The following is a 227,878-nucleotide window of genomic DNA, read 5'->3' as shown; positions in this document are numbered from 1 at the left end:
TCCACCTGGTGGAGCTGGATGTAGTGCCACACGTCGCCCCAGGTCCAGGCCGCGAGCGGGTTGAACTTGACGCGGCCGGTCTGGCCCTCGTCGCTGGCGTCGATCAGCGGCACGTCGGCACGCGCCTGCGACTGCTCCTTGCGCAGGCCGGTGACCCAGGCGCGCTGGCCCGCCAGCGCGCGCTCCAGCGGCTCGATCTTGCGGATGTGGCAGCAGGCCTTGCGCAGCTCGATGCTCTTGTACATCGCGTCCTTGCCCTCGCGGCCCACGAACTGGATCACCGCCTCGTTGACCGGGCGGTACACCGTGACCGGCGCGCGCGAGCTGGCCTGGGTGCGCTCCAGCAGGGCCAGCGTCTGCGGGTGCAGCATGCCGGTGTCCAGCACGAACACCGGGATGTCCAGTTCCAGGCTGTTGATCAGGTGGGTGATGACCACGTCCTCGGCGCCCAGGCTGGAGGCCTGGGTGACGGGCGAGTAGGCGCAGGCGGCGCGGCGCAGCAGGGCCCTGGCCTCGGCGAGCTTGACGTCGAAGTCCTTGGACGCGCGGGCGTGCAGGTCGATCGCTCCCATGTCAGGCCGCCTTTGCAAAATGGGGCGCCGCGTTCACAGCGTCGCCCTGGTAGAACGCGGGGTAGTGCGCGAGCAGGCGCTGGCCCACGGCCAGGTCCTGGTCGGCGCGCAGCACGGCGCTGGTGAAGCCCGTGCGCTGCATCTGCACTAGCTGGTCCACCAGCACGTCGCCGGTGGCGCGGATCTCGCCCGTGAAGCCCAGGCGCCGGCGCAGCATGACGGCCTGGCTGAAGGCCCGGCCATCGGAGAATTTGGGGAAGTGCAGGTCGACGCGCGTCACGCCGGCCAGCGACACCTCGTAGGGGCTCGCGTCATTCGCCAGTTGCAGGTCATTGGGACCTGTAGTCCTTGCCCCGTGGGCATCATGTGCTATCAAATTCATAGTCTCTGGTCCTCAGGCGGCTTCGGCGTTGGCAAAGCGGGCGGCGTTGGCGGCGGCCTTGAAGGGCTCGATGCCGACGCGGCGCAGCGTGTCAATGAAGGTCTCGCGGCGGCCTTCGGCCACCTCGCGCTGCTCGCGGTAGGTGTCGAGCACGGCTTCGATCACCTCGGGCACCTCGGCCGCGCTGAACGAGGGGCCAACCACCTTTCCGGCCACCGGCGCGCCCGACAGGGCCGAGCCGTCGGAGCCGCCCAGCGTGATCTGGTACCACTCCTTGCCGTCCTTATCCACCCCCAGGATGCCGATGTGGCCGCTGTGGTGGTGGCCGCACGAGTTAATGCAGCCGCTGATGTGCAGGTCGATCTCGCCCAGGTCGTGCAGCTCGTCCAGGTCCTGGTAGCGGGCCGTGATGGCTTCGGCCAGCGGCAGCGAGCGCGCATTGGCCAGCGAGCAGAAGTCGCCGCCGGGGCAGGCGATCATGTCGCTGAGCAGGCGGATGTTGGGCCGCGCCAGGCCGGCCTTGCGCGCGGCGCGCCAGAGCTCGGGCAGGGCATCGCAGCGCACCCAGGGCAGCAGCAGGTTCTGGTCGTGCGTGACGCGGGCCTCGCCGGCGCTGAACTGGTCGGCCAGCTCGGCGGCAATGTCCAGCTGCTCGGCCGTGGCGTCACCGGGCGCCTGGCCCAGGCGCTTGAACGACAGCGTGACCGCGCGCAGATCGGGGTTCTTGTGGGCGGCCACGTTCTGCTGCAGCCAGCGGCCGAACTCCACGTCGTCCTCGGCGGCGGCGCGCAGGATGTGGGCGATCTTGGCATCGGCCGTCTTGCGGTCGCACTGCAGCGCGGGCGGCACGAACGAAGCGCTCACCCGGTCCAGTTCGGCCTGGGTGATGGTGTGGGGCGCGCCGTCCTGCTCGAGAATCTGCTTGTACTCGGCCTCGACCTCGTCGATGTAGCGCTGGCCCTCGGCCTTGACCAGGATCTTGATGCGCGCCTTGTACTTGTTGTCGCGCCGGCCCCAGCGGTTGTAGACCCGCACCACGGCCTCCAGGTAGTTGAGGATCTGGTTCCAGGGCAAGAATTCGCGGATCACCGGGGCAATCACCGGCGTGCGACCCATGCCGCCACCCACCATGACACGAAAACCCACCTCGCCGTCGCTGGAGCGCACCACGTGCAGCCCGACGTCGTGCCAGGCGGTGGCGGCGCGGTCCTCGCGCGCGCCCGAGATGGCGATCTTGAACTTGCGCGGCAAAAACGCGAACTCGGGGTGCAGCGTGCTCCACTGGCGCATGATTTCGGCGAAGGGCCGCGGGTCGGCGATCTCGTCCACCGCAATGCCGGCGCGCTCGTCGCTGGTGATGTTGCGGATGCAGTTGCCGCTGGTCTGGATGCCGTGCATGTTGACGCTGGCCAGCAGTTCCATCACGTCGGCGCTCTTGTCCAGCGGGATCCAGTTGAACTGCACGTTCTGGCGCGTGGTGAAGTGGCCGTAGCCCTTGGTCAGCCGCGAGTGCACCGAGCCGCCGCCATAGGCCGGCGGCAGCGCCACCGGGCCCAGCGCGTCCTGGCTGGCGCGGGCCTGCGCGAACAGTGCGTCATTTGGCTGGTCATATTCGCGGGCAATTCGGGCCAGCACGCGCAGCTGGGCGCTGGAAATCTCGCCATAGGGCACGGCAATGCGCAGCATGGGCGCGTAACGCTGGATGTACCAGCCGTTTTGCAGGCGCAGCGGCAGGAATTCGTCGTCGGCCAGCTCGCCGCGCAGGTTGCGCTCGAGCTGGTCGCGGTACTGCGCCGCGCGCAGCTTGACAAATTGACGGTCGAAATCGGTGTACTGGTACATCGTGGGTCTTTTTCTTGTCAGATCGAAATGAGCTTGGCGCCGGCATAGGCCAGCAGCAGCGACAGCAGCGAACGGATCACGCGGTCGGGCGTGCGCGTCATCAGCCGCGAGCCCAGCCAGATGCCGGGCAGCGAGCCGGTCAGCAACAGCGCCAGCAGGTGCCAGTCCACCGAGCCGATGGACGCGTGGCCCAGCCCGGCCACCAGCGTGAGCGGCACGGCATAGGCAATGTCGGCGGCCACGATGCGCGGCAGCGGCAGCATCGGGTACAGCAGCATCAGCACGGTGACGCCAATGGCGCCCGCGCCCACCGAGGTCAGAGACACCAGCGCGCCGATGGCCGCGCCAAACAGCACCGGCAACGCGGCGTGGCGTGGCCGGGCGGCCACCGCGAGCTGCCCGGGCGCGATCTCGCGCGGGGTGCTCTTGCCCTTGACGGCCTTGTACAGGGTGGCGGCCGCGGTCAGCAGCAAGGCCACGCCCAGCGTGGTGGTCATGAGGCGCTGGACCGCCGGGTCGGCCGGGCCCACGCGGTGCAGCACATAGATGGTGGCCAGCGCCGCGGGAATGCTGCCCAGCGAGAGCAGGCCCACCACCGGCCAGTCGATCACCTTGCGGCGCGCCAGCGCCACCGAGCCGCCCAGCTTGGTGAAGGCCGCGAACAGCAGGTCGGTGCCGATGGCCAGGTAAGGCTTGATGCCGAAGCCGAAAATCAGGATCGGCGTCATCAGCGAGCCGCCGCCCACCCCGGTGAGCCCCACCACGGTGCCCACCACGAATCCAGCGAGAATGAACGCAAAGTCATGCATGGTCGCGACTCTAAGGGGGCAGGGAATGATTCCCAACGATTTTTTGGTTCGGCGCTTATGCGCATAAGCTTATTCACCAGCATTGGCGCGGCCTGGCGGGCGATTTTGCGGCCCGCGGCGGCGCGCCGCGGAAGGCCCCGCGGACACTGGCAGAATCCGCACCATGCCTGAGCGCGTCTTTATCAAGGTGGTGGGGTTTACCGATGTGGAGCGGCACGCCCTCAACACGGTGTTCCGCCTGTCGGGCGAGCGTGACGCCGCCTATGCCTTGTGGGCGCCTGACGCGCCCGCGCCACCGCGGCTGGCGCTGATCGATGGCCAGAGCTACGAGGCGCGGCTCGAACTGGCCCTGCCCAATGCCGACCCCTCGCTCAAGATGATCTGGGTTGGCGACTCGCCACCGGCCAATGCCTGGCGTTCGTTCAGCCGGCCGCTGCTGTGGCCCCATGTGCTGCATGCGGTGGACAGCCTGTTTGGCGTGGTCGATGCGCCTGCCGTGGACCTCGACCTGGATTTCGACCTGGCCGGTGGCCCCGACACGCAGCCCCCGGACGACGGCCCGCCCGCCATGCGGGCGCTGCTGATCAACCCCGACCCCGAGGAGCGGCTGTACCTGCGGGCCAGGCTGTCGCTGGCCAATCTGGTGTTCATGGACGAAGCCGCGAGCGTGGCCGAGGCGCTGGCGCTGATGCGCACCCAGCCCTATGCCGTGGTGGTGGCCGACCTTGCGGCGCCGGGCATGGGCGGCTGGCAGGGCGCACAGCAGCTGCAGGACGCCGCCACCCCGTCCACCTGCCTGCTCGTGAGCAGCAGCGTGGGCGGCTGGCTCGCCCGCTGGCAGGCCCGCAAGGTCGGTGTGCAGGGCCTCATGCACAAGCCTTTTGACCCCGCCGAACTCGCCGCGTTGCTACGAAAAGTAGAGCGCCCCATGGCCGCCTGATCTGGACTCCAGGCCTTTTTGGCCTGGAACCGCGGCTCAAAACCCCTCATGAACCCTGCCGGCCGGCAAAACGGTCGGCGGCCAGCGCGCGCGCCAGCCGCTGCGCCACCGGCAGCGGTTCACCGTGCAGCAGGGCGGCCAGCAGCTCGGCGCACAGCGGCGCCAGCGTGAGCCCGCGCGCGCCCATGCCGGTGCAGGTCCACAGGCCCGGCAGGGCTTGGGCGTTCACCGGGCCCACCGCGGGCAGCCGGTCGGGCAAGGTGGCGCGCACGCCGGCCCAGGAGCGCACGGCGCCGGCCGCGAACGCCGGGGCAAGGCCTTGGGCTGCGGGCGGGCACAGGGCCTGCAGCCGCTCGTGGATGGCGGCCAGTTCCGCAGGCCGGGGGGTGGTGTCGGTGCTGTCGCGTTCAAAGGTCGCGCCCGCCAGCCAGGCCAGGCCATCGTCAAGCGGCACGGCGGGCAGCAGGCTGCCCTGGCCGTTCAGCGGAAAGGGCGGCAGCCCGGCCGGGGCCACGCCCGGCTCACCACCTGTGTCGTGGGACTGCCACGCGATCTGCCCACGCAGGGCCTGCAGCGGCAACGCACCGCTCAGCCAGCGCTGGCTCGCAATGCCCGCGGCCACCACCAGCAGGGGCGTGCTGGCCAGTGGGCGGTCTTGCGGGTCATAAAGAACCCAGTTCTCGCCCTCGCGCGCCAGGCGTGCCACCTCGGTGCTCCCGCGCCAGGTGATGCCGGGCTGGGCCAGCAGGGCCCGCACCAGCCGGTCGGGCCGCAGCCAGCCGGCGTTGGCGTGCCACAGCGCCGGGGTGGCCGGGTCCAGGCCGGCCTGCGCCAGTTGCGCGGCGCCTGCGACCGAGGAGCCGCCCTCGCGGGCCGACGGGTCCTCGCCCGGCGCGGGCGCGGGCAACTCGCGGCTGCCACGTGCGCCATGCTCGAGCACGCCGCTGGCCTGCCAGTCGCGGCCCTCCTGCAGCCAGGCCCGCGCCAATTGCTGCGTGGCGCGGCAGCCGGCGCGGGTCAGGCGCGACAGCGGCGCGTCGTCGGGCGACACATGGGGCGCGAACAGGCCCGCGGGCAGGCTGGAGGCACCGCCGGCGGGCTGGTCGGCCGCGTCCATCACCACCACCCGCCAGCCGCGCCGCGCCAGGCTGGCGGCCACCGTGGCGCCGGCAATGCCGGCGCCCAGCACCACGCAGGTGCCAGGCGTGGCCAGGGTCTTTTCCCCCCGGCGCCGGGGCTGCCAGCGGGGCCTGAATTCACCTTGCCAGGCGACTGGTGAAGAGTTGGCGGTGCCACTGACGGACGCCTCGGCCTGCGCCACAAAGCCGCACTGCGCCAGCCCCTGCGTGAGCGCGGGCGCGCCGGCCGGCACGGTCAGCCGGGTGCCCGCGCGGCACAAGCGCGCCAGGGCTTTGAGCGCATGCAGGTCCCAGATGTCGGCATCAGCCGGGGCTTGTGGACTGCCGAGCCAGATGGCGTCGGCCTCGAAGTTCTGCGCGCGCAGCAGGGCGTGCGGCGCGCCCACGCCCAGCGTGAGCAGCACGCGGCCCTGCTCGAACACCAGCCGGTGGAAGCCGGGTTGCAGGCCCGACCCTTGATCGGCCAACTGGGCCGCGAGCGGGGCCAGCGCCGGCTGCGCCTGCGCAGCGCGCAGCAGCCCGGCGCGGGAGGCGGGCGCGTCCGTGAGCGCCACAAAATGCAGCAGGCCGGGGCGCTGCGGGTCTTCCCGCCAGGCCTGCCAGGCGGCCAGAAACGCCAGACCGCTGCCAAACGCCGTGTGCAGGATGCGCCATTGGGGCCGGCCGGCCCAGTGCGCCGCGAGCCCGTCGCCGCCGGGCTGCACGGCTCAGCCGTTGGTCGGGGGCACGTAGCCCTGGGCCACGTCGGCGCCGCTGCCGAAGAAATGGTTTTCCATCTGGCGCTTGAGGTACTCGCGGGCCCGCTGGTCAGCCAGGTTGAGCCGGTTTTCATTGACCAGCATGGTCTGCTGCTTGAGCCAGGCGGCCCAGGCCTCCTTGCTCACGCTTTCCCAGATGCGCTTGCCCAGTTCACCGGGGTAGGGCGGGAAATCCAGGCCTTCGGCTTCCTTGCCGAGCTTGATGCAGTTGACGGTACGAGCCATGGGGCGCCTCTTTGAACAGGTTTTGAAGGGGGGACGGTCCGGGGCCGGCGCGGGTGACCGGGGGGTCAGGGGGCAGCCGGGCCGGGGCCCGTGGGTGCAGCGACTTTATCAAGATTCGCCCGCAGGTCGCGGGCGCGCCGCGCCGCCAGCCGGGCCTCGGCCACCGCCACGCCCAGGCCGGCCGCGCAGATCAGCGCGATGCCGGCCGCCGTGGCCCGGTCGGGCAACTGGCCAAACACCAGCCAGCCCAGGGTGGCGGCGGCCACGATCTGCAGGTAGCTGAACGGGGCCAGCAGCGTGGCGGGTGCGCGCTTGAAGGCGGCAATCTGCAGCCAGTGCCCCAGAAACCCGGTGACGCCGGTGGACGCCAGCAGCAGCCATTGCCAGGGCGCAAGCTGCGGCGTGCGCCAGAACCAGGGCAGCGCGAGCGTGAGCGCGATGGCGCCGAACAGGCCGCCGTAGTAGTTGGTGGTCAGCGGGTCGTCGTGGGCGACGCGCCGCGTGGCGATCTGGAACAGCGCGAACGCCAGCGCCGTGAGCAGGCCCAGGATCACGCCCACGCGGTCAAGCTGGCCGCCCGGGCGCATCACGATGAGCATGCCCGCAAAGCCGACCACCACGCCCAGCCAGCGGTGCAGCCGGTGCGGCTCCTGCAGCAGCCAGGGCGCCAGCGCCATCAGGAACAGCGGTGCCATGAAGTTCATGGCCGTGCCCTCGGCCAGCGGCACACGGCCCAGCACCGAGAAGAACAGCACCGTGGTGGTGATCATCATCAGGCCGCGCTGCAACTGGCGTGGCAGCGATTTCGTGGCAAAGATGGCCCGCCCGCGCTGCGGCAGCACCACGGCCGTCATCAGGCCAATGTGCACCACATAGCGGAACCACGAGACCATGAGCACGGGCACGCCCGCCATCACCAGCAGCTTGCCCGAGGCGTCGAGCGAGGACAGCAGCCACAGGCCCGCGATGTGCAGAAGAATGCCGGCCATCGCTCAGGCTTCGCGCTGCTGCAGCCGGGCCGCCAGGGCGTGCACCGCGGGGTCGGCCAGCGCCGCCGGCGCGTCGGGCGTGGTCAGGCAGGCCCGCAGCAGCCGTTCCAGCGTGCCCGGCTGGGGCAGCAGCGGCCCGAAAAACACCGGCTGGCCGGCGCGCGCGATGAGCAGGGTGGGGAAGTTCTCGACCTCCAGGCTGCCGAGCAGCTCGGCTTCGTCCTCGATGTCGATCCAGGCAAAGCGGGCCTGGGGCCATTGAGCGGCCAGCGCATGGAAAGGCGCCGCATAGTCGCGGCAGACGCCGCACCATTCGGCGCACAGGCAGGCTACAAGGTCGGACCGGGCGGAAGGCATCCGCCCGATCATCCCAAACTTTGCAGCCTCAGGCGGCCAGCGTGCTTTGCGCCTGGTTGGCGGCGGGCTGGTTCAGCGCCTGGATCGCGTCCTGTGCGGCGGCCAGCGCGGCGGCCTTGGGGGCCTCGCCCATGGCCACGCCTTCGGCGCGGACAAAGCGCACGTCGGTGATGCCCAAGAAGCCAAACACCGTCTGCAGGTAGCTCTCCTGGTGTTCCAGCGCGCGGCCGGCGTCGCTGGTGGAGTACACGCCGCCGCGGCTCGAGGCCACGATCACGGTCTTGCCACCGGCCAGGCCCACGGGGCCCTTGTCGGTGTACTTGAAGGTGCGGCCGACCTGGGCAACCCGGTCGATCCAGGCCTTGAGCTGGCTGGGGACGGAAAAGTTGTACAGCGGGGCGCCGACCACGATCACATCAGCCGCCAGGAACTGGCTCACCAGCGCCTCGGACACAGCGTTTTCGCGGCGCTGCACGTCCGACAGGTTGTCGCCCTGTGGCCCCATGCGAAAACCCAGGGAGTCGACCGACAGGTGGCTCGGGGCGTTCTGGGCCAGGTCCAGGTAGTCCACCGTGGTGCCCGGGTAGTTGGCGCGCCACTGGGCCACGATGCGTTCGGTGAGCTGGCGCGAGACCGAGTTGCCACCCATCACGCTGGAATCGATATGAAGCAGTTTCATGACTTTCTCCGGTTGAGTGCCGCAGGGTGCGGCGTTGGATCAATTGTGTGGGCGCGCCAATTGATTGATAAGTAGCCAAAATCGCGTTAGATTGTCCTGTCAACGGATCGAATAAAGGGCCGACATGCAAGATCTGAACGACATGCTGTATTTCGCCGAGGTGGTGGACCGGGGCGGTTTTGCGGCTGCGGGCCGTGCCCTGGGGGTGCCCAAGTCGCGCCTGTCGCGCCGGGTCGCCGAGCTGGAAAGCCGGCTCGGCGTGCGGCTGCTGCAGCGCACCACGCGCAAGCTGTCGCTGACCGAGGCCGGCGAGCGCTACCACCGGCATTGCGCCGCCATGCGCGACGAGGCGGCCGCCGGGGCCGAAGCCGTGGCCCTGGTGCAGAGCGAGCCGCGCGGCACCATCCGCGTGGCCTGCCCGGTCACGCTGGCCCAGACCACCATCGGCTCGGCGCTGCCGCTGTTCCTCTCACGCTACCCGCAGGTGCGGGTGGACATGCTGGTGAGCAACCGGGTGGTGAACCTGGTGGAGGAGGGCTTTGACGTGGCGCTGCGCGTGCGCACCACGCTGGAAGACAGCGGCAGCCTGGTGGTGAAGAACCTGGGCATTTCGCAAACCCTGCTGGTGGGCAGCCCGGCGCAACTGGCGCGCCAGGGGCGCCCCACGCGTTTTGAAGACCTGGCCCGGCTGGACACCATCAGCATGGGGGCGGCCGATGGCCGCGCCACCTGGCAACTGGTTGGCCCGGACGGCACCGTGCGTGCCTTCCAGCACCAGCCGCGCTATGTGGCCGACGACCTGTTGACGCTCAAGATGGCGGCCATGCGCGGCACCGGCTTTTGCCCCATGCCGCACTACATGTGCCGTGAGGAACTGGCCGAGCGCCGGCTGGTGGAAGTGCTGCCCGGCTGGGCGCCGCCGCCGGGCATTTTCCACGCGGTGTTCCCGTCGCGCCGCGGCCTGCTGCCCGCGGTGCGCCGCTTCCTCGATTTCCTGGGCGACCACATCGTGGCCGAAGGCGAACTCGCGCAGGCGCGCGGGCGTCTCCCGCAGATCTGAGCCGCAGGAACTTATTCGGCAGCCCGGTCACCAACCGGCGGACAATACGCACAACGTCGGAGGACCCTTGATCTTGTTGAACTGGTTTGATTCGCACCCGCGCCGGGTGTTTGCCGCGGTCTGCGCCGCCTGCGTGGCCATGCTGGCCTTTGGCCTGTACCTGCAGCACGTGGTGGGCCTGGAGCCTTGTCCGATGTGCATCGTGCAGCGGTACGCTCTCATTTTGGTAGCAGTCTTTGCCGGCCTGGCCGGGGCCACCGGGCGAAAGGGCCCGCAAATCGGGCTGGGCCTGCTGGCCCTGCTGAGCGCGGGCTTTGGCGGCTTCGTGGCGGCCCGCCAGAGCTGGCTGCAGTGGTACCCGCCCGAGATCGCATCCTGCGGGCGCGACTTCTACGGGATGATCGAAACCTTCCCGCTCAAGCGCGCCATCCCCATGATCTTCAAGGGCAGCGGCGACTGCACCAAGGTCGACTGGACCTTTCTGGGCGGCTCGATCGCCAACTGGTCGTTCGTGTGCTTCCTGGGCTTCCTGGGGGTCTTCCTTGTGCTCCTGTGGCGTGCTGCCGCGCGCCGCGCCTGAAACCCCTCAAGCCAGAAGACGGGTCCGCGCCAGCAGGCGCTCGTGCCGCGCCGGATCAAGCCGGCGCAGCTGCTCCAGCAGCCGGGCCGCGGCATCCTCCAGGTCGGCCGCGTTGCCGGCTTTGACCTGTTCGATCCGGAGATAAATGTCATGCAGCTTGTGGAGTGATTTCTCAGCTTGCTCCTGTGTGAGCGCCGGATCATCCTTCAGCGCCAGCACGACCTCGGTGAGCAGGCCGATCTGACGGCCGTAGGAGGCCACGTCAAAGATTTTCTTCTCCACCTCGCCGTTGCCCGCCTCGGGACGGATGGCGCCAAAAAACCAGCTTGTGTCGGGCGCGATCTCCTGCGCCACGCTGCCGCTGAAGGGGAACTGGAACTGCGGGGCCCAGTACATCAACCATGGAAACATCGCACACCTCCTTGATGCCCGCCCGGACTGAAGGCGCCAGCGGGTCCATCAATTCGACCACATTGCGTTCAGGAACGTCGAGGTGAATCAACGGCCCCTGGCCGGGTGGCGCCAGCCGCTGCCCTGTCAGCTGTTGGCGCGGCGGTAAAAGGCCAGGGAGCCGGCCAGCGCCAGCAGGGCGCCGCCGCAAAACCGGTCGAGCCACTTCGCGGCGGATGCGCGCAGCAGGCGGACCGCGCGGGCGCCCACAAAGGCATAGCCCAGCATCACGCTGAAGTCCAGCCCCGCGAAGACGATGGCGATGGTGAGGTACTGGGGGGCCTGCGCCGCCGCGGGGTCAATGAACTGCGGCAGCAGGGCCGAGCAGAAGATGTAGCCCTTGGGGTTGGTCACCGCCACCAAAAACGATTTGCTGAACACGCTGCGGGCCGTGGGCGGGGCGGCCTCGTGGCCCGAGCCCGGCAGCTCGAAGCCGCCGCCCGACCGCAGCAGGCGCATGCCCAGCCAGCCCAGGTAGGCGGCGCCGGCCCACTTGAGCACCGAAAACCAGAACTCGGAGGCCGCCAGCAGCGCGCCCAGGCCCAGCGCCACCGCGCCCACGAGCACAAAGTCCGAGAGCACGGCGCCCAGCATGCCCGGCAGCGCGCGGCGCACACCCCAGCGCGAGCCGTTGGCCAGGGCCAGCAGCACGGTGGGGCCGGGGGTGGCAATGGCCACCAGGGCGACCAGCGAAAACAGCAGCAGGGTGGTGAGGGTCATGGAAAAGGTCCTTGGCGGGTCAGCCGAGTTTTTTCACCAGGACCAGGCTCTTGCGGTCCCAGTTGTACTTGCGCTTGCGGGCCTCGGGCAGCCAGTCCGGGTCCACCTGCACGAAGCCGCGCTTGAGGAACCAGTGCATGGTGCGCGTGGTGAGCACAAAGATGCTCGACAGGCCCATGGCGCGGGCGCGCTGCTCGATGCGGCGCAGGACTTTCTCGCCGTCGCCCTGGCCCTGGCTTTGCGGCGACACGGTGAGCGCGGCCATTTCGCCGGTGCGGGCCTCGGGGTAGGGATAGAGCGCCGCGCAGGCAAAGATCACCCCGTCGTGCTCGACGATGGTGTAGTTGGCCGCGTCGCGTTCGATTTCGGTGCGGCTGCGCTTGACCAGGGTGCCATCCTTTTCGAACGGCTCGATCAGTTGAAGGATGCCGCCCACGTCGTCGGCCGTGGCCTCGCGCAGGCTTTCGAGCTTTTCATCGACCACCATGGTGCCCACGCCGTCGTGCACATAGATTTCGAGCAGCAGGGCCCCGTCCAGCGCGAACGGCAGGATGTGGCTGCGCTCCACGCCGGCCTTGCAGGCCTTGACGCAGTGCTGCAGGTAGAAGGCCGTGTCGGTCGGGCGCTGGCCGGGCGCGGCGTCGGCCAGCAGCTGCTCGGCCGCGGCCAGTGGCAGCTCGGTGTCGATGGGGTTGTCCTCGCCCTCGGGCTCGCCGGGCTTGACGCGGATGCCGGGGATCTCGGTGATGAAGATCAGCTTGTCGGCCTGCAGCGCGATGGCCACCGAGGTGGCCACTTCTTCCATGGTCAGGTTGAAGGCCTCGCCCGTGGGCGAGAAGCCGAACGGCGACAGCAGCACCATGGCGCCGAAGTCCAGCGTGCGCTGGATGCCCGCGACATCCACCTTGCGCACCAGGCCGCTGTGCTGGAAGTCCACGCCGTCGAGCACGCCGACGGGCCGCGCGGTGATGAAGTTGCCCGAAATCACGCGCACCGTGGACCCGGCCATGGGGGTGTTGGGCAGGCCCTGGCTGAAGGCGGCCTCGATCTCGTAGCGCAGCTGGCCCGCGGCCTCCTGCGCGCAGTCCAGCGCCACCTCGTCGGTGATGCGCATGCCATGGGAGTAACGGGCCGCATGGCCCTTGGCCTTGAGCTGTTCGTTGACCTGCGGCCGGAAGCCGTGCACCAGCACGATCTTCACGCCCATGCTCTGGATCAGCGCCAGGTCCTGCGCCAGATGCTGCAGCTTGCCGGCCGCGATGGCCTCGCCGCACAGGCCCACCACAAAGGTCTTGCCCCGGTGCATGTGGATGTAGGGCGCGACCGATCGGAACCAGGGCACGAAGGTGAAATTGAAGACGGCGGACATGGGCGCGTTTCCGGGGAGTCTGTTCCTGTGAATTTGGGCCGCTGGGGGCAGTGCGGTATTGCGCAAGGAGTGTACGTGCGTTTGCCCTCAATTGCGCCGCAGGGGGCGGCAGGCTAGAGTCACAGGATTCGGGCTGGACGGCGTGGGCATGGAAACAATCGCGGTGGGGTTCTGGGGTGGCTATTTCGGCACGGTGCTGCTGATGCTGGCCGGCTCCGCCTACGCGTTCGTGCGGGGCCTGCGGCGCATCGGCGCCAATGCGGCGCTGTCGGCGCTGGCCTCGGCGTTTTTCGTGGTGGCGTTCCTGGGCTGGCTGCCCATTGAAGACAGGGTCGCCAACGACCGCTTCCTCGCGCATGTGGCAACGCTGGTGGCCTCGCTGCTGGTCTACATGCTGCTGTCCATGCTGGGCCTGCTGCGCCAGCCCAGCGCCGCGCGGCGGGCCCGCGCCGCGCTCGCGGGCCTGACCGCCGCGGTGTTGCTGGTCGGCTGGGTGCTGCCATCGGACCAGGCCCTGGTGCTGAGCGTGGTCATTTCCACCGCGATGGGCGTGGTGGCCCTGGGCGTGGCGGTGCGCAACGCCCGGCGTGGTGAACGGCTGACCTGGGCCGCGGTGGCGGCCGTGTTCTTCATGCTGGTGGCGCTCAGCGGCCTGAGCTGGTCGGCCGTCACGCAGGGGCGGGTGCACTGGGGCCTGCACGCCGTCAGCGCGCTCGCGGCCATGGGCTACATGGCCATCATTGCGGCGGTGCTGTGGGGGCGGTTCTCGTACCTGATCGAGTTGCGCCAGGTGATGGCCTACGGGCCCGCCTATGACCCGGTCACGCGCATGCGCTCGCATGCGGAAACCGGGCAGATGGTGGGCGCGGCGTTCTACCGGCATGAAGGCGAGGCGCTCGCGGTGGGCGTGATCGCGCTGACCATCAGCAACCTTTACGCGCTGGAAAAGCTGCATGGCCGGGCCGCGGTCAACCACGCGCTGTTTGTGTGCGCCGGCCGGTTGCGGCGCTCGATGCCGGGCTGGGTCGAGATGGGGCGCCTGGGCGACGACGGCTTCCTGCTGCTGGTGCGTGACATGCGTGAGCCGGACCGGCTGATCCAGCTGTCGCGGGCCGTGGTGAGCCGGCTGTCGCGCCCCGTGAACCTGGACACCAGCCGCGATGCGGCGCTGCCGGCCGAGGGCGAGACCCAGTGGGTGGCCGATCTGGGCGTGGGCGTTCTGGCGGCGGCCCACCCCAACATCCGCGCGGCCAGTGCCGTGTCGATGGCGCGGGCCATGTCGCGCACCGCCTGGTCCTACGCAAGCCGCATCGCCTGGTTCGACCAGGCCGCGGGGCGCATCGCCGAATTGCCCGGGGCCGAAGCGACCTGACGAAAGACTTGAGTGCAGGGATGCCGCAGCCCCCGCGCCGGGCGGCGGCGAGAATGATCGACACAACGACACAATTCGACAGGGCAGGGATGGACACGATTTCAGCGTTTTTCTGGGGCGGTTATTTCGCCACCGCGGCGATCATGCTGGCCGGCATTGCCCATGTGCTGGGGCAGGGGCTGTACCGGGTGCCGGTCAATGCGTCGATCTCGCTGTCGATCTGCACGCTGTTCGTCGTGGCTTACCTGGGCTGGCTGCCGCTGGACGACCCCGGCCTGCAGGCCCGGGTGCAGGCCCAGGTGGGCATTCTCACGGCCACGTTGCTGGCCTACATGCTGCTCGACCTGTTTGGCTACCTTCGCTACCACCGGCTGGTGCGCCGGGCCATTCTGGGCCTGGCCGGCGTGGCCCTGGTTGCGGTCTGGCTGCTGCCGGCCGTGCAGGCGTTGCGCGCGGGCGCCGTGGTCAGCGGCCTGCTCGCGCTGTTTGCCCTGGGCTTCTGCCTGCGTGGCGCCCTGTACGGCGAGCGCATGACCTGGGCGGCGGCCGGCGCGGTGCTGAGCATGCTGGTGACCATGGTCGGGCTCAACGCCATCGTGCTGGCCGCGGCGCCCGTGCCCTGGCCGGTGCATGCGGTCAGCGCGGTGGCGGCCATCGTGTACCTGGTGATCGTGGCGGCCGCTCTGGCGGGGCGCTATGCCTACCTGATCGAGGTGCGCCGGGTGCTGTCGCAGGGCCCCAGCTACGACCCGGTCACGCGCATGCCCTCGCACACCGAGGCGCTGCGCCTGGCCGAGGTGGCGTTCTACCGCCATGAGGGCGAGCACATCCAGGTGGGCGTGCTCGCGGTGACCATCGGCAACCTGTACGTGCTGGAGCAGCTGCATGGCCGCGCCGCGGTCAACCACGCCATGTTCGTGTGCGCGGGGCGGCTGCGCCGTTCGGCCCTGCGCCAGGTGGCCATGGGGCGGCTGGACGACGATGGCTTTTTGCTGTTGCTGGGCAACCTGCGCGACCCCGAGCGGCTGGTGCGCGTGGCGCGCGCCGTGGTGACGCGGCTGAGCCGCCCGGTGGTGCTCAGCACCCAGCGCGACGAGGGCAAGATCGAAAGCGGCCAGACCCAGTGGGTGGCCGACGTGGGCGTGGGCATGATCGCGGTGCAGGACGCCCGGATCGCGGCCGAGAGCGCCCTGGCCCGGGCCCGTGCCATGTCGCGCGCGGCGCTGTCGTTCCCGGGCCGTGTGGCCTTCTACGACACCCTCAGTGGCCAGATCGCTGAACTGCCGCGCGTGGCCCGCTGAGCGGCCCGCCCCGCTTCGGGGCCGAACACGGATAATCCACCGCTTTGAGCGTGGCTGTCCGTCTTGTCGTCCCTGAGCATCACTTTTCCCGAATCCCTGCCGGTCTCGGCCCGGCGTGACGAAATCGCCGCCGCCATGGCGGCCCACCAGGTGGTGATCGTCTGCGGCGAGACCGGCTCCGGCAAGACCACGCAGTTGCCCAAGATCGCACTGGCCATGGGGCGCGGCAAGATGAACGCGGCGCCGGGCACGCGGGGCCGGCTGATCGGCCACACCCAGCCGCGCCGCATCGCGGCCAGCTCGGTGGCCAAACGCATTGCCGAGGAGCTCAACACCCCGCCCGGCGAGGTGGTGGGCTACAAGGTGCGGTTCCAGGACCGGCTGGGCTGCGACGCGTCGGTCAAGCTCATGACCGACGGCATCCTGCTGGCCGAAACCCAGAACGACCCGCTGCTGCAGGCCTACGACACCCTGATCATCGACGAGGCCCACGAGCGCAGCCTGAACATCGACTTCCTGCTGGGCTACCTGCGCGAAATCCTGCCGCGCCGGCCCGACCTCAAGGTGGTCGTGACGTCGGCCACCATTGACGCGGACCGGTTTGCGCGGCACTTCGCGACGCCCCGCCCGGCGCCGGGCCGCCCCAAGCCGGGCGTGGCCCCCTCGGGGGGCAGCGACCCACACGAAGTGGGGGAGCGTGGGGGCGACATGATCCCGGCGCCGGTGATCATGGTGTCGGGGCGCATGTTCCCGGTGGAGCAGCGCTGGCGGCCGTTCGAGGAGAGCCGCGACCACGACCTCAATGACGCGATCGCCGACGCGGTGGACGAGCTGTGGCGCGAGCCCTCGCAGCAGGGCGACATCCTGGTGTTCCTGCCTGGTGAGCGCGAGATCCGCGAGGCGGCCGACCACCTGCGCCGGCATCTCTCCCACCAGCCGCTGACGCGCCACGCCGAGGTGCTGCCGCTGTTTGCCCGCCTGTCGCAGGCCGAGCAGGACCGGGTGTTCGACAGCCACAATGGCCGGCGCATCGTGCTGGCCACCAATGTGGCCGAGACCTCGCTCACGGTGCCCGGCATCCGCTATGTGATCGACAGCGGCACGGCGCGCGTCAAGCGCTACAGCTTTCGAAGCAAGGTGGAGCAGTTGCTGGTCGAGCCCATCAGCCAGGCCGCGGCCAACCAGCGCGCGGGCCGCTGCGGCCGCGTGGCCAACGGCATCTGCATCCGCCTGTACGACGAAAAGGACTTTGCCGGCCGGCCGCGCTTCACCGACCCCGAGATCCTGCGCAGCTCGCTGGCCGGGGTGATCCTGCGCATGAAGTCGCTGCACCTGGGTGACGTGGCGCGCTTCCCGTTCCTGGAGGCACCCTCGGGGCGGGCGATTGCCGACGGCTACCAGCTGCTGGGCGAACTGGGCGCGGTGGACGACGCCAACGAGCTCACGGCCATCGGCCAGGAGCTGTCGCGCCTGCCGCTGGACCCGCGCGTGGGCCGCATGATCCTGGAGGCCCGCACGCGCGGCGCGCTCGACGAGGTGCTGGTGATCGCGAGCGCGCTGAGCGTGCAGGACGTGCGTGACCGGCCCATGGAGGCCCAGCAGGCCGCCGACCAGGCGCACGCCAAGTTTGACGACGAGAAAAGCGAATTCAGCGGCTACCTCAAGCTGTGGAAATGGATCCATGACGCGCGCGGCGGCCACGGCCAGGAGCACAAGCTCAGCAACCGTCAGTACGAAGCCCTGCTGCGCCAGAACTTCGTGAACGTGCGGCGGGTGCGCGAATGGCGCGACACCCACACCCAGCTGCACACCGTGGTGGCCGAGCACCAGTGGCGGCTCAACGCCACGCCGGCAAGCTATGAGCAACTGCACCTGTCGATGCTGGCCGGCCTGCTGGGCAACATCGGCTACCGGCTGGAGGACGAGGCCGCTTCAGGCGAATACCTGGGCGCGCGCGGCATCAAGTTCCACCGCCACCCGGGTGCCCACCTGAGCAAGAAGCCTGGCCGCTGGATCGTGGCGGCCGAGCTGGTGGAAACCACGCGCCTGTTTGGCCGCGGCCTGGCCAACATCGAGCCGCAGTGGGTCGAGCGGGTGGCCGGCCACCTGCTCAAGAAGCAGCTGCTGGACCCGCACTGGGAAAAAAAGGCCGCGGAAGTGGTGGCGCTGGAGCGCGCCACGCTGTACGGCATCGTGATCTACAGCGGCCGGCGCGTGAACTTTGGCCGCGTGGACATGCAGACGGCGCGCGAGATCTTCATCCGCGAGGCGCTGGTGGCCGGCCAGTGGGACACGCAGCTGCCGTTCCTCGCGGCCAACCGCAAGCTGATCCGCCAGGTGGAAGAGCTGGAGCACAAGGCGCGCCGCCAGGACGTGCTGGTGGACGACGAGCTGATCTACGCCTTTTATGACCAGCAGGTGCCGGCCGACCTGTGCAGCGGCCACGCCTTCGAGCAGTGGTACCGCGAGGAAAGCCGCCGCCAGCCCGGGCTGCTCAAGCTCACGCGCGAGGAACTGATGCGCCACGAGGCCGCGGGCATCACCACCAACGCCTTTCCCAAGACGCTGCGGCTGGGCGGCGTGGACTGCGCGGCCAGCTACCTGCACAAGCCCGGCGACCCGCAGGACGGCCTGACCGTGACCGTGCCGCTGTTCGTGCTCAACCAGGTGAGCGAGGAGCGCACCGAATGGCTGGTGCCCGGCATGCTCAAGGACAAGGTGCAGGCGCTGCTCAAGAGCCTGCCGCAGCGTCCGCGCTCGCGCTTCGTGCCGCTGCCCGAATCGGCGGCGCGGCTGGCTGGGGAGCTGTCGGCGCCGGAGAAATGGGGCGCCGGCTCCCTGACCGACGCGCTGCTCAAGCTGGTGCGCGATGCGACCAGCCTGGACGTGAAACGCGCCGACTTCAAGCTGGACATGCTGAGCCCCCACCTGTTCATGAACCTGCGCGTGGTGGACGAGCATGGCCGCCAGCTCGGGGTCGGGCGCTCGCTGGGGGCGCTGCGCGGCGAGCTGGGCGCGCAGGCCCGCGGGGCGTTTCAGGCCCTGGCCGGGCTCAAGCTGGCCGCGGCGCCGGCTGCCAACCCTGAATCTGAGTCAAACAAGGCTGGAGTCCAGGCGGGGCGGCCATCTACTGCTATCAAAAGTGGAGCAAGCCCGGCGCCGTCGGCCGACCAGCGCTACACCGCCTGGACCTTTGGCGAGCTGCCCGAGCTGATGGAAATCCGCAAGGGCGGGCAGACGCTGATCGGATTTCCGGCGCTGGTGGACGCGGGCGATGCCGTCACGCTGGAGGTGCTGGACGAGCCCGAGCTGGCCGCGGCCCGGCACCGCAGCGGCTTGCGCCGGCTGTTTGCGATCCAGGTGCGTGATGCGCTCAAGTACCTCGAAAAGAACATCCCCGAGCTCCAAAAGATGGCCGTGGCCTTCATGCAGGTGGGGCGTGGCGCCGACGGCTCGGGTGGCGGCACGCTCGAGGAACTGCGTGACCAGATCATTGACGTGGCGCTGGACCGGGCCTTTTTGCTGGACCCCCTGCCCACGGACGAGGCCTCGTTCAAGCGCCGGGTGGACGAGGGACGCGGCCGCCTCACGCTGATCGCCAATGAGGTGGCGCGCCTGGCGGCCACCATCCTGGTCGAGTACGCGGCGGCGGCCCGCAAGATCAAGGACACCAAGGGCCAGCCCGAGGTCACGGCCGACACCGCGCAGCAACTGCAGCGGCTGATGCCCAAACGCTTCCTCGCGGTCACGCCCTGGCCGCAGCTGCAGCACTTTGCGCGCTACCTCAGGGCCATCACGCTGAGGCTGGACAAGTTGCGCGCCGACCCGGCCCGTGACGCCGCCCGGCTGGCCGAGCTGCGACCGCAGGAGCAGCGCTACTGGCGGCTGGTGGCCGAACGCAAGGGCGCGGTCGATGAGCGCATGCAGGAGTTCCGCTGGCTGCTGGAGGAATTGCGCGTGAGCTTCTTTGCCCAGGAACTGCGCACGCCCCAGCCCGTGAGCGTGAAGCGGCTGGACAAGGCCTGGGCCCAGCTGAACAGCTGAGCCCAGGCCGGTGGATGCACGGGGCTAGATGCGTCCCATCAGCACCAGCACCACCACGATCAACACCACCAGGCCCAGGCCACCGCTGGGCCCATAGCCCCAGCTGCGGCTGTAGCCCCAGCTCGGCAGGGCGCCGATGAGGATCAGGATCAGCACGATCAGCAGAATGAATGACAGGGACATGGGTTCTCTCCTTGGAGTGTTGTGATGGACTCCATGGTTCCATGTCCCCTGCCCGCGCCGCGGCGGACGCCAGCGCGAGTTGGGGTGGGGGATGTCCTACGCCCTGGCGGCAGGGCCGCGGGTTCAGGTGCCGCGCTGCAGCGCGGCGATGGTGCCGTTGGCGGTGCGCACGCGTTCGGCCAGGGTGCGCATCACCAGCGAATGCAGCTGCATGGCGGTGTCGGGCGCCGCCACCTGCAGCCGTTCCAGCGAGGCGCTGGTCAGGGCCCAGGCCACGGTGTCGCGCTCGGCCGTGACCGTGGCGGAGCGGTTGGCGCTGGAGTACAGCGCCATCTCGCCCACGATGTTGCCGCCCATGAGGCTGGCCAGCCGCTGGCCGTTGTTCTGGCCGGCCAGCGTGATGGCGACGCGGCCGGTCTCGATCAGGTACAGCGTCGAGTTGGTCGGCTGGCCCTGGTTGAGCAGCGCCTGGCCGGGCGCCAGCGCCACGCGCTCCAGCAGCGGCAGCACGCGCGCGCAGTGCGTGTCGTCGCCCAGCTCGCGCAGCAGCCAGGCGGCCAGCGGCTCGGGGCTGGCGGCGGGGTCGTGGCCCAGCGCGGACAGCAGCGACTCCTCGGCCGCGTCCAGCGCATGGTCCAGGGTGGCGTGGACCTGCGCGGCCTGCAGCACGCCGGCGCTGGCCATGGCGTCGCGGGTCTGCGCGTTCATGCCGCACAGGTGCAGCCGCACGCCGCCGGCCGCGGCCAGCTGGGCAATCTTGACGAAGGTCATGGCGGCTGATGAATCGGCGCCCGCGACATGGGTGAAATCCAGCACCAGGGTGCGCGCGCCCGGCGCCGGAGCGATGAAGGCGCGCAGGCGCTCCAGCACGGTGATCGACGTGCCAAAAAACACCATGCCGCGCAGCACCAGTACGCGGATGTTCTGGCCGTGGCGCGCCAGCTGCTGGCGGTGGATGGCCGGGCGCACCACCGAGCTGTGCAGGCTGGTGCCGTCCAGGTCATGCTGGACCACGCCGATGCGGCTGTAGTTGAGCGCAAAGCTCAGGCAACTGGCCAGGATGCCGGCGAACACGGCCACGGTGAAACCCACGGTCGCGGTGATGGCCAGGATCACCAGGATCAGCGTGCGGTCGGCCAGGTTCAGGCGCTGGCGCGCCTGGATCAGCCACTCCGAGAGAATCGACAGGCCCAGGTACAGCAGGAAGGCGCCCAGCACCACGCGGGGCACCCAGCCCAGCAGCAGGGCCGCGCCGGCAGCGGCCACGGCGCAGACCCCGGCCGCCACCATGCCGGCGCCGCGCCGCGTGGCGCCGGTTTCCAGCAGCACGGCGCTGCGGCTGACCGACACCAGACTCAGGTAGCCTCCGGTCAGGATGGTCAGCAGGTTGAGCCAGCCGTGGGTGCGCAGCTCGTGGTCCAGCGAGATGTCACGCCGCGACATGACCTCCAGCCCCGTGGCGCCCAGCAGCACCGTGATGACCGCCACCGCCGCGACGGCCAGCATGTTGAGCCATTGGCCGGCCAGCCAGTACCAGTCAAAAGGGCCCTCGCCCAGCCAGTGCCAGGGCGGGCTCCAGGCCACGCGGCTGCCGGCGTCGAACAGCCAGCCTGCGCTGCGCGCGGCCTCGTGCGACATCCCCGCCACCGCCAGCCCGCCCATGACCAGCAGGCCACTGGCCAGCAGCACCAGGGGCAGCACGCCCGGGTGCTGCCCGCGCCGGAACACCACGAGGAACACCGCAGCCAGCGCCAGCGTGACCAGCAGGCGCGGCTCGCCCAGGTGCTGCACCAGGTGTGGCAGCGCATCCATGCCCAGCGGCATGTCGGTTACCACGCGCAGCGCGCCGGTGGCGATCAGCCAGCCGGTTGAGGCCAGGAAGCCGCCCACCACCGGGTACGGCACATAGCGCACCCAGGCGCCGAGTCGCCCGAACCCCAGCACCAGGAACAGCAGCGCGCACAGCAGCGTGGTGCTGGCCAGCAGCAGCAGCACATGTTCAAGCCGGCCCGCGCCCGCAAGGCTGGCACCGCCCACGCTCGCGGCCATGGCCGCCAGGATGGAGGTGGTGTTGCCGTCCGGGCCGCCCACGGCAAAGGGCAGCTCGCTGCGCCAGGCCAGCCAGAACGCACCCAGGGTGGCGCTGAGCAGGCACAGGCCGATGCCCACGGGCAGCAGGTCCTTGAGGGGGCCGGGAAACAGCAGCGCGGCATAGGACACCGCATACACCACCGCCACCGCGCCGGCGATCAGGCCGCCGCTGGCCTCGCGCAGCCAGGACGCCGGCGGGCTGGCGGGCGGGCTGCCCGGGGGCTGCGCAGGCGGCTGCACGTCAGAGCCGTGTGAGGCGGTCGAGCGCTGTTTTCAGCGTCTCATCCTTCTTGGCGAAGCAAAAGCGCACCACGCGCTGATCGAAGCCGTTGCCGTAAAAAGCCGACAGCGGGATGGCCGCGACCCCGATCTCGGCGGTGAGCCACTGGCAGAAGTCCGCTTCGGGCAGGCTGCGTTCCGGCACCGCCAGGCCCGAGATGTCCACGCACTGGAAGTAGGTTCCCTCGCTGGGCAGCAACCGGAACTTGGTGGCCTTGAGCCCTTCGCGGAACAGGTCGCGCTTGCGCTGGTAGAACGCGGGCAGTTCCAGGTGCGGGGTGGGGTCGGCCATGTAGCTGGCCAGGCCGTGCTGCACCGGGGTGTTGACGGTGAACACGTTGAATTGGTGCACCTTGCGGAACTCGGCCGTGAGCGCGGCCGGAGCGGCCACGTAGCCCACCTTCCAGCCGGTCACATGGTAGGTCTTGCCAAAGCTCGACACGATGAAGGCGCGCGACGCCAGACCCGGAAAACGCGCGGCACTCTGGTGGGGCTGGCCGTCAAACGCCATGTGCTCATAGACCTCGTCGCTGATCAGCAGGACCTCGGTGGGGGCCAGCAGTTCCTGCAGCCTGAGCATGTCGTCGCGGCTCCAGACCGTGGCGCTGGGGTTGTGCGGGCTGTTGACAAGGATCGCGCGGGTTTTGGGGCCGAGGGCGGCCGAGATCTTGTCGAAGTCGGGGCGGAAGGTGCCGGGCGTGAGCGGCACGCGCACCACGGTGCCGCCGGCCAGCTCGATGTTAGGCACGTAGCTGTCGTAGCAGGGCTCCAGCACGATCACCTCGTCGCCGGGCCGCACCACCGCGAGGATGGCGGTGATGATGGCCTGTGTGGCCCCGGCCGTGATGGTGATTTCGGTGCCGGCGTCATAGCGCCGGCCATACAGCGCCGCGATCTTGCCGGCCACGGCTTCGCGCAAGGCGGGCACGCCGGTCATGGGCGGGTACTGGTTCAGGCCTTTCACCATGGCGTCGGACACGGCGCCCACCAGCCTGGGGTCGCAGTCAAAGTCCGGAAAGCCCTGGCCCAGGTTGACCGCGCCTTTTTCAGCGGCCAGCGCCGACATCACGGTGAAGATGGTCGTGCCCACGGCGGGCAGCTTGGTTTGCAGGACGGGCGTGCGTTCGAGGGTCGTCATAAGAGTGAAGGTCAGCGAGTCTCAAAGGTCAGGGCCACCGCGGAACCGGCTTCGCCGGGGGCCGCTTCGGGGGGTCACAATTCATAGTCGTTGACGTGGCCGGTCATGGCCTTGGCAATCAGGTTGCGGTCGAGCCGGTCGCTCAGCAACTCGGCAAACTTGAACACGAAGTTGCGCAGGTAGGCGCTGCGCTTGAAGGCCACGCGCGCCACATTCTGGCCGAACAGCGCACCCAGTGGCCGCACCACGAGGTCGCCGTTGCTGCCGTCGTCGCGCACGGCCATCTCGGCCACGATGCCAATGCCCAGGCCCAGGCGCACATAGGTCTTGATCACGTCCGAATCGATGGCCTCCAGCGCCATGCGCGGCTCAAGCTTCTTCTGGGCAAAGGCCGCGTCAATGCGGGTGCGGCCGGTGAACGAGGGGTGGTAGGTGATCAGCGGCTCGCTGGCGATGTCCTCGAGCGTGATGCGCTCCTTTTTGGCCAGTGCATGGCTGGCCGGCAGCACCAGCACGTGCTGCCATTCGTAGCAGGGCAGGGTGACGAGGTCCGGGTAGGCCGCGAGCGACTCGGTGGCGATGCCGATCTCGGCCACCTCATCCAGCACCATGCGCGCGACCTGGTCGGGCGCGCCCTGGTGCAGGCTGACATTGACCTTGGGGTAGGCCTCGCGCAGCCGGGCCACGGGCACGGGCAGCACATAGCGGGCCTGGGTATGGGTGGTGGCGATGGAGAGGGTGCCGCTGTCCTCGGCGCTGAACTGTTCGCCGATGCGCCGCAGGTTGCCCACCTCGCGCATGATGAGCTCGATGCTCTTGAGCACATGCTGGCCCGGCTCGGTGATGCGCTTGAGGCGCTTGCCATGGCGCGCGAAGATTTCGATGCCCAGTTCTTCCTCGAGTTCGATGATGGCCTTGGACACCCCGGGTTGGGAGGTGTGCAGGGCCTTGGCCGCCTCGGTCAGATTCAGGTTGCGTCGGGCCGCTTCCTGGACAAAACGGAACTGATGCAGATTCATATTGAATTTCTACTAAAACCGAAATTCATTATGCCGCAATCGTTCTATCGAATCGTCATTCCGCAGCGATCTGCGCGATCAGGTCGAGCAGGCGGGCGTCTTCCCCGACCGGTTGCTGCAAGCTGAAGTCCACAGCGGGGTGGGCTTGGCGCAACTGTTCCACGAGCACAGGCAGGTCCTCACGCGCATGCTTGCCCGTTCCCAGGAAAACAGGGGTGATGCGAACCGACCGCGCGCCAGCCGCGATCAGATCCGCCGCGGCGGTGGGCAGGTCCGGGGTGGTGAGTTCCAGGTAGGCACAGCGCACCGGCGAGCCGGGCGCCCGGTCGCGCAGGCGCTGGGCGACGGCCTCCACGGGCTTGCGCCACTGCGGGTCGCGCGAGCCATGGGCAAAAAGGATGAAGCCGCGCACCGCTAACGCCTCAGCACCAGCCAGCCGAAGGCGCCCAGCGAAAACACCGAATAGATCAGGCCTGGCGCAGCCGCCGTGAGCCAGGGCCACCAGTTCTGCAGGTTGCCGATGTAGCCAAACACGTTGTTGAGCAGGAAGAAGCTGATGCCGATCAGCACCCCGCCGAACACGTAGGTGGTGATGCTGCCGCTGCGAAAGTGCAGGTAGGCAAAGGGCAGGGCCAGCACCACCATGACCAGACAGCTCAGCGGGTAGAACACCTTGCGCCAGAACTCGATCTCATAGCGCTGGGAGGTCTGGCCGTTGGCGTCCAGGTGCTGGATGTACTGGAACAGGTCCAGCGTGCTCATGCGGTCGGGCTTGAGCAGGGCGACCGACACCATTTCGGGGCTGATTTCCGTGGGCCAGCGGTAGCTGTCGATCTTGCGCCGCTCGACCTTGGCGGACTCGCCGCTGCGGCTGATGAATTCGCTGCGCTGGGCCTCGCTGAGCACCCAGGCGCCGTCGTCGGCGAAGCGGGCCCTGGGTGCCTGGGTCTGCGAGACCAGCGCGCCGCGGGCGTCGAACTCGAAAATCCGCACGCCCAGCATGTCGCCTTCGGGCGACAACGCGCCCACGTTGACGGTGTAGGCGTTGTAGAGCTGGCGCTCCTTGATCCACGCGCCGGTCTGGCCCACGGTAATGCGGCCCTGGTAGCGGGTCTTGAGAAGCTGCGCGGTGCGGTCGGCCACGGGCGCGAGGTAGTCGCCGGCCGCGAAGGTCAGGATCACGAAGATCAGTCCCAGCGACATCAGCATGCGCAGGGCCCGCCACGGGCCCAGGCCGCTGGTGCGCAGGATGGTGTATTCCGAGCTTTGCGCGAGGCGCGCCATCACGAAGATGGTGCCAATGAGCACCGCAATGGGCAGCAGCTCATAGAGGTGGCTGGGAATCATCAGGGCCACGTAGGCCAGGGCATGGGTGAGCTGGTAGCCTTCGGCGCCGTTGCGCCCGACCGCGGGCAGTTCGTCCACAAAATCAAAGAAGAAAAACAGCGACAGGAATCCCAGGGTCACAAAGACCACGGCCGCCAGGACCTCGCTGTAGACCAGCCGGCGCAGGGTTTTCATGCGTCCCCCTGCGGCGGCCGGTGCCGCCTCTGGCGCAGCACGGCCAGCAGCGACCAGTTGTTGTGCTGCCGGGCCAGCCACAGCAGCCCCAGCAGCAGGGCCCCGCCGTGCAGCGCCAGCTGGAAGCCCACGAAGCCCATGCGCCCCGAGCTGATCCAGCTCTGGCCCAGGTTGAGCAGGTTGTAGTAGACGATGAAGGCAAACAGCGCGAACACCAGGTTGCCGCTGCGGCCCGCGCGCGGGTTGACGCTGGAAACCGCCACGGCGATCACCACGAAGTTCAGCGCGGCCAGCGCGAGGCCCAGGCGCCAGGCCAGTTCCCCCTGGTGGACACGGGTTGGCTCCAGCAGCAGGGTGAGGGTGGAGCGCGCCTTGGCCGGGGCGTTGTCACCGGTGCCCAGTTCGCGGGCACCCACGCGGGTGCCATATTCCTCAAACTCGCTGACCTTGAGGGCGGTGCCGCCGCCACTGCTTTCAAGCCGCTGGCCGTGGCTGAGGATGAGGAACTGGCCGTCGCCCACGGTCTCCACCCGCCCGCTGCGCGCCGAGGTCACGGTTTCCTTGCCGTGCTCATTGGTGGAGATGAAGATGTTCTTGCCCGAGCGGTTGTCGGGCGTGTCCTTGTCCAGGAAGAACACCCGGCTGCCACTGGCTGACTCCTGGAACTGCCCCGGCGTCACGCGCTCCAGGTCGCCGCGCTGGCCATAGCGGTCTTTCATTTCCTGCGTCTGCTGGTTGGACCAGGGCCAGATCACCAGCGCCAGCAAGGCGATCACCAGCAGCACCGGCCAGGCAAACCGGAACAGCGGCCCCAAAAATGCCGACAGGCCGCGGCCACTTGAAAACCAGATGACCATTTCGCTGTCGCGGTACATGCGCGACAGGGTGCCCACGATGGAGATGAACAGGCTCAGCGTCAGGATGGGCGGCAGGTAGCCCAGCACCGTGTAGCCCATCACCATCATCACTTCCGACGGGTTGACGCTGCCACGCGTGGCCTGGCTCAGGGTGCGGATCAGCGTCATCGTCATCACGATGGTGACCAACACCACGAGCGTCGCGCCGAAACTGCGGGCCAGCTCCTTGCGGAGGGAGGAATGGAATAACATTGGTCGGGAAATCTGCGCCGTTCGCAGCGAAAACACCGAATTATGGACTTTGAACTCAAGACCCTGGACCTGGCAGGCGCTGCGGCTGAAAAGTGCGATGCGCTGGTGGTGGTGGTCCCCGAATCCTTCAAGCCCGGCAAGGACGCGCTGTCCGGCCTGCTGGCCGGCGCGCTCAAGGCGGGCGACTTCGAGGCCAAGGCCGGCAAGCTGCTGCAGGCCTACAAGGCGGCAGGCATCACGGCCGCGCGCCTGGTGCTCGCAGGCGCCGGCGACGGAGCGGCCACCAGCGTGAGGTCAGCCGTGCTGGCGGGCATCCATGCCGTCAAGACCGCGCAGGTCAAGCGGGTGCTGGTCTGCCTGGCCGGCGACGCCAGCGCCGACGCCGTGCGCGCCTGCGTGCTGGCCGCGGCCGATGCCAGCTATGTCTACACCACGACCAAGCCCAAGGCCGATGGCCGCAAGATCCAGCGGCTCGTTGTGGGTGTGGCGGATGCGGGCAGGGCCCGCGGTGCATTTGTGCTGGCGCAGGCGGCCGTCAAGGGCATCGAGACCGCCAAGGAATGGGGCAATCGCCCGCCCAACCATGCCACTCCCACGCACCTGGGCCGGGCCGCCAAGGCGCTGGCCAAAGGCCCCATCAAATGCCAGGTGCTCGGGCCGGCCGAGGTGGCGCGCCTGGGCATGGGGGCCTTCATGGCGGTGGCCCAGGGCTCGCGCGAACCGCTGCGTTTCATTGTGCTGCGCTATGACGGCGCGGCCAAGGCCCAGGCGCCGGTGGTGCTGGTGGGCAAGGGCATCACCTTCGACACGGGTGGCATTTCGATCAAGCCCGCGGGCGAGATGGACGAGATGAAGTTCGACATGTGCGGCGCCGCGAGCGTGCTGGGCGTGTTCCGCGCGCTGGCGGAGCTCAAGCCCGCGGTCAATGTGGTGGGCCTGATCCCGAGTTGCGAGAACATGCCCGATGGCCTCGCGGTGAAGCCCGGCGATGTGGTCACGAGCATGAGCGGCCAGACCATTGAAATCCTCAACACCGATGCCGAAGGCCGGCTGATCCTCTGCGATGCCCTGACCTACGCCGAGCGCTTCAAGCCGGCCGCCGTGGTCGACATTGCCACGCTGACCGGCGCCTGCGTGATTGCGCTGGGCGGGGTACGCAGCGGCCTGTTTTCAACCGACGATGCGCTGGCCGGGGCATTGCAGTCGGCGGGCGATCAGGCGCAGGACCTGTGCTGGCGCATGCCGCTGGACGCCGAATACGCCGAAGGCCTCAAGACACATTTCGCCGATGTGGCCAATGTGGCGGGCCGCGCGGGAGGCGCCGTCACGGCGGCCAAATTCCTGCAACGCTTTGCGGCAGCCTACCCCTGGGCGCACCTTGACATTGCCGGCACGGCCTGGAAGAGTGGCGGCGCCAAGGGCGCCACGGGCCGGCCCGTGGGCCTGCTGCTGCAGTATTTGGCGGCGCAGGCGGCCAGCGGGGCCGCGGGCAAGCCAGCGGCGGGCGGGGCCAGCCGGCGCAAGCGGGCCTCATGACCGAGGTTGCCTTTCACTTCAACGCGCCGGACAAGCTGTCTTACGCGTGCCGCCTACTGCGTAAGGCCGTGGGCAGCGGGGCGCGGGTGGTGGTGACGGGCGCCGACCCGATGCTGCGCGAGCTCGATGTGGCGCTGTGGACCTTTGGCGCGCTGGAGTTCGTGCCGCATTGCCATGCCACGGCCGAGCCCGTGGTGCTCGCGGCGTCGCCCGTGGTGCTGGCCCCCTCGGTCCAGGCCACGCCGCACCAGCAGGTGCTGGTCAACCTGGGTGAGCCTGTGCCCGAAGGCTTCGAGCGGTTTGAACGCCTGATCGAGGTCGTGAGCCTGCACGATGACGACCGCCAGCGCGCCCGTGGCCGCTGGAAGCACTATGCCGATCGCGGCTATGCGATCACCCGCCACGATCTCGCCCTGAAGGAGCGTGCCTGATGGCCGGCAGCCCCCGCGTTCCGCCCCGTTATGTGCCGACGCTCACCGACGTGGTGCGGGCCACCTCGGCCGCCGCACCGGATGCGGTCGCGCCGCTGGACGGACTGCAGGAACAGATCATCCACCGCGTGATGCAGCGTGTGGATCTGTCACTCGAGCGACGTTTGCGCGAAGCCATCGCCACGCTGGTGCTGGAGCAGACCCGCCACCTCGGCCCGTTGTTGCGCGAGGAGATCGAGGCCATCGTCCGGCAGGCCGTTTCCGAAGCAGTGGCCCAGGAACTCGCGGGCCGCGGCGGCAGTTGAAGCGGCTGCCGGCCCGGGCGCGGCCACGGCGCTTTGGGTCATTAGCCAAACTGTCGGAAGGGTAATCCCCCTTATCACTTCAGACCTAGCGTGTTCCCTATGGTTCGGGTCCGGAAATTGCGATATGTTCGCGGCCGTTGAGTCAAAAATTTACTTCTCAACCCTTTTCTTAAATCTGGAGGCTTTTTATGCAAATGAAGTTGAAACTGTCTGTTGCTGCTGTCATCACCGCTGTCGCGGGAATGGCATCGGCGCAGGACATGGTTGTGAAGATCGGCCACGTGGCGCCCATCTCCGGCGCCCAGGCCCACTATGGCAAGGACAACGAAAACGGCGTCCGCATGGCCATTGAAGATCTGAACGCACAGGGCGTCATGATCGGTGGCAAGAAAGCCAAGTTTGAAATCGTCGCCGAAGACGACGCCGCTGACCCGAAACAGGGCACGGCCGCTGCCCAGAAACTGTGCGACGCCAAGGTCGCCGGCGTGGTGGGCCACCTGAACTCGGGCACCACGATTCCCGCCTCCAAGGTTTACAACGACTGCGGCATTCCCCACATCACGGGCGCTGCAACCAACCCCAACCTGACCAAGCCCGGCTACAACACCACGTACCGCATCATCGCCAACGACAACGCCCTGGGCGCTGGCCTGGCGTTCTACGCGGCTGACGCGCTGAAGCTCAAGAAGGTTGCCATCATCGACGACCGCACGGCCTACGGCCAGGGCGTTGCCGAAGTGTTCAAGAAGACCGCGCAGTCCAAGGGCATGCAGATCGTCGACGAGCAGTTCACGACCGACAAGGCCACCGACTTCATGGCCATCCTGACCGCCATCAAGGCCAAGGCCCCCGACGCCATCTTCTACGGCGGCATGGACCCCCAAGCCGGCCCGATGCTGCGCCAGATGGAACAGCTCGGCCTGTCCAAGGTCAAGTTCTTCGGCGGCGATGGCATTTGCACCTCTGAAATCGCCAAGCTGGCGGCCGGCGCCAAGACGCTGGAAAACGTGGTTTGCGCTGAAGGCGGCGCTTCGCTGGCCAAGATGCCCGGCGGCACGGCCTGGAAGGCCCGCTACGATGCCAAGTACCCTGGCCAGTTCCAGGTCTACAGCCCGTACACCTATGACGCCACCTTCGTGCTGGTTGACGCCATGAAGCGCGCCGGCTCCACCGACCCCAAGGTGTACATCCCCAAGCTGAAGGAAACCAACTTCAAGGGCGTGACCACCACGATCCAGTTCGAACCCAATGGCGAACTGAAGAACCCGGCCATCACGCTGTACGTCTACAAGGACGGCAAGAAGTCGGCCCTGAACTAAATCGTTCAGCCCCAAGAAAAAAGCCACCGCAAGGTGGCTTTTTTCATTTCTCTGGCGGAGCAGGCGGGATTCGAACCCGCGGAGGGCTATTAACCCTCACACGCTTTCCAGGCGTGCGACTTAAACCGCTCATCCACCGCTCCGAAGCCCACGATTGTAGCAGTGCGCGGGAGCGTTTTCCGCGGCTCAGGCGCCGGCCTTGCCGGTCTGGACCATTTTCATGGCGGAGCCGATCAGGGCCGACACCTCGGTCATGTTGCTGGGCACGATCAGCGTGGTGGTGGCGTCGGAGGCCACCTTGCCATAGGCGTCCACCGCGCGCTCGGCCACCTTCAGTTGCACGGCCTGCATGCCGCCGGGCATCTCGATGGCGGCGGCGATGCGCTCAATGGCCATGGCGGTGGCGTCGGCCACCGCGGTGATGGCGGCGGCCTCGCCCTGGGCGTTGTTGATGGCGGCCTGCTTCTCGCCTTCCGAACGCGCAATGAAGGCCTCGCGCTCGCCAGTGGCGATGTTGATCTGTTCCTGGCGGCGGCCCTCGGAGGCGGCAATCAGCGCGCGCTTGCCGCGCTCGGCCGTGATCTGGGCCTGCATGGCGTGCAGGATTTCGGTCGGCGGAGTCAGGTCCTTGATCTCGTAGCGCAGCACCTTCACGCCCCAGTTCAGGGCAGCTTCGTCAATGGCCTGCACCACCTGGGCGTTGATGATGTCGCGCTCCTCGAAGGTCTTGTCGAGTTCGAGCTTGCCGATCACGCTGCGCAGCGAGGTCTGCGCGAGTTGGGTCACGGCCATGATGTAGTTCGACGAGCCATAGCTTGCGCGCATCGGGTCGGTGACCTGGAAATACAGGATGCCGTCGACCTGCAGCTGCGTGTTGTCGCGCGTGATGCAGACCTGGCTGGGCACGTCGAGCGGAATTTCCTTGAGGCTGTGCTTGTAGGCCACCTTGTCGATGAAGGGCACCAGGAAGTTCAGCCCGGGGGCCAGCGAGGCGTGGTACTTGCCCAGCCGCTCCACCACCCAGGAGTTCTGCTGGGGCACGACCTTGATCGAGCGGGTGATGAAGATGGCGGCAATGACAAACAGGATGATCGCGATTTCCATGGAATTCCTCCTCTAGGGGTTTCAGATTTTTTCGACGACAAGACGGCTGCCCACCACTTCACGGACGCGGTGCGCGCCCGTTCCGGGCACGGTGCCGGGCACCGGGATCACCGTCCAGTTGGCGCCGCGGTACCTGACGCTGGCGGTGCCGTCAGGGTTCCAGGCCTCCACATGCAGGGACTCGCCCACGTCCAGATTGATGTCCCGGTTGGCTCCCGGGGCGGGCCCCGCGGCCTGCCGGTTCCGCAGAAGATGCCAGGCCACCACGGCGCCGCCACCGACCGCGGCGGCCACCAGCAGCTGGACGGTCAAGGTGAGGCCCAGATGGGCCGCCAGTGCCGCTGCGGCCAGACCGATGGCCAGCATCAGCAGGTAGAAAGTCCCGGTCAGCAGCTCGACCGCCACCGCAGCGCCCGTCAACAGCCACCAGATGGTTGATTCCGCCATGTGCACCTCTCGTTGTATTGATCGCACCACATTTTGGCCCCATTACAGGGCAGTTCCCAAAAGCCGACTTGTTTATTCCCTACACTTCGCGCCTGTTTTGATCTTTTTGGCCCGGCAATCAGGAGGCCCGCATGAAATTCCGCTTTCCCATCGTCATCATTGACGAGGACTACCGTTCCGAGAACACCTCGGGCCTGGGCATCCGCGCGCTCGCGCAAGCCATCGAGACCGAGGGCTTCGAGGTGCTGGGCGTGACCAGCTACGGCGACCTGTCGCAATTTGCCCAGCAGCAAAGCCGTGCCAGCGCCTTCATCCTGTCGATTGACGATGAGGAATTCACGCCCGGCCCCGACCTGGACCCGGTGGTGCTGAACCTGCGCAATTTCATCCAGGAAGTGCGGCGCAAGAACCCTGACGTGCCGATCTACGTGTACGGCGAGACCAAGACCTCGCGCCACATGCCCAACGACATCCTGCGCGAACTGCATGGCTTCATCCACATGTTCGAGGACACGCCGGAGTTCGTGGCGCGCCACATCATCCGCGAGGCCAAGAGCTACCTCGAGGGCGTGCAGCCGCCGTTCTTCAAGGCGCTGCTGGATTACGCCGAGGACGGCTCCTACTCCTGGCATTGCCCCGGCCACTCGGGCGGGGTGGCCTTCCTCAAAAGCCCGGTGGGCCAGATGTTCCACCAGTTCTTCGGCGAGAACATGCTGCGCGCCGACGTCTGCAACGCGGTGGAGGAACTGGGCCAGCTGCTGGACCACACCGGCCCCGTGGCCGAGAGCGAGAAGAATGCCGCGCGCATCTTCAACGCCGACCACTGCTTCTTCGTGACCAACGGCACCAGCACCTCCAACAAGATGGTCTGGCACCACACGGTGGCGCCGGGCGACGTGGTGGTGGTGGACCGCAACTGCCACAAGTCCATCCTGCACGCCATCATCATGACCGGGGCCATCCCGGTGTTCATGAAGCCGACGCGCAACCATTTCGGCATCATCGGCCCGATCCCCAGGAGCGAGTTCGAGCCCGAGGCCATCAAGGCCAAGATCCGGGCCAACCCGCTGCTCAAGGGCGTGGACGCCGACAAGGTCAAGCCGCGCGTGATGACGCTCACGCAGTCCACCTACGACGGCGTGATCTACAACACCGAGACCATCAAGTCCATGCTCGACGGCTATGTGGACACGCTGCATTTTGACGAGGCCTGGCTGCCGCACGCGGCCTTCCACCCGTTCTACGGCCCCTACCACGCCATGGGCAAGCGCCGGGCGCGGCCCAAGGAGGCGCTGACCTTTGCCACCCAGTCCACCCACAAGCTGCTGGCCGGCATCAGCCAGGCCAGCCATGTGCTGGTGCAGGACTCGCAGAACCGCAAGCTGGACCGCCACCTGTTCAACGAGGCCTACCTGATGCACACCAGCACCAGCCCGCAGTACGCGATCATCGCGAGCTGCGATGTGGCCGCCGCCATGATGGAGCCGCCCGGCGGCACCGCGCTGGTGGAAGAGAGCATCCTGGAGGCGCTGGATTTCCGCCGTGCCATGCGCAAGGTGGAGGAAGAGTTCGGCAAGGACGAATGGTGGTTCCGCGTCTGGGGCCCCGAGAAGCTGGTGGAAGAAGGCATAGGCCGCGCCGACGACTGGATCATCAAGGGCGAGGCGCGCACCGCCAAGTGGCATGGCTTCGGCAAGCTGGCCGATGGCTTCAACATGCTCGACCCGATCAAGTCCACCGTGGTGACGCCGGGCCTGGACCTGAATGGCAAGTTTGCGAAGACGGGCATTCCGGCCAGCATCGTCACCAAGTTCCTGGCCGAGCATGGCGTGATCGTCGAGAAGACGGGCCTGTACAGCTTCTTCATCATGTTCACCATCGGCATCACCAAGGGCCGCTGGAACACCTTGCTGACCGCGCTGCAGCAGTTCAAGGACGACTACGACCGCAACCAGGCCATGTGGCGCATCCTGCCCGAGTTCTGCAAGGCCCACCCCAAGTACGAGCGCATGGGCCTCAAGGACCTGTGCCAGCATGTGCACGAGCTGTATGCGCGCTACGACATCGCGCGCCTGACCACCGAGATGTACCTGAGCGACCTGACGCCGGCCATGACGCCCAGCGACGCCTATGCCTACATCGCGCACCGCAAGACCGAAAGGGTGGAGATCGACCAGCTAGAAGGCCGCATCACCGTGGGGCTGGTCACGCCCTACCCGCCGGGCATTCCGCTGCTGATCCCGGGCGAGGTGTTCAACAAGAAGATCGTGGACTACCTGAAGTTCTCTCGCGAGTTCAACGCCCAGTGCCCGGGCTTTGAAACCGACATCCACGGCCTGGTGGAGCAGGTCGGGCCGGACGGCGTGGTGCGCTACTACGCCGATTGCGTGAAGGGCTGAGCCCCCGGGGGCCGGTCAGGACCCCAGGTCGGCGCGCACCCGCGCAAAGCTGGCAAAGCGTGGCACGCCGCGATCGGTTTCGCCGCGGTGGTGGTAGCTGATCCAGCTGCCGACCGCCGGGGGCTCGCGCCGCTGGGCCTGCGAGAACCCGGTGCCGATCCTGAAGCGCACACCGTCCGGCGTTTCCACCAGCAAGGCCCCCAGCATGCCGGCCAGCTTGCCCTGGCCCGGCACATGGCCGAGCACGCGGGCATCGGCATCCTGGGTGGGCTTGTACTTGAGCAGGTCGGGGCTGCGCCCGGCGCGGTACAGCGCATCCCAGCGGTGCAGCATCAGGCCTTCGCCACCTTCGCGCACGGTGCGCCTCATCAGCCTGTCAAGGCTGTCGGCGTCGTGGACGGTGGAATGCGCCACGGCCGCCAGTCCGCCAGGCGCGCCGCCCGCGGGCAGCAGCTTCTGCAGGGCAGCGGCCCGCTCCCGGAAACTGCCCGCCTGCGTGGGCAGGTCAAACACCATGAAGGTCATCTCGCGCCAGGCCGCGGCGTCGGGTTCATGGCGGCGGGCCGTGGACACGGCCCGGGCAAAGCCGCCACGGCCGGCCCAAAGCTCTCCGTCCATGGCCTGCGCCGGCCAGCCCGTGGTGAACCCCGCCGGGGTGACGACGCGCTCGCCACCGCGCGTCCAGAGCTGCCGGCCGTCCCAGTAACCGCGCAGGCCATCGTATTTTTCACTCACGCCATAGTCGGCCACGGGCACGCCCGGTGCATACAGCCGGGCCAGCATCAGGGGCGGTGCGCCCGGTGCGGACAAGGCGGGCAGGGTGGGGCTGGCCAGGCCCGCGCCTACCAGCCAACCCAGCGCCGTGCGGCGCGAACAAGCGGCGGATCCGGTGTCCGATGTTGTCATGTCGGGTGCCTCCCTGGCTCCGTTTGCTATGCTTTCTGTAGCTGCTGGTGGCCGCCCAGCCTGGACTACAGGCCTTTTTCGTTCAAAACCGGGGGCTCAGGCCGCGCTCGGCTCGGCAATGCCGCCCACCACGTTGCTGAAGCCGCCATCCACATAGGTGATTTCGGCGCTCACGCCGGCAGCCAGGTCGCTGAGCAGGAACGCGGCCACATTGCCCACGTCGTCGATGGTCACGTTGCGGCGGATTGGCGAGGTTTCGGCCACCACGCTGAGGATCTTGCCGAAGCCCTTGATGCCGCTGGCCGCGAGCGTCTTGATCGGCCCCGCGCTGATGCCGTTCACGCGCATGCCGCGCGGTCCCAGCGACTCGGCCAGGTAGCGCACCGAGGCCTCGAGGCTGGCCTTGGCCAGGCCCATGGTGTTGTAGTTGGGCACGCTGCGGATGGCCCCCAGGTAGGTCAGCGTGAGCAGCGCCGATTTGTCATTGAGGTAGGGCAGGGCGGCCTTGGCCATGGCCGGAAAGCTGTAGGCACTGATGTCGTGCGCGATCCTGAAGGCCTCGCGGCTGATGCCATCGAGAAAATCGCCGGCGATCGCCTCGCGCGGGGCGAAGCCGATGGCATGGACGAAGCCATCAAATTTGGGCCAGGTGGCCGACAGGTCCTTGAACAGGGCGTCGATCTGCTCGTCACTGCCCACGTCGCAGTCAAAAATGAGTTTGGAGTCGAAGTCGGCCGCGAACTCGGTGATGCGGTCCTTGAAGCGCTCGCCCACGTAGCTGAAGGCGAGTTCAGCCCCCTGGGCATGGCAGGCCCTGGCCACGCCATAGGCGATGGAGCGGTTGGACAGCACACCCGTGATCAGCAATTTTTTTCCGGTCAGGAATCCCATAGGTCTCTCGCGTTTGAAAACTGTGCAGAATTGTCGCATGCGAAAAATGCTGGTTGGGTTGTTGCTGTGCGTGTCCATGCCCGTGTGGGCGGCGCACGGCTACGCCCTGTGGGGCGACCTCAAATACCCGCCGGGCTTTGACCATTTCGCCTATGTCAACCCGCAGGCCCCCAAAGGCGGTGAGATCCGCCTGGTGGGCAACTCGCGCGCCTCCACCTTCGACAAATACAACCCTTTCACCATCAAGGGCAGTGCGCCGACCTATCTCTCGGGCCTGCTGTTCGACTCCCTGCTGATTGGCTCGCTTGACGAAACCGGTTCGGGTTATGGCCTGCTGGCGCAGGATGTGGCGGTGGCCACCGATGGCCTGAGCGCCACGTTCAAGCTGCGGCCCGAGGCGCGCTTCCACAATGGCGACGCGGTGCTGGCCGCCGACGTCAAGCACAGCTTCGACACGCTGATGGGCAAGTACACCTCGCCCGCGTACAAGACCCTGCTGGCCGATGTGGCGGGGCTGGACGTGCTGGACGAACGCACCGTGCGCTTTCGCTTCAGCAAGCCCAACCGCGAACTGCCGCTGACGGTGGGCGGCATCCCGGTGTTCAGCCGCCAGTGGGGCATGGTGAACGGAAAGCCCAAGCCGTTTGACCAGGTGGTGACCGACATTCCGATCGGCAGCGGGCCCTACAGGATTGGCCCGGTGCGTTTTGGCAAGGACATCACCTATGTGCGCGACCCGAATTACTGGGCGCGCGACCTCAACGTGCGCCGGGGCACCAACAACTTTGACCGCATCACCGTCAAGATCTACCGCGACAACACCGCGCGGCTGGAGGCCCTGAAGGCCGGCGAGTTTGACCTGATGAGCTTTTACTCGGCCGGCGACTGGGCCCGGCGCGTGCGCGGCCGGCGCTTTGACACCGGTGAGCTGGTCAAGGGCGAGTTCAAGCACCAGCTGCCCTCGGGCTTCCAGAGCTACTTTCTCAACACGCGGCGGCCCATGCTGCAGGACGTGCGGGTGCGCGAGGCGCTGGGTCTGGCCATGGACTACGAGTGGATGAACCGCCAGCTGTTCTACAACTCCTACCAGCGCGTGCACGGCCTGTTCGGCAACACCGACTGCGCGGCCAGCGGCACGCCGTCGCCCGAGGAACTGGCCCTGCTCGAGCCCTGGCGCGGCAAGATTCCCGACGCGGTGTTCGGGCCCATGGCCGTGCCGCCGCGCACCGACGGTGACTCATCCCTGCGCGCCAACCTGCTCAAGGCGCGCGCCCTGCTGCGCGAGGCCGGCTGGACCGTGCGCGACGGGGCGCTGCGCAACGCCAAGGGCGAGGCCATGGTGATCGAGTACATGGACTCCAATGAGGGCGGGGTGCGCACGGTGGCGCAGTGGATCCGCGCGCTCGAAAAGCTGGGCATCACGCTCAAGTTCCGCTCGGTGGATTTCGCGCTGTACCAGCAGCGGCTGGACCAGTTTGACTTTGACATCGTCTCGCTCAACATCCCCGGCACCAACAATCCGGGCCAGGAGTTTGCGGACTACTTCGGCAGCAAGGCCGCCAAGACCGAGAGTTCGGCCAATTTCGCGGGCGTCAGCAACCCGGCCGTCGATGCGCTGATCAACAGGATGACCTCGGCCAAAAGCAAGGCCGAGCTGCTGCCGGCCTGCCGCGCGCTGGAGCGGGTGATCGTTCACGGCCACTATCTCATTCCCGCCTGGACCGCCGGCACCCACCGCATGGCCTACAACGCCTGGCGGCTGGCGCGGCCCGACCAGGTGCCGCCCTATGTGCAAGGCGAGGCCTGGGCCATTGACACCTGGTGGGCGAAATGACGACCCCCCCGAAGCGCCCTGCGGTCGCCTCCCCCCAAGGGGCGTTGCCAGCGGCCCGGCCCTTCGGCAGGCTCAGGACGGGCCAAAGCCGGTTCCGCGGCAACCCCGCTTTCATCGCGTGATTCCACCATGGTCTCTTACATCGCCAAACGCCTGCTGCTGATGCTGCCCACCTTGTTCGGGGTGCTGCTGCTGACCTTTGTGGTGACGCAGTTTGTTCCGGGCGGGCCGGTCGAGCAGTACCTGGCCGAAGCGCGTGCGGCCGGGGGCGGGCGGGCCGAGGGCGGCGGCCTGAGCTACCGGGGCGGGCAGGGCGTGGACCCCAAGCGCATCGAGCAGATCAAGGCCTTGTATGGCTTTGACAAACCGGCCCCCGAGCGCTTCTGGCTCATGCTCAGGCAGTACGCGCGTTTTGACCTGGGTACCAGCTTTTTCCAGAACAAGGATGTCTGGCAACTGCTCAAGGAGAAGCTGCCGGTGTCCATCAGCCTGGGGCTGTGGACTTTCTTCATCAGCTACCTGGTGGCGGTGCCCCTGGGGGTGGCCAAGGCGGTGCGCGCGGGCACCCGGTTTGACCTTGTCACCACCTTGCTGGTGCTGGTGGGCTATGCCATTCCGGGCTTTGTGCTCGGCGTGGCGCTGCTGGTGATATTCGGCGGCCAGCTCCAGTGGTTCCCGCTGCGCGGGCTGACCTCGGGCAACTGGGCCGAACTGAGCTGGGGCGCGCGCATCGTGGACTACCTGTGGCACATCACGCTGCCGGTCACGGCCATGGTGCTGGGCAGCTTCGCGGTCACGGCCATGCTGACCAAGAACGCCTTTCTGGAAGAAATCCGCAAGCAGTACGTGCTGACCGCCCGCGCCAAGGGCCTGAGCGACCGGCAGGTGCTGTGGAAGCACATCTTCCGCAACGCACTGATTCCCATCGTCACCGGCTTCCCCGCAGCCTTCATCGGCGCGTTTTTCACGGGCTCGCTGCTGATCGAAACCCTGTTCTCGCTCGACGGCCTGGGCCTGCTGAGCTACGAGAGCGTGATCCGCCGTGACTACCCGGTGGTGCTGGGCACGCTGTACCTGTTCACGCTGATCGGCCTGTTGACCAAGCTGATCAGCGATCTTTGCTATGTCTGGGTCGATCCAAGGGTGAAATTTGACTGACACGCCAGCCCCATCCCTGAGCCCGGGCCGGCGGGCCTGGCGGCGCTTCCGCCAGAACCGGCTGGGCTTCGTCAGCCTGGTGATCTTCTGCACGCTGGTGGTGCTGAGCCTGTTTGCCGAGCTGATCTCCAATGACAAGCCGCTGGTCGTCCACTACAACGGCAGCTACTACTTCCCGCTGGTGCGCGACTACCCCGAGACCACCTTCGGGGGTGACTTCCTGACCCCCACCGACTACCTGGACCCCTACATCCGAAAAAAGATGTCTGAGGGCCCCAACTGGGCGATCTTTCCGCCCAACCCCTACGGCGCGCGCACGCTGAACTACTTCGCCAAGGAGCCCAATCCCTCGCGGCCCACGCGTGACAACTGGCTGGGCACCGACGACCGCGGGCGCGACCTGCTCGCGCAACTGATTTACGGGTTCCGCCTCAACGTGCTGTTCGGGCTGGCGCTCACGGTCATCGGGGTGGTCATCGGGGTGATCACCGGCGCCTTGCAGGGCTTTTTTGGCGGCAAGACCGACCTGGCGTTCCAGCGTTTCATCGAGGTCTGGGGTTCCATGCCCGAGCTGTACCTGTTGATCATCTTCAGCGCGATCTTCGCGCCCAGCGTCTCGCTGCTGCTGATCCTGCTCAGCCTGTTCGGCTGGATGGGCCTGTCGGACTACGTGCGCGCCGAGTTCCTGCGCAACCGGCAGATGGACTATGTGCGAGCGGCCCGGGCGCTGGGCGTGGGCAACCCGCGCATCATGTGGCGCCACATCCTGCCCAACAGCATGACGCCGGTGGTGACCTTCCTGCCGTTTCGCATGAGCGCGGCCATCCTCGCGCTGACGTCGCTCGACTTCCTGGGCCTGGGCGTGCCACCGGGCACCCCCTCGCTGGGCGAACTGCTCAGCCAGGGCAAGAACAGCATCGATGCCTGGTGGATTTCACTGTTCACCTTCGCCGCGCTGGTCATCACCCTGCTGTTGCTGACCTTCATGGGGGACGCGCTGCGCGACGCCCTGGATCCACGAAAGGCCGAGAAATGACCGCGCCGCTGCTCGACGTCAAGGGCCTGCGGGTCTCGTTTGGCGGCAAGGAGGTGGTTCACGGCGTGGACTTCCATCTGCAGCCCGGTGAAAAGCTCGCCCTGGTGGGCGAGTCGGGGTCGGGCAAGACCGTGACGGCCCTGAGCCTGCTGCGCCTGGCCCTGAATGCCGACGTCGCGGGCCAGGCCTGCTTTGGCGGCCAGGACCTGCTGGCCCTGCCGCAGCGCCAGTTGCGCGCGGTGCGCGGCGCCGAGATCGCCATGATCTTCCAGGAGCCCATGACGGCGCTGAACCCGCTGTTCAGCGTGGGCGACCAGATCGCCGAGATCCTGGAACTCAAGCAGGGCCTGGGCCGGCGCGAGGCGGCCCAGGCCGCCATTCAGCTGCTGGCCGATACCGGCATTCCCGAGCCCGCCAGGCGGGGGCAGGCCTTTCCCCACCAGCTGTCGGGGGGCCAGCGCCAGCGCGCCATGATTGCCATGGCGCTGGCCTGTCAGCCGCGCCTGCTGCTGGCGGATGAACCCACCACCGCACTCGACGTGACCCTGCGCGGGCAGATTCTCGACCTGCTGTCCGATCTGCAGGCCCGAAACGGCATGGCGGTGCTGCTGATCACCCACGACCTGCACCTGGTGCGCAAGTTCGCCGACCGCGTGGCGGTCATGGAGAACGGTCACCTGGTCGAGCATGGGCCCGTGGCGCAGGTGTTCGCCAACCCGCAACATCCCTACACCCGCAAGCTGATCGACAGCCGGCCGGTGCGTGATGTGGTGGCGCCGCCCCCCACAGCGCAAACCGTGATGCAGACCGCGGGGCTGGGCGTGACCTACCCGGTGAAGCTGCCGGGGCTGCGCGGCTGGTTCCGCAAGGGGGCGTTTGTGGCGGTCCGGCAGGTGGGTTTCAGTCTCGCCGAGGGGCGGACCCTGGGGGTGGTGGGCGAGTCGGGGTCTGGCAAATCGACCCTGGCGCTCGCGGCGCTCGGGCTCATGCCGCACACCGGCAACTTGCAGGTGACCGGCCGTGAATGGGGCCGCGATGCCGCCGGCAACCGGGCCTTGCGACGCGTGGTGCAGGTGGTGTTCCAGGACCCGTTTTCGTCGCTGTCGCCGCGCATGACAGTGGAAGAAATCGTGGGCGAGGGCCTGCGGGTGCACGAGCCCGGCCTGGATGCCGCGGCGCGGCGCGAGCGGGTGCTGGCGGCGCTGGGCGACGTGGGCCTGGACCCGGTCCAGTTCCCCGGCCTGCTGGCCCGCTATCCGCACGAGTTTTCGGGCGGCCAGCGCCAGCGCCTGGCGATCGCGCGGGCGCTCATCGTGCAGCCCCGCCTGCTGGTGCTGGACGAGCCCACGAGCGCGCTGGATGTCACCATCCAGAAGCAGGTGCTGGGCCTGCTGCAGCGGCTGCAGCGCGAAAAAGGCCTGAGTTACCTGTTGATCACCCACGACGTGGATGTGATTCGCGCCATGGCGCACGATGTGATGGTCATGAAGGATGGCGACGTGGTCGAGGCCGGTCCGGTGGACCAGGTGCTCAATGCGCCCCGCGAGGCCTACACGCAGCGACTGGTGGCTGCGGCCAGCTGATGGCCCGGGTGCTCATTCCGCAGGCCGAGCTGGTGGTCACCGCCATGCGGGCCCAGGGGGCGGGGGGCCAGAATGTCAACAAGGTCTCCAGCGCCATCCACCTGCGGTTTGACATTGCCGGTTCACCCAGCCTGACCGACGCCCACAAGGCCCGGCTGCTGGCGCTGGCCGACCAGCGCATTACCCGCGACGGCGTGCTGGTCATCAAGGCCCAGGCCCACCGCAGCCAGGACATGAACCGGGCCGAGGCGATCGAGCGGCTGCAGGCGCTGGTGGACAGCGTGGCCAGCGCGCCGCAGGTGCGTCGCGCGACCCGGCCGACCCTGGGCTCCCAGCGCCGGCGGCTTGAGGGCAAAAGCCAGCGAGCCGAGGTCAAGGCCCTGAGGCGCAAGACCGGGGACGACTGAGGGCCCCGGGGGCGTCAGGGCCTGCTAAACCGTTGCAAATCAACGATTTAGGGAGTACAATCCTGCCTTCACGACCAAACGGGCGGGTATCTACCGCCCGTTTTTTTTGGTCGATTGCTTTTGGCCCATTTATTTTCAGGACAGCACACCACAAGTGGCGTTACAGCAGATCGTCGAACAAACCGTGACCGGGCTCGGTTACGACCTGGTGGAGATTGACCGCTCCGCTGGCGGCCTGCTGCGCATCACCATCGATCTGCCCTGGCAGCCGGGCGTCGAGCAGTTCGTGACGGTCGAGGACTGCGAAAAGGTCACCCGGCAGCTGCAGTTTGCGCTGGAAGTGGACGAGGTGGCGTACCGGCGCCTGGAAGTGTCGTCGCCCGGCATTGACCGGCCGTTGCGGCACGAGAAGGATTTTGAGCGCTTCGAGGGCGAGATGGTCGACATCACGCTCAGGGCGCCGATGGGTGTGGCGGCCGCGGGCCAGGTGGCGGCCAACCGCAAGAAGTTTCGCGGCACCCTGGAGCGCGCCGACGGTGGCGGCTGGCAGATCGTCTGGAGCGACGCGCCGCCGGTCAAGCCGGGCCAGAAGGTGAGCAAGAAGAGGGCGCCTGCGCCGTTGCAGGCGCTGGGTTTTACGCTGGCCGAGCTTCGGGAAGCTCGGCTGGCATCGATTGTGGATTTCAAGGGCCGCAAGGCCAAGCTTGCAGGAGAGTCGTGACATGAATCGCGAATTGTTGATGCTGGTGGAAGCCATTTCGCGCGAGAAAAACGTCGAGCGCGACGTGGTGTTGGGTGCAGTCGAGTCAGCCCTGGCACAGGCAACGAAGAAGCTGTACCAGGGCGAGGTGGACATCCGCGTCGCGCTGGACCGCGACAGCGGCAACTACGAGACATTCCGGCGCTGGCTGGTCGTGCCCGACGAGGCCGGCCTGCAGAACCCCGATGCCGAGGAGATGCTCATGGATGCCCGCGAGCGCATCGCCGACGTCGAGGAAGGCGATTACATCGAGGAGCCGGTCGAGTCCGTGCCCATCGGCCGCATTGGCGCGATGGCCGCCAAGCAGGTGATCCTGCAGAAGATCCGCGACGCCGAGCGCGAAATGCTGCTCAACGACTTCATGTCGCGCGGCGACAAGATTTTCGTGGGCACCGTCAAGCGCATGGACAAGGGCGACATCATTGTCGAGTCCGGCCGGGTCGAAGGCCGGCTGCGCCGCGGCGAGATGATCCCCAAGGAAAACCTGCGCAACGGCGACCGCGTCCGCGCCATGATCATGGAAGTGGACCTGACGCTGCGCGGCGCGCCCATCATCCTGTCGCGGTCCGCGCCCGAGTACATGATCGAGCTGTTCCGCCAGGAAGTGCCCGAGATCGAGCAGGGCCTGCTGGAGATCAAGTCCTGTGCCCGCGATGCCGGCAGCCGCGCCAAGATCGCCGTGCTCAGCCACGACAAGCGCGTGGACCCCATTGGCACCTGCGTGGGCGTGCGGGGCACCCGTGTCAACGCCGTCACCAACGAGCTCGCCGGTGAGCGCGTGGACATCGTGCTGTGGTCGGAAGACCCGGCCCAGTTCGTGATCGGCGCGCTGGCGCCCGCCAACGTGTCGTCCATCGTGGTGGACGAGGAAAAGCACGCCATGGACGTGGTGGTGGACGAGGAAAACCTCGCCATTGCCATCGGCCGCGGCGGCCAGAACGTGCGCCTGGCGTCCGAGCTGACCGGCTGGAAGATCAACATCATGGACGCCAACGAGTCCGCCCAGAAGCAGGCCGAGGAAACCGATTCCACGCGCAAGCTGTTCATGGAAAAGCTCGACGTGGACCAGGAAATCGCCGACATCCTGATTGCCGAGGGCTTCACCAGCCTCGAGGAAGTGGCCTACGTGCCATTGCAGGAAATGCTGGAAATCGAAAGCTTTGACGAGGACACCGTCAACGAGCTGCGGGCCCGCGCCAAGGATGCGCTGCTGACGATGGAGATCGTGCGCGAAGAGAGCGTCGATGAGGTGTCGCAGGACCTGCGCGATCTTGAAGGACTGACCCCCACGCTGATCGCCCAGCTTGCTGAGAACGGCGTCCACACACGCGACGACCTGGCCGACCTGGCCGTCGATGAATTGACAGATATCACGGCCCAGTCTGCGGACGAGGCCAAAGCCCTGATCATGAAGGCGCGCGAGCACTGGTTTACCGGTGCCGACGCCTCTCAAGAGTAACGGTCATGAAAGGTAGCACGACACATGTCCAGTACGACCGTCGCCGAGTTTGCCAACGAACTCAAGAAATCAACCGAAACGCTGCTTGAGCAATTGCGCAGCGCCGGCGTGTCCAAGGCATCGCCCGCCGATGCCCTGAGCGACACCGACAAGCAGAAGCTGCTGGGGTACCTGCAGGCCAGCCATGGCACAGCCTCGCCCGAGCGCAAGAAGATCACGCTGGTCAAGAAGTCCACCAGCGAAATCAAGCAGGCCGATGCCACGGGCAAGGCGCGCACCATCCAGGTGGAAGTGCGCAAGAAGCGCACCTTCATCAAGCGCGACGAGAACACCGAGGCCACCGTGGCCGAGGCCGAGCCGGCCGAGGAGCCCGTGAGCGCGGCGCCCGTGATCGACGACGCCGAGCTGTCCCGCCGCGAGGAAGAGGCCCGGCGCCAGGCTGAGCTGATTCGCCGCCAGGAAGAAGAACTGGCCGAAAAGCGCCGCGTGCGCGAAGAGCAGGAAACCCGCGAACGCGAAGCCGCCGAGCAGGCCGCGAAGGCCGCCGAGGAGAAAAAGACCAAGGCCCCCGCGCTGGCTGAAGAAGCCAGCGGCAAGGCCGCTGCGGACGATGGCGCCGACGAGGCCGCGAGCCAGGCTGAAGCCAAGGCCCAGGCCCAGTCCGAGGCCCGCGACAAGGCCGCCGCGGAATCCAAGGCCCGCGCCGACGAGGAAGCCGCGCGTGCGGCCGATCTGGGTGAGCGCCGCCGCAAGGCCGAGGCCGAAGCCGCCGCCATCCGCTCGATGATGTCCACGCCCAAGAAGGTGCTGGTCGCCAAGAAGCCGGAAGAAGCCAAGCCGGTGGCCAAGGCCGCCGACGCCAAGCCCGGCGTCAAGGGCACGCTGCACAAGCCCGCCGCCGGTGCGCCGGCACGCCCGGGTGCGCCCGGCGCTGCCGCGCCCGGTGCCGGCAAGGAAGTCAAGTCCGCCAAGCTGTCGTCCAGCTGGGCAGGCGACCCGGCCAAGAAGAAGGAAATCAAGACCCGCGGCGACGCCTCGGGCGGTGTGGGGCGCAACAGCTGGCGCGGAGGCCCGCGCGGGCGCCGTGGCAACGACCGCGACCGCGAGGAACAGGCCCCGGCCGCACCGGTGGAAGCCCGCGTGATCGAGGTCCATGTGCCTGAAACCATCACCGTGGCCGAACTGGCCCACAAGATGGCGGTCAAGGCCTCGGAGGTGATCAAGCACCTGATGAAGCTGGGCCAGATGGTCACCATCAACCAGCCGCTGGACCAGGACACGGCCATGATCGTGGTCGAGGAAATGGGCCACAAGGCCGTCGTGGCCGCGCTGGACGACCCCGAAGCCTTCACCGACGAGGATGTGGGCGCCGCCGAGGGCGAGGCGCTGACGCGCGCGCCGGTGGTGACCGTCATGGGCCACGTGGACCACGGCAAGACCTCGCTGCTGGACTACATCCGCCGCGCCAAGGTGGCCTCGGGCGAGGCCGGTGGCATCACGCAGCACATTGGCGCCTACCACGTCGAAACGCCGCGCGGCATGGTGTCGTTCCTCGACACCCCGGGCCACGAGGCGTTCACCGCCATGCGGGCCCGCGGCGCGCAGGCCACCGACATCGTGATTCTGGTGGTGGCGGCCGACGACGGCGTCATGCCGCAGACCAAGGAAGCCATCAAGCACGCCAAGGCGGCCGGTGTTCCCATCGTTGTGGCGATCAACAAGATCGACAAGCCCGACGCCAACCTGGACCGCGTCAAGCAGGAGCTGGTGGCCGAGGAAGTGGTGCCCGAAGAGTACGGCGGCGAGTCGCCGTTCGTGGGTGTCTCGGCCAAGACCGGTCAGGGCATTGACGACCTGCTCGAGCAGGTGCTGCTGCAGGCCGAAGTGCTGGAACTCAAGGCGCCGGTGGATGCCATGGCCAAGGGCCTGGTGATCGAGGCCCAGCTCGACAAGGGCCGCGGCCCCGTGGCCACGGTGCTGGTCCAGTCGGGCACGCTCAAGACCGGCGACGTGGTGCTGGCGGGCCAGACCTACGGCCGCGTGCGCGCCATGCTCGACGAGAACGGCAAGTCCATCAAGTCGGCCGGCCCGTCCATTCCGGTGGAAATCCAGGGCCTGTCCGATGTGCCGGGCGCCGGCGACGAGTTCATGGTCATGACCGACGAGCGTCGCGCGCGCGAAATCGCCACCTACCGGGCCGGCAAGTTCCGCAACACCAAGCTGGCCAAGCAGCAGGCCGCCAAGCTCGAGAACATGTTCTCGGACATCACGGCGGGCGAGGTCAAGATGGTGCCCATCATCGTCAAGGCCGACGTGCAGGGTTCGCAGGAAGCGCTGTCGCAGTCGCTGCTCAAGCTGTCCACTGACGAGGTCAAGGTCCAGCTCGTGTACGCCGCCGTGGGCGGTGTCAGCGAGTCCGACGTCAACCTGGCCATCGCGGCCAAGGCCGTGATCATCGGCTTCAACACGCGGGCCGATGCCGGCGCGCGCAAGCTGGCCGAGAACAACGGTGTGGACATCCGCTACTACAGCATCATCTACGACGCCGTCGATGAACTGAAGTCCGCCATGTCGGGCATGCTCACGCCCGACAAGAAGGAAGAAGTCATCGGCACCGCCGAGATCCGCCAGGTGTTCAAGGTCAGCAAGATCGGCTCGATCGCCGGCTGCATGGTCACCTCGGGTGTGGTGCGGCGCTCGGCCCGCCTGCGGCTGCTGCGCGACAACGTGGTCGTCTTCACCGGCGAGCTCGAGTCGCTCAAGCGCTTCAAGGACGATGCCAAGGAAGTCAAGGAAGGCTTCGAGTGCGGCCTGAACATCAAGGGCTACAACGACATCTCCGAGGGCGATGTGCTGGAATTCTTCGAGATTCGGGAAATCGCGCGCACGCTGTAATCCGCCATGGCCTACCTCAAGCACCTTTGGTCCCACAACCGGGGCTTCATGCTCTTCCTGGGGCTGATGCTCGTGTTCCGCTCGGCCGTGGCCGACTGGAACTACGTGCCCTCGTCGTCGATGAACCCGACGCTGGTGGCTGGCGACCGCGTGGCGGTGAACAAGCTGGCCTACAGCCTGCGCGTGCCGCTGACCCTGCACCAGCTGGTGCGCTGGGGCACGCCGCAGCCGGGCGACGTGATCACGTTTGACTCGCCCAGGGACGACGTCAACCTGATCAAGCGCGTGGTGGCCGTGGCCGGGGATGTGGTGGAAATGCGTGACAACACGCTGGTCATCAATGGCCAGGTGCTGACCCGCACGCTGGTCGATGCTTCGCGGATCGTCCCGTCGGAGCTGGGGCCGCTGGACGAGCAGATCTGGCGCGAGCCGCTGGGCCCGTACCCGATCGAGACCGCGCGCCTGCCGGCCATCAACCGTTACCGCGACTTCGCGCCCGTGACGGTGCCCGAAGGCACGGTGATGGTGCTGGGCGACAGCCGCGACAACAGCAACGACTCCCGCTTCATCGGTTTCATCGACGTCAACCGCGTCACCGGCCGCGCCGTGCGCGTGGTCATGTCGCACGACCCGCAGGCGTGGTACCTTCCGCGCGCCGGGCGCTGGTGGCTGCCCCTTCACGGCTGAGACGCATGCCTGCCCGCAAGTCCGCCACCCCCAACCGCAGCTTCAAGGTTGCCGACCAGATCCAGCGCGATCTGACGGAGCTGATCGCGCGCGAGTTGAAGGACCCGCGCGTGGGCATGGTCACGATCCAGGCCGTCGAGGTCACGCCCGACTATGCGCACGCCAAGGTGTTCTTCAGCCTGCTGGTGGGCGATCCCACGGAGTCGGAGCTGGCGCTGAACCAGGCGGCCGGCTTCCTGCGCAACGGCCTGTTCAAGCGCCTGCACATCCACACCGTGCCCACGCTGCACTTCCAGTTCGACCGCACCACCGAGCGGGCGGCCGACATGAACGCGCTGATTGCGCAGGCGGTCGCCTCGCGATCCAAAAACGAGGACTGACAGTGAACGCGCCGCGCACGAGGGTCGTGAGGCGCCCCGTGCATGGGGTGCTTCTGCTGGACAAGCCGCTGGGCCTGTCGAGCAACAACGCCCTGCAGAAATGCAAATGGCTGCTGCGCGCCGAGAAGGCCGGCCACACCGGCACGCTGGACCCCCTGGCCACGGGCGTGCTGCCGCTGTGCTTTGGCGCCGCCACCAAATTCAGCCAGCTGCAGCTTGACGCCGACAAGACCTATGAGGCCGTGGCCTGCCTGGGCGTCAAGACCCGCACAGGCGATGCCGAGGGCGAGGTGATCGAGCGGCGCGAGGTGGCGCCCCTCACGGCGGCCCGCCTGGCCGAGGTGGCCCGGCAATTCACCGGTGCCCAGCGCCAGCTGCCGCCCATGCACAGCGCGCTCAAGAAGTACGGCCGGGCCCTGTACGAATACGCCCGCGAAGGCGTGGATGTGGAGCGGGCACCGCGCGACATCACCATTCATGAGCTGAAACTGCTGGAAGTCCAGGACCCGCGGGAACCGGTAGCTATCAAAATAGTAGCAAAAGTGAGCAAGGGCACCTACATCCGCACGCTGGGCGAGGACATCGGCGAGGCGCTGGGCTGTGGCGCCCATCTCACGGCGCTGCGCCGCACGGCCACCGGCCACTTTGACGTGTCGCAATGCGTGACGCTGGAGGCCTTTGAAGCCATGTCCGAGGACCAGCGCCTGGCCTGCCTGCAGCCGGTCGAGGCGCTGCTGCCCGATCACACCCCTGTCACGCTCGACGCCGACAATGCCGGGCGCTTCCTGTCGGGCCTGCGGCGGCGCGGCAGTTGGCCGGACAACCAGTACATGGCCGTCTATGGCCCTTCCACCGTTCGGGCTGAGCTTGTCGAAGCCCTCGCGAGCCCTTCGACCAGCTCGGGGCGAACGGTGCTGCTTGGCACAGGCCATGCGAAAGCCGGCGAACTGATCCCGGGGCGACTGCTGAGCCCCCCTGAAATACAGCAAATCCTGGAAACACCATGAGCAACAAGCAAATCCGAAACATCGCCATCATCGCCCACGTTGACCACGGCAAGACCACCATGGTCGACCAGCTGCTGCGCCAGTCGGGCACCTTCGCCGAACACGAAAAGGTGGTCGACACCGTGATGGACAACAACGCCATCGAAAAAGAGCGCGGCATCACCATCCTGGCCAAGAACTGCGCCGTGACCTGGGAAGGCACACACATCAACATCGTCGACACCCCCGGCCACGCCGACTTCGGCGGCGAGGTGGAACGCGCCCTGAGCATGGTTGACGGCGTGGTGCTGCTGATCGACGCGCAGGAAGGCCCGATGCCGCAGACCCGCTTCGTGACCAAGAAGGCGCTGGCGCTGGGCCTCAAGCCCATTCTGGTGGTCAACAAGGTGGACAAGCCCGGTGCGCGTCCCGATTACGTGGTCAACGCCGCCTTCGACCTGTTCGACAAGCTCGGCGCCACCGATGAGCAGCTGGATTTCCCCGTGGTTTACGCGTCCGGCATCAACGGCTGGTCGTCGATGGAAGAGGGTGCACCCGGCGAGCAGTGGGGCCCCGACATGTCGGCCCTGTTCAACACCATCCTCAAGCATGTGCCGGCGCAGCAGGGCGACCCTGACGCCCCGCTGCAGCTGCAGATTTCGGCGCTCGACTTCTCCACCTTCGTGGGCCGCATCGGCGTGGGCCGCATCAGCGCCGGCACCATCCGCCCCATGATGGATGTGCTGGTCATGGAAGGACCGGACGGCAAGAGCCTCAAGGGCCGCGTCAACCAGGTGCTGACCTTCCAGGGCCTGGAGCGGGTGCAGACCAAGGAAGCCGGCCCCGGTGAAATCGTGCTGATCAACGGTATTGACGAGATTGGCATTGGCGTGACCCTCACCGACCCGCTCAAGCCGGCGCCCCTGCCCATGCTCAAGGTCGACGAGCCCACCCTGACCATGAACTTCTGCGTCAACACCAGCCCGCTGGCCGGACGCGAAGGCAAGTTCGTCACCAGCCGCCAGATCTGGGACCGCCTGCAAAAGGAGCTGCAGCACAACGTGGCCCTGCGCGTGAGCGAGACCGATGAAGAAGGCATTTTCGAGGTCATGGGCCGTGGTGAACTGCACCTGACCATCCTGCTGGAAAACATGCGCCGCGAAGGCTACGAGCTGGCGGTGTCCAAGCCCCGCGTGGTGTTCCGCGACGTGGGCGGCGTGCGCCACGAGCCCATCGAGATGGTCACGGCCGACATCGAGGAGCAGCACCAGGGCGGCGTGATGCAGGCGCTGGGCGAGCGCAAGGGCGACCTGCTCAACATGGAACCCGATGGCCGTGGCCGCGTGCGCCTGGAGTACCGCATCCCGGCGCGGGGCCTGATCGGCTTCACCAACGAATTCCTCAACCTCACGCGCGGTTCGGGCCTGATCTCCAACATCTTCGACGGCTACGAGGAGCACAAGGGCGACATCGGCGGGCGCAAGAACGGCGTGCTGATCTCGATGGACGATGGCGAAATCTTCAACTATGCGCTGGGCAAGCTGGACGACCGCGGCCGCATGTTCGTGCGGGCCAATGACCCTGTCTACGAAGGCATGATCGTCGGCATCCACAACCGCGACAACGACCTCGTGGTCAATGCCACGCGCACCAAGCAACTCACCAACTTCCGCGTCAGTGGCAAGGAAGACGCGATCAAGATCACGCCGCCCATCATGCTCACGCTGGAATACGGCGTGGAGTTCATCGAAGACGACGAGCTGGTCGAGATCACGCCCAAGAGCATCCGCCTGCGCAAGCGCCACCTGAAAGAGCACGAGCGCAAGCGCGCTTCACGCGAGGCATGAACCGCCGCACTTGCGGACCGCGCCAGGCCCCGGGCGGGCCACGGCGCTCCAGCCCCCACCCCGGGGGTGACCGGCAGGCACTGGCATGAAGCTGCGCCACGGACAGGCCGTCTGGCTGATGGTGGCGGTCACGCTGATGTGGTCGATCGCCGGGGTGGTGACGCGCCAGCTGGCCAGCGCCCACAGTTTTGAAGTCACCTTCTGGCGCAGCTTCTTCACCCTGGCGTCGCTGCTGGTGATCCTGCCGCTGTGGCAGGGGCGGGGCGTGTTCCGTGCCATCCACTGGCGCAACAAGGCCCTGTGGCTGTCGGGTGTGTGCTGGAGCATCATGTTCACGGCCTTCATGCTGGCCCTCACGCTCACCAGCGTGGGCAATGTGCTGGTCACCATGTCGGTGGGGCCGCTGCTCACGGCGCTGATCGCGCGCATCTTCATTGGTCACCGGCTGCCGGCGCGCACCTGGGTGGCCATCGTGCTCGCGGGGCTGGGCATAGGCTGGATGTACGGCACGCAGGTCAATGCCGCCGGTGGCGAGGCCTCGCTGCTGCTGGGCTCGCTGGTGGCGCTGTGCGTGCCGGTGGCCGGCGCCATCAACTGGACCGTGGTGCAGCGCAGCCAGGCCCAGGGCGAGAAGGTCGATCTGGTGCCCTCGGTGCTGGTGGGCGCCGTGATCTCCACGCTGGCCACGCTGCCCCTGGCGCTGCCTTTTGCCGCCACCGGCCCGGACGTGGCCTGGCTGGCTCTGCTGGGCCTGGTGCAGCTGGCCATCCCCTGCACCCTGTCGGTGGTCTGCGCGCGCGTGCTCAAGGCGCCCGAGGTCTCGCTGCTGGCCCTGCTGGAGGTGATCTTTGGCATCCTGTGGGCCTGGTGGGGCGCCAACGAGGCCCCGGGGCCTGAAGTGCTCACCGGCGGCGCGCTGGTGATTGGCGCCCTGGTGGGCAATGAACTGCTGGGCTGGCGCGAGCGGGCGGGCACCCCGCGCATCCAGACTCTCTGACGCGAAAGGACGAAGGCCATGACCGATGTGATTTCCGAGGTCCGGGGCCGCACCGGCTTCATCACGCTGAATCGCCCGCGCGCACTCAACGCCCTGTCGCTGGGCATGGTGCGCGACCTCACAGCCACGCTGCTGGCCTGGCGTGACGACGACAGCGTGGTGGCGGTGGCCATCCGCGGCAGCAACAAGGAAGGGCCGTTTGGCGCCTTCTGCGCGGGCGGAGACATCCGCTTCTTCCACCAGGCCGCGCTCGCGGGCAACCCGGAGCTTGAGGATTTCTTCACCGAGGAATACACGCTCAACCACCTGATCCACCACTACCCCAAGCCCTATGTCGCGTTCATGGACGGCATCGTGATGGGCGGCGGCATGGGCGTGAGCCAGGGCGCCAGCCTGCGCATCGTCACGCCACGCACCCGCATGGCCATGCCCGAAACCCATATCGGCCTGTTCCCGGACGTGGGCGGCGGCTATTTCCTGAGCCGCTGCGCGGGCCACCTGGGCGAGTACCTCGCGCTGACCGGGCAGGCGCTGGACGGCGCGGGCGCCGTGGCGGCGGGCCTGGCCGATGGCCTGGTGCCGGCGGACCGCCTGGCGGGTCTGTGGCAGGCCCTGGGCTCGGGGACGCTTGATTCGGCGGCTGCGATCGAAGCCCATTTTGCTACAGAGTTAATAGCAGACAATGGCCACCCCTCCTGGACTCCAGCCCTTGTTGATGCCCATTTCGGGCTCGGCAGCGTGCCCGCGATCCTGGCGTCGCTTGAAGCCGATGGCAGTGAATGGGCCAGGGCCACGGCCGACACGCTGCGCCACCGCTCGCCCCTGATGCTGCACGTGGTGCTGGAGCAGGTGCGCCGCGCGCGCACCATGACGCTGGCCGACGACCTGCGCATGGAGCGGGACCTGGTGCGCCACTGCTTCCATACCGCCCACCTGGGCCGCTCGGGCGCGACCAGCGAGACCGTGGAGGGCATCCGGGCGCTGGCGGTGGACAAGGACCACAGCCCGCGCTGGAACCCGGCGCGGGTGGAAGACGTGACGCCGCAGATGGTGGCGCCGTTCTTTGCGAGCCCCTGGCCCGCGCACGCGCACCCGCTGCGCGTGCTGGCCTGAGCGCGCAGCCGGCAGCCGGCTAGAGCTGCTGGTAAACGGCGGTGGCCAGCGCCAGCAGGGTCTGCCGGGGCAGCTTGCCCGACAGCGCATAGCCAAACCCCTGGTCCACCCAGTAGAACCCGGGCGTGGGGCCATCGTCGAGGAACCGGAACGCGGTCTCCTTGACATTGGCCTTGCTGCCCGCGCTCACGCTGCCCACGTACAGCGTGATGCGCTCCCCCCCGGTGTTCTGGAACATGAACTGCGCGCGCGCGCCGGCTTCGCCAGGCAGCAGGCGCCCGCCCACGAGTTCAAACCCCTGCGGGGCCAGGTTGGGGATCTTGAGCGGCCGCCCCAGCCGCTTGGACAGCCACTGCACCAGATGCTCCTGCTGCGCGGCCGGCACCTCGACCGGATGACGCACTTCCGGCAGGTACACCGCATGGGCCACCGCCGCCTGCCGGGCAAACTGGCGGACCGGGTTGCCGCTGGCCAGCGTGCCGGCCGCGCCCGGCCGCCAGACAGTGCTGCTGAACCAGCCCAGCACAAACGCGCACAGCACCGAAGCCGCCACGCCGCCCCAGCGCCACCATTGCGAGCGCCGGGCCTGGCCGTCCACCAGCTCCTGGGCCGCGGCAAGAAAGGTGGCGGGCAGCGGCTCGGCGGCCACATCGGCATAGCGCGCGCGCAAGGCCTCGCGCTGTGCGCGCCAGGCGGCCACGGTGTCCTGCGCGGCGGCGTCGCCGGCCATCTGGTCCTGCAGCGCGCTGGCCGCCCAGGGCGCCAGCCGGCCATCCACCAGCGCGTGGAGTTCGTCTTCGTCGGGCGGGCGCCCGGGCGTGGGGGGGTGGGTCATCAGGGTCTCCCGGTCCTTACTTGAGGCGCCGCAGCAGGGGAGGGCTGGCGCGGTCGGCGGCCTGGGGTGGGGCAGACGGGGCCTCGCCCATGAGTTCACGCAGGCGGGTGCGCGCGCGAGACAGGCGCGACATGACCGTGCCCACGGGGATGTCGAGGATGCGGGCCGTGGCCTCGTAGCTCAGGTCCTCCAGCGTCACCATCAGCAGCACGGCCCGCTGGTCGGCGGGCAGGCGCTGCAGGCAGCGGTCCAGGTCCAGGGCATCGTCCACCGGGCCCGCCTGCGCCGCCAGGCTGCCTTCCACATCCTCCAGGGCCACGGCCATCCGGGCGGCCGGCTGGCCGCGGCGCTGGTTGAGGTAGAGGTTGTGCATCAGGGTGAACAGCCAGGCGCGCAGGTCGGTTCCGGCCTGCCACAGCCGCCACTTGGTGCAGGCGCGCTCCAGGGTGTCCTGCACCAGATCGTCGGCGGCCCAGGCGTCGCCAGTCAGCGCGCGCGCATAGCGCCGCAGTCCGGGCAGCTGTTCAATGACCTGGGCGCGGTTCATGGGCGGCTCACGGTATCAGAAAGCCGCCTGTGCTGTGCAAGCGCCGTGGCGATCAGGGGCGCGCCGCCTGCCAGACCTTGTTGAAGCCATCGCCGGTCTTGTCGCCGGGCTTGGTGTCCTTGATCCAGTAGTACAGCGGCTTGCCCTTGAAGGCCCATTGCTGCTTGCCGTCGTCGCGCGCGATCACGGTGTAGTCGCCCGAGGGCTTGTCGGAGGCGGACGCCATCAGCGGCGGCCAGTTGGTGGCGCAAGGGCCGTTGCACACGGACTTGCCTGCCGGGTCCTTGTCAAAGGTGTACAGGGTCATGCCGTTGGCGCCGGTCAGCACGCCATCGGCGACCTTGACCGGCGCGTCGGCCATCGAGGCGCAGGCGCCGAGCAGGGCGGCACTGAGAAGGGCAATGGAAAGTAGTTTCATGGGTTCTCCGGTGGGTGAAAGAAGGCTTCCACCGGCATGAACACATCTCGGTGGCGGCTTATTCCAGCCGCCTGAAAAAAATCCGCTGGCGCTCAAACCCACTTGAACAGGGCTTTGGGAATCACACCCGCAAAATCAATGAAATTGACCACGAAGTGCGCCACGACCAGTGGCAGCACCGAGCGGGTGCGCAGGTAGGCCCCCATGAAAATCAGGCCGATCAGGCCGGTGATCAGGACCGCGTGCAGACCCAGGCTCCAGTGGATCAGCCCGAACGCGGCCGCCGACCCCAGCGCGATCAACACGCGGTTGGCGGTGTAACGCGCCAGCACCGCGCAGGCCAGGCCGCGGAATATGGTTTCCTCCAGCACGGCGACCAGCAACAGCCCGACCGTGAGGTCAAACCGGTCCCAAGCGGGGCTGGCAATGGCCGGCATGCCCCCGAGTGCGGCATAGCCGGGCAGGCCCGCCAGCACGGCGTAGGCATTCTGGTCGATCACGGTGCCCACCAGCGCCATGGCGATCAACGTGATCAGGAAGGGGCTGCGCCCGGGCCAGACCAGCCCCAGGTCTGCCGGGCTCAGGTGGCGCCGGACCAGCAGCCAGCACAGCGCGGCCAGCGGCAGCAGCTTCACGAAGACATAGTCGATGGCCAGCCAGATGCGCCAGTCCGTGACGAGGATGCTGGCGAAGTCGTTGAGGTAGAACGGGCTGGCCAGCAGCACGAAGAGACCGGTCAGCCGCGCCCTGCTGTCGAACTGGATCATGGGTCTCCCGGGGTGAATGGCGGCCATTGTCTGCGGGCCGCCCGGGCCGGTCAACGGTGGCGGCTCTTCATGGCGCGCTCGACCTCGCGCTTGCCTTCGCGGTCCTTGATGGTGTCGCGCTTGTCGTGCTCGGCCTTGCCCTTGGCCAGCGCGATGTCGCATTTGACCTTGCCGGCCTTCCAGTGCAGGTTCAGCGGCACCAGGGTGTAGCCCTTTTGCTCGACCTTGCCGATCAGCCGGCGGATCTCGTCCTTGTTGAGCAGCAGCTTCTTGGTGCGCACCGAATCGGGGTTGACGTGGCTGGACGCCGTCTTGAGCGGGTTGATCTGGCAGCCCAGCACAAACAGTTCGCCGTTGCGGATCACCACGTAGCCGTCGGTGAGCTGCACCTTGCCCTCGCGCAGGGCCTTGACTTCCCAGCCCTGCAGCACCATGCCCGCCTCGAAGCGTTCTTCGAAGAAGTAGTTGTAGGCCGCCTTCTTGTTGTCGGCAATGCGGGCGGCGGTATCGGGTTTCTTGGCCATGCGTTTATCTGGGGGTCCGCGGCCTCAATACAATTGCGCCGTGGGCCGCGATTCTACGTTCCCGGGCCCACGTCTCCCCAGTTCATGAAACACGTCCACAAGTCCGTCCTCATCTGGTACAGCGCCGAAGAGATGTTTGCCCTGGTGACCGATGTGGCGGCCTACCCTGAATTTCTGCCCTGGTGCGACCATGCCACGGTCCTGGAAGCTGGCGACGCCGGCATGAAGGCCGAGATCGGCCTGTCGTTCGGCGGCATCCACCAGACCTTCACCACGCAAAACGACCACACCCCGGGCCGCGCGGTGGCAATGAAGCTGGTGGACGGACCCTTTTCAAAGCTCGACGGCCAATGGCGCTTTGTGCCGCTGGGCGATGGCAGCCAGCGCGCCTGCCGGGTGGAACTGGACCTGCGCTACGGCTTCGACAACGCGGCGCTGGGCGCGCTCGTGGGCCCGGTGTTCGACAAGATCGCCGGCAACCTGGTTGATGCCTTTGTCAAGCGGGCCGAGCAGGTCCATGGCTGATGAGGCGCTGATCCGGGTCTGCGTGGCCTACTCCGACGCACCGCGCTCGGTCCATGAATGGCCGCTGGTGCTGGGCACGGGCGCCACGGTGGCCCAGGCGATCCAGGCCAGTGGCCTGCAGGCGTTGCTGGGCGGCCAGCTTTCGCGGGATATGGCTCTGGGTGTCTGGGGCCGCAAGGCCGGGCCGCAACAGGTGTTGCGCGACCAGGACCGCGTTGAGATCTACCGGCCCCTCACGGTGGACCCCAAAGTGGCCCGGCGGGAGCGGTTTCGCAAGCAGGGCGCACGGGGCGCAGGCCTGTTTTCGCAACGCCGGCCAGGGGCCAAGCCCGGCTACTGAGTGCCGGGAGCGGCCGCGCTCAGGCCTTGCATTCGTTGGAAACGATTTCCTGGACGCGCTGGGTTTCGCTCGCGCGTTCCTTGTCACCCATGAATTCCATCTCGCCCTTGGAGTTGGCTCGGCGGATGCGTTCACCTGAATTCAGGGCGGTCAGGGCCTGCTTGGCCTTTTCACAGTTCTTGGCGCGGGCGGCCGCGGCCTTTTCTTCTTCGGCTTTCTGCTTGGCGGCTTCTTCCTGCTCGGCTTTCTTCTTCTTTTCCTCGAGCTCCTTGTCCTTGCCACTCAGTTTGGGGGCGGCGGGCGCGGAGGCGGCCTTGGACGCAGGCGCCGCACTGGCCACCGGCGATTCAGCACCCGGTGCAGCGGCGGGCCGGCCGGCGGGTTGCTTGAGGATCTTCGCCGCGGGAACGTCGTTCGGCGGGGGCTGGTCGCTGAAGACCTTGCGGCCATCCTTGTCGAGCCACTGCCATTGGGCCAGAACCAGGGCCGGCGCCAGCAGCAGCGCGCCAAACCATGCGGTGCGAATGAATTTCATGCTGGCAGTTTAGCGCTGGCCGAACATGGATTCACTTTTTTACACGTGATGGCGTTGCGCCGCGGCACCGGGGTTCGGGACCGGCCTTCGGGTAAGTACCAAGCGCGCGGGTACAATCCGTTTTTTGGAGCTTTCACATGCGCCTTCTTGGAAAAGCGCTCACCTTCGACGATGTGTTGTTGGTGCCAGCGTTCTCCCAGGTCCTGCCCAAGGACACGTCCCTCGCGACACGCCTCTCCCGAAACATCACCCTGAACCTGCCGCTGGTATCCGCCGCCATGGACACCGTGACCGAGGCGCGTCTGGCCATTGCCATGGCGCAGGAAGGCGGCATCGGGATCATCCACAAGAACCTGACCGCCCAGGCCCAGGCCGCCGAGGTGGCGCGGGTCAAGCGCTATGAGTCGGGCGTGCTGCGCGACCCGGTGATCATCACCCCCACGCACACCGTGCGCCAGGTGATGGACATGCAGGAGCAGCTGGGCATCTCGGGCTTCCCGGTGTGTGACGGCGGCAAGGTGGTGGGCATCGTGACCGGGCGCGACCTGCGCTTTGAAACCCGCTACGACGTGCCCGTGAGCCAGATCATGACGCCACGCGACAAGCTGGTCACCGTGAAGGACGGCACCACGCTGAGCGAGGCCAAGGCGCTGCTGAACAAGTACAAGCTCGAGCGCCTGCTGGTGGTCAACGATGCCTTTGAACTCAAGGGCCTGATCACCGTCAAGGACATCACCAAGCAGACCAGCTTTCCCAATGCCGCGCGCGACCCCGCGGGCCGGCTGCGCGTGGGCGCCGCCGTGGGCGTGGGCGACGGCACCGAGGAGCGTGTGGAGGCCCTGGTCAACGCGGGCGTGGACGCCATCGTGGTGGATACGGCCCATGGCCACAGCAAGGGTGTGATCGAGCGGGTGCGCTGGGTCAAGCAGAACTACCCGCAGATCGACGTGATCGGCGGCAACATCGCCACCGGCGCCGCCGCATTGGCGCTGGTCGAAGCCGGCGCCGACGCGGTCAAGGTCGGCATTGGCCCGGGATCGATCTGCACCACCCGCATCGTGGCCGGCGTGGGCGTGCCGCAGATCATGGCCATTGACAACGTGGCCACCGCCTTGCTGGGCTCGGGGGTTCCGCTGATTGCCGACGGCGGCATCCGCTACAGCGGCGACATCTCCAAGGCCATCGCGGCGGGCGCCAGCAGCGTGATGATGGGCGGCATGTTCGCCGGTACCGAGGAGGCACCGGGCGAGATCGTGCTGTACCAGGGCCGCAGCTACAAGAGCTACCGCGGCATGGGCTCGATCGGGGCCATGCAGCAGGGCAGCGCCGACCGCTACTTCCAGGAAGCGACCACCGGCAACCCCAACGCCGACAAGCTGGTGCCCGAGGGCATCGAGGGCCGCGTGCCTTACAAGGGCTCGATGGTGTCCATCGTCTACCAGATGGCGGGCGGCGTGCGCGCCAGCATGGGCTATTGCGGCTGCGCGACCATCGAAGACATGAAGAACAAGGCCGAATTCGTCGAAATCACCTCGGCGGGGATTCGCGAAAGCCACGTTCATGATGTGCAGATCACGAAAGAAGCGCCCAATTACCGCGCCGACTGAGTTTGCGCGCCGGCGTGACACGCCGGCGGGTTACAACCGGGTCCTCAACCAACCAGGAGCAACACATGGGAATGATTTCTTTTTTGAAGGAAGCCGGCGAAAAGCTGTTTGGCAAGAAGCCCGAGGTGGCAGCCGCCATTGCCGAGCCGAGCAACGAGGAAAAAATCGCGGCGGCCAATGCCGCGGCGTCCGAGGCCATCAAGACCTACATCCGCACGCAGAACCTGCCGGCCGATGACCTCACCGTGAGCTTCAATGGCGCCGACCAGATCGTGACCGTGAGCGGCCTGGTGGCCAGCCAGGAGATCCGTGAAAAGATCGTGCTGTGCTGCGGTAACGTGCAGCATGTGGCCGGCGTGGCCGACGAGATGCAGTGCAGCGAGCCGGCCGACGAGTGTGAATACCACCTGGTCAGCAGCGGCGACACGCTCAGCGCCATTGCCAAGCGCTACTACGGCAATGCCAACGCCTACATGCAGATTTTTGAAGCCAACAAGCCCATGCTCTCGCACCCGGACAAGATCTACCCGGGGCAACTGCTGCGCATTCCGCCCAAGGCATGACGCCTTTGCTGTTTTCATGAACCCCGGGGCCGGAGTCTGACTTCGGCCCTGCTTTTTTTGCGCCCCTTTCCATGCAGCACGAAAAAATCCTGATTCTCGATTTTGGTTCCCAGGTCACGCAGCTGATCGCCCGCCGCGTGCGCGAAGCCCATGTGCTCAGCGAAGTCCATCCCTGCGACGTGACCGATGACTGGGTTCGCGACTATGCCAGGGATGGCTCGCTCAAGGGCGTGATCCTGTCGGGCAGCCATGCGAGCGTCTACGAAGACACCACCGACAAGGCGCCGCAAGCCGTGTTCGAGCTGGGCGTGCCGGTGCTGGGCATCTGTTATGGCATGCAGACCATGGCGCACCAGCTGGGCGGCAAGGTCGAGGGTGGGCACAAGCGCGAGTTCGGTTTTGCGTCGGTGCGCGCGCGTGGCCATACCGCCTTGCTCAAGGACATCGCGGACTTCACCACGCCCGATGGGCACGGCATGCTCAACGTCTGGATGAGCCATGGCGACAAGGTCACCGAACTGCCTCCGGGCTTCAAGCTCATGGCGTCCACCGACAGCTGCCCGATTGCCGGCATGGCCGATGAAGCGCGGCGCTTCTACGCCGTGCAGTTCCACCCCGAGGTCACGCACACCCAGCAGGGCAAGGCCATCCTCGAGCGTTTTGTGCTGGGCGTCTGCGGTGCGCGGCCCGACTGGGTGATGCGCGACCACATCGCCGAAGCGGTGGCAAAAATCCGCGAGCAGGTGGGCGACGAGGAGGTCATTCTGGGCCTGTCCGGCGGCGTGGACTCGTCGGTGGCGGCGGCGCTGATCCACCGGGCGATTGGCGACCAGCTGACCTGCGTGTTCGTCGACCATGGCCTGCTGCGCCTCAATGAGGGCGACATGGTCATGGAGATGTTTGAAGGCAAGCTGCACGCCAAGGTCATCCGGGTGGACGCCAGTGAGCTGTTCCTGGGCAAGCTGGCCGGCGTCAATGACCCGGAAGCCAAGCGCAAGATCATCGGCGGCGAATTTGTCACGGTGTTCAAGCAGGAAGCGGCCCGGCTCAAGGCCGGGACGGGCGGGCACAAGGGCGCGACCTTCCTTGCGCAGGGCACGATTTACCCCGATGTGATCGAGTCTGGCGGCGCCAAGAGCAAGAAGGCCGTGACCATCAAGAGCCACCACAACGTCGGTGGCCTGCCCGAGCAACTGGGCCTGAAGCTGCTCGAGCCCCTGCGCGACCTGTTCAAGGACGAGGTTCGCGAACTCGGCGTGGCCCTGGGCCTGCCGCCCGAGATGGTCTACCGCCACCCGTTCCCGGGCCCCGGGCTGGGCGTGCGCATCCTGGGCGAGGTCAGGAAGGAATACGCCGACCTGCTGCGCCGGGCCGATGCCATCTTCATCGAGGAACTGCGCAATTTCAGGGACGAAGCCGCGGGCAAGAGCTGGTACGACCTGACCAGCCAGGCTTTCACCGTGTTCCTGCCGGTCAAGAGCGTGGGCGTGATGGGCGATGGCCGCACCTACGACTATGTGGTGGCACTGCGTGCCGTGCAAACCAGCGATTTCATGACGGCCGACTGGGCCGAGCTGCCCTATGCGCTGCTCAAGAAGGTGTCGGGCCGCATCATCAATGAAGTGCGCGGCATCAACCGCGTGACCTACGACGTGAGTTCAAAGCCGCCTGCGACCATTGAGTGGGAATAGTGGCCGCAGCCCTCACCCACATCTCAGCGGCAATGTCCAGCGCTCGGCCAGCCCGGGCCAAATAACCCCTCGGCCTCCATGCAGGCTCAAGCCCCCGTGCTTGCGGGCGGCCCTGCATGCGATGCCGCCCAACCCCCCGCTAAAGCCTTCCCCTATCCCGGCTAGGCAATTTGCCTACGGCCCGGGGGAGGGCGCTGCCTACATTCATGCCATCACGCAACAAATGCTTACATGGAGGCAGACATGCCGAGTATCCAGATGGTTGAAAGAGATGTTCAGCACATTGAGCTGCCCCTTGGCGACCGCAGCGTCTGGTTTCCGCGTGACGAACGGTTTGACCGGATCGCGCGCACCGCGCTGCGCCTGACGGACCGGGGCGAGAGCCTGGTCTGCATCGTGGACGAGGGCGCCCAGTGGCTGCTGTCGGCCCAGGGCCTGGACGCTGGTGAAGCCGGGCTTGGCGTCTCGATGTGCAACCGGGCGGTGCTGCAGGGCAAGGTGTTGATGGTGCCCGACATGCGCAGCGACCCGCGGTTCTGGGACAACCCCCTGGTCACGGGCAAGCCGTTCCTGCGTTCCTATGCGGGCGTGCCCCTGAGCCTGGAGCGGGGCGTCCAGTCGGGTGCCATCTGCCTGATGGACCCTGATGTGGGCGCCTTTCGCTACCAGGATGTCGAGGTCCTGCAGGACATGGCCCGCATGGCCGAGGCCGAGCTTCGGGTCACGGCCCTGGCCAAGGCCAACAAGCGGATGCAGGAGTGCCTGGGCCGGCTGGAGCCGCACACCCGGCTGGACCCGGCCACCGGCTGCTGGAACGTTCGCGCGTTCCGCGATCTGGTGGGCAAGGCCGTGCGCGCCGCGGCGGGCGATCTGTCCACCCTGGGGCTGTGCTATGTGCGCGTGCGCAACTTCGACGCCTCGCCCGTGGCGGGGCGGCCGGGCCGTCCGGATGTGCTCCGGCGCCTGCTGGGCCAGGTGCTGGGCAGCCGCCTGCCGGCCCAGGGCGCGCTGGCCAGCCTGGGCGGCGCCGACTTCTGCGCGCTGGTGCCGGGCGCCACGCCGCTGGAGGTGGAAGAGCGGCTGGCCGCTTTCACCTACCCCCAGCTGGCGCTGACCGCGCCGGGCCTGCGCGTCGATCTGGACCTGCGCCTGGGCTTTGGCCTGGCGCTGCTGCACGAAATGCCGCCGGGCGCTTCGGCCACGGAAATCTGGGCCACCGCGCTGGCCAATCTGGAGGGCTGAGCGGGCGGGGCCGTGGCCGGCGACCGCCCCGCGGTCGCGGCACAATGGCTCCATGTACCAGCCCCCGCAATTCAAATCCAGTGATGCCGCGCAGGCTGCGCGGCTGATGCGCGAACACCCCTTCGCGAGCCTGATCTCGAACGACGACGAGGGCCTGCCCTTCGTCACGCATCTTCCCCTGCATCTGGAAGAGCGCGCCGCGGGGGAGGGCGCCGCCCCAGGCTGGGTCCTGCTGGGCCATTGCGCCAAGCCCAACCCGCACTGGCGCTACCTTCAGGCCCGGCCCACGGCCGTGGTGAGCTTCATGGGCCCGCATGGTTACCTGTCGCCCAAGGTCTATCCCGACCTGGTCCGCGTCCCGAGCTGGAACTACCTGGCCGTTCACTGCACCGTCGAAGCCACGCTGGTCGAGGACCCCCTGGCCAAGGACAGGCTGCTGAAAAAGCTGATCGGCGACCACGAGCCGCCCTATGCCGAGCAGTGGCGCGGCCTGGGCGAGGAGTTTGCGCACAAGATGCTGGCCGGCATCGTGGGGTTCGAGCTTGCCGTGAAATCCGTGCAGTGCAAGATCAAGCTCAACCAGCATCGCCCGGAGTCCCACGCGGCCATGAAGGCGGCCTATGCCCAGGGTAATGACAACGAACGCGGCCTCGCGGCCTGGATGACCGGCCTCGGGCTGGGTAACTGAAGGAGTTCACATGCGTGCGATCTTTGGGGTTCTCGGGCTGCTGGTGGTGGTGCTCATCGTCGGCATGCTGGCCAAAAAACAGCTCAGCGCCGTGTCGGCGCCGCCCGCCATGCCCGCGGGCGTCTCGGTGCCGGCGGCCCCGCCCGGCGCCACGCCCCAGCAGCAGGTCGACCAGTACAAGCAGGCGGTGGAAGGGGCCTTGCAGCAGGCGCGACCCATGCCCGACGACAAATGAGGCGAATCAAGTGCCAAACAGGGCTGGAGTCCAGGCGGGGCGGCCACTCCCAGCTACAAAATGAATAGCAAATTGCCCGCCGACCCGCCATTGGCCGAGGCCTTCATGCGGCTGGCGCTGGCGCAGGCGCACGAGGCCGCCGCGGCTGGCGAAGTGCCCGTGGGGGCCGTGGTGGTGCGTGGCGGCGAGGTGATCGCCACGGGCCGCAACGCCCCGGTGGGGGCGCACGACCCGACGGCCCACGCCGAAATTGCCGCCTTGCGCGCGGCCGCCGCGCGGCTGGGCAACTACCGCCTGGACGACTGCGATCTGTATGTGACGCTGGAGCCCTGCGCCATGTGCGCCGGGGCCATGCTGCATGCGCGGCTCAGGCAGGTGGTGTTTGGCGCGCCCGATCCCAAGACCGGCGCCGCGGGCTCGGTCGTCGATCTTTTTGCCGAGCCCCGGCTCAACCACCAGACCCGGCTGCAGGGCGGGGTGCTCGCCGCCGAGTGCGGTGGCCTGCTCAGCGGCTTCTTCAAAACCCGGCGACAGGAGACCCGAATGACCGCTTCCCCCCTGCGTGACGACGCGCTGCGCACCCCCGACGAGCGGTTTGCCGACTTGCCCGGCTACCCTTGGGCGCCCCATTACCTCAGCGACCTGCCGGCACTGGCCGGCCTGAGGATGCATTACCTCGATGAGGGCCCGGGCGCCAACGGGCAGGGCGCGGCTCCCCTGACCTGGCTGTGCCTGCATGGCAACCCGGCCTGGAGCTACCTGTACCGCAAGATGATTCCGGTGTTTCTTGCGGCGGGCCACCGCGTGGTGGCGCCCGACCTGATCGGCTTTGGCAAGAGCGACAAACCCAAGAAGGACGAGGCCCACACCTTCAGCTGGCACCGCCAGGTGCTGCTGGAGCTGGTGCAGCGGCTGGACCTGCGCCAGGTGGTGCTGGTGGTGCAGGACTGGGGGGGCCTGCTGGGCCTCACATTGCCCATGGCCGCGCCCGACCGCTACACCGGCCTGCTGGTGATGAACACCGCGCTGGGCACCGGCGACCTGCCCTTGGGCGCCGGTTTCCTGGCTTGGCGCGAGATGTGCGCGAAGAACCCCGACTTTGACATCGCCCGGCTGTTTGCCCGCGGCAACCCGCAGATGAGCCCGCAGGAATGCGCGGCCTACAACGCGCCCTTCCCGGACCGGGGCCATCGCGCCGCTCCGCGCGCGTTTCCGCCCATGGTGCCGGAGTTTGCGGACTCGGATGGCGCCGCGGTGTCGCGCGAGGCCCGTGAGTTCTGGCAGACGCGCTGGAACGGGAAAAGCTTCATGGCCGTGGGCGCGCAGGACCCGGTGCTGGGCGTGCCGGTGATGCGTGGCCTGCAGCAGCTGATCCGTGGCTGCCCGCAGCCCCTGGTGCTGGAACAGGCCGGGCATTTTGTGCAGGAGCACGGCGAGCCGGTGGCCCAGGCGGCGGTGGGATACTTCGCCCCGTGAAAAAACATATCTACATCTTCTCGCCTTCGAGCGCCGTGCGCGACAAGGCCTCGTTCAAGCGCGGCCTGGCCCGGCTCAAGTCACTGGGCCACGAGGTCGAGGTGGACGAAGCCGCCCTGCGCAGCCACATGCGCTTTGCCGGCGACGACGAAACCCGGCTGGCCGCCATCCACCGCGCGGCCGCCAGTGGCGCCGACGTGGCACTGATCTCGCGCGGCGGCTACGGCCTCACGCGGCTGCTTCCCGCCATCAACTACAAGGCGGTGGCCAGGTCGGTCGCCGGCGGCACGCGCTTTGTTGGGCTCAGCGACTTCACCGCGTTCCAGAACGCCCTGTTCGCCCGCACTGGCGCCGTGAGCTGGGCCGGGCCGGCGCTGGGCGAGGACTTTGGCGTGGACGGCACGCCCGACGACATCATGGAAGCCTGCTTCGATGACCTGGTCTGTGGCCAGGGCGAAGGCACGGGCTGGCAACTGCCGCGCAACACCCCGCCGCTACCCGCGGGCCGCGACGGTGTCTGGCATGCCAGGGACGCCGTGCTCTGGGGTGGCAACCTGGCCATTGTGGCCAGCCTGGTGGGCACCCCCTGGCTGCCGGCGGTCAAGAAAGGCGTGCTGTTTCTGGAAGAGGTCAACGAGCACCCTTTCCGGGTCGAGCGGATGCTGACCCAGCTGCTGCACGCCGGTGTGCTGGGCGCGCAGAAAGCCATCGTGCTGGGGCAGTTCACCAATTACAAGCTGGTCCCGCATGACCGCGGCTTCAAGCTGCAGACCGTGGTGGACTGGCTGCGCAGCCGCCTCAAGGTGCCGGTGCTGCAGAACCTGCCGTTTGGCCATGTGGCCACCAAGGTGGTGCTGCCTGTGGGCGCGAGCGTGAACCTGGCGGTCGAAGGGCGCGACGCTTTTCTTCTCTGGGGGCACCGCCACTGAGGGCGCCAGGCTTCAACCGACCAGTGAGCTGGCGCGTGAGGTCAGGCTGGCGGGCAACAGGCCCTTGAACAGGGAGGTGAGCCGCGCGACCCGGGCCCGGGCCTCGGTTTCGCCATGGGTGGCCGACAGCGCGGCCATCAGGTCGCCGCGCAGGTACCACAGGGCCTGCACGTCATTGGCATAGCGCACGCGCCGGGTGATCTGCGGAAAATGCTTGGCACCCGACTCCCCGAGCAGGTCGAGCATGGCCTGACGAATATCTTCCGTCCCGTTTTCAAGGGTCGATTCTGACGGCGGACTCGGGTTGCCGAGCAGGCCATAAATGCTGCTTCGCAGACTGGGTTTGATCCAACGCATGGGCCTTTTTGTCCTCAGGGAACAAATTTGCTATGTGGTACGACAAGTTATGTCGAGCTTGCGGGAAGAGCAAGTCGTTTCTGTGACGTAGTTAACGGAAAACAACATGGAAAATCAATGGCTTGGTAACGAATCGTGAAGCCGTTTCTATTTGTTGCCCTGCGGTAGTCCTTTTGAATTCATTGGCGTCGAAATTCAGTAAAAATGCAATTTACTGCATAATTGTTCAATTCACCCCGTGCAGGAAGCCTCATGAAAACCTACCCCTCCCACTACATCAACGGCCAATGGGTCAAAGCCCAGTCCCCCGACACCTTCACGGTACACGACTCGAGCACGGAAGAGGTGATGGCCACCGTGCCGGCGGGCACGGCCGACGAAGCCACCCAGGCCATTGAGGCCGCGCGCGCCGCCTTTGACGCCTGGGCCGCCTTGCCGGTGGAAACCCGGGCGGCATTCATGGACAAGGTGTCCGCCGGGCTGAAGGCCCGCATGGACGAAATGGGAACCGCGATTGCGCGCGAAGTCGGCATGCCGCTCAAGCTGGCCAAGCCCGTTCAGGTGGGCGCGCCGGTGTGGAACTGGGCCAACTTTGCCAAGGTGGCGCGGGCTTTTGAATGGGAAGAAGAAGTGGCCGGGCCCATGGGCAAGTCACTGGTGGTGCGCGAGCCCATTGGCGTGGTGGGCTGCATCACGCCCTGGAATTTTCCGCTGAACCAGATCACGCTCAAGGTGGCGCCCGCCCTGGCCGCCGGCTGCACCGTGGTGCTCAAGCCCAGCGAAATTGCACCGGTCAACGCCATGATCCTGGCGGAGATCATCCACGAGGCCGGGCTGCCGCCCGGCGTGTTCAACCTGGTCAACGGCACCGGCCCGGTGGTGGGCGAGGTGCTCGCCACGCACCCTGAAGTCGACATGGTGAGCTTCACGGGCTCCACCCGTGCCGGCAAGCGCGTGGCCGAACTGGCCAGCCAGACGGTCAAGCGCGTGGCGCTGGAGCTGGGCGGCAAATCCGCCAGCGTGCTGCTGCCGGACGCGGATTTCGAGGCCGCGGTCAAGGGCACCATTTCGGCCTGCTTGCTCAACAGCGGCCAGACCTGCTCGGCCCACACGCGCATGCTGGTGCCCGAGAGCCGCTATGAGGACGTGAAGGCACTGGCCCAGGCCGCCATTGCGCGCTTCAGCGTGGGCCCCAGCCTGGACGAGTCCACCAAGCTCGGCCCGCTGGTGAGCGCGGCCCAGCGCGACCGCGTGGTGGCCTTCATCGAGCAGGGCATTGCCGAGGGCGCCGAGGTCATCGCCGGTGGCCCGCAGCGGCCGGCGCAGGACAAGGGCTACTTCGTGCAGCCCACCATCCTGCGGGTCCAGCCGGGTGACACCCTGGCGCGCGAGGAAATCTTCGGCCCGGTGCTGGTGGTCATCACCTACAAGGACGAGGACGAAGCCGTGCGCATTGCCAACGACACCATCTACGGACTGGGCGGCGGCGTCTGGAGCCAGGACCAGGGCCACGCCATCCAGGTGGCGCGGCGCATCCGCACCGGGCAGATCGACATCAATGGCGGGCCGTTCAACGGCAATGCCCCGTTTGGCGGCTACAAGCAGTCGGGCAATGGCCGGGAAAACGGCAAGTTCGGCTTTGAGGAGTTCCTCGAGTACAAGGCCCTGCAGATCAAGGCCGGCTGAGGCCGCGCACCGATGCTCTAAACTCGTGACGTAACAACTCCACGGTTCGGGCATGGGTGTCAATACCACGGTCGTCTTTGCTGATCTCACGGGCAGCACCAGTGTTTTTGAAATGCTGGGCAATGCCAAGGCCACCGAGGCCATCACCCGGCTGACCCAGTGGATCAGCCAGGTCTGCGAGGCCCACGACGGGCGCGTGGTCAAGACCTTGGGTGACGGGGTGCTGGCGGTGTTTCCGCGGCCCCGGGACGCGGTGGCCGCCGTGGTGGAACTGCAGCGCAACCACCTCAAGCGCATCCTCAACTGGCCCCCCAAGATCCGCATGCGCTTGCAGGTGGGCGTGGCCTGCGGCGAGGTGGTCGAGGTCGATGGCGATTGCTATGGCGATGCCGTGAACGTGGCCTCGCGCCTGTCTGACCTGTCGGGTGCCGACCAGATCTGGGCCACCGATGTGGTGATCAGCGAGGTCCTGGCGCCCGAAGACGGGGTGCGCTTTCGCAGCCTGGGCCCGGTCAACATCCGCGGCAAGGCCGAACCGCAGGTGCTTTACCGGATCGAATGGCAGGAGGAGGTGGTGTCTGAACTGCTGACGGCGCCGGCCTCCCTGGACATGCTCAAGCCTCGGGCTGACACCGTGCTGGGCCAGATCGAGTTGTCGTGGCTGGACGTGAACGCGGCGTTCCGGTCCAGCGAACTGCCCATCCACCTGGGCCGTGTCAGCGAGGCCGAGTTCGTGGTCAACGACCAGCGCGTCTCGCGGCTGCACGCCAAGATCGAATGGCGAAACAATACTTTTGTGCTCAGTGACCTGAGCAGCTACGGCACCTGGGTCCGGTTCACCGGCAGCGACACCGAGCAGGCGCTGCGGCGCGGCGAATGCGTGCTGCATGGCAGCGGCGAGATCGCGCTCGGCGCGCCGTTCAGCGACTTCACCGTGCCCACGGTCAATTTCAATCTGTCGGGCGGGGCCGTCGAACTGGCACATCGGGCGGGACCGAGCCGGGGCTGAAAAGCCGTTTTCGGTTCCTCTCTGCCAACTATCGTGTTTGATACGATGTATATTATGTTAAGTCAAAGAGATGGGTGGAAAAGGCGATCCGCCTACCACTTCCCCTTGGGCTGCCGGGCCCGCACAAACTGGGCGATCAGATCGGCTGCATCCTTGCGGTTGGCGCTCTGGGCAAAGTCGATGGCCGTCAGGCCAGCCTGGTTCTTGAGCAGCGGATCGGCGCCGGCTTCGAGCAGCAGCTTGACGGCGGACACCGAGCCGTAGTGCGCGGCCATCATCAGCGGCGTGGTGCCGTTGGGCGATTCGGCATCGATGTAGGCGTTGTGCTCCAGCAGCAGGTTCATGATCTCCAGCTGCGAGCGCGTGGCCGCGTAATGCAGCGGCGCCCAGCCCGGCTTGTTGACGTCGGCGTCGCGCGCAATCAGCTGCTTGACCAGCTCCAGGTGGCCCTTGAGCGAGGCCATCATCAACGGGCTTTCGTCCTGGGCGGTGCGCACTTCCACGTTGGTCTTGGGCCAGGCCACCAGCACGCTGGCCACCTTGAGCGACGGTTCGCGCAGCGCCAGGTACAGGCCCGTCAAACCGTCCGGTCCTGGCGTGTTGGGGTCAAAACCGCGCTGCAGCAGGCTGGTCACCGCAGCGGCATCGTCGCGCTTCACGGCGATGAAAAAGTCTTCGTAGGAGCCGGCTGCGGCCGATCCAAACCCCATTAAAACAACAAGATATAAAAGCTTTTTAAAGTAACTTCTCATGATTGAACCGCGCTGAACAGGCGCTCAAAATTGCGGCTGGTCACCTCGGCAATCTCCTCAACAGGCAAGCCGCGCAGGCTGGCCAGTTGCCGCGCCACATGCGGCACGTAGGCCGGGGTGTTGGTCTTGCCGCGGAACGGCACCGGAGCCAGGTAGGGGCTGTCGGTCTCGATCAGCAGCCGGTCCAGCGGCACAAAGGCCGCCACATCGCGCAGGTCCTGAGCCGTCTTGAAGGTCAGGATGCCCGAGAACGAGATGTAAAAGCCCAGGTCCAGCGCGGCCCGGGCCACCTCGGCGGTCTCGGTGAAGCAGTGGAACACGCCCCCCGCCGCGCCCGCCGAGCCGTCTTCGCCCTCTTCCTTGAGGATGGCCACGGTGTCGGCCGATGCCGCGCGGGTGTGGATGACCAGCGGCTTGGCGACCTCGCGCGCCGCGCGGATGTGGGTGCGAAAGCGCTGGCGCTGCCATTCCATGTCGGCCACGGTGCGGCCGCCCTTGCGCTCGTCCATCTGGTAGTAGTCCAGGCCGGTCTCGCCGATCGCCACCACGCGGGGCTGCCGGGAGCGCTCGACCAGGTCCTGCTGGCTGGGCTCGGTCACGCCCTCGTTGTCGGGGTGCACGCCCACGGTGGCCCAGAAGTTGTCGTGCGCCAGGGCCAGCGCATGGACGGTGTCGAACTCTTCCAGCGTGGTGCAGATGCACAGCGCGCGGTCCACACCGGCCTGCGCCATGGCTTCGCGGATCTGCGGCAACTGGGCAGCCAGCTCCGGAAAGCTCAGATGGCAATGGGAATCGACAAACATGCGGGTTTGAGCATCAAAAATGGCTGGAGTCCATGCCTGGCGGGCATGCAGCGCTATCAGAACCGTAGCAGATCAGATGGTCTGCGTGGGCCGTTCAGAGGCCAGGTGCCCGCCCAGCACTTCCTCGATCTTGAGCTTGAGCAGCCTGGACTTTTCGTCGGACGGAAACCGGATGCCCACGCCCTGGGTGCGGTTGGCGGCGCCGCGCGCGGGCGTGACCCAGGCCACCTTGCCGGCCACCGGGTAGCGCTGCGGGTCGTCGGGCAGCGAAAGCAGCACGTACACATCGTCGCCCAGCTTGTAGTCGCGCGTGGTCGGAATGAAGATGCCGCCGTCGGCAAACAGCGGGATATAGGCCGCATACAGTGCCGCCTTCTCCTTGATGGCGAGCTGGATGACGCTGGGGCGCGGCGTGTTGGATGCGGGGGCGGGCGTGCTCATGGTGGGGCTTCCTGGGCTCGAGTTTAGGCCAATCTGAGGGCGCGGTGCGCCTGGCTGGTCAGGGCTTCCAGCATGAGTCCGGCGTTGAACGGGTGTTCGACCGTGCGCGCCGTGCGCGACAGCTCGCGCGACCAGGCGCCCAGCGCGGCCAGGTTGCCCGAGGGCGGCAACTGCGCCGGCTCAAAGAAGCGGGTGGCCCCGCCCACCTGAACGGCCATCAGGTCGTGGCACAGCTTCTGCAGCGCGTCCACCGCCTGGGCCGGCGTGAGCCCGGCCAGGGCCGAGGCATCCCCCCGGGCCACGGCCTTGGGCAACAACGACCAGGCCTTGGGGTCCCGGCCCGAGCGGGCAAACAGCAAGGCGTCGTCGGGCCGGCCGCCCGCGGCGCGCAGCAGGGCGGTCGCATCAGCGGGCGGGACGTCCTGCGTGGCCAGCCAGGCCAGCGCCTGAGCCGTGTCGGGCCAGACCATGGTGTGGCCCAGGCAGCGGCTGCGGATGGTGGGCAGCAGCTGATGGGCGGCTTCGCTGGCCAGCACGAATTTCACGTCGCCCGGCGGCTCCTCCAGCGTCTTGAGCAGCGCATTGGCGGTGACGTGGTTCATGCGCTCGGCCGGGTACACCAGCACCGCCTTGCCGCGGCCGCGCGCGCTGGTGCGCTGGGCAAACTCCACGGCGTCGCGCATGGCCTCGACACGGATCTCGCGGCTGGGCTTGCGCTCCTTGTCGTCGATTTTTTTCTGCGCCGCCTCCGACAGGGGCCAGCCGAGGTCCAGCATCACGGTCTCGGGCATCAGCACGCACAGGTCGGCATGGGTGCGCACGTCGATCGCGTGGCAGCTGCCGCATTCGCCGCAGGCGCCCTGCTCCGTGGGCCGCTCGCACAGCCAGGCCCGCACCAGGCCCAGGCCCAGCGCGTACTGCCCCAGGCCCGAAGGCCCCTGCAGCAGCCAGGCATGGCCGCGCTGGCTCAGCAGGGCCTGCTGCTGGCGCAGGATCCAGGGCGCGGCGCTCATGGCGGGCCCCCGTTGGCGGCCACCATGATGGCCAGCCAGCCACGGCGCACAAAGGCGCTGGTCAGCTGCTGCCAGACCTTGTGGCGGTCCTGCGCCGCGTCAACCCGCGCAAAGCGCGTGGGCGCGGCGGCCGCCCGGCGGGCATAGCCATCGGCCACGCGGCGGAAAAAGTCCACGGGCAGGGCCTCGAACCGGTCGGGCACGCGCGCGTCGGCCAGGCGCTGGGCGGCCACTTCGGGCGCCAGGTCAAACCACACGGTCAGGTCGGGCTGGCGCAGGCCACCTTCGGGGCGGGCCTGCACCCATTGCTCCAGCTGGCCGAGCACGGCCAGGTCAAAGCCCCGGCCACCGCCCTGGTAGGCAAAGGTGGCATCGGTGAAACGGTCGCACAGCACCACGTCGCCGCGGGCCAGCGCGGGCTCGATCACCTGCTGCAGGTGGTCGCGCCTGGCCGCAAAGATCAGCAGTGCCTCGGTCAGCGGGTCCATCGCGTCGTTGAGCACCAGGCCGCGCAGCTTTTCGGCCAGCGGGGTGCCGCCGGGCTCGCGCGTGAGCGTGACGGACCGGCCCTGCGCCCGGAAGGCCGAGGCCAGGCCCTCGATGTGGGTGGACTTGCCCGCGCCGTCAATGCCCTCGAAGCTGATGAACAGGCCGCGGCTCATGGCGGGTTGCGGCTGCCGCCGCGCTGGTATTGGTTCACCGCCCGATTGTGCTCGTCCAGCGTGGCGCTGAAATGGCTGCTGCCATCGCCGCGCGCCACAAAGTACAGCGCCTTGCCGGGTGGCGGTTGCACGGCCGCCAGCAGCGAGGCCTTGCCCGGCATGGAAATGGGCGTGGGCGGCAGGCCGGCGCGGGTGTAGGTGTTCCAGGGTGTGTCGGTCTGCAGGTCTTTCTTGCGCAGGTTGCCGTCAAAGGCCGCGCCCAGGCCATAGATCACCGTCGGGTCGGTCTGCAGCGGCATGCCCACGCGCAGCCGGTTGTTGAACACGCTGGCCACCAGCGGCCGGTCGCTGGCCTTGCCGGTTTCCTTTTCGATGATGCTGGCCAGGATCAGCGCGTCGTCGGGCGTCTTCACGGCCGCGTCGGGGCTGCGCAGTGCCCAGGCGGCCTCCAGCCGCTTGTCCATGGCGTGCAGGGCCCGGCGCAGCAGGGCGATGTCGCTCGATCCCCTGGAATAGGTGTAGGTGTCGGGGAAAAACCGGCCTTCGGGGTGGACACCCGGGCGGCCCAGCAGTTTCATGATCGAATCGTCGTCCAGTCCACGTGTGTCGGGCTTGAGCTGCTCTTCTTTTGATAGCGCCGCGCGCACCTGGCGGAAGTTCCAGCCTTCCACCAGCACCAGCGCGCGCAAGGCCTCCTCGCCACGCGCAAGCTTGCGCAGCAGGCGGTAGGGCGTGATGCCGTTGCCCAGCTCGTAGCTGCCGGCCTTGATCTGCCGCCCCTGTCCGGACAGGCGGAACCAGAGGTACAGCAGTTCGGGCTGCACATCCACCCCCGCATCGGCCACGGCCTGGGCCACGCCGCGCGGCAGGGTGCCGGGCTCGATGGACAGGTCCACCGTGGGGGCCGGCAGGCGCAGCGGCTGGTACACCCACCACAGGCCGGCGCCGGCAATGGCCATGGCGGCCAGCACGACCAGGAAAAAGGCCCAGATGAATAGTCGCCGCAAACGCTGCCCCTACATGCACGAGTGAAATCAGCGGACGATGATAATTCAGCCATGATCCACGCATTGAATGGCATTGCCACCCTGAGTCACCTGGGGGTGATCCGCGTCGAAGGCGCCGACGCCGCCTCCTTCCTGCAGGGCCAGCTGACGCAGGACTTTGCGCTGCTCGGCCCGGCACAGGCTCGCCTCGCGGCGTTCTGCTCGGCCAAGGGCCGGATGCAGGCCAGCTTCATCGGGATCAAGCGCGAAGACGACATCCTGCTCATCTGCAGCCGCGACCTGCTGGCCGCCACGCTCAAGCGACTGTCGATGTTCGTGCTGCGGGCCAAGGCCAGGCTGAGCGACGCGACCGGCCAGTTCGCGCTGTACGGCCTGGTCGGCCCGGCCTGGACGGCACTCAACCCCCAGCCCTCCGAGCCCTGGACCTGTGGCGCCGACGGCCCGGCGCGCTGGGTCACGCTCTACCCCGCGCTGGACCAGCCGCGGGGCCTGTGGATCGGGCCTTCGGACATGGCCGCGCCTGCGGGGCCGGCTCTGAGCCTGGACGACTGGCTGTGGAGCGAGGTGCGCAGCGGCATTGCCACGCTGAGCCAGCCGCTGGTCGATGCCTTTGTGCCGCAGATGCTCAATTACGAATCGGTCGGCGGCGTCAATTTCAAGAAAGGCTGCTATCCGGGCCAGGAGGTGGTGGCGCGCAGCCAGTTTCGCGGCACGCTCAAGCGCCGCGCCTTCATCGCCCATTCGGCTGATGCAGTGACTGCTGGCCAGGAGGTGTTTCATGACGCCGACCCCGAGCAGCCCTGCGGCCTCGTGGTGCAGGCTGCCCCCGCGCCTGGCGGTGGGTTTGAGGCGATCGTGTCGATCCAGCTCAGCGCGTCGGAGCACCGGCTCAGCGCCGGGGCGCCCGACGGCCCCGCCCTGAGCCTGCTGCCCCTGCCCTACTTGCTTGCGGCCGACGTCTGAGCGGCCGCCGCGGGCGGCGCCACCACCACCTTGACCCCCAGCTTGGGGTACAGCGCCTGGGGGATCTGGCCGACCAGGGTCTTGCGTTCTTCCTCAGAAGCGCCTTCCAGCGCCTGCCTGAAGGTGGCCAGGGCCTTGGCTTCGTCCTTCACGCCCGTGAGGTACATGTTGCCCAGCTGCACCAGGCCCGGGTTCTTGCTGCCCGGCCAGCCCTTGTTGCGCAGCTCCATGGCCTTTTCGGCGAACTTGAAGTCACCGGCGCGCCAGCCCAGGATGAAGCCCGCGTTGGCCAGGTCATAGTCGTAAACGTCCTGGGCAATCGCGTCGCGCGCCAGTTCCAGCGCCTTGGGCTCCTTGCCGGTGCGGCTGAGCAGCACCACCTCGAGGGAGCGCACCGAGGGCGCCTTGGGCTGGATCTTCTTGGCGCGCGCCAGGTACTCAAGCGCCTTGTCGGGGTTGCCGGTGGAAGCGTAGCCGCGCGCGATGTTGGACATGATGGCCACGATGTAGGGGCGTGACGAAATCACCGACTCCCAGATCCAGGTCGCGTCCTTCCAGTCGCCCCACTTCGCGGCTTCATCGGCCACCATGGGCGTGATCTTGCGGTAGTGGGGGTTGATGTCGGTGCCCTGCTTGATCAGCGAGAACATCTCGGCCTTGGTCTTGTCCCACTTGGGGTTGTTGTAGTCGTTGGAGGCTGAAATCGTGAGCGCCAGCTTGGTGGCCTTGACGATCTTGCTTTCGCATTCGGCCGCCTGCTGCGTGATGTAGGCCGCCAGGGCCGTGCACACCATCAGTGTCACGGCCATGGCCTGCGAGTAGCCCGGCTTCCAGGCCAGGCGGCTCGCCAGCACCGGGCTGCGCAGGCCCAGCCGGGCATCCGAAGCGGCCAGAATGGCCAGCGACAGCGCAAAAATGGCGCCGGTGCTGGCCATGCGCCACGGGAATCCGGCATTGCTCACGATCAAAAAGGCCAGCAGCCCCGCCAGGGTGATGGCGCGCAGCGGCGCCTCGGCCTGCATGTCGGTGCTTCTGTCGCGCACCGTCCGCCAGGCCGCGTACAGCAGGTAGGACAGCAGTGAGATCAGGAACAGCCAGCCCACCAGACCGTACTCGGCCAGCAGCTGCAGGATTTCGTTGTGGACGTAGTAGTCGGTTTCAAGCTGCGAGCCCTCGGTCTGGTACAGCGGAATGTCCACTTCCCAGGCGCCGGCGCCCACGCCGCTGAGCGGGCGCGCCTTGATGATGCGGGCCGTGGCCTTCCACATGACCAGACGCACAGAGAAGGACTTCTCGGTGTACTCCTCCTTCTTGGTCATGGACAGCGTGCGCGCCAGTCCGCGCTGCAGCGCCGTGAGGCCGCGGGCCTCGACCTTGTTTTCCTCGATCAGCTTGGGATTACCGGTGTGGATCATGCCCAGGCCCAGCACCGTGGCCATGAGCACGCCGCCCGCGATGATGCGCTTGCCCGAGTCCCAGTTCACAAAACCGAACTGCTTGCGGTACAGGTAGAGGATGACGGGCAGCACCAGCAGCAGCATGAACATGGCCGTCAGCGCCGAGCGGGTGCCGGTCATCATGATGGCGACCACGTTGAAGCCGATGGTGAAGGCCAGCAGGAAGATCGTGGCCGACTGTCTGGCGCGCGCCAGCAACAGCACCGAGAACGGCAGCGTGCACACCACGAACTCGGCGAAGAAGTTGCGGTTGACGAAGGTGGAGGCCGGGTTGGGGCCCTGCGGGAAGTATTTGAAGTCCACCCAGAACTGCAGCGCCGTCCATAGCGAGGCGACCACCGCGCCCCAGTGAATGCCCCAGGCCAGTTGCGGCAGGCGCTCGCGCGTGAGCGTGTTCAGGCCGAGCCAGACCAGCCAGCTGAAGATGAACCAGCGGATGGCCTCGACGCCGCCCAGGTAGGTATGCGACCAGACCATGCTGCCCAGCGCATAGACCATCAGCGCCAGCGGCAGCCACATGATGGCGTGCCAGCGCAGGCCGTCGCGCCGGTTGCGCTGGTGCCAGAAGAACAGCAGGCCCGCGCCCAGCGCCGCAAACGACACCACGATGGACTTGAGCGTGTCCTGCAGCATCTCCTCGTGCGGCACGCCCAGTGCCGGCGCGAAGAACATCATCATCGACAGGATCAGCACGGTCCAGTCGCCGCGCGTGATCTCGATCGGCAATGACAGATTGGCCGCCGTGGGTGGCGCAGCCGGGCGGCGGGCGCGTGTGGCGGGGGCGTCACCCAGGGGCAGGCTGCCCGCGGCGTTCAGGGCGGCGGTGCCGCCCGCTGCCGCGTCGGACCGGCCGGCACCAGAGCCAGACCGGTCGGGGGAATTGCGTTTTTTCTTGGCCATGAAGTCTGTACAGAAGGGTCGCGCAGGGGCAAAACCTCTGCCCGGGGCGAACAACCTCGTATTGTCGCCTGTTCCAGCGTTGGTCTTACAGACGGTTGCACAGGTTCCCTAATCGGTGCGCAGAACCGTGAACATTTCGATGTGCGGTATGCCCACCTCGTCAAACGGTACGCCACGCGGGCGAAAGCCCAGCCGCTGGTAAAAGCCCTCGGCGCTGCGCTGCGCGTGCAGCAGCAGCTGCCGGTCACCGCGCTGCGCGGCCGCTTCGGTCAGGGCCTGCAGGATGTCGCGGCCCAGGCTGGCGCCGCGCAGCACCCGGTGCACGGCCATGCGGCCGATCTGGCCCACGCCCGGGCCCGGTTGCAGCAGCCGCCCGGTGGCCAGGGGCTGGCCCAGCCGGTTGCTGGCCACCGCGTGCAGCGCTGTGCGGTCGGCCTCGTCCCACTCCATCTCCATGGGAATGCGCTGCTCGTTCACGAACACCTCGGTGCGCACCCGGGTGGCATCGGCACCCAGCTCGCTCCAGGGCCCGGTGCGCAGCACGACCATGGACTCGCCCGCCTCGTAGCCGGTCAGGATGTCGCGCAGCGCCTGCGGCACGGGCCTGGAGGTCTGCGTGGCCGGGTCGGCAAACACATAGACCAGCTCGCAGGTGATCAGCAGCTCGTCACCCCGGAAGATCGCGCCGGTGAACAGCATCGACGAATTGCCGATGCGCGCGCACTTCATGCCCACGTCGATCTGGTCGTCCATGCGCGCCGAGGCGTGGAACTCCACCGTGGCCTTCTTGACGTACAGGTCGCCGCCCAGCTGGTGCATGGCTTCTTCATACGGCAACGCCAGCGCGCGCCAGTAGTCGGCCACGGCGGTGTCAAAGTACATCAGGTAGTGGGCGTTGAACACGATTTTCTGCATGTCCACCTCGGCCCAGCGCACCCGCAGGCGGTGGAAAAACCGGAAGTCTTGTCTCTTCATGGGGTCAAAGCCTCTTTCATGGCGCGCGCCGCGTCGGCGTGGGCCTGCCGCGCTTCGGGCAGCACACGGCCCATCTTGATGAATTCATGGGTCACCCCACGGTAAATCTGCAGGTCCACGGCCACACCGCTGGCGCGCAGCCGGTCCGCGTACTGCAGGCCCTCGTCGACCAGCGGGTCGCACTCGGCCAGGCCCAGCCAGGCCGGCGCCACGCCGTCCACGTCGGGCGCCAGCAGGGGCGCAAACCGCCAGTCGTCACGGTCGGCGTCGCTGCGCAGGTACTGGCTGAAGAAAAAGTCGATGTGCGCCTGCTCCAGCACCAGGCCCTGTCCGTATCGCGCGTGGGAGTCACTGTCGGCCCGAGGGGCACAGCCGGGGTAGAACAGCAACTGCAAGGCCAGCGGCAACTGCGCATCGCGCGCCAGCAGCGCGCACACGGCGGCCAGCGTGCCGCCGGCGCTGTCTCCGCCCACGGCCAGGCGAGAGGTGTCGGCGCCCAGCGGCGCGCCGTGCTTGGCCAGCCACTGCAGCGCGTCCCAGGCATCGTGAACGGCCGTGGGGAAGCGGTGCTCCGGCCCCATCCGGTAGTCCAGCGACACCACCATGCAGCCGCTGCGCCGGGCCAGTTCGCGGCACAAGGTGTCGTGCGTGGTGACGCTGCCAATGGTGAAGCCGCCACCGTGAAAGTACAGCAGCACGGGCAGACTGCCCTGCGCCGGCGCATACAGGCGCGCCGGCAGCGCCTGGCCGTCGCGCGCGGGAATGTGCAGGTCCTGCACCCGGGGCAGCTCGGGGCGCGGGATTTCCAGCACGCCGGCGCCGGCCTCGTAGGCCGCCCGCGCCTGCACTGGCGTCAGTGTGTGCATGGGCGGGTGGCCGGCGCGCGCCATGCGCGCCAGCACATCCCGCATGGCAGGCGTCAGGGGCGGCGGTGGAAACGCCACCTTATTTGAACTGGACCGACACCGGCGCGGCGCCGGGCAGGCCCTGGTAGGTGGCGGTGACCTTCATGCCGGCCTTGGGCGGCAGCAGCGGCGAGAACGAGCCCAGGCTGATCAGCTCGCCAGGCTTCATGGCCAGGCCTTCCTGCGCCAGGGCCTGGGCCAGCCAGATCACGGCATTGAGCGGATGCTCCAGGATGTCGCTGCCCTTGCCCTTGCCCAGGGTGGCACCGCTGCCATCGCTGAGCACCACGTCCATGTCACGCAGTGCATCGAGCATGGCGTAGCGGTCGCCACGGGTCACAGGCACGGCCACGGGCCTGCCAGCCACGCCCAGGCGCGCGCCCACGTTGATGGCGCTGATGGCCGGGCCATTGAGCTTGGGCGGGGCCTGCACCACGAGGTCGGGCAGCTCGATGAAGGGAATGATCTGGTCAATCGCCATCAGCACATCCATCGGCGTCTTGGCCTGGTTGATGGCCTCGCTGCTCACGCGCACCAGCATGTCGGCCTCGAACAGCGGGCGCGCGCCAAACGCGGCCTCCACCGTGGCGCCGTCTTCCAGCACCATGCCCTCATACAGCTTGCCCCACACGGGCTTGTCATAGCCAAAGCGCTTCTGCACTGCAGAAGCCGTGAGGCCGGCCTTGTAGCCAATCACGTTGCCCAGCCGCAGTTCCAGCAGGGCATTGATCTTGGCGCGGCTGCAGGCACCGTCGGCCTCGCTCAGGCCCTCGGGATTGGCGGCGGGCGCCCGGGCCATGTACTGGTCAACCAGGGCGACGGCCTGTGCATCGGTCAGGCAGGCCGCCATGGGGGCGCCAGCCGCTATCGCCAAGGCGACGGCGATGAGGGTTTGTTTCGTTTTCAAGAAATGTCTCCTGCCTTAAAGTCGGGCTTTGAATCGTACAACGCAACCGCCATGTCCCTCATCTACTACGTCACCCAGATCCAGTTCGACTTTGGCGCCGTGAAGCTGCTCAAGCAGGAGTGCGAGCGCGTCGGCATCACCCGCCCGCTGATCGTGACCGACCCCGGCGTCAAGGCCGCTGGCGTGCTGCAAAAAGCGCTGGACGCCCTGCCCGGCATGACCGTGGCCGTGTTTGACCAGACCCCCTCCAACCCGACCGAGGCCGCCGTGCGCGCAGCCGTTCAGGTCTACAAGGCGAACAACTGCGATGGCCTGATCGCGGTGGGTGGCGGCTCGGCCATCGACTGCGCCAAGGGCGTGGCCATTGCCGCCACGCACGAAGGCCCGCTCACCCACTACGCCACCATCGAGGGCGGCTCGCCGCGCATCACCGAGCGCGCGGCGCCGCTGATCGCCGTGCCCACCACCAGCGGCACCGGCAGCGAGGTGGCGCGCGGCGCCATCATCATCGTGGACGACCACCGCAAGCTGGGCTTTCACTCCTGGAACATCGTGCCCAAGGCCGCCATTTGCGACCCCGAGCTCACGCTGGGCCTGCCGCCCAAGCTCACAGCCGCCACCGGCATGGACGCCATTGCCCACTGCATGGAAACCTTCATGTCGGCGGCCTTCAACCCGCCGGCCGACGGCATTGCGCTGGACGGCCTGGAGCGCGGCTGGGCCCACATCGAGCGCGCCACCACCAACGGCGCCGACCGCGAGGCGCGCTTCAACCTCATGAGCGCCTCGATGCAGGGCGCCATGGCCTTCCAGAAAGGCCTGGGCTGCGTGCACAGCCTGAGCCACAGCCTGGGCGGGGTTGACCCGCGCCTTCATCACGGCACCTTGAACGCCATGTTCCTGCCCGCCGTGGTCACCTTCAACGCAGCGGCCGAGTCGGTGCAAAAGGACAAGCGGCTGGACCGCATGGCCCGCGCCATGGGCTTGCAGTCGGGCAGCGACATCCCCGAGGCCATCAAGGACATGAACGCCCGCCTGGGCCTGCCCACGGGCCTGGCCGCCATGGGGGTGCAGAGTGACTGGTTCGACAAGATCATCACCGGCGCGCTGGCCGACCATTGCCACAAGACCAACCCGCGCATTGCCTCGGTGGACGACTATCAGGCCATGCTGGCGGCCGCCATGTAATAGCCACCCCGACACAGGGCTGCAGCCCCTGAGCCGGCAGCCCGGCTCCAAAAGTTGGACGATCGTCCTGATATACTTGGTCGATCGTCCAACTACTCGGGAGTTTGCATGCACCTTGCCCCGGGGGCCCTGCCCCCAGATCTCATTGCCACTGATTTTTCAGGTGAACCCGTCAGCCTGGGCGCCTTGCGTGGCGCGCCGGTTCTTTTGTCTTTTTACCGGTATGCCTCGTGTCCCGTGTGCAATTTCCGCATGCGCGCCATCATCCAGCACTACCCGCAATGGTCGGAGCACGGCTTGCGCGTCATTTCCGTCTTCCAGTCGCCCGCTGAATCGATCCGCCAGTATGTGGGCCGCCAGGATGCGCCCTTCCCCATCGTCGCGGACCCGGCCATGACCCACTACAGGCGGTTTGGCGTGGAAACGCGCTGGCGCGGGCTGGTTTCGTGGCGGGTCATGACCACGGCTTTCAAGGCTTTCCGAAGCGGCTTCCTGCCGGGCAAGGTGGACGGGCCGTTTGAAAGAACCCCGGCGGATTTCCTGATCGCGCCAGACGGGCGCATTGCTGTGGCCCACTACGGGGCCGATATTGATGACCACATCCCGATCGCTACCATCACGCAATGGCTAAAAGCACCGCAGAACTGAACACACCCGAAGCGCCGCCCGTGGCGGCAGGCAAAGGCGCGGTCAACCGGCAGAAAATCGTCCATGCCGCGCTGAACCTCTTCATGGAACGCGGTTACGCAGAAACATCGATCGGCGATATTGCCGAGCACGCGGGCTTGCTGAAGGGCAACCTGTCGTACTACTTCAAGACCAAGGCCGAGATGCTCGAATCGGTCTCTGACGCCCGCATGGAAGAGCTCTTTGGGCGACTCAAGGCCTTGCTGCCGGCCGATGCCAGCGCGCTGGTGTCGATCAAGGCCTTCATTCAGGTGACCCAGGACTCGGCGCATGAGCTGGCGCGCGTGGGCTGCCCCGTGGGCACGCTGGCCAGCCAGCTCGGCAAGACCGATCCGGCCCTCCAGCCCTATGCGTCGCGCATTCTGGAGGCCCTGCAGGCCTGGCTGGTGGGCCAGTTTGCGCGCGAGTTGCCTGCCGCCAAGGCCCGGCAACACGCCGAATTTTTGCTGACCCTGCTGCAGGGCGCCGCCGTGATGGCCCATGCGTTTCGCGACCCGGCGCTGGTCGATCGCCAGGCAAAGCTCGCGAAGGCCTGGCTCACTGACGTATTGGCCTGACGCCTGTGCAACCCCGGGTGTTGGCCGCGTGGCTGGACTCACGGGCCCGGGCTTGGCTATAGCGCCTGAACCCCTGAGGCATTGCCGGTTGCCAGCCACTGCGCAAACTCGTCGGCCAGCTGCCGGCTGGCCGACGTGGCCGTGCTCCAGGCCTTGACGCGGGCGTCCAGGTCCTGCCCGTAGCGCGTGAAATCGGTGCGGTCGGGCAGCTTGCCGTTGGGCAGCGTCTGGACCCACTCGGGGTTGGGCGCGAGCACGATGGTGCTGTCCAGGAAATGGGTGGCGCCATGGCGCCATTTCAGGCCCTTGTCGAGCCAGCCCGGCACCACGGCTTTCTGGAAATGCGGGTACAGCACCAGCCCCTGCCCGGCCTGGGCGTTGTAGTTCAGGTGCAGGTGGTAGTCGGTGATGCCGCCGTCCCAATACGCGCCGGGCGGCGCGCCCGGAATGTCGTGGATGGCCTTGAGCACGAACGGGATCGAGCAACTGGCCTGCAGCGCGGCGTTGAAATTGGCCTCGCTCAGGCTGACCTGCCGCGTGCGGTAGTCGGCCGTGGCAAACGGCAGCGCTGCGTGCGCAGCCCCGCCCACGGTGTCGGGCGACGAGAACACCACGCGCTCCAGCCAGGCACCCATGGCCTTGCGGTGCACGCTGTTGGTCAGAAAGGCCCCCAGGTAGCCCAGCGGTGTGCGCAGGCCGTGCTCGCGCCCCAGCACGTGGCGCCCGCGCGAGGTGACCACGTGCAGCTTGTAGCGCGGGTGCTGCAGCACCTCGTTGACCCGGCCGCCATAGAACGCCTTGAGGTTGCTGCCAAACAGCTCGCTCACATGGGCCGCCGTGGGGCGCTTCTGGCCCGGCTGCAGCTCGTAGTGCTGGCGGATGTAGTCATTCTCCAGCCGCTCGAAGGCCTGCACCGGCTGGTCCAGGCAGGCCGTGGCCATGCGCCAGGCCCCGATGGAAGCGCCCACCAGGTGAACCGGCTGGTTGCTTTGCGGCAGCCACTCGCCAAACAGGAAGCGGTCCAGCGGCCCGAGGATCAGCCCCTTGGGCCCGCCCGCCGCGCCGGGCACCACGCCCACATCCTGCGGGCGCAGACCCTGCTGTTCAATATGGGCGCGCGCCCTGGGGCCGGCGTAGATGCGCAGGGCTTTCATGGTGATTTGCGCAGGCCCTGCAGCTTGGCAAAGGCGCCGGCCATGGCGGTGCTGGCCGGTGCCTCATGGCGCCGGCCTGCGCCCTGCTGGCCGCGCCCGGCGCTTTCAAAGCGGTTGTCGCGCGGGCCATCGCGGCGCGCGGGTGCGTCACCGAGCTTCATGCTCAGGCCGATGCGCTTGCGCGCCACGTCCACCTCCATGACCTTGACCTTGACGATGTCGCCGGTCTTGACAACCTCGCGCGCGTCGTTGACGAACTTGTGGCTGAGCTGGCTCACGTGCACCAGCCCGTCCTGGTGCACGCCCAGGTCGATGAAGGCGCCAAAGGCGGCCACGTTGCTGACCGTGCCCTCCAGCACCATGCCTTCCTTCAGATCGGCAATGTCTTCCACGCCGTCGTTGAAGCGCGCCACCTTGAAATCGGGGCGCGGGTCGCGGCCGGGCTTCTCGAGTTCGGTGACGATGTCCTTCACCGTGATCACCCCAAACTTCTCATTGGCAAACAGCTCGGGCTTGAGGGTCTTGAGCATGTCGGCGCGGCCCATGAGCTCGGTCACGGGCTTGCCGGTCTGCGCCATCATCTGCTCGACCACGGGGTAGGTTTCGGGGTGCACGCCGGTCATGTCCAGCGGGTTGTCGCCGCCACGGATGCGCAGGAAGCCCGCGCTCTGCTCAAAGGTCTTGGCGCCCAGGCCACTCACGTCCATCAGTTGCTTGCGGTTCCTGAAAGCCCCATTGGCCTCGCGCCAGCGCACCACGGCCTTGGCCACCGTGCCCGACAGGCCCGACACCCGCGACAGCAGCGGCACGCTGGCGGTGTTCAGATCCACCCCCACCGAGTTCACGCAGTCCTCGACCACGGCCTCCAGCGTGCGGGCCAGCTCGCTCTGGTTCACGTCGTGCTGGTACTGGCCTACGCCAATGCTCTTGGGGTCGATCTTGACCAGCTCGGCCAGCGGGTCCTGCAAGCGCCGCGCAATGCTGGCCGCGCCGCGCAGGCTCACGTCCACATCCGGCATTTCCTGGCTGGCGAATTCGCTGGCGCTGTAGACCGAGGCGCCGGCTTCGCTGACGACGACTTTTTCGATGCTGCCCGTTTGTTTCACCGTTCGGGCTGAGCTTGGCCTGTCCTGAGCTGGTCGAAGGGTCGAAGCCTGGGTTTCGACAGGCTCAACGCGAACGGTTTGGGATGGGGATGGGGATTGGGCCCGCGCCTTGCCCATCAGCTTGATCAGATCAGCCGCCAGCTTGTCCGTCTCGCGGCTCGCGGTGCCATTGCCGATGGCGATCAGGTTCACGCCGTGTTTCTGGCACAGCGCGTCCAGGGTGTGCAGCGCGCCGTCCCAGTCGCGCCTCGGCTCATGCGGGTACACGGTGGCTGTGTCCACCAGCTTGCCCGTGGCATCGACCACCGCCACCTTGACGCCGGTGCGGATGCCCGGGTCCAGGCCCATGACCACGCGCGGGCCGGCGGGCGCGGCCAGCAGCAGGTCGCGCAGGTTGTCGGCAAAGACCTTGATGGCCACCTTCTCGGCCTCTTCGCGCAGGCGGGTGAACAGGTCGCGCTCGGTGGACAGGCTGAGCTTGACGCGCCAGGTCCAGGCCACGCACTTGCGCAGCAGGTCGTCGGCCGGGCGGCCGGCATGGCTCCAGCCCAGGTGCAGGGCGATCTTGCCTTCGGCCAGGGAAACAGCCGCTCGGGCTGAGCCAGGCCTGTCCTGAGCCGGTCGAAGGGTCGAAGCCCCTTCGACTAGCTCAGGGCGAACGGCATCGGGCACCACCAGCTTGGCCTCCAGCACCTCCAGCTGCCGCCCCCGGAACACCGCCAGCGCGCGGTGCGAGGGCACGCGGCCGATGGGCTCATCGTAGTCAAAGTAGTCGCGGAACTTGGCCACATCGGGGTGGTTCTCGTCCTTGCCGGCCGCGAGCTGGCTGCGCAGCAGGCCTTCAGACCACAGCCACTGGCGCAGGCCCTGCACCAGGGCCGGGTCTTCGGCCCAGCGCTCGCTCAGGATGTCGCGCACGCCGTCCAGCACGGCGGGCACGGTCGAGAAGTCGGCGCCAGGCTTGCCGTCGTCCAGCACCTCGGCCGGGCGGGTGAAGGCGGCAGCCTCGGCGGCCGGGTCCAGCGTGGGGTCGGCAAACAGCTTGTCGGCCAGTGGCTCGATGCCGGCTTCGCGCGCCATCTGCCCTTTGGTGCGGCGCTTCTGCTTGAACGGCAGGTACAGGTCTTCCAGCTCCTGCTTGGTGGCCACGGTGGCAATCGCGGCGCGCAGCGCGGGCGTGAGCTTGCCCTGCTCGTCGATGGCTTTGAGCACGGCCTCGCGGCGTTCCTCGAGCTCGCGCAGATAGCTCAGCCGGTATTCGAGCTCGCGCAGCTGCACGTCGTCCAGCCCCCCCGTCACCTCCTTGCGGTAGCGGGCAATGAAAGGCACGGTGGCGCCACCGTCCAGCAACTCCACCGCCGCCAGCACCTGGCGGGGCTGGACCTTGATCTCGGCGGCAATCTGCTCAATGATTTTCTGCATTCTGAAAAATTCTCGGCTCTCTGCGGTCACGGGGAAAAGAGGCGGCAGTTTGCCACAGGCACCTCTGCGCCTCTGTAAGGTCCGGCACTGCCCCGCGACCTACCGGTGTTCGAGCATTCCCTTGAAGGAGCCACCATGCGCACACCCTCCTCCCTCCTGCTGGCCAGCACCCTGATGGCCGCTGCCGTCAGCACCGCCACCGCCGCCACCTGCGAGGCCCGCTCGGCGGCCACGCTCACGCCCGTCATCGAGCTCTACACCTCCGAAGGCTGCAGTTCCTGCCCGCCGGCGGACCGCTGGCTGTCCACGCTCAAACCCGTGGCCGCGCAGGGCAAGGCGGTGGTGCAGGCCTTTCATGTGGGCTACTGGGACTACATCGGCTGGGTGGACCGCTTTGCCTCGCCGGCCTACACCACGCGCCAGCGCGCGATTGCGGCCCTCAACCGCCAGAACAGCATCTACACCCCGCAGCTGGTGCGCAATGGCCAGGACTGGCATGACTACGACCGCGCGACCGCCGCAGGCGGGCCGGCGCGCGCCAGCATCAGCCTCGCGCGCAGCGGGCCCGACGCCTTTGAGGCCACGGTGACGCCGGCCGAAGGCGTGGGCGGCTGGGGCGCCTACTGGACGGTGACCGAGAACGGCCACAGCAGCAAGGTCAAGGCGGGTGAAAACGCCGGCGAACTGCTGCAGCACGACTTTGTGGTGCGCCAGTATGTGCCGGCCGGGGACTACAAGGGCCCGTCCAAGCTGACGCTGCGCACGGTGGCGGGTGACGCGGCCCATCCGCGGCAGGTCAACCTCGTGGTGTTTGAACCCGCCACGGGCAAAACGCTGCAGGCGCTGAGCCTGCAGTGCAGCAGCTGAAGCCTGCTTTACTCCTGAATTGATAGCACGCAGTGGCCGCCCCGCCTGGACTCCAGCCACTTTTGGCTTGAAACCAGCCCGGAAACCGAGGTGTCAGGGCGCTGCGTCGAACAGGCCGGGCTCGTTGCCAAAGCGCGCGCGCTCGGCCAGCAGCATTCTGAGTTTGGTGTCCACGCCGCCACTGGCCGAGAAGCCGCCCCCGCGGCTGCCCGCGGCCAGCACACGGTGGCAGGGCACGACGGGCGCAAACGGGTTGTGGCCCAGCGCCTGGCCCACGGCACGCGCGGCGCCGGGTTCGTTCAAGGCGGCGGCGACCTCGCCATAGGTCATGGTGCGGCCGGGCGGGATGGCGCGCGCGATGGCGTACACGCGCTGGTGGAACGGCGGCACGCCGGTCATGTCCAGTGGCAGGTCGCTCAGGTCGTCAGGCGCCCCGTTCAACGCGGCCACGATGCGGACCATCGCCCGGGCGACCCAGGCCGGCGGCTCGGCCTGCACGGTGCCTTCTGGTGCGGCGCGCAGCAGACGGGCCGCGGTGCGTGCATCGTCGGGTTCGGGCAATTGCACCGCGGTGATCACGCCGTCGCCCCGCCAGGCCAGGCCGCAGCGGCCAATCGGCGTCTCGAACAGCGTGAAACCGTCCATCAGCGCGGCAGGGGCTGGGCCTCGTAGAGGTTCAGCGTGGGCGCGCCCTCCGACAGCCCGGCCAGGACCTTGCCGAACTGGCGCGAGGCCGGCACCGCAAAGTGGGCCTGGAGCGCGTCCATGCTGGCCCACTCCTCCACAAACACCAGGCGCCGCGGGTTCTCGGCGTCGATGTGCACGGCGTGCGAAAGGCAGCCCGGTTCGGCGCGCGAGCGGTGGACATGCTCCAGGCTCAGCGCCAGCGCTGCTTCAAGCTGGTCGGCGCGGGCTACCGCGCTGCCGGTCACGAGGATCATGGGGTTCTCCTTGAGGTCTGTATCAACGTGTCTCAGGCGGCGCGCAGCGCGGCCTTGAGCCCGGCGCCGATCTCGGGCTTGTCGACAAACGGGTCGGTGGGGTTGCGCGCCTGCAGGATGTCTTCCAGCCGCGTCTGCACCGAGTTGATGGCCTTGGGGTGGCTGTAGATGTAGAACTGGTTGGCGGCGATGGCGTCAAACACCTTTTGCGCCACATCCGCCGCGGTGATCTTGCCCGAGCCCACGGCCTTGTCGCTCATGGCCTGGCCGATGAGCTGGCTCTTTGTCGGCTTGTCGGCCTTGAGTTCGCCGGGGCGGTTGCGGTGGCTCTGGCTGATGCCGGTGGCCACAAAGAAGGGGCACAGCACGCTGGCGCCGACCTGGTCGGTCACCAGGCTCAGGTCCTGGTACAGCGTTTCGGTGAGGCTGACCACGGCGTGCTTGCTCACGTTGTACACCCCCATGTTGGGCGGGTTGAGCAGGCCGGCCATGCTGGCGGTGTTGACGATGTGGCCGCGGTAGGCCGGGTCTTGCGCCGCGGCCTCGAGCATCATGGGCGTGAACAGGCGCACGCCGTGCACCACGCCCCAGACGTTGACGCCCAGCACCCATTCCCAGTCGGCCACGGAGTTTTCCCAGATCAGGCCGCCCGAGCCCACGCCGGCGTTGTTGAAGACGAAGTGCGGTGCGCCAAAGCGCTCTTTCACGGCGGCGGCCAGGGCCTCCATCGGGCCGGCCTTGGCCACGTCCACCTTGCGGGCCAGCACCTGGGCGCCGGCGGCCTGCATTTCGGCGGCGGCCTTGTCCAGTGCGTCCTGCTGAACATCGACCAGCACCAGGTTCATGCCCAGCCGGGCGCCAATGCGCGCACATTCGAGCCCGAAGCCCGAGCCTGCGCCGGTGAGAACGGCGGTCTTGCCTTTGAAGTCCTGGATCATGCCTCTGCCTTTTTCATGATGTAGCCAATGCGGGGAAAGTGCACGTGCACGGTGCCGGCACGCTCGTCGGTGCGGCGCAGCGTGTAGTGCGTGCGGGTGGCGGCCACCAGTTCGCCTTCGGTGGCCTCGGGGCCAAAGCTCTCGGCCGTGATGGCCACCTGGCTTCCCAGTGGAATGCCGTGGTCGTCCTGGAAGCTGTGGCCGTGCAGCAGGTTGGCCGGCGCGGGGTTCGCCGCGGCCACGGCAATCGCGTCGGCCGCGGTCATGGGGCTGGAGCTGCCGTGGCCGATGGCGGCCATGCGGTCCATCCAGGCCAGCACCGAGGGGGTGGCGTCCAGGATGCCCGCCATGCAGGAGGTTTGCGTGCGCGTGAACCACAGCGGGTGGTAGGCCGCAAAGTCGGCCACGCAGGGCGCGTTGCCCAGCAGGTAGGGCTGGTCGTCCACCATGTGGGCCAGGCGGCGCAGGTAGCCCTTGTAGGCCGAGGTGGCGTCACCCAGCGGCATGCGGGGCATGCCCAGGCGCATTTTGGCGCGGTCTTCACCAAAGGCCTTGGCCATGCCGCCCCATTTTTCGATGGGCGCATCGGGGCTGCCGCCAAACATCTGGGCCGTGCCGCGCGGCGAGAAGTTGTAGGCCATGGCGGCCCAGAAGAGCTTTTCGTCGGCCCATTGGGCGATCAGCCGGGACACCCCTTTAAGTCCGGCCGGGAACAGCGCGGGCTCGGGCTGCACGTGCTCCAGCACCTCGCAGATCAGGGCGGTGTCGCAGTAAATGTCGGAACCCACCTGCAGGAAAGGCGTCTTGCGGTAGCCGCCAGTGAGCGCGACCACATCGGGCTTGGGGCTGATGCGGGGCACGTCCACGGCCTTCCAGGCGAGTTTCTTGGCGCCAAAGATCAGGCGCACCTTCTCTGAAAAAGGCGAGGTGTCGTAATGGTGAAAAATCAGGTCGGCCATGCGGTGTCTCCAGGTTTGTGTGTGATGTGTTGGGCGGGTGGCGCGGCTCAGACCTGGCGGGGCTGGGCGCGGGCCAGCAGGGTGTCGAAGTCGGTGTTGGCGCCCAGCGTGCCAAAGGCCTGGCCCCAGTTGCCGCCCAGGCGCGAGTCGCAGAAGGCGCTGAAGACGGCGGCCGGCGCGGTCTGGCACAGCAGCGCGGCCTGCACGGCCAGCGCCACGTCCTGCGCGAGGCGGCGCGCTTCAAGCTCGCTCGCCATGTCCTCGACACGCGTGGGCAGCGCGGCGGCCAGCCGGTCTAGCGCGGGGTGGGCGCCTTTGGCCGGGGCCAGCTCATGCGCCAGCGCGGCGGCGGCGTCGGCCTTGCGCAAGGCGCGCAGCAGGTCGATGGCCATGATGTTGCCGGCACCTTCCCAGATGGAGTTGAGCGGCATTTCGCGGTAGATGCGGGCCATGATGCCTTCGCCGCCCTCCTCCACATAGCCGTTGCCACCCAGGCATTCCATGGCCTCCTGCGCGAAGTGGCTGCCGCGCTTGCAGATCCAGAACTTGGCCACGGGCGTGAGCAGCCGGGCCATGACTTTTTCATGCGCGTCGCCGGGCCGGTCAAAGGCCCGCGCCAGCCGGATGGCCAGTGCCGTGGCAGCTTCGGATTCGAGCGCGAGATCGGCCAGCACATTGCGCATCAGGGGCTGGTCGATCAGCCGCTTGCCAAAGGCCTGGCGCTGGCTGGTGTGGTTCAGGGCAATGCCCAGCGCCTGGCGCATCAGGCCGCTGGTGCCCAGGGCGCAGTCCAGCCGCGTCATGGTGCCCATCTCCAGAATCTGTGGAACGCCGCGCCCCTCGTCGCCCACCAGCCAGGCGCTGGCGCCGTGGAACTCCACCTCGGAGCTGGCGTTGGCCTTGTTGCCCAGCTTGTCCTTGAGGCGCTGGATGCGGATGGCGTTGAGGCGGCCGTCGGGCAACACGCGCGGCAAAAACAGGCAGCTCAGGCCGCTGGCGGTCTGCGCAAGGATCAAAAAAGCGTCGCACATGGGCGCCGAAAAGAACCACTTGTGGCCCGTGACGCTGAAGCGCTGGCCCCAGTCGTCGGTGCCCGCCGCCTCGGCGCGCGTGGTGTTGGCCCGCACGTCGGAGCCGCCCTGCTTCTCGGTCATGCCCATGCCCATGGTCAGGCCGGCCTTGTCGCGCCAGAGCTTGAGCGCGGGGTCGTAGGCTCGGGCGGCCAGGCCGGGGCCCCAGTCGCGGTAGACCGCGGCATTGCTGCGCAGCGCCGGCGTGACCGCGTAGGTCATGGAGATGGGGCACAGGATGGACGGCTCCAGCTCGGTGAACAGCATGAAGCCGGCGGCGCGCTGCACATGCGGCGAGGCGCCCCTGCCCTCACCCTCTCCCAGCCACGGCGTGCCGTGCAGGCCGGCGCCCGTGGCGGCCTGCATCAGCGCGTGGTAGCTCGGGTGAAACTCCACCTGGTCTACCCGGTGGCCAAAGCGGTCGTGGGTGTGCAGTTCAGGATGGTGGATATTGGCCAGCCGTGCGTGCGTCTGCATGGCCTCGCTGCCCAGGATGGCGCCGAGGGTATGCAGCGCTGAAGTGTCCAGCTGCGGTGCGTTGAACTTGAGTGCGGCCTTGAGCGGCTGGTTGCCGTCAAAGAGGTTGTAGTTGACCAGCGGGTTGGGCTGGTTGAAGACTTCGTGGGTCAGGTCCATTTCTTGTCTCCTTGGTGGTTTGCGGTTGCTGCTTCGCAGCGGGCATTGAGCTGCGGGGGCTCACACTGGGGCGGTTGGCGCGTTGCGCCAACTGCGCTGCGATGCTCACCGCAGGGTCGCACCGCAGAACTCGCTACGCGCGCTTTGCGCGCTGCGCTCAGACAGCTGCGGTGAGTCAGATGACGAAGCAGGCTTTGCCCGCCGACCCTGCGCCTGCGCTTCTCGCCGCCCCAGAGATCGCCCCCGCAGCCCAATGCCCGCTGCGAAGCGAAGAAGTGGCTCGTCAATTGTGGGCACGCCAACCCTGTTTCAGCAAAGGCGTGTGCGCATGCCCGGCAGCGCGCCTCTGAAGCGCCGAGCAGGGCAGTCGCCGCAGGCGACCGCTTCAGTGAAGCGTTGCCGGGTATCCGCACACGCCTTTGCCGCACAGCCATGTCCACCAGTCAACGCCGCGAGTCTCAGATCAGCTTGACGACCTGCTTGCCAAAGTTCTTGCCCTTGAGCAAGCCCAGGAAGGCCTCGGGCGCAGCGGCCAGGCCCTCGGCCACCGACTCGCGCGGACGCAGCTTGCCGGTGCCAACCAGCATGCCGAGTTCCTTCAGCGCTTCCGGCCACACTTCCATGTGCTCGCTCACGATGAAGCCCTGGATCTTCAGGCGGTTGGTCAGGATCAGTTGCGGGTAGGCCATGGGCAGCGGCTGGCCGTCGTAGCCGGCGATCATGCCGCACAGGGCGATCTTGCCGAAGGCGTTCATGCGGGTCAGCACGGCGTCCAGGATCATGCCGCCCACGTTTTCAAAATAGCCGTCAATGCCGTCGGGGCAGGCTTCCTTGAGCGCCTTGGACAGCGAGGCCGCGTCCTTGTGCAGCTTGTAGTCGATGCAGACATCAAAGCCCAGTTCGTCCACCGCGTACTTGCACTTGTCGGGCCCGCCCGCGATGCCCACGGCGCGGCAGCCGCGGGCCTTGGCCAGTGCGCCAAAAGCACTGCCCACCGCGCCCGTGGCGGCGCTGACCACCACGGTCTGGCCGGCCTTGGGCTCGATGATCTTCACCAGGCCGTACCAGGCCGTGACGCCGGGCATGCCCACGGCGCCCAGGTAGTGGCTCAGCGGCACATGGGTGGTGTCGACCTTGCGCAGGGCGCCCACCTGGTCGCCATTGACCACGCTGTATTCCTGCCAGCCGCCGAAGCCCACCACCTTGTCGCCCACGGCGTACTTGGCGTTGCGGCTTTCCACCACCTCGCCCACCGTGCCGCCCTGCATGACCTGGCCCAGAGGCTGGGGCGCGGCGTAGCTCTTGGCGTCGTTCATGCGGCCGCGCATGTACGGGTCCAGGCTCATGAAGTGGTGGCGCACCAGCACCTGGCCCTCTTCGAGCGCGGGCGTTTCGGTGGTCACGAGCTTGAAATTGCTGGCCGTGGCCTCGCCCGTGGGGCGGTTGTCCAGAAGGATCTGCTGGTTCTTGGGCATGGAAAGTCTCCTTGTTCAGTCGGTTGAAATCACGTTCAGGGGGTTGGCGCTTCTGGGCCCGGTGGGCAGGCGCTTCACGTACTTGAACGTGCCGGTGGCGTGGGCACAGGTCTTGCCCTCGCCGTCAAAAATGGTGGCTTCCACGAAAGCCATGGTGGCGGTGCGGTGGATCAGCCGGCCCTTGCCGCTGAGCTTGCCGCGCGCGGGCTGCATGAAGCTGGTCTTCATCTCGATGGTGACCACGCCCATGTCCTTTTGCACGCTGCGCGCGGCCACGGCCATGCTCACGTCCAGCAGGGTCATGGAGGCGCCACCGTGCGTCACACCAAACGAGTTGAGGTGTTCGGGTTTGGGCTCGTAGTCAATCTGCGACTGGCCGCCCTCAAACAGCACCAGGTCAAAGCCCAGGTGATTGACGAAAGGAATATCGACGCCGAACTTCACAAATCCCTCCCATTCGGGGCCAGCGCAGAACCGGCTTTGCCGGGCTGCTGGTGGCGCCCCCTTGAGGGGGAGGCGCCGCAGGCGCATCGGGGGTGGTTCACTTCAGCCTCCGGTAATCACGCTCACGCCCCCGTCCACCGCCAGCCACTGGCCCGTGATGTGCTTGCCGGCATCCGACGCATACAGCAGCGTGATGCCCTTGAGGTCTTCGTCGTCACCCAGGCGCTTGAGTGGCGCATGCGCAGCCAGCTTTTCCTCGCCCAGGGCCTTGAGCGTGCCCATGGTCATCTTGCTGGGGAAAAAGCCCGGGCAGATGGCATTGACGGTGATGTTGTACTTGCCCCATTCACAGCCCAGCGCGCGCGTGAAGTTGACCACCGCGCCCTTGGAGGTGTTGTAGGCCACGGTCTGCATCTCGGGCGGGTTGCCGCCCAGGCCGGCGATGCTGGCCAGGTTGATGATGCGGCCCTGCTGGCGCGGGATCATGCTGTGCTTGGCCACGTGCTGGCTCAGGATGAAGTAGCCGCGGATGTTGAGGTTCATCACCTTGTCCCAGGCCTCGACCGGGTGGTCCTCTGCCGGGGCACCCCAGGCGGCGCCCGCGTTGTTGACCAGGATGTCGATCTGGCCCATGCGCTGCAGGGTTTCGTCGGCCAGCCGGCGGATGTCTTCTTCCCTGGCGCAATCGGCGGCGATCCAGCGCGCGTCAATGCCCGCGGCCTGCAGATCGGCCACGGCTTGTTCCAGGTCCTCGGCCTTGCGCGAACTCAGCATGATCCTGGCGCCGGCCTCGCCGAGCGCGTGGGCCATCTGCAGGCCCAGGCCGCGCGAGCCGCCGGTCACGAGCGCGGTCTTGCCGCTCAGGTCAAACAATTGCTGGATGGTTCGGGTCATCTGGGTGTCCTCTTTGGGGGGGTCAGGTAAACGTTGATTGTGCGACGGTTGACGGGGCCGCGCATGTCCCGGGCGCGATTCCCGTCAGCTGTCTTCGCGCAGGCGCGAGCGCACCCAGATCAGGACGACGCCGGCCGCGGCGAGCAGCGCGCCAGTCACCATCAGCAGCGTGGCGGCGACGGGGCTCGATTCGCGCGCCGCCAGGCCCAGCACCAGCATGAGCAGGCCCGCGTAGATGCAGATCCAGACGCCGCGTTCGACCCAGGCGATGGCCCTGGCCGAGGCCATCAGAACGCCTCTTCAGGCATGTCGGCACAGGTCAGGTCGCGTTGGGAGACCACCTGCAGCCAGGCCCCTATCTTGGGCAACTCATAATGGAAGAAATAGGCGGTAGCCCGCAGCCGGCCGGCATGTGCTGCTACCGAATTGCTAGCGTCCAGTGGTGGGACGGCGAGCGCCACATCCAGCCAGATCCAGGCCAGCACCATGTGGCCAAAGGCCTGCATGTAGGGCACGGCGTTGGGCAGTGCGTCGGCCGGATCACCCGTGGACCAGGCGGCCTTGGTCGCGGCGCCCACCTGCTGCAGGGCCTGGCCCAGCGCGTTGGCGTGGGCCGCAAGATCGGGCCGCTGGATGGCGCGCTCGATGGTCGCGTTGATGCGCGCAGCGAGCAGTTGCAGGCCCTTGCCACCTTCCATGAGCACCTTGCGGCCCAGCAGGTCCGCGGCCTGGATCCCATGCGTGCCCTCGTGGATCATGTTCAGGCGATTGTCGCGCCAGTACTGCTCGACAGGGAAGTCGCGCGTGTAACCATAGCCACCGTGGATCTGGATCGCCAGTGAATTGGCCTCCAGGCACCATTCGCTGGGCCAGCTCTTGGCAATGGGCGTGAGCACTTCCAGCAGCAGCCGCGCCTCGTCAGCGGCGGCGGCATCGCCCGTGTGCTGCTCATCGACAAGGCGCGCGCAGTACAGCTCCAGGGCCAGAGCGCCCTCGCAATAGCTCTTCTGGGCCAGCAGCATGCGCTTGACGTCGGCATGTTCAATGATGCGGACCTGCGGCTGCGACGAGTCCTTGCCTGCCTGGCCTGCGCCGCTTTTCTGTACGGGCCGCCCCTGGGGCCGGTTGCGCGCGTAGTCGAGCGAGGCATAGTAGCCCGCCAAGCCCAGCATCACCGCCGCCGTGCCCACGCCAATGCGCGCCTCATTCATCATGTGGAACATGCAGCGCAGGCCTTCGTGCGGCTTGCCCACGAGGTAGCCCACGGCGCCGGCCTGCCCGTCCACCGGGAATTTGCCTTCACCGAAGTTCAGCAGCGTGTTGGTGGTGCCGCGCCAGCCCAGCTTGTGGTTCAGGCCGGCCAGGGCCACGTCATTGCGCACGCCGGTGAGTTGCCCCTGCGTATCCACCAGTTTCTTGGGCACGATGAACAGCGAGATGCCGCGTGTGCCCGGAATCAGCTTGCCATCGGGCCCGGGGATCTTGGCCAGCACCAGGTGGATGATGTTTTCGGTCAGCTCGTGCTCGCCCGCCGAAATCCACATCTTGTTGCCCTTGAGGCGGTAGCGCGGGCCGAGCGGATCGGTTTCGGCGCCCTCGCCGTCCGGCACGGCGCGGGTGGTGATGTCGCTCAGCGACGAGCCCGCATGCGGTTCGCTCAGGCACATGGTGCCCGAGAAGCGGCCGGCAAATTCATTGCGCGCAAACACGGCCTTCTGCATCTCGGTGCCATGCACCAGCAGCAGGTTGGCATTGCCCTTGGTCAGCAGGCTCGAGCCCATGCTGACCGAGGCCAGGCCGAAGAAGCCGTTGGCGGCCGCCTCGATCGTGTAGGGCAACTGCATGCCACCCTCGTCGTGGTCCTGGGCGGCGCTGAGCATGCCTGACTCGGCATAGGCCCGGTTGGCGTCATGCGTGCACTGGGGCAGGATGACCTTGTCGCCGTCGAAGCGGGGCTCCTCTATGTCCACCGTGCGGTTGAACGGCGCGTATTTCTCGCGCGCAATGCGCTCGCAGGTGTCCAGCACCGCATCAAAGGTTTCGCGCGAGTGGTCGGCAAAGCGCTCGCGCTGGTTCAGGCCTTCGGCCTGGAGCCAGTCGTAGAGCAGAAAATCAAGCGTGGGGCGAAGACTCATGACGGAACCTCAAGTGACACGGGCCAAAGCCGCGCGCGAACGCGTTGCCTTGGCCCGCTGTGCAGAGCGCGGATTAAAGAACTTCGAAGACGCCAGCCGCGCCCATGCCGCCGCCAATGCACATGGTCACGACCACGCGCTTGGCGCCGCGGCGCTTGCCCTCGATCAGGGCGTGGCCGGTCAGGCGCTGGCCGCTCACACCGTAGGGGTGGCCCACGGCAATTGCGCCACCGTTGACGTTCAGGCGGTCCGCCGGGATGCCCAGCTTGTCGCGGCAGTACATGACCTGCACGGCAAAGGCTTCATTGAGTTCCCACAGGTCGATGTCATTGACCGTCAGGCCCAGGCGCTTGAGCACCTTGGGCACGGCGAACACGGGGCCAATGCCCATTTCGTCGGGTTCGCAGCCGGCCACGGCAAAGCCCAGGAAGCGGCCCAGAGGCTTCAGGCCGCGCTTGCTGGCCAGCTCTTCGCTCATGACCACGCAGGCGCCGGCGCCGTCAGAGAACTGGCTGGCATTGCCGGCCGAGATCACGCCACCGGGGATGGCGGGCTTGATGCCGCTGATGCCTTCCTTGGTCGTGCCTTCGCGCAGGCCTTCGTCGGCGCTCACGGTCACTTCCTTGGTGATCAGGCCCATGACGGCGTCTGCCACGCCGGCCTTGACCGTGATGGGGGCGATTTCGTCGTTGAACTTGCCGGCGGCCTGGGCGGCGCAAGCTTTCTGCTGGCTGGCGGCGCCGTACTCGTCCATGGCGTCGCGGCCAATGTTGTAGCGCTTGGCGACCTGCTCGGCCGTCTGCAGCATGTTCCAGTAGATCTCGGGCTTCTTCTTGTTCAGTTCGGGGTCGCGCATCATGTGCGTGTTCATTTCCTGCTGCACGCAGGAAATGCTTTCCACGCCACCGGCCACATAGACGTCGCCTTCACCGGCAATGACGCGCTGGGCCGCCAGGGCAATGGTCTGCAGGCCCGACGAGCAGAAGCGGTTCACGGTCACGCCCGACACGGTGATGGGGCAGTCGGCCATCAGCGCGATCTGGCGCGCGATGTTGGCGCCCGTGGCGCCTTCGGGGTTGGCGCAGCCCATGATCACGTCTTCCACCTCGGCGGCATCAATGCCGGCGCGCTGGATGGCGTGCCTGACGGCGTGCCCGCCCAGCGTGGCGCCATGGGTCATGTTGAAGGCGCCTTTCCAGCTCTTGGCGAGCGGTGTGCGGGCGGTGGAGACAATTACGGCGTTGGTCATGGCAGGGCCTTTCTGAAGTGTTGGGAGTCAGGGCGTTGCAGCGGTGTTGCGCAACAGTTGGTGATAAAAGCGGACCAGCTCGGCCAGGTTGGTGCTGGCGATGCGTTCGTTGGTGCCGTGAAAGCGCGACAGGTCTTCCGGCTTCGCGCGCACCGGCGAGAAGCGGTAGACATGGTCACTGATGGCGCTGAAATGGCGCGAATCCGTGGCCGCCACCATCAGGCCCGGCGCGACGATGGCCTCGGGGAACAGCGAGCGCACCGTGCGGTTGATCAGCTGGTACGAACTGGATGCCGTGGGTGAAATGGGCGAAGGCTCGGCACTGCCCGGCAGCGCGGAGAGTTCGAATCGGTCGTTGGCGGCCTTGTCCTTGACGTGCTGCATGACGCTGTCGCGCGTGTCGCCAGGCAGCAAACGGAAGTTCACCGTGGCCTCGGCCATGCCGGGGAGCACGTTGTCCTTGTTGCCGGCGTTCACGATGGTCAGCGCCGTGGTGGTGCGGATCATGGCGTTGGTGCTGGCGCCCTTTTCAAGCTGGGCCCGCACCAGCGGGCCAAACAGCCACAGGTTGCTCAGCGCCACGCGGCCAAAGCCGCTCATCTCGGGGGCCACGGTCTCGAACATCTCGCGCGCCACGCCGCGGATGCTCGCGGGCAGCTGCTCGTCGTCCAGGCGGCGCAAGGCCGCGCTCATCATGGCAATGGCGCTGCTGCCCTGCGGTGGTGGCATGGACGAATGGCCCGGCGTGGCCGGCACCTTCATGACCACCGACAGGTAGCCTTTTTCGGCGATGCCGATCAGTGCTGCCGGCCGGCTCAGGCCCGGCATAATGCCGTCGGTGATCAGCAGGCCTTCGTCGATGACGAAGTCGAGCTTGACGTTGCGTGACTGCAGCAGCCTGGCGATCTGCGCCGCGCCGCGCAGGCCCCCTACCTCTTCATCGGCGCCCGAGGCCAGGTAGATGGTCTGGCGCGGCTTGAAGCCGCTGGCCACGAGCATCTCGAGGGCCTCAAGCTGCGAGATCAGGTTGGCCTTGTCGTCCCAGGCGCCGCGGCCCCAGACGAAGCCGTCCTTGATTTCGCCGGCGAATGGCTCTGCCTTCCAGTTGGCTTCCGTGCCCGGGGCAATGGGCACCACGTCCTGGTGCGCCATCAGCATGATGGGCAAGGCCTTCGGGTCGCTGCCCGGCCAGGTGTAGAGCAGGCTCAGGCCACCGACAACCTCGCGCTGCAGCGTGGCATGAACCCTGGGGAAGCGTTGTGCGAGGTAGGCGTGGAACTTGCGGAACTCTTCGGCGTTGAGCTGCGGGTCTTCGTGGCTGGAGATGGTCTTGAAGCGGATCGCACCTGACAGCTTGTCGGCCAGGCCCTTCTCGTCAATGGCCAGCGGGGGGGCCGGCGGCACGTCAATCTGGCGCGAGCCCTGGCGCAGGGTGTTGATGGCCACCGCCGCCACAAGCAGCAGCACCACCCCCACCAACGCCAGCAACACGCGCTTGATCATGACGTGGAACTTCAGTTGAAGCCCTTGCCCTCAGCCACCAGCTTGGTCAGCAACGGCGCCGGCTCCCAGAACTTGGCATCGTCCAGCGGGTTTTTCTGGAAGCGCTTCATGGCTTCGACCACGTTGAACAGGCCTACCTGGTCGGCGTACTGCATCGGGCCACCACGGTAGATCGGGAAGCCGTAGCCCGTGAGGTAGACCATGTCGATGTCGCCGGATTTGGAGGCAATGCCGTCTTCCAGGATGTGCGCACCCTCGTTGACCAGTGCAAACACCAGGCGCTGCACGATTTCCTCGTCCGAAATCTTGCGCGGCGTGATGCCCAGTTCCTTGCGATGGTCCTCGATCATCTTGTTGACCAGGTCAGACGGGATGGCATCGCGTTTGCCCGGCTTGTAGTCATACCAGCCGGCACCGGTTTTCTGGCCAAAGCGGCCCAGCTCGCACAGCTTGTCGGCGGTGCGGCTGTATTTCATGTCGGCGCGCTCGGTGGCACGGCGCTTGCGGATGGCCCAGCCAATGTCGTTGCCCGCCAGGTCGCCCATGCGGAACGGGCCCATGGCAAAGCCGAACTTCTCGATAGCCTTGTCCACCTGCTGCGGCAGCGCACCTTCGTCCAGCAGGAAGCCGGCCTGGCGGCTGTACTGCTCGATCATGCGGTTGCCGATGAAGCCATCGCACACGCCCGAGACCACGGCCGTCTTCTTGATCTTCTTGCCAATGGCCATGACCGTGGCCAGCACGTCCTTGGCGGTCTTCTCGCCGCGCACCACCTCCAGCAACTTCATGACGTTGGCAGGGCTGAAGAAGTGCATGCCGACCACGTCCTGCGGGCGCTTGGTGAACGAGGCGATCTTGTTCACGTCCAGCGTGGACGTGTTGGACGCGAGGATGGCGCCGGGCTTCATCACGCGGTCAAGTTCCTTGAAGACCTTTTCCTTGACGCCCATTTCCTCGAACACGGCCTCGATCACGAGGTCGGCGTCCTTGAGCTCGTCGTAGCTCAGCGTGGTGCTCAGCAGGGCCATGCGCTGGTCGTACTTGTCCTGCTTGAGCTTGCCCTTCTTGACCTGGGCTTCGTAGTTCTTGCGGATAGTGGCAACGCCCTTGTCCAGCGCCTCCTGCTTCATCTCCAGGATCTTGACCGGGATGCCGGCATTGAGGAAGTTCATGGAAATGCCGCCGCCCATGGTGCCGGCACCAATCACGGCCACCGACTTGATGTCGCGCTTGGGCGTGTCCTCGGGCACATCGGGAATCTTGGAGGCAGCGCGCTCGGCCACGAACAGGTGGCGCAAGGCGCGGCATTCGGGCGTGAACATCAGCGCCGTGAAAATCTCGCGCTCCAGCACCATGCCGTCGTCAAACTTCATCTTGGTGGCGGCCTCGACGGCGTCCACGCACTTGGCGGGCGCCGGATAGTTCTTCGCCATGCCCTTGACCATGTTGCGGGCAAACTGGAAGTAGGCGTCGCCCAGCGGGTGCTTGGCCTTCATGTCGCGCACCAGTGGCAGCGGACGCGTGTCGGCCACGGAGCGGGCCAAGGCCAGGGCTTCCTCAGCCAGCGACTCGGCCGATGCAGCCATCTTGTCGAACAGCTTCTGGCCGGGCAGCTGCGCCAGCATCTCGCTCTTGACGGGCTCGCCGCTGACGATCATGTTGAGCGCGGCTTCCACGCCGACCACGCGCGGCAGGCGCTGCGTGCCACCCGCGCCGGGAATCAGGCCCAGCTTGACCTCGGGCAGCGCAATGCTGGTGCCCGGTGCGGCAATGCGGTAGTGGCAACCCAGTGCCAGCTCCAGCCCGCCGCCCATGGCCACCGAGTGCATGGCGGCCACCACGGGCTTGGCCGAGTTCTCCAGCGCGATGATGACCGACAGCAGATTGGGTTCGGCCAGGGCCTTGGGCGTGCCGAACTCCTTGATGTCGGCGCCACCTGAAAACGCCTTGCCGGCGCCCGTGATGACGATGGCCTTGACGGCGGCATCGGCGTTGGCTTTGGACAGGCCATCGGTCAGGCCGACGCGGGTCGCATGACCCAGGCCATTGACCGGCGGGTTGTTCATGGTGATCACGGCGACGTCGCCGTGAACTTTGTATTCAGCGGTCATGCTGGGAGTCCTCAATGGGTTGGAAAAGAACGGTCGTTCGTTTTTGATTGTAGGGAGATTATGCTGCGCTGCAACGGGGCCTTGTCACAGGTGGGACAAAAGACCCCGCCGGGGCTCAAACTTCGAGCCACTCCTTGCGAATATAGGCGTCAGCGCGCAGGCTGTCAGGCGTGCCTTGAAACACGATGCTTCCATGGCCCATGACCAGCGCGCGGTCCGACACCTTCATGGCGATGGTGAGCTTCTGTTCAATCAGCAAGACGGAGATGCCGCGCGACTTCAGGGTCAGCAGGTATTCACCCACCAGTTCGACGATCTTGGGTGCCAGGCCTTCGGTGGGCTCGTCGATGATGATCAGGTCCGGATCGCCCATCAGGGTTCGGCACAGCGTGAGCATCTGCTGCTCGCCGCCCGACAGCACGCCTGCTTCGGTGTGCTGGCGTTCCTTGAGGCGCGGGAACATGGTGTACATGTCATCAAACGACCAGCGGCCGCCCTTGCCCTTGCCTTTCTGCCCGAGCAGCAGGTTCTGGTGCACGGTGAGTTTGGGGAAGATGTCGCGGTTCTCGGGCACGTAGCCCAGGCCCAGGTGCGCGATCTCGTAGGCCTTGCGGCCCATGATCTCCTGCTGCTTCCACAGCAGGGACCCCTGGCAGTCCACCATGCCCATGATGGCCTTGGCGGTGGTGGAGCGGCCGGAGCCGTTGCGCCCGAGCAGCGCGACGATCTCGCCCTGATTGACGTTGAAGCTCACGCCATGCAGCACATGGCTCTTGCCGTAGAAGGCGTGAAGGTTGTCGATTTGCAGCATCAGTGGGCTCCCCCGGCCTGTTCGTCGGCCACATGCGAGCCCAGGTAGGCTTCCTGCACGCTCTGGTTGGCACGCACGGCGTCCGGTGTGTCAAAGGCCAGGACTTCGCCGTACACCACCACGGCGATCTTGTCGGCCAGGCCGAACACCACGCCCATGTCGTGCTCGACGGTCAGCAGGGTCTTGCCCACGGTGACTTCCTTGATCAGGTCGATGAAGCGCGAGGTCTCGGATTTGCTCATGCCCGCCGTGGGTTCGTCCAGCAGGATCACGTTGGCCCCGCCGGCAATGGTGATGCCGATCTCCAGGGCGCGCTGCTCGGCGTAGGTGAGGTTGGTGGCCAGCACGTCGCGCTTCCTGTCGAGCTTGATCATTTCCATGAGTTCCTCGGCCCGGTCGTTGGCGTCGTCCAGGTCGGCCAGGAATTTGAGGAAGGTGTACTTGTAGCCCAGGCTCCAGAGCACCCCGCAGCGCAGGTTCTCGAAGACGCTGAGCTTGGGGAAGATGTTGGTGATCTGGAAGCTGCGCGACAGCCCCAGCCGGTTGATCTGGAACGGCCGCAGGCCATTGACGCGCTGGCCATTGAGCAGCACTTCGCCGCTCGTGGGTTCGAAGCGGCCACTGATCAGGTTGAACAGCGTGGACTTGCCCGCGCCATTGGGGCCGATGATGGCAATGCGCTCACCCGCGTTCACGGCGAGGTTGACCCCGCGGATGATCTCGGTCCGCCCGAAACTCTTGCGCAGGTCTTTCAGTTCAAGTGCGTAGCTCATTCAGAGGGCCTCCCGGCGCTTGATTTCTTTTTCGATGTATTCCTGGATGGCGCCCCACTCACGGACAAACTGGCGGCGCGTGACCTCGAACAGGAACAGGCCCGTGAGCATCACAAACCCCGAGCCGAACCAGCTGCTGAAGCCCTTGGCGTTGAGGTGCGCGCCCATGAATTTCAGCTCCGGCCCCAGGGCCGCGTTGAGCTGCAGGTGGTAGACCATCTCGATCATCGCGGCGGCCCCCACCAGCGTGACCAGGGCCGTCACCGCCAGCGCAAGGTAGCTGACCCAGAGCTGCTTGAGCTTGCCGAACGAGGCCACCCGCAGGTTCATCATGATCAGGCTGGCCACGCCACCAGGCGCATACATCACCATGAACAGGAAGGTCAGGCCCAGGTACAGCAGCCAGGCCTTGGTGAGCTCTGACAGCAGCACGAAGGCCAGCACCATGAGGATGGCGCCAATGATCGGCCCGAAGAAGAAGGTGGCGCCGCCAAGGAAGGTGAACAGCAGGTACGCGCCCGAGCGCGGACCGCTGACCACCTCCGACGTCACGATCTCGAAATTCAGCGCGGCCAGCCCGCCCGAGATGCCGGCAAAGAACGCCGCGATCACAAAGGCGAAGTAGCGCACCTTCTGGGTGTCGTAGCCCACGAACTCCACGCGTTCGGGGTTGTCACGCACCGCGTTCAGCATGCGGCCCAGCGGGGTGCGCGTGAACGCAAACATCAGCCCGGTGCAGATGAAGGTGTAGATGGCAATGAGGTAGTACAGCTGGATCTGCGGCCCGAAGGTGATCCCCAGTGCGTGGGCAATGCCCCCTGCATTGGCCCCGGTGACGCGGTTGCCCGAAATGCCGCCCTCGCCGCCAAAGAATTCGGGGAACATCAGCGCCATGGCCCAGACCAGCTCGCCGATGCCCAGCGTGATCATGGCAAATGGCGTGGCGGCCTTCTTGGTGGTGACCCAGCCCAGGATGACCGCAAAAAACGCGGCCGAGAGGCCCCCGGCAATGGGAACCAGGGTCACCGGCAAGGGCAAGGCGCCCTTGCTCACCAGGTTGAGCGTGTGGATGGCCAGGAACGACCCGAGCCCAGAGTACACCGCATGGCCAAAGCTGAGCATGCCGCCCTGCCCCAGCAACATGTTGTAGGACAGGCAGACAATGATCGCGATGCCCATCTGGCTGAGCATGGTGTGCGACAGGCTGCTCGTGAAGACCATGGGCGCCACCAGCAGCAGCGCCGCGAACAGGCTCCAGACGATCCAGCGGCCCACATTGAATGGTTTGAATTGGTAGTAGTTCTTCTGCATGATCAACCCTCGCGCGTGCCGAGCAGGCCCTTGGGCCTGAATATCAGGATCAGCACCAGGAACATATAGGGCAGGATGGGCGCGATCTGGCTGATCTTGAGCTTCCACAGCGCATAGCCAAATGTCTGCGGCGTGACCGTGACCCCCACGGTCTTGGCGGCCCCCAGCAGGGAGGCGTCGATGCCCACCGCAAAGGTCTGGATCACGCCGATCAGCACCGACGCCACGAAGGCGCCCGACAGCGAGCCCATGCCGCCGACCACCACCACCACAAAGATGACGGAACCGACCGTGGCGGCCATGCCGGGCTCGGTGACAAAGGCGTTGCCGCCAATGACCCCGGCCAGCCCCGCCAGCGCGGCGCCGCCGCCAAACACCAGCATGAACACGCGCGGCACGTTGTGCCCCAGCGATTCCACCGCCTCGGGGTGGGTCAGCGCGGCCTGGATGACCAGGCCAATGCGGGTTCGCGTGAGCAGCAGCCAGATGGCCAGCAGCATCAGCAGCGCCACCAGCATCATGAAGCCGCGGTAGATCGGGAACTGCGTGCCGTAGATCGTGAACAGCGGGCCATCCAGCAGGGCCGGCACGCGGTAGTCGACCGAACTGGTGCCCCAGATCAACTGGACCATTTCGAGCACGATGAAACTCAGGCCGAAGGTGATCAGCAGTTCGGGCACATGCCCGAACTTGTGCACCCGGCGCAGGCAGTATTTTTCGAAAGCCGCGCCCAGCACCCCGACCAGCAGCGGCGCGACAAACAGGGCCGGCCAGTAGCCGACCAGTTCGGTGGTGCTGTAGGCAAAGTAGGCGCCAAGCATGTAGAAGCTTGCATGCGCGAAGTTGAGCACGCCCATCATGCTGAAAATCAGCGTGAGGCCCGAACTCAGCATGAACAGCAGCAGCCCGTAGCTGAGACCGTTCAATAACGAAATGGTGAAAAACTCCATGCTGTACCCGCGTGGTTGGTGGCAGTGCCGGGCCGGGGCGGCAACAAAAAGGCCGGGATGGCGAGCGCTATCCCGGCCTGTCCTCCGGCGTCAGGAAATCCGGCCGGCTCAGCCCGGACGCTTCATCTGGCAGCTGGTCGGCGTGCTGGCCACATAGGGCTCCATCTGCTTGATGGGGGCGAAGGTGTAGCCCGTGTTTTCCACGCTGTAGGGGTACTTCTTGTCGGCTTTCTGCCACTTGGTCACGAACATGGACTGCTGCAGCTGGTGGTCGGAGGCGCGCATGGTCACGTCGCCGGCAAAGCTCTTGACCGTCAGGCCTTCCATGGCCTTGGCCACGGCGACCGGGTTGGTCGAGTGGGCCTTGGCCATGGCGGCGCCCAGCAGGTTGATGCCGTTGTAGGTGGCGAAGGTGTAGTAGTCGTCGTTGAACTTCTTCTTGAACTCGGCGCCCATCTGGCCCAGCTCGCCCCCATGGTTGGCGTGGCCGTAGGCGATCACGTAGACCTCGTCGGCGCCGGCGGCGGCCAGGGCCGTGGGCGTACCGGTCACACCGGCGTAGTAGGTGTACATCGGAATCTTGAGGCCGGCGTCGCCCAGGGCCTTCACCAGCAGCGTCAGATCCTGGCCCCAGTTGCCGGTCACGATGGCATCGGCGCCCGACTGTTTGATCTTGGCCACGTAGGGCGAGAAGTCCTTGACCTGGCCAATGGGGTGCAGGTCTTCACCAACGATCTGCACGTCGGGGCGCTTGCGTGCGATGCCTTCCTTGAAGTACTTGGCAACCTGGTGGCCGTGCGAGTAGTTCTGGCCAATGATGTAGACCTTCTTGACCTTGGGCTGGTCCTTCATGAAGGAGGTCAGCGCTTCCATCTTCATGGTGGTGTCGGCGTCCAGGCGGAAGTGCCAGTAGTCGCACTTCTCGTTGGTCAGCGCCGGGTCCACGGCGGCGTAGTTCAGATAAACCACTTCCTTGCCGGGGTTGCGCGAGTTGTGCTTTTCCACCGCATCAAGAATGGCCGCGGCGGCGCCCGAGCCGTTGCCCTGGGTCACATAGCGAAAGCCCTGGTCAATGGCGGCCTTCAGCGTGTTCAGGCTTTCCTGGGGAGAGCCCTTGTTGTCAAAGCCGACGACTTCGAACTTCACGCCCGCGGGGTTCTTGGCGCCCGAGAAATGGTCAGCCACAAACTGCCAGCTCTTGAGCTGGTTCTGGCCCACATTGGCGAACGGGCCCGACAGCGGGTCCATGAAGGCGATCTTGACGGTCTCGCCCTTCTGGGCATAAGACACGCCTGCGGCCACCATGATGGCGGACGCGACGACGGTTTTGAGGGCAAATTTCATTGGGTGTCTCCTTGGTTGACTGACAGCGCGCAGAGTACAAGTTTTTGTGCAGTGCAGCGCTCAGGGATTGCCCCTAAGCAGGGGCTTTTCTATCGCCCAGGTGACAGTGTGGACACTCGCCGCCCACCTGCGTTCCGCACTGCGGGCAAATGGGGATCGGCGTGCACCACAACGGCACAAGGGTCATGAACCTGTCATGCGGCAGGCAGCTTGTAATCCTTCAGTATTTCCCGCAGCCGGGTCTTGAGGATCTTGCCGGTCGCGCCCAGCGGGATGGCGTCCACGAACACGATGTCGTCGGGCAACTGCCACTTGGCCACGGTCTTGCCCTGGTAGAAGGCGAGCAGTTCCTCGCGCGTCACTTCCATGCCGGGCCTCTTGACGATGGCCACGATGGGGCGCTCGTCCCACTTGGGGTGGGGCACGCCAATGCAGGCGGCCATGGCCACGGCCGGGTGCGCCACGGCGATGTTCTCGATGTCGATGGAGCTGATCCACTCGCCACCGGACTTGATCACGTCCTTGCTGCGGTCGGTAATCTGCATGTAGCCGTCAGGGTCAATGGTGGCGACGTCGCCCGTGGGGAACCAGCCGTCCACCAGCGGGTCGCCGCCCTCGCCCTTGAAATATTCGCGCACGATCCACGGCCCCTTGACGTACAGGTCACCAAAGGCCTTGCCATCCCATGGCAGTTCCTGGCCGTCGTCGCCGACGATCTTCATGTCGACCCCGTAGATGGCCCGTCCCTGCTTGAGCCGGACCTTCATTTTTTCCTCGGCCGACATTTCAAGGTGCTTGTTCTTGAGCGTGCACAGCGTGCCCAGCGGGCTCATCTCGGTCATGCCCCAGGCGTGCAGCACTTCCACCCCATAGTCGTCATTGAAGGCGGTGATCATGGCCGGCGGGCAGGCCGAGCCGCCGATGACCGTGCGCTTGAGCGTGGAAAAGCGCAGGTTCGCAGGCTTCATGTGGCCCAGCAGCATCTGCCAGACCGTGGGCACGCCGGCCGCATAGCTGACCTTCTCGGCCTCGATGAGTTCGTACACCGACTTGCCATCGAGTGCCGGGCCGGGAAACACCAGCTTGGCGCCGGTCAGCGCGGCCGAATAGGGAATGCCCCAGGCGTTGACGTGGAACATGGGCACCACGGGCAGCACCGCGTCGCGGGCACTGAGGCACATCACGTCCGGCAGGGCCGCCGCGTAGGCGTGCAGGATGGTGGAGCGGTGGCTGTACAGGGCCGCCTTGGGGTTGCCCGTGGTGCCGCTGGTGTAGCACATGCTCGAGGCCGAATTCTCGTCAAACACCGGCCAGGCATAGGTGACCGGCTGGGAACCCATCCAGGTCTCGTAGCTCATCAGGTTGGGAACGCCGCTGTCGGCTGGCAGCTTGTCGGCATCGCACATCGCGATCCAGTGCTTGATGGTGGTGCATTTGCCGTGCACGGCCTGGATGATCGGCAGAAACGTGAGGTCAAAGCACATGACCTGGTCTTCCGCGTGGTTGGCGATCCAGGCGATCTGGTCGGGGTGCAGCCGCGGATTGACGGTGTGCAGCACCCGTCCCGAGCCGCTCACGCCAAAGTAAAGCTCCAGGTGCCGGTAGCCGTTCCAGGCCAGCGTGGCCACGCGGTCGCTGAACCCGAGCTTCAACCCATCAAGCGCATTGGCGACCTGGCGCGACCGGGCGGCCACGTCCCGGTAGGTATAGCGATGCAGATCGCCCTCCACGCGGCGGGACACGATCTCGGCATCGCCATGGTGGCGTTCGGCGAAATCGATCAAAGAAGAAATCAGCAGCGGTTGGCTTTGCATCAAACCCAGCATGGGTACTACTCCTTGAGGCATGTGTTTCGGGTCCTTATCCTAGTCTGTGGCGGCGTGGTTTGGAAAGCAGGGTTTCGCCCATGCGACAGCGCCCCCTCTGGCTAACGCGTGAATTTCTGTCCCGCGCCGATGATGACGAGTTCGACATGCCGCGAACCCTGGCGGGCGTCCTTGCCGAAACCGACTTCGAACCCGCCCAGGTCCACGCGCTTCATGTCCTCCAGTGCCGCGATGAAGCGCGTGCGGGTGAGTTCCCGGCCGGCGCGCCTCAAGCCCTCGGCGAATACCCGGGCATTGAGGTAGGCCTCGAACCCCAGGAACGAAATGTTGTGGAAGCCGGACTTCTGCATGGCGGCACGGTATTCGCGCGCGGCCGGATTGCCGTAGCTCCACGGAAAAGGCACCACGGAGGTCACCACGACCCCTACCCCGTCGGCTCCGAGCGCGCGCAGGGTGGCCTGGGTTCCCATCACCGACAGCGTGTAAAAGCGCATGCCCTTGCGGACCTTGTTGTAGGCCTTGATGAAGTCCACCGTTGCGCGCCCGGTGGTGATCATGATGATCACCTCGGGCCGCGTGTCATGCAGGGCCGCCACGGCCTTGTCGGTGTCGGAGGCGTCCGGCTCGATCGGGGCGCTGGAATACACCTTGAGCCCGCGTTTGGCCATGGCCTTGTGAACGCCGTCAAGCCCGTCCTTGCCAAAGCCGTTGTTGATCCACAGAACCGAGATGCGCCCCACGCCAATCGTGGTGAGGTGCTGGACCAGCTTCTCGGTTTCGTCCGCGTAGCTGGCGCGGATGTTGAAGACATGGTTGATCACGGGTTCCCGGATCAGCGTGGCGCCCGTGAACGGCGCGATCAAGGGCACCGCTGGCTTCTCTTTTTCAAGCAGCGGCAGCACCGCCGCCACATTGGATGTGCCCGTCATGTTCATGAGCGCGAAGACCTTGTCTTCGTCGATCATCTGGCCAACCACCTTGACCGTGTTGGCCGCCACATAGCCGTCATCGCGCGTCACCATCCGCACCCGCCGGCCGTGGATGCCCCCTTTGGCGTTCACGCCGTCAAAGTAGGCCTGCGTGCCGTTGACGATGTCGGGCGCCAGTTCGGCCAGGGGGCCGGTGAGGGCCAGGGATTGCCCCACCACGATCTCGCGATCGGCCACGCCGGCTTCCGTGGCCGTGGCGCCGTGCGCTCCGAGCGTCATGGCCAGCAGCAGCCAGACCCAACGTTCCAGATATCTTTTCATGCTTGTCTCCATCACTTCATTCGGGGCTTGCTTGAAGGACGAGCGCGAGTCTGCCCGGGCGGCGACAGGTGGGCAACACATGTCGTCGCGCCGACAGATCGGACCCGGCTGACTTATCTAGCGGTGATACGGGCCTGGGCCAGGCTGGCATCAAACGACAGGCTCGCAGGCCAGGGCGCCCAGCTGACACCCAAGGCCGCATGGTTGGGATCACCCGTGCGCGCAAAGGCACCGATGCTTGCCATCATGGCGGCCGACAGGGCAAGGCGCCCGCCCTTGTTGGCCTCGCTGTTGGTGGCATTCGAGAACACCGAGGGTCCGAAATTGCCGAAGATGAAGGGCAGGTCGAAAGCATGGGCGGCGCCATACAGCGTGTTCCAGGGCGCGGGTTCCTGCGCCCAGTCAAACTGGTAGTACCAGACATTCTGCTGGCGGGTTTTGAGCGTGTTCAGCACGTTGTTGCGGCTGGGCGTCGTGAACGCCGCGCCGAGCAGAGCAGTCTTCGCGTTCCAGCCTGTGACTGGCGCCTGCGACGGCACATAGGCGGGATCCAGGACGTCCGCCTCGGTCAGCGTGGCAGGCGCATTGGGGTTGAAGTCCGCCATCATGGCAAAGCGTGTGGCGTCGCTCACCTTGAAGCCGGGCGGCCCGCCAAACAGCGTCAGGAACGGCGCAAACAGTTTGCCCTCCTCGGCTGTATTGCCCGCGAGGACAGGGACCTTGTTGTAGTTGCCCGCGGCAATGGCGCCGATGGGATCGGCGGGCAGCACCGTGCCATCCGGGATGGGGCCAGAGCCTGTCAGACCCGCGGCGAGCACGGTTGTCAGTATCGTCTGCGCGTCCTTGCTGCGCAGGTAGTCGGCGATCTGCGTCGGGGACTGGCCCGCCACCCAAGCCTGCGCCGATGCCGTGTCGGTGGCCTTGCCATCGGCGATCGCCAGCCGGACCAGCAGGGCATTGCCTTGCGCCAGGTAGGCCGCCGCCGGATTCAATGTGGGCAAGGTACCGGCGGGAAGGTTCGACGCGAGGGAAATGCCACCGCTCAGAGGAATCACCTTGTGAAACAGGCCCGCGCCAAGAGGGCTCGCCAGAAGTGCCCAGGTATTGATGGCGCCCGCCGATTGCCCCATGAGCGTCACATTGCCCGGGTTGCCGCCAAAGCTGGCAATATTGTCCCTGACGAACCCGAGCGCCTGAAGGATGTCCAGCAGCGCAAAGTTGCCCGAGTCCTCCGGGCCACCACCGGTTTTGAGCTGCGGCAGGTTCATGAAGCCCAGCACGCCGAGACGGTAATTGGTCGTGACTACCACGGCATTGGTTGCCTTGGCCAGCGCGGCACCGTCGTAAACCGGATCAGCGGTGTAGCCGGAGATGTTGCTGCCGCCATAGACAAACACGATCACCGGAAGGTCCTTGGCGTCGCCCGCGGGCCGCCAGATATTGAGGGTCAGGCAATCCTCGCTGCCCACCGGCGTGTTGAGCGTGGCCGCGATGCTTGCGTCATAGGTGTTGTGGGCGCCTGGCCCGTAGATGCGGCCGTTCTGGAGGCACGCCTGGCCAAAGGCCTGTGCCGTGCGCGTGCCGCTCCAGTTGTCGGGCGCCACCGGGGCCTTCCACCGCAGGGCACCGATGGGGGGCTTGGCAAATGGCAGGCCTTTCCACGAATACGTGCCACTGCCCAAGGCATCGTTGGTGCCCTGCACCTTGCCATAAACCGTGGTTCTGAACTCCGGCCCATCGGACCCGCCGCATGCCGCCAGCAAAGCGCCCGCGCACAGCGCGGCCGCAGGCCAAAGCCTGTTCTTCAAACTCATGATCAGTCTCCTGTTACGGGTAAATAGCAGCTTGCGCCGGCCCGCGAAATCATTTCGAATTGCCGTCGAATCAGGTGTGTGAATCGACAGAAAAATTCTAGGCAGCAAGCGCTGTTTCACCGGTATCGCAATGCAGCCAATCCAATGACTTCACAACACCATTCCTGACATGGAGCGCACCAGTTCATCCACCTGGGTCAAGGGCGTGGCCGAGATGTTTGCTTCACAGGGCATCGATGTGCCACGCCTGTTCCGCGCCGCGCAGCTGGACATGCGGCAACTGGACGACCCCGACGCACGCTTCACCGCCGAGAAGGTGTCGCAGCTCTGGGAACTGGCAGTTGCGTGGTCGGGCAACCCCGCGCTGGGCATGAGCCGCGACCTCTCGGCCCGCTATGTCAATTTCGATGTGGTGGGTTATGCCATGCTGGCCTGCTCCAGCCTGCGCGCGGCCCTGGAGAATCTCGCGCGTTACCTCGCGTTGATTTCCGACGCCGCCACCTTCCAGCTGATGCCCGAGGGGGGCGAATGCTGGCTGGTGCTGGGCCACATGGGCAACACCCGCCGCGTCCCGCGCCAGCGCCAGGAGTACGGCCTGCTCACCTTGCTGACCCTGTGTCGCTGGCTCGCGCGGCGCGAGCTCCCCGCCCTGCGTGCCGACTTCATCTTTCCCGTGCCGGCGCAGATGGCCCCCTACGAAGCGGCATTTGAATGCCCGCTCCGATTCGATCAGCCCGCCACGCGCATCCTGCTGGCCAGCGAAGATCTGGATGCTCCCATGCCATCACGCAACGCGCCGTTGCTGGCCCTGCACGAGCGGGTCATGAATGAGCGCCTGGTCAGCCTGGGCAATGTCAGCACCAGTTACCGGGTCACCGGGGAAATTGTGCGAAGGCTGCACACGGGTGAGCCGCGGCGGGAGGACATTGCCGCCAGCCTGGCCCTGACCGACCGCACCCTGCAGCGCCGCCTCCATGCCGAGAAAACGTCTTACCAGCAGTTGCTGGACGAAGCCCGCCGCGAGCTGGCCCGCAAGTACCTCGCCGATGACCGCCATTCGCTGGCCCAGATCGCAGACCTGCTGGGCTTTGTGGACCAGAGCAATTTTTTTCGCGCCTGCAGGCGCTGGTTCGGTCTGCCCCCGGGGCAGTACCGTCAGCAGCTCAGAGCCTCGCCGCTGACGGCGGGCGCCTGAACCGCCTGCCACACCATCGCGCGGTGTTCAGTGCAGCCCGTCGCGCAACGGGTCCACGTTGGCGGGCAAGGCGCCAAAGTCAATCACGCCATGCACGAAATCCTTCTGCTGCTGCGACAGCAACTGGTAGCGAGGCCAGAACAGCAGATAGTCGTCCGCCGACATGCGGGAGCTGTTGTCGAACACCATGCGCTTGACGTAGCCACAGATGTTGCAGGTGTAGTTGGTCCAGTCGTTCCAGAACGTCTGCCCGTCGAACAGCTGGCTCGGGCTGCCCGTCCTTGCAAAGGTCGCCACGTGCCGGATAAAGCGGTCCGAGAGCGCCTGGCGGCTGGCGCTGTTGCCCGCGTCCCAGGCGAAGTGCATGAAATTGGGCTCGGCGGTCACGTAGTTGCCGAACAGCAATGCCACGTCAATGCCATGGAAGGCGCCGAAAGTGTCCTTCCACGGCGCGGGCGTGTCGTCCCAGTTGAAGTTGTAGCGGTACAGCCGGTTGGGCCCGCTGGTCAGGCGCAGCAGGCGCAGCGTGTTGTCAATGGTCAGGTCCAGCGCGTAGGTGATGACTTCGTGCGTGGGCTTGTAGATCGGCTGGAACTCGGGTTTGATCAGGTCGTTGAACGACACTGATCCGGCTGGCGCGTAGTTGGCAAACTGCCAGTACTGCGCGGCACTGGGTCTGCCCATGCCGAAAGAATAGGCGAAGTAGGAACCTTCGTCATGGGTGGTGCCGATGATCAGTGGAACGTGGTTGTAGTTGCCGGCAACCAGGTCCACCAGGCCGCCAGACCGGATCACGGTGCCGTCGGTGAAGTGACCGGGCACGATGGGACTGGGCGTGAACTTCATCACTTGCGCGGCCGTGGCACCACGCAACAGGTCCCGAACCTGGGCATGGTTCATGGCCAGCCGCTGGGCTGCCGCCTGGGCCAGCGTGGAGGCACGGCCGCTGTCCACCAGCAGGTTGTCCACCAGAGACTCGGCGGCCAGCGCGCCCACCGCCGCGGGGTAACCGTTGGGAATACCCGACATGCACAGCGCGCGCTGGAACTTGCCCGCAGCCAGCGGCGACTGCAACAGGCCCCAGGTATTGATGCAGCCAGCCGATTGCCCTGCCACCGTCACAAGGTCAGGGTTGCCACCGAAGGCCCGCGCGTTCGCACGCACCCAGTCGAGCCCACGGATGAGGTCCAGCGTTGCGTAGTTGCCTGAGTCGTCACGCGCATCACCGGTCTTGAGCGACGGGTGATTCAGGAAGCCGAGCATGCCCAGCCGGTACTGCACCGTGACCACCACCATGTTGGCCTTGCTGGCAAGGTAGGCTCCGTTGTACAGCGGTTCGCGCGCCGATCCCTTGACATTGCTGCCGCCGTGGATCCAGAAAAAAACCGGCAGGTTGTCAGCGCTTGAGTTGGGTCGCCAGACGTTCAGGTACAGGCAGTCTTCATTTCCCACGGGCTGCCCGAACGTGGCAGGGTCCGGCTCACCGAAGAAGCTGCCCACCTGCGCGCACATGGGCGGGAGGCTGGTGGCCGCGCGCGCGCCAGCCCATGGGACGGGTGGCTGTGGCGCGCGCCAGCGCAGGGCCCCCACGGGTGGCTGGGCAAAGGGAATGCCGAGGAACGCCTGGGTGTTGCTGGCATCGGCGCGGCCGTAGATCTGCCCGGCATCGAGCGTGCGTGTCAGGCTCTGGTTGTAGGCGGCCAGTGCCTGTCCGCTGGCGGCAAGACCCAGCATCAAGGCCATGAGTCGCAGGGCCCGCATCGGAAAATTCATGTTCATCTCCTCGTTCTGTGAAAAGGAATCGGCTCATGGGTTGGCTGAAGGGCGCCCGCCCATGGCCTGGGTTGGGGCACGCAGGGCCAGCAGCGTGGCGCGGGTCCGGGCCTCTTCGGCCGCATAAAAGGCATCGGCCACGGCGGGGCCCAGGTGCTCGCGGCGCAAGGCCACCACGCGGTCGAACAGGTCCTGCGCAGTCGCCACGTCCTCGGTCGCGCGCGGGCGGGTCAGCAGCCAGGTTTCGGCGCGGCTGTAGAGCAGATAGTGGTGCAGCAGTCGCAGGGCCGCGGAAGCCTGCGGCTCGGCGAGTCCTTCGGTCACCGTGCCCTCGATGCGCTCCAGTTCCGTCAGGCTGTGCTGGGGCGGCAGCCTGGCCACCAGGGCCGCGAGCCGCTGCTCCACCGCCTCATCCACGATCAGGTTGCCGGCCGGATCCACCCTGAATACCGTGTTGCGCTCGGCTCCGTCCGGCCGCTTCAGGATCCGGGGACGCCCGGTCTGCGCCAGGGCCGGCGCCGTCACTGCCGTGGCGCCGGGCTGCGACGGCTGTGGTGCGGCGGATGCCGCCGCGGCCATCGGTGGCGCTGGCGCCACGACGATCTGGCGGCGCCCGGTCTGGTACCAGTAGATCATCGCGCAGGCGGCCAGTCCGGCAGCCAGGGCCATGAGCAACTTCATGGTCAACGCCTGTAGTTCTTGAAGAAGTCCCAGCTGATGCCGGTGGCGTCCGGGCCGCGCTCGTCGCTGAAAGGCAGCACCGGCGGGCCACCGCTCCAGGCGTGGTTCATGCCCTCCACGGTGTACTTCTGGGCCACGACCACGCCTGCGCTGCTATGGAAGGTGGCCACGGTGTAGCTCCTGCCACCCGGCACCGGCGCGCTGTGGCGAGTGATGCTGGTGGCCAGGTAACGCGCGCTGTCGTTGTCCTGTCCGTCATCGCCCAGGTCGTTGGTCTGCACGAACTGCTGCACCGTCTGGTCCCCATTGAGGGGATTCACCACCAGGTCGGACGTGCCGTGGAAAACCAGCATGGGCATGAGGCGGCGTGGCGAGCCCGCGCATTTCCAGGCGTCGCGGCCGCGCACGTCGGGGTCGTAGGGGCTGCCCAGAAGCAGGGATTCGGCCGAGGTCACCAGCCCCACCCCGCCCTTGTACATGCCGCCCGAATGCACGGCCGCCGCCGCGAATACTTCCGAATAGCACGCGGCCAGCGTGGACGTCATGGCGCCACCCGCGGAAATGCCGGTGACGTAGACCCGGGCGTTGTCCACGCTGTAGCGGCTCTTCACACGGTTGACGATCCCCATGAGAATGGAAGGTTCCCCGCTGCCGCGGGCCTGGTTGACCGGGAGCATGAAGTTCCAGCAGCGCGACGGGTTGGAGGTCACGTTCTGGCGCGGGTAGACCACGATGAAGTTTTCACGGTCGGCCAGTTCGTTGAAGCGGCTGACCAGCGCGGTGCTGTTGGGATCGGTCACGCAGCCGTGCAGCACCAGCACCATGGGCAATGGCGTGCCGGCGCGGTAGCCTGAGGGCAGCCAGGTCTGGTACTCGCGGGCCCCCCAGATGTTGGCGTAGAGGTCAAAGGCCCACTGGCCCGCCGAGGCGGGCAGGCCGGCCAGCAGGCCCAGTGAAGCGAGCAAAGTGGCGACCAGCCGTCGCAGATGGCGAAAGTTCATGTTTTGTCTCCATGGCGTCTTGCGGTTCAAGTTCTGTTTTTTTGCGGGACAACCCGCCAAAAAAATGTACGGTTGGAGATTTCAGGGGCTGCTATCCGAACCCGCCACATCGATGACTTTGCGCGGCCAATCGTGCTCGCGCTGACCGACAATCGCGCCATGTTTGCCGATCACAGCCGCCCCGCCGCCCAGTTCCTGGCTCGCCAGCCCTGGTTCACCCAGTTGCCCGCGGACATGCAGGCGCGCATCGAAGCGCGGGTGTCGCTACGCGCAGGCCGCAAGGGCGAGGTGATGCTGCACGCCGGTGAACCGGTCAAGGGCTGGTACGCCGTCACGGCTGGCCTGGTCACGCTGCAGAGCCAGTCAGCCCAGGGGCGCCTGTCGGTGTTCCTCGGCGCGCAGGCCGGCGACTGGTTTGGCGAAGGGTCGGCCCTCAAGAACGAGCCGCGTCGCTACGACGTGATCGCCCTGCGCGACAGCGAGCTGCTGTGCCTGCCGCGCGCCGAGTTCGACGAGCTGCGCGCCACCAGCCTGGCGTTCAACCAGTTGCTGGTCGCCCACCTGAACCTGCGGCTGGGCCAGGCCATGGCCATGATCGAGGCTGAACGCATCCGCTCGCCCGAGCAGCGCGTGGCGCTGTACCTGGGGCGGCTGTTCTGGCCGGGCTTGCGCAAGCTGCGGCTGTCGCAGGAAGAGCTGGCGAATCTGGTGGGCCTGTCACGCCAGACGGTGAACCGGGTGCTCAAGCAGTTCGAGGCGCAGGGCCTGGTTTCACTGGAGTTTGGGCGTATCGGCATCGCGGATGAAGCCGCTCTGGCCGAACGGGCGGGCACCCGGCCTTGACCCCGCGCCGCCGCCCTGCGAGCGCGGCCACCGGTTCCGGCCACCCCGTGCCGCAGTGATGGCCTGCGCTAGCTGGCCGGACGGAAGTAGAGTGTCACCACCGTGCCTTCCCCTTGCGTGGAAGCAATCTCGATCAGACCGCCAATGGACTGCATCACGCGCTGGCAGAACATCAAGCCCATGCCATTGCCGCCACTGGCCGCTCGAGTGGTGACCGGCTCGCGCGTCAGTTTGGCCAGCACCTGCGGCGGGATCCCGGGGCCATTGTCGGAAAAACGGATCCAGGCCCGCTTCGCCTCCCCCGCCCCGCCATCCGCCGGGTCAACACCCACGGTGACCCGCAATGCCGGCTCCTGCACGGTGCGCAGTGCCAACAGCGCATTCTTGGTCAGCGTGCACAACACCAGGTACAGCAGATCCCGCCGGCCCGGAAGCCGGAAATCCTCGATCGTCTGGCTGCTGACCCAGGAGCGCTCGTTCTCCTCGAAGGGAAACTCGTCCAGCAAGGCGCCCACCAGGCCCGCGCCATTCACCGACTGGGCGGCGGCACCCGGGTAAGCGTCGCGCGCCGACTGGACGAAAGTCGATACCAGTGACTGGCAGTACAGCGCCCGGCGCTCCGCCCGCTCAAGGGCTGCAATCAGCTCTCCTGGTGAGTGTTCGGTGAACTGCGCCAGGCCAGCCGGTGCGCCGGGCTCCGGCGGACGGTGGCGCGCGGCAACCGTGTTCACGCAGCCACGCACCGTGGCCAGCGGGGTGTTGAGTTCGTGGGCCAGAAAGCCCAGCGTTTCGCGCAACGCCGATACCCGGCCCTCGTTCATGGCCCGCTCCAATGCCTGGGCGTGATGCAGAGCCACGGCCTCGCGCAACGCCTCGCGGGTCAACGCGTCGTCCAGCGGTTTTTCCAGAATGCGGAACACCTTGCCGTCATTGACCGCTGCAATCGCCACATCCTTCTCGGCATAGGCCGTTGCCAGCAGCCGCACAAGATGGCGGTAGTCACGCAGCACGGTGCGCAGCAGCTTCATGCCATCGCGCTCGGGCATGCGGTAGTCGGTCACCAGCACCGCGAATTCATGACCTCGTTCGGCCAGCACGTCCAGCGCCTCACCCACGCTCGCGGCGGTGACCACCGGAAACTCCTGGCCGAACCTCAGCGCGAATGCCTTGCGCGAAAGCGGCTCGTCGTCGACGAACAGGATGTGGCTGGCTTCGGTGAAAGTGTTGGGTGGCGGCATAGGAAGGACAGTTCAGCCTGTCTGGACGGGAGATGGGTGGGTGCCATAGGCGCGCAGCGCAGCCTGCGTCTGCTGCGCCAGCGCATGAACCTGGGCTTCCCAACCAGGGACCGAAGGCAGGCTGCGTTCCTCCACCATCGGCACATAGAGGCGCCGCACCAGACGGTAAAGCGCGCCCGCGCCGGCCTCACCGCTGATGCCCAGCAGCGAATGCATGGTCTCGATGCTGGCCCGCAGATCCTGGCGCGCCACACTCTCATGCAGGCTGTCGGCGAGGCGGCCGAGTTCGGCCACATAGTCGCCCAGGAGTTCTTCCAGCATGCCGATGCGACGATAACCTTCCAGGCGCTGAAGGTCCAGCAGCGGCCCGGCTTCAGTCGCTTCCTCGGCCAGCGGTGCCGTGGCGGCGCCCGGCGGCCTGCCGCCGATCAGGTCACCCAGCGCGTCATACAGGGCGCCCACCTCCAGGGGCTTGGTGAGAAAGCGGTCGAAGCCGGCCGAACGCGCCGCCTCCATGGCCGGTGCACCCGAGCCCGCAGTCAGCGCCACAATGGGTAGGCCGTTCCACGGCTGGCCGCTGGCCCGGATGGCGCGGGCCGCATCAAGGCCGCTCATCCCGGGCATCCGCACATCCATCACCACCGCATCCCATTGACCGCCCTGACCCAGCCGGTCCAGCACCGCCTGGCCGTGGGCAACCTCGCTCACGGCAGCGCCGGCATGGCGCAGCCACGCCGTCACCGCCTTGCGGTTGACCGGGCTGTCATCTGCGACCAGGATGCGCCGGCCAGCCAGATGCTCGGCGCCCGGCGCCACCGCCGCTGGCTGATGCTCCATCACGTATTGCAAGGACTGCACCAATTGCAGCTGGGCGCAGGGCTTGCTGATGAAGCCATCCATGCCGGCCTTGTGCGTCTTCACGCTGGCCAGGTGGGCCGGCTCGCTGGTGTAGGCCACGATGCGCGCCTCGCGGCTCGCGGGAATCTGGCCGTGACGCAGTTTCCTGGCCACCGCGTAGCCGTCAAGCAGCGGCATGTTCAGGTCCAGCAGCACCAGGTCATAGCGTTCGCGGGACAGCATCTCCACGGCACGCTGACCATCCGGCGCCTCGTCGATGGCCGCTGTCAGTGGCAGCAGCTTGTGGCGAGTGGTCAGGCGCTGCGCGGCATCGTCGTCGACCACCAGAATGCGCTTTCCCGCGAGCACCTCGCGCGCACGGGCCAGCACCGCCATCCAGTGGGCCTCGGTCTCGGTGGCGGTCACCTCCGGGAAATGCAGGGTGAACTGGGTGTACTGGCCCAGGACGGTCTCGCATTCAATTCGCCCGCCAAACGCCGTCATCACCCGCCGGCAATACACCAGGCCCAGCCCGGTGCCCCCCGACTTTCCGGATGAGGCGAACGGCTCGAACAACCTGGCGAGCAGGTCTGGCGCGATGCCGGGTCCGTTGTCGTGCACCACCACCTGCTGGCGCTTGACCGTCACGGTGACCAGCCCCTGAGCATTGAGCGCGGCATAGTAGAGCGCATTGCGCATCAGGTTGAAAAGCACGAAGAGGTAGGCCGTCTCCCCGCCGCGGAAATTGAAGTCTTCCAGTACGTGCATCCGCACCCGGGCGCGGTCGGCGTCGTCCTCGTAGCCGTATTCGCGCACCGCCTTGTCGGTGGCCTCGGCCGCGGAGATGTAGGAGAACGCGGAGGCGTCGATCGGCTTCTCATTCACCTCGTCCAGCGTCATCGAGATGACCTGCAGGCCGCGCTTGACGGCCATTGCGCTTTGCGCCAGGTGACGGTAGAGCGCATCCACCTCCACCCCTGAGATGGTTTGCGCCTGCATCTCGGTGGTGGGCAGGGGCAGCGCGCGCTGCATGCTGTCCAGGCTGTGCCTGATCTGGCTGAGAGGGTTGCGCATCTCGTGCGCGATGGAACCGGCCATTGCGGTGTAGGTACGCTTGATCTTCTCCGCCTCCGCCTGCTTCTGGGCCAGCTTGAAAGCGCTGCCGCCCACGACCACGAGCACCAGTATCGGAAGCCGGCCGATATAGTCACGCGGGAACTGCGGGTCCGGTGTCACCGTCATGTAAAGCCCGACGGCCATGCCACAGCCAACCACCAGCATGACGACACTGTTGCGCCAATCGGAAAGCAGAACCAGGAAGAACGCGGCCATCAGCGTGTTGGCCACGCCCACGGTGCCCCCGCCGTTGACCAGCGAAGTGAAGACGAAAAAAAACGGCATGCAGTAGATGAAGGTGACGTACGCATACGCGAAGAAGTACCGTCGCAGCCACTGCGGCCATTGGCTGCGCAGCGCCAGCCCGGAGCACAGCAGCATGGCGATCACGCGCAAACCGGCATCATTGAACGGGACGTCCGCCTTGGTGAACCGCAGCAGATAAAACAAGGGGAACGCGACCATGCCAATCATCCCGCTGTACTGGATGATTGGCCGGCCGTGGGAGTGGTAGGCGGAGAAATGCGCGAAAAACCCGCGCAACGGGTTCATGGCTTCGTGGCGCCAGAAGGATGCATGTCGGCCACCTGTTCGATCAACTGGCCGGTGAGGAACAAGGTCGTGCGCGCCACCTTCAGCACCAGGGCCTGGTCTTCCGGTTTGACTGCAAAGTTCTCGATCGCCTCCGTCACCTGCTGGATGTGCGCCTCGTCAGCCTGGGCATGGGAACCGAAGAAAGTGAGGTTCTTGCTGGTCAGCTGCAAGTCCCTGCTGATCTTGCCAAAGGGCTCGGCGATGTGGCCATAGACACCTTCAGCCCAGAAGCTGTAACCCAGCCGGGCCACCGCGCCATAGCGCAGGGCGACAGCGTACAGGTAGCCAATGAGCGCCTCGGTGGCAGGCAACGGATCCTTGCGCAGGTCGGCCTCATCGAGCATTCCGATGCTCTTGAGGTCATGGATCACCATGCGCTCGTGGCCCAGCTCTTCCGCCGCATGCCGGTAAACGAACTTGAGCAATCCCTCAGGCGCCGGCTGGAAGGCCGCGACCGCCTGGTTCATCGAGTTGTGGCGCGAGTAGTGGTAGACCTGAAGCATCAGGTCGCGGTAGAGCGCCATGGGCACCGGCTCGCCCATCACACGGCGCCAGAAGGTGCCCTTCTTGATCTTCGCCCACTCGGCGTCGACTGTTTCCCGCAAGGTGTGAACGAAAGAGGCTGTCATGTAAATGCTCCCTGGTTGGCGATTGTGTCAAATCGGCTGGTCGTCAGAGCGGCCCCCATCCGGGGCGCCTCTTCTCCCCTGGCCAATTCACCAATGACGTGATTGAAATAACCGTGAATAAGCGTGTAGGTCTTGGAGGTGCCAAGCAACGGAACATCCCTGGCCACCACCGCAAACCCAAAGCGGCGGTACAACCTTGAAAGCACCGGGGTGCAGGTCGCATGCAGGTTGTCCACCGCTGAAATGCGATGCAGGTAGGACAGCGACAGATACAGGAACCCCCTCAGTGATTCCGGACCGCCGCGGTAGTCCGGATTGATGGCCAGACGCCCCATCTCCCAGCCCCGCGCATGCGTGTCGCCGCTCTCGACGCCAGCTTGCGCCCGCAATTTTTCGACCAAGGTCAATCCCTTCCCCATTGGAACGGCGCGAATGGTGCCCACCAACTCCCCATCGAGTTCGAAGGCGACCACCACGCCTACTTCATCTCTTTTTTTTCGTCGGTTGCGAAGTGCGGGTCGCTCGCGCTGTGCGTCAGGTCGATATGCCCGCGCAGGAAACGGATGGTGTCGATCTCGCCCGGACCACGAAGGTGATGCAGAACCAGGTCGTCAGGCGCGGCACGCTCCCCCGCACGGAGCTGGTGCAGTTCGTGGGTGGCTTGATGCAGGCAAAGCCGTGCCGCCGATGTATCCACCGCACCGCCGCACCTGAACGCAGACGAATATGCACTGCCCGACATAACCACTTCCATGCTTGGTGACTTCATTATCCTGCGCCAGATTCGTCGCGCAAGACTCCAGCATGCATCGCATGACACCCATCGTGCGATGCCCCTTGCGGAATTTACTGAAGAATGTTGGCCATGAGATGGGTGATTTTCTTAAGCCTGTCTCATCGCCAGCCGATAGCCATGGCGGCGAGGCGGTCAGAAACGCGCCAGGTCTCGCGTGGCATGAAGCTCGGGGCCGCGGGGATGCGACGCCTGTGCTTCCGGTATCGCAGATTAGTTGTATCAAATTGCTTTTTTGACTGGCCGGCCACGGAATTCGCAGTGCCGCGGAACGCGTGTACTCCCGAACAGGGACAATGCCGCATGGACCAAGCCATCAAAACGCCTGCCCGGCAACTGGATCTGCAACTGGAGTGGCGCAACAGCTTTGCCAGGCTGGGGCCGGAGTTCTACACCAGGCTGCTCCCGACTCCCCTGCCCTCGCCGGAGTTGGTGGGGCTCAACCGGCCGCTGGCCGCGGTGCTCGGGCTGGATTCCGGGCTGCTGGCCAGCCAGCAGGGCGTTGCGGCTTTCACGGGCAATCTGGCGCTGGCCGGCGCCGACCCGCTGGCCAGCGTCTACAGCGGCCACCAGTTCGGCGTCTGGGCCGGCCAGCTGGGCGACGGCCGCGCCATCCTGCTGGGCGAAGCGCTGACCGCGCTCGGCCCGCAGGAAATCCAGCTCAAGGGCAGCGGCCTCACGCCCTACTCCCGCATGGGCGACGGGCGCGCCGTGCTGCGGTCAAGCATCCGCGAATTCCTGTGCAGCGAGGCGATGCACGGGCTGGGCATTCCCACCACGCGGGCGCTGTGCGTGACGGGGTCCGACGCGCCCGTGGCCCGTGAGGAAATGGAAACAGCCGCCGTGGTCACGCGGGTGGCGCCCAGCTTCATCCGCTTCGGGCACTTTGAACACTTTGCCGCGCGCGACCAGCTGGGGCCGCTCAAGACCCTGGCCGACCATGTGATCGACCAGTTCTACCCCGAGTGCCGCGACAGCGACCGCCTGGCCGGCAACCCCTACGCGGCGCTGCTGGAGGCCGTGAGCGCGCGCACGGCGGCCATGGTGGCCCAGTGGCAGGCCGTGGGCTTTTGCCACGGCGTGATGAATACCGACAACATGAGCATCCTGGGCCTGACCATCGATTACGGGCCGTTCCAGTTCCTGGACGGCTTCGACCCCGGCCACATCTGCAACCACAGCGATCCGGGCGGCCGCTACGCCTACAACAAGCAACCCAACATCGCCTACTGGAACCTGTTCTGCCTGGGCCAGGCCCTGCTGCCCCTGATCGGCGAGCAGGACCTGGCGCTGGCCGCGCTCGAGCCCTTCAAGGCAGCCTATCCCCAGGCCTTCGAGGCCCGCATGCGGGCCAAGCTGGGCCTGGCCGAGGCGCGCGAGGGCGACCGGGGATTGATCGAGTCCATCCTCAAGCTGCTGGCGGCGGGGCGGGTGGACTACACCATCTTCTGGCGCCGCCTGAGCGCGCATGTGGCGGGCGGTTCGGCCGAGCCGGTGCGCGACCTGTTCGCGGACCGGGCGGCGCTGGACGCCTGGCTGCTACAGTATTCAGAGCGCCTGAAGGCTGCCCCGCCTGGACTCCCGGGCGATTTGATGCTCAAAACCAACCCCAAATACGTTTTGCGCAACCACCTGGGTGAGCAGGCCATCCGGCAGGCGAAACTAAAGGACTTTTCCGGCGTCCAAACCTTGCTCACGTTGCTGCAGGCCCCATTTGACGAGCATCCCGCGCACGAGGACCATGCCGGATTCCCGCCCGACTGGGCCGCCACCATCGAGATCAGCTGTTCATCCTGAAGGAACCAAGATGCCCCCCAAGATCCAGAAATCCGACGACGAATGGAAAGCCCTGCTGGCCAGCAAGGGCGCCGAGCCCATGGCCTTTGACGTGACCCGCCACGAAGCCACCGAGCGGGCCTTCACCGGCAAATGGGCCGACAACAAGGCCCAGGGCGTTTACGCCTGCATCTGCTGCGGCAAGCCGCTGTTTGATTCGGCCACGAAGTTCGACTCGGGCACCGGCTGGCCCAGCTATTTCCAGCCGCTGACGCCCGATGCCGTCGAAACCAAGACCGACCGCATGCTGTGGATGAAGCGCACCGAGGTGCACTGTGCCGACTGCGGTGCCCACCTGGGCCACGTGTTCGAGGACGGCCCTGCGCCCACCGGCCTGCGCTACTGCATGAACTCGGCCTCGCTAGACTTCAACCCCGTGGACTCCTCGAACTGACCCCCGCATGAAGCTGCTGCTCGACTTTTTTCCCATCATCCTGTTCTTTGTCGCGTTCAAGTTCGCCGACATCTACGTGGCCACGGGCGTGGCCATCGTCGCGACCATCGCCCAGATCAGCTGGCTGCGCTACAAGACGGGCAAGGTCGAACCCATGCAGTGGATCAGCCTGGGCGTGATCGTGCTGTTTGGTGGCGCCACCATCATTTCGCACAACGAGACCTTCATCAAATGGAAGCCCACGGTGCTGTACTGGCTCATGGGCGGTGCGCTGCTGGTGGGCCAGCTGCTGTTCCGCAAGAACCTGCTCAAGGCGCTGATGGGGGCCCAGATGGAACTGCCCGACGCCGCCTGGCGCGTCATGAACTGGAGCTGGACGGCCTTTTTTGCCGTGATGGGCGTGGTGAACCTGTGGGTGGCCTTCAACTTCGACACCAACACCTGGGTCAATTTCAAGCTGTTTGGCGGTTTGGGGCTGATGGCCGTGTTCGTGGTCGGCCAGGCCCTGTACCTGGGCAAATACATCAAGACCGATGAGCAGCCCGGCGAGGCCGGCGACCGATGAGCACCGGCGTCACGGCCGCGCAGATGACGCAGCGGCTGCGGGAACTCCTGGCCCCCAGCCAGCTCGAAGTGCTGGACGAAAGCGCTGCGCATGCCGGGCATGCGGGCGCTGACGGCACCGGCGCCGGCACCCATTTCCGGGTGCGGATTGCTTCACCTTTGTTTACAGGAAAAGCCCGTTTGGCGCGTCATCGCCTTGTGTATGATGCGCTCCAAGTTTTCATTGACCGGGGCGTCCATGCCCTCGCGATTGAAATACTCTGAACTCCCAGGAAACCCCAATGAAGAACCGTTATTTGTCCGCTGTTGCGGCGGCTGCCCTGGCGGGTGCGTTTGCCCTGCCCGCCATGGCCCAGAACCTTGCCATCGTCAACGGCAAGCCCGTGCCCAAGTCGCGTGTCGACGCGCTGATGCTGCAGATCACCAAGTCGGGCCGGGAGATCACCCCCGAAATCCAGGACCAGATCAAGAACGAGCTCATCGCGCGCGAGATTTTCATGCAGGAAGCGCAAAAGCGCGGCCTGGACACCAGCGACGACTTCAAGAGCCAGATGGAACTGGCCCGCCAGACCATCCTGATCCGCGAGCTGTTCTCCGACTACCAGAAGAACAACCCCGTGACCGACGAGGAAGCCAAGGCCGAGTACGACAAGTTCGCCGCGGCCAACGGCGGCAAGGAATACCGTGCGCGCCACATCCTGGTCGAGAAGGAAGACGAGGCCAAGGCCATCATCGCCAGCCTCAAGAAGGGCGGCAAGTTTGAAGAGATCGCCAAGAAGCAGTCCAAGGACCCGGGGTCCGGCGCCAATGGCGGTGACCTCGACTGGGCCAATGCCTCCAGCTACGTGCCCGAGTTCTCGGCCGCCATGATCAAGCTCAACAAGGGCCAGGTCACCGACGTACCGGTCAAGAGCCAGTTCGGCTACCACGTGATCCGCCTGGACGACGTGCGCCAGGCCCAGCTGCCCAAGTTTGAGGAAGTCAAGCCGCAGATCGCGAAGCAGCTGGAACAGCAGAAGCTCGGCAAGTTCCAGGAAGACCTGCGCGCCAAGGCCAAGGTCGAGTGAGCTGACCTCTTCCTGCCAAAAAAAAAGCGGCCTCCGGGGCCGCTTTTTTCATGCGCCGGCGGCCTTGAGCGCCATCAGCGCACCAATCATCACGGGCTGGTGCAGCATGTACCAGCTCAGGCTCCAGCGGCCCAGCCAGGCCAGCGGCGCGGCCGGGGGGGACAGCTGCGTCGCCAGCCGCGCGCGTCGGTCCGGATCGGCCAGCAGCCACTGGCCCGCGGCCATGCCCCACCACATCACGCCCAGCCAGGGCAGCACGGGCACATAGTCCTCGGTGACGGGCTTGTGGCTGATCAAGCCCAGCCAGTTGAAGGCGGGTTCATTGAGGAATCCGCCGCCAGTCCAGACGGCATGGGCATGCTGCGCTACAAACTTCATAGCAATCGCCAGTGCGCCGGCTGGCCACAGCCAGCGCCCCCAGCCCGCCGTGAGCCGCACCACGATGAGCATCACCGCAATGCCATGCAGCACGCCAAAGTAGATGAAGCTGCGGGGGAACATCACGTACGAACCCGCCGTGACCAGCAGCGCACAGGCGGCCACCTGGCCCCAGCGCTTCCAGAAGCGGCGCCAGCTCTGCCCCTGCGCCACGGCAACGGCCTGGCCCAGACCCGCGCAGAACAGGAACAGGCTCACGATGCAGGTGCGCTGCCAGGTCCAGAAAGGATCGTGGTAGAAGTTCTGCCGGATCCAGCCCGCATGGTTGAGGTCAAAGCAGAAATGAAAAATCGTCATCCAGACGATGGCGACGCCGCGCAGGGCGTCGATGGTGTCGAAGCGGTAGGATTTCAGGGCCGCCATGTCATGGGCCTATGGGGCTGGCCGTTCACCCATATCGAATTTTTGCAATGAGAGATAAGGCATGGTTTCTGAAAATCGCAGAGCGGCGTAATCGATCCCCTGTATAAGCAAGGCAGTCCCCACGGAGGGGTTTGCAATGCGGGGGGTGCGATAGGCGCCGTTCATCGTCTGCCCATCTGCGTACTGCGCCCAATGCCCAAAGGCGACATTGCTGCCCGCAGTCAGCGTTGCCGTGGTCACGTACCAGACAGGATCACCATACTCGTCGTACATGAATCCGGCAGCAAACAATTTGTCGCCCTGCACCTCGAGGGCATAACCACGCCCAGGTTGCGCAGGATCCCAATACCAGCCTGAAGATACCCGCTGGAAGTTCGGCTCACTCGCCTGCGCCAATCCACCAGGAAAAATCTCAAATCGCTCGATCGGGAAGGTTCTGCCCGACCAGGTGATTCGACCTTTGGTTGGACTTGAGAACTCTATGTGAACGGTGCCGGGCGAGTCACCGCGAAATGGACTGCGATACGGGCCCATCAAGGTCTGCCCGTTCACATAGCGATCCAGAATGCCAGTGTAGGCATTGGGCGACTCCATGAGCGCAGGCCCTGAAGTAAGCCAGGTCGCCTTGCCAGAAGAGTCATACAGAAACCCTCCGAAATAAATCTTGCCGTGACGAAACTCCATGGCAAATCCGCTGCCTGGCTCACTTGGATTCCACCACCAGCCTGTTTGCGGATATTCCGGCTCTGCAACAAATTGGCCGTCTTTCGCTGACTTGACGGCGGCATACCCGTCAAGCATGCCAGCCCCACATCGCGCCGGCGTGCAATACGAGCCCTCTGGCCTGCGGGGTTTTCTGGCTGAGGCCATCAGAAGCGATTTCACCATGGCCTGCGTCAACGACGGATTGACCGAGAGCATCAGTGACGCCACCCCGGAAACATAGGCTGCGGCGTTGGCTGTTCCAAACCTTGTGGTCAGCGTAATTCTGCCGAACGAGCCGTCAATTCCAAAAGATGTGGCGTAGTAGGGGGCGATCAGTCCCAGGTTGGTGCCATAGTTCGATGGATAAAAAGGAGGATTCAGGGAGTTAATCTCTCCCCCATTCCCGACCACAATGACATCGGGACAGTTGGCGGGGAGCGCGTTCGCGATGTCGATACCCCAGTCGCCAGCGGCTACCACCACAACCGCTTTTCGATCGATCGCGGTACGGACGGCTTCCGCGACAGCACCGTCACACAGCTTCCCGTTGACAACGCTCCCGAGATTGATCACTCGCGCAGGGTTCTTGTTGTCCGGCACGCCGGGAACACTCCCTCCGGCGGACCATTTGATGGCATCAGCAAGATCCGTCAATTGCTGCTGACTGCTGCCTGGCAGCACCCGGACTGGCAAAATTTTGGATTTCCAGTTCACGCCTGCTATTCCGACACCGTTATTCCCGGTGGCAGCGATGACGCCGGCAATGAAAGTGCCTGGCCAGGCATCTTGTGGTCCGGCACCATTGCCGGGATCCGTAGCATCCGCATCACGCCCATCACCGTCGCGCGAAACGGCGACATTGGAGATGAAGTCGTAACCCGGCAACAATCTGCCACTGAACTCGGCGTGAGGCACAACGCCTGAATCGATCACGGCGATGACTAGGTTGGGATCTCCGGTGGAAAACTGCCACGCGTCCATGATGTTGGCGCTGAACGTACGCAAAGGCTCCGACAATGAGTAGGAGACATCGTTTGGCCACGCGGCCCGCTTATCTATTTCGACGTTGGTCTGTCTGACGATCGGCTGCTGGGTCCGAACTTCACCGCCCTCGGATTGACCTCCTCCACAAGCGGTCAACGCCAAAACACCAGTGAACAAGCACAGCCGCACCAGGATGGCAGTGCCAATCGGATTCCACATTCTTGCCCCCCAAGAGTTGTCTTTTATGAAGTGCGCAAATGATACCTGTCAACGTCATGCACCGGACTGCCCTCCCCGCCTGTTAGCTGGCTGCGCGTTGCCGCACTTTTTGTGGTTTTGCCGTTCTCATGCGCGGGTAAGTCGAGGTGGAGACTGAGACCGGTTCGCTCTGGCTGCAGGTCAGCGACGCCAGCGTGTTCACCAGTTCCTGCCGCAAGCGGCGCAACTCCTCAAAGCGCGCATCAATCTCGGCGATCTTGGACTGCAGGCGCTGCTCGATGCCGCTGCGGCCCATGCGGCCTTGCACCAGATCGGGAATGACCTCGCGGATCTGCGCCAGCGAGAAGCCCAGCATCTGCGCACCGCGCACAAAGCGCACGCGCTGCACGTCGCTCGCGGCATAGGCACGGTAGCCGTTGTCACGCCGCTGAGGCGGATCCAGAAGGCCCTGCTTCTCGTAGTAGCGCAAGGTGTCCACGGTGACCCCCGTGGTTTCTGCCAGTTCGCTGATTTTCATGGTGGCGTGGGCCCGCGGCCGAAAAAAAGTCTTGACCCTGGAGTATGGACCAAGGTTTAGATTGCAGGCCTCAGTGCTTTTCGCAAGGAACTTCCCCATGCTCCGCCCTCTTCTGGCTCCCCTTTGGGCTCCTCTTCTGGCTGCCCTTCTCCTCGTCACCTCATCGGCCGCTGTCGCGGCCCCACCGCCCGTGCCGGCCGTTCGCTTCGCGGTCATCAAGACCGCAGCGCTGCCGGTGAAGGAAGCCCTGCTGTTTGCCGGTGGACGCCTTGGCCACCCGGCGGTCACCAATTTCTCGGCCTTTCTCATCCAGCACGGTGACAGCCGCTTCCTGTTCGACACCGGTCTGGGCAGCCAGGTCGCGCAGCAATATGCGCAGGACATGCCGCTGTGGATGCGGCCCTTCTTCAAATACGAGGGCCCGGTGCTGCCCGTGCGCCAGCAGCTCGCCCAGGCCGGCGTTCCGCCCGTGACCGACATCTACCTGAGCCATGACCACTGGGACCACGCGAGCGGGCTGGTGGACTTCCCCGGCGCTGCGGTGTGGGTGACGCCGCAGGAGCGGGTCCATGCGCGCGAGTCCCAGGGCAAGCCCGGCGGCGCCTGGCCTTCGCAGGTGGGCTCCCCGTCTATCCAGTGGCGAACCGTGACCCTGCAGCCGGTCCCCTATGAAGGCTTTGAAAGCAGCCTTGACCTGTATGGCGATGACCGCGTGGTGCTGGTGCCGCTGCAGGGTCACACGCCCGGCTCCGTGGGCCTCTTTGTGCGCGTGAGTTCAGGGGCGCGCTATTTCTTCGTGGGCGATGCGGTGTGGAGTGCCCAGGCGCTCAAGGAGGGGCGCCCCAAGTTCTGGCCCGCGCGCCAGATCGTGGACGACGATGTGGCCCGGACCCAGCAAGTGATCGACAGGATCCGCGCCGCCATGGCCCGTGACCCGGCCCTGGTGGTCGTGCCCGCGCACGATGGCGCGGTGCAGGACGCGCTGGGGTATTTTCCGAAATGGGTGGAGTGAGCGTGGGGCTGGCTCACGCCTCCATCAACTGGCCTGCTTGCCCTTGTCACTGAAGGCCTGGACGGTGGCCTTGAGGTCCGCCAGGGTTTGGGCCAGCTCGTTGTTGCTCAGGACGTCCACGGCCGAGCGCGCTTCGAGCGGGCTGAGCTGGGACAGCACCGTCACGCCCTTGGCCACCACCGAGATCCCCAGCTCGTTCATGGCCTGCTGGTTGGCCACGGCATTCTGCTGGGCGAGGTTGGTGTTGGCCACGAGATTGGCAAAGGCCAGGTTGGCCAGCATGGCGGGCTGCTCCGCGATGGGGTTCTGGCTTTCGGTTGCGTTGCTGTCGGGCATGGTGAATCTCCTTTGCGGGTGGGGCGGTGCGGATGGGTCAGTTCTGGTTTTGCGCTGCCTTCAGCTGTTCGGCGGCCTTGGCGGTCATCTCGAGATTGGCCTGCGTGGCTTGTTGCATGGTGGCCTGCATGCCCTGGAACTGCTGCTTCATGGACTCCACCAGTTCAAGCGCCAGCTTGGCGTTGCTGGCCGGCGAGCCAGGCCCGCTGTCGACCGACAGGATCAGGCTGACCGCCTTGGCCACGGTCGCCATAAGCAACTGGTTCATGGCCTGTTGCTGCGAGATCATCATCTGCTGCTGCAGGTTGTTGTTCAGAATCTGGTTGGCCAGCGCCATGTTGGCCAGGATGGCCGGCTGTTCGCCGATCGATTTGGCGTTGGAAATGGCAATGGACTGAACAACGTCGGCTGGAAGTGCGTCTGACATGGTGCCCCTTTGATGCCAGACACGCGCTGGCGGCGCTGGACATTCTAGGGGCGCCCCGTTCTGGCGCCGAGCGCTATTGTTGTGCGGAATTCACCGACGGCGGACCTGCTGCGCCGTGTACAGCCGCTGCGCCAGCGGCAGCCGTGCGCGCAGCTGGACCAGGCGTTCGCGGGCCGCCGGGTGCGTGCGCACCAGCGGGTTGGGCGACTTGCCCAGCGCGGCCTGCTGCGCCATGAAGCCGAGCTGTTCTCGCGGGGCATAGCCGGCCGCGCTGGCCAGCAGCAGGCCCAGCTCGTCCGCCTCCAGCTCGCCCTGCTGCATCACCGGTTCGAGCGACGAGAGCAGTGCGAAGTTGTAGCCAATCTCCACGTACATGTCGGCCACGCTGCGCGGCACATCCTGTCGCAGCAGCATGCGGGCAAAGTGCAGGGTCTGGCGTTCGTGTTCAAGAATGCTGTGGGCCATCTCATGCGCCAGCACAAAGGCCAGCTGGGCGTCGGGCATCTTGTGTTCATGGATGAAGGCTTCTGAAATCATCACCTGCCCGCCGGGCAGGGCCAGCGCCTCCACGCCCTGGGTGCGCACCACGGTCAGGGTCCAGGGCAGGTGCCGGGCCCGCGCAGTCTGCGCGCGCGCCAGCGGGACCAGCCGTTCGAACACGCGGCGCACCCGTTCGCAGCTTTTCTCGCAGCCATACTGGCCCTCGCCCCTGGCGCGCCGCACGATGGCTTCAAAGTTGCCGGCCGTGGCACTTTCGACTTCGTGAGCGGTCCAGGCCAGCGCCACGGGCTCGTAGGCCAGCTGGGCCCAGCGGTCAGCGGCCGCCGCGCTTGCCGCGGCCAGGCCGGCGATGCACGCCAGCGTCATCCGCATCCAGCAAGCCGGCAGTGTCTTCATGGGCCACGACCTCCTGTGGCACATCGTAGACCTGTTGGCCCGGATGGGGAAGCCCCGCTTTGCAGATGCCTCGCCCTACAGCGCGTTGAGGTCCTTGCACATCTTTTCGAAGTCGCCGGTGTATTCGGACGACATGTAGAAGCGGCGGTAGTCCTCTTTTTCCAGCGGCTTCCAGTAGCTGGTATAGGCACCGGCAAGGGTCAGGTAGCCGGCATACCGGGCCGGCTGGTTGTAGCCCTTGAACAGCATTTCGTAGTTGTTCAGGTTGATGGCGGTCCCCATGATGGCCTTGATCATGGCCTGCTCGACGACCTTGGAGCGCGCGGCCTCCGAGACCAGCGCCACCACGGTGCTCAGGCTCTGCGTCATCAGGGTGCCGGTGCCACCGCCGGCTTTCAGCGCCGTGGCCAGCGCCCCCTTGTTGACCGTTGCCATGTTGTCCACATGGTTGTAGTTGGTCAGATTGACCCGGCCGGCGCCGATGTTGTAAGCCACCAGCTTGAAATTGGGCGCTTCAAAAAAATACCGGTAGGTGTTGAAGCCCTCGGTGTAGACCACTTCGGTCTCGGCCCGCGTGGCCGCGTTGTCGCGGTCGGCCTGACGGAACGCCGTAAGAAAACTCTTGTACTTCTTGGACGTGAGTTCGATATCCATCGCAACGCCTCCTTATTCCACCCATTTAGCCCACCCATTTTCTCGCGTTGCGCCAGATCCGCATCCACGGGCTCAGATCGCTGCGGTCACCGTCGGTCCAGCTCATCTGCACATTGCGGAACACCCGCTCGGGATGGGGCATGAGGGCGGTGAAGCGGCCGTCGGCGGTGGTCACGGCCGTCAGGCCGCCCGGGCTGCCGTTGGGGTTGGCGGGGTAGGCCTCGGTGGGCTGGCCCTGGTGGTTCACGTAGCGCATGGCAGCCAGCGCCTTTTCGGCGTTCCCGCGGTAGGCAAAGTTGGCATAGCCCTCACCGTGTGCCACGGCAATGGGCAGGCGGCTGCCGGCCATGCCTTCGAAGAACAGGCTGGGCGACGGCAATACCTCCACCAGGCTCAGCCGGGCCTCAAAGCGCTCGCTGCGGTTGGTGGTGAAGCGGGGCCAGTCCTGCGCGCCGGGGATGATGTCGGCCAGCTCGGCAAACATCTGGCAGCCGTTGCACACGCCCAGGCCGAAGGTATCGGCCCGGCCAAAAAAAGCCTTGAACTGGTCGGCCAGCACCGGGTTGAAGGTGATGCTGCGGGCCCAGCCGATGCCGGCGCCCAGCGTGTCGCCATAGCTGAAGCCGCCACAAGCCACCACCCCCTTGAAGTCCTGGAGCCTGGCCCGGCCCGTCTGCAGGTCGGTCATGTGGACGTCATGGGCGTCAAAGCCGGCCTCGGTGAAGGTGTAGGCCATCTCCACATGCGAGTTGACCCCCTGCTCGCGCAGGATCGCCACTTTGGGCAGGGCCAGGTTCAGGTAAGGGGCCGCGGGGTTGTTGGCGGGGTCGAACGTCAGGTGCACGTGCAGGCCTGGGTCGGCCGGGTCGCCGGCCGCGGCGTGCTCGGCATCGGCACAGGCCGGGTTGTCGCGCTGCTGGCAGATCTTCCAGCTCACGCTGTCCCAGACCTGGTGCAGGTCGGCCAGGGCGGCGCTGAACACGGCCTTGGTGTCGCGCCAGACCTGGATCTGGCCCTTGCCGGCCTCGATGGACGATGACGCGGGCCGGGTCTTGCCAATGAAGTGGCTGAAGGCGCTCAGGCCGTGCTCGCGCAGGGTCTGCATCACGGCATCGCGCTCGGCGGTGCGCACCTGCAGCACCACGCCCAGCTCTTCGCTGAACAGGGCCCTGAGCGTGAGTTCCTCGCGCCGCGCGCTGACCTGGCCGGCCCAGTTCTTGGCGTCGCCGGTGTCCATGCGGCTGTCGGAGATGCCATCGCCCTCCACCAGCAGCATGTCGATGTTCAGCGCCACGCCCACCTGGCCCGCAAAAGCCATTTCACAGACCGTGGCCAGCAGGCCGCCATCGCTGCGGTCGTGGTAGGCCAGCACCTGGCCCCGGGCGCGCAGCGCGTTGACTGCGTTGACCAGATTCACCAGGTCCTGCGGGTGGTCCAGGTCGGGTACCTCGTGGCCGGTTTGCCCCAGCGTCTGCGCCAGGATGCTGCCAGCCATGCGGTGGCGGCCCCGGCCCAGATCGACCAGCACCAGGGTGCTGTCGGGCTCGGTCGCGTCCAGCTGGGGCGTGAGCGTTCCGCGCACATCGGCCAGCGTGGCAAAGGCGCTCACGATCAGGCTGACGGGCGAAGTGACTTTTTTCTTCTCGTTGCCCTCGGTCCACTGGGTGCGCATCGACAGGCTGTCCTTGCCCACGGGGATGCTCACGCCCAGCGCCGGGCACAGCTCCATGCCCACGGCCCGCACGGTTTCGTACAGCGCGGCGTCCTCGCCAGGCTCGCCGCAGGCGGCCATCCAGTTGGCCGACAGCTTGACGCGCGGCAGCTCGATGGGCGCGGCCAGCAGGTTGGTGATGGCCTCGGCCACCGCCATGCGCCCCGACGCCGGCGCGTTGACGCTGGCCAGCGGCGTGCGCTCGCCCATGCTCATGGCCTCGCCGGCAAAGCCGCTGTAGTCGGCCAGGGTCACGGCGCAGTCGGCCACGGGCACCTGCCAGGGGCCAACCATCTGGTCGCGGTGGCTCAGCCCCCCCACCGTGCGGTCGCCAATGGTGATGAGGAAGCGTTTGGAGGCCACCGTGGGGTGGGCCAGCACGTCGATCACGGCCTTCTGCAGCTCGACCCCGGTGAGGTCCACGGGCGGCAGCTGGCGGGCCACGGTCTTGACGTCGCGGTGCATCTTGGGCGGCTTGCCCAGCAGCACGTTCATGGGCATGTCCACGGCGGTGCTCACCACCAGCTGGCGCTCTTCGGTGGCCACGCCCACCACGGCAAACGGGCAGCGCTCGCGCTCGCAGAAGCTGCGGAACAGGTCCAGCGATTCGGGGGCGATCGCCATCACATAGCGTTCCTGGCTCTCGTTGCACCAGATTTCCTTGGGGGCGAGGCCGCTTTCTTCGAGCGGCACGGCATCCAGGTCAAAACGCGCGCCGCGGCCCGCGTCGTTGGTGAGTTCGGGGAAGGCGTTGCTCAGGCCGCCCGCGCCCACATCGTGGATGGCCAGGATGGGGTTGGCCTCGGCCAGGGCCCAGCAGTGGTTGATGACCTCCTGCGCGCGGCGCTCGATCTCGGGGTTGCCGCGCTGCACCGAGTCAAAGTCGAGCTCGGCGGCGTTGGCGCCAGTGGCCATGGAACTGGCGGCGCTGCCGCCCATGCCGATGCGCATGCCGGGCCCGCCCAGCTGGATCAGCAGCGAGCCGGCCGGGAATTCGATCTTTTTCGTAAGCCGGGCGTCGATCTGCCCCACCCCGCCCGCGATCATGATGGGCTTGTGGTAACCGCGGCGGATGCTGTCGGCGTCGCTGGTCACGGTCTGCTCGTACTCGCGGAAGTAGCCCAGCAGGTTGGGCCGGCCAAACTCGTTGTTGAAGGCGGCGCCGCCCAGGGGGCCCTCGGTCATGATCTGCAGCGGGCTGGCAATGTGCGCGGGCTTGCCAAAGTCATCGGTGCCGGCCGTTGGCCAGAGCCGGGACACGGTGAAGCCCGTCAGGCCGGCCTTGGGCCGCGAGCCGCGGCCGGTGGCGCCTTCGTCGCGGATCTCGCCGCCCGCGCCGGTGCTGGCGCCCGGGAACGGGCTGATGGCCGTGGGGTGGTTGTGGGTTTCCACCTTCATCAGCACATGGGCCAGTTCGCTATGCTTTTCATAGCGCATAGTGGCCGCCCTGCCTGGACTCCCGGCACTTTTGGCCATGAAACGTTCGATGGAGCTGCCTTCCATGACCGAGGCGTTGTCCGAATAGGCCACCACGGTGTGCTGCGGGCTGGTCTGGTGGGTGTGGCGGATCATGCCGAACATGCTCTTGTCCTGCGCCACGCCGTCGATGGTGAACGAGGCGTTGAATATCTTGTGGCGGCAGTGCTCGCTGTTGGCCTGGGCGAACATCATCAGTTCCACATCGGTGGGGTTGCGCGCCAGCCCCGTGAAGGCGGTGACCAGGTAATCCATTTCGTCGTCGGCCAGCGCCAGGCCGAAACGGCTGTTGGCGGCCTCCAGCGCCGCGCGGCCGCCGCCCAGCAGGTCCACCTGCTCCATGGGCGCGGGCTGCAGTTCGGTGAACAGGCCCAGCGCCTGGGCCCGCTCGAACATCACGCTTTCGGTCATGCGGTCGTGCAGCAGCGCCGCCACGTCGGCGCGTTGCGCGTCGCTGAGCGTGGGCTGGCCGCCCAGCAGGCCGCTTTTGAGCGTGAGCCGGTATTCGGTGATGCGCTCCACGCGGCGCAGCGCCAGGCCACAGTTGTGGGCGATATCGGTGGCCTTGCTGGCCCAGGGCGACACCGTGCCGAACCGGGGCGTGACCAACAGCACGGGGCCCTCGGTGGGGCCGGCGTAGGGGTCGCCATAGGTCAGCAGCGCGGCGAGCCGCTCGCGGTCGGCCCCGTTGGCCGGCGCATCCGACGCCACCAGGTGGACAAAACGGGCGGCGATGCCGGTGATCCTGTCGTGGATGGTTTGCAGGCGCGGCAGGAGTTGCTGGACGCGGAAATCGCTGAGGGCGTTGCCGCCGTCGAACTGGGTGATGTGCAGGGTCACGTGGTGGCCTTGGAGAGGGTCCGGCGCTGCGCTGAATGGGCAGCTCCGTGGAAACCCTGAATTCTACCTGCGGGGGAATTCACCGAATGGGATAATTCAGCCCCATGAGCATTACCTACAAGGACGCGGAAGGCGTCGCCGGCATGCGTGAAGCTTGCCGTCTGGCATCCGAGGTGCTGGACTACCTCACGCCGCACGTCAAGGCGGGCGTCACCACCCGCGAGATCGACCGCCTGGCCAACGAATACATGGTCAACGTGCAGGGCACGACCTCGGCCACGCTGGGCTACCAGCCACCGGGCTACCCGCCCTACCCGGCTTCGCTGTGCACCTCGCTCAACCACGTGGTGTGCCACGGCATCCCCAACGACAAGCCGCTGAAAAAGGGCGACATCATGAACATTGATGTCACCGTGATCACCAAGGACGGCTGGTTTGGCGACAACAGCCGCATGTACATCATTGGCGAGGGCTCGATTGCCGCCAAACGCCTGTGCGCCGTCACCTTCGACGCCATGTGGCACGGCATCATGCAGGTCAAGCCGGGCGCGCGGCTGGGCGACATCGGCTGGGCGATCCAGAAGTTCGCCGAGAGCAACGGCTACAGCGTGGTGCGCGAGTTCTGCGGCCACGGCATCGGCAAGGTGTTCCACGAGGAGCCGCAGGTGCTGCACTATGGGCGGCCTGGCACGCTCGAAGAACTCAAGCCCGGCATGACCTTCACCATCGAGCCCATGATCAACGCGGGCCGCCGCGACATCAAGGAAATGGGCGATGGCTGGACCATTGTCACCAAGGACCATTCGCTGTCGGCGCAGTGGGAGCACACCGTGCTGGTCACCGAGACCGGCTACGAGGTGCTGACGATGTCGGCCGGCAGCCCGCCCACGCCGGCTTTCGTGAAGTGACCGACTTCGCAGCGCTGCGCGAGGAGTACCGCCTCAAGAAATCGGTGCTGCTGCAAAGCGTGCAGTCCGGTGGCGCGTCCACCCGCGGCATCCGCCAGCTGTTGCAGCAACTGGCCCGGCTGACCGACGACACCCTGCGCACGCTGTGGACCGAAGCCGGCTTTGACCCCAGCCTGGCCCTGGTGGCCGTGGGCGGCTTTGGCCGCGGCGAACTGTTCCCCCACTCCGACGTGGACGTGCTGCTGCTGATGCCCGACGGCACCTCGCCTGACGCCGATGCCGCGCTCAAGCAGCGCATCGAGGGCTTCATTGGCAGCTGCTGGGACACGGGCCTGGAGATCGGCTCCAGCGTGCGCACCGTGTCCGACTGCGTGGCCGAGGCCGCGAAGGATGTGACGGTGCAGACCTCGCTGCTCGAAGCGCGGCTGGTCACCGGCGAGCGCAAGCTGTTCGCCCAGTTCTACAAGCGCTTCCAGGCGGGGCTGGACCCCAAGGCCTTCTTTGTGGCCAAGACGCTGGAGCTGCGCCAGCGCCACCACAAGTTCGAGAACACCCCCTATGCGCTGGAGCCCAACTGCAAGGAGTCGCCCGGCGGCCTGCGCGACCTGCAGTGCATCCTCTGGGTGGCCCGCGCCGCGGGCTTTGGCAAAAGCTGGGATGAGCTGGCGCGCAAGGGCCTGGCCACGCCTTTCGAGGCCCGGCAGATCAAGCGCAACGAGGCCCTGCTCAGCCTGATCCGGGCCCGGCTGCACCTGATTGCCCACCGCCGCGAAGACCGGCTGGTGTTTGACCTGCAGACCGCGGTGGCCGAGTCGTTTGGCTACCAGGCCGAGACCGCCGACAACGGGCGCATGGTGGCCCGCTCCAGCGAGGCGCTCATGAAGCGCTACTACTGGTCGGCCAAGGCCGTGTCCCAGCTCAACCAGATCCTGCTGCTCAACATCGAGGAACGGCTGAACCCCAGCACCCATGAGCCGCGCCCGATCAACGAGCGTTTTGCCGACAAGGCCGGCATGCTGGAGGTGACCAGCGACGACCTGTACGAGCGCGAGCCGCACGCCATTCTCGAGACCTTCCTGGTGTTCGAGAACACCGTGGGCATCAACGGGCTGTCGGCCCGCACGCTGCGCGCGCTGTACAACGTGCGCGGCGTCATGAATGGCAAGTTCCGCAGCGACCCGGTCAATCGGGCCACCTTCATGGCCATCCTCAAGGAGCCGGTCGGGCTGACCCACGCCATGCGGCTGATGAACCAGACCTCGGTGCTGGGCCGCTACCTCTGGGTGTTCCGCCGCATCGTGGGCCAGATGCAGCACGACCTGTTCCACGTCTACACGGTGGACCAGCACATCCTGATGGTGCTGCGCAATGTGCGGCGCTTCTTCATTGCCGAGCATGCGCACGAGTACCCGTTCTGCTCGCAGCTGGCCTCGGGCATGGACAAGCCCTGGGTGCTCTACGTGGCGGCGCTGTTCCACGACATCGCCAAGGGCCGCGGCGGCGACCACTCCGAGCTGGGCGGCCACGAAGTGCGCCGCTTCTGCCGCCAGCACGGCATCGCGCGGGAAGACAGCAAGCTCATCGAGTTCCTGGTCCAGGAGCACCTGACCATGAGCCGCGTGGCCCAGAAGGAAGACCTGAGCAACCCCGACGTGATCGCCGCCTTTGCCAAACGGGTGGGCAACGAGCGCTACCTCACGGCGCTGTACCTGCTCACGGTGGCCGACATCCGCGGCACCAGCCCCAAGGTCTGGAACGCCTGGAAAGGCAAGCTGCTGGAGGACCTGTACCGCTACACCCTGCGGGTGCTGGGCGGCCATGCGGCCGACCCGGCCGCCGAAATCGAGGCCCGCAAGCGCGAGGCCCTGATCATGCTGGCGCTGCACGCCCTGCCCCACGACGCGCACAAGAAGCTCTGGGATTCGCTGGACGTGGGCTACTTCATGCGCCACGACGCGGCCGACATCGCCTGGCACACGCGCATGCTGTCGCGCCACACCGGCACGGCCCGCTGCATCGTGCGGGCGCGCCGCTCCACCATTGGCGAGGGCATGCAGGTGCTGGTCTACACCCCTGACCAGACCGACCTGTTCGCGCGCATCTGCGGCTACTTCGACCAGGCGGGCTTCAGCATCCTGGACGCCAAGGTCCACACGGCCAACAACGGCTACGCGCTGGACACCTTCCAGGTGGTCACCTCCATGCTGCCCGAGCACTACCGCGAGCTGGTCAGCATGGTCGAGGCCGAGCTGGACCACACCATCGAGAACCCTGGCCCGCTGCCGCCGCCCAGCAAGGGCCGGGTCTCGCGCCGGGTCAAGAGCTTTCCGGTGGCGCCGCGCGTGGACCTGCGGCCCGACGAGAAGGCCCAGCGCTGGCTGCTGAGCATCTCCGCGAGCGACCGCGTGGGCCTGCTCTACAGCGTGGCGCGGGTGCTGGCCCGCCACAAACTCAACCTGCAACTGGCCAAGGTCAGCACGCTGGGCGAGCGCGTCGAGGACACCTTCCTGATCGACGGGCCGGAACTGCAGCAGAACAAGGCACAGATCGCCATCGAGACCGAATTGCTGGAAGCGCTCGCGGCCTGAGTCCCGCACAGCCCCTTTGCTCAAGCGCCCGTCGGGGCGCTTTTTTTCAGCCCGTAGAACTGACAGGCCTAGGGTAAATACCTAAAACCTTTGTTAAAGCCCCGGGCTCGTCCGCATGTCGCCAAAGACGCACCGCTCATCGGCGCCGGAAAACGTCATTTGTTGCCACTTGCTATCAACTGTATCCGCGGTGATGCACCTGCAGACGTCCCCTGTCATCTTTGACAGGGGCACCTGCTGACCCCCCTTTGCGTTCGCCCTGCCCGCTCCCTACAGTTCCTCGCACAACGTGCCATGCAGGCACACCCAGGGAGGAATTGAAATGGAACGCTCATCCCGCGAACAGCGGAACACCCCCACTTCGCAGCCCGGCGGCCGCAGGGCCCTGTGCACGCTGGGCCTGGCCCCACTGCTGGCCGCACTGCCGGCCATGGCCGTACAACCGGTCGTCAGGAAAAGCGCCGCTGCCCCCTGGCGCCTCGTGATCAACGAAGCGGTCACCGGCGAGAGCAACATCTTTCTGTTGACCAGCCGCTACCAACCCATGGCCGACCTGATGGTGAGCGACTTCAAGGGCCAGACCATTGGCATCGAACCGGTGGTGGACATCAAGCGCTTCATGATCCTGGCCCAGGGGCCGACCAAACCGGACCTGATCTTCGGCAAATCGGTCAATCAGCTGGCCAAGCTGGTGCGCGACGACAAGTACCAGCCCGTCGTGCGCCGTGCCGACCCCTACAAGGCGGCGTTCATTGTGGACAAGAACGCACCCTACAAGACCCTGGCCGACCTGGGCAAGGCCCGCGTGCTCATGCCCGATGAATACGCCGCGACCACGGCGGTTGCCAAGGCGGAGCTGCGTCGCCACAACCTCACCGAGGTCGAGATCAGTCACACCAAATTCCAGGAAGCCGTCGCCCAGCAGGTGCAGGCGGGCCTGGTGCACGTCGGCGTCGTCAATCCATCCACGGCGCGCAAATGGGTGGAACAGGGTGGACGCCTGTTGGCCGAGACCCAGCCCGTGGTGAACTGGTCCGTGCTCGCCTCGCCCCATTTTTCCGCGGAGACCGTCGCCCACCTGCGCGATGTCTTGCTGCGCATGAACACCCAGGCTCCGTCAATCATGAAGGCGATCGGGGTCAAGGAATGGGCAGTCGCCGACCGCAAGGACTACATGGCCTTGCTCGAATACACGAAGGAGTAAGCGCATGTTCAAGACCCGACCCCTACCGGCCCGGCGCAGCATCGCCGCCACCTGGCTTGCTGTCATGGCCTGCACCTTGGCAACACCGATGCCATCACCGGCCGCCCCTCCCGCGGACCCGGCCGCCGCCCCGCCGCCCGCCGTCATCCAGGCGGCGCGCGAGATCGCCGCGGAACTGGCCAGCCACTGTCCGCTGGCCCCGGCAGGCGACACCGGCGCTTACAACGCCTGCCGCCAGGCCCTTTTCGGCCCCAGCGTGCTTCGTGCGCACCTGCCTGGCTATCTGATGTGGGGGCGGCAGAGTGCCAACCCCAACGCCACCCTGCGCCAGACCAACCTGACCCAGTTTGCTCCCGAGGTGTGGACCAGCATGTACGCGCCGCTGTTCATGTTCAACGGCCGCCACACGGTGGAATGGGTGCCGGAGGAGAAGATGTTCCTCGTGCGGCTTGAAGCCGCCTTTCGCAACCGGCTGGCCCCGGGCCAGTTCCCCTACCCGTTCTGGCATGACGAGGCCAAGTGGAACACCTACGAAAACGCGAACGCGATGATGCTGTGGATCGCTCCGGACACGGGCAAGGTCCGGGCCGCGCAGTTCACCAGCCGTGCGTCAACGTCCCTGCTCCAGCCCGTGGAGCCGGTCAGGCACGCCAAGTATGAAGGTCCCTGGCTCTGGACCGACGAAAAGGGCAACACCCAACCCGCGGTGACGCTGTTCGACGGCCTCTACCGCGCGGAGAACCCCTACATCAAGTCCATGGACCGCCAGTACCGCGATCTGGCGTTGCAGATGCGCGAGTCGCAGTGCACCAACTGCCACGTGCCCAACAACCCGGACAAGATGAGCCGGTTGGTGTTGCTGTCCACGCCGGCCCACGCGGCCGGTGAAATCGACCGGCTGATCAAGGCAGTCAAGGAAGACCGCATGCCCATGGATGACTTCCGCGTGAGTTATGCCTTGCCGGCCGAAGCCAAGAAATGGCTGCTGGACAGCGCGGAGGCATTCCGGACCACCGTGCGCGCCGCCCAGGACTGGGAAAACCAGGCCAACGGAAAACCCATGCCCGGCCCTGCCACCGCAGGCCGCTCTGCCCGGTCGACCGCCTCCGCCTCGGCGCTGGCGGTGGACGTTTCCTCGACTCTTCAACCCGTACAGGTGAGTAAATGAATGATCTTCCGCGCCAGTTTTCCCCGGGCCGTCGCACGGTCCTTCGCAGCGTTGCCGCTGCCGCCTTGTGCGGCTCGCCCCTGGCATGGGCCAAGTCCGCGACCGACAGCCCCTGGCGGCTGCTGATCAACGAGGCGGTGACCGCCGACCTGAGCATTTCCATGCTGGCCATGCGCTACCGCTCCTGGGCGGACTACATGGCGTCACAAATCAAGCTCAAGCAGGTGATGGTGGACCCGATCATCGACATCCGTCGCTTTGTGCAGCAGGCCCAGGCAGACGAGAAGCCGCTGCTGGTCTTTGGCAAGTCGGTCAACCAGCTGTCCAAGCTGGTGCGCGATCAGGGCTACCACCCGCTGGTGCGCCGTCCCGAGCCTTACAAGGCGGCTTTCATCGTGCCCAAGGGGTCCTCGATCCAGTCATTTGCCCAGCTGGGCGGCCGCAAGCTCCTGCTGCCTGACGAGTTTTCCGCCACCACGGCTGTCGCCAAGGCCGAGATCAGGCGCGCCGGCATCCGCGAGCCCTACATGTCGCACACGCGTTACCAGGACACCGTGGCCAGTCAGGTCTCCGCCGGCTTGGCGGAGGCTGGTGTCGTCAACCCCACCATCGCCAGGAGGTGGAAGGAAGCCGGCGGACAGATTCTGGGCGAGACCCAGCCCGTGGTGAACTGGTCAGTGCTGGCCTCGCCCAAGGCGCCGCCCGACCTGGTGGCTCGGCTCACCGAGTCGCTGCTGGCGATGAACAGCCAGTCGTCCGACATCCTGTCGAACATCGGCATCAAACAATGGGCCAAGGCCGACAAGGCCGAGTACCTGGCCTTGCTGGAATACACCGGGGAATAGCCTTCTGCGGAAGGGGGCCGCACTGGCCATGCTTGCCAGTGCGCGCCCGACTGCCGAGGGTCACCTGCCTGGCGTGGGCTTGACCTTTAATGCAAAATTATCTACAATAGATATCGGCTTAAGCACCAATTGTTATATATTGGCGCGTCAAGCCCTCTGCGTCATCCCAGCGGTGACCTTCTGATATCAATCAAATAAATTCTTTTGATATCAATAAGTTGGATCGATTTATTCATCCAGTTTATCTCGTGGCTGCCGCCCTTTTGCGCGGCACGCCGTCCCAGCCACCCCTGTACAAGGAGGTCAAGATGAAAAATGGCTATGCAGAAATCATGTCGGGCGAAGAAGTCCTGCGCAACTCGCTGGCGTCCGCCCCTGATGGCCGTCCCCTGGCGCGCCGTGTCTTTTTTGACGCCAACAGCTGGGAACTGCACGACGAGTTCCTGCCGCTCATCCAGGCCCACGCCGCCTACCTGCTCGCCAACCCCGACCGCGTTGCCGTGATTTCAGGGCACACCCATGGTGTGGGCAGCCAGCGCTATTGCTGGCTGATCGGTGAACGGCGCAGCCGCGCCGTGGCCCGCGCACTGGCTGAGGCCGGTGTGCCGTCGGCCCAGATTGCCGGCCTGAGCAAGGGCGAGGTCAAGGCGGGCCAGGAGCAGGAGGAGCGCTTTGCCCGCTACCGCCGCCGCGTCAACATTGAGTACTGTGCTGCCAGTGAAGTGGCCGGCAAGTTGATCCCCGCGCCCGGCGCTCCCGCCTGGTGGAAGGCCGTGCTGGGCCATGACCGGCCGGCGGCCACCGCAACGGCACGCGCAGGCACGCCCACGCCGCGCAAGCGCTACCAGTCCACCGCACGCAACGGCGAACGCACGGCGGCGCTGCACTGAGGCGCCAGCCGCTTCAGGCCTGCGCCAGCGCCCGGCGCTGGTAGGAGTGCAGCCGCCCTTTGTACGCGGCACCATCAGGCAGCGAAGTCACACGGGTTTCGATGTGGGAGTAGCCCAGGACGCCCATCTTGCGGCTGAAATGGGGCTGATTCCCGCGGTCGGGGTCGACGATCATCACTTCCACGACCGCCTGGGAATGCTGGTCAATGAACTGCGACAGGATCTGGGGTTGCTCGCGGTCGTACAGCACGTCGCTGCCAATGATCAGGTCAAACCGGCCCAGCGCAGGGTTGGTGCGGGCCCAGTGGGCGGTCTGGTATTTCATGGCCGGCAACCCGTTCAGTCGCAGGTTTTCCAGCATGAACGCCGCCGCGAGCGGGTGGGAGTCACTGGCCGTGATGTCACCGCCGCGCCGGTGCACCACGAGACTGGCCAGGCCAAGACCGCACCCCAGTTCCAGAATGCGCTTGCCACCCAGTTCATGCACGGCCATCAGGTTGGCCAGCACCTGCCCCGATGGCCAGAGCAGACCAAACAGTTGCCAGAACGCTGGCGGGATGCCCGCCTGCCCTGCCTCGTCGTCTGGATCATGGTATTGCTGCCGGTCCAGCAGCGACCGCACCGTGAGCGGCCCACCCACACCGGGAATGGATTCGAATTTGACCTGGTAGCCCGGCGAGGGCACCGGTGCGGGCGTGTGCGGCATGCGGAAAGCTTCCTGCGTGCATCACGCTGTGGGGATGGCCGCGAAGCGGTCATTGCTGGAGTCTACGCTGCTTTGGCGCGCAGTTCAGTCGTCGTCGGTCGCATCCAGCCCCGGGAACAGCACCTCGGTGAATCCGAACCGGGTGAAATCGCGCACCCGCATCGGGTACAGCTTGCCGATCAGGTGGTCGCATTCATGCTGCACCACACGCGCATGGAAACCCTCGGCCACACGGTCGATTGGGTCGCCATAAGGGTCAAACCCGGTGTACCGGATGCGCGAAAAGCGCGGAACCACGCCGCGCAGGCCCGGTACCGACAGGCAACCCTCCCAGCCCTCTTCTTCCTCTGGCCCCAGCGGTGTCAACACCGGGTTGAGCAGCACGGTGCGCGGCACCGGCGGTGCGTCCGGGTAACGCGGATTCACGGCGTCCGTGCCAAAGATCACAAGTTGCAGGTCCACCCCGATCTGCGGTGCCGCCAGCCCAGCGCCATTGACCGCCAGCATGGTCTCGAACATGTCACGCACCAGCAAGTGCAGGTCGTCGGTGTCGAACTGCGCCACGGGCTGGGCCACACGCAGCAGGCGCGGGTCGCCCATTTTGAGGATGTCTCGTACGGTCACGGTGGTTGTCTTCAGGCAAAACCGAAGCTTAACGCCTGGGGCGCAAATGCTGCCACCCGACCCGCTAAATGCCTGGGAGCGGAGCGCAGGCCGGACATCCGGCCTCCATCACGGCCAGCGCATAGCAGCCCTGGTCCTGAATATAGAACTCCACCTCGTAGGCCATGGGCTGTGACGGATTGCCGTGAACCAGCACAACGGCGCCCACCGCACCTGCCGGGATAACCACCGATCGCCCTTCGCCCACCACGTCTGCAGCAAAGGGCTCGCGCAGTCGAACGGGATCGTTCTCGCGGTGGACCGTCATTTCTTTGCCGGAAAGTCTGTGACCAGGCTCACCGCCCCCGCGTTGTCCTTCATGAAGACGAAGGTGACATCCACCGTCTTTCCGTTCGCACCGCGGATGGGAATCGCCTGCTCGAACATCTGGCCGTTCGGCGTGGCCTTGACAGGCACGGCCTTGGACTCGCTGAAGGTGATCTGCGAGGCCAACTGCTGCAGATTGCCCTTGTCGAATCCGAGTTCCTTCTGGAACCATGTCGCCTTGGCCTGACCCTGCGGATTCACGGTATCGAGAAAGGCATCCTTCAGCTTGTTCAACAGGTTGCCTGCGTTCAATCCGGGGCCGTTGCCTCCATGGCCATTGCCATTCCCGTGGCCATTTCCATTTCCATTTCCATTTCCGTTGCCGTTGCCATTGCCGTTGCCATTGCCGTTGCCATTGCCATTGCCGTTGCCAGGATGCGGCACCGAAGCGGTTGGCGGAGCCACCGCCACGGGAGCTTGCAAAACAGGCGCGGTCACCGGAACACTCACAGCTGGCACAGCTAGCGAGCTGGGAGCAGTAATGCCCTGCAGAGGCTCAACAGGGGTGACGGCGGCACTTGGCGCGACAGGTTTTTCAGTAGCGAGAGGGGACACCAATGCAACCGGCGCGACAGGCGCCACCGTCGCCACAGTAGCGACAGGCACAGTCAACGCTTCCGGCGCCACGAGTTCGACCACAGGGCCGGAGCCGGGTTGCGTAGTGCCAGTGCCAGGCCCGCTCGGGGTCGTCGTTGCGCCACCGCTACCCGTTGATCCAACAGCCCCACCTCCGTTGCCAGCCCCACTGCTATTTCCGGGTTGTACCGGCGGCGGCGCGGCCGGTGGCAGACCGGCCCCTACAGCTGCCACAGGCGCAGCCACGGGAGCAATCCTCTGGTCGGGCTGAATTCGGTTGATCTGGGTGATTTCCTCGACCTGCATCCGGTTTGCCACTTCGTATTGGCCTTGATCCACGACGCGCGCAGCGACCGCAGTTCTGGTGCCCGGGCTGGCGGCGCTGATACCGATCGCAACGATGGTGTGGCTGTCCGTGTCCGACACGGCCTTGTTGGTCAGCGCCTTGTTGCTTACCGGCGTCACGGCGTTGGTTCCGTCGGTGAACTCAGTTCCTTGGGAAGCAATCTTGCCTTGATTGGTATTGAGCGATATGGATCCGTTGCCTGCCGTGATGGTGCTGACCTGACCGTGCTTGCCATTCTGGTTTTCAAGCAAAACGGTCATGTCCGTTGCGAAACTGCCCCCCGCGGCGTCGGCTGCAGCTTCCTTTGCCTCCTTCGATGCAATATTGGCCACATACGCCTTGGAGTAGTTGGCTGCATTGAAGGCGTCTTTCGCAATCGCCATCTGTTCAGCAGCCTTCTTCGCCATCTTGGGCATTGATTTCACCCCCCCTGTCGAGAAGCTCGAATGCCCACTGGCATTAAACGTCTCGGTATCGGTCGCCTCCAGAAGCGCAATGCCAGTTGTCGCTTTCACGCTGACGCCGCCCCGAGTGGCCTCCACGCTGGCCCCCTTGGCTGTCAAGCTCGTTCCAGCCTTCAAGCTCACGTCACCGGAACCCGATGTGATGTTCACGCCGTGGTTGTCCACCTTCTCGTAAGACTGCATGCTGTGCCCGGTGGTCAACTCAAAGCCGCTATTGGACTTCTGTTGAAGGGAGTCACCGGTCGGGTTGCTGGCTGTGCTCCGCAGCTTCAGCACCATCGTTCCCCCAAGCCCGTCCCTGGTTTGTACATCCTGGGCCGCATCAAGGATGACTTTGCCATTCTGCGAAGTCACATCAACATCGCCAGATGCGTTGATCCTGGTTCCTTCCAGGCGCAAATCGCCCGCCTTGGTGCCGCCCGTCGTCACCACCGAAATGCCGCCTGTTGTGGCCGTGAGCCCGCCAGCGACGGCGGTCGTGAGGGTCCGATTGATGTCCATCGTATCCATCTTGCCAACACCTTCGGCCAGGGCGTCAACTTTGGAGTCCGGACTAACGCCAACACCTGCCCGAGCGTCGGCTGAATAAGCAAGACGATTGCTGTTGGTCTCCATCTTGTTCTCCGCAGCCTGGTAATCCAGACTCCCGGCCTTGATCTCGATGCCGCCGGTTCCGCCGGCTGCCATCTGAGTGCCCACCAGCGTGGTGTTTCCGCTGGTGGTTGAGCTGATATTTCCGCCCGCTTTGTAGCTGGAGGTCACAGCCTGTTTGAGGCTGGATTCCTTGTCTGTTGTCCCGCCAAGGACCAAAGCCCTGACGCCAACAGTCCCGTCCACGGTTCTACCGCCCATGTTCGATGAGGTTCCCGCGACGCCTGTCTGAGCGCCAACAATTCCTTCTAACCAAACTCCCGCATACACCCCAACGCGAGCGTCCACATTTGACTCACTCTTATTGCTCCACGCCTCGTCGTGCACCGCACGCTCTTCCAACGTGGTTGCCGACTGAATAATATTGCCGGTTGTTGCCTCGATCCGGGTGGCTTCATCGACAATTTTGTCCGTTGCGGTCCGGGTAACGTTGCCTCCTGCCGTGAACGCGTTGGCCAACACATTCTTGGTGCCGGAATCCACCGAGCCTTCGCGGTGATTCTCGCGCAGGCCGACGCTCACGTCAGTCTTGTTGTCGACCAGGGTTTTCGCCCCTGCACCTGGGACCATCGCAGTATCCGCCCTGGCACGCGCGTAGACCTGGCTTTCGGTTCTGGCATCAAGGTACACCCCCATCGTGTCCTCCTTCCAGGTTGTCTTTGTCGTATCCACGTCCACTGCCGCCAGGTTGGTAATGTCCTTGGCCTGTATCGTCAGATCCTTGCCTGCCGCAACTTGCGAACCCACGAATCTGGCCTGGTCAGCGGCGTCAATGGAAACACTGCCCGAACTCGATTTGATGGTGGACCCGGTGTGAGTAACCTTCGTAGCGTCCGTGTGACTCGATGCCAACTGGGCGCCCAATGTCACGACCCCATCATTGGCCGTCTTGGCGGTGGCATCCGCTCTTGCCGAAGCAACCGCGACCTGCGTAGCGGCCTCAGCGCTGGAATTTGACGTTCCATCAACGTAGATGCCAATTGAGTATGAACTGGTGTCGCTGACGAGGGTGCGACTATTTTCTCCCGCAAGAACTTCAATGCTCGTGGCTTTCAAGGCCACGTCGCCGCCTGCCTCAATCTCCGAACCCTGAATTCTGATGCCCGCTGGCCCACTGCTTCCGCCTGACTGAGCCTTTGGATTCTCCGCCCTGATGTCGAGGCTGCCTCCTACCTTGATTCGTGAGGCCACGCTTTGTTTGTTGATTTCCGTGGAATCGGTCGTTTCCTTCTCGAACACGGTGATCTCCTCGCGGGCCGTATTCTTGCTATCCGCGTAGGCCATCGCAACTGCACCTGTACCCTGATCCCGTGCCGCCGTATACGTCACGGCTGAGGACGATTCGTTGGTCGGGCCGGGGCCGTCCTTCTGACTACCTATGTTGAGAAACGAGGACTTTTCGGAATGGACGACGGTCGTTTTCTCGTCAAGACCGGCCAGTATCTGTACGTTGCCGCCAGTGGACTCCATAGTGGCGTTGTTCCCAACCGTCAAATCGGAACCCTGAATGGTCAGGTCGTTCGCCGCCTTGAGTTGGGCATTCCCGCCAACCTTGAAGGTAGAGCCGGCGTTGGTCCCCTGCTGCGTGTTGGTGGTCGTCGTCTCGAAGGTGGCTAGACTCCCCCCGCTGAACAAACTCGACGAAGAAACGGTCTCTACAGTGTTCAGCTTGTCCTGGGTGGCTCCGATGGTCAGTTTGCCCTTGCTGTCAGCCTCGAGATTGCCCTTGACGCTCACGTCGGTTGTAAGGAACGTCATGTCTGCGCCACTGGCCAGGGTCAGATTGCCGCCTGATTTCAGCGAAGAGCCGATGTTGGTTTCCTGCGTGGCGACTGTGACCGTGTGGGAACTGGAGAAGATTCCGTTTGGTGAGAACAATCCCACCGAAGAGTCGAATGATGTCGTGCGCGACTTGTCCACGATGGTGTCAAAGGTGATGGCATTGCCAGCCTTGAGCGTGGCATCCGAACCCGCGACCACCTCGGCCCCCGTCACCCGGATGTCCTTGCCGGCATCCAGCGTCAGGGCGCCGGTCGCCTCAATCGTGGCGGTCTTGCCTATGACCGTGTTGCAGAAGCTCGCATCATCGGCGCAATCGGTGTGAGCCAGCGTCTTGTTCACGATGTTGCCCTTGGTCGACGTCAGCGAAACGTCGCCGCCCTTGATGGTGCCGCTGGAATTGGTGATGTCACCGCTGGCCGTGATGTTCAGCGTGTTGTTGCCAACGAGGGTGGCGCCTTCGTTCTTCACCTCCGTCATGTTCGTCATGTTGATGTCGTCGGCTGCAATCACCGTGCCGGTCTGGATGCCGGCAATAGTGGCCTTGGAAAGGTAGACCACCGGCGTCAACACGTCCTCGCCCTTTACATTGACTATCACCATCCACACCACGTCGTGGCCGAGCGCCGCGATCTGCGCTTGCGTTGGCGCCACACCCCAGGTGAACCCGAGGCGCGTGGCCTCGGTGGCGCCTTGCGCCATCAGGGACCGCAGCAAGTCCGTCTCGGACGCGTAACCGGCGAGCAGGTTTCGGCCGGTCTCCGCCACCAGTTGCTGGCGGATCAGGTAAGCCTCGTAGTTGGAATCACCCAGTCGCTTTGTCAGCGTGTCGGGGTTCAGCCCAAACTGGGTCGCGAGATAGGAGGAGCCATACAGGTTGCTGCCGGCGGAGAACAGCGGATTGGTCTCGATCAGGTATTGAGCTGACGGGCCCTGTCCGGGCACGAAGTAGCCATTTGGATTGGTCGGCAACTGGACAGTGACGCCGCCGAACTGCACGGACGAGGTTCCACCCACCGGCGAGGCGTTGATGGCCGGGGCCGTGCCTCCTGCCAGCGAGATGCCGGAGGCGCCACCCGTGGGCGACGCGCCGCCGGCCGCGGGGGCCCCGCTTGCGGGCGCCGCGCCGCTGACCGCGGGTGCACCGCTGGCTGCAGCCGCGCCCGTTGCGCTGCGCGAAGCCGGCGTGGCGCCGTAGGCGGCGCCCGTAATGCTGAGGCCAAAGCCCGAGGCGTTGAGGCTGCCGGCAAAGATGCCGGCGTTGCGGGTCGTGACCACGCCCTGGCTGGTCAGCTGATCCAGCTGCTCATTTCTCTTCACATGATCGTCGTAGGTGAGCGGCCCCAAAGCCACCCAGTGCGTGTAGATCTCCCAGGTGTGTCGATGCTCCTGATAACCCAGAGAGAGGCTGTCGTTGGTGAAGCTGCCGCTGCCTTGCAGATTGACGGTTGGCGCCGAGATGTTGCTGCCCAGGTTGGTTCCGCTGGTGAAATTGCGGATGGTGATGGTCGAGCCGCCAATGATCTGGGGCGTGAATGCTGGGGCATCGCCTGCGTACTGTTGTTCCATGCGCCAGGTGTCTTTCCAGTACTGCGTTTCATAGTTGTCCGGAAAGGAATACCAGCCATCCGTTTGGTAGTTGTCTGCGGCTGTCGTAGACACCTTGACCCAGCTTCGCGTATCCCCCCCCGTGACTTCATTCTTGAATGTCGGGGCACTGATCGTGACGTTCGATCCTGCGCGGATCATGCTGTTGTTGGTGAAAGTACCGCTGGTGGTCAGGGTGATGCTGCCATCGGCATCGATCGTGCCTTGCGGGGCTGCCAACGTGGCGGCATTGGTGAAGTTACCGCTGGTCGCTGTGGCGGTCAGGTTTCCGCCAGCGTAGAGGGCTCCTGTATTGGTGAAACTCGTTGCGGCTGTGGCAGTCAGATCACCCAGCGCAGAAATGCCGCCTGTTGCGGTGTTTGAAATCGCCCCACCACTGTTGACCACCAGGTTGCCACCCGAGTGCAGTGCGCCCTTGTTGGTCAGCGCACCCGCCGTGGTGATGGTCGTGGTGCCGCCTGCCGTCGCCCCGACGATGCGCGCGGTGGAGCCCCCCACGGTCAAGGCGGTGGCGTCCACAGACATGTTGCCCGTTGAACTTAGCGCGCCGCTGGTGCCGAGGTTGAGGGTATTGGTGCTGATGTCCACCGTGCCACCCAGCATGGTCGCACCGGCGCCAAAATTGACGTGATCAAGTCGGCCTCCGCTTTGCCCCTTGATGTCGAGCAGGCCACCCGCTTCCATCTTGCCGTTGTTGGTGACGCCCTGGGCATCCGCACCCCGCACAGTCAGGCCGCCTCCGGCGAGAACGGTGCCACCATTGGTGAACGTGGTGTCAAAGTTGAGGCTGGCGGCCCCCGCCGACTGCAAGGTGCCGCTATTGGCGATGGTCTTTGTCGTGACGGTACCGCTGCCACCGCCGACAGTCGACAGCGTCAGCGTGCCGCTATTGGTGACCGCGTTGGCAACATTCACAATCGCACCATTCCCGCCCTGGATGGTGCCCGCATTATTCAGGTCGGCTGAAGTGAGCGTCAATTGATCGGCCAGCAGTTTTCCAGCCGTGTTGCTCAGCGTGGTGGTCGCGGTCAGCGTGGCCGAACCCGCCGACTGCAAGGTGCCGCTGTTGGTGATCTGGTTGGCCACCAGGCTGCCGCTGCCACCGCTTGACGTCGACAAGGTCAGAACACCGCTGTTGTTGGCCGTGTTGGTCACCGTGGCCGTGGCGCTGGTGGCGCCCTGCAGCGTGCCGGCGTTGGTCAAATCGGCAGACGTCAGGGTCAGCTGGTCAGCCAGTACCTTGCCCGTGCCGGTGTTGCTCACCGAGGTGGCCACATTCAGATTGGCCGTCCCGGCAGACTGAAGAATCCCGCTGTTGGTTACCTGGTTGGCCGTGACTGTCCCGCCCGAGGCGTTGCTCGTGGTGAGGGTGAGGACGCCGCCAGTGCTGTTGGTGAGCGCATGGGTGACCGAGACCGTGGCGCTGGTCCCTCCCTGGATCGTGCCGCCGTTGTTCAGGTCGGCCGAGTTCAGGCTGAGCTGGTCGGCCAGCAGGACGCCCGCCGTGTTGTTCAGTGCGGATGTGGCGTTGAGCGTGGCCAGGCCGGACGACTGCAGCATGCCGCTGTTGGTGATCTGGTTGGCAGTCACGGTTCCGCTGCCGCCCGCGGTGGTGGACAGGATCAGCGTCCCGCTGTTGTTGAAGCCATTGGTGGCGGACACCGAGGTGCCCACACTGCCCTGGACAATGCCCGCGTTGTCCATGTCTGCGGAAGTCAGGTTCAGCTGCGCTGCCAGCACCTTGCCTCCGGTCACACTCAGGTTGGTCGTGGCGTTCAGAGTCGCTGTGCCTGACGACTGCAGTGTGCCGCTGTTGGTGATGTGATTGGCATTGACGCTGCCACTGCCGCCTGTGGCAGTCGACAGGATCAGGGTGCCGCTGTTGTTGACGCCGTTGGTGGCGCTGACCGTTGCGCGAGTGGCCCCCTGGATGGCGCCCGCGTTGCTCAGGTCGGCCGAGATCAGGGTCAACTGGTCGGCCAACAACTTGCCCGCGGTGTTGTTCAGCGATCCACTGGCCGTGAGCGTTGCGGCGCCCGAGGACTGCAGCGTCCCGCTGTTGGTGATTTGGCCCGCAGTGACCGTGCCACCGCCAGCCGCGTCATTCGACAGGATGAGGGTACCGCTGTTGTTGACCGTGTCGGACGCTTTCACAGTGGCCAGGGCGTTGCCCTGGATGATGCCAGCATTGCCGATGTATCTGGATTCCAGTTTCAGTTGCTCGGCCAGGAGCTTGCCCGTGGCGGTGTTGCTCAGCGAGTCGGTGGCCTTGATCGTCGCGGTACCCGCCGACTGAAGGGTCCCGGAATTGTTGATCGTGCTGGCCGTGAGCGCGCCACTGCCATCGGCCGCCGCGGAAAGAATCAATGTCCCGCTGTTGCTGGCGGTTCCGGCCACGGTCACGGTCGCTCCCGTGCTGCCCTGCAGGATGCCGGCGTTGCTGAGCGACGCGGTTGAAAGGTTCACCTGGTCGGCAATCACCTTGGCATCCGCATGGTTGACCAGGTCCAGGGCAGCGCCAGACACGGCCAGGGCGACGCCAGCCTGCAAGACGCCTTGCGCGTTGTTGTCCAGTTGCAGTGGACTGCTGCTGGCATCTACCGTGAGGTTTCGGCCTGCCAGCACCTTGCCGCTGTTGGTCATGACAGGGCCGGTGAACTGCAGCGTGAGGTCCTGGTTCGCCTGCAGGGTGCCGCTGTTGTTCAGCGAGCCGAGGTTCAGCACGGCCGATGTGCCCGCGTTCGCCGAGGCAATGAGAGCTCCCGAATTGGTCAGGCTGCCCACCGAGAGCGTCGAGCCTGCGGTGCCCTGCATGGTCCCGCTGTTGGCAACCTGACTGGCCTGGACATTCAACGCGGCGTCGGCCAGGATGATGCCGTCGCTCTGGTTGACAAGGCTCCCGCCAGCTCCGCCTGTCCGGTCGGCAATGGACACATTGTTCCGCGCATACAGCGAGCCACTGTTGTTCAGTGTGCCGTCCATCCGCGTGACCAGGTCCCCGACGAGCGCGGCAACTGTGCCCGCGTTGCGCATGCCATTGCCGGCGGTCAGCGCCACATGGCCCGTCGAGGACTGCACAGCCTGCCCCTGGGCGGCGGCGGTGCTGATCTGGCCTGATGCCGTCAGCGACAGATCGCCGGTGGACGAGACCGTGGCCTTGCCGAGTGCCAAGTCACCCGCGGTGGTGGCGACGCTCAATGCGTTGCCCGCCGACAGCGTGGCGCCTGCCGCCGCGACCTGCAACGAGCCCAGGCTGGCAGCGAGGTTGCCTCCGGTACCCCACGACACGCCATCCAGCAGGGCGGCACCGCTCGCGTTCAGGCTCACGCCGCCCGTGCCATAGCGCTTGTTGTTGTCGGCGATTGTGCTGGCGCTGGCGGTGTCACTGAGCGCTGATGCATTCACGTTCAGTTTGGCCCCCGCCACCAGAACGCCTCCGTTCAGGAGCACGCCCCCGTTGGGCCCGCTCGCCTGCAGCGTCAGGTCACCCGTGGAAGAAAGTTGGGCATCGATCAGGCTCAGGGCGTCGGTGCCCTCTGCGCTGCTGGCCAGCGTCACATGGCGCTGGGTCGCCACCTTGCCGAGAATTTCAACTTTGCCGGCGCTGCTGAGGCTGAAGTCGTCGGCGCTGGCGGCCATGTCGCCTTGCATGCGCACACCCACGCCAGCCTCGGTGGCAATGACACGGATGCGGCCACTGTACATGCCGCCCAATGCAGAAGCGTCGATCGCGTAGGACGGCGCGGCGTCAGTGCCCGCCCCGGCATCACCAGTCACCGCCCGCGTGGCATAGCTCCATTGGTTGAGACCGGTTGTCAGCCCCAGGCTGCCCTGGGCCGCCACGTTGATCTGCCCATCCACCTTGATGGAGCGCGTGACGAGGTCAAGAATCTGCTGCGCGCTGGCGTTCAGCCCCAGGCCGTTGATGAGAATGTCACCGCGATTGACCGTGAAGCCCGTGAGGCTGCCATCGGCGGCAATGCCTGGCAGTCCGGTCGTCAGGGTGACCCTGTCGGTGTTGAGGAAGCCACAGCCCGAACAGGTAATGCCATACGGGTTGGCCACAATGACGTCGGCCTTGTTGCCCAGCACCTCGGTAAAGCCCGCCAGCGTACTGCGGTTGGGTGCCACGACCTGGTTCAGGATCACCTGGGCTGGCGCGCCCAGGTTCAGGTTGCCCATGACGTGGCCAGCCAGCTGGGACTGCGCACCCAGGACCCCCGGGGTGTTGTTCAGAACCAGGCCGCGAGCGTCCACGTTGTACTGCAGGTACTGGTTATTCGACAGGCCCGCGGCATTGGGGTTGTTGATATTGATCACAGGCACCCCGTTGGGGTTCAGGTAGGCCTGCGTGTTGCCCCCGGCGGGCACGATAGTGCTCGCGACCGGCAAGGTCTGCGCCGAAGCATCCAGCGCCACCCCGCCGCTCCATGCGATCCCTGTTGCAAAAGCCAGCGTGCTGGCAAGGCGGCTTGCGGGACCCGATGCCGAACGGCTGCTCTTGGAGCGGCCGCTGGCCGTTTCGGGCGCCACGATGTAGGCCCCCCGTGACTCACTCCACACCAGCCGGAAAGAACGATTGATCGCAGCGTGCTTGTACATGGCAATGACCTCGAGGGGATTAAATGGAACAGCTCAGGCGCACCCAGGTCTGGGGCGACTCGCGACGAAAAAATGAGGGGAATGAAATGGGCGCGGCAACCGACACATCCAGCGCCAGCGCCTTCCAGGCCAGCGTGGCGCCCAGGGCCATGCCGGTCAGGTGCCCTTCCTGCAGGCCCGCCGCCGCACCGGCCACCCGTCCCGTGTCCAGCGCGGCATACAGTCGCAAGGCCACGGGCTGCGAGCCAAGGTTCAGCGTGCGGCGCGACGACAGTTCGTTGCGCAGGTAGTAACCCTTGTCACCCGACAGGCTGTTCTTGCTGAAACCGCGCACGCTGTACAGGCCGCCAATGGCGATCTGCTCGGAACCATGCAGGGTCATGCCCGCGTGCTGGCCGGTCAGTTGGCTGGACAGCGTGACGTCCGTCCCGCCGACCTTCATCGGCCGGTAATAGCTCACGGCGTAGTTCAGTTTTCTGAACTGGGAACGTGGCGCGCCATCGGGCAGGTTGGGCGCGTCGGTTTGCGCTCCCCCGAGTTTCAGCCCCCTGGAGAGGCCCAATTCAGCCGAAACCACGCCGTCCAGCATCGTGGTCGAGAAGCCGGCCCCGAGGTCCAGCACGCTCAGGCGCCGGCTGCTCACCGCGAGGTATTCACCTGCGAAGTAGTTCTCGCTGTTCTTGGCGGTGTACCCCGCGGAGAGCGTGACCCGGGTGCGCTGGTTGCGGTACATGACCCGCTCCAGCTTGAGGCTGTCATTCCCGCTGGTGCCGTTGGAGCGCAGCCGCAGCCCGCTGGGCGCCGTGATCATGGTCGCGTAGCTCGAGCGGCTGACCGAGGTGGAGAGCGTCGTGTAGCCGAAAGGCACGACGATGCTCAGGTTGTCGCTGACCGAGGACCGGCTCTCCCGGTCGTTGGGCACGGTTTGCCGGTGCGTCAGCGAAGCCAGTTCGTTGAAGCCAAGCAGGCCGTCGGCCACTAGGGTCAGGCCCACCTGATTTTTCCCCGTGGATTCGGCTCCCTGGTTGTCGAGGCTCAGCGAGGCATGAAAAGGCGTGGCAGGCTGGTTGTGGACCACCACCGTGCTGGCGCCCGCCCGCTCTCCCGGCTGGATGTCGAGCCGGGCATTGTTGGAAGAAAGTCGGTTGACCTGGTCAATGCCCTGTTCCAGGTCGCGCAGGTTCAGCAGATCGCCGGCCCTGGCCGGAAATGCGGTGGAGGGGCGGATGCTGCGGGCATCCCCGTCGTCGATCACGATCCGCTCGATCGTGCCTTCGCTCACCTTGATGCGCAGGAGTCCGGTGGACAGTTCCTGCGACGGCAGGTAGGCGCGTGTGGTGATGAAGCCGCGCAGGACGTAGTCGAGCGTGATGGCGCCCAGGATCTGCTCGATCTCCTTCACGCCGATGCAACGCCCGGCGTACTCGCGGGTCAGTCGTTCGCCCACAGGCGCCGAAAGATGCGGCGCGGATTCGATTGACACGGTCCTGATGTTCGAGCAGGCGGCGCTGACGGGCGCCACGTCCACCTTGGGCAAAAAGTCCTTGGGGTCCGCACCTGACGGGGCGCCGGGCGCCCGGCGAATGGCATCCAGGTCGCGCTGCATCCGTTCCTGGTTCTCGCGCTGGATGATGTCGGCCTGTCGGGCGGCTTCAGCACGGTCAGCCGCAGTCTGAGCCTGGGCGCCGCACGCCAGCACCAACAGGCTGGCCCCCGCTGCCCACCTCGAAAAGCGGCCAGAGGCCACGAAATTCCCGGCCATCCTGCGTCTGCGAATCACCATCGGTTGCACCTGTGCGGTGGTTTTGATCAACCGATGGTACGGAGACGTTCCGAACTCAGCAACGGTACGCAATCGTACTTTTTGGCCTAATTCACCAAGTTGGGGCGTTAAAAATGCCCGAAAAACATGAGTGCTTTCAGCCTCTTTTCATTGGAGAAATCCATTTCTGGAAATGATTCATGCACCACGTCAGCCCATGCGAAACATGCATGATGCGTCGACGTAATGGCATTACCTCGTTGTGACAAAGTCACAGGATTCAGGTTTCAACTTGTAATGGACGTGATAATTTTCACGATATCCGGCGACTACGCCGTGAACACGGTGGAACTCCAGGGGCTGGCAGAGAGCCTTCCAAGCCGGGAACGAATCAGTACCAGCTCAACCGGCCAGCAATTCGCGCAGCCCGTTCTCGTCGAGCACCGGCACGCCAAGTTCCCGGGCCTTGTCGAGCTTGCTACCGGCCTCGGCGCCGGCCACCACATAGCTGGTCTTCCTGCTCACCGAACCGGCCACCTTGGCGCCGGCGGCTTCCAACTGTTCCTTGGCTTCCTCGCGGCTGAGCGTGGGCAAGGTCCCCGTCAGTACCACGGTCAGGCCTGCCAGCGGCTGCGGCGCCCGGGCGGCCGGTTCGCCCTCTTCCCAGTGCACGCCGCAGGCACGCAACTGCTCCACGACCTCGCGGTTGTGCGGTTGCTGGAAGAAAGTGTGGATCGCCTCGGCCACAATCGGCCCCACGTCGTTGACCTCCAGCAGTTGCTCCACCGTCGCGGCCTGGTCCGCCGTGGGCCCCATGATGGCCTCCAGCTTGCCAAAATGGCGCGCCAGATCCTTGGCGGTGGCTTCGCCAACATGGCGAATCCCCAGGCCAAACAGGAAGCGCGGTAGCGTGGTCTGCCGGGATTGCGCCAGGCCATCCAGCACGTTTTGCGCCGATTTTTCGGCCATGCGGTCCAGCGCCACCAGCGACGTCAGGCCCATCCGGTACAGGTCGGGCAAGGTCTTGACCACATGGCCGTCCACCAGCTGATCCACCAGCTTTTCGCCCAGCCCTTCAATGTCCATGGCGCGGCGCTGCGCATAGTGCAGGATGGCCTGCTTGCGCTGCGCGCCGCAGAACAGGCCGCCGCTGCAGCGGTGGTTGACCTCCTGCTTCTCGCGCACCACGGCGCTGCCACAGATCGGGCAGTGCCGCGGCATGCGGAAGTTGGGCACGTAAGCATGCCGCGGTCCGGGCACCACACCCACCACCTCGGGAATCACATCGCCCGCGCGACGCACGATCACCGTGTCTCCGACCCGCACACCCTTGCGGCGCAGTTCAAACAGGTTGTGCAGCGTGGCATTGGAGACGGTCGTTCCGCCCACAAACACCGGGTCCAGCCGGGCCACGGGCGTGAGCTTGCCGGTGCGGCCCACCTGCACGTCGATGCCGAGCACCCGGGTCATCTGCTCCTGCGCCGGGTATTTGTGAGCCACGGCCCAGCGCGGCTCGCGTGTGACAAATCCCAGCTGGCGTTGCAGGGCAAAGCTGTTGACCTTGTAGACCACGCCATCGATGTCAAATGGCAGCTGGTCGCGCTCAGCCCCCACGGACTGGTGATACGCTATCAATTCAGTAGCGCCTTGTGCAAGCTGCGTGCGGGCTGAGACCGGAAATCCCCAAGAACGCAGGGTCAGCAGTGCCTCGTAGTGGGTTTTGAAATCCGGGCCGCCCTGCTCCACGGGCGTGACCTCGCCCCAGCCATAGGCAAAGAAACTCAGCGGCCGCTGGGCCGTGATGGCCGGGTCGAGCTGGCGCACGGCGCCGGCGGCGGTATTGCGTGGATTGATGTAGGTCTTTTCGCCCTTGGCGCCGGCGGCGATCTTCTCGCGCTGGCGCTCATTGAGCCGGTCGAAGTCCTTCCGGCTCATGAAGACCTCGCCGCGCACCTCCAGCACGGCCGGCGCATCGGCCGGCAGCTTCAGCGGGATCTGGCCAATGGTGCGGATGTTCTGCGTGACGTCTTCCCCGATTTCGCCGTCGCCACGGGTGGCGGCCTGCACCAGCGTGCCATTTTCGTAGCGCAGGTTGATGGCCAGGCCGTCGAACTTCAGCTCGGCCACATAGTCCACCGGCGGCGCGTCTTCGGCCAACCCCAGTTCCTTGCGCACCCGGGTGTCAAAGTTCTGCGCCCCGCTGGCCTCGATGTCGGTCTCGGTGCGGATCGACAGCATGGGCACCTTGTGCCGCACCTTGGCGAAAGCGTCCAGCGGCTTGCCGCCCACCCGCTGCGTGGGCGAGTCCGGCGTCAGCAGCTCGGGGTGCGCGGCCTCCAGTGCCTGCAGTTCCCTGAAGAGCCGGTCGTACTCGGCATCGGGAATCTCGGGCTCGTCCAGCACGTAGTAGCGGTGGGCGTGGTGGTGCAGGAGCCGCCTCAGCCCGGCGGCGCGCGCGGTGTCGTCACCCGGTTCGGGCGCGGCGAACAGGTCGGACTCCGCCATGCCGCTTCCTAGGAAAACAAGCGCCGGGCCAGTGCCGAGCCTGCCGACAGGTCACGCGCATCGAGCGTGTCGTACAGCTGCTCCAGGTCGGCACCGATCACGTCGAGCCCTTCGACCCGGATGACCTGGCCGTTGTCGTCGGTGATGATGCCGTCCATGGACGCGGCCAGCGTGATGGCAGCCTCGCGCATGCGCACAAAGGGCTGTTCGCTGCGCTGCACCTGGGGCACGTCCAGGCTCAGCGTCAACTCGCGGATCGCGGTGTGCGCCGGGTCGTCCGCCAGCGCGGCCTGGGTATCAAATGCCAGGCCCAGCACCGGTGGCGAGCCCGCCGTGCTGGCGGGCAGCACCATGCGCCCCGGGATCACGCCTGGCACAAAGCCCAGCCGCGCGGCATTCTGCTGCACATAGCCGGGGCTCCAGGCGGCGCTGCGGGCGCGCAGCGTGAAACTGAGCTGGGCGTCGTGGCCACCGGCAAACTGGTCCAGCTCGCGGGCCCGGGCCACTTCATGCAGCATGTCGGGGAACTCGGGCGCACCGTTCACGGCGTCGGCAAAGGCCTGGGCCTTGACGACGAATTCGGAGTACTCGATCTCGTTGAGCGCACCCGTGCGGTTGGCCAGCTGCACGCCGGCCTGAAAGGCGCTGTAGCGCCGGCCCGCCACGGGCTGCTCCCACTGGCGCGAACTGTCGTTGAACCCCTCCACCGCGAACGGCTTGCTGCCAGCGCGGCGCGTCGGGGGCATGGCCGCCAGCGCAGCGTCGCCCGAGCTCGGGTGCTCCAGCGCGATCGGGGCGATCACGTCGATCAGCGCATCGAGCCCGGCCTTGCGCTCCGGCGCCGCCGCCAGCGGCATGGGGTGGGAGTCCATCGCGGGCTCCAGGCGCTCCCCCGCACCCTCTTCTGGCGAGGCAGGAACCGTGTCGGGCTGGGCCTGCCGCGGTGCGTTGCGGCGCGAGGTCCAGGCGCCGTGGGCCACGATGGCCGCGAGTACAAGGCCGCCCAGTATGGCCAGCCCCAGGGTCAGGTTGCTCATCGGTCCACCTTCACGCGGCTTCCACCAGGGTCACCGCCGCCTCCATGTCCACCGCCACGATGCGGGAGACGCCCTGCTCCTGCATGGTCACGCCAATCAGCTGTTCGGCCATTTCCATCGCGATCTTGTTGTGGCTGATGAACAGGAACTGGGTTTCACGGCTCATCGCGCTCACCAGCTTGGCGTAGCGCTCGGTATTGGCGTCGTCCAGCGGCGCATCGACCTCGTCCAGCAGGCAGAACGGCGCCGGGTTGAGCTGGAAGATGGCAAACACCAGCGCGATCGCGGTCAGGGCTTTCTCGCCGCCCGACAGCAGGTGGATGGTCTGGTTCTTCTTGCCCGGCGGCTGGGCCATGACCTGCACGCCCGAGTCAAGGATTTCTTCGCCGGTCATCACCAGCCGGGCGTTGCCGCCCCCGAACAGCTCGGGGAACATGCGGCCAAAATGCTCGTTGACGGTCTTGAAGGTGCCGCCCAGCAGCTCGCGGGTCTCGCCGTCGATCTTCTTGATGGCGTCTTCCAGCGTGGTCATGGCCTCGTTGAGGTCGGCCGACTGCGCGTCCAGGAACTGCTTGCGCTCGCGCGCGGTGGCCAGCTCGTCAAGGGCGGCCAGGTTGACCGCGCCCAGCGCATTGACTTCACGGTGCAGGCGGTCGATTTCGCCCTGCAGGCCGGTCAGCCGGACATTGCCTTCTTCGATGGACCGTGCCACCGCCTCCAGATCGGCCTGCGCATCGGCCAGCAACTGGGCGTACTGCTCAAAGCCCAGCCGCGCAGCCTGCTCCTTGAGCTGCATGTCGGTGATGCGCTGGCGCAGGGGGTCGAGCTCACGCTCCAGTTGCAGGCGCCGCTCATCGCTGGCGCGCAGCTTGGCGGTCAGGTCGTCATATTCGCTTCGTTTGGCGCCCAGCGCCTGCTCGCGCTCGAGCTTGAGGGCCAGCGCGCTCTGCAGGCCGGCCTGGGCGGCCGCGTCGGTCAGGCGCGTGAGCTCTTCATGGGCCCGCTGTTCCTCGACGCGGATGGTTTCTGCCTGCTGCGCCGCCGTTTCAATGGCCCGGCTCAGTTCGGCTTTGCGGGCCTCCAGGCTGCGCTGGGCAAACACCGCCTCCTGCGACTGGCGCTCCAGGCTGCGCTGCTGCTCGCGGCATTCGGCGAGCTTGCGTTCGGCGCCGATCACGCGCTCGTCCAGCTGGGCGTGGCGCTCCTGGCTGTCGGCCAGCTGCATGTCGAGTTCTTCAAACCGCGCCTCGGCCGTCACGCGGCGCTCCTGCAGGGCCTCGAGCTGGCCATCGACCTCGCCCAGGTCGGCCGCGATCTGTTCGCTGCGGGCGCGGGTCTGCTCGGCCAGCTGGGTGAGGCGCAGGGTCTCGACCTGAAGCTCGTGGGCCCGGCTCTGGGCCTCGGCGGCCTCCCGGCGCGTGGACACCAGGCGCTGCGAGGCGTCTGAATAGGCGGCCTCGGCGCGCACCAGGGCCGCGCGGGCTTCCTCGCTGATGAATGCCTGGGCCTTGAGCTGCTTGTCGAGGTTCTCGATTTCCTGGGCCCGCGCCAGCAGGCCAGCCTGCTCGGAATCGGGGGCATACAGGCTGGCACTGTGGGCCGTGACCGCATGGCCGCTCTTGACGTAAATGACTTCACCGGGTTGCAGCTTGTCGCGCGCGGCCAGTGCCTCGTCAAAACTGGCGGCCGTGTAGCAGCCGTGCAGCCAGTCAGCCAGCAGGGCCTTCTGCCCCGCATCGTTCAGGCGCAGCAGGTCGGCCAGCCTGGGCAGGGCCGAAGGGCCTTCAGGCACGCCGGCCTGGGGCGGGCTGTAGAAGGCCAGCTTGGCGGGCGGTGCATCGGCGCCAAACGCCCGCACCATGTCCAGGCGCGACACTTCAAGCGAATTGAGGCGTTCACGCAGTGCGGCCTCCAGGGCGTTTTCCCAGCCCTGCTCGATGTGGATCCGGCTCCACAGGCCCTGCAGGCTGTCCAGGCCATGTTTGGCCAGCCAGGGCTTGAGCTTGCCGTCGGTGCGAACCTTCTCCTGCAGCGCCTTGAGCGCCTCCATGCGTGCCGACAGTTCGGCCTGCTTGCCACTTTCGGTGTTCACGGCCTGCTGCTTGCCGCGGCGGTCGTCGTCGAGCTGGGGCACCTGCTCCTGCAACTCGTGCAGCCGCGCATCGGCCACTTCGGCAGCCTCTTGGGCGGCCGCCAGCTGGGTCTGCAGGTTGACCAGGCGTGCCTCGTCAGGCGCCGCCAATGCATTGCGGTCGGCCCGCAGCTTCTCGCTGCGCAGCGTGAGCTGGCGCGACTGCTCCTCGATGTTGCGCTGGTCGGCGGCCAGCACCTGGATCTGCTGCTGCACCTGGGTCACGCTGCCACGCTGCTCGGCCGACTTGGCCTGGGCCTGGCGCAGGGCCTCCTCTAGGTCGGGCAGCTGCATCGCCTGCTCTTCGACCTGGGCGGCCAGCAGAGTGGCCTTTTCTTCGGCCTCGATGCCCTGGGCGGCCAGGTTCTCGGTTTCAGCGGCGGCGTCATCCTTGCGCGCCGCCCACTGCGCGGTTTGCTCCTTGAGCTGGGCCAGCCGCTGCTCGACCCGTTGCCGGCCCTCAACCACAAACCGGATTTCGGCCTCCAGCCGGCCGACCTCGGCGCTGGCTTCATAGAGCAGGCCCTGGGACTGGTTGACCTGGTCGCCCGCGGCATAGTGGGCCTGGCGGATGGTTTCGAGATCGCTCTCGACCCGCCGCAGGTCGGCCAGCCGGGCCTCGAGGTCGTTGACGGCCTTCTCGGCATCGGCCTTGACCTTGCCCTGGTCGGCCTCGCTCTCGGCGCGCTTGAGGTACCACAGCTGGTGCTGCTTGAGCGTCACATCGGCCTGCAGCGCGTTGTACTTCTGCGCGACTTCGGCCTGTTTCTCGAGTTTCTCAAGGTTACTGTTGAGCTCGCGCAGGATGTCCTCGACCCGGGTGAGGTTCTCGCGCGTGTCCGATAGCCGGTTCTCGGTCTCGCGGCGGCGCTCCTTGTACTTCGATACACCCGCGGCCTCTTCCAGGAACAGGCGCAACTCTTCGGGCTTGGACTCGATGATGCGGCTGATCGTGCCCTGGCCAATGATGGCGTAGGCCCGCGGGCCCAGGCCGGTGCCCAGGAACACGTCCTGCACGTCGCGGCGGCGCACCGGCTGGTTGTTGATGTAGTAGCTGCTGGTGCCGTCGCGCGTGAGCACGCGCTTGACGGCGATCTCGGTGAACTGGCTCCACTGGCCGCCCGCGCGGTGGTCGGCATTGTCAAAGATCAGTTCCACGCTCGAACGGCTGGCAGGCTTGCGCGTGTTGGTGCCGTTGAAGATCACGTCCTGCATGGACTCGCCGCGCAGCTCGCTGGCGCGGCTCTCGCCCAGCACCCAGCGCACCGCATCCATGATGTTGGATTTGCCGCAGCCGTTCGGCCCCACCACCCCCACCAACTGCCCGGGCAGCAGGAAGTTGGTCGGTTCGGCGAAGGACTTGAATCCGGATAACTTGATGGAATTGAGACGCACGGCTAACTCATTGATTCATATGGCGTTTCAGCCCGATGCGGCCCTTGGGGGCCGGGCCGGCAAGGGGACGATGTTACCCGAGCCCTTGCGCCCTGAGTGCATCCAGCCGTGGGTGCATCAGTCCAAACCACAGCGGTGGCAGCGCCGCCAGCATCAGGCAGCCCGCATAGCCCGTGGGCAACTGGGGCCCTGGCAGGGCCTGCAGCGTCGGAAACGGCTTCCAGGCATGCATGTGGTGGTCGGAGTGGCGTTGCAGGTTGGCCAGCACGCTGTTGGTTGCCATATGGTCGGCGTTCCAGGCATGCATCAGGCCAAAGGGCTCGCGCTGCCCGCTGGCCGAGACCTGCCGTTCCAGGCCATAGTGCTCGATGTAATTCACGGTCTCCAGCAGCCAGATGGCAAAGGCCGACTGGCCCAGCCAGAAGCCCAGCATCGCGTACTGCCCCCAGGCGGCCAGCGCCAGCACCAGCGCTGCATTGACCGCGGTGGCCCAAGCCAGCGGGCTGTGCAGCCAGCCCTGCTTGAGCTGGCGCAGCCGCGCTGCCTCCAGCCGCCAGGCGCCCATGAAGCTCCCACCCACGGTGCGCGGCAGAAAGCGCCAGAGTGATTCCCCGCGCCGGGCGCTGGCGGGATCGTCCCGGGTCGCGGCCCGCACATGGTGCCCGCGGTAATGCTCCACCATGAACTGGGGGTAGCCCACACTGGTCATCAAGACCCAGGCCAGCAGGCGGTCGCCGCGATGGCGGCTGTGGCCCAGCTCATGGGCATAGGTGATGCCCTGCCCACCCGTGACAAAACCTACGGCCAGCGCCAGACAGGCCACCTCCCACACAGTCCCTTGCGCCGCAGCGAACAGCCCGACGCCCATCAGTCCCAGTTGCAGGGGCACATACAGGCGCAACAGCCAGGCCAACGGTGGCTTTCCGTCAGTGGGCGCTGCGGGCGGTGGGGATTTTTGGGCCCCGGGCCAGAACGCATCAATGCCCGCAATAAGGGCCCACGACATCAGCGTCCAGAGGCCCGCGCGGGCGGCGCCCTGGCCCACGTTGAGCAGGGCCATGGTGGGAAGCAACCAGATCAGCAGGAACCGGGCATCGGACATTCGCATGCCCCACATTGGATCACGGTGGGGCGCGGCGTCCATCAGCACAGCCCGCGCTCTTTTCCGAGCAGAGAGCACAGGTATATGTATCCAACCGTTAAGTACAAATAAAAACCAATTAGTATTGTATGCATTCTTAGCTTATTTACCTCTGAAACTCACACACCTACCTCATGAATAGCGCCGTTACCACCAGTTACAGCCAGGGTCTGGTCCTGCTCTCTTATGCAATTTCGATGATCGGCGCCCTGGTGGCGCTTACGGCCGCGCGCCGCATCAACCTCCCCGGGGGACGCATCAGCTGGACCAACCTGATGACCGCGGGCCTGGCCCTGGGCGGCATTGGCGTGTGGGCGATGCATTTCATCGGCATGCTGGCCCTGAACATGGACCTGGGCGTGGGCTACTCCCTGACCGAAACCCTGCTGTCTCTGGTGGCGGCCGTGATCGCCACCTCGCTGGCGCTGGCGTTCGTGGCGCGCAACCCCGGCAACTTTGGTCGCCTGGCCGGCGCCGGCGCCCTGCTGGGCCTGGGCGTCACCTTCATGCACTACCTGGGCATGTTCGGCATGCGCTTTGGCGGCTACATCCAGTGGTCGTACGACGTGGTGGGCATTTCCATGGTGATTGCCGTGGTGGCTGCCACTGCCGCGCTGTGGCTGGCGTTCAACACGCGCACCATCCTCGCGCGGGTGGCCGCCGCCGCGATCATGGGGCTGGCCGTGTGCGCCATGCACTACACCGGCATGGCGGCCGCCCAATTCATCTGCACCACGGCCAACCGGACCGCGCTGCCGGTCGGCTTTGGCGTGATCAGTTCATTCGACCTGCCGGCCATGGTGACCGTTCTGGCGATGGGCATCGCCATCGTGCTGTCGATCGACCAGGTGATGCAGCGCATGCTCGCGCCGCAGCGCTGAACGGCAACATGGGCCTGTGCCCAAGCTCAGCCCGACAACCTGACAGCCTCCGGGGGCAATGATTAATTCGCCATGGGAAGGGTGAAATGAAAAGTCGCACCCTTTCCCACCTCGGCCTGCGCCCAGACCCGCCCCCCATGACGGTTGATGATCTGCTGCACCGAAGCCAGGCCGATGCCCGTTCCCTCAAATTCTTCATTGCTGTGCAAGCGCCGGAACAAGCCGAACAAGTCACGCGCATATGCCATGTCAAAGCCGGCGCCGTTGTCCCGGATGAAATAGGCCGGCGGGTTAGAGGTTGAATCAAAGCCCAGTTCGACCACAGGCCGGGCTTGCCGGCGGGTGTACTTGATGGCGTTGCCCAGAAGGTTGACCAGCACCTGGCGCAGCAACAGGGGACTTGCGTTGCAGTCGGGCACGTCCCCCACGCTGACCTCGACATGACGCCGCTCTATTTCTTCAGCAAAATCAGTCAGGCAATCCTGCACCAGGGCTCGCATCGAAACGGGCTTGCGGTCGAGTGGTTGATGCGCCAGGCGGGCGAAATTGAACAGATCCGCAATCAACTGGTCCATCTGCCGGGCGTTGCGCTGGATTGACGCCAGATACCGCTGGGCTTCATCCGGCAAGGCAGCGCCATGTTTGTGTTCCAGGGCCCTGGCAAAGCCGTCGATGCGCTGCAACGGGGAGCGCAGGTCATGCGAAACCGAGTAGGAAAACGATTCCAGTTGCCGGTTCACCATTTCAAGTTCCTGCGTGCGCTCGGTGACCCGCTGGTCCAGTTCCTTGTACAACGTCACGGCCTCCCAGGCGGATCCAAGTTGGGCGCAGAGCGCCCGGATCACCCGCTCGTCGTCGGCGCTGAATCCCTGGCCGCCCATCTGGTCGGCCACATACATCCAGCCACTCGCATCCTCGCGGGCCACCACGGCGCAGGCCAGGAAATTCTGGACGGGTGGGTGCTCCGGTGGAAGCCCGGTTGTATCGCCCTGCTGGCTGGCAACGATCATGCGCACGCTGCGCCGGTCACCCAGCACCCGCCGCGCGGCGGCGCAATCGGCCACGCTGGGGGCGAGCAGGGCCTGCAAGCTCGGGGACAAACCGCGGCAAGCAAAATGACTCAGCGTGCGGCTGTGCGGCGCCAGCATGACCACCCCAACATAACGCGCCCCCAGGATGTCCTGGGCCGCCCGGCAAAACAGGTCCACCATCGCGGCAGGCTCGCGCTCGTTGGACAGCTCAAAGCCCAGCTTGATCAGGCTCGTCAGCCGCAGCCCCAGTTCGTGCACGTCATTCAGCACGTCGCGCGCTGGCGTTGCCTGCCGCCGGTTGTTGGCGAGCAGGCGATTGAGCCGCTGGTCAAGACTCTGGATGATCCGCAACTGATCGACCGGACCATCGCCATCATCACCGGGCACTGTTTCGGGGCCGGACCGGGCATCGCTGGTGACGCCCCCCAGCGCCTCGTTCACCAGCCTGATGATGTCCTGCGGCTCTGCGGGCTTGGCCAGCACCCAGCGCACACCGACTTTCTCGGCAATCAGTCCGGCGGCGCGGGCGTGGTAGGCGGCGGTGTGGAAGATGACCGGCAACCTGCGGGTTGCGGCAGTCGCACGCAGGCGACGCGCAAGCTCTTCCCCGTCCATGTTGGGCATCAGCATGTCGGTGATGACGAGGTCGGGCGGGTCACGGCCGATCAATTCCAGCGCGTGGACCCCGTCGACGGCCTGCACCACCGAGTGGCCACAGTACCCCAGCAGCGTGCTGATGTAGTCGCGGTTTGTCGCGCGGTCATCCACCACCAGAACATGGGCCATGTCAGGAGGCCCGGGGCGCCGCGAGGCATCCCTCGATTTCTTCAAGCAGCCGGGCGTTGTCGATGGGCCGCACAACAAACCGGTCTGCCCCGGTTGCAATTTGCGCCAGACGACGCATTTCCCGCGGCAGTGTTGACGTGATGAACATGAAGGGCGTGTCGCGCAACCGCGACATGCGCCTGACCTGGTTGTAGAAATCCTCGCCCCGCTCCCGGCCAATGTGGATATCGGAAATGATCAGGTCCGGTACATGTCGCTCAAGCTCGGCAAATGCCTCCTGCGTCGTGGAGACCGCCGTCACGGCGATGCCATGGGGTTCCAGCAGGCTGCGCAGCAGGTCGAGATTGACTTTTGAATCGTCAAGAACGAGCGCCTGGGCCCTGGCGGCCGGGGCATGGGCAGGATGGTCCTTTGCGGGTTCCGCCGGTCGCAGCCGCAGCGGCACGCCCTGGCCCAGCATGGTGGCCACCCGCTGCACGAATTCCTGGGGGTCGATCGGCTTGGGCAGGTACCCGTTGAACCCGGCCGCCAGCACCCGTTCCCTGTCACCCACCATGGCGTACGCGGTCACCGCGAGCACGGGCAGGCGCCGGGTTGCATCATGATCGCGCAGCCGGCGAAGCACCTCGAACCCGTCGATCCCGGGTAGTTGCAGGTCGCAGACGATCAGGTCGGGCGGCTCGGCCAGGGCTTTATCGACGCCGCTTTCGCCATCGACCGCAGCGACCGTGCTGTAACCGAACTTCTGCAGGACATAGCACGCCAGTTCCATGTTGGCGGCGTTGTCCTCGATCACCAGAATGCGGGCCGTCATGGGCGCTCCCCGAGAAGAAGGCTGAACCGGCTGCCCTTGCCGGGCTCGCTTTGGCACTCGATGCGCCCGCCAATCAGGCCGGCGAGTTTCTGGGACAGGTGCAGCCCCAGGCCGGCGCCTTCATGCCGGCGGGCATCTCGCTGGCCGAATTGCTCAAAGGACTGGAACAGGCGGGACTGGTCTTCGGCGGAAATCCCGACCCCGGTATCCGAAACCTCAAACCGGGCCAGCGCGACGCCCGGCGCCGCGTCGGCTGCCGCATAAACCACTGAAACGCGGCCCTGTGGGGTGAATTTCACGGCGTTGTTGGTCAGGTTCAGCAGGATCTGCATCAAGGCGCGCCGGTCGGTGCGCACAACGGCATCGGCGCCAGGCAACGCCACGTCAAGGACCAGCCCCCTGGCGTCACTGGCCGGCAGCATGATGGCCTTGAGTTCCTCCAGCACCTCGCGGCAGGGAACATCCTCGAACATCAGTTCGACCTTGCCGGCCTCGATCTTCGCCAGGTCCAGCAAATCGTTGATCAACGAGTGCAGGTGCCTGGCACTGAGCTGGATGGTGGACAACTGGTGCTTCTGGTCGGCATTCAGCGGCCCGGGCAATTCCATGAGCAGGGTCCCCGTGAAGCCGATGATGGCGTTCAGGGGTGTACGCAATTCGTGCGACATGCCGGCCAGAAACCGGTCCTTGACCAGAGCGGCATTCTTGAGTTCCAGGTTTGTCTCGCGCAGCGCCTGTTCTGACCGCTTGCGCTCTGTCACGTCGCGGATGGCCGCCGATACGTAGAGGCCATCCTCCGCATCCAGGGGGCTGAGGCTGATTTCCACGGGAAATTCCGAGCCGCTTCGATGCAGGCCGGTCAGGTCAAGGCCGGCCCCCATGGACCGCACCCGCGGCTGACCGAAGAATCCGGCCCGATGGCCCGGGTGGCGGTCGCGAAAGCGATGGGGCACCAGGATTTCGATCGTCTGGCCCAGCAACTCCTCGCGCTGGTACCCAAACAGCTTTTCGGTCTGGGAGTTGACCAGCTCGATGCGGCCTTCGCGATTCACGATCACCATGGCATCAGGCGCCGATTCAAGCAGTTCACGAAAGCGGCGGTCGGCGCGCTGGCGATCGGTGATGTCACGCACCGCGCTCATGGTCATCATGCCGGCCTCGGTGTCCAGCGGGCTGAGACTGATCTCGACGGGAAACTCCTGGCCGCCCTTTTGCAGGCCATGAAGTTCGAGATCGGCACCCATGGCGCGCCGCCGCGGCTGGCCAAAATACTGGTCGCGGTGATGCACGTGCTGCTCGCGGGCGCGCTGGGGAAGCAGCATTTCAATGGGGTGGCCGATCATTTCCACGCGGCGATAGCCGAACATGGTCTCGGCCTGTGAGTTCACCAGCACCATCAGCCCCGACGAATTGACCAGCAAGATGGCGTCGGGCGTGGACTCCAGCAAATCACCAAAGCGGGCATGCACCAACTCCACCTGGCGGGCAAGGCCGGCAGCAGCACTCGGACGATCTGTCGTCATGGCGATGTAATTCCTTCCCCCTGAGGCCGCCGACTTCTGGCGGGCCCGGTTCTAATTGCAGCCATTCTTGACTTCCCTGTTGCGGGAGTCAAGGCACTCTTCCCGGATAATCGGAGCCAATGAATCCCCTGCTTGCCCGCCTGCAGCCCTACCCTTTCGAGCGGCTGCGCAAACTCTTCGCGGGCGTCACGCCCAATCCGGCCCTGCGCCCCATCAGCCTGGGCATTGGCGAGCCCAAGCACGCCACGCCCGAGTTCATCAAGCAGGCGCTGAACGCCGCCATGTACGACCCGGCCAGCGACCTCGCGGCCTACCCGCCCACGGCCGGCACGCCGGCCCTGCGCGCGGCCTTCTCCGGCTGGCTGGCCCGCCGCTATGCGCTCAATCTGGACCCGGCCACCCAGGTGCTGCCGGTCAATGGCTCGCGCGAGGCCTTGTTTGCGTTTGCGCAGACGGTCATCGACCCATCCGCCGCCGGGGGGCGACCGGTCGTGGTCTGCCCCAACCCGTTCTATCAAATCTACGAGGGCGCGGCCCTGCTCGCGGGGGCCGAGCCCTACTACGCCCCCAGCGACCCGGCGCGCAACTTCGCGGTGGACTGGGACAGCGTGCCCGAGGCCATCTGGCAGCGCACCCAGCTGGTGTTTGTCTGCTCGCCCGGCAACCCCACGGGCGCCGTGATGCCGCAGGACGAGTGGAACAAGCTGCTGGCGCTGAGCGAGCGCCATGGCTTTGTGATCGCCTCCGACGAGTGCTACAGCGAAATCTATTTCCGCGACGAACCGCCCCTGAGCGGGCTGGAGGCCGCCGCGCGCTGGGGCCGCGCCGACTTCCGCAACCTGGTGTCATTCACCAGCCTGTCCAAGCGCAGCAACGTGCCCGGCCTGCGCAGCGGCTTTGTGGCCGGTGATGCGCAGCTGCTCAAGCAGTTCCTGCTGTACCGCACCTACCATGGCAGCGCCATGAGCCCGGTGGTACAGGCCGCCAGCATCGCGGCCTGGGGCGACGAGGCCCATGTGGTGGACAACCGCGACCAGTACCGCACCAAGTTCGCCCAGGTCACACCCGTCCTGGCGGGCGCGCTCGACGTGGCCCTGCCCGACGCAGGGTTTTACCTGTGGGCCGGGATCGGAGGGGGAGATGACGCCGCCTTCGCCCGTGACCTGCTGGCTCAATACAATGTCACCGTGTTGCCCGGCAGCTACCTCGCGCGCGAAGCCAGCGGCGTGAACCCGGGCGCCGGCCGCATCCGCATGGCCCTGGTGGCCGAAACCGCGGAATGCCTCGAGGCCGCGCAACGCATCGTCCAGTTTGTCCAATCCAGAGCCTGAGAAATCAATGACCCAACAACTCCAGCAGATCATCGACGCCGCGTGGGAAGACCGCGCCAACCTGTCCGCCACCTCGGCGCCCAAGGAGGTGACGGATGCCGTCGAGCATGTGATCGCCGAACTCAACACCGGCAAGCTGCGCGTGGCCACGCGCCAGGCCGTGGGCCAGTGGACGGTGCACCAGTGGATCAAGAAGGCCGTGCTGCTGAGCTTCCGCCTCAAGGACAACGCCGTCATGAAGGCCGGCGACCTGGGCTTCTTCGACAAGGTGCAGACCAAGTTCGCCCACCTGGACGAAGCGCAGATGAAGGCCACAGGCGTGCGCGTGGTGCCGCCGGCCGTGGCCCGCCGCGGCAGCTACATCGCCAAGGGCGCGATCCTGATGCCCTCGTACGTGAACATCGGCGCCTATGTGGACGAAGGCACCATGGTCGACACCTGGGCCACGGTGGGCAGCTGTGCCCAGGTGGGCAAGAACGTGCACCTGTCGGGCGGCGTGGGCCTGGGCGGCGTGCTGGAGCCGCTGCAGGCCAACCCGACCATCATTGAAGACAACTGCTTCATCGGCGCGCGCTCCGAGGTGGTTGAGGGCGTGATCGTCGAGGAAAACTCGGTGATCTCCATGGGCGTGTACATCGGCCAGAGCACCAAGATCTATGACCGCGCCACCGGCGAGGTCAGCTATGGCCGCATTCCCGCGGGCTCGGTGGTGGTCAGCGGCAACCTGCCCAGCGCCGACGGCAAGTACAGCCTGTACTGCGCGGTGATCGTCAAGCGGGTGGACGCGCAGACCCGCGCCAAGACCAGCCTGAACGACCTGCTCAGGGACTGATCCACAAGAAGCATCCACGCGAGGGCCGAACAATGAGCACCATGGAACGCATCCTTCGCCTGATGGGCGAGAAGAAGGCTTCAGACGTCTACCTGTCGGCCCACGCGCCGGCGCTGATCAAGATCAACGGCCAGTGCCTGCCGATCAACAACCAGCTGCTGCCGCCCGATGCGCCCAAGACCCTGCTGTCCGAGGTCTTGCCCGCCAAGCGGATCGAGGAGCTGGAGGATTCCGGCGAGCTCAACATGGCCCTGGCGCTGGAAGGCGTGGGCAATTTCCGCTTCAGCGCCATGCGCCAGCGCGGCAGCTACGCGGCCGTGATCCGCTACATCACCACCGACATCCCGGCGCTGGACTCGCTGGGCGTGCCGCCCATCCTGGGCGACCTGATCATGGAAAAGCGCGGCCTGCTGCTCATGGTGGGCGCCACCGGCGCCGGCAAGAGCACCACGCTGGCGTCGATGATGGACTACCGCAATGAGCGGGTCACGGGCCACATCCTGACCATCGAGGACCCGGTGGAGTTCCTGTTCAAGAACAAGAAGTCGGTGGTCAACCAGCGCGAGGTGGGCAGCGACACGCAAAGCCTGCAGACCGCGCTCAAGAACGCGCTGCGCCAGGCCCCCGACGTGATCCTGATCGGCGAAATCCGCGACCGCGAAACCATGTCGGCCGCCATTGCCTACGCCCAGTCGGGCCACCTGTGCCTGGCCACCATGCACGCCAACAACAGCTACCAGGCGCTCAACCGCATCCTGAGCTTCTACCCCGTGGAAGTGCGCCCCACCATGCTGGGCGACCTGGGCGCCGCGCTCAAGGCCATCGTCTCGCAGCGCCTGCTGCGCACGGTGCACGGCTCGCGCGCGCCGGCCGTGGAGGTGATGCTCAACACCAAGCTGGTGTCGGAGCTGATCGAAAAAGGCGACTTCTCGGGCGTCAAGGAGGCCATGGAAAAGTCCATGGCCGAGGGCTCCCAGACCTTCGAGCAGGACATTGCCCGCCTGATCGTGGACGGCACGGTGGACAAGAAGGAAGGCATTGCCTACGCCGACTCGCCCACCAACCTGCAGTGGCGCCTGCAGAACGACTTCGCCAACGCCAGCAAGGCCCAGGCGGAAGAGGAAGACCTGGACGACGAACCGTCCTTCACCGAAATCACGCTCGACGTGAAGCACTGACCGCCCCACCCTTCATGTCCCGAACCCTGCACCTGGCCGAACAGCTGATCTCCCGCCCCTCCGTCACCCCGGACGACAGCGGCTGCCAGCACCTCCTGGCCGAGCGCCTGAAGCCGCTGGGCTTTGTGTGCGAGACCATCGAAAGCGGCCCGGACAGCTTCCGCGTCACCAATTTATGGGCAAAAAGGCCTGGAGTCCAGGCTGGGCGGCCATCAGCCGCTAGCAAAACCATAGCATTCGCGGGCCACACCGACGTCGTGCCCACGGGCCCGCTCGAGCAGTGGAGCAGCGACCCGTTCACCCCCACGCACCGCGACGGCAAGCTGTTTGGCCGCGGCGCGAGTGACATGAAGACCTCCATCGCCGCCTTTGTGGTGGCCGTGGAGGAGTTCCTGGCGGTCCACCCCGAGCCGGCTCTCTCGATCGCTTTCTTGCTCACCAGCGACGAGGAAGGCCCGGCCACCGATGGCACGGTGGTGGTCTGCGAGGCGCTCAAGGCCCGCGGCGAGGCCCCCGACTACTGCATCGTGGGCGAACCCACCTGCGTGCAGCGCACCGGCGACATGATCAAGAACGGCCGGCGCGGCACCATGAGCGGCAAGCTCACGGTCAGGGGCATCCAGGGCCACATCGCCTACCCTCAGCTCGCGCGCAACCCCATCCACACCCTGGCGCCGGCGCTGGCCGAGCTGGTGGGCATCGAGTGGGACCGCGGCAACGACTTCTTCCCGCCCACGAGCTGGCAGGTCAGCAACATCCATGGCGGCACGGGCGCGAGCAACGTGATTCCGGGGGCGGTGGTGGTGGACTTCAACTTCCGCTTCTCGACCGAATCCACGCCTGAAGGCCTGCAGCAGCGCGTGCACGCCGTGCTCGACCACCACGGCCTTGACTACGACCTGCAGTGGACCGTGGGCGGCCTGCCCTTCCTCACCACGCCCGGCACCTTGGTGGACGCCATCCGCGGCGCCATCCTGGCCGAGACCGGCCTGACGGCCGAACTGTCCACCACCGGCGGCACCAGCGACGGGCGCTTCATTGCCCAGATCTGCCCGCAGGTGATCGAGTTCGGCCCGCCCAACGCCACCATCCACAAGATCGACGAGCATGTGGCCGTGGCCGATCTTGAGCCGCTCAAGAACATCTACCGCCGCACGCTCGAAGCGCTGAACGCATGACCGTGATCGAACTCATCGAGGCAGGCGCGCAGCAGCTTGCCGATGCGGGCGTGGTGTTCGGCCATGGCACGACCAACGCCTTTGACGAATCCGCCTGGCTGGTGCTGTGGCGGCTCGGGCTGCCGCTGGACGACCTCGATTCCGTGGCCCATCAGCCTGTAGCCCAGACGGACCGGGCACAGGTTGCTACACTTTTTGAAGCACGCATCACCACCCGCCAGCCCGCCGCCTACCTCACGCATGAGGCCTGGCTGCAGGGCGTGCCGTTTTACGTGGACCAGCGCGCCATCGTGCCGCGCAGCTTCATTGCCGAGCTGCTGGTGCACCCGGAGCACGGCGGCAACATCGACCCCTGGCTGGGCGAACACACGCGCCGCGTGCTCGACCTGTGCACCGGCAACGGCAGCCTGGCCGTGCTGGCCGCGCTGGTGTGGCCCGAGGTCATGGTCGATGGCGCCGACATTTCCGCCGACGCGCTGGCCGTGGCCCGCATCAACGTCGACCGGCACCACCTGCAGGACCGCGTCACCCTCATTGAATCCGACGGCCTGGCCGCCGCGCGCGGGCCCTACGACCTGATCCTGTGCAACCCGCCCTATGTCAACGCCACCACCATGGCGGCCCTGCCCGCCGAGTACCGCGCCGAGCCCGAACTGGCGCTGGCCGGCGGCGCCGACGGCATGGACTTCATCCGCCGCCTGCTGCGCGAGGCCCCGGCCCACATGAGCGAGCGCGCCGTGCTGGTGCTGGAAATCGGCAATGAACGCGAGCACTTCGAGGCGGCCTTTGCGCAGCTCGAGGTCATCTGGCTCGACACCAGTGCCGGCGAGGACCAGGTGCTGCTGGTCACGCGCGAGGCGCTGGCCCACACCTTTCCCCCATGATCACACTCAAGAATGTTGTCCTTCGCCGCAGCGCGAAGGTGCTGCTCGACGGCGCCACCGTCACCCTCAACCCCGGCGAAAAGGTCGGCCTGGTCGGGCGCAACGGCGCCGGCAAGTCCACGCTGTTCGCGCTGTTCAATGGCTCGCTGCATGAAGACGGCGGCGACCTCTCGCGGCCCAAACAATGGCGCCTGGCCCAGGTCGCCCAGGACATGCCCGAGACCGCGGATTCGGCCACCGACTTTGTGGTGGCCGGCGACACCCGCCTGCTGGAGCTGCGCCAGCAACTGGCGGCCATCGAGGCCGCCTACGAGGCCAACCCCGACGACGGCGACATCGGCATGGAGCTGGCCCACGCCTACACCGACCTGGCCGACGCCGGCGAGCACGACGCCGTGCCGCGCGCCCAGGCGCTGATCCTGGGCCTGGGCTTCAAGGTGGCCGAGCTGGACAGCCCGGTCAACAGCTTCTCGGGTGGCTGGCGCATGCGGCTGCAGCTGGCGCGCGCGCTGATGTGCCCCAGCGACCTGCTGCTGCTGGACGAACCCACCAACCACCTGGACCTGGACGCCCTGGTGTGGCTCGAATCGTGGCTGCAGAAATACGCCGGCACCATGATCGTGATCAGCCACGACCGCGAGTTCCTGGACGCGGTGACCAATGTCACCCTGCACATCGCCAACGCGCAGCTCACGCGCTACGGCGGCAACTACAGCAAGTTCGAGGACATGCGCGCGCTGCAGATGGAGCAGCAGCAGACCGCCTTTGTAAAGCAGCAGGACAAGATCGCCCACCTGCAGAAGTTCATTGACCGCTTCAAGGCCAAGGCCAGCAAGGCCAAGCAGGCGCAAAGCCGCGTCAAGGCGCTGGAACGCATGGAAAAGGTCGCGCCGCTGCTGGCCGAGGCCGACTTCAGCTTCGAGTTCAAGGAGCCGGGCAACATCCCCAACCCCATGCTGTCGATCACCGGGGCCAGCTTTGGCTACGAGGTGGAAGATGAAGCGCCCAAGATCATCCTCACCGGCGTCAACCGCTCGGTGCAGGGCGGCCAGCGCATCGGCATCCTGGGCGCCAACGGCCAGGGCAAGTCCACGCTGGTCAAGACCATCGCGCGCGCGATGGGCGCGCTGGCCGGCACCGTAACCGAGGGCAAGGGCCTGAACATCGGCTACTTTGCCCAGCAGGAGCTGGACGTGCTGCACCCGCAGAGCAACCCGCTGGAGCACATGGTGCGGCTCGCGCGCGACCTGGGCAGCGCTGTCAAGGAGAGCACCAGCGAGCAGTCGCTGCGCGGCTTTCTGGGGAGCTTCAACTTCAGTGGCGACATGGTCAAGCAGCCCGTGGGCACCATGAGCGGCGGCGAAAAGGCCCGGCTGGTGCTGGCCATGATGGTCTGGCAGCGCCCCAACCTGCTGCTGCTGGACGAGCCCACCAACCACCTGGACCTGGCCACGCGCGAGGCCCTGGCCGTGGCGCTGAACGAATTTGAAGGCACGCTGATGCTGGTCAGCCACGACCGTGCGCTGCTGCGCTCGGTGTGTGACGAGTTCTGGCTGGTGGGCCGCGGCGAGGTCAAGGACTTTGACGGCGACCTGGACGACTACCAGCGCTACCTGCTGGACGAAGCCAGGCGCCAGCGCGAGGAAGCCAAGGAGGCGGCCCAGGCGCCGCGCCCGCCCGAACCGGCGCTGTCGGCCCCGGTGGCTGCTCCTGTTTTGGTAGCACAAAGTGACCGCCAGGCAAGGACTCCAGGCACATTGGACCCAAAATCCGGGGCCAGCCCGCAGGAACAGCGCAAGCAGGACGCGCAACAGCGCCAGCAACTGGCCGGCAAGCTCAAGCCCGTGAAGGCCGAGCTCGACAAGGCCGAGAAGCGCCTGGCCGCGCTCAACGCCGAGAAGACCGCCCTCGAAGCCCGGCTGGCCACGCCGCTGGGCGCCGCCGACATCGCCGAGGCCGGCAAGCGCCTGAAGGCCGTGGGCGACGAGATCCACGCCCTCGAGGAGCGCTGGCTCGAGCTCAGCGGGCAGATCGAAGCCCTGTCGGCGTGAGCCTCTACACCCCGCGCAGGCCACAGGCTACAGTGGCACCATGCCCACTGCCCTGCAACTCGCTGAAGGTGACCCCGCCCTGGTGGCGGCCGTGCGGCGCAGCCGCCAGCTGCTGAACCGCCGCGCGCTGGTGGCCGCGGCCGCCGGCGCCGTGCCCGTGCCCGGGCTGGACTGGATGGTCGATGCCGCGCTGCTGACCCGGCTGATTCCCGAGATCAATGCGGTGTTCGGCCTGACCCCGGCGCAGCTGGACCAGCTCACGCCCAACAAGCGCGAACAGATCCAGAAGGCCACGGCCCTGGTCGGCTCCACGCTGATCGGCCGTTTCATCACGCGCGACCTCGTCATGGGGTAATCTCGGTTTAGGTGCAATTCGTCCCGCTTAGACGCTCGGGTAAACCCATATCTTGATCTGGGATGCTCTTTGGGCTGTTTCGCTCATACGATGTTATTGGCGTGAACTTTCGTAGGCACAGCTTATCCATAGCTGTGCGCACGCAAGCCAAACCCTCCTACGCATCCTACAATCTCGTTATGTTTGCTCGCCGCCGTCATCGCCTGATCACAGTGCTCTGCGCGCTGTTCAGCCTGCTGTTCATGCAGCTGGCAGTAGCAGGCTATGTCTGTCCGGCCGATGCCAAGGTCGCCGAAGCTGCCGTGATGGCTGAAGCCGCGATGCCTTGCGCTGGCGAGATGACCAAAGTCGATGCCGAGCAACCCGGCCTGTGCCACGCGCATTGCCAGTCCGCTCAACAAACTGTCGAAAATGTTCAGGCGCCGACGCCCGTGGGAGCCGTCGCGACCGGCTTCACCTACACGATCGAGCCAGTTCGACCTTCCCTTCCGCGCCAGCCTGCGCAAGTTCCCTCCTTGTTGCGAAGTACGGCGCCGCCGATTACGGTTCGCAACTGCTGCTTCCGAATCTGACATTCCAGAGCGTTTAACCGCTGCCTGCGCGCTTGTGCACGGGCAGAGTGTTCTTCGTCGTCTGGAGTTGTCATGTTCATTTCCCTTTCAAGGCGTGCGTGCGCCGCGGCCTTGGTTGCCGCTTTCCTCAGCTTGCCCGGTCGGGCGGCAGAGCCTTTGAGCCTGGTTGAAGCGCAGGCGCTTGCCGTTGCCCGCTCCCAGCAGCTGGCGGCCAACAATGCGTCTATCACTGCCTCGCGGGAGATGGCCGCCGCCGCAGGCCAATTGCCCGACCCCGTCCTCAAGTTCGGCGTCGAAAACCTGCCCGTCAACGGCCCTGACCGCCTGAGTCTGTCGCGTGATTTCATGACGATGCGCCGCATCGGCCTGTCCCAGGAACTGCCTCGCGCGCAGAAACGCCAGCTGCGCGCTGAACGCTTCGAGCGCGAAGCGGATCGCACCCGTGCCGAGGGCCAGTTGATCATGGCCAACATTCAGCGAGATACCGCCAAAGCCTGGATCGAGCGCTACTACACCCAGCAGATGCGTGAGCTGGTGCTGCGCCAGATGCAGGAAACCAGGCTCCAGGCGCAGACCGTCGAGTCCGGCTTCGGCGTAGGCCGCAACAGTCAGGCCGACGTATTCGCCGCGCGGGCTGCCCTCGTGATGCTGGAAGACCGCTTGAGCCAGCTCGACAAGCAGGAACGAAACGCCGCGTTGATGCTGGCCCGTTGGGTGGGCCCAGCCGCTGAACGGCCTGTTACCGGCGCTCCCGCCTGGCAGACCAGTCGCCTGGACGATGGTCGTCTGGACGAGCACATCCAATATCACCCGGACTTGGTCATGCTCAAGGCGCAAGTGGAGGCGGCGCAGACCGAAGCGCGCTTGGCCGAGGCCAACAAGAAAGCTGACTGGAGCGTCGAGGCCATGTACAGCCAACGCGGTTCAGCCTACTCCAACATGATTTCCCTCGGCGTCTCGGTTCCCTTGCAGTGGGACCAGAAGAACCGCCAGGACCGGGAGCTTGCGGCCAAGCTGGCCATGGTCGATGAGACGCGCGCCAAGTACGAGGAGATGCTGCGCAATCACGACGCCGAAGTGCGCAGCCTGCTCAACGACTGGAAGAACGGCAAATCCCGGGTGGTGCGCTACAGGGACGAACTCATCCCCTTGGCCAGGCAGCGTTCCGAAGCATCCCTCACCGATTACCGCACCGGCAAGGCGGACCTCGCCGCCACCCTGGTGGCGCGCCGCGACGAGGTCGACGCCCGCATGCAGGCCTTGACCGTCGAGATGGAAACAGCCCGTGCCTGGGCCCAGCTCAACTTCCTCATCCCCGATCACAACCTTGCCGTGCCGCGCCAGGAGAAGCCATGAACAAGAAACTCGTTATGGGGGCAGTTGCCCTGGCTCTAGCAATTGCCGCAGCCAGCTACGCGGCCTTTGAAATGGGCATGCGCCACGGCAGCAGCCAGGCCGCGCCGGCGGCCGGCGGCACGCCTGTGGCGCGGACTGCAGGCGCCGCAGCGCCCACCGCGCCGGGCGCTGTGCCGCAAAGCATCGCCGAAGGCGAGGAAGCCACGCGCCGCCATATGGCGGCGGGCATCAAGGGGGGCGACATGGACCCGGCCAATGGCCGCAAGGTCCTGTACTACCACGACCCGATGGTGCCGGGCAACAAGTTCGACAAGCCCGCCAAGTCGCCCTTCATGGACATGATGCTGGTGCCCGTGTACGCCGACGGCGACACGGACCAGGGCAAGGTCACGGTCAGCCCGCGCATCCAGCAGAACCTGGGTGTTCGCACCGCCGTCGTGACCGAAGGCAAGCTGACGCCGCAGGTGGCGGCGGTTGGCAATATCGCCTTCAACGAACGCGACCAGGTCATGGTGCAGGCGCGCGCCACGGGCTATGTGGAGCGCCTGTACGTGCGCGCGACGCTGGATCGCGTCGGCAAGGGCCAGCCGCTGGTGGACCTCTATGTGCCGGACTGGGTGGCCGCGCAGGAAGAGTTCCTGTCCCTCAAGCGGATGCAGAGCGACGACGTGGCCGGCCTGGTCGATGGCGCGCGACAGCGCATGCGCCAGGCGGGCATGAACGAGGACCAGATCCGTCTGGTGGAGCGCAGCGGGACGACCCAAGCCCGCACGACGATCGTGTCTCCCATCTCAGGCGTGGTGGTCGAGCTCGCGGCGCGCGAAGGCATGACGGTGATGGCCGGAGCGCCGCTGTTTCGCATAAACGGCTTGTCCACGGTCTGGGCTAACGCCGAAGTCCCGGAGAGCCAGGCCGCCCTGGTGCGGCCGGGCGCAATGGTGCGAGCGCAGAGCCCGGCGGCGCCGGGTGTCTCGTTCGAAGGTCGGGTACAGGCCATCCTGCCGGACGTCAATGCCGCCACGCGCACACTCAAGGCCCGCCTGGAACTCAACAACCCGGGCACGCGCCTCGTACCCGGCATGTTCGTGTCCATGCAGTTCATGGACACGCGCGCGGAGCCGGCGCTGCTCATTCCCACCGAGGCCGTGATACAGACCGGCAAGCGCACCGTGGTGATGGTGGCCGAGGACAACGGCAGGTTCAGGCCGGTGGAGGTCCAGGCCGGTATCGAGTCCGGGGGCCAAACCGAGATCAAGCGCGGGCTGCAGGCGGGCCAGAAAGTGGTGGTGTCCTCGCAGTTCCTGATCGATTCCGAGGCGAGCCTCAAAGGCGTGGAAGCGCGACTGAACGATGCGCCCAAGCCCAGTGCGGCAAATACGGCGGCGAACACGGCGCCAAAGCACGAGGGCGAGGCCAGGATCGAGGCCATCGGCCGTGACACCTTGACCTTGTCGCATGGCCCGATCCCCTCGCTCAAATGGGGACAGATGACCATGGACTTCAAGCGGCCGCCGGCCAGCCAGCTGCCGCGCAACCTGGAGGTTGGGGACCGGGTCACCTTTGAGTTCTACATGGGCACGGACGGGCCTCCACAGCTGACTCGCGTGTCTCCCAGCGGCTCTCTTGCCGCCGAAGGAGCCCAAAAATGATTGCCCGGCTGATCCGCTGGTCCATCGTCAATCGCTTTCTGGTGCTGCTGGCCACGCTGATGATCAGCGCCTGGGGCGTTCATTCGCTGCTCAGGACGCCACTCGACGCACTGCCCGACCTGTCGGACGTGCAGGTCATCATCCGCACGACCTATCCCGGACAGGCGCCGCGCATCGTCGAGAATCAGATCACGTACCCGCTCACGACCACGATGCTGTCCGTGCCCGGCGCCAAGACGGTGCGCGGCTATTCGTTCTTCGGCGACTCCTTCGTCTACGTCCTGTTCGAGGACGGCACCGACTTGTACTGGGCGCGCTCGCGCGTGCTCGAGTATCTGAACCAGGTCCAGTCACGGCTGCCTGCCGGGGCCAAGGCCTCGCTGGGACCCGACGCCACCGGTGTGGGCTGGATCTACCAGTATGCGCTGGTGGACCGCGGCGGCACCATGGACGCGGGCCAGTTGCGCGCGCTGCAGGATTGGTTCCTCAAGTACGAGCTGAAATCCGTTCCCAACGTCGCCGAAGTCGCTTCCGTGGGCGGCATGGTGCGCCAGTACCAGATCGTGCTGGATCCGGACAAGCTGGCCGCGTATTCCATCCCGCACACCCGAGTGGTGGAAGCCGTGCAGAAGGCCAACCAGGAAAGCGGGGGCTCGGTGCTCGAACTGGGCGAGGCCGAATACATGGTGCGCGCTTCAGGCTATCTGCAGTCGCTGGACGACTTCCGGCAGATTCCGCTGATGACCACGCCGGCGGGCGTCTCCGTGCGGCTCGGCGATGTGGCGCGTATCCAGGTCGGGCCGGAAATGCGCCGAGGAATCGGCGAGTTGGACGGCGAAGGCGAGGCTGCCGGCGGCGTGATCGTCATGCGTTCCGGCAAGAACGCCCTGGAGACCATTGAAGCCGTGAAGGCCAAGCTCAAGTCGCTGCAGGCCAGTCTGCCCAAGGGCGTGGAGATCGTCCCGGTCTATGACCGATCCGGCCTGATCGAGCGCGCCGTGGAAAACCTCTCGTTCAAGCTGCTCGAGGAATTCCTGGTCGTCGCGGTGGTCTGCTTCATCTTCCTGTTCCACCTGCGCTCAGCCTTCGTCGCCATCATCTCGTTGCCCCTTGGCATCCTGGCCGCCTTCATCGTCATGTACTACCAGGGCGTCAATGCCAACATCATGTCTCTGGGCGGCATTGCGATCGCCATCGGCGCGATGGTCGATGCCGCAGTCGTCATGATCGAGAACGCCCACAAACACCTGGAGACCTGGGCGCACGAACACCCGGACGAGGAGCTCAAAGGCGATGCGCGCTGGGTGGTGATTGGCGACTCGGCGGCCGAAGTCGGACCGGCCCTGTTCTTCTCGCTGTTGATCATCACGCTGTCGTTCATCCCGGTGTTCACGCTGGAGGCGCAGGAAGGCCGCTTGTTCTCGCCGTTGGCTTTCACCAAGACCTACGCGATGGCAGCGGCGGCCGGCTTGTCCGTCACGCTCATTCCGGTGTTGATGGGCTACCTGATTCGCGGGCGCATCCCGGACGAGAAGAGCAACCCGCTCAACCGGTTCCTGATCGCCATCTACCGGCCATTGCTCGACGTGGTGCTGCGCGCGCCCAAGATCACGCTGGCCATCGCGGCCGCAATCCTGGTCGTAAGCCTCTGGCCGCTGCAGCACATCGGCGGTGAGTTCATGCCCAAGCTCGATGAAGGCGACCTGCTCTACATGCCGTCGGCGTTGCCGGGCCTGTCCGCGGGCAAGGCTTCGGAGCTGCTGCAGCAGACCGACCGCCTGATCAAGACCGTGCCAGAGGTTGCCAGTGTTTACGGCAAGGCCGGCCGCGCGGAAACGGCCACCGACCCGGCACCGCTGGAGATGTTCGAAACCACCATCCAGTTCAAACCGAAGGACCAATGGCGCACCGGCATGACGTCGGACAAGCTGGTCGAAGAACTCGACAAGATCGTCAGGGTTCCGGGCTTGGCCAACATCTGGGTGCCTCCGATCCGCAACCGCATCGACATGCTGGCCACCGGGATCAAGAGTCCCGTCGGCGTGAAGGTCGCCGGCACGGACCTGGCCGAGATCGACAAGGCCACGGCGGAGATCGAACGGGTGCTCAAGGACGTGCCGGGCGTGACCAGCGCGCTGGCCGAGCGCCTGACCGGCGGGCGCTACGTCGACGTGAACATCCGGCGCGACGCTGCGGCGCGCTTCGGGATGAACATCGCTGACGTCCAGTCCGTTATCACCTCAGCGGTCGGCGGAGAAAACATCGGCGAAACCGTGGAAGGCCTGCAGCGCTTCCCGATCAACATGCGCTACCCGCGCGAGGTCCGCGATTCGCTCGAAAAGTTGCGCAGCCTGCCCATCGTCGCGCCGCAGGGTGCTCGCCTCGTGCTCTCGGACGTGGCGGACGTGCGCATCACCGACGGGCCACCCATGCTGCGTAGCGAGAACGCGCGCCTGTCCGGCTGGGTCTACGTCGATATCCGGGGTCGCGACCTGCGCTCGGCGGTGCAGGACATGCAGAAAGCGGTGACTGAAAAGGTCAAGCTGCCACCGGGCTATTCGATCTCCTGGTCGGGTCAATTCGAGTTCCTGGAACGCGCAACAGCCAAACTGAAGGTGGTGGTGCCATTCACGCTGCTCATCATCTTGGTGCTGCTGTACCTGACCTTCAAGCGGTTCGAGGAGGCATTCCTCATCATGGCCACACTGCCCTTCGCATTGGTCGGCGGCATCTGGCTGCTGTACTTGCTGGGCTACAACCTTTCAGTCGCGGGTGCGGTGGGCTTCATCGCGCTTGCAGGGGTGTCGGCCGAGTTTGGCGTGATCATGCTGCTGTACCTGAAGCACGCCTGGGAGGAACGGGTCAAGCATGGCAAGGCGGACGAAGACAGCCTGCTGGACGCCATCCGCTACGGCGCAGTCCTGCGAGTGCGTCCCAAGGCCATGACCGTCGCGGTGATCCTCGCGGGCCTGTTTCCCATCATGTGGGGCACAGGCACCGGTTCGGAAGTGATGCAACGCATCGCCGCGCCCATGGTCGGCGGAATGATCACCGCGCCGCTACTGTCGATGTTCGTGATCCCGGCCGTCTACCTGTTGATGCGTCGGCCGCCCCGAGTTGCACCCGCAAGCACGTCCTAATGAAGTCGTCCCCCGCGTAAGCGGGGCTTTCGCAGCCATCAGCGTAGATGCTTATCGCCGCACCAACAGCACGGCGCAGTTGCTCACATCCATGTAAACAGGATCACCCGGCCTCAGTTGAGCCGTATCCGCCGTCAAGGGAACCACGCGGCGCTGTGTTCGTCCGAGGCGCTCGAACTTTACGAGCGCGAACGTACTTGCGCGCAATTGCTCGGCTGACATCGACGTACGGCAATCCGAAAACTGCGGTGTGGCGATGCTCGCGGCGGCGCCTATCGACTCGATCTCGCCCTCCCGCCATCCGTCCGCAAAGTTGTACTTTCCCGCGTACACGGTGCTGCACCCTGCCGCCACAGCGCTTGCAAGCAGCACTGCAGCGGTCAAGCACATTCGTGGCCAGCCTTTGGCCGAACGCAGCGTCGAGGTCATGGTCACTTGATCTCGAAGCGAGCCGTGGCAGCCGGCTTGCCAGCCAGCGTCACAAGCGCAATGCCCTTGGTGCCCTTGGCAACCTTGAACGTCCCCTTGGCTTCGAGCTTGTCGCCGACCGGGGCCAGGTCAGCCTCGGTTTTCTCGCTGCCGTTGAGCAGCGTGACCTTGGCCTTGGCGCCGTCCAGCTTCACGGCCTTGCCGTGGTCACTCACATAGATCCGGATCATGTCGGGCTTGGCCACAATTTCAAAATCACCCGCCTTCGTTTCCACCACCACGCCGCCGAATTTCGGCGTGTGGTCATCGTTACCGGCGGCCTGGGCGGCGGCTGCGCCCAGTACGAACGTGGCCAGGATTGCTAGGGTCTTGAGTTTCATGGTATTTCCTTTCGGGGTTGGGTGATCAGAAGGTTTCAGAGCCGGAGTCTTCGACGAGCGCTGCAATTGGCTTGCGGCCAAACAGCGCGACCATCGCGGGGGTCAGGAACGAGTCAAGCAGGGTCGAGGTGATCAGACCCGAGAAAATCACCACGGCAACGGGGTGCAGGATTTCAGTGCCGGGCATATCGGCCTCGAACAGCAGCGGCGCCAGCGCCAGCGCAGCCACCAGCGCCGTCATCAGCACCGGCGTCAGCCGCTCCTGCGAACCGCGCAAGAGCATCTTGGTGTCGAAGTCCTCGCCCTCAAAAGCGCACAGGTTGATGTAGTGCGACACCTTCAGGATGCCGTTGCGAATGGCAATGCCCGCCAGCGTGACGAAGCCCACCAGCGCGGCCACGCTCAGCGGCTGGCCTGACAGCCACAGACCCACCACAGCACCCACCAGCGCCAGCGGAATGTTGGCCATGATGATCGCGGCCAGGATGCCCGAGCGGTAGCGCGAATACAGAATCAAAAAGATCAGCCCCACGGACGCAATGGACAGCAGCCCGATCAGCCTTGACGCTTCCTCCTGTGCTTGGAACTGGCCGCCGATGCTGATGAAGTAGCCCTCGGGCAGCTTGGTCTCACCGATGGCCGCGCGGATGTCGGTCACCACATCGCTCAGCGCGCGCCCCTGGGCGTTGGCCGACAACACGATACGGCGGCGCCCGTCGTCACGGCTGACCTGGTTGGGCCCGTCGGACTCTTCCACCGACGCCAGCTGCGACAGCGGCACGCGCCCGCCCGGCGTGTCGATCATCAGGTTGCGCAGGCTCTCAATACCGCGTGAGGCTTCAGGTAAGCGCAGCACCAGGTTGAAGCGGCGGCTGCCCTCCACGATCTGCGTCACCCGCTCGCCGTCGATCAGCACCTGCAGCTCGGCCAGCAGCTTGGCGGGGGGGATGCCCAGGCCCAGCGCGCGGTCGTAGTCCACCTGCACCTTGATCTGTGGCGTCAGCACCTGCTTTTCCACTTCGAGGTCCACCACGCCGTTGATGGACGACAGCCTTTGGCGCAGCGCCTCGGCTTCGCCGCGCAGCACGTCCAGGTCGTCACCAAAGATCTTGATGGCGATCTGCGAGCGCACGCCCGACAGCATGTGGTCGATGCGGTGGCTGATGGGCTGGCCGATGGCGATAGCCGCCGGCAGCGTCGCAATGCGGCTGCGGATGTCGGCGTAAACCGCTTCAATGCTGCGATCGCTACGCTTGAGCTTCAGGTCCAGCTCCGACACATGGACGCCCTCTGCGTGCTCGTCCAGTTCGGCGCGGCCCGAGCGGCGGCCTACGTGCTCAACCTCGGGCACGCCCGCCAGTGCTTTTTCGGCGATGCTGCCAATGCGGGCCGATTCCGTCAGCGTCGTGCCGGGGTTCAAACGCAAGCCCACCAGCGCCACGCCTTCGTTGAACGGCGGCAAGAAGGTGGTGGGAAACAGAGGCACCGCCAGCATGGCCAGCACGGCAGACACGGCGCCTGCAGCCACCCAGACGCGTGGCGCCGCCAGCACGCGTGTCAAGGCGGCGGCATATCGCGCCTTAATCCAGGCCTGAACCCTAGTGTCACCATGGTCCAACCCCTTGATGCGCGGCAGCAGGTAGTAAGACATCACCGGTGTGAGCGTGACCGATACCACCATCGACGCGAGCAGCGACACAATGTAGGCAATGGCCAGCGGTTGCATCAGCCGCCCCTCGATGCCAGGCAGGAAGAACAGCGGCATCAACACCAGCACGATGATGACCGTGGCGATCACGATGCCCGAGCGCACCTCCAGCGTGGCCTTGGCAATCAGCTCCAGCGGACCCATGCGGTGGTTCGGGTGCGCGGCGCGGTCCATCTTGAGCCGGCGCAGCACGTTCTCCACACCCACCACGGCATCGTCCACCAGCCCGCCGATGGCAATGGTCAAGCCGCCCAGCGTCATGGTGTTGATTGACAGGCCGAAATACTTGAACACCAGCACGGTGATCATCACGCTCAGCGGAATGGCGGTCAAAGAGATCAGCGTGGTGCGCACATTCAGCAGGAAGAAATACAGCACCACCGCCACTACGACCGACGCCGCCAGCAGCTTGCCGCGCAGCGTGTCCACCGACGACTCGATGAACGTCGCCTGGCGCATGGTGATTTTGGGCTCGCCCATGCCGGCGGGCAGGCCCTTTTTCAGCTCGTCGAGCGCGGCTTCCACCTTCTCGGTGAGCTTGACGGTGTCGGCGTCGGGCTGTTTCTGGATGCCCAGAATCACGGCTGGCTGGCCGTTCAGGCCCGCGTCCCCGCGCTTGATCGCGGGCGCGAAGGTGACGGTCGCCACCTGCTGCAACTGGATGGACCGGCCGTTGCGGAAGGTCACGGGCAAGCGCTGCAAATCTTCCAGCCGTGTCGTGCGGCCAATGTTGCGGATCAGGTATTCGCGCGAGTTCAGCTCCAGGAAGCCGCCGCTGGAATTGCCCGAAAAGCCCTTGAGGGCAGCCTCAATACCTTCCAGGTCCACGCCCAGCGCCGCCATGCGTGCGGTGTCGGGCTGCACCTGGTATTGGCGCACTTCACCGCCGATGGGCACCACCTGGGCCACGCCCGGCAGGGTCAACAGGCGCGGGCGCATCACGAAGTCAGCGTATTCACGCACCGCCATGGGGCTGATTTTTGCCGTGTCGATGGGCAGCGCCAGCAGCATGATCTCGCCCATGATGGAGCTGATCGGGCCCATGCCCACATGCTCCACGCCCTGGGGCAGTTGCTCGCGCACGACCTGCAGGCGCTCGCCCACCATCTGGCGTGCGCGGTAGATGTCGGTTTTCCAGTCGAACGTGACGTACACGAACGACAGGCCGACGCTGGACACCGAGCGGATGGACTCCACGCCCGGTATGCCGCCCATGGACGTTTCCAGCGGGAAGGTAATGAGTTGCTCCACCTCTTCGGGGGCCATGCCGCCGGCTTCCACCTGCAGCGTGACGGTGGGTTTGTTGAGGTCGGGGAAAACGTCCACCGGCATCCTGACGAGTGTGAACGCGCCCAGCACCAGCAGCACCACCGACATGACGATCACCATCAGGCGATTGCCCAATGAGGCATGCACCAATTTTTCAAACATGGGTGAGCCTCGCTTCAGCGGACCTGGTTGACCAGCGGTGCGCCTTGCGTCACCACCCGGTCACCGGCCTTGAGCCCATCCACCACCGACACCGTTGCGCCGTCCAGCGCAATCGCCCGTACAGAGCGCGGCTGGAACACTTCGGCGCCGGTATGCACCCACACCATGTCCTGGTTGCTGGGGTTCTTGACTACCGCGCCGGTGGGCACGGCAAAGCCCTTGACGGTTTCGCGCGTCTGCACGATGACCTTGACCGGCTGGCCGACGGCCAGTGGCACTGCATCCTTGCCAGCGCTGGTGCTGAACAGCAGCGGAATGGCGCCTTCGCGCAGCGTGCGGCCCGCGCCCACGAAGCGCAGCGCCACGGCCGTACCCGGCGTTGCGCTGGCGCTGGCTGATGCGATGTTGCCCAGCAGGGCCGCGTCAAACGCACTGGCCTCTACCATCAGCCGCGCCGGGTCCACGATCTCGAACAGGACTTCGCGCGCGTCCACCACCTGGCCGGCCACCACATTGGCGGCGGCGATCACCCCAGACACGGGAGCCACCAGCGCCTCGGTCGCGTTCACACTGGCGCCTACGGCAGCCAGGCGCTGCGCCAGGCTGTCGGCTTCGGCACGGGCGGCGTCAACGTCCTTTTGCGCCACGGTGCCTTCCAACTGCTCCAGACGGGCCACGCGCTTGCGGGCCAGGTCGAGGTTGGCCCTCAGCTCGGCGGTTTGCGCCACCTGGTTGGCGCGCTCGATGGCGGCGTTGGACGCACGCAGCACCGCCAGCGTTTCGCCCTTGCGCACGGCCTGGCCCAGCTGGGGCAGGCCGCGCGGGCCGGGCTCTATGCGCCCCGCCTGTGTGGGTTGCACCTTGCCGCCCGCGTTGGCGTCCGCCACGACGCGACCGGTCAGTTCCACTGTTTTGGGCAAGGCCTTTTCTTCGGCCACCACCGTGCGCACGCCCAGCTGGCGCTGGCTCGGCTTGGGCAGGAACACACTGCCGTCGGGCTGGCGCTTGGGTGAGTTGCCGCTGGCCGATGCGGCCTCTTCGCCATGGTCATGGCCGGCGCCTGCTGCGGCGTCCTGGGGCATGGCCAAGCCCGTCGCCACGACAACAACTGCCAACAAGGGCATCACACTGCGGCGGCCCCAGCGTTTCGCAGCCCACCCAGCCAGCATAAGCAGTACCAGCGCACCGACGGCATAGCCCGCCCAGCGCAGCCAGGGGCGCGCGGCTTCGTCATGGTCGTGCCCTACATGGTCGTCCTGCAGCTTCAGGTCGCCGGCCAACAGGTCCGTGTCTTTGCCGTCGTTCACGGTAAAGCTCACGGGCACCGTGCCCGGCGTTTTGAAAACGGCATGCTCAAAACGGTAGGTTCCGTCTGGTTGCGGCTGTGCCATGCCTTTGGCGGCACCGGCCTCAACTTCGACCTTGGCGCCCGACACCGGCTCGTTGCTGGCATAGCGGTCCAGGTACACGGTCATGACGCCAGCGTCCACGATGGCCACCAGTTCAAACAGGTCTGAGTGGCTGGTCACGCGGGGTGATGCAGTGCCCGATGCGGCTGGGGCTTCGTCGCCGTGGTCATGCCCAGGGCCCGCCACCGCAAAGGTCGCAGCCATCGCAAACACTACGGCCAGCGCTGCGGCTTGTGCATTCTTCATATGGGCAACAGCCCGGTTCTTGACTTGATTCAGCAGTTTCATGGGAGCAGTCCGAGGGCTTGATTCAGTTGGGCGGTGGCGCGCAGGGTGTCAATGCGGGCGCGGGCCAGCGCGAGGTCGGCGTCGTACTTGTCGTTGTCGGCGCGCATGCGGGTGGGCAAGTCGGCTTCGCCCAGTTGGTGGGCCTTGGCGATCAGTGCCTGCGCCTGGCCTGCTAGCGTGGCACGCTGGGTGGTCAGCACTTCATTGCGGCGCGCGGCATCCAGGTGGACCTGGGCGCTTTCTCGCTCGGCCTCGATCTGGCGTTGCAGGGCGTCAGCCTCTGCCTGTGCGGCGTCCAGCTCGGCGCGGGCCGCCGCCAGCTTGGCGGCGTTGCGTGTGTCACCGCCGAAGGGGATGCGCAAGGCGAATCGCATCGTGGTTTCACCCGGCGCACCGGCAGCAGCGCGTTCGCGGGTCACGCCCACGCCCAGCTCCATCGGGTCGCGCCGGTCTGCATCGGTCAGCGCCAGGCGCGTTTGCGCGCTGCGCACCTGGGCCTGCGCGGCCAGCACGCCGGGGTGATCCGCCGCCGTGCCGGGCTGTTCGCTCCAGGCGGGGTCGGCATTCAGACCGGTCAGGCTGCGCCAGTGGCCCCGGGCCCGCGCGAGCGCGGCATCCGCTTGTGCCAGCGCGCTTTCTGCCTGCCTGGATGCGCCCTGGGTTTGCAGCAGGTCCACGCGTGCGGTATCGCCCGCCTTTACGCGGCGCTCGGTGTCGGCTGCCAGGCGGTTGGCTTCGTCCAGTTTGCGTGCGGCCAGCTCCCGCTCGGCGAGCTGCGCGGCCAGCAGTCCGGCTGCTTCGCGCAGCTCGCCGGCCAGCTTGAGCCGGGCCAGTGTGTTTTGTTGGTCCAGCAAGGCGGCGTCGGCAGCCACCTGGCGTTGTGTAGCCTGGCGCATGCCGGGGTTCCACAGCGGCAGGGCGACCTCGACCTCATACTCGCGCAGGCCGCCGTTGGTTTGCAGGCGGTCGGTGCGGTGGGCCAGCGTGGCCGACGGGCTGCCGGATAGAAGCGCGCGCGCTGCAGCGGCGCGCGCCTGCAGCTCGGCCTGGCGGCTGGCGGCCGCACGCGCGGCAGGGCTCAGCGCCCAGGCTGCGTCAAGTGCCTGGCGCAGGGAAACAGGGGCGGGGGATTGGGCCTGCGCGGGCGCAAGCAGGCCAAGGCACAGCCCGGCGACGACGCCCGCGCGCCGAAGCGACAAAGGTAAAACAAGCAAGACAACTCTCCGAAGCAAACAGGTACTTCGGCGAACCTCAAGAGACTGACGGCGATAGGAGGGCTGGTGCCAGCAGGGTTAGAGGCTCGCCACGGCGGTGGTGGCGAGAGCCCATTTGGGGCGTTCTATTTCGTGCGGGGGCGTTCGGCTTTTGGCGCTCTCAGCCATGGATGGCATGCGGGCCATTGGCTCTGGCGGATGCACGCTTGACGAACTCGTGAGAAAGCCTGTGGGGTGGCAGCAGTGCGTCACGCCACAAGGATCGTCCTGGTGGTCTGCATCGGCCTGTTGTACGTCAAGCGCCTGCACGGCGTGCGTCAGAGCGTGAAGATCTTCTGCCACCACATGCGCCTGTGCCAAGCTGGCCTGAGCGGCAAGCCACAGCATGAACAGGAAGCAGAGGAAGCGTTTCACAGAAGGGATTTTAACGGGCTGATGGGCTCGGGCTTATTACCTGGAAGCAACAAGGCCATAGGAACTTCGAGAATTGTCACCGGCATACTACCTGACACTGTCGGCTCTGATTTCAAGCTGACGAATATGTAACCTGGATGATCGTTGGCTGACGGCGATCATTCTGGTGCATCGCCCTTTACCGTGCCGGCTGAAACATGATGATCATCATCCCCATCAGCGCGACCCCCACACCGGCCATGTCCCACAAGGTGGGGCGGACCTGATCCACGGCCCAAAGCCAAATGAGCGCGACGCCCACGTAAACGCCGCCGTAGGCGGCATAGACACGGCCCGCCGCTGATTCGTGCAGCGTCAATAACCAGGCGAACAGGGCCAGACTCAGGAAGGCGGGGATCAACAGCCACGCGGACCGGCCTTGCTTGAGCCACAGGTATGGCAGGTAACAGCCAATGATCTCGGCCAGAGCGGTTGCAACGAAAAGCAAGAAGGTTTTCATTCCACCATTGTGAGGGGACATAGGAGCTCTTGCTGGCCATGTCCATCCACAAAAAAGGCCACCCGTGGGAGCTAAGCTCAATCACCCATTCACTCAGAAGCTGCTGCACACGGTGCGTGGCATGGGGTACGTCCTTGAGGATCGGTCCTGACTCACGGCGCTTCAGCGCGCCGCATCGTGATGTGAAACAAGGGCCAGTGTCATCCCGATGGAGGTGAGATTCCTGTCGGAGGTTGCCAGCACCTCGCCGCCATGCATCTGGGCGATTGCCTTGACGATTGCCAGGCCAAGCCCATGATTTTCGCTGCTGCCTTCACGTGAACTTTGCCCGCGATAGAAGCGGTCAAACAGCCTGGGAAGCGCGCCTGGCGCCAGCTCAGGCCCTGTATTGCTCACCACCAAAGCGATGGCGCGTTCTTGCCGCTGGATTCGGACCATCACCTCGGTCCCTGGATAGGCGTACCGGATGGCATTGCTCAGCAGATTGGATACCGCGCGCTTGATCAGGCCAGCGTCGAATGCAGTGCAGGCATCGCCGAGTACCGACGCGACCAGGCCTCGTTCGGCCAGGGCGGCTTCGTAAAACTCAAGCACCTTGTGGATTTCCGAGGCGAGGCTGACCTCTGGCGAAGCGGCAATTCTGGCGCCATTGTCCGCCCGTGACAGGAAAAGCATGTCATTGATGATGGAGGACAACCTTCGCAGCTCTTCCAGGTTGGAGGCCAAGGTATCGCGCAAAGCGTCCGCACTGCGATCACGTGACAGCTCGACTTCGGTCTGGCCTATCAATGTAGCCAGCGGCGTGCGCAGCTCGTGTGCTACATCTGCGTTGAAGCCCTCCAGCTGCCCGTAGGCATATTCCAATCGGACCAGCAGCTCGTTGAATTCATCAATCCACGGCTGCAACTCCTGTACCGGCTGGTCCAGTGAAAGGCGCTTGCCCAGCCGGTCAGCCCTCAATGCCTGCGTCTGGCGTGCCAGCCCATGCAATGGGGCGAGCGACCTGCGCACCATCCAGAATCCTGCTGCCGAGACGATCACCGCGCCCATGACCGTGGCCACGATCAACGCAAGCGCGAGACGATGGAGCATCTGGCTGTCCGCAGAACGGTTCATGGTGATCTGCGCCCGGCCAGGGCCGGTGCCGACCACACCCGCGGGAAGGTCAAATGTAGTGCTGCGCAGATGGCTGCTGAGAACGCCCTGAAGCCGCACGCCCGTGTAGGCCGGGTAGCCACTGGCATCCATGAGTGTGACCTCAAGGTCATCGTGCGCGACAAAAAATTCATCCAGCTTGTGGCGCATCGTGGGCAAGTCACCGCTTTGCCGTGCCTCATTCACCAGGTGCTGTACGAGAGCCGCCTTGCGTGCCAGTTCAGCGTCGGCACGGTGGGACAGGTTAATGAGCATGACAAGATAAATGCCCAGGCTGGTGGCGCCCAGGCCCAGCAGCGTCTGGCCGGCAAACGTCCAGGACAGCCGCAACCCGATGGAATAGGGTTTCTTTTGCCCCAGATTCATGCGCTGCGTTCTTCCAGGACGTATCCCATCCCGCGCACCGTCTGGAGCAGTTTGGCGCGGAAAGGATCGTCCAGTTTGGCGCGCAGGCGCCGAACCGCAACCTCCACGACATTGGTATCGCTGTCAAAGTTCATGTCCCAGACCTGCTCGGCCAGTGTGGTCTTGGCCAGGATCTCGCCCTTTCGTTGCATCAGCAGGGTGAGCAACGAGAATTCCTTGGAGCTCAGGTCCAGCCTCTGGCCCGAACGGGTGGCTTTGCGGCGTATGAGATCGACCTCCAGGTCGGCCAACCGCAGAACGGCGCTTTCCTGTACGGCACCGCCGCGGCGCAGCAGCGCCCGTACGCGGGCCAGCAGTTCCGAAAAGGCGAAAGGCTTGACCAGGTAGTCGTCCGCACCCTGCTGCAGCCCGTGAACCCGGTCCTCAATCCGGTCGCGCGCGGTCAACATCAGGATGGGAGTGGCCTTGACTTGCCGCACGGCGTGCAGCAGCGCCAGGCCATCAATGCCGGGCAGCATGATGTCCAGGATCAGCAGATCGTATTGACCCTCGATAGCGAGGTACTTGCCGTCAATGCCATCACGGGCGATATCCACGACAAAGCTGTGTTCGCTCAGGCCTTTGTGCAAATAGTCAGCGAGCTTGCGCTCATCTTCCACAACAAGAATTTTCATGCTTCAAAGGTTATCTGATGCAGACCGCGTGCGGGTCAATATGACAAAGATGTAATTTTTATGAACGCTTCACGTCCGCGTCGTTTATGCAGACTTCAGGAAGAGACACGAAGGTCGTGTCTTCGCGGCGATCGACTCACCGCACCCCCGTCTTGAAGAAGGAAATCACCATGATCCGTCGCGTACTTTCTGCTGCCCTGTTTGTCGTCGCTGTTCCGGCGTTCGCCAGCAACGTCATCCACTCCGCCACCACCGAGATGGGGTACACCGTACACCCTGAGCATGCGCAGCCCGGCAAATCAAGGGCCGAGGTGCTGGCCGAGATGGACCGCGCCAAGGCCAACGGCAGCTGGGCCTTTCTTCGCGTGGGCGCGCCCGTGCCGGCCCAAGTTGGAACACTGACGCGGCAAGACGTTCTGGCTGATCTGGCGCGCGCGCAGAAGCACCCGACCTGGAGCGCCCGCCGTGTGGGTGCCCCGGTATCCATGGATTGAATGTTGGCATAGGGTGTTTACGCCGTCGCATTCAATCACCGTATGCGGCCTTCACTTCGCTTGACACCAGCGTTTTCAGCTGCTGCGCGCCGAAGTCAACCAAAGGCTTGCCATTGACGTAGAAGGTGGGCGTCCGCTGGACCTTCAGCGCCGTGAGCGCCGCCATGTCCTGGGCCAGGGCGCCCGTGACGGCCTCGGTCCTCATATCGGCACGCACCCGCTCGATGTCGATGCCCGCGGCCGCGAGCGCGGTCCACAGCTGTGCAATGTCGGGCTTGTCATGGCTGGCCCAGCGGTCCTGGGCTGCCAGCGCTGCCTCCACGGCGGGCCAGAACTTGTCTTGCCGCCTGGTGGCTTCCAGCATCAGTGCGGCCTGGTCAGAGTCCTTGTGCAGCGGTGCGTACCGCAGCACCAGGCTGACCCGGCCAAAACTGGTGTTGACTATTTGCTTGACCAGCGGGTAATACGCGCGGCAGGCTTCGCACGCGGGGTCAAAGAATTCGACGATCGTGACTTTGGCGTCCGCTGAACCATGGCGCGCGGCGTCCGCGCGAATGACCTGTTCTGGCTGGCCTTGGGCGAGCCCGGATTGGGCTTGCGCGGCGTCTCGCTTGTACAGCCAGGCGCCTGCCACGAAGGCGGTAACCACCAGCACCAGGCTGGCTAACGCCACCTTCTTTGGGTCAAACATGCTTGTTCCCTTTCAATGAAACGGCCAGGGCCAGCACGATCACCGTGAAAGCCAGCCACGAAACAAAGGGCAGGTCGAACGCCCCCAGAACCTGCAGTACAGCCTGCTTGCACGAAGGCCCCGAGCCGCAGGGCGTGATGGCCGGATCGATCCAGCCCCAGTACAGCAGCGTGTGGTAGCCCGCTACGAACCAGCCCGCCGCAGCCAGGACCAAAGCGGGCAAAACCATGGCGTGGTCCTGGCGCAGGACGCCCGCACCCAGCACGACGACCAATGGAAACATGGCGATGCGCTGGTACCAGCACAACACGCAGGGCACCCTGCCCATAACCTCGCCAATGAACAGCGCCGCAGCCGTGGCCACCAGGCTGACCAGCCAGGCGATGAGCATGAGTTGCCCGGCACGCGACGGCCGATTCTGCGGCGACCGACTCACGCTGCCTCCTGTGCGCCAATGGAGTTCCATGCTTCCCGGATACGTTGTGCCACTGCGTCTGGGACGACCATCGGCTTGAAGGCGTTGACGTGGCTGCGGCCAATGTTGCCAAGTGGCAATCTTTGCAGCAAGTGCCCCAGCGGGACCAGTGCAAGCCGGAACAGCTGGCCACCGATCTCCGCACGATCTTGACTTTGCCGGGCGTGCCTGAGCATCCAGACATGTGATTGCCAATGCAGCTTCAGGACTGACTGACCTGTCACATGGGCGGCTTCCAGCCACAACCAGCGCGCTTCCACAGCGTCCCCCGCGCTTCGCTGGAAGGCTTCTATCAGGTAGTTGAACGCCTGGGCTCGCCGGTCTGCAGAGAGGGGAATGGAGGAGGGGCTGGTCATGGCTGTTTGCTCCCGCGCAGCAGGCGCAAGCCGTTCGCAATCACCAACAGGCTGGCACCCATATCCGCAAACACGGCCATCCACATGGTGGCGCTGCCGAACACGGCCAGCACCAGGAAAACGCTCTTGATGCCCAGGGCAAGCGTGATGTTCTGCCAGAGCACATTGTGCGTGCGCCGTGACAATCGCACTGTTTCGGCAACCCTGCGCAAGTCGTCGTTCATGATCACCACATCGGCCGCCTCCATGGCAATGTCGGTCCCGGCTCCACCCATCGCAAAGCCAATGTCGGCCTGTGCCAATGCAGGGGCGTCATTGATGCCGTCGCCCGTCATGCCTGTCGCGCCATAGCGGGCCTGCATATCCTTGATGGCTTCCAGCTTGGCTTCGGGTAGCAGATCACCGCGGGCATCGTCAATGCCGGCCTGCGCGGCGATGGCCTTGGCCGTTGCGAGGTTGTCTCCTGTCAGCATGACAGGCGTGACGCCCAGTGACTTCAGTTCAGCGACGGCCTGGCGGGAGGTTTCCTTGATGGTGTCGGCAACTGCGAAAACAGCAATCACTTCATTGGCGTTGGCCAGCAGCGTGACCGTGCGGCCCTGCTGCTCGTGTTTGCCCAGTTCGGCTTCCAGTTCCGGGCCGCACAGCCCGCGCTCGTGAACGGCTCGATGGTTGGCCAGCAGCACCTGATGCCCTTCGATCCTGCCCTGTACACCGCGGCCCGGCAGGGCGCTGAAGTCTTCCACCGGCGCTCCTTCATCTTGAAGGCCAGCAGCGATGGCCTGTGACACCGGATGGTCAGAGCGGCTTGCCAGACTCACCGCCAATCTCTGCGCTGTCGCGGTGTCCGCACCCTTCCATGCTTGCCATGCGACCAGCGTAGGCTTGCCCTGGGTGATGGTCCCGGTCTTGTCCAGCGCAACTGTCTTCAGGGAACGTGCGGTCTCAAGGTAGATTCCACCTTTGATCAAGATGCCCCGGCGGGCCCCCGCGGCCAAGCCGCTAACGACGGTAACGGGCGTTGAGATGACCAGCGCACAGGGACAGGCAATGACCAGCAGGACCAGCGCCTTGTAGATGGCCTCCTGCCAGTTGAGGCCCAGCAAGAATGGGGTGAGTGCCGCAACAGCCACGGCGAGCGCGAAGACAGCAGGTGTGTAGATGGCCGCGAAACGGTCAACAAAGCGCTGGGTGGGCGCCCGCGTCCCCTGCGCTTGCTCCACAGCATGGATGATGCGTGCCAGTGTGCTGTTGCTGGCCACCGCTGTCACGCGAATTTCAAGCTCACCTGCTTCATTGATGGTGCCCGCGAACACCTGATCGCCAGGCGCCTTGTCCACGGGAATGCTTTCACCTGTTACCGGCGCCTGGTTGATCGCGCCCGTTCCCTTTGTGATGACCCCATCAAGGGGCAGCCTCTCACCGGGACGAATACGCACGGTGGATTCGAGCGGGACCTGGGCAACCGGCGTGGGTTGCCATTGGCCCGACGCAGTCCACATCAACGCTTCGTCCGGCGCGAGCGCCAGCAGCCCTTTGATGGCGTTGCGCGCACGGTCAACGGCGCGCGCTTCGATCAATTCGGCGATGGCGTACAAGGCCATGACCATGGCCGCCTCCGGCCATTGCCCAATCAGGAAAGCTCCGGTGACGGCCACTGACATCAGCGCATTGATGTTGAGCTTGCGCCGCCACAGCGCTGCCAAGCCCTTTTTGTAGACGTCCAGCCCGGCGAGCCAGATGGCTATGCCCGCCAGCGCCATGCCCGTGAGCCTCCAGAGCAGGGTTTCTGGAGCGACGAAACCCACTACTTCAGCAGCGACCGCCATGCCCAGGGCCATGCCCAGACGCATGACGCCGCCGCCCAGATCTTGCTCGTGGTGATGTATTTTGCTCGGGCCGTTGTGTGCCTCGGCTTGCGCGCGAGCTGGGTTGACAGGCTCGGGGTTGAAACCAGCGTTGCGAATGGCCTCCAATGCCTGCGGTAGAACGGTCTGGGGCGCGTCAATGCTCAATGTCCGGGCGCCTAACTGAAAGTTCAGGGTACGAATTCCAGGAATCGGGTCCAGAGCACGGCGGATTTCGGCCTCTTCGGCACTGCAATCCATCGTGGCTATGCGAAAAACGGGGGCATCCGCAACCCCGCTGGTGGCAGCGGGCGGCGCGGAGCACGTGGCAGAGTCGCAACAGTCCGTAGGGGGCAGGTTTTTTGTATCCATGGCTTAATTGGAAACCCTGTAGTGGCATTAGAGTCAAGCTGGAGCGCATAAATGAAAATCGGAGAGTTGGCCAAAGCGGCGGGAACCCAGGCAGAGACCATTCGTTACTACGAACGCGAAGGCCTTTTGCCGGTGGCAAACCGCACTGACGGCAACTACCGTGTGTACGACAGCGCACATGCCCAGCGCCTTGCATTCATACGGCACTGCAGGTGCCTGGACATGACACTGGATGAAATCCGGGTACTGCTGCGGTTCAAGGACGCGCCAAAGGACAACTGCGGTGAAGTCGATCAACTGCTCGAAGGACACATCGCTCACGTGGTGACCCGCATCAAAGAACTGAAAGTCCTGGAAAAGGAACTACGAACTTTGCGCGCGAAATGCTCGGACAACGGCCAAACGGCTGAGTGCGGAATTTTGGAAGGACTTGAAAAAGCGGCACGCGAGCACAACCATTCAACGCATCCATCCACGGATCGTCGGCCTCATGTTCTTGGATCGCATTCCGTTCACCGCCAGTGACTGTTTACTGTCATTGGGTGATCGTCCTTCCGGTGCAGATTGACACGGTTGCCGCAACTCATCGCCGGCTCCTGCGGCACAGGACTCAAGCTCCCCAGGTGCTCACCGGCGCGTCCACGATTTGGCGAATGCCAACAGGTCAGCGTGCTGCGAGTCCGCGAAGCGCAATGCTTCACCGACATTGGGTGAGCCCGTTGCGGCCCGCATGATCAGCGCGCGGTGGATGCTGTCGTCGATCCCGATGAGGTACGGCAGGTAGTCGTCGACGAACGCTACCGGCCGCAGCCGATGCAAGGTCTCGGCCTTCGGGCTGCGGCCACCTGGTACGACGTTGTCGGTGGCGTGGACCATGTCGATCGGGAATCCGTGGGCGCGCAAGTTGCGCTCGCGAGCCGAGCGAAATTCTTCGGGTAGCGCCGTGACGCATACCAACTCAAATCCGGCTGCAGTGAGCAGGTGGCAGGCTTCGATGGCGCCTGGCACCGGTGGAATGCCACACCAGAACTCTTCGTCGAAACAGCGCCGCAACATGTCCAGGCGTTCATCAGCCAGATGCTCAACTTCCCAACGGTCGATCGGCCAATAGGCCAGTGGGTCGCGCTCGCGCGGAAGCAGGCCGAAGGCCTTCTGCCACGCGCCGGCGTAGGCCAAGCCGTAGTCCAGCAGGACCCCGTCTGCGTCCAGCGCAATGATCCCTTTTTTTGACATGAGGGGTGAGGTCCTTTCGGTGCGACTCATCGCTGACCATGGCCGGCTCGCGATTCATGCGCTTATCCGGAGTTCGCTAATCCGGACAATTATCCGATCTGGACAAAACGCCCAAAGGACTGTCCCGAAACCAAGCGCGATGAATGGCCGCGGCCACCGCACTACGTCGTCGCCCATCCGACGCGATGCACAGCCGCCGTGGCGTCGTGGCGGGCGTCGTCTTCGGAATGCAGATAGACACTGGTGGTGCTGATATTGGCGTGGCCCAGGTTGTCGCGAACCACCTTGATATCGGCTTTCTCGCTCAGGTGTGAGCCAGCTGTGTGGCGCATCCAGTGCGTGGACGCCTGCTCAAGGTGAGCGGCGGCAGCCTCGAACTCGGGCCCGCGCTGGCGCAGTCGGGCTGCGCTTTCACGCATCACCGCCTTCACGATCTCGTGAATCGCGCTACGTGCCATGGGTTTGGTAGGTCCGATCAGCGGAATCATGAGGGGCAAGGCCTCCCCTTCGAGGGGCAGCGGGCTCAAACAGGCCACCTTGCGGTAGCGGATCAATTCAGCCATGAGTTCACTGGTGGCCGGGACCAGCCGGGCCTTGCTGCCCTTGCCGGTGACTTCGAGCCACCAGCGCTCGCGGCCGTCGGCACCGCGGCGGCTAAAGAAGCCGCCCATCGTTGCATTGCAAATCTCCGAAACCCGCAGCCCACCGAGGTAGAGCAAAGAAAACAACCAGCGGCAGCGTGAGGAGTGCAGTCGGTCCCGCTCGGTGGTGACGGGCATCGCCTCGATCGTGGTCTTGACGATTGTCCAATGCTCCATGGGTAGGAAGCGGCTGACGCGCGGCGCGGCGTGCCTTCGCTTGCGCCGGCTGAGGGCCAGCGGGTTGCCGGCGAGATACGCGGCCTCCACCAGCCACGACAGCATCGCGTTCAGGATCGACAGCGCCTGGCGCTGACTCGACGCACCCAGCGGACCCGCAAAGGGTCGCCACAGCGGCGAAGTCCGGCTCGGCTTTTGACCGGGTGCCATCACCCAGCGCTCAGCCGGCTGCGGGTCGGCCAGGAACTGTTGGTAGATCAACAGGTCCTCGTGGGTCAGGTCTGACAGCGCCACACCATGCTGTAGCCCGCACCACAGCATGAGGCGCTCGGCCTCTTTGCGGTAGCTGGCCAGGGTCGCCGGAGAGTCCGTGTAGCGAGCCAGCCAGGCGAGGACTGCCGAGCGGTCATCGGTCGCGGCCAACTGGCCCGGCGACGTAGCGCGATTGCGCCCGAGGCTGCCATCCAGGCGAGCGGGAAGTGCCAACTGATCCAGGGTGACCAGCGAATTCACGGTGAGCTACTTTGAAGGGGCCGCATCGCTTAATATTATGGACATTAGATTGATTATGTCCATAGAGTTGGAGAAATAGAAAATTATCCAACGTATTACGTTGTATTATTTTCTTCACTGAAGACGAAAGCGATGCCCATGGACACTCTACCCGTCACCGAAGCCCGGATGCAGGCCGAAATCGAGGCCCTGCGCGCGCAGCATCCCGAGACGCAGGATCTGTACCGCGAGGTATGCGTGCTGCTGTTCTTCCGCTATGCGTTGACCCCCACGGCCAACAAGCTGTACCAGCTGGTGCGCAAGGGCAGCATGAGCGCGCCGGCCGAGGCGCTGGCTAGGTTCTGGGAGACCTTGCGCGAGAAGAGCCGCGTGCGCATCGAGCATCCCGATCTGCCGCAACCGCTGCAGGCCGCCGCCGGCGAGATGGTCGGCGCCCTTTGGCAGCAGGCACAGGCGGCCGCGCAGGACACGTTGGCGCAACAGCGCGAGGAAGCTCGCGCGACCGTGGTGGCTGCTGAAGGGCTCGCCCAGTCCGCCGGCGCGCGGGCGGATGCCTCAGAGGCGGCACTCGGCGCCACAAGGGACGAGCTGCGGACCGCTCAGGGGCGGGTAATGGATCTGCAAAGCGAGTTGGCCCGAGCCCAAGGCGAGGTCACCGCCCAGCAGCGCCAGGTCGAAGCCGCCGCGGTCCATCGCCAGGAGTTGCAGGCGGCGCTGAATGCGGCCCAGGAACGATTCACCCGGGAACTCGAACAACAACGCGCAGTGGCAACAGCGACCGAGGAGCGCCATGCCGGCGAGATGAAAAGGGCGCTGTTGGATGTGGACCGCGAGCGCGGCAACGCTGGCAAGCTCCAGAAGGAAATCGAGCACCTGCGACGCGAGATCGCCGGGCATGCGGATGCCCACCGCCAGGAAGTCCTGGAGCGCCAACAGCAGATCGACGCGCTGCGCCAGCGCAGTGGCGAACTGGAGGGCCGCATCGCGCAACTGCTGGAGCAGCGTGAGCAGCAGACCCGCGAACTGGATACGGCGAGGCAGAGGCTGGAAGCCGCCGCTGTCAAGAGAGCGCCAGGCACTCGCACTGCACAACGTAGCACCCCGGCAAAGCCCAAGCCCTCCAAGGCCGCGACCTGACTCAAGCGGGCTCGAAGATCGGGGGGTACAGCCCTTCAGCCAAAATCCGCTGATGAAGATGTACATCCTGGTCCGCGACGACATCCCGCTGGGCTTCGCCATGGTGGCCGTTGCGCACGCGTCCCTGGCCGGCTACCTCAGGTTTCAGGACGAGCCGGAAGTGCGAGAGTGGTTGTCCGGACCGTTCTTCAAGGCGGTCTGCAAGGTAAATGCCAAGGAGTTCGAGAATGCCAAGCAGGTGGCCGACCACGTCGTGCTGACCGAGTCCGCGCTCGCAGACCGGGAGGTCGCGATCGTCTTCAAGCCGCGGCACGAATGGCCAAAGATGTTCAGGTTCCTGAAGCTGTACCGCGCCCCGCCGACCGTTTAGCCCGAATTAGTCAATCCGGCTAATTATCCGATTCGACTAATTTCGGCTAAAACCGGCTCTTCCAGCGATCCCCCCGGCGGCGGCTAGAGATCGGGTGGTCTGGCCACTCGGACCAGAAGCGAAACCGCTACAAATAGCATGGAAAACAACGCCGCTTGAAAATCAGGCAACTTGCAAGTTGTTGATTTATATAGTGGTGGTGCACCTTAACCGCTACAAATGGCACGGAAAACAGCACTGCCTAAAACTTCAGCAGATCCCGGGTTGGGTGCGTCTTCGCGCGCGCCCATCGCAAGTCAGCCGGCCTCCACGCGCCGCTTCGCTGCCGGCTTCTGCAAAAGCGCATCCGCGTAGCGCTCGACGCCAAAGGAGATCAGGCCCCGAAAATTCACGTTGCCGAAGTGCACCGGCCCCATGCGGCGGATCCAGGCATCCTCGATCGGGTGCTTGGCTTTACGCCAGCTGTCCACGACCGATTGCATCTTCAGGGTGTTCCAGGCGATGACGATGTTCGTCAGAAGTGCATGGGAGCCCGAGATGGCCCGGATTTCGTCGCGGCGGCGACCGCGCTCGGCCGCCAGGCGGCCGTAATAGATCGCCCTCTGTAGCTGATGCACGGACTCGCCGCGGTTCAGCAGCGTGTGAATTTCCCGGCGGAATTCCTCGTTGCTGAAGTAGTCGCACAGGAACAGCGTGCGCAGCAGGCGGCCCAGCTGATCCGCCGCCTTGTGCATCGGGTCTCCCTGAGCGGCGCTGCCCAGCTTCTCCATCGCGGCCCTGGGCGAGACCCGGCCACCGCGAATGGACGCGATCAAGCGCAGCAGCTCGTCCCATCCCTTGGTGATGGCGGGCTCCGAGACGTTGGTGACTGCGATGCGTTCCAGGTTCTCCGGCAGCTCGATCGAACGCGGCAAGTACAGCCTGCGTTCGGCCATATCGCGAAGCTGGGGGCACAAATCAAATCCCAGCAGTTTGGCCACCGTCATACCGACGTACGTGTAGCCATGGGTGTCCACCGCCAGCAAGGACAACCGCATGCTTTCCTCGCTGCGGGCGTTGTATTGCTCGACGCCCTCGAGAGCGGCGGAGCTTTGGCGCTCGTTGTGCACGATCGGCTGGTCATAGATGACACCGTAGGACTCAAGGACGTGGGTGTACAGGCCGACCGCGAAGGTTCGCCGCCGGGGATCGACGCGGGCGTTGTAGAGGTGGCGCGAGGCGTCCAGGGCCATCATATCCGCGGAGGCCTTGTCACCCGTTCCCCACAGCTCGGCAATGGGGTTCTTGCGTTGAAACTCGACCACGCGCTCGTTGGCCTTTCGAAGGCGGTCCCGCGCCTCCAGTGATCGCATCACAGCCGAAATGTGAGCCACTTCGATGCCTGGAATCATCGCGGCAACGCCCTTGGCGTCGTTTTCGGTACCGTGGGCCAGCAGCGCCGCATAGCATGCGACGAGTTCTTGGGCGTTCTTGGCGCGGCGCCCCAGCAGGATTTCGCTGAAGCCGGTGCAAGCGTCGATCTCGACAATCATGTCGCCGAACTGGATGTGGCCGATGATCGAGAACATCGCGTCCCTGCTGCGCTGGATCGCCGCATCGATGGGCAAGGCCTCCAGTTTGTGGAAGCGCACCATCCCATTGGAATCGATTTCCACCTTGCCGTCCGTGACGGCTTCCGAGAGCGCGCGCAATCCCACGTCCAGGTGCGCGTGCAAGCGTGCGAGAAACTTCTGCGGATCGGTGGTCAGGCTGAGCGCACTGATCAGGCGTTGGCGCTCCTTCTTCCACTGAGCCGACGGGATGAGCAGGTCTTCCCGATTGCGAAATTCCCAACTGTGGTCAATCCAGAGCCGCCCGCTCCGCAGCCCCTGGCGCACCGCCAGCATCGCGCAGGCCTTCAGGGCTGCAAATGCCTTGGTGCGGTCCGCATCATTGAGCAGATCGTGCCAGACGGGATCGGCAATTCCGGCGTCGAAGCCCACAGGCAGTTCCTTGGCGCCTTCCTCGATCAGGTCGCGCAGCGCGACGACCTGCTTCATGGGCCGCCGATCTGCATTCCCCTTGAGGTCAAGGTCCGAGAAAGAGTTGAGCAGGGCCGTGATGCGCGTGGCATCGTCGGTGAGCGACTGCCGAATGAGGGCGGCATGGCTGTTGGGCTCTGATTTCTCTTCCTTCGGCAGAAGTTCTTTCAGGGCTGCGATTCGCGCCTCGGCCGAGAGGCCATCGTCATGAATGATCAAGCGCATGGTCTCTCGCTGCTGACGGTACTCGACCGCGCTGCGCGCCTGTTTGGCCGTCACGCGATTGGAGGCATGGCGCACCAGGTCATTCACGCGCCGACCGGTCATGTACATCAACGTGTCCGTTAACTCCAGCAACGTGACACGCAGGAAGCAGATCATCTCCAGCGCCTGCGTTTCCTCAACTCGGCGTTTTGATTCGGCCGGCGGCCGGTTGGCGATCGCCTGGGCATTGGCGCGCAACCGCGCATTGGAGATCGAACTCAACGACCATTTGTCGACGCCGAGCTCCTTCAAGTACGAGATCTTCTCAGTGACCTCCGTGATGCTGCTGGGACTGTGTTTGCCTGCGGGCACCTTGAGCCACTCGAGAACGGTGCCCCCAGCGCGGCCGCGCCGCGAGGAGTGCACCGCCGCCAGTACCTTCTTCTGCTTGTCCGCGGAGACTTCGCTGTTGACGGCTGCCAGGGCTGCTGCCTCTATGGAGGCAAAGGCCTTGCGTGCGAGATCTCGAAGAACCCGATCCGCTGGCAGAAGATGCTGGCGACCGAACAACCAAAGCTCTGCCTCTTGGACGAGTTCATCGACCGACGCGGCTGTCTTGGCCAGGTCCTCCAACGCCTTGCCAAGTCCGGTCATGACGGCATCTTCTGCGTCCGTGATACCGGCGTAGTCGCGTGTCCATTGCTGATGCTCGTAGAGCGTGGCCACGCGCGCATAGATCGTCTTGAGCGAAGCTATCGCCGTTTCGGTCACGCCGACGGCCGCACACAGTGACCGCAGGAGCGCGCGAGGTACGCTTGCTGCTCGACCTAGTGGTCGGCCAGTGGCTCGAAGAAAGACCAGTTGGAGCGCAGCGCCCAAGCGCCGGTCTGCACGAAACCTCTCTCGAATGGCCGCTATGTCGGCGTTGCTGATTCGAAACGATTGCTCGACGTCGAAGTCCGAAAGGGACTTGGGAAGCTCGGTGGCTCCCACGAATCGCAGGTGAATAGGACGCACGGTGGTTCCTCTCGGCGGTGGCGGCTCGTCAGCACTATATCGACCGGAGGAGTGATGGGGACGCAGGGGAAACAGACTACAAGGTCGAAAGACATTTAGGGGTTTACCCGGGCTTCAAGGCGCGACAATCTGCCCGGAAAACAAGATCACCCCGTCATGCGCGCCGCCAAAACCGTGGGCCTGCGCCTGAGCACGGCGCAAGCCGCCAAGTTCGTCCCGCTCGCCGGCCAGGCCGTGTCAGCCGTGATGGGCTACACCACGCTGCGCTACCTGGGCGAGGAACACCTCAAGGACTGCGTGCGGGTGGCCCGGGCCGCGCAGCTGGCGCTGCCGGCGCCGCCGTCCCCCGGTCAATCTTCGCGGCCGTGAGCTTGGCCGTGTACTGAAGCTTCTTGAGGTCGCGCTGGCTCAGCTCGGGGTTGCCCGTGAAGCTGAAGCAGCACAGCGTGCCGTAGACACTGCCGTCCCTGAGCACCACCGGTGTGCTCAGGTGCGCGCCGATGCGCAGCGGGCTGGCCGGTGCAGCGCCGGCGGGCAGAAAGGTGGCATCGTGGATGAGCTGCGGCAACCGCCCGTCCACCACGCGCTGGCACCAGCTTTGTTCCAGCGGGTCGGACTGGCCGGCCTCGATCACGGCGTGGCCCGGCGCCGAGTCCACGTGCCGGAAAACCCGCCGGCCATTGGTGAATTCCGACACAAACACCACGTCCATCTGCATGTGTTCACGCAGCAGGCGCAGCACCTCGGGCACGGCGCCGTCAATCAGTTCGTCGGCGCCATCGGGCGTGGCCACCAGCAGTTCGGAAATATCGACCTTGAGGTCGTCCAGGTTGAAATCGTCGTCAGCAGCACTCGGCATGGCGCAAGGGTCCTTGGCTTGTTTCAAGCGGCCGCCGCCCGGTGGTTCACGCCGGCTGCGAAATCTCCGACAGCGCCTGCGCCGCGGGCTTGAGCGTGGCCAGCTCGATGGCGAAGTCGCCCAGCGAGACGATGCCCACCAGCCGCTTGTCGCGGTTGACCACGGGCAGGCGGCGCACCTGGCGCTCGCTCATGAGCTTGGCGGCCTTCTCGACGCTGTCGTCCTCATAGGCCCAGCACACGCCCTCGGACATGAAGTCGCGCACCGGCGAATCGCCGCTCTTGCCTTCGGCCACGGCGCGCACCGCGATGTCGCGGTCCGAGATCGAACCGATCATGCGGTCGTCCTCGCCGACCGGCAGCATGCCGAAGTCGCCATCGCGCATGCGCTGCGCGGCCTCTGAAATCGTGGTGTCGGGGTTGATGACCTGCACATCGCGGCTCATCACGTCCTTGATCTGTTGCATGGAATCTCCTTTCGATCCGGGTTGGGTTGGCAAAAGCCCACTATGAACGGCGCGTGGGCCTCGCCGTGTAGGACAGCCGCGCATGGGGCGCGCGGTTTTGTAACGGGGACGAGGGGGTGCGATGGTGGGGCGATGGGAGGGGCGATGGCCCGCGCCAGCCGCCAAAGAAAAAAGGCCTGATCAAGCGATCAGGCCTTTGAGTTTGGTAGGACGTACAAGATTCGAACTTGTGACCAACGGATTAAAAGTCCGCTGCTCTACCAACTGAGCTAACGTCCCGCAATTCTTGCCGCCTGTTATGACTCAAGTGGCAGCAAAGCCCACGATTATAACGTCGTTTGAAGCCCTGCCCGGCTGGCCAGCCGGTCCAGCACCCAGCCGGCCGCGCACTGGCCAAAGGTGGCGGTGACGCTGACAACCGAGCCATAGCCATGGCAGTTGAGCGAGCCGTCGCCCTCGACCGCGCACGAGGGGTCGGGTGGCGCCACGGCCTCGCGGCTGAACACGCAGGCCACGCCCATGGCCTTGCCCTCACGCGGGGCGCCGTGCTCCTTGCGCAGGCGGTAGCGCAGCTGGGCCAGCAGCGGGTCGTGCGTGGTGAGCGCCAGGTCGTCAATGTCCACCCTGTGCGCGAGCCGCTTGCCGCCGGCCGCCCCGGCCGTGACGAACAGCGTGCGCGCCTGTCGCGCCCAGGCCGCCATCGCGGTCTTGGCCTTGACCTGGTCGCAGGCGTCGATCACGGCGTCCACGCCTTCGGGCAGCAGCTGCGGCCAGTTGGCGGGCTCCACAAACTCTTCCACGGCATGCACCTGGCAGCCGGGGTTGATCTGCGCGATGCGCTCGCGCATGGCCAGCACCTTGGCCTGGCCGACGGTGCTGTCCAGCGCGTGGATCTGCCGGTTGATGTTGGATTCGGCCACATGGTCCAGGTCGATCAGCGTGAGCCGGCCGACGCCGCTGCGCGCCAGCGCCTCGGCGGCCCAGGAGCCCACGCCGCCAATGCCGACGACGGCCACGTGCGCGGCGCGGATGGCGGCGGCGCCCGGCACGCCATACAGGCGCTCCAGCCCGCCAAAGCGGCGTTGCAGGTCGGCCGCAAGGGCCTGGTCGGCGCTCAATCCATGCGCTCCAGGCGCCAGATCTGGTACCTGAACGCGGCCACGGCGCCAGCCAGGATGGCCGCCACGGCCACGAAACTGGTGAGGCTGAGCGTGGAGATGCCGCTCAGGCCCTGGCCCACGGTGCAGCCCATGGCGGTGACGCCGCCCACGCCCATGAGCGCGCCGCCCACGAGGTGGTTGGCCACGTCTTCGGTGCTGCCAAAGCCTTCCCAGCGGAAGCTGCGCGCCGCCAGCGCGGCCACGGCCGAGCCCAGCACCACCCCGAACACCGACACGATGCCGATGGTCAGCACCTTGCTCTTGTCGCTGAAGAACATCAGCCAGTCCACGGTGTAGGCCACGGGCGAGACAAAGCTCAGCGCCTCGGCCCGGCCCGAGTTGGTGCCCAGAAAGGCTTCCTGCAGGGTGTCGGGGTGCTCGGCCACGTAGCCCAGCTTGCCGCTGACCCACCACATGGCGACGATCACGGCGCCAATGCCCAGCCCGGCCAGCAGGTTGTCAAAGCGGCGGAATTCCGGGCCCACCAGGGCCCACACCACGAGCCCGCCACCGAGCAGCAGCGCAAAAACCAGCCAGGCCAGCCCTGTTTTGATGCCAAAAGTGGTTGCAGTCCAGGCTGGCAGGGCCGTTCCCGCTACCATTTCAATAGCAACCTGGTCCACCGTGGCGACCCGCGCCACGGCCGTGATGCCCTTGAGCGTGGCAAAGGCGGCCACCCCCATCACGCCAAACACCACCAGTGACTTGAGGCTGCCGCCGCCAATGCGCACCAGCGTCTTGCTGCCGCAGCCCGAGGCCAGCACCATGCCAAAGCCGAACAGCGCGCCGCCCGTGGCGGCCGACAGCCAGATGAAGCGGCTGGAGGCGTACAGGGTCTTGCCCGGGTCGATCTGGCCCGAGGCCACCAGGGCGGCAAAGCCGATCATGGCCACGCCCATGGCCAGGCCCCACTGGCGCATGCGGGTCCAGTCGCCCATGTTGACCACGTCGCTGACCGCGCCCATGGTGCAGAAGTGCGTTCGCTGCGCAATGGCGCCAAAGATGACGGACAGGGTGAACGCGGCCCACAGCACCTGGGTGGTGAGCGCGGAAAGGTCGGAAGCTTGCATGCGCCGATTCTAGGCGGCGCGCCCTGCCCCGGCGCGCCGCGGGGGCACGGCTTACTTGAGGCGGGCCAGCCGTTCCTTGGCGGCGCCCGCGGCCTCGGACTGCGGGTAGGCCTTCATGAGGTCGTCCAGCGTCTTGCGCGCGGCGCGCGTGTCCTTGAGCTCGATCTGGCAGTTGGCGATCGACAGCACGGCCTCGGGCGCGCGCACGTGGTCGGGCGCGCGGGTCAGCAGCGCGCGGAAGTTGGCAATGGCGCCGGTGTAGTCGCGCGTGGCGTACTGGGCGTTGCCCAGCCAGAACAGGGCCGAGGGCGCGTAGCCGGTCTGCGGATTGCGCTTGAGGAAATCGGCAAACGCGGCCTGGGCCGCCGGAAAGTCGCCGCGGCGGAAGGTGGCCAGCGCGGCCTCGAAGTCGCGCTTTTCGTTGGGCTCGACCGAGAACTCCTGGCCATCCACCGTGACCTTGGCCGGCTCGAACTTGCGCAGGCGGTCGTCCACGCCCTGGGCCAGGTCCTTCTGGCGCTGCTGCAGGTCGCTCACGGCGCGCGTGAGCTGCTCCTGCTGGCCCCGCGAGTTGGCCAGCTCGGCGCGCAGCGTCTCGATCTGGTTCTGCAGGTCGAGCAGGCTGCGGCGCATCTGCACGTTTTCATCACTGGCGCGGCGCGCTTCCTCGGCCAGCTTCTGGTTGGCGGCATCGGCGGCCAGGCGGTTGGCCTCGACCTTCTGGCGCAGGTCCAGAATGGCCTTGCGCGCCTCGTCGTCTTCAAACAGGGCCGCATGGGCCAGGGGCGCGGCCAGGGCCAGCGCCGCGAACAGCGTGGCCGCGCCGGCGCGCAGCCACGGGGGGGAGTACATGCGGCCAGCCATCAGCGGTACGCGATCTCGGCGCGGCGGTTCTCGGACATGGCCGCCTCGTCATGGCCCGGGTTGGCGGGCTTTTCCTTGCCAAAGCTCACGGCCTCGACCTGACTGTCGGGCACGCCCAGCAGGCCCAGCGCGCGGCGCACGGCCTCGGCGCGCTTCTGGCCCAGCGCCAGGTTGTATTCACGCCCGCCACGCTCGTCGGTGTGGCCCTCGACCACCACCTTGCGGGCGCTGTTGGCGCGGATGAACTGCGCGTGCTGCTCGATCACGGCCTGGAACTCGGGCTTGATGACGAAGCTGTCGTAGTCAAAGTAGATGATGCGGGCCACACCGGTCGGGCCGGCGCCGGGTTTGGAGTCATTGCTCAGATCCACCGGTGCCACGTTGCTCTTGGTGGCACCACTGGTATCGGCGCCTGGCGTCGTGGTGCCCGTGGCCCCCGTGACCGAACTGCCGGCCTTGTCCTCGACCGGCACATCATTGAGCTTGACGCCCGAGCTGCAGCCCACCAGCACGGCGGCAAGGGCTGCCGCCAGAAACATGCGTTTCTTCATCCAAAAACCTCCTGAAATTTGCGGTTTACTTCTGAAACGGACCCCAGTCCGGTTCGCGAATGTCTCCACCCTGCCCCGCCAGCCGGGCCTTGATCTTGCCGTCCAGCGTGGTGGTCATCAGCGCCTCGCGGCCTTGTTGTTGGGTGGCATAGACGATGAGGCGGCCGTTGGGCGCGAAGCTCGGGCTTTCGTCCGCCGTCGTGTCGGTGATCGAGGTCACGGTCGAACTGGCCAGCTCCATGACCTGAAGCTTGAAGGCACCACTGATCCGGGAAATGTAGGCCAGCCAGCGACCGTCGGGGCTGATGGCGGGCGAAATGTTGTAACCCCCCGTAAAGGTCACGCGCTCGGGCGAGCCGCCCGTGGGCGACATGCGGTAGATCTGCGGCGCGCCGCCCCGGTCGCTGACAAAGTAGATGCTGCGCCCGTCGGGGGCGTACACCGGCTCGGTGTCGATGCTGGCCGACTGGGTCAGCCGGCGCGGCTCGCCGCCGCGCGCGTCGATGGTGTACAGCTGGGAGCCGCCATCGCGGCTGAGCGTGACCGCCAGCGAGCGGCCGTCGGGCGACCAGGCCGGCGCGCTGTTGGAGCCGCGGAAATTGGCGATCAGCCGGCGCTTGCCGCTGGCCACGTCATGCACATAGACCACGGGCTTGCGCGACTCGAAGGACACGTAGGCCAGCTCGCCGCCGCTGGGCGACCAGGCCGGCGAGATGATGGGCTCGGGGCTGGCCAGCGCGGTCTGCGCGTTCTCGCCGTCGGCGTCGGCCACCCAGAGGTTGTAGCGGGCACCGGCCTTGGTCACGTAGGCGATGCGGGTGGAAAACACGCCCTTGTCGCCGGTGAGCTTTTCATAGATCACGTCGGCGATGCGGTGGGCGGCCAGCCGCAGGTCGCCACTGGTCACGGCGTAGCTCTGGCCCCCCAGGTCCTGGCCCTGAATCACGTCCCAGAGGCGAAAGCGCACGTCATGGCGGCCATCGGCCAGGCGGGTCACGCTGCCGGTCACCAGCGAGTCGGCCCGGCGCTGGCGCCACAGGGCCACATCGGGGCGGCTGGTCTCGTCCAGTGCGACACCCGTGCCGTCCACCGCGCGGAACTGGCCGCTGCGCTCGAGGTCGGCCTGCACGATGGCGCCGATTTTCTGGGGCGAGGCATCGTCGCCCCGGAAGGCCGTGACGGCAATGGGCAGTTGCGTCATGCCCACGCCGCTGACTTCAACACGGAACTGCGCCAGCACCGGAGTCATCGACGTGGCCAGCATGCCGCCCAGGATCAGGCGGCGGGACGGGTGGCTGTTCGGATCAGGCAATAGGGTCATCTTCTCGGTTCAGACAGTACAAGGCAAAGTATTTTCCAAAGGCGGCTTGAGCCTGCATGGTACACACCGCGAATCCCATGGCCCCATCCAGGAAGCCAAGCCGCAGCACATAACTGCGGATAAACGCGGCCATGCCTGACAGAGCCGCCCGCGCCATGGAAGTTCTGCGGCCCTCGGCATGGCGCTGGCGCGCCCAGGCGGCGCTGTAGGCCTCAAGCTTGCGCCAATAGTGTGAGGGCGTGGGGTAGCTTTCGTGTAACAGCGGTGTGGTCAGGCGGCCGGGACGGCCCGACTGCAGCAGCACGCGCTCGTGCACGAGGTCGTCGCTGAACCGGGCCGCGCCGCGGCGAAACAGCCTCAGCACATGGTCGGGGGTCCAGCCGCAGTGGTGGATCCACTGCCCGCAAAACCGCGTGAGCCGCGGCATTTCGAAGGATTCGCTTTCGCCCGAGGCCATGGCCCGCTGGATCTGCGCGGCCAATACCGGCGTGACCCGCTCATCGGCATCAAGCGACAGCACCCAGTCGCCGGTGGCGAGGGCCAGCGCGCGGTTTTTCTGCGGTCCAAAGCCGGGCCAGTCGGCCGCCACCGACACCTGCGCGCCATGCGCCCCGGCAATGGCCACGGTGGCATCGGTGCTGCCGCCATCGAGCACGATTTTCTCGTCGGCAAAGGCCACGGACGCCAGGCAGGCGCCCAGGTTGGCGGCCTCGTTGTGGGCGATGACGATGACGGACAGGCGCATCAATGCGGGTGGCAGCGGGGTGGGAGACTGGGTAGATAATCCGGGCTTGTTTGCAATTATGAGGTTACCGGGTGACGGGAAACAGAATATGGGAGACCCTTCGTCCATGGCCGGTCTACCTGTTGGCCGCCTCCATCCCCGTTTCACTGGCCGCGATCAACGTGTCCAAGCTGCTGACCTTGCTGGTTGCCGGTGGCGCCCTGATCGGCGCGCTGTGGCGGAAGGAGCATAGCGCCCAGCTGGCACAGCTGCGAAGCGTGCCGGTCCTGCTCGCGATGCTGGCTGCGCTCACGCTGAGCCTGGCCTACACCACGGCCCCCTGGCACGATGCGCTGGGCGACATTGCCAAGTACGGCAAGCTGCTGCTCATTCCCGCGGTGGTGGTGCTGATCCGCACGCCGCGCGAGGCCCGGCTGGCGCTGGGGGTGTACCTCGGGTTCCAGGCCTTCGTCGTGCTGACTTCCTGGCTGCTGTTCCTGCAGGTGCCGGTCTTCTGGGGGTCGCCAACGCCGCGCAACTCCATTGCCACCGTGTATTCAAGTTACCTCGACCAAAGCATCATGACCGCGGCATTCGCGGCCATCTGCTGGCAGCTTCGCGACAAATTTCCGGGACGCCAGGGCCCCTGGATCGCGGTGGCGCTGGCAGCCATGGCGGCGGTCAACGTCATGGTGATGCTGCCCGGTCGCAGCGGGCAGGTGGCCCTGCTGGGTGTGATCTCGCTGGCCCTGGTCTGGGCTGTGCCACGGCGCTGGCTGGTGGCTGCCGTGATGGCGCCAGTACTGCTTGCCGGAGCGGCAATGGCGGTCTCGCCGCAATTCAACGAGCGGCTGTCTCTGGTGGTGTCAGAGATCAGTGCCTACCGCCACCAGCAGGACGCCACCACATCGTCGGGGATGCGGCTGAACTTCTGGCAGCGGTCGCTGCAGGCGATCTCGCAGCGCCCCCTTACGGGCTTCGGTGTGGGCAGCTGGAACCAGCAGTACCTGCGGCTGGAAGGCAGTACCCCGATTCCGGGGACCGCCGAGGTTCGCAACCCGCACCAGGAGTTCCTGCTCTGGGGAGTGCATCTCGGCGTCGGAGGGACTCTGCTGCTGCTTGGATTCATGCTGTTGGCCGCACATGACGCGCAACGGTTCCCGGTGCCGCAGCGGCATGCCATGCAGTCCCTGCTGGCCGTTCTGGCCATCGCCTGCCTCTTCAATTCGTCGTTGTTTGACGCGCTGATCGGCGACTTCTTCTGTGGCGTATTGGGCCTGTTGCTCGCGTATGGGCTGTACAACCCGGACGACCCGGCCCCTTCCCCAGCTCCGGCATGAACTCCGAGCCCACCACCTCCGCCTTGCTGGTGCGTGGCACCGTGTGGCAGCGCCTGCAGCGCTTCATTCCGTATTTCCGGGGGGCGGGCTGGGCCCTGCCCTGCATGGTGATGGCGACCACCCTGGCCGCGCTGACCGAGCCCATGATCCCGGCGCTCATGAAGCCCCTGCTGGACCGGGGTTTCAAGGACGGATCCCTCAACCTGTGGCTGGTCCCGGCCGCCTTGCTGGGCCTGTTTGCCCTGCGCGGCGTGGCGGGGTTTGTGGCCCAGTACTCGCTGGCCTTCATGGCCAACCAGGCCATGGTGGCACTGCGGCGGCGGCTGTTCGGGCGGCTGCTGGAGGCGCCCATGGACCTGTTCGCCAGGTCGTCGGCCAGCTCGCTGTCCAACACCGTGGTCTACGAGGTGCAGACCGGCACCACGCTGCTGGTCAATGCAATGCTGTCGCTGCTCAAGGACTCGCTCACGCTGGTAGCCCTGATGGCCTACCTGCTGTACCTCAACTGGAAACTCACGCTGATCGTGCTGTTCATCTTCCCGGCCGTCGCCTGGGTCATGAAGGTGCTGTCCAGGCGCCTGCACCGCATCACCCAGGCCAGCCAGAACGCCACCGACCGGCTGGCCTACGTGGTCGAGGAAAACGTGCTCGCGCACCGCGTGGTCCGGCTGCATGACGCCCAGGCCTCGCAGGGGGCCCGGTTCGACCAGCTCAACACGCAGCTGCGCCGGCTCGCGATGAAATCCACCATCGCGGCGTCAGCCATGACGCCGCTGACCCAGCTGCTCGCGGCCGCGGCCCTCTCCGCGGTGATCTGCACGGCGCTGTGGCAAAGCTCGACCAGCAGCATCACGGTGGGGGCGTTCGCCTCGTTCGTCACGGCCATGCTGATGCTGATCGCGCCGATCAAGCACCTGTCCGAATCAGCCTCGCCCATCACGCGCGGCTTGGCCGCGGTGGAACGCGGGCTCGACCTGATCGACCAGACGCCCGCCGAAGCCGAAGGCACGCACACCGCCGGCCAGGTCCGCGGTGAGCTCGTGCTGGACCAGGTGGTGGTGCGCTACCCCGGCAGCAACCATGACGCACTGGACGCGCTGAGCCTGCGCATCGAGCCCGGCCAGACGCTGGCGCTGGTGGGCAGCTCGGGCTCGGGCAAGACCACGCTGATCAACCTGCTGCCGCGTTTCGTCGAACCCACGGCGGGCCGCATCACCCTTGACGGGGTGGCCCTGGGCGACTGGCAGCTCGGCGCCCTGCGCCGCCAGTTTTCCTTCGTGAGCCAGGACGTGGTGATGTTCAACGACAGCGTGGCCGCCAACGTGGCGCTGGGGCAGCCGCTGGACCGTGCGCGCGCGCTGCAGGCGCTGCAGGCCGCCAACCTCGGCGCCTTCGTGGAGGCCTTGCCGCAGGGCATGGACAGCCCCGTGGGCCACAACGCCACCCAGCTCTCGGGCGGCCAGCGCCAGCGCCTGGCGATTGCGCGCGCGCTCTACAAGGACGCGCCCATTCTCATCCTCGACGAGGCCACCTCGGCGCTTGACTCCGAATCCGAGCAGGCGGTCAAGACCGCGCTGCAGCGCCTGATGGCCGGACGCACCACACTGATCATCGCGCACCGCCTGTCCACCATCGAGCATGCGGACCGCATCGTGGTGATGAGCGCGGGCAAAATCGTCGAAACCGGCACCCACGCCGGGCTGCTGGCGGCGGGTGGGCACTATGCCCGGCTGTACCGGCTTGCGGCCGCGGGCGATGCCACCGACCCGCAGGAGAACATTCTCGAATGAGCCAGGCATCGATCAGCGGCTTCACCTTCATCCGCAACGGCACCATGCTGGGTTTTCCCTTTGTGGAATCGATCCTGTCCCTGCTGCCGCTGGTCGATGAGTTCGTGGTCGCGGTGGGCCGCAGTGACGATGACACCCTGGCCCGCGTGCGGGCCATCGCCAGCCCCAAGATCAGGATCATCGAGACCGTGTGGAACGAGCGCATGGCCGACCGCGGCTTTGTCTATGCCCAGCAGAAAATGATCGCGCAATACGCGTGCACCGGCGACTGGGTGTTCTACCTCGAGGGCGACGAGGTCGTGCACGAGGACGAGCTGGGCGCCATCCGCGCCAGCGTCGACCGCCACCATGCCAACCCGGCCGTGGAAGCGCTGGTGTTTGATTACCTGCACTTCTATGGCACGCCGGGCTATGTGTCCATCAGCCCGGGCTGGTACCGGCGCGAATGCCGGCTGATCCGCAACACCATCCGCACCTATGCACCCGATGGCCAGTACTGGCTCGTGATGCACCAGCACAAGCGTCCGCGCAATCCGCGAGGGGCGCTGGCCCAGGCCCACATCCACCACTACGGCTGGGTGCGCCGCGCCGAGTACATGCAGGCCAAGCTCGACCAGGTCGCCAAGTACTGGCAAGGCTCCACCGTGATGCAGATCAACTACGCCAACTTCGACCCACAGGCCGTCAAGCCTTTCACGGGCACGCACCCGGCCGTGATGGCGCACTGGCTGGCCACAGAGGCGGAGCAGAGCATCACGTTCAACCCCGACTACCAGCTCACGTCCAAGGAGCGCAAATACCGGCTGTCGATGGCGCTGGAGCGGCTCACAGGCTGGGACCTGAGCCGCAAGCACTTCAAGCTGGTGGCCTGAGGCTCGCGGCGTAGAGCTGCTCGCAGGCCCGGGCCGCGGCGGCCCAGTCGTGTTGCCGGGCAAAGGCCAGCGCCTGCGCGCCCAGGCGGCTGGCCAGCAGCGGATCCCCAAGCAGGCGGCCCAGCGCGGCCGCGATGGCGGCCGCATCACGCGGGTCGTCCAGCAACAGGGCATTCTCGCCATCGGCCAGCAAGCTGGCGATGCCGCAGAACGCGGCCCCACTCACCACCACGGGCAGGCCATGGGCCATGGCTTCCAGCACCACCATGGCAAAGGTGTCCTCGAACGTGGGGTGCACCAGCAGGTCAGCGGCGCGGTAGGCCGGGTCCACGCTTTTCAGCGCTCCCAGAAAGTGCACGCGGCCCGCCACACCCAGCGCCCTTGCGCGCGCCTCAAAGGCCGCAATGCCTGACGGGTTGCCCACCACTGCCAGCGACACGTCGCCCGGCAGCCCGCACAGCGCCTGCAGCAGTCCGTCCAGCCCCTTGCGCGCATAGTCGTTGGCGACGAACAGCAGCAGCCGGCCCTGTGCCGGCAAGCCCAGGGCCTGGCGGGCCTCGGCCTGCGAGAGCCCCGGCCCGGGCAGGGTCACACCCGGCGTGACGATGGCGACCCGTGGCTGCGCATGCGGGTAGGCCTGCAGCACCTCGGCGCGCAGGTTGGCCGACGTCACCACCACCTGCTGGCCCGGCCGGGCCCTGAAGCGTGCGGCTTCCAGCGCCACATAGGTCAGCAGCCGCGGGCTCAGGGCGATCTTCAGCCAGGCCAGCGCTCGGCGCACCCCCGTGCGGCCCACCAGCAGGTTGTGCCGCACGGGCTTGACGTGAATGGTCTGCACGCGGCCGTGCCAGGTGTTCTCATGGGAATGCACCACATCAAAGCCGCTGCGCGTGGCGCGCCAGGTGGCCAGCGCGTACCAGAGCTGGTTGATCCAGCGCGGCCTGGCCAGCGGGCATGACACGCGGTGGTAGGTCACACCCGGCCAGGCATGGTCGATCTGCTGGGCAAACACATGCACGTCATGGCGCTGCGCCAGCTGCTCGACCAGCGCGATGGAATAGCTCTCGGCCCCGCCCCCAGTGGTGGCAAAGACGCGGTTCAGGACGGCGATCCTCATGCGTCGCGGCGGCGGTCTTCGTAGGCCGTGGCGATCTTGGCCCAGAACAGCGGCAGCGTGGTCGACTGATGCACAGGCACCCGCGGCAGCGCCCAGGCCGGGTCGGCCGCCATCGACCGGCCGCGACGCGTGGTGGTGGCCGCGGCGTAACCCGCCTCGCGCACCATGGCCGCATGTTCGGGCCGGTGGTGGCCGTAGGGGTAGCAGAACTGTTGCAGCTCCACCCCCAGGAACGGCTCAAGGTCAAGCTTGCAGGCCGCGATCTCCTCACGCGCGGCCGCATCCCCCAGTGCGGTGAGGTCCACATGGTTGCGCGTGTGCGCGCCAACCTCCTGGCCCCCCGCGATCCAATTGCGCAGATGGGTCACGTCCATCAGCGGTTTGGCCGGCACCCCCTTGGGCAGGTCCCAGACGTTGCTGCCGCCCAGCTGGCCACTCACGACATAGCAGGTGGCGGAGAAGCCGTGGCGCTGCAGCACCGGCAGCGCGTGTTCGAGGTTGTTCACATAGCCGTCGTCAAAGGTGATGCCCACCACCCGGCCCTGCTGTTCACCGGCCAGGTAGGGCATGAGCGCGCTCATCGACAACCCCCGGTAGCCCAGCAGCCTGAGCAGGGCCATCTGCCGTGCGAATGCGCCGGGCGACACCACCAGGCTGCGGTAGGGGGTGCCGCGCGGCGGCGGCTGGTCCACCTGGTGGTAGGTCAGGATGGGGATCGGAGGGCGCGGCATGCGGCAACGGTCACGGTCTGGCGGGCTGCCTCGAGGCGCGCCCGCAGGGCTCACAGAAGAACGATATCGTACTGCTCCGGCCCCATGGCGCTCTCGCTTTGCAGCGAGATGGGCTTGCCGATGAAGTCCGACAGCCCCGCCAGGTGCTGGCTTTCCTCGTCCAGGAACAGCTCCACCACGCGCGGCGAGGCCACCACCCGGAACTCGCGCGGGTTGAACTGGCGGGCCTCGCGCAGAATCTCGCGCAGGATGTCGTAGCCCACGCTGCGCGCGGTCTTGACGCTGCCCTTGCCCTGGCAGGCCTCGCAGGGCTCGCACAGCATGTGGGCCAGCGACTCGCGGGTGCGCTTGCGCGTCATCTCCACCAGCCCCAGGTGCGAGAACCCGCCAGCCATGGTCTTGACCCGGTCGCGCGCAAGCTGTTTGCGGAACTCGGCCAGCACCGCCTCGCGGTGGTCCTCGCGCACCATGTCGATGAAGTCCACGATGATGATGCCGCCCAGATTGCGCAGGCGCAGCTGCCGCGCGATGGCGCCGGCGGCCTCCAGGTTGGTCTTGAAGATGGTGTCGTCGAAATTGCGCGCGCCCACATAGCCGCCGGTGTTCACATCCACCGTGGTAAGCGCCTCGGTCTGGTCCACGATCACGTACCCGCCGGACTTCAGGTCCACGCGCCGGCCCAGCGCCCTGGCGATTTCGTCGTCGATCGAATACAGGTCGAAAATCGGCCGCTCGCCCTTGTACAGCTGCAGGCGGCCGGCCGCCGCCGGCATGAACTCGCGGCCAAATGCCATCAACAGGTCGAACTGCTCGCGCGAATCCAGCCGGATGGTCTGGGTCTCTTCGCTGACCAGGTCGCGCAGCACGCGCTGCAGCAGGCTCAGGTCCTGGTGCAGCAGCGAGGTTGCGGGCAGCCGGGTGGACGCCTCCTTGATCCGGGCCCAGGCCTTGCGCAGGTAGGCCACGTCCTCGGCCAGCTCGGCATCGGTGGCGTCTTCCCCGTTGGTGCGCAGGATGAAGCCCCCGCCCTGCTCGCCCACAATGGCCTGCAGCCGGGCGCGCAGCGCGTCGCGCTGATCGGGCGGGATTTTCTGCGACACCCCCACATGGTCGTCCTGCGGCAAGAACACCAGCAGGCGCCCGGCCACGCTGATCTGGGTCGACAGGCGCGCGCCCTTGGTGCCGATTGGGTCCTTGATGACCTGGACCATCAGCGACTGGCCCTCGAACACCTGCTTTTCAATGGGCACCGTGGGCTGCGTGGCCTTGACCAGGCCCGGCGGCTCGCCGTCGGGGTGACGGTGCCAGACATCGGCCACGTGCAGGAAGGCGGCGCGCTCCAGCCCGATGTCGATGAAGGCCGACTGCATGCCCGGCAGCACGCGCGCCACCTTGCCCAGGTAGACATTGCCCACCAGGCCACGCTCCAGCGTGCGTTCGACGTGCAGTTCCTGCACCGCGCCGTTTTCCACCACGGCAACGCGTGTTTCCTGGGGCGACCAGTTGATCAGGATGTCCTGCTGCATTTTTTTCTAGATTTTGAAGCCGCTTGCGCGCAGCAACTGCGCTGTCTCAAACATCGGCAGGCCCATGATGCCAGAGTAGCTGCCGCTGATCCGCGAAATGAAGGCCGCCGCCGCGCCCTGCACCGCGTACGCGCCGGCCTTGCCCATGGGCTCGCCACCGTCCACGTAGCGCCGGATTTGCGCGGGCGTCAGCTCGCTGAAGGTCACGCGCGAGTCGCTGAGCGCCTGCAGCCGGCGGGCCCCGCGCTGCACGGCCACGGCCGTCAGCACGCGGTGCGTGGTGCCCGCCAGCGCCCGCAGCATGCGCCTGGCGTCGGCCGCATCGGCGGGCTTGCCGTAGATCGCCAGGCCACGCGCCACCGTGGTGTCGGAGCACAGGATGGGCGCCGCCGGCAGCTGGCGCCGGCGCAGGCGCTGCACGGCCGCATCCAGCTTCAGGCCGGTCACGCGCTGCACATAGCGGGCCGGGGCCTCGCCCGGCAGCACGGCCTCCATGCCCTCTGCGTCCTCATCGGCGTCCGGCAGCAGCAGCTCGTAGCGCACGCCCAGCTGCTCCAGCAACTGGCGCCGGCGCGGGCTCTGGGAGGCCAGGTAGATGAATTCACTCACGGTGATAGGGATGGTTGGCGTTGATGGACCAGGCGCGGTACAGCTGCTCGACCAGCAGCACCCGCACCATGGCGTGCGGCAGCGTCAGGTCCGACAGGCGGATGCGTTCGTGCGCCGCCTCGCGGAAGGCCGGGTCCAGCCCGTCGGGCCCGCCAATGACCAGTGCCACGTCGTCGGCCTCAAGCTGCCAGGCCTTGAGCTTGCCGGCCAGCGCCCGGGTGGTCAGCGCGGTGCCGCGCTCGTCCAGCGCCACCACGCGCGCACCGCGCGGAATGGCGGCCTCAATGCGTTCGCGTTCGGCCGCGTAGAGGGTTTCCAGCGTCTTCGAGCCGCGTGGCTCGGTCTTGACTGCCTTGAGTTCCACCCGCAGCTCGGGCGGGAAGCGCTTGGCGTAGTCGTCCCAGGCGGTCTGTGCCCAGTCGGGCACACGCTGCCCCACGGCCACGACAAACAGCTTCATGCCTTGCGGGCGGGCGCCTTCTTGGCTGCGGCCTTTTTGGCGGGGGCCTTGCCGACCACGACCTTCTTGGTCGTCTTGCTGGCCCCAGCGCCCCGCGCGGGAGGCCTTTTGCCCGTGGCCTTTTTCGCTGGCGCCTTGGCGGCCTGCTCGGCCGCCTTCACGGCGGTCTTGGCCGCGCTGCTGCGGCGCAGCGTGGTTTTCTCCGGGGCCTTTTTGGCGGGCGCCTTCTCGGGCTCGGCGGCCACGGCCGGCTTGGCCGAGCCGAATTTGAGGCGCACGGGCTTGTCGCCCCAGATCTCCTCAAGGTGGTAGTACTGGCGGATCACCGGCTGCATGATGTGCACCACGGCCGCGCCGCAGTCCACGATGATCCATTCGCCGTTGTCCTCGCCCTCGATGCGCGGCTTGCCAAAGCCCGCCTCGCGCACGGCGTCGCGCACGCTGGCCGACAGGGCCTTGGTCTGGCGGTTGGAGGTGCCCGAGGCAATGATCACCCGCTCGAACAGCGGCGACAGATGCTCGGTGTTGAAAACCTGGATGTCCTGCGCTTTCACGTCCTCCAGGCCATCGATGATGGCTCGCTGGAGTTTCTGGATGTCTTTTTTGGCGGCAGTTTCAGTGGTCATCAGGGAGATTGGTAAAGGTGATGGTGTTCAATATAACGTGCTACGGTCGCCGGAACCAGATGGTCGATCCCTTTGCCCGCGGCGGCACGCGCGCGGATTTCGGTGGAACTGAAGGGCATGGGCGGCAGTTCCACCGGCTCCAGCCGCCCCGGAGGCAGCCTTGAGGCATCAAAAGTGCCTGGAGTCCCCGTCGGGCGGGCACGTTCCGCTATTGAAATGGTAGCAATCCGCGCGATTTCGGCGCTTTCGCGCCAGCTGTGCAGGGCTTCGGCCTGGTCGGCGCCGATCACCAGCAGCAATTCGGCCCCGGGAAACTCCTGGCGCAGCTCGCGCAGGGTGTCGATGGTGTAGGTCAAGCCCGACCGCTGCAGCTCGCGCCCGTCCACGGTGGCGTTCGGCACGTCGGCAAAGGCCAGTTGCGCCATCGCCAGGCGGTGCTGCTTGGCCGAGAGCTCACGCGCCTTGTGCCAGGCCTGCCCGGTCGGGAAGATGCGCAACTCGTCCAGCCCCAGCTGCTCCACCGCCGCCCGGGCCAGCGCCACATGGGCATTGTGGGGCGGGTCAAACGCCCCGCCAAACATGCCCAGGCGCCGGGGCATGGCGCCAGCCGCGCTCATACCCACTCCCGTCGCACCAGGAACCGGGTGGTCAGCACCTCTTCGGGCGAGCCGGGTTCGGGCCGGCGCTGATAGGCCCAGCTCACCAGCGGTGGCATGGACAGAAGGATGGACTCGGTGCGCCCGCCCGACTGCAGGCCGAAGTGGGTGCCACGGTCCCAGACCAGGTTGAACTCCACATAGCGCCCACGGCGGTAGGTCTGGAACTCGCGCTCGCGCGGGCCCCAAGGCAGGTCCCGGCGGCGCTGCACGATGGGCAGGTAGGCAGGAATGAAGGCATCGCCCACGGCCTGCATCATGGCCAGGCTGCGCTCGGGGCCCAGCTCGGAGAAATCGTCAAAGAACACGCCACCCACGCCGCGCTGCTCGTCGCGGTGCTTCAGGTAGAAATACTCGTCGCACCAGGTCTTGAAGCGCGGGTACTTGTCGGCGCCAAACGGCGCCAGCGCCTGCTGGCAGCTGCGATGGAAATGGACCGCATCCTCCTCAAACCCATAATACGGCGTGAGGTCCATGCCGCCGCCAAACCAGCACACGGGCGGCTGCCCCGGCTGCGCGGCCGAGAGCATGCGGACATTCATGTGCACCGTGGGCACGTACGGGTTGCGCGGATGGAACACCAGCGACACCCCCATGGCCTCGAACGGCGCGCCGGCCAGTTCGGGCCGGTGCTGCGTGGCCGAAGGCGGAAGCTGGGGGCCGCGCACATGCGAAAAGCCGCAACCCGCGCGCTCGAACAGCGGGCCGTCCTCCAGGATCATGGTCACGCCGTGGCCCTGCAGGGCCTCGCCCGGGGCTTTTTCCCAGGCATCGGTCAGGAACGGCGAGCCATCGGCCTGGCTGATGGCCTGGGTGATGCGCTGCTGCAAATCAAGCAGCCAGGCGCTGACGGTGTCTGGGCTGGTGGGAGTCATGTCAACAAGGGGTCATTTCACCATGGTATCGGCCCGGGGCACGGCGGCGTCGAGCAGCTTGATCGGCGAGGCATTGGCCGGCACGCGGCCCACCACGCCGTCATACACCCGGGCCATGCGACGCAGGTCGGCATCGGCGTCGCCGCTGGGCAGAATGAAATCGAGGGCGCGCACCTCGCGCCGCGCATAGTCCAGCCGCACCAGCCCGATCGGCACGCCGGCCCCCTGGGCCGTGCGGTAAAAGCCGCTGCGCAGGCCGGCGATGTATTTGCGCGTGCCCTCGGGCGCCAGCCCGAGCCAGAAGTAGCGGCCCTCCCGCCGGCGCTGCGCAAAAATCGCCACGGCCTGGCCCGTGACGCCGTGGGGCGAGGCGCGGTCCACCGGCACGCCGCCGACCCAGCGCAGCCAGCGGCCAAACAGCGGGATGCGGAACAACCGGTCCTTGCCCCAGAAGCGCACGGGCACGCCCAGCGCCCACTTGGCCAGGATCATCACCACGAAGTCCCAGTTGCTGGTGTGGGGGTAGACGATCAAGACACCCTGCAGGGCCGGCAGGCCGTCAAATGCCAGGCGCCAGCCCGCCAGCCGCAGCAGCGCGCGGGCCACGGGGCTGCCCTGGAACTGCAGCGGGTAGGGATGGGGAAAGTCACTGACCGGATTCAAGCCGGTTCAGCCGCGGATCGCGCGGTGGCCGATGTCCTTGCGGTACTGGGCGCCATCGAAGTGGATCTGCGCAGCCACCTCGTAGGCGCGCTGCTGCGCGGCGCGCACCGAGTCGCCCAGCGCGGTCACGCACAGCACGCGTCCGCCCGAGGTCAGCGTGGCACCGTCCTGCTCCATCGTGCCGGCATGGAACACCACGGCGTCCTCGGTGTCCCTGGGCAGGCCGGTGATCGCGTCGCCCTTGCGGGGTGCGAGCGGGTAGCCGTGCGCGGCCATGACCACGCCCAGCGCGGGCCGGCGGTCCCATTGCAGTTCGATCTGGTCCAGCCCGCCCGAGGTGGCGGCCATCATCACGTCCACCAGGTCGGACTTCAGCCGCATCATGATGGGCTGGGTTTCGGGGTCGCCCATGCGGCAGTTGAACTCCAGCGTCCTGGGCCGGCCCTGCGCGTCGATCATCAGGCCCGCGTACAGGAAGCCGGTGAACGGGATGCCGTCTTTTTCCATGCCCTTGATGGTGGGCAGGATGATTTCACGCATCGCACGCGCATGCACCTCGGGCGTGACCACGGGCGCGGGCGAATAGGCGCCCATGCCGCCCGTGTTGGGGCCCTGGTCGGCGTCCAGCAGGCGCTTGTGGTCCTGGCTGGTGGCCAGCGCGGTCACGTTCTTGCCGTCGCACAGCACGATGAAGCTGGCCTCCTCGCCCTGCAGGAACTCCTCGATCACCACCCGCGCCCCACCCTCGTTGTGGCTGACGCCCAGCTTGTTGTCCAGCAGCATGAAGTCGATGGCTTCATGGGCTTCGGCCGTCGTCATGGCCACCACCACGCCCTTGCCGGCCGCCAGGCCGTCGGCCTTGACCACGATGGGCGCGCCCATCTTGTCCACGTAGGCGTGAGCCGCCACCGGGTCCGCAAAGGTGTCGTAGTCGGCCGTGGGAATGCCGTGGCGCTTCATGAAGGCCTTGGAAAAGGCCTTGGAGCTCTCCAGCTGGGCCGCAGCTTTGGTTGGCCCGAACACCCGCAGCCCGTGGGCCCGGAACTCGTCCACCACGCCCGCGGCCAGCGGGCCCTCAGGCCCGACCACGGTGAGGCCGATCTTTTGCGCCAGGGCCCACTCGCGCAGCGCCACCACGTCGGTGATGGCGATGTTCTCCAGCCGGTCGTCGCGGGCCGTGCCGCCATTGCCGGGCGCCACATAGACCGCCTGGACCCGGGGCGACTGCGCCAGTTTCCAGGCCAGCGCGTGTTCACGGCCGCCGCCACCGATCACAAGGACTTTCATGCGTCGATGCTCGCGTTGTGGAACACGTCCTGGACGTCGTCCAGGTCTTCAAGGATGTCGAGCAGTTTCTGCATTTTGGCGGCGTCTTCGCCGGTCAGTTCAATGGTGTTTTCGGGCCGCATGGTGACTTCGGCCACCTCGGGTTTGAGGCCGGCGGCCTCCAGCGCATTCTTCACGGCTTCAAAGTCGGCATAGGCGGTCAGCACCTCGATGGCGCCGTCATCACCGGTGACCACGTCGTCGGCGCCGGCCTCCAGCGCCACTTCCATCACCTTGTCTTCGCTGGTGCCGGGCGCAAAGACCAGCTGGCCACAATGCCTGAACTGGAACGCCACCGAGCCCTCGGTGCCCATGTTGCCGCCATGCTTGCTGAACGCGTGGCGCACCTCGGCCACGGTGCGCACGCGATTGTCGGTCATGGTGTCCACGATGATGGCCGCGCCCCCGATGCCGTAGCCCTCGTAGCGGATTTCCTCGTAGTTCACGCCTTCGGCGTTGCCGGTGGCCTTGTCGATGTTGTATTTGATCCGGTCGGCCGGCATGTTGGCGGCCTTGGCCTTTTCCACGGCCAGCCGCAGGCGCGGGTTGGCGCTCAGGTCACCGCCACCGGCGCGCGCCGCCACGGTGATTTCGCGGATGATCCGCGTCCAGATCTTGCCGCGCTTCTCGTCCTGGCGGCCTTTTCTGTGTTGAATATTGGCCCATTTACTGTGTCCAGCCACGGGGGTCCCTTTGTCTTGATTTAACCTTGAGCCCGCGATTTTACTTTTTCACACCGAGGACACTGCCATGGCCGACCCGTTGCTGATTGCCAAGAACGCCTCCATCCACTGCGAACTGCTGCCCGGCCTGGCCAACCGGCACGGCCTGATCACCGGCGCCACCGGCACGGGCAAGACCGTGACACTGCAGACGCTGGCCGAGAATTTCTCCAACATCGGCGTGCCGGTGTTCATGGCCGACGTCAAGGGCGACCTGACCGGCATCAGCCAGACCGGCAGCTTTGGCGAAAAGCTCACGGCCGTGCTCAAGGAGCGCGGCATCGACCTGCCCTCGCCCCAGGCCTGCCCCGCCACGCTGTGGGACGTGTTTGGCGAACAGGGCCACCCGGTGCGCGCCACGGTGTCCGACATGGGGCCCCTGCTGCTGGCCCGCATGCTCAACCTCAACGACACCCAGGCCGGCGTGCTCAACCTCGTGTTCAAGATTGCCGACGA

Annotated in this window: 201 protein-coding genes, 2 tRNA genes and 2 pseudogenes (2 of these 205 cut by a window edge); 77 read left to right on the top strand and 128 right to left on the bottom strand. The window is 66.2% G+C overall.

All coding sequences use genetic code 11. The annotated features are described in order from the left end of the window. The 4 genes in view from KF796_13325 to KF796_13310 are tightly spaced (at most 17 nt apart) and all read right to left on the bottom strand, a layout consistent with a single transcriptional unit that may run on beyond the window. Positions 1 to 572 carry the 5' portion of a phosphoadenylyl-sulfate reductase gene (locus KF796_13325; protein ID MBX3587615.1) on the bottom strand. The gene continues 175 nt to the left of window position 1, outside the view, so only the first 572 of its 747 coding nucleotides appear in the window; the start codon lies at positions 570 to 572; its stop codon lies beyond the left edge, outside the window. Position 573: 1 nt separating this feature from the next. Further along, positions 574 to 954 (bottom strand): DUF934 domain-containing protein, encoded by a 381-nt coding sequence (locus tag KF796_13320; protein ID MBX3587614.1) that lies wholly within the window; start codon positions 952 to 954, stop codon positions 574 to 576. Positions 955 to 966: 12 nt separating this feature from the next. Further along, entirely contained in the window at positions 967 to 2,796 is a 1,830-nt protein-coding gene (locus KF796_13315; GenBank protein MBX3587613.1) for a nitrite/sulfite reductase, read from the bottom strand. Between the two features lie 17 nt (positions 2,797 to 2,813). Further along, on the bottom strand, positions 2,814 to 3,605 hold the full coding sequence (locus KF796_13310) for a sulfite exporter TauE/SafE family protein (GenBank protein MBX3587612.1): 792 nt from the start codon (positions 3,603 to 3,605) through the stop codon (positions 2,814 to 2,816). 163 nt (positions 3,606 to 3,768) lie between these two features. Here KF796_13310 and KF796_13305 point away from each other — a divergent pair, with 163 nt between their 5' ends. Beyond that, on the top strand, positions 3,769 to 4,545 hold the full coding sequence (locus tag KF796_13305) for a response regulator transcription factor (GenBank protein MBX3587611.1): 777 nt from the start codon (positions 3,769 to 3,771) through the stop codon (positions 4,543 to 4,545). A 46-nt stretch (positions 4,546 to 4,591) separates the two neighbouring features. On the opposite strand, the gene mnmC is transcribed toward KF796_13305, so the two are convergent. From mnmC to KF796_13280, 5 genes are all read right to left on the bottom strand, one after another. Then, on the bottom strand, positions 4,592 to 6,388 hold the full coding sequence (gene mnmC / locus KF796_13300; GenBank protein MBX3587610.1) for an FAD-dependent 5-carboxymethylaminomethyl-2-thiouridine(34) oxidoreductase MnmC: 1,797 nt from the start codon (positions 6,386 to 6,388) through the stop codon (positions 4,592 to 4,594). 3 nt (positions 6,389 to 6,391) lie between these two features. Beyond that, positions 6,392 to 6,667 carry an oxidative damage protection protein gene (locus tag KF796_13295; GenBank protein ID MBX3587609.1) on the bottom strand — a complete coding sequence of 92 codons (276 nt, stop codon included), beginning with the start codon at positions 6,665 to 6,667 and terminating at the stop codon, positions 6,392 to 6,394. A 65-nt stretch (positions 6,668 to 6,732) separates the two neighbouring features. Next, the gene (locus tag KF796_13290; GenBank protein ID MBX3587608.1) at positions 6,733 to 7,656 is read right to left on the bottom strand and encodes a DMT family transporter; all 924 of its coding nucleotides are present in this window, start codon (positions 7,654 to 7,656) and stop codon (positions 6,733 to 6,735) included. A gap of 3 nt (positions 7,657 to 7,659) precedes the next feature. Beyond that, entirely contained in the window at positions 7,660 to 8,025 is a 366-nt protein-coding gene (locus KF796_13285) for a thioredoxin family protein (GenBank protein ID MBX3587607.1), read from the bottom strand. A 16-nt stretch (positions 8,026 to 8,041) separates the two neighbouring features. Beyond that, entirely contained in the window at positions 8,042 to 8,692 is a 651-nt protein-coding gene (locus tag KF796_13280; GenBank protein MBX3587606.1) for an FMN-dependent NADH-azoreductase, read from the bottom strand. A gap of 124 nt (positions 8,693 to 8,816) precedes the next feature. Between KF796_13280 and KF796_13275 the strand changes: the two genes are divergently transcribed. Together KF796_13275 and KF796_13270 are read left to right on the top strand one after the other, a co-directional pair. Then, a complete protein-coding gene (locus tag KF796_13275; protein MBX3587605.1) occupies positions 8,817 to 9,752 on the top strand; it encodes a LysR family transcriptional regulator in 936 nt (311 codons plus the stop codon). Positions 9,753 to 9,822: 70 nt separating this feature from the next. Then, positions 9,823 to 10,332 carry a disulfide bond formation protein B gene (locus KF796_13270; GenBank protein MBX3587604.1) on the top strand — a complete coding sequence of 170 codons (510 nt, stop codon included), beginning with the start codon at positions 9,823 to 9,825 and terminating at the stop codon, positions 10,330 to 10,332. A 6-nt stretch (positions 10,333 to 10,338) separates the two neighbouring features. On the opposite strand, the gene KF796_13265 is transcribed toward KF796_13270, so the two are convergent. The 3 genes from KF796_13265 to argA form a co-directional block, all read right to left on the bottom strand. Beyond that, positions 10,339 to 10,743 carry a hypothetical protein gene (locus tag KF796_13265; protein ID MBX3587603.1) on the bottom strand — a complete coding sequence of 135 codons (405 nt, stop codon included), beginning with the start codon at positions 10,741 to 10,743 and terminating at the stop codon, positions 10,339 to 10,341. 126 nt (positions 10,744 to 10,869) lie between these two features. Beyond that, complete coding sequence (locus KF796_13260) at positions 10,870 to 11,502, bottom strand: LysE family translocator (GenBank protein MBX3587602.1); 633 nt, start codon at positions 11,500 to 11,502, stop codon at positions 10,870 to 10,872. A gap of 19 nt (positions 11,503 to 11,521) precedes the next feature. Continuing rightward, positions 11,522 to 12,871 carry an amino-acid N-acetyltransferase gene (gene argA / locus KF796_13255; protein MBX3587601.1) on the bottom strand — a complete coding sequence of 450 codons (1,350 nt, stop codon included), beginning with the start codon at positions 12,869 to 12,871 and terminating at the stop codon, positions 11,522 to 11,524. A 148-nt stretch (positions 12,872 to 13,019) separates the two neighbouring features. On the opposite strand from argA, the gene KF796_13250 reads away from it, so the two are divergent. The 3 genes from KF796_13250 to hrpA all read left to right on the top strand — a co-directional run bounded on the left by KF796_13250 (position 13,020) and on the right by hrpA (position 19,588). Next, positions 13,020 to 14,243, top strand: a complete 1,224-nt coding sequence (locus KF796_13250) for a GGDEF domain-containing protein (GenBank protein MBX3587600.1) — start codon at positions 13,020 to 13,022, stop codon at positions 14,241 to 14,243. Positions 14,244 to 14,332: 89 nt separating this feature from the next. Then, on the top strand, positions 14,333 to 15,544 hold the full coding sequence (locus KF796_13245) for a diguanylate cyclase (GenBank protein MBX3587599.1): 1,212 nt from the start codon (positions 14,333 to 14,335) through the stop codon (positions 15,542 to 15,544). Between the two features lie 54 nt (positions 15,545 to 15,598). Continuing rightward, positions 15,599 to 19,588, top strand: a complete 3,990-nt coding sequence (gene hrpA / locus KF796_13240; GenBank protein MBX3587598.1) for an ATP-dependent RNA helicase HrpA — start codon at positions 15,599 to 15,601, stop codon at positions 19,586 to 19,588. A 24-nt stretch (positions 19,589 to 19,612) separates the two neighbouring features. On the opposite strand, the gene KF796_13235 is transcribed toward hrpA, so the two are convergent. From KF796_13235 to lptF, 7 genes are all read right to left on the bottom strand, one after another. Beyond that, complete coding sequence (locus KF796_13235; GenBank protein MBX3587597.1) at positions 19,613 to 19,771, bottom strand: DUF3309 domain-containing protein; 159 nt, start codon at positions 19,769 to 19,771, stop codon at positions 19,613 to 19,615. A gap of 123 nt (positions 19,772 to 19,894) precedes the next feature. Continuing rightward, entirely contained in the window at positions 19,895 to 22,102 is a 2,208-nt protein-coding gene (locus KF796_13230; GenBank protein MBX3587596.1) for an SLC26A/SulP transporter family protein, read from the bottom strand. A 1-nt stretch (position 22,103) separates the two neighbouring features. Next, a complete protein-coding gene (locus tag KF796_13225) occupies positions 22,104 to 23,279 on the bottom strand; it encodes a pyridoxal phosphate-dependent aminotransferase (GenBank protein MBX3587595.1) in 1,176 nt (391 codons plus the stop codon). Between the two features lie 74 nt (positions 23,280 to 23,353). After that, positions 23,354 to 24,298: a CysB family HTH-type transcriptional regulator gene (locus KF796_13220; protein MBX3587594.1), complete on the bottom strand. Its 945-nt coding sequence runs from the start codon at positions 24,296 to 24,298 to the stop codon at positions 23,354 to 23,356. Positions 24,299 to 24,353: 55 nt separating this feature from the next. Then, on the bottom strand, positions 24,354 to 24,710 hold the full coding sequence (locus KF796_13215; protein MBX3587593.1) for a CbiX/SirB N-terminal domain-containing protein: 357 nt from the start codon (positions 24,708 to 24,710) through the stop codon (positions 24,354 to 24,356). A 2-nt stretch (positions 24,711 to 24,712) separates the two neighbouring features. After that, entirely contained in the window at positions 24,713 to 25,819 is a 1,107-nt protein-coding gene (lptG, locus tag KF796_13210; GenBank protein ID MBX3587592.1) for an LPS export ABC transporter permease LptG, read from the bottom strand. Further along, the gene (lptF, locus tag KF796_13205; protein MBX3587591.1) at positions 25,816 to 26,928 is read right to left on the bottom strand and encodes an LPS export ABC transporter permease LptF; all 1,113 of its coding nucleotides are present in this window, start codon (positions 26,926 to 26,928) and stop codon (positions 25,816 to 25,818) included. Before lptF ends, lptG begins: the two co-directional genes overlap by 4 nt. Positions 26,929 to 26,970: 42 nt before the next feature. On the opposite strand from lptF, the gene KF796_13200 reads away from it, so the two are divergent. The 4 genes from KF796_13200 to KF796_13185 all read left to right on the top strand — a co-directional run bounded on the left by KF796_13200 (position 26,971) and on the right by KF796_13185 (position 30,519). Further along, complete coding sequence (locus KF796_13200; protein ID MBX3587590.1) at positions 26,971 to 28,464, top strand: leucyl aminopeptidase; 1,494 nt, start codon at positions 26,971 to 26,973, stop codon at positions 28,462 to 28,464. Continuing rightward, complete coding sequence (locus KF796_13195; GenBank protein MBX3587589.1) at positions 28,461 to 28,895, top strand: DNA polymerase III subunit chi; 435 nt, start codon at positions 28,461 to 28,463, stop codon at positions 28,893 to 28,895. The genes KF796_13200 and KF796_13195 overlap by 4 nt, the downstream gene beginning before the upstream one ends. After that, positions 28,895 to 29,200, top strand: coding sequence for a hypothetical protein (locus KF796_13190; GenBank protein ID MBX3587588.1), 306 nt, complete (start codon positions 28,895 to 28,897; stop codon positions 29,198 to 29,200). Before KF796_13195 ends, KF796_13190 begins: the two co-directional genes overlap by 1 nt. A gap of 188 nt (positions 29,201 to 29,388) precedes the next feature. Then, positions 29,389 to 30,519, top strand: a complete 1,131-nt coding sequence (locus tag KF796_13185; GenBank protein ID MBX3587587.1) for a branched-chain amino acid ABC transporter substrate-binding protein — start codon at positions 29,389 to 29,391, stop codon at positions 30,517 to 30,519. Positions 30,520 to 30,571: 52 nt separating this feature from the next. Here KF796_13185 and KF796_13180 read toward each other — a convergent pair. The 3 genes from KF796_13180 to KF796_13170 all read right to left on the bottom strand — a co-directional run bounded on the left by KF796_13180 (position 30,572) and on the right by KF796_13170 (position 32,070). Continuing rightward, positions 30,572 to 30,662 (bottom strand) — tRNA-Ser (locus KF796_13180). Between the two features lie 43 nt (positions 30,663 to 30,705). Then, entirely contained in the window at positions 30,706 to 31,623 is a 918-nt protein-coding gene (locus KF796_13175) for a paraslipin (GenBank protein MBX3587586.1), read from the bottom strand. 21 nt (positions 31,624 to 31,644) lie between these two features. After that, on the bottom strand, positions 31,645 to 32,070 hold the full coding sequence (locus tag KF796_13170) for an NfeD family protein (protein ID MBX3587585.1): 426 nt from the start codon (positions 32,068 to 32,070) through the stop codon (positions 31,645 to 31,647). 131 nt (positions 32,071 to 32,201) lie between these two features. Between KF796_13170 and KF796_13165 the strand changes: the two genes are divergently transcribed. After that, positions 32,202 to 34,469 (top strand): arginine/lysine/ornithine decarboxylase, encoded by a 2,268-nt coding sequence (locus KF796_13165; GenBank protein ID MBX3587584.1) that lies wholly within the window; start codon positions 32,202 to 32,204, stop codon positions 34,467 to 34,469. A 15-nt stretch (positions 34,470 to 34,484) separates the two neighbouring features. Here KF796_13165 and KF796_13160 read toward each other — a convergent pair whose 3' ends face one another. Further along, positions 34,485 to 35,375, bottom strand: a complete 891-nt coding sequence (locus KF796_13160; GenBank protein MBX3587583.1) for a DNA ligase — start codon at positions 35,373 to 35,375, stop codon at positions 34,485 to 34,487. 96 nt (positions 35,376 to 35,471) lie between these two features. After that, entirely contained in the window at positions 35,472 to 36,266 is a 795-nt protein-coding gene (gene fabI / locus KF796_13155; protein ID MBX3587582.1) for an enoyl-ACP reductase FabI, read from the bottom strand. Positions 36,267 to 36,303: 37 nt separating this feature from the next. Here fabI and KF796_13150 point away from each other — a divergent pair, with 37 nt between their 5' ends. The 14 genes from KF796_13150 to KF796_13085 all read left to right on the top strand — a co-directional run bounded on the left by KF796_13150 (position 36,304) and on the right by KF796_13085 (position 53,408). Beyond that, on the top strand, positions 36,304 to 38,100 hold the full coding sequence (locus KF796_13150; protein MBX3587581.1) for an ABC transporter substrate-binding protein: 1,797 nt from the start codon (positions 36,304 to 36,306) through the stop codon (positions 38,098 to 38,100). A 129-nt stretch (positions 38,101 to 38,229) separates the two neighbouring features. Continuing rightward, positions 38,230 to 39,258 carry an ABC transporter permease subunit gene (locus tag KF796_13145; protein ID MBX3587580.1) on the top strand — a complete coding sequence of 343 codons (1,029 nt, stop codon included), beginning with the start codon at positions 38,230 to 38,232 and terminating at the stop codon, positions 39,256 to 39,258. Further along, positions 39,251 to 40,294, top strand: coding sequence for an ABC transporter permease (locus tag KF796_13140; protein MBX3587579.1), 1,044 nt, complete (start codon positions 39,251 to 39,253; stop codon positions 40,292 to 40,294). Before KF796_13145 ends, KF796_13140 begins: the two co-directional genes overlap by 8 nt. After that, positions 40,291 to 41,877 (top strand): ABC transporter ATP-binding protein, encoded by a 1,587-nt coding sequence (locus KF796_13135; protein ID MBX3587578.1) that lies wholly within the window; start codon positions 40,291 to 40,293, stop codon positions 41,875 to 41,877. The genes KF796_13140 and KF796_13135 overlap by 4 nt, the downstream gene beginning before the upstream one ends. Next, positions 41,877 to 42,284, top strand: a complete 408-nt coding sequence (arfB, locus tag KF796_13130) for an aminoacyl-tRNA hydrolase (GenBank protein ID MBX3587577.1) — start codon at positions 41,877 to 41,879, stop codon at positions 42,282 to 42,284. Before KF796_13135 ends, arfB begins: the two co-directional genes overlap by 1 nt. 154 nt (positions 42,285 to 42,438) lie before the next feature. After that, entirely contained in the window at positions 42,439 to 43,005 is a 567-nt protein-coding gene (gene rimP / locus KF796_13125; GenBank protein ID MBX3587576.1) for a ribosome maturation factor RimP, read from the top strand. 1 nt (position 43,006) lies between these two features. Next, positions 43,007 to 44,503 (top strand): transcription termination/antitermination protein NusA, encoded by a 1,497-nt coding sequence (gene nusA, locus KF796_13120; protein ID MBX3587575.1) that lies wholly within the window; start codon positions 43,007 to 43,009, stop codon positions 44,501 to 44,503. Between the two features lie 24 nt (positions 44,504 to 44,527). Next, the gene (gene infB / locus KF796_13115) at positions 44,528 to 47,398 is read left to right on the top strand and encodes a translation initiation factor IF-2 (GenBank protein MBX3587574.1); all 2,871 of its coding nucleotides are present in this window, start codon (positions 44,528 to 44,530) and stop codon (positions 47,396 to 47,398) included. Positions 47,399 to 47,404: 6 nt separating this feature from the next. Beyond that, a complete protein-coding gene (gene lepB, locus KF796_13110) occupies positions 47,405 to 48,085 on the top strand; it encodes a signal peptidase I (GenBank protein MBX3587573.1) in 681 nt (226 codons plus the stop codon). Positions 48,086 to 48,090: 5 nt separating this feature from the next. Beyond that, entirely contained in the window at positions 48,091 to 48,465 is a 375-nt protein-coding gene (gene rbfA, locus KF796_13105) for a 30S ribosome-binding factor RbfA (GenBank protein ID MBX3587572.1), read from the top strand. Between the two features lie 2 nt (positions 48,466 to 48,467). Continuing rightward, the gene (truB, locus tag KF796_13100; protein MBX3587571.1) at positions 48,468 to 49,472 is read left to right on the top strand and encodes a tRNA pseudouridine(55) synthase TruB; all 1,005 of its coding nucleotides are present in this window, start codon (positions 48,468 to 48,470) and stop codon (positions 49,470 to 49,472) included. Then, positions 49,469 to 51,298 carry a translational GTPase TypA gene (typA, locus tag KF796_13095; GenBank protein ID MBX3587570.1) on the top strand — a complete coding sequence of 610 codons (1,830 nt, stop codon included), beginning with the start codon at positions 49,469 to 49,471 and terminating at the stop codon, positions 51,296 to 51,298. Before truB ends, typA begins: the two co-directional genes overlap by 4 nt. Positions 51,299 to 51,383: 85 nt before the next feature. Then, a complete protein-coding gene (locus KF796_13090) occupies positions 51,384 to 52,295 on the top strand; it encodes a DMT family transporter (GenBank protein ID MBX3587569.1) in 912 nt (303 codons plus the stop codon). Between the two features lie 18 nt (positions 52,296 to 52,313). Further along, complete coding sequence (locus KF796_13085) at positions 52,314 to 53,408, top strand: enoyl-CoA hydratase/isomerase family protein (protein ID MBX3587568.1); 1,095 nt, start codon at positions 52,314 to 52,316, stop codon at positions 53,406 to 53,408. Positions 53,409 to 53,427: 19 nt separating this feature from the next. Here KF796_13085 and KF796_13080 read toward each other — a convergent pair whose 3' ends face one another. From KF796_13080 to smpB, 5 genes are all read right to left on the bottom strand, one after another. Continuing rightward, positions 53,428 to 54,243: an anti-sigma factor gene (locus tag KF796_13080; protein MBX3587567.1), complete on the bottom strand. Its 816-nt coding sequence runs from the start codon at positions 54,241 to 54,243 to the stop codon at positions 53,428 to 53,430. Between the two features lie 16 nt (positions 54,244 to 54,259). Then, positions 54,260 to 54,790 carry an RNA polymerase sigma factor gene (locus KF796_13075; protein ID MBX3587566.1) on the bottom strand — a complete coding sequence of 177 codons (531 nt, stop codon included), beginning with the start codon at positions 54,788 to 54,790 and terminating at the stop codon, positions 54,260 to 54,262. A 52-nt stretch (positions 54,791 to 54,842) separates the two neighbouring features. Then, a complete protein-coding gene (locus KF796_13070) occupies positions 54,843 to 55,208 on the bottom strand; it encodes a hypothetical protein (protein MBX3587565.1) in 366 nt (121 codons plus the stop codon). Positions 55,209 to 55,300: 92 nt separating this feature from the next. Beyond that, positions 55,301 to 55,975, bottom strand: a complete 675-nt coding sequence (locus KF796_13065) for a CPBP family intramembrane metalloprotease (protein ID MBX3587564.1) — start codon at positions 55,973 to 55,975, stop codon at positions 55,301 to 55,303. Between the two features lie 50 nt (positions 55,976 to 56,025). Next, positions 56,026 to 56,499: an SsrA-binding protein SmpB gene (gene smpB, locus KF796_13060; GenBank protein MBX3587563.1), complete on the bottom strand. Its 474-nt coding sequence runs from the start codon at positions 56,497 to 56,499 to the stop codon at positions 56,026 to 56,028. An 84-nt stretch (positions 56,500 to 56,583) separates the two neighbouring features. Between smpB and KF796_13055 the strand changes: the two genes are divergently transcribed. Both KF796_13055 and KF796_13050 read left to right on the top strand, forming a co-directional pair. Continuing rightward, positions 56,584 to 57,024 (top strand): type II toxin-antitoxin system RatA family toxin, encoded by a 441-nt coding sequence (locus KF796_13055; protein ID MBX3587562.1) that lies wholly within the window; start codon positions 56,584 to 56,586, stop codon positions 57,022 to 57,024. Then, complete coding sequence (locus KF796_13050; GenBank protein ID MBX3587561.1) at positions 57,017 to 57,364, top strand: RnfH family protein; 348 nt, start codon at positions 57,017 to 57,019, stop codon at positions 57,362 to 57,364. The genes KF796_13055 and KF796_13050 overlap by 8 nt, the downstream gene beginning before the upstream one ends. A 19-nt stretch (positions 57,365 to 57,383) precedes the next feature. Here the strand turns inward: KF796_13050 and KF796_13045 are convergent, their stop codons facing one another. Further along, a complete protein-coding gene (locus tag KF796_13045; GenBank protein ID MBX3587560.1) occupies positions 57,384 to 57,899 on the bottom strand; it encodes a DUF4124 domain-containing protein in 516 nt (171 codons plus the stop codon). 137 nt (positions 57,900 to 58,036) lie between these two features. Between KF796_13045 and guaB the strand changes: the two genes are divergently transcribed. The 8 genes from guaB to KF796_13005 all read left to right on the top strand — a co-directional run bounded on the left by guaB (position 58,037) and on the right by KF796_13005 (position 66,330). After that, complete coding sequence (gene guaB, locus KF796_13040) at positions 58,037 to 59,506, top strand: IMP dehydrogenase (GenBank protein ID MBX3587559.1); 1,470 nt, start codon at positions 58,037 to 58,039, stop codon at positions 59,504 to 59,506. 65 nt (positions 59,507 to 59,571) lie between these two features. After that, a complete protein-coding gene (gene lysM / locus KF796_13035; GenBank protein MBX3587558.1) occupies positions 59,572 to 60,069 on the top strand; it encodes a peptidoglycan-binding protein LysM in 498 nt (165 codons plus the stop codon). 71 nt (positions 60,070 to 60,140) lie between these two features. Continuing rightward, on the top strand, positions 60,141 to 61,760 hold the full coding sequence (gene guaA / locus KF796_13030; GenBank protein MBX3587557.1) for a glutamine-hydrolyzing GMP synthase: 1,620 nt from the start codon (positions 60,141 to 60,143) through the stop codon (positions 61,758 to 61,760). 243 nt (positions 61,761 to 62,003) lie between these two features. After that, positions 62,004 to 63,002, top strand: coding sequence for a GAF domain-containing protein (locus KF796_13025; protein MBX3587556.1), 999 nt, complete (start codon positions 62,004 to 62,006; stop codon positions 63,000 to 63,002). A gap of 52 nt (positions 63,003 to 63,054) precedes the next feature. Then, positions 63,055 to 63,690: an FMN-binding negative transcriptional regulator gene (locus tag KF796_13020; protein ID MBX3587555.1), complete on the top strand. Its 636-nt coding sequence runs from the start codon at positions 63,055 to 63,057 to the stop codon at positions 63,688 to 63,690. 10 nt (positions 63,691 to 63,700) lie between these two features. Further along, positions 63,701 to 63,925, top strand: coding sequence for a hypothetical protein (locus KF796_13015; GenBank protein ID MBX3587554.1), 225 nt, complete (start codon positions 63,701 to 63,703; stop codon positions 63,923 to 63,925). A gap of 105 nt (positions 63,926 to 64,030) precedes the next feature. After that, positions 64,031 to 65,401: a tRNA adenosine(34) deaminase TadA gene (gene tadA, locus KF796_13010; protein ID MBX3587553.1), complete on the top strand. Its 1,371-nt coding sequence runs from the start codon at positions 64,031 to 64,033 to the stop codon at positions 65,399 to 65,401. Continuing rightward, positions 65,398 to 66,330, top strand: coding sequence for an LD-carboxypeptidase (locus KF796_13005; protein MBX3587552.1), 933 nt, complete (start codon positions 65,398 to 65,400; stop codon positions 66,328 to 66,330). The genes tadA and KF796_13005 overlap by 4 nt, the downstream gene beginning before the upstream one ends. A gap of 12 nt (positions 66,331 to 66,342) precedes the next feature. Here the strand turns inward: KF796_13005 and KF796_13000 are convergent, their stop codons facing one another. Beyond that, positions 66,343 to 66,687: a hypothetical protein gene (locus KF796_13000; GenBank protein MBX3587551.1), complete on the bottom strand. Its 345-nt coding sequence runs from the start codon at positions 66,685 to 66,687 to the stop codon at positions 66,343 to 66,345. Between the two features lie 252 nt (positions 66,688 to 66,939). On the opposite strand from KF796_13000, the gene KF796_12995 reads away from it, so the two are divergent. Both KF796_12995 and KF796_12990 read left to right on the top strand, forming a co-directional pair. Continuing rightward, entirely contained in the window at positions 66,940 to 68,373 is a 1,434-nt protein-coding gene (locus tag KF796_12995; protein ID MBX3587550.1) for an aldehyde dehydrogenase family protein, read from the top strand. Between the two features lie 52 nt (positions 68,374 to 68,425). Further along, complete coding sequence (locus KF796_12990; GenBank protein ID MBX3587549.1) at positions 68,426 to 69,382, top strand: adenylate/guanylate cyclase domain-containing protein; 957 nt, start codon at positions 68,426 to 68,428, stop codon at positions 69,380 to 69,382. A gap of 92 nt (positions 69,383 to 69,474) precedes the next feature. Here the strand turns inward: KF796_12990 and KF796_12985 are convergent, their stop codons facing one another. From KF796_12985 to mltG, 6 genes are all read right to left on the bottom strand, one after another. Next, complete coding sequence (locus KF796_12985; GenBank protein MBX3587548.1) at positions 69,475 to 70,134, bottom strand: ankyrin repeat domain-containing protein; 660 nt, start codon at positions 70,132 to 70,134, stop codon at positions 69,475 to 69,477. Next, positions 70,131 to 70,937: a TatD family hydrolase gene (locus KF796_12980; protein MBX3587547.1), complete on the bottom strand. Its 807-nt coding sequence runs from the start codon at positions 70,935 to 70,937 to the stop codon at positions 70,131 to 70,133. Before KF796_12980 ends, KF796_12985 begins: the two co-directional genes overlap by 4 nt. A 72-nt stretch (positions 70,938 to 71,009) precedes the next feature. Then, the gene (locus KF796_12975) at positions 71,010 to 71,378 is read right to left on the bottom strand and encodes a PilZ domain-containing protein (protein MBX3587546.1); all 369 of its coding nucleotides are present in this window, start codon (positions 71,376 to 71,378) and stop codon (positions 71,010 to 71,012) included. A 23-nt stretch (positions 71,379 to 71,401) separates the two neighbouring features. Then, a complete protein-coding gene (locus KF796_12970; protein MBX3587545.1) occupies positions 71,402 to 72,391 on the bottom strand; it encodes a DNA polymerase III subunit delta' in 990 nt (329 codons plus the stop codon). Then, complete coding sequence (locus KF796_12965; GenBank protein ID MBX3587544.1) at positions 72,388 to 73,053, bottom strand: dTMP kinase; 666 nt, start codon at positions 73,051 to 73,053, stop codon at positions 72,388 to 72,390. Before KF796_12965 ends, KF796_12970 begins: the two co-directional genes overlap by 4 nt. Then, complete coding sequence (gene mltG / locus KF796_12960) at positions 73,050 to 74,060, bottom strand: endolytic transglycosylase MltG (protein MBX3587543.1); 1,011 nt, start codon at positions 74,058 to 74,060, stop codon at positions 73,050 to 73,052. The genes KF796_12965 and mltG overlap by 4 nt, the downstream gene beginning before the upstream one ends. 51 nt (positions 74,061 to 74,111) lie before the next feature. Here mltG and KF796_12955 point away from each other — a divergent pair, with 51 nt between their 5' ends. Next, positions 74,112 to 75,023, top strand: a complete 912-nt coding sequence (locus tag KF796_12955) for a folate-binding protein YgfZ (protein ID MBX3587542.1) — start codon at positions 74,112 to 74,114, stop codon at positions 75,021 to 75,023. Here the strand turns inward: KF796_12955 and KF796_12950 are convergent. The 4 genes from KF796_12950 to KF796_12935 form a co-directional block, all read right to left on the bottom strand. After that, positions 74,999 to 77,380, bottom strand: a complete 2,382-nt coding sequence (locus KF796_12950) for an O-antigen ligase family protein (protein MBX3587541.1) — start codon at positions 77,378 to 77,380, stop codon at positions 74,999 to 75,001. The genes KF796_12955 and KF796_12950 overlap by 25 nt on opposite strands. 108 nt (positions 77,381 to 77,488) lie before the next feature. Next, positions 77,489 to 78,355, bottom strand: a complete 867-nt coding sequence (locus KF796_12945; GenBank protein ID MBX3587540.1) for a YbgC/FadM family acyl-CoA thioesterase — start codon at positions 78,353 to 78,355, stop codon at positions 77,489 to 77,491. Beyond that, the gene (locus KF796_12940; protein MBX3587539.1) at positions 78,352 to 79,266 is read right to left on the bottom strand and encodes an alpha/beta hydrolase; all 915 of its coding nucleotides are present in this window, start codon (positions 79,264 to 79,266) and stop codon (positions 78,352 to 78,354) included. Before KF796_12940 ends, KF796_12945 begins: the two co-directional genes overlap by 4 nt. A 34-nt stretch (positions 79,267 to 79,300) precedes the next feature. Continuing rightward, positions 79,301 to 80,167 carry a fumarylacetoacetate hydrolase gene (locus tag KF796_12935; protein MBX3587538.1) on the bottom strand — a complete coding sequence of 289 codons (867 nt, stop codon included), beginning with the start codon at positions 80,165 to 80,167 and terminating at the stop codon, positions 79,301 to 79,303. Between the two features lie 51 nt (positions 80,168 to 80,218). Between KF796_12935 and KF796_12930 the strand changes: the two genes are divergently transcribed. From KF796_12930 to KF796_12920, 3 genes are all read left to right on the top strand, one after another. After that, positions 80,219 to 81,355, top strand: coding sequence for an iron-containing alcohol dehydrogenase (locus KF796_12930; protein ID MBX3587537.1), 1,137 nt, complete (start codon positions 80,219 to 80,221; stop codon positions 81,353 to 81,355). Between the two features lie 108 nt (positions 81,356 to 81,463). Next, entirely contained in the window at positions 81,464 to 82,003 is a 540-nt protein-coding gene (locus KF796_12925; protein MBX3587536.1) for an AhpC/TSA family protein, read from the top strand. Further along, positions 81,979 to 82,599, top strand: coding sequence for a TetR/AcrR family transcriptional regulator (locus KF796_12920; protein MBX3587535.1), 621 nt, complete (start codon positions 81,979 to 81,981; stop codon positions 82,597 to 82,599). The genes KF796_12925 and KF796_12920 overlap by 25 nt, the downstream gene beginning before the upstream one ends. 56 nt (positions 82,600 to 82,655) lie before the next feature. Here KF796_12920 and KF796_12915 read toward each other — a convergent pair whose 3' ends face one another. Together KF796_12915 and KF796_12910 are read right to left on the bottom strand one after the other, a co-directional pair. Next, positions 82,656 to 83,753 (bottom strand): phospholipase, encoded by a 1,098-nt coding sequence (locus tag KF796_12915; protein MBX3587534.1) that lies wholly within the window; start codon positions 83,751 to 83,753, stop codon positions 82,656 to 82,658. Further along, positions 83,750 to 86,281, bottom strand: a complete 2,532-nt coding sequence (locus KF796_12910) for an RNA-binding transcriptional accessory protein (GenBank protein MBX3587533.1) — start codon at positions 86,279 to 86,281, stop codon at positions 83,750 to 83,752. Before KF796_12910 ends, KF796_12915 begins: the two co-directional genes overlap by 4 nt. A 135-nt stretch (positions 86,282 to 86,416) precedes the next feature. Here KF796_12910 and KF796_12905 point away from each other — a divergent pair, with 135 nt between their 5' ends. Then, a complete protein-coding gene (locus KF796_12905; GenBank protein MBX3587532.1) occupies positions 86,417 to 87,148 on the top strand; it encodes a DUF1223 domain-containing protein in 732 nt (243 codons plus the stop codon). 93 nt (positions 87,149 to 87,241) lie between these two features. Here the strand turns inward: KF796_12905 and KF796_12900 are convergent, their stop codons facing one another. The 21 genes from KF796_12900 to KF796_12800 all read right to left on the bottom strand — a co-directional run bounded on the left by KF796_12900 (position 87,242) and on the right by KF796_12800 (position 111,582). Continuing rightward, a complete protein-coding gene (locus KF796_12900; GenBank protein MBX3587531.1) occupies positions 87,242 to 87,793 on the bottom strand; it encodes a methylated-DNA--[protein]-cysteine S-methyltransferase in 552 nt (183 codons plus the stop codon). Then, entirely contained in the window at positions 87,793 to 88,089 is a 297-nt protein-coding gene (locus KF796_12895; protein MBX3587530.1) for an antibiotic biosynthesis monooxygenase, read from the bottom strand. The genes KF796_12900 and KF796_12895 overlap by 1 nt, the downstream gene beginning before the upstream one ends. A 32-nt stretch (positions 88,090 to 88,121) precedes the next feature. Then, the gene (locus KF796_12890; protein MBX3587529.1) at positions 88,122 to 89,027 is read right to left on the bottom strand and encodes an SDR family oxidoreductase; all 906 of its coding nucleotides are present in this window, start codon (positions 89,025 to 89,027) and stop codon (positions 88,122 to 88,124) included. Continuing rightward, positions 89,024 to 89,986 (bottom strand): glutathione S-transferase family protein, encoded by a 963-nt coding sequence (locus tag KF796_12885; GenBank protein ID MBX3587528.1) that lies wholly within the window; start codon positions 89,984 to 89,986, stop codon positions 89,024 to 89,026. Before KF796_12885 ends, KF796_12890 begins: the two co-directional genes overlap by 4 nt. Before the next feature lie 47 nt (positions 89,987 to 90,033). Next, the gene (locus KF796_12880; protein ID MBX3587527.1) at positions 90,034 to 91,692 is read right to left on the bottom strand and encodes an isovaleryl-CoA dehydrogenase; all 1,659 of its coding nucleotides are present in this window, start codon (positions 91,690 to 91,692) and stop codon (positions 90,034 to 90,036) included. A gap of 458 nt (positions 91,693 to 92,150) precedes the next feature. Beyond that, positions 92,151 to 93,167: an NADP-dependent oxidoreductase gene (locus KF796_12875; GenBank protein MBX3587526.1), complete on the bottom strand. Its 1,017-nt coding sequence runs from the start codon at positions 93,165 to 93,167 to the stop codon at positions 92,151 to 92,153. 15 nt (positions 93,168 to 93,182) lie between these two features. Beyond that, positions 93,183 to 93,698, bottom strand: coding sequence for a PaaI family thioesterase (locus tag KF796_12870; protein ID MBX3587525.1), 516 nt, complete (start codon positions 93,696 to 93,698; stop codon positions 93,183 to 93,185). A gap of 15 nt (positions 93,699 to 93,713) precedes the next feature. Continuing rightward, on the bottom strand, positions 93,714 to 94,505 hold the full coding sequence (locus KF796_12865; GenBank protein MBX3587524.1) for an SDR family oxidoreductase: 792 nt from the start codon (positions 94,503 to 94,505) through the stop codon (positions 93,714 to 93,716). A gap of 84 nt (positions 94,506 to 94,589) precedes the next feature. After that, complete coding sequence (locus tag KF796_12860; GenBank protein ID MBX3587523.1) at positions 94,590 to 94,793, bottom strand: hypothetical protein; 204 nt, start codon at positions 94,791 to 94,793, stop codon at positions 94,590 to 94,592. Next, positions 94,793 to 96,640 carry an acyl-CoA dehydrogenase gene (locus KF796_12855; GenBank protein MBX3587522.1) on the bottom strand — a complete coding sequence of 616 codons (1,848 nt, stop codon included), beginning with the start codon at positions 96,638 to 96,640 and terminating at the stop codon, positions 94,793 to 94,795. Before KF796_12855 ends, KF796_12860 begins: the two co-directional genes overlap by 1 nt. A gap of 73 nt (positions 96,641 to 96,713) precedes the next feature. Then, positions 96,714 to 97,889: an acetyl-CoA C-acyltransferase gene (locus tag KF796_12850; protein MBX3587521.1), complete on the bottom strand. Its 1,176-nt coding sequence runs from the start codon at positions 97,887 to 97,889 to the stop codon at positions 96,714 to 96,716. A 27-nt stretch (positions 97,890 to 97,916) separates the two neighbouring features. Then, on the bottom strand, positions 97,917 to 99,392 hold the full coding sequence (locus KF796_12845) for a M20 family peptidase (protein ID MBX3587520.1): 1,476 nt from the start codon (positions 99,390 to 99,392) through the stop codon (positions 97,917 to 97,919). An 11-nt stretch (positions 99,393 to 99,403) separates the two neighbouring features. Then, positions 99,404 to 101,503 (bottom strand): enoyl-CoA hydratase/isomerase family protein, encoded by a 2,100-nt coding sequence (locus KF796_12840; GenBank protein ID MBX3587519.1) that lies wholly within the window; start codon positions 101,501 to 101,503, stop codon positions 99,404 to 99,406. Between the two features lie 115 nt (positions 101,504 to 101,618). Next, entirely contained in the window at positions 101,619 to 102,314 is a 696-nt protein-coding gene (locus KF796_12835; GenBank protein ID MBX3587518.1) for an ABC transporter ATP-binding protein, read from the bottom strand. After that, the gene (locus tag KF796_12830; protein MBX3587517.1) at positions 102,314 to 103,087 is read right to left on the bottom strand and encodes an ABC transporter ATP-binding protein; all 774 of its coding nucleotides are present in this window, start codon (positions 103,085 to 103,087) and stop codon (positions 102,314 to 102,316) included. Before KF796_12830 ends, KF796_12835 begins: the two co-directional genes overlap by 1 nt. Then, positions 103,088 to 104,398 carry a branched-chain amino acid ABC transporter permease gene (locus tag KF796_12825; GenBank protein MBX3587516.1) on the bottom strand — a complete coding sequence of 437 codons (1,311 nt, stop codon included), beginning with the start codon at positions 104,396 to 104,398 and terminating at the stop codon, positions 103,088 to 103,090. It abuts the gene before it with no gap. 2 nt (positions 104,399 to 104,400) lie between these two features. Next, the gene (locus tag KF796_12820) at positions 104,401 to 105,348 is read right to left on the bottom strand and encodes a branched-chain amino acid ABC transporter permease (protein ID MBX3587515.1); all 948 of its coding nucleotides are present in this window, start codon (positions 105,346 to 105,348) and stop codon (positions 104,401 to 104,403) included. A 108-nt stretch (positions 105,349 to 105,456) separates the two neighbouring features. Then, positions 105,457 to 106,692 carry a branched-chain amino acid ABC transporter substrate-binding protein gene (locus tag KF796_12815; protein ID MBX3587514.1) on the bottom strand — a complete coding sequence of 412 codons (1,236 nt, stop codon included), beginning with the start codon at positions 106,690 to 106,692 and terminating at the stop codon, positions 105,457 to 105,459. Positions 106,693 to 106,886: 194 nt separating this feature from the next. Beyond that, complete coding sequence (locus KF796_12810; protein MBX3587513.1) at positions 106,887 to 108,518, bottom strand: fatty-acid--CoA ligase; 1,632 nt, start codon at positions 108,516 to 108,518, stop codon at positions 106,887 to 106,889. Between the two features lie 101 nt (positions 108,519 to 108,619). Next, positions 108,620 to 109,768, bottom strand: coding sequence for an ABC transporter substrate-binding protein (locus KF796_12805; protein MBX3587512.1), 1,149 nt, complete (start codon positions 109,766 to 109,768; stop codon positions 108,620 to 108,622). 113 nt (positions 109,769 to 109,881) lie between these two features. Continuing rightward, the gene (locus tag KF796_12800) at positions 109,882 to 111,582 is read right to left on the bottom strand and encodes a carboxylesterase family protein (GenBank protein ID MBX3587511.1); all 1,701 of its coding nucleotides are present in this window, start codon (positions 111,580 to 111,582) and stop codon (positions 109,882 to 109,884) included. A gap of 214 nt (positions 111,583 to 111,796) precedes the next feature. On the opposite strand from KF796_12800, the gene KF796_12795 reads away from it, so the two are divergent. Then, the gene (locus KF796_12795; GenBank protein MBX3587510.1) at positions 111,797 to 112,777 is read left to right on the top strand and encodes an AraC family transcriptional regulator; all 981 of its coding nucleotides are present in this window, start codon (positions 111,797 to 111,799) and stop codon (positions 112,775 to 112,777) included. Positions 112,778 to 112,804: 27 nt separating this feature from the next. On the opposite strand, the gene KF796_12790 is transcribed toward KF796_12795, so the two are convergent. Genes KF796_12790 through KF796_12780 form a run of 3 tightly spaced genes read right to left on the bottom strand, consistent with a single transcriptional unit; the run spans position 112,805 to position 116,232 of the window. Further along, complete coding sequence (locus KF796_12790; GenBank protein ID MBX3587509.1) at positions 112,805 to 114,550, bottom strand: carboxylesterase family protein; 1,746 nt, start codon at positions 114,548 to 114,550, stop codon at positions 112,805 to 112,807. A 33-nt stretch (positions 114,551 to 114,583) separates the two neighbouring features. Next, positions 114,584 to 115,231, bottom strand: a complete 648-nt coding sequence (locus KF796_12785; protein ID MBX3587508.1) for a hypothetical protein — start codon at positions 115,229 to 115,231, stop codon at positions 114,584 to 114,586. A 2-nt stretch (positions 115,232 to 115,233) separates the two neighbouring features. After that, positions 115,234 to 116,232, bottom strand: coding sequence for a PHB depolymerase family esterase (locus tag KF796_12780; GenBank protein ID MBX3587507.1), 999 nt, complete (start codon positions 116,230 to 116,232; stop codon positions 115,234 to 115,236). Between the two features lie 159 nt (positions 116,233 to 116,391). On the opposite strand from KF796_12780, the gene KF796_12775 reads away from it, so the two are divergent. Then, positions 116,392 to 117,075: a Crp/Fnr family transcriptional regulator gene (locus KF796_12775; GenBank protein ID MBX3587506.1), complete on the top strand. Its 684-nt coding sequence runs from the start codon at positions 116,392 to 116,394 to the stop codon at positions 117,073 to 117,075. A 68-nt stretch (positions 117,076 to 117,143) separates the two neighbouring features. Here KF796_12775 and KF796_12770 read toward each other — a convergent pair whose 3' ends face one another. From KF796_12770 to KF796_12750, 5 genes are read right to left on the bottom strand one after another with little or no spacing between them, the layout of a single operon-like run. Beyond that, entirely contained in the window at positions 117,144 to 118,313 is a 1,170-nt protein-coding gene (locus tag KF796_12770) for a hybrid sensor histidine kinase/response regulator (protein ID MBX3587505.1), read from the bottom strand. A 12-nt stretch (positions 118,314 to 118,325) separates the two neighbouring features. Next, positions 118,326 to 120,818 (bottom strand): response regulator, encoded by a 2,493-nt coding sequence (locus KF796_12765; protein ID MBX3587504.1) that lies wholly within the window; start codon positions 120,816 to 120,818, stop codon positions 118,326 to 118,328. Beyond that, positions 120,815 to 121,489: an iron-containing redox enzyme family protein gene (locus tag KF796_12760; GenBank protein ID MBX3587503.1), complete on the bottom strand. Its 675-nt coding sequence runs from the start codon at positions 121,487 to 121,489 to the stop codon at positions 120,815 to 120,817. Before KF796_12760 ends, KF796_12765 begins: the two co-directional genes overlap by 4 nt. After that, the gene (locus KF796_12755) at positions 121,486 to 121,965 is read right to left on the bottom strand and encodes an N-acetyltransferase (GenBank protein ID MBX3587502.1); all 480 of its coding nucleotides are present in this window, start codon (positions 121,963 to 121,965) and stop codon (positions 121,486 to 121,488) included. The genes KF796_12760 and KF796_12755 overlap by 4 nt, the downstream gene beginning before the upstream one ends. Before the next feature lie 2 nt (positions 121,966 to 121,967). After that, on the bottom strand, positions 121,968 to 122,243 hold the full coding sequence (locus KF796_12750; protein ID MBX3587501.1) for a hypothetical protein: 276 nt from the start codon (positions 122,241 to 122,243) through the stop codon (positions 121,968 to 121,970). A 342-nt stretch (positions 122,244 to 122,585) separates the two neighbouring features. Here KF796_12750 and KF796_12745 point away from each other — a divergent pair, with 342 nt between their 5' ends. Genes KF796_12745 through KF796_12725 form a run of 5 tightly spaced genes read left to right on the top strand, consistent with a single transcriptional unit; the run spans position 122,586 to position 126,143 of the window. Next, complete coding sequence (locus KF796_12745; protein MBX3587500.1) at positions 122,586 to 124,079, top strand: YdiU family protein; 1,494 nt, start codon at positions 122,586 to 122,588, stop codon at positions 124,077 to 124,079. A 10-nt stretch (positions 124,080 to 124,089) separates the two neighbouring features. Further along, positions 124,090 to 124,512 (top strand): peptide-methionine (R)-S-oxide reductase MsrB, encoded by a 423-nt coding sequence (gene msrB / locus KF796_12740; GenBank protein MBX3587499.1) that lies wholly within the window; start codon positions 124,090 to 124,092, stop codon positions 124,510 to 124,512. Positions 124,513 to 124,519: 7 nt separating this feature from the next. Continuing rightward, positions 124,520 to 125,077, top strand: coding sequence for a septation protein A (locus tag KF796_12735; protein ID MBX3587498.1), 558 nt, complete (start codon positions 124,520 to 124,522; stop codon positions 125,075 to 125,077). After that, entirely contained in the window at positions 125,074 to 125,340 is a 267-nt protein-coding gene (locus tag KF796_12730; protein MBX3587497.1) for a BolA family transcriptional regulator, read from the top strand. Before KF796_12735 ends, KF796_12730 begins: the two co-directional genes overlap by 4 nt. Before the next feature lie 17 nt (positions 125,341 to 125,357). Then, the gene (locus KF796_12725) at positions 125,358 to 126,143 is read left to right on the top strand and encodes a peptidylprolyl isomerase (protein MBX3587496.1); all 786 of its coding nucleotides are present in this window, start codon (positions 125,358 to 125,360) and stop codon (positions 126,141 to 126,143) included. A gap of 48 nt (positions 126,144 to 126,191) precedes the next feature. Here KF796_12725 and KF796_12720 read toward each other — a convergent pair whose 3' ends face one another. The 3 genes from KF796_12720 to KF796_12710 form a co-directional block, all read right to left on the bottom strand. Continuing rightward, entirely contained in the window at positions 126,192 to 126,944 is a 753-nt protein-coding gene (locus KF796_12720; GenBank protein ID MBX3587495.1) for a DUF1624 domain-containing protein, read from the bottom strand. Positions 126,945 to 126,953: 9 nt separating this feature from the next. Further along, entirely contained in the window at positions 126,954 to 128,852 is a 1,899-nt protein-coding gene (locus tag KF796_12715) for a S8 family serine peptidase (GenBank protein MBX3587494.1), read from the bottom strand. Between the two features lie 82 nt (positions 128,853 to 128,934). Next, complete coding sequence (locus tag KF796_12710; GenBank protein ID MBX3587493.1) at positions 128,935 to 129,369, bottom strand: MerR family transcriptional regulator; 435 nt, start codon at positions 129,367 to 129,369, stop codon at positions 128,935 to 128,937. A gap of 190 nt (positions 129,370 to 129,559) precedes the next feature. Between KF796_12710 and KF796_12705 the strand changes: the two genes are divergently transcribed. After that, positions 129,560 to 130,381, top strand: a complete 822-nt coding sequence (locus KF796_12705; protein ID MBX3587492.1) for an MBL fold metallo-hydrolase — start codon at positions 129,560 to 129,562, stop codon at positions 130,379 to 130,381. A gap of 24 nt (positions 130,382 to 130,405) precedes the next feature. On the opposite strand, the gene KF796_12700 is transcribed toward KF796_12705, so the two are convergent. The 5 genes from KF796_12700 to purL form a co-directional block, all read right to left on the bottom strand. Continuing rightward, entirely contained in the window at positions 130,406 to 130,717 is a 312-nt protein-coding gene (locus tag KF796_12700; protein MBX3587491.1) for a RebB family R body protein, read from the bottom strand. Between the two features lie 37 nt (positions 130,718 to 130,754). Further along, on the bottom strand, positions 130,755 to 131,144 hold the full coding sequence (locus KF796_12695) for a hypothetical protein (GenBank protein ID MBX3587490.1): 390 nt from the start codon (positions 131,142 to 131,144) through the stop codon (positions 130,755 to 130,757). 90 nt (positions 131,145 to 131,234) lie between these two features. Further along, positions 131,235 to 132,041, bottom strand: coding sequence for a M48 family metalloprotease (locus KF796_12690; protein ID MBX3587489.1), 807 nt, complete (start codon positions 132,039 to 132,041; stop codon positions 131,235 to 131,237). A 75-nt stretch (positions 132,042 to 132,116) separates the two neighbouring features. Further along, positions 132,117 to 132,695 (bottom strand): hypothetical protein, encoded by a 579-nt coding sequence (locus KF796_12685; protein ID MBX3587488.1) that lies wholly within the window; start codon positions 132,693 to 132,695, stop codon positions 132,117 to 132,119. 25 nt (positions 132,696 to 132,720) lie between these two features. After that, a complete protein-coding gene (purL, locus tag KF796_12680; protein MBX3587487.1) occupies positions 132,721 to 136,722 on the bottom strand; it encodes a phosphoribosylformylglycinamidine synthase in 4,002 nt (1,333 codons plus the stop codon). Between the two features lie 104 nt (positions 136,723 to 136,826). Here purL and map point away from each other — a divergent pair, with 104 nt between their 5' ends. From map to KF796_12650, 6 genes are all read left to right on the top strand, one after another. Then, positions 136,827 to 137,630, top strand: a complete 804-nt coding sequence (gene map, locus KF796_12675) for a type I methionyl aminopeptidase (GenBank protein MBX3587486.1) — start codon at positions 136,827 to 136,829, stop codon at positions 137,628 to 137,630. Then, the gene (locus KF796_12670; GenBank protein MBX3587485.1) at positions 137,627 to 140,218 is read left to right on the top strand and encodes a [protein-PII] uridylyltransferase; all 2,592 of its coding nucleotides are present in this window, start codon (positions 137,627 to 137,629) and stop codon (positions 140,216 to 140,218) included. The genes map and KF796_12670 overlap by 4 nt, the downstream gene beginning before the upstream one ends. 322 nt (positions 140,219 to 140,540) lie before the next feature. Then, on the top strand, positions 140,541 to 141,422 hold the full coding sequence (locus KF796_12665) for a PhnD/SsuA/transferrin family substrate-binding protein (protein ID MBX3587484.1): 882 nt from the start codon (positions 140,541 to 140,543) through the stop codon (positions 141,420 to 141,422). Between the two features lie 64 nt (positions 141,423 to 141,486). Beyond that, positions 141,487 to 142,590, top strand: coding sequence for a hypothetical protein (locus KF796_12660; GenBank protein ID MBX3587483.1), 1,104 nt, complete (start codon positions 141,487 to 141,489; stop codon positions 142,588 to 142,590). Continuing rightward, on the top strand, positions 142,587 to 143,435 hold the full coding sequence (locus tag KF796_12655; GenBank protein ID MBX3587482.1) for a PhnD/SsuA/transferrin family substrate-binding protein: 849 nt from the start codon (positions 142,587 to 142,589) through the stop codon (positions 143,433 to 143,435). The genes KF796_12660 and KF796_12655 overlap by 4 nt, the downstream gene beginning before the upstream one ends. Before the next feature lie 248 nt (positions 143,436 to 143,683). Beyond that, positions 143,684 to 144,325 carry an OmpA family protein gene (locus KF796_12650; protein ID MBX3587481.1) on the top strand — a complete coding sequence of 214 codons (642 nt, stop codon included), beginning with the start codon at positions 143,684 to 143,686 and terminating at the stop codon, positions 144,323 to 144,325. Positions 144,326 to 144,338: 13 nt separating this feature from the next. Here KF796_12650 and KF796_12645 read toward each other — a convergent pair whose 3' ends face one another. From KF796_12645 to KF796_12605, 9 genes are all read right to left on the bottom strand, one after another. Then, positions 144,339 to 145,031, bottom strand: a complete 693-nt coding sequence (locus KF796_12645; protein MBX3587480.1) for a methyltransferase domain-containing protein — start codon at positions 145,029 to 145,031, stop codon at positions 144,339 to 144,341. Between the two features lie 84 nt (positions 145,032 to 145,115). Beyond that, positions 145,116 to 145,655: a peptide deformylase gene (gene def, locus KF796_12640; protein MBX3587479.1), complete on the bottom strand. Its 540-nt coding sequence runs from the start codon at positions 145,653 to 145,655 to the stop codon at positions 145,116 to 145,118. Between the two features lie 64 nt (positions 145,656 to 145,719). Then, positions 145,720 to 145,962, bottom strand: a complete 243-nt coding sequence (locus KF796_12635) for a hypothetical protein (GenBank protein MBX3587478.1) — start codon at positions 145,960 to 145,962, stop codon at positions 145,720 to 145,722. Then, positions 145,959 to 156,047, bottom strand: coding sequence for a hemagglutinin repeat-containing protein (locus KF796_12630; protein MBX3587477.1), 10,089 nt, complete (start codon positions 156,045 to 156,047; stop codon positions 145,959 to 145,961). Before KF796_12630 ends, KF796_12635 begins: the two co-directional genes overlap by 4 nt. 19 nt (positions 156,048 to 156,066) lie before the next feature. Then, positions 156,067 to 157,830, bottom strand: coding sequence for a ShlB/FhaC/HecB family hemolysin secretion/activation protein (locus KF796_12625; GenBank protein MBX3587476.1), 1,764 nt, complete (start codon positions 157,828 to 157,830; stop codon positions 156,067 to 156,069). A gap of 381 nt (positions 157,831 to 158,211) precedes the next feature. After that, positions 158,212 to 160,314, bottom strand: coding sequence for an NAD-dependent DNA ligase LigA (gene ligA, locus KF796_12620; GenBank protein ID MBX3587475.1), 2,103 nt, complete (start codon positions 160,312 to 160,314; stop codon positions 158,212 to 158,214). A gap of 8 nt (positions 160,315 to 160,322) precedes the next feature. After that, positions 160,323 to 161,351 carry a cell division protein FtsZ gene (locus KF796_12615; GenBank protein ID MBX3587474.1) on the bottom strand — a complete coding sequence of 343 codons (1,029 nt, stop codon included), beginning with the start codon at positions 161,349 to 161,351 and terminating at the stop codon, positions 160,323 to 160,325. Positions 161,352 to 161,361: 10 nt separating this feature from the next. Further along, the gene (smc, locus tag KF796_12610) at positions 161,362 to 164,877 is read right to left on the bottom strand and encodes a chromosome segregation protein SMC (GenBank protein MBX3587473.1); all 3,516 of its coding nucleotides are present in this window, start codon (positions 164,875 to 164,877) and stop codon (positions 161,362 to 161,364) included. 73 nt (positions 164,878 to 164,950) lie between these two features. Then, the gene (locus tag KF796_12605) at positions 164,951 to 165,985 is read right to left on the bottom strand and encodes an alkane 1-monooxygenase (GenBank protein ID MBX3587472.1); all 1,035 of its coding nucleotides are present in this window, start codon (positions 165,983 to 165,985) and stop codon (positions 164,951 to 164,953) included. 167 nt (positions 165,986 to 166,152) lie between these two features. Between KF796_12605 and KF796_12600 the strand changes: the two genes are divergently transcribed. Continuing rightward, positions 166,153 to 166,899: a histidine kinase gene (locus KF796_12600; protein ID MBX3587471.1), complete on the top strand. Its 747-nt coding sequence runs from the start codon at positions 166,153 to 166,155 to the stop codon at positions 166,897 to 166,899. Positions 166,900 to 166,961: 62 nt separating this feature from the next. On the opposite strand, the gene KF796_12595 is transcribed toward KF796_12600, so the two are convergent. From KF796_12595 to KF796_12585, 3 genes are read right to left on the bottom strand one after another with little or no spacing between them, the layout of a single operon-like run. After that, positions 166,962 to 168,716 carry a response regulator gene (locus KF796_12595; GenBank protein MBX3587470.1) on the bottom strand — a complete coding sequence of 585 codons (1,755 nt, stop codon included), beginning with the start codon at positions 168,714 to 168,716 and terminating at the stop codon, positions 166,962 to 166,964. A 1-nt stretch (position 168,717) separates the two neighbouring features. Then, complete coding sequence (locus tag KF796_12590; protein ID MBX3587469.1) at positions 168,718 to 169,530, bottom strand: response regulator; 813 nt, start codon at positions 169,528 to 169,530, stop codon at positions 168,718 to 168,720. After that, the gene (locus KF796_12585; protein ID MBX3587468.1) at positions 169,527 to 171,053 is read right to left on the bottom strand and encodes a PAS domain S-box protein; all 1,527 of its coding nucleotides are present in this window, start codon (positions 171,051 to 171,053) and stop codon (positions 169,527 to 169,529) included. The genes KF796_12590 and KF796_12585 overlap by 4 nt, the downstream gene beginning before the upstream one ends. Before the next feature lie 119 nt (positions 171,054 to 171,172). Here KF796_12585 and dapC point away from each other — a divergent pair, with 119 nt between their 5' ends. The 11 genes and pseudogenes from dapC to KF796_12530 all read left to right on the top strand — a co-directional run bounded on the left by dapC (position 171,173) and on the right by KF796_12530 (position 185,579). Then, positions 171,173 to 172,384 carry a succinyldiaminopimelate transaminase gene (gene dapC, locus KF796_12580; GenBank protein ID MBX3587467.1) on the top strand — a complete coding sequence of 404 codons (1,212 nt, stop codon included), beginning with the start codon at positions 171,173 to 171,175 and terminating at the stop codon, positions 172,382 to 172,384. 7 nt (positions 172,385 to 172,391) lie between these two features. Then, a complete protein-coding gene (dapD, locus tag KF796_12575; GenBank protein MBX3587466.1) occupies positions 172,392 to 173,216 on the top strand; it encodes a 2,3,4,5-tetrahydropyridine-2,6-dicarboxylate N-succinyltransferase in 825 nt (274 codons plus the stop codon). Between the two features lie 32 nt (positions 173,217 to 173,248). Continuing rightward, entirely contained in the window at positions 173,249 to 174,394 is a 1,146-nt protein-coding gene (locus KF796_12570; GenBank protein ID MBX3587465.1) for a PilT/PilU family type 4a pilus ATPase, read from the top strand. 14 nt (positions 174,395 to 174,408) lie between these two features. Next, positions 174,409 to 175,572, top strand: coding sequence for a succinyl-diaminopimelate desuccinylase (gene dapE / locus KF796_12565; protein MBX3587464.1), 1,164 nt, complete (start codon positions 174,409 to 174,411; stop codon positions 175,570 to 175,572). Next, the gene (gene prmB / locus KF796_12560; GenBank protein MBX3587463.1) at positions 175,569 to 176,456 is read left to right on the top strand and encodes a 50S ribosomal protein L3 N(5)-glutamine methyltransferase; all 888 of its coding nucleotides are present in this window, start codon (positions 175,569 to 175,571) and stop codon (positions 176,454 to 176,456) included. The genes dapE and prmB overlap by 4 nt, the downstream gene beginning before the upstream one ends. Beyond that, the gene (locus KF796_12555) at positions 176,453 to 178,507 is read left to right on the top strand and encodes an ATP-binding cassette domain-containing protein (GenBank protein ID MBX3587462.1); all 2,055 of its coding nucleotides are present in this window, start codon (positions 176,453 to 176,455) and stop codon (positions 178,505 to 178,507) included. The genes prmB and KF796_12555 overlap by 4 nt, the downstream gene beginning before the upstream one ends. Before the next feature lie 40 nt (positions 178,508 to 178,547). Then, positions 178,548 to 178,856 (top strand): annotated as a pseudogene (locus KF796_12550) (hypothetical protein). 185 nt (positions 178,857 to 179,041) lie between these two features. Continuing rightward, entirely contained in the window at positions 179,042 to 179,434 is a 393-nt protein-coding gene (locus KF796_12545; GenBank protein MBX3587461.1) for a hypothetical protein, read from the top strand. A gap of 72 nt (positions 179,435 to 179,506) precedes the next feature. Then, positions 179,507 to 180,790: a TolC family protein gene (locus tag KF796_12540; protein MBX3587460.1), complete on the top strand. Its 1,284-nt coding sequence runs from the start codon at positions 179,507 to 179,509 to the stop codon at positions 180,788 to 180,790. Further along, positions 180,787 to 182,439, top strand: coding sequence for an efflux RND transporter periplasmic adaptor subunit (locus tag KF796_12535; GenBank protein ID MBX3587459.1), 1,653 nt, complete (start codon positions 180,787 to 180,789; stop codon positions 182,437 to 182,439). Before KF796_12540 ends, KF796_12535 begins: the two co-directional genes overlap by 4 nt. Further along, positions 182,436 to 185,579, top strand: coding sequence for an efflux RND transporter permease subunit (locus tag KF796_12530; GenBank protein ID MBX3587458.1), 3,144 nt, complete (start codon positions 182,436 to 182,438; stop codon positions 185,577 to 185,579). The genes KF796_12535 and KF796_12530 overlap by 4 nt, the downstream gene beginning before the upstream one ends. Positions 185,580 to 185,630: 51 nt before the next feature. Here the strand turns inward: KF796_12530 and KF796_12525 are convergent, their stop codons facing one another. From KF796_12525 to KF796_12485, 9 genes are all read right to left on the bottom strand, one after another. After that, entirely contained in the window at positions 185,631 to 186,008 is a 378-nt protein-coding gene (locus tag KF796_12525; GenBank protein ID MBX3587457.1) for a hypothetical protein, read from the bottom strand. A gap of 2 nt (positions 186,009 to 186,010) precedes the next feature. Beyond that, the gene (locus KF796_12520) at positions 186,011 to 186,388 is read right to left on the bottom strand and encodes a hypothetical protein (GenBank protein ID MBX3587456.1); all 378 of its coding nucleotides are present in this window, start codon (positions 186,386 to 186,388) and stop codon (positions 186,011 to 186,013) included. Between the two features lie 25 nt (positions 186,389 to 186,413). Continuing rightward, complete coding sequence (locus tag KF796_12515) at positions 186,414 to 189,527, bottom strand: efflux RND transporter permease subunit (GenBank protein MBX3587455.1); 3,114 nt, start codon at positions 189,525 to 189,527, stop codon at positions 186,414 to 186,416. 14 nt (positions 189,528 to 189,541) lie between these two features. Next, positions 189,542 to 190,651 carry an efflux RND transporter periplasmic adaptor subunit gene (locus tag KF796_12510; GenBank protein MBX3587454.1) on the bottom strand — a complete coding sequence of 370 codons (1,110 nt, stop codon included), beginning with the start codon at positions 190,649 to 190,651 and terminating at the stop codon, positions 189,542 to 189,544. A 569-nt stretch (positions 190,652 to 191,220) separates the two neighbouring features. Further along, complete coding sequence (locus KF796_12505) at positions 191,221 to 192,438, bottom strand: TolC family protein (GenBank protein MBX3587453.1); 1,218 nt, start codon at positions 192,436 to 192,438, stop codon at positions 191,221 to 191,223. A gap of 78 nt (positions 192,439 to 192,516) precedes the next feature. Next, positions 192,517 to 192,852: a hypothetical protein gene (locus tag KF796_12500; protein MBX3587452.1), complete on the bottom strand. Its 336-nt coding sequence runs from the start codon at positions 192,850 to 192,852 to the stop codon at positions 192,517 to 192,519. Positions 192,853 to 193,030: 178 nt separating this feature from the next. Further along, the gene (locus KF796_12495; GenBank protein ID MBX3587451.1) at positions 193,031 to 193,351 is read right to left on the bottom strand and encodes a YnfA family protein; all 321 of its coding nucleotides are present in this window, start codon (positions 193,349 to 193,351) and stop codon (positions 193,031 to 193,033) included. A gap of 162 nt (positions 193,352 to 193,513) precedes the next feature. Further along, complete coding sequence (locus tag KF796_12490; protein ID MBX3587450.1) at positions 193,514 to 194,872, bottom strand: heavy metal sensor histidine kinase; 1,359 nt, start codon at positions 194,870 to 194,872, stop codon at positions 193,514 to 193,516. Continuing rightward, positions 194,869 to 195,546: a heavy metal response regulator transcription factor gene (locus tag KF796_12485; GenBank protein MBX3587449.1), complete on the bottom strand. Its 678-nt coding sequence runs from the start codon at positions 195,544 to 195,546 to the stop codon at positions 194,869 to 194,871. Before KF796_12485 ends, KF796_12490 begins: the two co-directional genes overlap by 4 nt. Before the next feature lie 170 nt (positions 195,547 to 195,716). Here KF796_12485 and KF796_12480 point away from each other — a divergent pair, with 170 nt between their 5' ends. Further along, entirely contained in the window at positions 195,717 to 196,040 is a 324-nt protein-coding gene (locus KF796_12480; protein ID MBX3587448.1) for a DUF4148 domain-containing protein, read from the top strand. Between the two features lie 31 nt (positions 196,041 to 196,071). Here the strand turns inward: KF796_12480 and KF796_12475 are convergent, their stop codons facing one another. From KF796_12475 to KF796_12460, 4 genes are read right to left on the bottom strand one after another with little or no spacing between them, the layout of a single operon-like run. After that, complete coding sequence (locus tag KF796_12475; protein MBX3587447.1) at positions 196,072 to 196,731, bottom strand: thioredoxin domain-containing protein; 660 nt, start codon at positions 196,729 to 196,731, stop codon at positions 196,072 to 196,074. Further along, positions 196,724 to 197,197: a disulfide bond formation protein B gene (locus tag KF796_12470; protein MBX3587446.1), complete on the bottom strand. Its 474-nt coding sequence runs from the start codon at positions 197,195 to 197,197 to the stop codon at positions 196,724 to 196,726. Before KF796_12470 ends, KF796_12475 begins: the two co-directional genes overlap by 8 nt. Next, positions 197,164 to 197,562: a DUF3703 domain-containing protein gene (locus tag KF796_12465; GenBank protein MBX3587445.1), complete on the bottom strand. Its 399-nt coding sequence runs from the start codon at positions 197,560 to 197,562 to the stop codon at positions 197,164 to 197,166. Before KF796_12465 ends, KF796_12470 begins: the two co-directional genes overlap by 34 nt. Further along, a complete protein-coding gene (locus KF796_12460; GenBank protein ID MBX3587444.1) occupies positions 197,559 to 199,781 on the bottom strand; it encodes a heavy metal translocating P-type ATPase in 2,223 nt (740 codons plus the stop codon). The genes KF796_12465 and KF796_12460 overlap by 4 nt, the downstream gene beginning before the upstream one ends. 51 nt (positions 199,782 to 199,832) lie before the next feature. On the opposite strand from KF796_12460, the gene cadR reads away from it, so the two are divergent. Further along, positions 199,833 to 200,306 carry a Cd(II)/Pb(II)-responsive transcriptional regulator gene (gene cadR, locus KF796_12455; GenBank protein ID MBX3587443.1) on the top strand — a complete coding sequence of 158 codons (474 nt, stop codon included), beginning with the start codon at positions 199,833 to 199,835 and terminating at the stop codon, positions 200,304 to 200,306. 102 nt (positions 200,307 to 200,408) lie between these two features. On the opposite strand, the gene KF796_12450 is transcribed toward cadR, so the two are convergent. After that, positions 200,409 to 201,014, bottom strand: a complete 606-nt coding sequence (locus KF796_12450) for an HAD family hydrolase (GenBank protein ID MBX3587442.1) — start codon at positions 201,012 to 201,014, stop codon at positions 200,409 to 200,411. A 161-nt stretch (positions 201,015 to 201,175) separates the two neighbouring features. Next, entirely contained in the window at positions 201,176 to 202,345 is a 1,170-nt protein-coding gene (locus KF796_12445; protein ID MBX3587441.1) for a tyrosine-type recombinase/integrase, read from the bottom strand. Between the two features lie 138 nt (positions 202,346 to 202,483). On the opposite strand from KF796_12445, the gene KF796_12440 reads away from it, so the two are divergent. Both KF796_12440 and KF796_12435 read left to right on the top strand, forming a co-directional pair. Beyond that, positions 202,484 to 203,482, top strand: coding sequence for a DNA-binding protein (locus KF796_12440; protein ID MBX3587440.1), 999 nt, complete (start codon positions 202,484 to 202,486; stop codon positions 203,480 to 203,482). A 52-nt stretch (positions 203,483 to 203,534) separates the two neighbouring features. Next, positions 203,535 to 203,852: a hypothetical protein gene (locus KF796_12435; protein MBX3587439.1), complete on the top strand. Its 318-nt coding sequence runs from the start codon at positions 203,535 to 203,537 to the stop codon at positions 203,850 to 203,852. Positions 203,853 to 204,148: 296 nt separating this feature from the next. On the opposite strand, the gene KF796_12430 is transcribed toward KF796_12435, so the two are convergent. Further along, a complete protein-coding gene (locus KF796_12430; GenBank protein MBX3587438.1) occupies positions 204,149 to 207,094 on the bottom strand; it encodes a Tn3 family transposase in 2,946 nt (981 codons plus the stop codon). Positions 207,095 to 207,247: 153 nt separating this feature from the next. Between KF796_12430 and KF796_12425 the strand changes: the two are divergent. Continuing rightward, positions 207,248 to 207,463, top strand: a pseudogene (locus KF796_12425) (hypothetical protein). Here the strand turns inward: KF796_12425 and KF796_12420 are convergent. From KF796_12420 to KF796_12380, 9 genes are all read right to left on the bottom strand, one after another. Further along, entirely contained in the window at positions 207,381 to 207,953 is a 573-nt protein-coding gene (locus tag KF796_12420; protein ID MBX3587437.1) for a GAF domain-containing protein, read from the bottom strand. The pseudogene KF796_12425 and the gene KF796_12420 sit on opposite strands and share 83 nt — an antisense overlap. 46 nt (positions 207,954 to 207,999) lie before the next feature. Further along, positions 208,000 to 208,419, bottom strand: a complete 420-nt coding sequence (locus tag KF796_12415) for a CBS domain-containing protein (GenBank protein MBX3587436.1) — start codon at positions 208,417 to 208,419, stop codon at positions 208,000 to 208,002. A gap of 203 nt (positions 208,420 to 208,622) precedes the next feature. Beyond that, a tRNA-Lys gene (locus tag KF796_12410) sits at positions 208,623 to 208,698 on the bottom strand. 47 nt (positions 208,699 to 208,745) lie between these two features. Continuing rightward, a complete protein-coding gene (locus KF796_12405) occupies positions 208,746 to 209,558 on the bottom strand; it encodes a tRNA threonylcarbamoyladenosine dehydratase (GenBank protein MBX3587435.1) in 813 nt (270 codons plus the stop codon). Beyond that, positions 209,534 to 210,649, bottom strand: a complete 1,116-nt coding sequence (locus tag KF796_12400; protein MBX3587434.1) for a YeeE/YedE family protein — start codon at positions 210,647 to 210,649, stop codon at positions 209,534 to 209,536. The genes KF796_12405 and KF796_12400 overlap by 25 nt, the downstream gene beginning before the upstream one ends. 51 nt (positions 210,650 to 210,700) lie before the next feature. Further along, positions 210,701 to 211,513, bottom strand: a complete 813-nt coding sequence (ybgF, locus tag KF796_12395) for a tol-pal system protein YbgF (GenBank protein MBX3587433.1) — start codon at positions 211,511 to 211,513, stop codon at positions 210,701 to 210,703. After that, entirely contained in the window at positions 211,513 to 212,064 is a 552-nt protein-coding gene (pal, locus tag KF796_12390) for a peptidoglycan-associated lipoprotein Pal (protein MBX3587432.1), read from the bottom strand. Before pal ends, ybgF begins: the two co-directional genes overlap by 1 nt. Before the next feature lie 25 nt (positions 212,065 to 212,089). After that, a complete protein-coding gene (tolB, locus tag KF796_12385; protein ID MBX3587431.1) occupies positions 212,090 to 213,385 on the bottom strand; it encodes a Tol-Pal system protein TolB in 1,296 nt (431 codons plus the stop codon). After that, positions 213,369 to 214,130 (bottom strand): glycosyltransferase family 2 protein, encoded by a 762-nt coding sequence (locus tag KF796_12380; GenBank protein MBX3587430.1) that lies wholly within the window; start codon positions 214,128 to 214,130, stop codon positions 213,369 to 213,371. The genes tolB and KF796_12380 overlap by 17 nt, the downstream gene beginning before the upstream one ends. Positions 214,131 to 214,252: 122 nt before the next feature. Between KF796_12380 and KF796_12375 the strand changes: the two genes are divergently transcribed. Genes KF796_12375 through KF796_12365 form a run of 3 tightly spaced genes read left to right on the top strand, consistent with a single transcriptional unit; the run spans position 214,253 to position 218,111 of the window. Next, positions 214,253 to 215,449 (top strand): O-antigen ligase family protein, encoded by a 1,197-nt coding sequence (locus KF796_12375; GenBank protein ID MBX3587429.1) that lies wholly within the window; start codon positions 214,253 to 214,255, stop codon positions 215,447 to 215,449. Then, on the top strand, positions 215,446 to 217,239 hold the full coding sequence (msbA, locus tag KF796_12370) for a lipid A export permease/ATP-binding protein MsbA (GenBank protein MBX3587428.1): 1,794 nt from the start codon (positions 215,446 to 215,448) through the stop codon (positions 217,237 to 217,239). The genes KF796_12375 and msbA overlap by 4 nt, the downstream gene beginning before the upstream one ends. Next, on the top strand, positions 217,236 to 218,111 hold the full coding sequence (locus KF796_12365; GenBank protein ID MBX3587427.1) for a glycosyltransferase: 876 nt from the start codon (positions 217,236 to 217,238) through the stop codon (positions 218,109 to 218,111). The genes msbA and KF796_12365 overlap by 4 nt, the downstream gene beginning before the upstream one ends. Here KF796_12365 and KF796_12360 read toward each other — a convergent pair. The 11 genes from KF796_12360 to KF796_12310 are packed head-to-tail and all read right to left on the bottom strand — an operon-like array spanning position 218,095 to position 227,383. After that, entirely contained in the window at positions 218,095 to 219,228 is a 1,134-nt protein-coding gene (locus KF796_12360; GenBank protein ID MBX3587426.1) for a glycosyltransferase family 4 protein, read from the bottom strand. The genes KF796_12365 and KF796_12360 overlap by 17 nt on opposite strands. Continuing rightward, a complete protein-coding gene (locus KF796_12355; protein MBX3587425.1) occupies positions 219,225 to 219,959 on the bottom strand; it encodes a polysaccharide deacetylase family protein in 735 nt (244 codons plus the stop codon). Before KF796_12355 ends, KF796_12360 begins: the two co-directional genes overlap by 4 nt. Before the next feature lie 50 nt (positions 219,960 to 220,009). After that, complete coding sequence (gene rng, locus KF796_12350; GenBank protein ID MBX3587424.1) at positions 220,010 to 221,485, bottom strand: ribonuclease G; 1,476 nt, start codon at positions 221,483 to 221,485, stop codon at positions 220,010 to 220,012. Between the two features lie 6 nt (positions 221,486 to 221,491). Next, positions 221,492 to 222,094 carry a septum formation inhibitor Maf gene (maf, locus tag KF796_12345; protein ID MBX3587423.1) on the bottom strand — a complete coding sequence of 201 codons (603 nt, stop codon included), beginning with the start codon at positions 222,092 to 222,094 and terminating at the stop codon, positions 221,492 to 221,494. Beyond that, entirely contained in the window at positions 222,087 to 222,554 is a 468-nt protein-coding gene (gene rlmH, locus KF796_12340; protein MBX3587422.1) for a 23S rRNA (pseudouridine(1915)-N(3))-methyltransferase RlmH, read from the bottom strand. The genes maf and rlmH overlap by 8 nt, the downstream gene beginning before the upstream one ends. Further along, positions 222,551 to 223,180 carry a ribosome silencing factor gene (gene rsfS, locus KF796_12335; GenBank protein ID MBX3587421.1) on the bottom strand — a complete coding sequence of 210 codons (630 nt, stop codon included), beginning with the start codon at positions 223,178 to 223,180 and terminating at the stop codon, positions 222,551 to 222,553. The genes rlmH and rsfS overlap by 4 nt, the downstream gene beginning before the upstream one ends. Next, positions 223,180 to 223,797, bottom strand: a complete 618-nt coding sequence (nadD, locus tag KF796_12330; GenBank protein ID MBX3587420.1) for a nicotinate-nucleotide adenylyltransferase — start codon at positions 223,795 to 223,797, stop codon at positions 223,180 to 223,182. Before nadD ends, rsfS begins: the two co-directional genes overlap by 1 nt. After that, positions 223,794 to 224,711, bottom strand: a complete 918-nt coding sequence (gene hemF / locus KF796_12325) for an oxygen-dependent coproporphyrinogen oxidase (protein ID MBX3587419.1) — start codon at positions 224,709 to 224,711, stop codon at positions 223,794 to 223,796. Before hemF ends, nadD begins: the two co-directional genes overlap by 4 nt. 12 nt (positions 224,712 to 224,723) lie before the next feature. Then, positions 224,724 to 225,374: a 1-acyl-sn-glycerol-3-phosphate acyltransferase gene (locus KF796_12320; GenBank protein MBX3587418.1), complete on the bottom strand. Its 651-nt coding sequence runs from the start codon at positions 225,372 to 225,374 to the stop codon at positions 224,724 to 224,726. A 6-nt stretch (positions 225,375 to 225,380) separates the two neighbouring features. Beyond that, entirely contained in the window at positions 225,381 to 226,661 is a 1,281-nt protein-coding gene (purD, locus tag KF796_12315) for a phosphoribosylamine--glycine ligase (protein MBX3587417.1), read from the bottom strand. Next, complete coding sequence (locus tag KF796_12310) at positions 226,658 to 227,383, bottom strand: YebC/PmpR family DNA-binding transcriptional regulator (protein ID MBX3587416.1); 726 nt, start codon at positions 227,381 to 227,383, stop codon at positions 226,658 to 226,660. The genes purD and KF796_12310 overlap by 4 nt, the downstream gene beginning before the upstream one ends. A 67-nt stretch (positions 227,384 to 227,450) precedes the next feature. Between KF796_12310 and KF796_12305 the strand changes: the two genes are divergently transcribed. After that, positions 227,451 to 227,878, top strand: partial view of a DUF853 domain-containing protein gene (locus KF796_12305; protein MBX3587415.1) — the 5' portion only. The gene runs 1,054 nt beyond the window's last position; 428 of the gene's 1,482 nt are visible here — the first part of the coding sequence; it begins with the start codon at positions 227,451 to 227,453; its stop codon lies off the right edge, out of view.

The organism is Ramlibacter sp., from assembly GCA_019635435.1.
In the GTDB taxonomy this organism is placed as follows: Bacteria; Pseudomonadota; Gammaproteobacteria; order Burkholderiales; family Burkholderiaceae_C; genus JAHBZM01.
The sequence above is the reverse complement of the archived record's forward strand: the minus strand, read 5'-3'. Positions and strand labels throughout refer to the sequence as shown.

Excerpts from the sequence above, each read along its gene's own strand:
- KF796_12590 (MBX3587469.1), bottom strand. The coding sequence starts at position 169,530 with ATGACGGCCCGCATTCTGGTGATCGAGGACAACGCCGCCAACATGGAA.
- KF796_12875 (MBX3587526.1), bottom strand. The coding sequence starts at position 93,167 with ATGCCCAAGAACCAGCAGATCCTTCTGGACAACCGCCCCACGGGCGAG.
- ybgF (MBX3587433.1), bottom strand. The coding sequence starts at position 211,513 with ATGGCTGGCCGCATGTACTCCCCCCCGTGGCTGCGCGCCGGCGCGGCC.
- KF796_13305 (MBX3587611.1), top strand. The coding sequence starts at position 3,769 with ATGCCTGAGCGCGTCTTTATCAAGGTGGTGGGGTTTACCGATGTGGAG.
- KF796_12420 (MBX3587437.1), bottom strand. The coding sequence starts at position 207,953 with ATGCCGAGTGCTGCTGACGACGATTTCAACCTGGACGACCTCAAGGTC.
- KF796_12615 (MBX3587474.1), bottom strand. The coding sequence starts at position 161,351 with ATGAGCAACCTGACCCTGGGGCTGGCCATACTGGGCGGCCTTGTACTC.
- tolB (MBX3587431.1), bottom strand. The coding sequence starts at position 213,385 with ATGACCCTATTGCCTGATCCGAACAGCCACCCGTCCCGCCGCCTGATC.
- KF796_12595 (MBX3587470.1), bottom strand. The coding sequence starts at position 168,716 with ATGGCCCATGTTCTGGTGGTGGATGACCGCGCGACAAACCGCGACTAC.
- KF796_12950 (MBX3587541.1), bottom strand. The coding sequence starts at position 77,380 with ATGGCCAAGAAAAAACGCAATTCCCCCGACCGGTCTGGCTCTGGTGCC.
- KF796_12980 (MBX3587547.1), bottom strand. The coding sequence starts at position 70,937 with ATGTTTGTCGATTCCCATTGCCATCTGAGCTTTCCGGAGCTGGCTGCC.
- KF796_12835 (MBX3587518.1), bottom strand. The coding sequence starts at position 102,314 with ATGCTGCAAATCGACAACCTTCACGCCTTCTACGGCAAGAGCCATGTG.
- KF796_13295 (MBX3587609.1), bottom strand. The coding sequence starts at position 6,667 with ATGGCTCGTACCGTCAACTGCATCAAGCTCGGCAAGGAAGCCGAAGGC.
- KF796_12945 (MBX3587540.1), bottom strand. The coding sequence starts at position 78,355 with ATGAAGAGACAAGACTTCCGGTTTTTCCACCGCCTGCGGGTGCGCTGG.
- KF796_12890 (MBX3587529.1), bottom strand. The coding sequence starts at position 89,027 with ATGATCCAGGACTTCAAAGGCAAGACCGCCGTTCTCACCGGCGCAGGC.
- KF796_12435 (MBX3587439.1), top strand. The coding sequence starts at position 203,535 with ATGAAGATGTACATCCTGGTCCGCGACGACATCCCGCTGGGCTTCGCC.
- purD (MBX3587417.1), bottom strand. The coding sequence starts at position 226,661 with ATGAAAGTCCTTGTGATCGGTGGCGGCGGCCGTGAACACGCGCTGGCC.
- KF796_12660 (MBX3587483.1), top strand. The coding sequence starts at position 141,487 with ATGGCCTGCACCTTGGCAACACCGATGCCATCACCGGCCGCCCCTCCC.
- KF796_13025 (MBX3587556.1), top strand. The coding sequence starts at position 62,004 with ATGCCGAGTATCCAGATGGTTGAAAGAGATGTTCAGCACATTGAGCTG.
- KF796_13200 (MBX3587590.1), top strand. The coding sequence starts at position 26,971 with ATGGACTTTGAACTCAAGACCCTGGACCTGGCAGGCGCTGCGGCTGAA.
- KF796_12460 (MBX3587444.1), bottom strand. The coding sequence starts at position 199,781 with ATGGATACAAAAAACCTGCCCCCTACGGACTGTTGCGACTCTGCCACG.
- KF796_12735 (MBX3587498.1), top strand. The coding sequence starts at position 124,520 with ATGAAGCTGCTGCTCGACTTTTTTCCCATCATCCTGTTCTTTGTCGCG.
- KF796_12905 (MBX3587532.1), top strand. The coding sequence starts at position 86,417 with ATGCGCACACCCTCCTCCCTCCTGCTGGCCAGCACCCTGATGGCCGCT.
- guaA (MBX3587557.1), top strand. The coding sequence starts at position 60,141 with ATGCAGCACGAAAAAATCCTGATTCTCGATTTTGGTTCCCAGGTCACG.
- KF796_13080 (MBX3587567.1), bottom strand. The coding sequence starts at position 54,243 with ATGACCCACCCCCCCACGCCCGGGCGCCCGCCCGACGAAGACGAACTC.
- KF796_12480 (MBX3587448.1), top strand. The coding sequence starts at position 195,717 with ATGATCCGTCGCGTACTTTCTGCTGCCCTGTTTGTCGTCGCTGTTCCG.
- KF796_12570 (MBX3587465.1), top strand. The coding sequence starts at position 173,249 with ATGAGCACCATGGAACGCATCCTTCGCCTGATGGGCGAGAAGAAGGCT.
- KF796_12355 (MBX3587425.1), bottom strand. The coding sequence starts at position 219,959 with ATGCCGCGCCCTCCGATCCCCATCCTGACCTACCACCAGGTGGACCAG.
- KF796_12510 (MBX3587454.1), bottom strand. The coding sequence starts at position 190,651 with ATGCCCTTGTTGGCAGTTGTTGTCGTGGCGACGGGCTTGGCCATGCCC.
- map (MBX3587486.1), top strand. The coding sequence starts at position 136,827 with ATGAGCATTACCTACAAGGACGCGGAAGGCGTCGCCGGCATGCGTGAA.
- KF796_13165 (MBX3587584.1), top strand. The coding sequence starts at position 32,202 with ATGAAATTCCGCTTTCCCATCGTCATCATTGACGAGGACTACCGTTCC.
- KF796_12685 (MBX3587488.1), bottom strand. The coding sequence starts at position 132,695 with ATGGATATCGAACTCACGTCCAAGAAGTACAAGAGTTTTCTTACGGCG.
- KF796_13185 (MBX3587587.1), top strand. The coding sequence starts at position 29,389 with ATGCAAATGAAGTTGAAACTGTCTGTTGCTGCTGTCATCACCGCTGTC.
- lysM (MBX3587558.1), top strand. The coding sequence starts at position 59,572 with ATGGGAATGATTTCTTTTTTGAAGGAAGCCGGCGAAAAGCTGTTTGGC.
- KF796_12545 (MBX3587461.1), top strand. The coding sequence starts at position 179,042 with ATGTTTGCTCGCCGCCGTCATCGCCTGATCACAGTGCTCTGCGCGCTG.
- KF796_13150 (MBX3587581.1), top strand. The coding sequence starts at position 36,304 with ATGCGAAAAATGCTGGTTGGGTTGTTGCTGTGCGTGTCCATGCCCGTG.
- KF796_13045 (MBX3587560.1), bottom strand. The coding sequence starts at position 57,899 with ATGAAATTCATTCGCACCGCATGGTTTGGCGCGCTGCTGCTGGCGCCG.
- KF796_13065 (MBX3587564.1), bottom strand. The coding sequence starts at position 55,975 with ATGATCCAGTTCGACAGCAGGGCGCGGCTGACCGGTCTCTTCGTGCTG.
- tadA (MBX3587553.1), top strand. The coding sequence starts at position 64,031 with ATGCGGCTGGCGCTGGCGCAGGCGCACGAGGCCGCCGCGGCTGGCGAA.
- KF796_12690 (MBX3587489.1), bottom strand. The coding sequence starts at position 132,041 with ATGAAGACACTGCCGGCTTGCTGGATGCGGATGACGCTGGCGTGCATC.
- KF796_13000 (MBX3587551.1), bottom strand. The coding sequence starts at position 66,687 with ATGCGTTGGATCAAACCCAGTCTGCGAAGCAGCATTTATGGCCTGCTC.
- KF796_13220 (MBX3587594.1), bottom strand. The coding sequence starts at position 24,298 with ATGAATCTGCATCAGTTCCGTTTTGTCCAGGAAGCGGCCCGACGCAAC.
- prmB (MBX3587463.1), top strand. The coding sequence starts at position 175,569 with ATGACCGTGATCGAACTCATCGAGGCAGGCGCGCAGCAGCTTGCCGAT.
- KF796_12525 (MBX3587457.1), bottom strand. The coding sequence starts at position 186,008 with ATGACCTCGACGCTGCGTTCGGCCAAAGGCTGGCCACGAATGTGCTTG.
- KF796_12745 (MBX3587500.1), top strand. The coding sequence starts at position 122,586 with ATGGACCAAGCCATCAAAACGCCTGCCCGGCAACTGGATCTGCAACTG.
- KF796_12920 (MBX3587535.1), top strand. The coding sequence starts at position 81,979 with ATGGCTAAAAGCACCGCAGAACTGAACACACCCGAAGCGCCGCCCGTG.
- smpB (MBX3587563.1), bottom strand. The coding sequence starts at position 56,499 with ATGGCCAAGAAACCCGATACCGCCGCCCGCATTGCCGACAACAAGAAG.
- KF796_12760 (MBX3587503.1), bottom strand. The coding sequence starts at position 121,489 with ATGACAGCCTCTTTCGTTCACACCTTGCGGGAAACAGTCGACGCCGAG.
- pal (MBX3587432.1), bottom strand. The coding sequence starts at position 212,064 with ATGAAGAAACGCATGTTTCTGGCGGCAGCCCTTGCCGCCGTGCTGGTG.
- KF796_12585 (MBX3587468.1), bottom strand. The coding sequence starts at position 171,053 with ATGACGACAGATCGTCCGAGTGCTGCTGCCGGCCTTGCCCGCCAGGTG.
- KF796_12465 (MBX3587445.1), bottom strand. The coding sequence starts at position 197,562 with ATGACCAGCCCCTCCTCCATTCCCCTCTCTGCAGACCGGCGAGCCCAG.
- KF796_12625 (MBX3587476.1), bottom strand. The coding sequence starts at position 157,830 with ATGGTGATTCGCAGACGCAGGATGGCCGGGAATTTCGTGGCCTCTGGC.
- arfB (MBX3587577.1), top strand. The coding sequence starts at position 41,877 with ATGGCCCGGGTGCTCATTCCGCAGGCCGAGCTGGTGGTCACCGCCATG.
- KF796_13135 (MBX3587578.1), top strand. The coding sequence starts at position 40,291 with ATGACCGCGCCGCTGCTCGACGTCAAGGGCCTGCGGGTCTCGTTTGGC.
- infB (MBX3587574.1), top strand. The coding sequence starts at position 44,528 with ATGTCCAGTACGACCGTCGCCGAGTTTGCCAACGAACTCAAGAAATCA.
- KF796_12865 (MBX3587524.1), bottom strand. The coding sequence starts at position 94,505 with ATGACCCGAACCATCCAGCAATTGTTTGACCTGAGCGGCAAGACCGCG.
- lptF (MBX3587591.1), bottom strand. The coding sequence starts at position 26,928 with ATGTTATTCCATTCCTCCCTCCGCAAGGAGCTGGCCCGCAGTTTCGGC.
- KF796_13250 (MBX3587600.1), top strand. The coding sequence starts at position 13,020 with ATGGAAACAATCGCGGTGGGGTTCTGGGGTGGCTATTTCGGCACGGTG.
- KF796_12915 (MBX3587534.1), bottom strand. The coding sequence starts at position 83,753 with ATGAAAGCCCTGCGCATCTACGCCGGCCCCAGGGCGCGCGCCCATATT.
- KF796_12365 (MBX3587427.1), top strand. The coding sequence starts at position 217,236 with ATGAGCCAGGCATCGATCAGCGGCTTCACCTTCATCCGCAACGGCACC.
- KF796_12495 (MBX3587451.1), bottom strand. The coding sequence starts at position 193,351 with ATGAAAACCTTCTTGCTTTTCGTTGCAACCGCTCTGGCCGAGATCATT.
- KF796_12655 (MBX3587482.1), top strand. The coding sequence starts at position 142,587 with ATGAATGATCTTCCGCGCCAGTTTTCCCCGGGCCGTCGCACGGTCCTT.
- dapE (MBX3587464.1), top strand. The coding sequence starts at position 174,409 with ATGTCCCGAACCCTGCACCTGGCCGAACAGCTGATCTCCCGCCCCTCC.
- msrB (MBX3587499.1), top strand. The coding sequence starts at position 124,090 with ATGCCCCCCAAGATCCAGAAATCCGACGACGAATGGAAAGCCCTGCTG.
- typA (MBX3587570.1), top strand. The coding sequence starts at position 49,469 with ATGAGCAACAAGCAAATCCGAAACATCGCCATCATCGCCCACGTTGAC.
- KF796_12820 (MBX3587515.1), bottom strand. The coding sequence starts at position 105,348 with ATGGAGTTTTTCACCATTTCGTTATTGAACGGTCTCAGCTACGGGCTG.
- KF796_12825 (MBX3587516.1), bottom strand. The coding sequence starts at position 104,398 with ATGCAGAAGAACTACTACCAATTCAAACCATTCAATGTGGGCCGCTGG.
- KF796_13090 (MBX3587569.1), top strand. The coding sequence starts at position 51,384 with ATGAAGCTGCGCCACGGACAGGCCGTCTGGCTGATGGTGGCGGTCACG.
- KF796_12540 (MBX3587460.1), top strand. The coding sequence starts at position 179,507 with ATGTTCATTTCCCTTTCAAGGCGTGCGTGCGCCGCGGCCTTGGTTGCC.
- KF796_12515 (MBX3587455.1), bottom strand. The coding sequence starts at position 189,527 with ATGTTTGAAAAATTGGTGCATGCCTCATTGGGCAATCGCCTGATGGTG.
- cadR (MBX3587443.1), top strand. The coding sequence starts at position 199,833 with ATGAAAATCGGAGAGTTGGCCAAAGCGGCGGGAACCCAGGCAGAGACC.
- dapC (MBX3587467.1), top strand. The coding sequence starts at position 171,173 with ATGAATCCCCTGCTTGCCCGCCTGCAGCCCTACCCTTTCGAGCGGCTG.
- KF796_13175 (MBX3587586.1), bottom strand. The coding sequence starts at position 31,623 with ATGGAAATCGCGATCATCCTGTTTGTCATTGCCGCCATCTTCATCACC.
- KF796_12635 (MBX3587478.1), bottom strand. The coding sequence starts at position 145,962 with ATGACGGTCCACCGCGAGAACGATCCCGTTCGACTGCGCGAGCCCTTT.
- KF796_12925 (MBX3587536.1), top strand. The coding sequence starts at position 81,464 with ATGCACCTTGCCCCGGGGGCCCTGCCCCCAGATCTCATTGCCACTGAT.
- KF796_12665 (MBX3587484.1), top strand. The coding sequence starts at position 140,541 with ATGGAACGCTCATCCCGCGAACAGCGGAACACCCCCACTTCGCAGCCC.
- KF796_12965 (MBX3587544.1), bottom strand. The coding sequence starts at position 73,053 with ATGAGCCGCGGCCTGTTCATCAGCTTCGAGGGCATTGACGGCGCGGGC.
- KF796_12930 (MBX3587537.1), top strand. The coding sequence starts at position 80,219 with ATGTCCCTCATCTACTACGTCACCCAGATCCAGTTCGACTTTGGCGCC.
- KF796_13145 (MBX3587580.1), top strand. The coding sequence starts at position 38,230 with ATGGTCTCTTACATCGCCAAACGCCTGCTGCTGATGCTGCCCACCTTG.
- KF796_13315 (MBX3587613.1), bottom strand. The coding sequence starts at position 2,796 with ATGTACCAGTACACCGATTTCGACCGTCAATTTGTCAAGCTGCGCGCG.
- KF796_13020 (MBX3587555.1), top strand. The coding sequence starts at position 63,055 with ATGTACCAGCCCCCGCAATTCAAATCCAGTGATGCCGCGCAGGCTGCG.
- KF796_12855 (MBX3587522.1), bottom strand. The coding sequence starts at position 96,640 with ATGAGTCTTCGCCCCACGCTTGATTTTCTGCTCTACGACTGGCTCCAG.
- KF796_12695 (MBX3587490.1), bottom strand. The coding sequence starts at position 131,144 with ATGTCAGACGCACTTCCAGCCGACGTTGTTCAGTCCATTGCCATTTCC.
- KF796_12805 (MBX3587512.1), bottom strand. The coding sequence starts at position 109,768 with ATGAAAAGATATCTGGAACGTTGGGTCTGGCTGCTGCTGGCCATGACG.
- KF796_12380 (MBX3587430.1), bottom strand. The coding sequence starts at position 214,130 with ATGCGCCTGTCCGTCATCGTCATCGCCCACAACGAGGCCGCCAACCTG.
- KF796_12840 (MBX3587519.1), bottom strand. The coding sequence starts at position 101,503 with ATGACCGCTGAATACAAAGTTCACGGCGACGTCGCCGTGATCACCATG.
- KF796_13275 (MBX3587605.1), top strand. The coding sequence starts at position 8,817 with ATGCAAGATCTGAACGACATGCTGTATTTCGCCGAGGTGGTGGACCGG.
- fabI (MBX3587582.1), bottom strand. The coding sequence starts at position 36,266 with ATGGGATTCCTGACCGGAAAAAAATTGCTGATCACGGGTGTGCTGTCC.
- KF796_12995 (MBX3587550.1), top strand. The coding sequence starts at position 66,940 with ATGAAAACCTACCCCTCCCACTACATCAACGGCCAATGGGTCAAAGCC.
- KF796_12555 (MBX3587462.1), top strand. The coding sequence starts at position 176,453 with ATGATCACACTCAAGAATGTTGTCCTTCGCCGCAGCGCGAAGGTGCTG.
- KF796_12940 (MBX3587539.1), bottom strand. The coding sequence starts at position 79,266 with ATGCGGGATGTGCTGGCGCGCATGGCGCGCGCCGGCCACCCGCCCATG.
- KF796_12715 (MBX3587494.1), bottom strand. The coding sequence starts at position 128,852 with ATGTGGAATCCGATTGGCACTGCCATCCTGGTGCGGCTGTGCTTGTTC.
- KF796_12730 (MBX3587497.1), top strand. The coding sequence starts at position 125,074 with ATGAGCACCGGCGTCACGGCCGCGCAGATGACGCAGCGGCTGCGGGAA.
- KF796_12895 (MBX3587530.1), bottom strand. The coding sequence starts at position 88,089 with ATGATCCTCGTGACCGGCAGCGCGGTAGCCCGCGCCGACCAGCTTGAA.
- KF796_12440 (MBX3587440.1), top strand. The coding sequence starts at position 202,484 with ATGGACACTCTACCCGTCACCGAAGCCCGGATGCAGGCCGAAATCGAG.
- ligA (MBX3587475.1), bottom strand. The coding sequence starts at position 160,314 with ATGGCGGAGTCCGACCTGTTCGCCGCGCCCGAACCGGGTGACGACACC.
- KF796_12535 (MBX3587459.1), top strand. The coding sequence starts at position 180,787 with ATGAACAAGAAACTCGTTATGGGGGCAGTTGCCCTGGCTCTAGCAATT.
- nusA (MBX3587575.1), top strand. The coding sequence starts at position 43,007 with ATGAATCGCGAATTGTTGATGCTGGTGGAAGCCATTTCGCGCGAGAAA.
- guaB (MBX3587559.1), top strand. The coding sequence starts at position 58,037 with ATGCGCCTTCTTGGAAAAGCGCTCACCTTCGACGATGTGTTGTTGGTG.
- KF796_13195 (MBX3587589.1), top strand. The coding sequence starts at position 28,461 with ATGACCGAGGTTGCCTTTCACTTCAACGCGCCGGACAAGCTGTCTTAC.
- KF796_13190 (MBX3587588.1), top strand. The coding sequence starts at position 28,895 with ATGGCCGGCAGCCCCCGCGTTCCGCCCCGTTATGTGCCGACGCTCACC.
- hemF (MBX3587419.1), bottom strand. The coding sequence starts at position 224,711 with ATGACTCCCACCAGCCCAGACACCGTCAGCGCCTGGCTGCTTGATTTG.
- KF796_13235 (MBX3587597.1), bottom strand. The coding sequence starts at position 19,771 with ATGTCCCTGTCATTCATTCTGCTGATCGTGCTGATCCTGATCCTCATC.
- KF796_12600 (MBX3587471.1), top strand. The coding sequence starts at position 166,153 with ATGAATAGCGCCGTTACCACCAGTTACAGCCAGGGTCTGGTCCTGCTC.
- KF796_12415 (MBX3587436.1), bottom strand. The coding sequence starts at position 208,419 with ATGCAACAGATCAAGGACGTGATGAGCCGCGATGTGCAGGTCATCAAC.
- KF796_12770 (MBX3587505.1), bottom strand. The coding sequence starts at position 118,313 with ATGCCGCCACCCAACACTTTCACCGAAGCCAGCCACATCCTGTTCGTC.
- KF796_13070 (MBX3587565.1), bottom strand. The coding sequence starts at position 55,208 with ATGAAACTACTTTCCATTGCCCTTCTCAGTGCCGCCCTGCTCGGCGCC.
- KF796_12850 (MBX3587521.1), bottom strand. The coding sequence starts at position 97,889 with ATGACCAACGCCGTAATTGTCTCCACCGCCCGCACACCGCTCGCCAAG.
- KF796_12795 (MBX3587510.1), top strand. The coding sequence starts at position 111,797 with ATGTTTGCTTCACAGGGCATCGATGTGCCACGCCTGTTCCGCGCCGCG.
- KF796_13225 (MBX3587595.1), bottom strand. The coding sequence starts at position 23,279 with ATGACGACCCTCGAACGCACGCCCGTCCTGCAAACCAAGCTGCCCGCC.
- msbA (MBX3587428.1), top strand. The coding sequence starts at position 215,446 with ATGAACTCCGAGCCCACCACCTCCGCCTTGCTGGTGCGTGGCACCGTG.
- KF796_13285 (MBX3587607.1), bottom strand. The coding sequence starts at position 8,025 with ATGATCGGGCGGATGCCTTCCGCCCGGTCCGACCTTGTAGCCTGCCTG.
- KF796_12765 (MBX3587504.1), bottom strand. The coding sequence starts at position 120,818 with ATGAACCCGTTGCGCGGGTTTTTCGCGCATTTCTCCGCCTACCACTCC.
- KF796_12790 (MBX3587509.1), bottom strand. The coding sequence starts at position 114,550 with ATGAATTTTCCGATGCGGGCCCTGCGACTCATGGCCTTGATGCTGGGT.
- nadD (MBX3587420.1), bottom strand. The coding sequence starts at position 223,797 with ATGAGCGCGGCTGGCGCCATGCCCCGGCGCCTGGGCATGTTTGGCGGG.
- KF796_12475 (MBX3587447.1), bottom strand. The coding sequence starts at position 196,731 with ATGTTTGACCCAAAGAAGGTGGCGTTAGCCAGCCTGGTGCTGGTGGTT.
- KF796_12710 (MBX3587493.1), bottom strand. The coding sequence starts at position 129,369 with ATGAAAATCAGCGAACTGGCAGAAACCACGGGGGTCACCGTGGACACC.
- argA (MBX3587601.1), bottom strand. The coding sequence starts at position 12,871 with ATGTCCGCCGTCTTCAATTTCACCTTCGTGCCCTGGTTCCGATCGGTC.
- KF796_12975 (MBX3587546.1), bottom strand. The coding sequence starts at position 71,378 with ATGAGCACGCCCGCCCCCGCATCCAACACGCCGCGCCCCAGCGTCATC.
- KF796_13245 (MBX3587599.1), top strand. The coding sequence starts at position 14,333 with ATGGACACGATTTCAGCGTTTTTCTGGGGCGGTTATTTCGCCACCGCG.
- KF796_12530 (MBX3587458.1), top strand. The coding sequence starts at position 182,436 with ATGATTGCCCGGCTGATCCGCTGGTCCATCGTCAATCGCTTTCTGGTG.
- KF796_12470 (MBX3587446.1), bottom strand. The coding sequence starts at position 197,197 with ATGGAACTCCATTGGCGCACAGGAGGCAGCGTGAGTCGGTCGCCGCAG.
- KF796_12490 (MBX3587450.1), bottom strand. The coding sequence starts at position 194,872 with ATGAATCTGGGGCAAAAGAAACCCTATTCCATCGGGTTGCGGCTGTCC.
- KF796_12845 (MBX3587520.1), bottom strand. The coding sequence starts at position 99,392 with ATGATCAAGCGCGTGTTGCTGGCGTTGGTGGGGGTGGTGCTGCTGCTT.
- KF796_13050 (MBX3587561.1), top strand. The coding sequence starts at position 57,017 with ATGGCTGATGAGGCGCTGATCCGGGTCTGCGTGGCCTACTCCGACGCA.
- KF796_12870 (MBX3587525.1), bottom strand. The coding sequence starts at position 93,698 with ATGCGCCTGCGGCGCCTCCCCCTCAAGGGGGCGCCACCAGCAGCCCGG.
- KF796_13320 (MBX3587614.1), bottom strand. The coding sequence starts at position 954 with ATGAATTTGATAGCACATGATGCCCACGGGGCAAGGACTACAGGTCCC.
- KF796_13075 (MBX3587566.1), bottom strand. The coding sequence starts at position 54,790 with ATGAACCGCGCCCAGGTCATTGAACAGCTGCCCGGACTGCGGCGCTAT.
- KF796_12985 (MBX3587548.1), bottom strand. The coding sequence starts at position 70,134 with ATGAGAAGTTACTTTAAAAAGCTTTTATATCTTGTTGTTTTAATGGGG.
- KF796_12605 (MBX3587472.1), bottom strand. The coding sequence starts at position 165,985 with ATGCGAATGTCCGATGCCCGGTTCCTGCTGATCTGGTTGCTTCCCACC.
- KF796_12750 (MBX3587501.1), bottom strand. The coding sequence starts at position 122,243 with ATGGAAGTGGTTATGTCGGGCAGTGCATATTCGTCTGCGTTCAGGTGC.
- rbfA (MBX3587572.1), top strand. The coding sequence starts at position 48,091 with ATGCCTGCCCGCAAGTCCGCCACCCCCAACCGCAGCTTCAAGGTTGCC.
- KF796_13085 (MBX3587568.1), top strand. The coding sequence starts at position 52,314 with ATGACCGATGTGATTTCCGAGGTCCGGGGCCGCACCGGCTTCATCACG.
- KF796_12520 (MBX3587456.1), bottom strand. The coding sequence starts at position 186,388 with ATGAAACTCAAGACCCTAGCAATCCTGGCCACGTTCGTACTGGGCGCA.
- KF796_12485 (MBX3587449.1), bottom strand. The coding sequence starts at position 195,546 with ATGAAAATTCTTGTTGTGGAAGATGAGCGCAAGCTCGCTGACTATTTG.
- KF796_12775 (MBX3587506.1), top strand. The coding sequence starts at position 116,392 with ATGTTTGCCGATCACAGCCGCCCCGCCGCCCAGTTCCTGGCTCGCCAG.
- lptG (MBX3587592.1), bottom strand. The coding sequence starts at position 25,819 with ATGAAAACCCTGCGCCGGCTGGTCTACAGCGAGGTCCTGGCGGCCGTG.
- KF796_12700 (MBX3587491.1), bottom strand. The coding sequence starts at position 130,717 with ATGCCCGACAGCAACGCAACCGAAAGCCAGAACCCCATCGCGGAGCAG.
- rng (MBX3587424.1), bottom strand. The coding sequence starts at position 221,485 with ATGCAGCAGGACATCCTGATCAACTGGTCGCCCCAGGAAACACGCGTT.
- KF796_13015 (MBX3587554.1), top strand. The coding sequence starts at position 63,701 with ATGCGTGCGATCTTTGGGGTTCTCGGGCTGCTGGTGGTGGTGCTCATC.
- KF796_13290 (MBX3587608.1), bottom strand. The coding sequence starts at position 7,656 with ATGGCCGGCATTCTTCTGCACATCGCGGGCCTGTGGCTGCTGTCCTCG.
- KF796_12725 (MBX3587496.1), top strand. The coding sequence starts at position 125,358 with ATGAAGAACCGTTATTTGTCCGCTGTTGCGGCGGCTGCCCTGGCGGGT.
- KF796_12800 (MBX3587511.1), bottom strand. The coding sequence starts at position 111,582 with ATGAGTTTGAAGAACAGGCTTTGGCCTGCGGCCGCGCTGTGCGCGGGC.
- KF796_12645 (MBX3587480.1), bottom strand. The coding sequence starts at position 145,031 with ATGCCGCACACGCCCGCACCGGTGCCCTCGCCGGGCTACCAGGTCAAA.
- KF796_12780 (MBX3587507.1), bottom strand. The coding sequence starts at position 116,232 with ATGAACTTTCGCCATCTGCGACGGCTGGTCGCCACTTTGCTCGCTTCA.
- KF796_12970 (MBX3587545.1), bottom strand. The coding sequence starts at position 72,391 with ATGAGCGCCGCGCCCTGGATCCTGCGCCAGCAGCAGGCCCTGCTGAGC.
- rsfS (MBX3587421.1), bottom strand. The coding sequence starts at position 223,180 with ATGACCACTGAAACTGCCGCCAAAAAAGACATCCAGAAACTCCAGCGA.
- KF796_12360 (MBX3587426.1), bottom strand. The coding sequence starts at position 219,228 with ATGAGGATCGCCGTCCTGAACCGCGTCTTTGCCACCACTGGGGGCGGG.
- KF796_12990 (MBX3587549.1), top strand. The coding sequence starts at position 68,426 with ATGGGTGTCAATACCACGGTCGTCTTTGCTGATCTCACGGGCAGCACC.
- KF796_12955 (MBX3587542.1), top strand. The coding sequence starts at position 74,112 with ATGATCCACGCATTGAATGGCATTGCCACCCTGAGTCACCTGGGGGTG.
- KF796_12785 (MBX3587508.1), bottom strand. The coding sequence starts at position 115,231 with ATGAAGTTGCTCATGGCCCTGGCTGCCGGACTGGCCGCCTGCGCGATG.
- KF796_13265 (MBX3587603.1), bottom strand. The coding sequence starts at position 10,743 with ATGTTTCCATGGTTGATGTACTGGGCCCCGCAGTTCCAGTTCCCCTTC.
- KF796_12720 (MBX3587495.1), bottom strand. The coding sequence starts at position 126,944 with ATGGCGGCCCTGAAATCCTACCGCTTCGACACCATCGACGCCCTGCGC.
- KF796_13160 (MBX3587583.1), bottom strand. The coding sequence starts at position 35,375 with ATGACAACATCGGACACCGGATCCGCCGCTTGTTCGCGCCGCACGGCG.
- KF796_12900 (MBX3587531.1), bottom strand. The coding sequence starts at position 87,793 with ATGGACGGTTTCACGCTGTTCGAGACGCCGATTGGCCGCTGCGGCCTG.
- KF796_13310 (MBX3587612.1), bottom strand. The coding sequence starts at position 3,605 with ATGCATGACTTTGCGTTCATTCTCGCTGGATTCGTGGTGGGCACCGTG.
- KF796_12880 (MBX3587527.1), bottom strand. The coding sequence starts at position 91,692 with ATGGACCTGACCCACGAAGTCTTCAACCAGCCCAACCCGCTGGTCAAC.
- KF796_12400 (MBX3587434.1), bottom strand. The coding sequence starts at position 210,649 with ATGCAAGCTTCCGACCTTTCCGCGCTCACCACCCAGGTGCTGTGGGCC.
- KF796_13280 (MBX3587606.1), bottom strand. The coding sequence starts at position 8,692 with ATGAAACTGCTTCATATCGATTCCAGCGTGATGGGTGGCAACTCGGTC.
- KF796_13170 (MBX3587585.1), bottom strand. The coding sequence starts at position 32,070 with ATGGCGGAATCAACCATCTGGTGGCTGTTGACGGGCGCTGCGGTGGCG.
- KF796_12815 (MBX3587514.1), bottom strand. The coding sequence starts at position 106,692 with ATGAAATTTGCCCTCAAAACCGTCGTCGCGTCCGCCATCATGGTGGCC.
- KF796_12830 (MBX3587517.1), bottom strand. The coding sequence starts at position 103,087 with ATGAGCTACGCACTTGAACTGAAAGACCTGCGCAAGAGTTTCGGGCGG.
- KF796_12885 (MBX3587528.1), bottom strand. The coding sequence starts at position 89,986 with ATGGCCGACCTGATTTTTCACCATTACGACACCTCGCCTTTTTCAGAG.
- KF796_12450 (MBX3587442.1), bottom strand. The coding sequence starts at position 201,014 with ATGTCAAAAAAAGGGATCATTGCGCTGGACGCAGACGGGGTCCTGCTG.
- rlmH (MBX3587422.1), bottom strand. The coding sequence starts at position 222,554 with ATGAAGCTGTTTGTCGTGGCCGTGGGGCAGCGTGTGCCCGACTGGGCA.
- KF796_13055 (MBX3587562.1), top strand. The coding sequence starts at position 56,584 with ATGAAACACGTCCACAAGTCCGTCCTCATCTGGTACAGCGCCGAAGAG.
- KF796_12630 (MBX3587477.1), bottom strand. The coding sequence starts at position 156,047 with ATGTACAAGCACGCTGCGATCAATCGTTCTTTCCGGCTGGTGTGGAGT.
- KF796_12860 (MBX3587523.1), bottom strand. The coding sequence starts at position 94,793 with ATGGCCTCGGCCAGGGCCATCGCCTGGGTCGAACGCGGCGTCTGGATC.
- lepB (MBX3587573.1), top strand. The coding sequence starts at position 47,405 with ATGGCCTACCTCAAGCACCTTTGGTCCCACAACCGGGGCTTCATGCTC.
- KF796_12810 (MBX3587513.1), bottom strand. The coding sequence starts at position 108,518 with ATGCTGGGTTTGATGCAAAGCCAACCGCTGCTGATTTCTTCTTTGATC.
- dapD (MBX3587466.1), top strand. The coding sequence starts at position 172,392 with ATGACCCAACAACTCCAGCAGATCATCGACGCCGCGTGGGAAGACCGC.
- KF796_12910 (MBX3587533.1), bottom strand. The coding sequence starts at position 86,281 with ATGCAGAAAATCATTGAGCAGATTGCCGCCGAGATCAAGGTCCAGCCC.
- KF796_13260 (MBX3587602.1), bottom strand. The coding sequence starts at position 11,502 with ATGACCCTCACCACCCTGCTGCTGTTTTCGCTGGTCGCCCTGGTGGCC.